This window comes from Solihabitans fulvus (assembly GCF_008386585.1).
GTDB classification, from domain to species: Bacteria; Actinomycetota; Actinomycetes; order Mycobacteriales; family Pseudonocardiaceae; genus Solihabitans; species Solihabitans fulvus.
In genome coordinates, this window is sequence record NZ_VUOB01000021.1 from 56,724 (window position 1) to 254,980 (window position 198,257).

General features: G+C 71.9%; 170 protein-coding genes and 1 tRNA gene (1 of these 171 only partly in view). 61 read left to right on the forward strand and 110 right to left on the reverse strand.

Features of this window, described 5'->3' with window-relative positions; translation table 11 throughout:
- The 7 genes from F0L68_RS11865 to F0L68_RS11895 form a co-directional block, all read right to left on the reverse strand.
- On the reverse strand, window positions 1-70 hold the 5' portion of the coding sequence (locus tag F0L68_RS11865; RefSeq protein WP_188316523.1) for an aromatase/cyclase. Its footprint begins 749 nt before the window's first position; only the first 70 of its 819 coding nucleotides appear in the window; the start codon lies at window positions 68-70; its stop codon lies off the left edge, out of view.
- 163 nt (window positions 71-233) lie between these two features.
- Window positions 234-785, reverse strand: a complete 552-nt coding sequence (locus tag F0L68_RS11870) for a DUF2017 family protein (RefSeq protein WP_149849575.1) — start codon at window positions 783-785, stop codon at window positions 234-236.
- A complete protein-coding gene (locus F0L68_RS11875) occupies window positions 785-1,027 on the reverse strand; it encodes an ATP-dependent Clp protease adaptor ClpS (protein WP_149849576.1) in 243 nt (80 codons plus the stop codon). Before F0L68_RS11875 ends, F0L68_RS11870 begins: the two co-directional genes overlap by 1 nt.
- Before the next feature lie 31 nt (window positions 1,028-1,058).
- Window positions 1,059-1,886 (reverse strand): sigma-70 family RNA polymerase sigma factor, encoded by an 828-nt coding sequence (locus F0L68_RS11880; RefSeq protein ID WP_438672274.1) that lies wholly within the window; start codon window positions 1,884-1,886, stop codon window positions 1,059-1,061.
- Window positions 1,887-2,079: 193 nt separating this feature from the next.
- On the reverse strand, window positions 2,080-4,374 hold the full coding sequence (locus tag F0L68_RS11885; RefSeq protein WP_149849577.1) for a helix-turn-helix transcriptional regulator: 2,295 nt from the start codon (window positions 4,372-4,374) through the stop codon (window positions 2,080-2,082).
- A 93-nt stretch (window positions 4,375-4,467) separates the two neighbouring features.
- Entirely contained in the window at window positions 4,468-5,691 is a 1,224-nt protein-coding gene (locus F0L68_RS11890) for an RNA polymerase sigma factor (RefSeq protein WP_149849578.1), read from the reverse strand.
- Window positions 5,688-6,059 carry a YciI family protein gene (locus F0L68_RS11895; RefSeq protein ID WP_149849579.1) on the reverse strand — a complete coding sequence of 124 codons (372 nt, stop codon included), beginning with the start codon at window positions 6,057-6,059 and terminating at the stop codon, window positions 5,688-5,690. The genes F0L68_RS11890 and F0L68_RS11895 overlap by 4 nt, the downstream gene beginning before the upstream one ends.
- A gap of 225 nt (window positions 6,060-6,284) precedes the next feature.
- Here F0L68_RS11895 and F0L68_RS11900 point away from each other — a divergent pair, with 225 nt between their 5' ends.
- Entirely contained in the window at window positions 6,285-7,832 is a 1,548-nt protein-coding gene (locus tag F0L68_RS11900) for an MFS transporter (protein ID WP_149849580.1), read from the forward strand.
- A 62-nt stretch (window positions 7,833-7,894) separates the two neighbouring features.
- Here F0L68_RS11900 and F0L68_RS11905 read toward each other — a convergent pair whose 3' ends face one another.
- On the reverse strand, window positions 7,895-8,284 hold the full coding sequence (locus tag F0L68_RS11905) for a hypothetical protein (protein ID WP_149849581.1): 390 nt from the start codon (window positions 8,282-8,284) through the stop codon (window positions 7,895-7,897).
- Window positions 8,285-8,372: 88 nt separating this feature from the next.
- Between F0L68_RS11905 and F0L68_RS11910 the strand changes: the two genes are divergently transcribed.
- Entirely contained in the window at window positions 8,373-8,861 is a 489-nt protein-coding gene (locus tag F0L68_RS11910) for a mycothiol transferase (RefSeq protein ID WP_149849582.1), read from the forward strand.
- Window positions 8,862-8,939: 78 nt separating this feature from the next.
- Here F0L68_RS11910 and F0L68_RS11915 read toward each other — a convergent pair whose 3' ends face one another.
- Genes F0L68_RS11915 through F0L68_RS11930 form a run of 4 tightly spaced genes read right to left on the reverse strand, consistent with a single transcriptional unit; the run spans window position 8,940 to window position 11,458 of the window.
- Entirely contained in the window at window positions 8,940-9,788 is an 849-nt protein-coding gene (locus F0L68_RS11915; protein WP_223198718.1) for a M55 family metallopeptidase, read from the reverse strand.
- A 52-nt stretch (window positions 9,789-9,840) separates the two neighbouring features.
- Window positions 9,841-10,449 carry a hypothetical protein gene (locus tag F0L68_RS11920; RefSeq protein WP_149849583.1) on the reverse strand — a complete coding sequence of 203 codons (609 nt, stop codon included), beginning with the start codon at window positions 10,447-10,449 and terminating at the stop codon, window positions 9,841-9,843.
- 19 nt (window positions 10,450-10,468) lie between these two features.
- Complete coding sequence (locus tag F0L68_RS11925; RefSeq protein ID WP_149849584.1) at window positions 10,469-10,945, reverse strand: hypothetical protein; 477 nt, start codon at window positions 10,943-10,945, stop codon at window positions 10,469-10,471.
- Between the two features lie 9 nt (window positions 10,946-10,954).
- Window positions 10,955-11,458 carry a vWA domain-containing protein gene (locus F0L68_RS11930; protein WP_149849585.1) on the reverse strand — a complete coding sequence of 168 codons (504 nt, stop codon included), beginning with the start codon at window positions 11,456-11,458 and terminating at the stop codon, window positions 10,955-10,957.
- A 318-nt stretch (window positions 11,459-11,776) separates the two neighbouring features.
- Here F0L68_RS11930 and F0L68_RS11935 point away from each other — a divergent pair, with 318 nt between their 5' ends.
- Window positions 11,777-12,298 carry an ester cyclase gene (locus F0L68_RS11935; protein ID WP_188316524.1) on the forward strand — a complete coding sequence of 174 codons (522 nt, stop codon included), beginning with the start codon at window positions 11,777-11,779 and terminating at the stop codon, window positions 12,296-12,298.
- Window positions 12,295-12,828 carry an ester cyclase gene (locus F0L68_RS11940; protein WP_149849587.1) on the forward strand — a complete coding sequence of 178 codons (534 nt, stop codon included), beginning with the start codon at window positions 12,295-12,297 and terminating at the stop codon, window positions 12,826-12,828. The genes F0L68_RS11935 and F0L68_RS11940 overlap by 4 nt, the downstream gene beginning before the upstream one ends.
- 77 nt (window positions 12,829-12,905) lie before the next feature.
- Here the strand turns inward: F0L68_RS11940 and F0L68_RS11945 are convergent, their stop codons facing one another.
- The 5 genes from F0L68_RS11945 to F0L68_RS42300 are packed head-to-tail and all read right to left on the reverse strand — an operon-like array spanning window position 12,906 to window position 16,167.
- Window positions 12,906-13,592, reverse strand: coding sequence for a response regulator transcription factor (locus F0L68_RS11945; RefSeq protein ID WP_149849588.1), 687 nt, complete (start codon window positions 13,590-13,592; stop codon window positions 12,906-12,908).
- A gap of 40 nt (window positions 13,593-13,632) precedes the next feature.
- Window positions 13,633-14,853, reverse strand: coding sequence for a non-hydrolyzing UDP-N-acetylglucosamine 2-epimerase (wecB, locus tag F0L68_RS11950; protein ID WP_223198719.1), 1,221 nt, complete (start codon window positions 14,851-14,853; stop codon window positions 13,633-13,635).
- Between the two features lie 18 nt (window positions 14,854-14,871).
- Window positions 14,872-15,435, reverse strand: a complete 564-nt coding sequence (locus F0L68_RS11955; RefSeq protein ID WP_149849589.1) for an archaeosortase/exosortase family protein — start codon at window positions 15,433-15,435, stop codon at window positions 14,872-14,874.
- The gene (locus tag F0L68_RS11960; protein ID WP_149849590.1) at window positions 15,432-16,004 is read right to left on the reverse strand and encodes a PASTA domain-containing protein; all 573 of its coding nucleotides are present in this window, start codon (window positions 16,002-16,004) and stop codon (window positions 15,432-15,434) included. Before F0L68_RS11960 ends, F0L68_RS11955 begins: the two co-directional genes overlap by 4 nt.
- Window positions 15,994-16,167, reverse strand: coding sequence for a hypothetical protein (locus F0L68_RS42300; protein ID WP_188316525.1), 174 nt, complete (start codon window positions 16,165-16,167; stop codon window positions 15,994-15,996). Before F0L68_RS42300 ends, F0L68_RS11960 begins: the two co-directional genes overlap by 11 nt.
- A 263-nt stretch (window positions 16,168-16,430) precedes the next feature.
- Between F0L68_RS42300 and F0L68_RS11965 the strand changes: the two genes are divergently transcribed.
- The 3 genes from F0L68_RS11965 to F0L68_RS11975 are packed head-to-tail and all read left to right on the forward strand — an operon-like array spanning window position 16,431 to window position 20,312.
- Window positions 16,431-17,837, forward strand: coding sequence for a glycosyltransferase family 2 protein (locus F0L68_RS11965; protein ID WP_223198720.1), 1,407 nt, complete (start codon window positions 16,431-16,433; stop codon window positions 17,835-17,837).
- 37 nt (window positions 17,838-17,874) lie between these two features.
- Complete coding sequence (locus F0L68_RS11970; RefSeq protein ID WP_149849591.1) at window positions 17,875-19,824, forward strand: hypothetical protein; 1,950 nt, start codon at window positions 17,875-17,877, stop codon at window positions 19,822-19,824.
- Between the two features lie 23 nt (window positions 19,825-19,847).
- On the forward strand, window positions 19,848-20,312 hold the full coding sequence (locus F0L68_RS11975; protein WP_149849592.1) for a response regulator: 465 nt from the start codon (window positions 19,848-19,850) through the stop codon (window positions 20,310-20,312).
- A gap of 19 nt (window positions 20,313-20,331) precedes the next feature.
- Here F0L68_RS11975 and F0L68_RS11980 read toward each other — a convergent pair whose 3' ends face one another.
- Entirely contained in the window at window positions 20,332-22,275 is a 1,944-nt protein-coding gene (locus tag F0L68_RS11980; RefSeq protein ID WP_188316526.1) for a sigma-70 family RNA polymerase sigma factor, read from the reverse strand.
- A 231-nt stretch (window positions 22,276-22,506) separates the two neighbouring features.
- Here F0L68_RS11980 and glmS point away from each other — a divergent pair, with 231 nt between their 5' ends.
- Window positions 22,507-24,369, forward strand: coding sequence for a glutamine--fructose-6-phosphate transaminase (isomerizing) (gene glmS, locus F0L68_RS11985; protein ID WP_149849594.1), 1,863 nt, complete (start codon window positions 22,507-22,509; stop codon window positions 24,367-24,369).
- A 45-nt stretch (window positions 24,370-24,414) separates the two neighbouring features.
- Here glmS and F0L68_RS11990 read toward each other — a convergent pair whose 3' ends face one another.
- The 12 genes from F0L68_RS11990 to F0L68_RS12045 are packed head-to-tail and all read right to left on the reverse strand — an operon-like array spanning window position 24,415 to window position 37,171.
- Entirely contained in the window at window positions 24,415-25,482 is a 1,068-nt protein-coding gene (locus tag F0L68_RS11990; protein ID WP_149849595.1) for a 3-oxoacyl-ACP synthase III family protein, read from the reverse strand.
- Window positions 25,479-26,849, reverse strand: coding sequence for a cytochrome P450 (locus F0L68_RS11995; RefSeq protein WP_223198734.1), 1,371 nt, complete (start codon window positions 26,847-26,849; stop codon window positions 25,479-25,481). The genes F0L68_RS11990 and F0L68_RS11995 overlap by 4 nt, the downstream gene beginning before the upstream one ends.
- A 2-nt stretch (window positions 26,850-26,851) precedes the next feature.
- Window positions 26,852-28,213, reverse strand: a complete 1,362-nt coding sequence (locus F0L68_RS12000; RefSeq protein ID WP_149849597.1) for a cytochrome P450 — start codon at window positions 28,211-28,213, stop codon at window positions 26,852-26,854.
- The gene (locus F0L68_RS12005; protein ID WP_149849598.1) at window positions 28,210-28,743 is read right to left on the reverse strand and encodes an ester cyclase; all 534 of its coding nucleotides are present in this window, start codon (window positions 28,741-28,743) and stop codon (window positions 28,210-28,212) included. Before F0L68_RS12005 ends, F0L68_RS12000 begins: the two co-directional genes overlap by 4 nt.
- Window positions 28,724-30,268, reverse strand: coding sequence for a phytoene desaturase family protein (locus tag F0L68_RS12010; RefSeq protein WP_188316527.1), 1,545 nt, complete (start codon window positions 30,266-30,268; stop codon window positions 28,724-28,726). Before F0L68_RS12010 ends, F0L68_RS12005 begins: the two co-directional genes overlap by 20 nt.
- Window positions 30,265-31,038: an SDR family NAD(P)-dependent oxidoreductase gene (locus F0L68_RS12015; protein ID WP_149849600.1), complete on the reverse strand. Its 774-nt coding sequence runs from the start codon at window positions 31,036-31,038 to the stop codon at window positions 30,265-30,267. The genes F0L68_RS12010 and F0L68_RS12015 overlap by 4 nt, the downstream gene beginning before the upstream one ends.
- A complete protein-coding gene (locus F0L68_RS12020; RefSeq protein WP_149849601.1) occupies window positions 31,035-33,344 on the reverse strand; it encodes a beta-ketoacyl-[acyl-carrier-protein] synthase family protein in 2,310 nt (769 codons plus the stop codon). Before F0L68_RS12020 ends, F0L68_RS12015 begins: the two co-directional genes overlap by 4 nt.
- On the reverse strand, window positions 33,337-34,644 hold the full coding sequence (locus F0L68_RS12025) for a beta-ketoacyl-[acyl-carrier-protein] synthase family protein (protein ID WP_149849602.1): 1,308 nt from the start codon (window positions 34,642-34,644) through the stop codon (window positions 33,337-33,339). The genes F0L68_RS12020 and F0L68_RS12025 overlap by 8 nt, the downstream gene beginning before the upstream one ends.
- Window positions 34,641-35,015 (reverse strand): 3-hydroxyacyl-ACP dehydratase FabZ family protein, encoded by a 375-nt coding sequence (locus F0L68_RS12030; protein ID WP_149849603.1) that lies wholly within the window; start codon window positions 35,013-35,015, stop codon window positions 34,641-34,643. Before F0L68_RS12030 ends, F0L68_RS12025 begins: the two co-directional genes overlap by 4 nt.
- Entirely contained in the window at window positions 35,005-36,264 is a 1,260-nt protein-coding gene (locus tag F0L68_RS12035) for a beta-ketoacyl-[acyl-carrier-protein] synthase family protein (RefSeq protein WP_149849604.1), read from the reverse strand. The genes F0L68_RS12030 and F0L68_RS12035 overlap by 11 nt, the downstream gene beginning before the upstream one ends.
- Window positions 36,261-36,713 (reverse strand): 3-hydroxyacyl-ACP dehydratase FabZ family protein, encoded by a 453-nt coding sequence (locus tag F0L68_RS12040; protein ID WP_149849605.1) that lies wholly within the window; start codon window positions 36,711-36,713, stop codon window positions 36,261-36,263. Before F0L68_RS12040 ends, F0L68_RS12035 begins: the two co-directional genes overlap by 4 nt.
- 50 nt (window positions 36,714-36,763) lie before the next feature.
- Window positions 36,764-37,171: an acyl carrier protein gene (locus F0L68_RS12045; protein WP_149849606.1), complete on the reverse strand. Its 408-nt coding sequence runs from the start codon at window positions 37,169-37,171 to the stop codon at window positions 36,764-36,766.
- 348 nt (window positions 37,172-37,519) lie between these two features.
- Here F0L68_RS12045 and F0L68_RS12050 point away from each other — a divergent pair, with 348 nt between their 5' ends.
- The 5 genes from F0L68_RS12050 to F0L68_RS12070 all read left to right on the forward strand — a co-directional run bounded on the left by F0L68_RS12050 (window position 37,520) and on the right by F0L68_RS12070 (window position 41,901).
- The gene (locus F0L68_RS12050; RefSeq protein ID WP_149849607.1) at window positions 37,520-38,320 is read left to right on the forward strand and encodes a choice-of-anchor P family protein; all 801 of its coding nucleotides are present in this window, start codon (window positions 37,520-37,522) and stop codon (window positions 38,318-38,320) included.
- Between the two features lie 163 nt (window positions 38,321-38,483).
- On the forward strand, window positions 38,484-39,014 hold the full coding sequence (locus tag F0L68_RS12055) for an RNA polymerase sigma factor (RefSeq protein WP_149849608.1): 531 nt from the start codon (window positions 38,484-38,486) through the stop codon (window positions 39,012-39,014).
- Window positions 39,004-39,606 (forward strand): META domain-containing protein, encoded by a 603-nt coding sequence (locus tag F0L68_RS12060; RefSeq protein WP_149849609.1) that lies wholly within the window; start codon window positions 39,004-39,006, stop codon window positions 39,604-39,606. The genes F0L68_RS12055 and F0L68_RS12060 overlap by 11 nt, the downstream gene beginning before the upstream one ends.
- Window positions 39,607-40,127: 521 nt before the next feature.
- Window positions 40,128-41,087, forward strand: coding sequence for an ATP-binding cassette domain-containing protein (locus F0L68_RS12065; RefSeq protein ID WP_149849610.1), 960 nt, complete (start codon window positions 40,128-40,130; stop codon window positions 41,085-41,087).
- Between the two features lie 49 nt (window positions 41,088-41,136).
- The gene (locus tag F0L68_RS12070) at window positions 41,137-41,901 is read left to right on the forward strand and encodes an ABC transporter permease (RefSeq protein WP_149849611.1); all 765 of its coding nucleotides are present in this window, start codon (window positions 41,137-41,139) and stop codon (window positions 41,899-41,901) included.
- On the opposite strand, the gene F0L68_RS12075 is transcribed toward F0L68_RS12070, so the two are convergent.
- The 7 genes from F0L68_RS12075 to pcaH all read right to left on the reverse strand — a co-directional run bounded on the left by F0L68_RS12075 (window position 41,882) and on the right by pcaH (window position 50,954).
- Window positions 41,882-45,001, reverse strand: a complete 3,120-nt coding sequence (locus F0L68_RS12075) for an ATP-binding protein (protein ID WP_149849612.1) — start codon at window positions 44,999-45,001, stop codon at window positions 41,882-41,884. The two genes, F0L68_RS12070 and F0L68_RS12075, sit on opposite strands and share 20 nt — an antisense overlap.
- A 175-nt stretch (window positions 45,002-45,176) precedes the next feature.
- Window positions 45,177-45,932 (reverse strand): CoA-transferase subunit beta, encoded by a 756-nt coding sequence (locus F0L68_RS12080; RefSeq protein ID WP_149849729.1) that lies wholly within the window; start codon window positions 45,930-45,932, stop codon window positions 45,177-45,179.
- Between the two features lie 50 nt (window positions 45,933-45,982).
- Window positions 45,983-46,768, reverse strand: coding sequence for a CoA transferase subunit A (locus tag F0L68_RS12085; RefSeq protein WP_438672276.1), 786 nt, complete (start codon window positions 46,766-46,768; stop codon window positions 45,983-45,985).
- Between the two features lie 10 nt (window positions 46,769-46,778).
- Window positions 46,779-48,008, reverse strand: a complete 1,230-nt coding sequence (pcaDC, locus tag F0L68_RS45510) for a bifunctional 3-oxoadipate enol-lactonase/4-carboxymuconolactone decarboxylase PcaDC (protein WP_438672275.1) — start codon at window positions 48,006-48,008, stop codon at window positions 46,779-46,781.
- A gap of 341 nt (window positions 48,009-48,349) precedes the next feature.
- Complete coding sequence (locus F0L68_RS12100; RefSeq protein ID WP_149849614.1) at window positions 48,350-49,651, reverse strand: lyase family protein; 1,302 nt, start codon at window positions 49,649-49,651, stop codon at window positions 48,350-48,352.
- Entirely contained in the window at window positions 49,648-50,214 is a 567-nt protein-coding gene (gene pcaG / locus F0L68_RS12105; protein ID WP_149849615.1) for a protocatechuate 3,4-dioxygenase subunit alpha, read from the reverse strand. Before pcaG ends, F0L68_RS12100 begins: the two co-directional genes overlap by 4 nt.
- Window positions 50,211-50,954 carry a protocatechuate 3,4-dioxygenase subunit beta gene (gene pcaH, locus F0L68_RS12110; RefSeq protein ID WP_438672277.1) on the reverse strand — a complete coding sequence of 248 codons (744 nt, stop codon included), beginning with the start codon at window positions 50,952-50,954 and terminating at the stop codon, window positions 50,211-50,213. The genes pcaG and pcaH overlap by 4 nt, the downstream gene beginning before the upstream one ends.
- A 200-nt stretch (window positions 50,955-51,154) precedes the next feature.
- Here pcaH and F0L68_RS12115 point away from each other — a divergent pair, with 200 nt between their 5' ends.
- From F0L68_RS12115 to F0L68_RS12135, 5 genes are all read left to right on the forward strand, one after another.
- Window positions 51,155-51,919, forward strand: a complete 765-nt coding sequence (locus tag F0L68_RS12115; RefSeq protein WP_149849617.1) for an IclR family transcriptional regulator — start codon at window positions 51,155-51,157, stop codon at window positions 51,917-51,919.
- Between the two features lie 45 nt (window positions 51,920-51,964).
- The gene (locus tag F0L68_RS12120; protein ID WP_149849618.1) at window positions 51,965-53,140 is read left to right on the forward strand and encodes a 4-hydroxybenzoate 3-monooxygenase; all 1,176 of its coding nucleotides are present in this window, start codon (window positions 51,965-51,967) and stop codon (window positions 53,138-53,140) included.
- Window positions 53,141-53,206: 66 nt separating this feature from the next.
- Window positions 53,207-56,383 (forward strand): ATP-binding protein, encoded by a 3,177-nt coding sequence (locus F0L68_RS12125; protein ID WP_223198721.1) that lies wholly within the window; start codon window positions 53,207-53,209, stop codon window positions 56,381-56,383.
- Between the two features lie 58 nt (window positions 56,384-56,441).
- Window positions 56,442-57,440 carry an ATP-binding cassette domain-containing protein gene (locus tag F0L68_RS12130; protein WP_149849619.1) on the forward strand — a complete coding sequence of 333 codons (999 nt, stop codon included), beginning with the start codon at window positions 56,442-56,444 and terminating at the stop codon, window positions 57,438-57,440.
- The gene (locus F0L68_RS12135; RefSeq protein WP_149849620.1) at window positions 57,437-58,240 is read left to right on the forward strand and encodes an ABC transporter permease; all 804 of its coding nucleotides are present in this window, start codon (window positions 57,437-57,439) and stop codon (window positions 58,238-58,240) included. Before F0L68_RS12130 ends, F0L68_RS12135 begins: the two co-directional genes overlap by 4 nt.
- A gap of 10 nt (window positions 58,241-58,250) precedes the next feature.
- On the opposite strand, the gene F0L68_RS12140 is transcribed toward F0L68_RS12135, so the two are convergent.
- The 5 genes from F0L68_RS12140 to F0L68_RS12160 form a co-directional block, all read right to left on the reverse strand.
- Window positions 58,251-59,690 carry an aldehyde dehydrogenase family protein gene (locus tag F0L68_RS12140; protein WP_149849621.1) on the reverse strand — a complete coding sequence of 480 codons (1,440 nt, stop codon included), beginning with the start codon at window positions 59,688-59,690 and terminating at the stop codon, window positions 58,251-58,253.
- Between the two features lie 22 nt (window positions 59,691-59,712).
- Window positions 59,713-61,143: an aminobutyraldehyde dehydrogenase gene (locus F0L68_RS12145; RefSeq protein WP_149849622.1), complete on the reverse strand. Its 1,431-nt coding sequence runs from the start codon at window positions 61,141-61,143 to the stop codon at window positions 59,713-59,715.
- The gene (speB, locus tag F0L68_RS12150; protein ID WP_149849623.1) at window positions 61,140-62,087 is read right to left on the reverse strand and encodes an agmatinase; all 948 of its coding nucleotides are present in this window, start codon (window positions 62,085-62,087) and stop codon (window positions 61,140-61,142) included. The genes F0L68_RS12145 and speB overlap by 4 nt, the downstream gene beginning before the upstream one ends.
- Window positions 62,087-63,382 carry a flavin monoamine oxidase family protein gene (locus tag F0L68_RS12155; RefSeq protein WP_149849624.1) on the reverse strand — a complete coding sequence of 432 codons (1,296 nt, stop codon included), beginning with the start codon at window positions 63,380-63,382 and terminating at the stop codon, window positions 62,087-62,089. The genes speB and F0L68_RS12155 overlap by 1 nt, the downstream gene beginning before the upstream one ends.
- Window positions 63,383-63,550: 168 nt before the next feature.
- A complete protein-coding gene (locus F0L68_RS12160) occupies window positions 63,551-65,074 on the reverse strand; it encodes a PucR family transcriptional regulator (RefSeq protein ID WP_149849625.1) in 1,524 nt (507 codons plus the stop codon).
- A 145-nt stretch (window positions 65,075-65,219) separates the two neighbouring features.
- Between F0L68_RS12160 and F0L68_RS12165 the strand changes: the two genes are divergently transcribed.
- From F0L68_RS12165 to F0L68_RS12175, 3 genes are all read left to right on the forward strand, one after another.
- On the forward strand, window positions 65,220-66,749 hold the full coding sequence (locus tag F0L68_RS12165) for an APC family permease (RefSeq protein ID WP_149849626.1): 1,530 nt from the start codon (window positions 65,220-65,222) through the stop codon (window positions 66,747-66,749).
- Window positions 66,746-68,356, forward strand: a complete 1,611-nt coding sequence (locus F0L68_RS12170; RefSeq protein ID WP_149849627.1) for an amidohydrolase — start codon at window positions 66,746-66,748, stop codon at window positions 68,354-68,356. Before F0L68_RS12165 ends, F0L68_RS12170 begins: the two co-directional genes overlap by 4 nt.
- A 100-nt stretch (window positions 68,357-68,456) precedes the next feature.
- Window positions 68,457-69,662 (forward strand): cytochrome P450, encoded by a 1,206-nt coding sequence (locus F0L68_RS12175; protein WP_149849628.1) that lies wholly within the window; start codon window positions 68,457-68,459, stop codon window positions 69,660-69,662.
- Between the two features lie 59 nt (window positions 69,663-69,721).
- On the opposite strand, the gene F0L68_RS12180 is transcribed toward F0L68_RS12175, so the two are convergent.
- Together F0L68_RS12180 and F0L68_RS12185 are read right to left on the reverse strand one after the other, a co-directional pair.
- Entirely contained in the window at window positions 69,722-70,696 is a 975-nt protein-coding gene (locus F0L68_RS12180) for a helix-turn-helix transcriptional regulator (RefSeq protein ID WP_188316528.1), read from the reverse strand.
- 120 nt (window positions 70,697-70,816) lie between these two features.
- Complete coding sequence (locus F0L68_RS12185) at window positions 70,817-71,395, reverse strand: TetR/AcrR family transcriptional regulator (protein WP_149849630.1); 579 nt, start codon at window positions 71,393-71,395, stop codon at window positions 70,817-70,819.
- 85 nt (window positions 71,396-71,480) lie between these two features.
- Between F0L68_RS12185 and F0L68_RS12190 the strand changes: the two genes are divergently transcribed.
- From F0L68_RS12190 to F0L68_RS12220, 7 genes are all read left to right on the forward strand, one after another.
- Window positions 71,481-72,362, forward strand: a complete 882-nt coding sequence (locus F0L68_RS12190) for an SDR family oxidoreductase (protein WP_149849631.1) — start codon at window positions 71,481-71,483, stop codon at window positions 72,360-72,362.
- Window positions 72,363-72,697: 335 nt separating this feature from the next.
- Complete coding sequence (locus F0L68_RS12195; RefSeq protein ID WP_149849732.1) at window positions 72,698-74,194, forward strand: amidase; 1,497 nt, start codon at window positions 72,698-72,700, stop codon at window positions 74,192-74,194.
- Between the two features lie 104 nt (window positions 74,195-74,298).
- Entirely contained in the window at window positions 74,299-75,075 is a 777-nt protein-coding gene (locus F0L68_RS43495; RefSeq protein ID WP_223198722.1) for a helix-turn-helix transcriptional regulator, read from the forward strand.
- Between the two features lie 170 nt (window positions 75,076-75,245).
- Entirely contained in the window at window positions 75,246-76,223 is a 978-nt protein-coding gene (locus F0L68_RS12205) for a helix-turn-helix transcriptional regulator (protein ID WP_188316529.1), read from the forward strand.
- Between the two features lie 222 nt (window positions 76,224-76,445).
- A complete protein-coding gene (locus F0L68_RS12210; protein WP_149849633.1) occupies window positions 76,446-76,982 on the forward strand; it encodes a hypothetical protein in 537 nt (178 codons plus the stop codon).
- Window positions 76,983-77,113: 131 nt separating this feature from the next.
- The gene (locus F0L68_RS12215) at window positions 77,114-77,779 is read left to right on the forward strand and encodes a hypothetical protein (protein ID WP_149849634.1); all 666 of its coding nucleotides are present in this window, start codon (window positions 77,114-77,116) and stop codon (window positions 77,777-77,779) included.
- Window positions 77,776-78,402 (forward strand): hypothetical protein, encoded by a 627-nt coding sequence (locus F0L68_RS12220; RefSeq protein ID WP_149849635.1) that lies wholly within the window; start codon window positions 77,776-77,778, stop codon window positions 78,400-78,402. The genes F0L68_RS12215 and F0L68_RS12220 overlap by 4 nt, the downstream gene beginning before the upstream one ends.
- A gap of 80 nt (window positions 78,403-78,482) precedes the next feature.
- On the opposite strand, the gene F0L68_RS12225 is transcribed toward F0L68_RS12220, so the two are convergent.
- The 3 genes from F0L68_RS12225 to acs are packed head-to-tail and all read right to left on the reverse strand — an operon-like array spanning window position 78,483 to window position 82,568.
- Complete coding sequence (locus F0L68_RS12225) at window positions 78,483-80,204, reverse strand: monocarboxylic acid transporter (protein ID WP_149849636.1); 1,722 nt, start codon at window positions 80,202-80,204, stop codon at window positions 78,483-78,485.
- Window positions 80,201-80,557 carry a DUF485 domain-containing protein gene (locus F0L68_RS12230; RefSeq protein ID WP_438672278.1) on the reverse strand — a complete coding sequence of 119 codons (357 nt, stop codon included), beginning with the start codon at window positions 80,555-80,557 and terminating at the stop codon, window positions 80,201-80,203. The genes F0L68_RS12225 and F0L68_RS12230 overlap by 4 nt, the downstream gene beginning before the upstream one ends.
- 46 nt (window positions 80,558-80,603) lie before the next feature.
- Window positions 80,604-82,568, reverse strand: a complete 1,965-nt coding sequence (acs, locus tag F0L68_RS12235) for an acetate--CoA ligase (RefSeq protein WP_149849638.1) — start codon at window positions 82,566-82,568, stop codon at window positions 80,604-80,606.
- Between the two features lie 437 nt (window positions 82,569-83,005).
- On the opposite strand from acs, the gene F0L68_RS12240 reads away from it, so the two are divergent.
- Together F0L68_RS12240 and F0L68_RS12245 are read left to right on the forward strand one after the other, a co-directional pair.
- Window positions 83,006-85,819, forward strand: coding sequence for an ATP-binding protein (locus F0L68_RS12240; protein ID WP_149849639.1), 2,814 nt, complete (start codon window positions 83,006-83,008; stop codon window positions 85,817-85,819).
- A gap of 75 nt (window positions 85,820-85,894) precedes the next feature.
- Entirely contained in the window at window positions 85,895-86,251 is a 357-nt protein-coding gene (locus F0L68_RS12245; RefSeq protein WP_149849640.1) for a fatty acyl-AMP ligase, read from the forward strand.
- A 33-nt stretch (window positions 86,252-86,284) separates the two neighbouring features.
- On the opposite strand, the gene F0L68_RS42305 is transcribed toward F0L68_RS12245, so the two are convergent.
- The 14 genes from F0L68_RS42305 to F0L68_RS12310 all read right to left on the reverse strand — a co-directional run bounded on the left by F0L68_RS42305 (window position 86,285) and on the right by F0L68_RS12310 (window position 102,614).
- Window positions 86,285-86,989, reverse strand: a complete 705-nt coding sequence (locus F0L68_RS42305) for an HYD1 signature containing ADP-ribosyltransferase family protein (protein WP_188316530.1) — start codon at window positions 86,987-86,989, stop codon at window positions 86,285-86,287.
- 29 nt (window positions 86,990-87,018) lie between these two features.
- Window positions 87,019-87,600 (reverse strand): YbaB/EbfC family nucleoid-associated protein, encoded by a 582-nt coding sequence (locus F0L68_RS12255; protein ID WP_149849641.1) that lies wholly within the window; start codon window positions 87,598-87,600, stop codon window positions 87,019-87,021.
- A gap of 51 nt (window positions 87,601-87,651) precedes the next feature.
- On the reverse strand, window positions 87,652-88,500 hold the full coding sequence (locus F0L68_RS12260) for a WXG100 family type VII secretion target (protein ID WP_149849642.1): 849 nt from the start codon (window positions 88,498-88,500) through the stop codon (window positions 87,652-87,654).
- Window positions 88,501-88,856: 356 nt separating this feature from the next.
- A complete protein-coding gene (locus F0L68_RS12265; RefSeq protein WP_149849643.1) occupies window positions 88,857-89,168 on the reverse strand; it encodes a hypothetical protein in 312 nt (103 codons plus the stop codon).
- Window positions 89,169-89,205: 37 nt separating this feature from the next.
- Window positions 89,206-89,781 carry a type VII secretion system-associated protein gene (locus F0L68_RS12270; RefSeq protein WP_149849644.1) on the reverse strand — a complete coding sequence of 192 codons (576 nt, stop codon included), beginning with the start codon at window positions 89,779-89,781 and terminating at the stop codon, window positions 89,206-89,208.
- The gene (locus F0L68_RS12275) at window positions 89,778-90,578 is read right to left on the reverse strand and encodes a hypothetical protein (RefSeq protein ID WP_149849645.1); all 801 of its coding nucleotides are present in this window, start codon (window positions 90,576-90,578) and stop codon (window positions 89,778-89,780) included. Before F0L68_RS12275 ends, F0L68_RS12270 begins: the two co-directional genes overlap by 4 nt.
- 19 nt (window positions 90,579-90,597) lie before the next feature.
- Window positions 90,598-92,157: a type VII secretion target gene (locus F0L68_RS12280; protein WP_188316531.1), complete on the reverse strand. Its 1,560-nt coding sequence runs from the start codon at window positions 92,155-92,157 to the stop codon at window positions 90,598-90,600.
- A gap of 13 nt (window positions 92,158-92,170) precedes the next feature.
- Complete coding sequence (locus F0L68_RS42310) at window positions 92,171-93,280, reverse strand: WXG100 family type VII secretion target (RefSeq protein ID WP_188316532.1); 1,110 nt, start codon at window positions 93,278-93,280, stop codon at window positions 92,171-92,173.
- Window positions 93,274-93,801 (reverse strand): YbaB/EbfC family nucleoid-associated protein, encoded by a 528-nt coding sequence (locus F0L68_RS12285; RefSeq protein WP_149849647.1) that lies wholly within the window; start codon window positions 93,799-93,801, stop codon window positions 93,274-93,276. The genes F0L68_RS42310 and F0L68_RS12285 overlap by 7 nt, the downstream gene beginning before the upstream one ends.
- 11 nt (window positions 93,802-93,812) lie before the next feature.
- Entirely contained in the window at window positions 93,813-94,595 is a 783-nt protein-coding gene (locus F0L68_RS12290) for an ESX secretion-associated protein EspG (protein ID WP_223198739.1), read from the reverse strand.
- A 16-nt stretch (window positions 94,596-94,611) separates the two neighbouring features.
- Window positions 94,612-96,216, reverse strand: a complete 1,605-nt coding sequence (locus F0L68_RS12295) for a hypothetical protein (RefSeq protein WP_149849648.1) — start codon at window positions 96,214-96,216, stop codon at window positions 94,612-94,614.
- A gap of 16 nt (window positions 96,217-96,232) precedes the next feature.
- The gene (locus tag F0L68_RS12300) at window positions 96,233-96,655 is read right to left on the reverse strand and encodes a hypothetical protein (protein WP_149849649.1); all 423 of its coding nucleotides are present in this window, start codon (window positions 96,653-96,655) and stop codon (window positions 96,233-96,235) included.
- A gap of 263 nt (window positions 96,656-96,918) precedes the next feature.
- Complete coding sequence (locus F0L68_RS12305) at window positions 96,919-99,807, reverse strand: helix-turn-helix transcriptional regulator (protein WP_149849650.1); 2,889 nt, start codon at window positions 99,805-99,807, stop codon at window positions 96,919-96,921.
- Window positions 99,804-102,614, reverse strand: a complete 2,811-nt coding sequence (locus tag F0L68_RS12310) for an ATP-binding protein (RefSeq protein WP_149849651.1) — start codon at window positions 102,612-102,614, stop codon at window positions 99,804-99,806. The genes F0L68_RS12305 and F0L68_RS12310 overlap by 4 nt, the downstream gene beginning before the upstream one ends.
- Before the next feature lie 570 nt (window positions 102,615-103,184).
- Here F0L68_RS12310 and F0L68_RS12315 point away from each other — a divergent pair.
- Both F0L68_RS12315 and F0L68_RS12320 read left to right on the forward strand, forming a co-directional pair.
- A complete protein-coding gene (locus F0L68_RS12315) occupies window positions 103,185-104,591 on the forward strand; it encodes a phenylacetate--CoA ligase family protein (protein WP_149849652.1) in 1,407 nt (468 codons plus the stop codon).
- Window positions 104,576-105,571, forward strand: a complete 996-nt coding sequence (locus F0L68_RS12320) for a hypothetical protein (protein WP_149849653.1) — start codon at window positions 104,576-104,578, stop codon at window positions 105,569-105,571. Before F0L68_RS12315 ends, F0L68_RS12320 begins: the two co-directional genes overlap by 16 nt.
- On the opposite strand, the gene F0L68_RS12325 is transcribed toward F0L68_RS12320, so the two are convergent.
- On the reverse strand, window positions 105,546-107,216 hold the full coding sequence (locus F0L68_RS12325) for an AfsR/SARP family transcriptional regulator (protein ID WP_149849654.1): 1,671 nt from the start codon (window positions 107,214-107,216) through the stop codon (window positions 105,546-105,548). The two genes, F0L68_RS12320 and F0L68_RS12325, sit on opposite strands and share 26 nt — an antisense overlap.
- A 405-nt stretch (window positions 107,217-107,621) precedes the next feature.
- On the opposite strand from F0L68_RS12325, the gene F0L68_RS12330 reads away from it, so the two are divergent.
- Complete coding sequence (locus tag F0L68_RS12330) at window positions 107,622-110,279, forward strand: ATP-binding protein (protein WP_223198723.1); 2,658 nt, start codon at window positions 107,622-107,624, stop codon at window positions 110,277-110,279.
- Between the two features lie 131 nt (window positions 110,280-110,410).
- On the opposite strand, the gene F0L68_RS12335 is transcribed toward F0L68_RS12330, so the two are convergent.
- The 7 genes from F0L68_RS12335 to F0L68_RS12365 all read right to left on the reverse strand — a co-directional run bounded on the left by F0L68_RS12335 (window position 110,411) and on the right by F0L68_RS12365 (window position 119,496).
- Complete coding sequence (locus F0L68_RS12335; protein WP_149849656.1) at window positions 110,411-111,697, reverse strand: MFS transporter; 1,287 nt, start codon at window positions 111,695-111,697, stop codon at window positions 110,411-110,413.
- 133 nt (window positions 111,698-111,830) lie between these two features.
- On the reverse strand, window positions 111,831-113,057 hold the full coding sequence (locus F0L68_RS12340) for a cytochrome P450 (RefSeq protein WP_149849657.1): 1,227 nt from the start codon (window positions 113,055-113,057) through the stop codon (window positions 111,831-111,833).
- A gap of 56 nt (window positions 113,058-113,113) precedes the next feature.
- Entirely contained in the window at window positions 113,114-113,860 is a 747-nt protein-coding gene (locus F0L68_RS12345) for an ABC transporter permease (RefSeq protein WP_149849658.1), read from the reverse strand.
- Complete coding sequence (locus F0L68_RS12350; RefSeq protein ID WP_149849659.1) at window positions 113,857-114,819, reverse strand: ATP-binding cassette domain-containing protein; 963 nt, start codon at window positions 114,817-114,819, stop codon at window positions 113,857-113,859. The genes F0L68_RS12345 and F0L68_RS12350 overlap by 4 nt, the downstream gene beginning before the upstream one ends.
- A 56-nt stretch (window positions 114,820-114,875) precedes the next feature.
- Window positions 114,876-118,004, reverse strand: coding sequence for an ATP-binding protein (locus tag F0L68_RS12355; RefSeq protein ID WP_149849660.1), 3,129 nt, complete (start codon window positions 118,002-118,004; stop codon window positions 114,876-114,878).
- Window positions 118,005-118,089: 85 nt separating this feature from the next.
- On the reverse strand, window positions 118,090-118,926 hold the full coding sequence (locus F0L68_RS12360; RefSeq protein ID WP_149849661.1) for a DUF4097 family beta strand repeat-containing protein: 837 nt from the start codon (window positions 118,924-118,926) through the stop codon (window positions 118,090-118,092).
- Window positions 118,927-119,004: 78 nt separating this feature from the next.
- The gene (locus F0L68_RS12365; RefSeq protein ID WP_149849662.1) at window positions 119,005-119,496 is read right to left on the reverse strand and encodes a hypothetical protein; all 492 of its coding nucleotides are present in this window, start codon (window positions 119,494-119,496) and stop codon (window positions 119,005-119,007) included.
- Window positions 119,497-120,085: 589 nt separating this feature from the next.
- On the opposite strand from F0L68_RS12365, the gene F0L68_RS12370 reads away from it, so the two are divergent.
- Window positions 120,086-120,859 (forward strand): helix-turn-helix domain-containing protein, encoded by a 774-nt coding sequence (locus F0L68_RS12370; protein WP_149849663.1) that lies wholly within the window; start codon window positions 120,086-120,088, stop codon window positions 120,857-120,859.
- Here F0L68_RS12370 and F0L68_RS12375 read toward each other — a convergent pair.
- The 6 genes from F0L68_RS12375 to F0L68_RS42315 all read right to left on the reverse strand — a co-directional run bounded on the left by F0L68_RS12375 (window position 120,856) and on the right by F0L68_RS42315 (window position 127,479).
- Entirely contained in the window at window positions 120,856-121,545 is a 690-nt protein-coding gene (locus tag F0L68_RS12375) for a DsbA family protein (RefSeq protein WP_188316534.1), read from the reverse strand. The two genes, F0L68_RS12370 and F0L68_RS12375, sit on opposite strands and share 4 nt — an antisense overlap.
- 48 nt (window positions 121,546-121,593) lie before the next feature.
- The gene (locus F0L68_RS12380) at window positions 121,594-122,958 is read right to left on the reverse strand and encodes an acetyl-CoA carboxylase biotin carboxylase subunit (protein ID WP_223198724.1); all 1,365 of its coding nucleotides are present in this window, start codon (window positions 122,956-122,958) and stop codon (window positions 121,594-121,596) included.
- A 5-nt stretch (window positions 122,959-122,963) separates the two neighbouring features.
- Window positions 122,964-123,509 (reverse strand): acetyl-CoA carboxylase biotin carboxyl carrier protein, encoded by a 546-nt coding sequence (locus F0L68_RS12385; protein WP_149849665.1) that lies wholly within the window; start codon window positions 123,507-123,509, stop codon window positions 122,964-122,966.
- Window positions 123,506-125,179, reverse strand: a complete 1,674-nt coding sequence (accA, locus tag F0L68_RS12390; protein WP_149849736.1) for an acetyl-CoA carboxylase carboxyl transferase subunit alpha — start codon at window positions 125,177-125,179, stop codon at window positions 123,506-123,508. The genes F0L68_RS12385 and accA overlap by 4 nt, the downstream gene beginning before the upstream one ends.
- A gap of 426 nt (window positions 125,180-125,605) precedes the next feature.
- A complete protein-coding gene (locus tag F0L68_RS12395; RefSeq protein WP_149849666.1) occupies window positions 125,606-126,802 on the reverse strand; it encodes an FAD-dependent oxidoreductase in 1,197 nt (398 codons plus the stop codon).
- Window positions 126,802-127,479, reverse strand: a complete 678-nt coding sequence (locus tag F0L68_RS42315; protein ID WP_188316535.1) for a TetR/AcrR family transcriptional regulator — start codon at window positions 127,477-127,479, stop codon at window positions 126,802-126,804. The genes F0L68_RS12395 and F0L68_RS42315 overlap by 1 nt, the downstream gene beginning before the upstream one ends.
- A gap of 93 nt (window positions 127,480-127,572) precedes the next feature.
- On the opposite strand from F0L68_RS42315, the gene F0L68_RS12400 reads away from it, so the two are divergent.
- Window positions 127,573-129,078, forward strand: coding sequence for an MFS transporter (locus tag F0L68_RS12400; RefSeq protein ID WP_188316536.1), 1,506 nt, complete (start codon window positions 127,573-127,575; stop codon window positions 129,076-129,078).
- A 10-nt stretch (window positions 129,079-129,088) separates the two neighbouring features.
- Here F0L68_RS12400 and F0L68_RS12405 read toward each other — a convergent pair whose 3' ends face one another.
- From F0L68_RS12405 to F0L68_RS42320, 14 genes are all read right to left on the reverse strand, one after another.
- Complete coding sequence (locus F0L68_RS12405; protein ID WP_149849668.1) at window positions 129,089-130,738, reverse strand: CocE/NonD family hydrolase; 1,650 nt, start codon at window positions 130,736-130,738, stop codon at window positions 129,089-129,091.
- Window positions 130,735-131,856 carry a 3-oxoacyl-ACP synthase III family protein gene (locus F0L68_RS12410; protein ID WP_149849669.1) on the reverse strand — a complete coding sequence of 374 codons (1,122 nt, stop codon included), beginning with the start codon at window positions 131,854-131,856 and terminating at the stop codon, window positions 130,735-130,737. The genes F0L68_RS12405 and F0L68_RS12410 overlap by 4 nt, the downstream gene beginning before the upstream one ends.
- On the reverse strand, window positions 131,853-134,186 hold the full coding sequence (locus F0L68_RS12415) for a beta-ketoacyl-[acyl-carrier-protein] synthase family protein (RefSeq protein WP_240542967.1): 2,334 nt from the start codon (window positions 134,184-134,186) through the stop codon (window positions 131,853-131,855). Before F0L68_RS12415 ends, F0L68_RS12410 begins: the two co-directional genes overlap by 4 nt.
- Window positions 134,187-134,318: 132 nt before the next feature.
- Window positions 134,319-135,587, reverse strand: coding sequence for a beta-ketoacyl-[acyl-carrier-protein] synthase family protein (locus F0L68_RS12420; protein ID WP_149849671.1), 1,269 nt, complete (start codon window positions 135,585-135,587; stop codon window positions 134,319-134,321).
- The gene (locus F0L68_RS12425; RefSeq protein WP_149849672.1) at window positions 135,584-135,964 is read right to left on the reverse strand and encodes an ApeI family dehydratase; all 381 of its coding nucleotides are present in this window, start codon (window positions 135,962-135,964) and stop codon (window positions 135,584-135,586) included. The genes F0L68_RS12420 and F0L68_RS12425 overlap by 4 nt, the downstream gene beginning before the upstream one ends.
- Complete coding sequence (locus tag F0L68_RS12430) at window positions 135,961-137,238, reverse strand: beta-ketoacyl-[acyl-carrier-protein] synthase family protein (protein WP_149849673.1); 1,278 nt, start codon at window positions 137,236-137,238, stop codon at window positions 135,961-135,963. Before F0L68_RS12430 ends, F0L68_RS12425 begins: the two co-directional genes overlap by 4 nt.
- A complete protein-coding gene (locus F0L68_RS12435) occupies window positions 137,235-137,690 on the reverse strand; it encodes a 3-hydroxyacyl-ACP dehydratase FabZ family protein (RefSeq protein WP_149849674.1) in 456 nt (151 codons plus the stop codon). The genes F0L68_RS12430 and F0L68_RS12435 overlap by 4 nt, the downstream gene beginning before the upstream one ends.
- Before the next feature lie 48 nt (window positions 137,691-137,738).
- Entirely contained in the window at window positions 137,739-138,140 is a 402-nt protein-coding gene (locus F0L68_RS12440; protein WP_149849675.1) for an acyl carrier protein, read from the reverse strand.
- 34 nt (window positions 138,141-138,174) lie between these two features.
- Window positions 138,175-138,987: an SDR family oxidoreductase gene (locus F0L68_RS12445; protein WP_149849676.1), complete on the reverse strand. Its 813-nt coding sequence runs from the start codon at window positions 138,985-138,987 to the stop codon at window positions 138,175-138,177.
- Between the two features lie 77 nt (window positions 138,988-139,064).
- The gene (locus F0L68_RS12450) at window positions 139,065-141,350 is read right to left on the reverse strand and encodes an MMPL family transporter (protein WP_149849677.1); all 2,286 of its coding nucleotides are present in this window, start codon (window positions 141,348-141,350) and stop codon (window positions 139,065-139,067) included.
- A 142-nt stretch (window positions 141,351-141,492) separates the two neighbouring features.
- A complete protein-coding gene (locus F0L68_RS12455; protein ID WP_149849678.1) occupies window positions 141,493-143,025 on the reverse strand; it encodes a phytoene desaturase family protein in 1,533 nt (510 codons plus the stop codon).
- 16 nt (window positions 143,026-143,041) lie between these two features.
- Window positions 143,042-144,214, reverse strand: coding sequence for an FAD-dependent monooxygenase (locus F0L68_RS12460; RefSeq protein ID WP_188316537.1), 1,173 nt, complete (start codon window positions 144,212-144,214; stop codon window positions 143,042-143,044).
- Window positions 144,211-145,182 (reverse strand): NAD-dependent epimerase/dehydratase family protein, encoded by a 972-nt coding sequence (locus F0L68_RS12465; protein ID WP_188316538.1) that lies wholly within the window; start codon window positions 145,180-145,182, stop codon window positions 144,211-144,213. Before F0L68_RS12465 ends, F0L68_RS12460 begins: the two co-directional genes overlap by 4 nt.
- A complete protein-coding gene (locus F0L68_RS42320; protein WP_188316539.1) occupies window positions 145,179-145,436 on the reverse strand; it encodes a hypothetical protein in 258 nt (85 codons plus the stop codon). The genes F0L68_RS12465 and F0L68_RS42320 overlap by 4 nt, the downstream gene beginning before the upstream one ends.
- A gap of 101 nt (window positions 145,437-145,537) precedes the next feature.
- On the opposite strand from F0L68_RS42320, the gene F0L68_RS12470 reads away from it, so the two are divergent.
- The 8 genes from F0L68_RS12470 (at window position 145,538) to F0L68_RS12505 (ending at window position 151,624) form a co-directional block, all read left to right on the forward strand.
- Entirely contained in the window at window positions 145,538-146,728 is a 1,191-nt protein-coding gene (locus F0L68_RS12470) for an FAD-dependent oxidoreductase (RefSeq protein ID WP_188316540.1), read from the forward strand.
- Between the two features lie 76 nt (window positions 146,729-146,804).
- Window positions 146,805-147,686 carry an ABC transporter ATP-binding protein gene (locus tag F0L68_RS12475; protein WP_149849681.1) on the forward strand — a complete coding sequence of 294 codons (882 nt, stop codon included), beginning with the start codon at window positions 146,805-146,807 and terminating at the stop codon, window positions 147,684-147,686.
- Between the two features lie 13 nt (window positions 147,687-147,699).
- Window positions 147,700-148,446, forward strand: a complete 747-nt coding sequence (locus F0L68_RS12480) for an ABC transporter permease (protein ID WP_149849682.1) — start codon at window positions 147,700-147,702, stop codon at window positions 148,444-148,446.
- Window positions 148,443-149,642, forward strand: a complete 1,200-nt coding sequence (locus F0L68_RS12485) for a sensor histidine kinase (RefSeq protein WP_149849683.1) — start codon at window positions 148,443-148,445, stop codon at window positions 149,640-149,642. Before F0L68_RS12480 ends, F0L68_RS12485 begins: the two co-directional genes overlap by 4 nt.
- On the forward strand, window positions 149,639-150,244 hold the full coding sequence (locus tag F0L68_RS12490; RefSeq protein ID WP_149849684.1) for a response regulator transcription factor: 606 nt from the start codon (window positions 149,639-149,641) through the stop codon (window positions 150,242-150,244). The genes F0L68_RS12485 and F0L68_RS12490 overlap by 4 nt, the downstream gene beginning before the upstream one ends.
- Before the next feature lie 122 nt (window positions 150,245-150,366).
- Window positions 150,367-150,831 carry a hypothetical protein gene (locus F0L68_RS12495; protein WP_149849685.1) on the forward strand — a complete coding sequence of 155 codons (465 nt, stop codon included), beginning with the start codon at window positions 150,367-150,369 and terminating at the stop codon, window positions 150,829-150,831.
- Entirely contained in the window at window positions 150,828-151,292 is a 465-nt protein-coding gene (locus F0L68_RS12500) for a hypothetical protein (RefSeq protein WP_149849686.1), read from the forward strand. Before F0L68_RS12495 ends, F0L68_RS12500 begins: the two co-directional genes overlap by 4 nt.
- Window positions 151,293-151,297: 5 nt before the next feature.
- Window positions 151,298-151,624: a winged helix-turn-helix domain-containing protein gene (locus F0L68_RS12505; protein WP_223198726.1), complete on the forward strand. Its 327-nt coding sequence runs from the start codon at window positions 151,298-151,300 to the stop codon at window positions 151,622-151,624.
- 48 nt (window positions 151,625-151,672) lie between these two features.
- Here F0L68_RS12505 and F0L68_RS12510 read toward each other — a convergent pair whose 3' ends face one another.
- The 3 genes from F0L68_RS12510 to F0L68_RS12520 form a co-directional block, all read right to left on the reverse strand.
- Complete coding sequence (locus tag F0L68_RS12510; RefSeq protein ID WP_149849687.1) at window positions 151,673-153,907, reverse strand: helix-turn-helix domain-containing protein; 2,235 nt, start codon at window positions 153,905-153,907, stop codon at window positions 151,673-151,675.
- A 107-nt stretch (window positions 153,908-154,014) separates the two neighbouring features.
- Window positions 154,015-155,298, reverse strand: coding sequence for a cellulase family glycosylhydrolase (locus F0L68_RS12515; protein WP_188316541.1), 1,284 nt, complete (start codon window positions 155,296-155,298; stop codon window positions 154,015-154,017).
- Between the two features lie 193 nt (window positions 155,299-155,491).
- Window positions 155,492-155,986 carry an RrF2 family transcriptional regulator gene (locus tag F0L68_RS12520; protein ID WP_149849689.1) on the reverse strand — a complete coding sequence of 165 codons (495 nt, stop codon included), beginning with the start codon at window positions 155,984-155,986 and terminating at the stop codon, window positions 155,492-155,494.
- A gap of 127 nt (window positions 155,987-156,113) precedes the next feature.
- Between F0L68_RS12520 and cysD the strand changes: the two genes are divergently transcribed.
- The gene (gene cysD, locus F0L68_RS12525; RefSeq protein ID WP_149849690.1) at window positions 156,114-157,034 is read left to right on the forward strand and encodes a sulfate adenylyltransferase subunit CysD; all 921 of its coding nucleotides are present in this window, start codon (window positions 156,114-156,116) and stop codon (window positions 157,032-157,034) included.
- Window positions 157,034-158,869: an adenylyl-sulfate kinase gene (gene cysC, locus F0L68_RS12530; RefSeq protein ID WP_149849691.1), complete on the forward strand. Its 1,836-nt coding sequence runs from the start codon at window positions 157,034-157,036 to the stop codon at window positions 158,867-158,869. Before cysD ends, cysC begins: the two co-directional genes overlap by 1 nt.
- Window positions 158,870-159,095: 226 nt before the next feature.
- Here cysC and F0L68_RS12535 read toward each other — a convergent pair whose 3' ends face one another.
- From F0L68_RS12535 to F0L68_RS12555, 5 genes are all read right to left on the reverse strand, one after another.
- Entirely contained in the window at window positions 159,096-159,803 is a 708-nt protein-coding gene (locus F0L68_RS12535; RefSeq protein WP_149849692.1) for a copper homeostasis protein CutC, read from the reverse strand.
- On the reverse strand, window positions 159,800-161,896 hold the full coding sequence (locus F0L68_RS12540) for a dipeptide ABC transporter ATP-binding protein (RefSeq protein WP_149849693.1): 2,097 nt from the start codon (window positions 161,894-161,896) through the stop codon (window positions 159,800-159,802). The genes F0L68_RS12535 and F0L68_RS12540 overlap by 4 nt, the downstream gene beginning before the upstream one ends.
- A 53-nt stretch (window positions 161,897-161,949) precedes the next feature.
- On the reverse strand, window positions 161,950-162,876 hold the full coding sequence (locus F0L68_RS12545; protein WP_223198727.1) for an ABC transporter permease: 927 nt from the start codon (window positions 162,874-162,876) through the stop codon (window positions 161,950-161,952).
- Window positions 162,873-163,832 carry an ABC transporter permease gene (locus F0L68_RS12550; RefSeq protein WP_149849694.1) on the reverse strand — a complete coding sequence of 320 codons (960 nt, stop codon included), beginning with the start codon at window positions 163,830-163,832 and terminating at the stop codon, window positions 162,873-162,875. The genes F0L68_RS12545 and F0L68_RS12550 overlap by 4 nt, the downstream gene beginning before the upstream one ends.
- A gap of 232 nt (window positions 163,833-164,064) precedes the next feature.
- Entirely contained in the window at window positions 164,065-165,828 is a 1,764-nt protein-coding gene (locus tag F0L68_RS12555; protein ID WP_223198728.1) for a peptide ABC transporter substrate-binding protein, read from the reverse strand.
- Window positions 165,829-166,108: 280 nt separating this feature from the next.
- Here F0L68_RS12555 and F0L68_RS12560 point away from each other — a divergent pair, with 280 nt between their 5' ends.
- The 5 genes from F0L68_RS12560 (at window position 166,109) to F0L68_RS12580 (ending at window position 173,901) form a co-directional block, all read left to right on the forward strand.
- A complete protein-coding gene (locus tag F0L68_RS12560) occupies window positions 166,109-167,254 on the forward strand; it encodes an ROK family transcriptional regulator (protein ID WP_149849696.1) in 1,146 nt (381 codons plus the stop codon).
- 15 nt (window positions 167,255-167,269) lie between these two features.
- Entirely contained in the window at window positions 167,270-168,739 is a 1,470-nt protein-coding gene (locus F0L68_RS12565; protein WP_149849697.1) for a M81 family metallopeptidase, read from the forward strand.
- Window positions 168,740-168,743: 4 nt separating this feature from the next.
- On the forward strand, window positions 168,744-169,700 hold the full coding sequence (locus F0L68_RS12570) for an ROK family protein (RefSeq protein ID WP_149849698.1): 957 nt from the start codon (window positions 168,744-168,746) through the stop codon (window positions 169,698-169,700).
- Between the two features lie 54 nt (window positions 169,701-169,754).
- Entirely contained in the window at window positions 169,755-170,762 is a 1,008-nt protein-coding gene (locus tag F0L68_RS12575; RefSeq protein WP_149849699.1) for a hypothetical protein, read from the forward strand.
- Window positions 170,763-170,910: 148 nt separating this feature from the next.
- Window positions 170,911-173,901, forward strand: coding sequence for an NACHT domain-containing protein (locus F0L68_RS12580; protein ID WP_149849700.1), 2,991 nt, complete (start codon window positions 170,911-170,913; stop codon window positions 173,899-173,901).
- Window positions 173,902-173,961: 60 nt separating this feature from the next.
- On the opposite strand, the gene F0L68_RS12585 is transcribed toward F0L68_RS12580, so the two are convergent.
- The 6 genes from F0L68_RS12585 to F0L68_RS12610 form a co-directional block, all read right to left on the reverse strand.
- The gene (locus F0L68_RS12585; RefSeq protein WP_149849701.1) at window positions 173,962-176,118 is read right to left on the reverse strand and encodes an NACHT domain-containing protein; all 2,157 of its coding nucleotides are present in this window, start codon (window positions 176,116-176,118) and stop codon (window positions 173,962-173,964) included.
- Between the two features lie 17 nt (window positions 176,119-176,135).
- Window positions 176,136-177,008 carry a DUF6801 domain-containing protein gene (locus tag F0L68_RS12590; RefSeq protein WP_149849702.1) on the reverse strand — a complete coding sequence of 291 codons (873 nt, stop codon included), beginning with the start codon at window positions 177,006-177,008 and terminating at the stop codon, window positions 176,136-176,138.
- Between the two features lie 551 nt (window positions 177,009-177,559).
- Window positions 177,560-177,721, reverse strand: coding sequence for an SEC-C metal-binding domain-containing protein (locus tag F0L68_RS44885; RefSeq protein WP_223198729.1), 162 nt, complete (start codon window positions 177,719-177,721; stop codon window positions 177,560-177,562).
- An 84-nt stretch (window positions 177,722-177,805) separates the two neighbouring features.
- Window positions 177,806-179,533: a hypothetical protein gene (locus tag F0L68_RS12600; protein ID WP_149849703.1), complete on the reverse strand. Its 1,728-nt coding sequence runs from the start codon at window positions 179,531-179,533 to the stop codon at window positions 177,806-177,808.
- A gap of 211 nt (window positions 179,534-179,744) precedes the next feature.
- A complete protein-coding gene (locus tag F0L68_RS12605; RefSeq protein ID WP_223198730.1) occupies window positions 179,745-180,842 on the reverse strand; it encodes an agmatine deiminase family protein in 1,098 nt (365 codons plus the stop codon).
- A 146-nt stretch (window positions 180,843-180,988) separates the two neighbouring features.
- On the reverse strand, window positions 180,989-181,360 hold the full coding sequence (locus tag F0L68_RS12610) for a winged helix-turn-helix transcriptional regulator (RefSeq protein ID WP_149849704.1): 372 nt from the start codon (window positions 181,358-181,360) through the stop codon (window positions 180,989-180,991).
- A gap of 90 nt (window positions 181,361-181,450) precedes the next feature.
- Here F0L68_RS12610 and F0L68_RS12615 point away from each other — a divergent pair, with 90 nt between their 5' ends.
- Window positions 181,451-182,290 (forward strand): SDR family oxidoreductase, encoded by an 840-nt coding sequence (locus F0L68_RS12615; protein WP_149849741.1) that lies wholly within the window; start codon window positions 181,451-181,453, stop codon window positions 182,288-182,290.
- A 300-nt stretch (window positions 182,291-182,590) separates the two neighbouring features.
- Here F0L68_RS12615 and F0L68_RS12620 read toward each other — a convergent pair whose 3' ends face one another.
- Window positions 182,591-183,223 carry a TetR/AcrR family transcriptional regulator gene (locus tag F0L68_RS12620; protein ID WP_149849705.1) on the reverse strand — a complete coding sequence of 211 codons (633 nt, stop codon included), beginning with the start codon at window positions 183,221-183,223 and terminating at the stop codon, window positions 182,591-182,593.
- A 112-nt stretch (window positions 183,224-183,335) separates the two neighbouring features.
- Between F0L68_RS12620 and F0L68_RS12625 the strand changes: the two genes are divergently transcribed.
- Window positions 183,336-183,902: a hypothetical protein gene (locus F0L68_RS12625; RefSeq protein WP_149849706.1), complete on the forward strand. Its 567-nt coding sequence runs from the start codon at window positions 183,336-183,338 to the stop codon at window positions 183,900-183,902.
- Between the two features lie 37 nt (window positions 183,903-183,939).
- On the opposite strand, the gene F0L68_RS12630 is transcribed toward F0L68_RS12625, so the two are convergent.
- Window positions 183,940-185,979 carry a hypothetical protein gene (locus F0L68_RS12630; RefSeq protein WP_149849707.1) on the reverse strand — a complete coding sequence of 680 codons (2,040 nt, stop codon included), beginning with the start codon at window positions 185,977-185,979 and terminating at the stop codon, window positions 183,940-183,942.
- Entirely contained in the window at window positions 185,976-186,866 is an 891-nt protein-coding gene (locus F0L68_RS12635; RefSeq protein WP_149849708.1) for a 5'-methylthioadenosine/S-adenosylhomocysteine nucleosidase, read from the reverse strand. Before F0L68_RS12635 ends, F0L68_RS12630 begins: the two co-directional genes overlap by 4 nt.
- A 296-nt stretch (window positions 186,867-187,162) precedes the next feature.
- Here F0L68_RS12635 and F0L68_RS12640 point away from each other — a divergent pair, with 296 nt between their 5' ends.
- Window positions 187,163-187,915: an NUDIX hydrolase gene (locus tag F0L68_RS12640; RefSeq protein ID WP_149849709.1), complete on the forward strand. Its 753-nt coding sequence runs from the start codon at window positions 187,163-187,165 to the stop codon at window positions 187,913-187,915.
- Between the two features lie 61 nt (window positions 187,916-187,976).
- Here F0L68_RS12640 and F0L68_RS12645 read toward each other — a convergent pair whose 3' ends face one another.
- Window positions 187,977-189,152 (reverse strand): cation:proton antiporter, encoded by a 1,176-nt coding sequence (locus tag F0L68_RS12645; protein ID WP_149849710.1) that lies wholly within the window; start codon window positions 189,150-189,152, stop codon window positions 187,977-187,979.
- A 5-nt stretch (window positions 189,153-189,157) separates the two neighbouring features.
- Window positions 189,158-189,640 (reverse strand): cation:proton antiporter regulatory subunit, encoded by a 483-nt coding sequence (locus F0L68_RS12650; protein WP_149849711.1) that lies wholly within the window; start codon window positions 189,638-189,640, stop codon window positions 189,158-189,160.
- Between the two features lie 80 nt (window positions 189,641-189,720).
- Here F0L68_RS12650 and F0L68_RS12655 point away from each other — a divergent pair, with 80 nt between their 5' ends.
- The 8 genes from F0L68_RS12655 (at window position 189,721) to F0L68_RS12690 (ending at window position 196,701) form a co-directional block, all read left to right on the forward strand.
- Window positions 189,721-190,905, forward strand: a complete 1,185-nt coding sequence (locus tag F0L68_RS12655; RefSeq protein WP_149849712.1) for a DUF1015 family protein — start codon at window positions 189,721-189,723, stop codon at window positions 190,903-190,905.
- A 10-nt stretch (window positions 190,906-190,915) separates the two neighbouring features.
- On the forward strand, window positions 190,916-191,278 hold the full coding sequence (aroH, locus tag F0L68_RS12660) for a chorismate mutase (RefSeq protein ID WP_149849713.1): 363 nt from the start codon (window positions 190,916-190,918) through the stop codon (window positions 191,276-191,278).
- A 126-nt stretch (window positions 191,279-191,404) separates the two neighbouring features.
- Window positions 191,405-192,136, forward strand: a complete 732-nt coding sequence (gene cmk / locus F0L68_RS12665; protein ID WP_149849714.1) for a (d)CMP kinase — start codon at window positions 191,405-191,407, stop codon at window positions 192,134-192,136.
- The gene (locus tag F0L68_RS12670; RefSeq protein WP_149849715.1) at window positions 192,133-192,834 is read left to right on the forward strand and encodes a lysophospholipid acyltransferase family protein; all 702 of its coding nucleotides are present in this window, start codon (window positions 192,133-192,135) and stop codon (window positions 192,832-192,834) included. The genes cmk and F0L68_RS12670 overlap by 4 nt, the downstream gene beginning before the upstream one ends.
- A 61-nt stretch (window positions 192,835-192,895) precedes the next feature.
- Entirely contained in the window at window positions 192,896-194,314 is a 1,419-nt protein-coding gene (gene der / locus F0L68_RS12675) for a ribosome biogenesis GTPase Der (protein ID WP_223198731.1), read from the forward strand.
- Between the two features lie 61 nt (window positions 194,315-194,375).
- Entirely contained in the window at window positions 194,376-195,062 is a 687-nt protein-coding gene (locus F0L68_RS12680) for a response regulator (protein ID WP_149849717.1), read from the forward strand.
- Between the two features lie 163 nt (window positions 195,063-195,225).
- Window positions 195,226-196,449 (forward strand): sensor histidine kinase, encoded by a 1,224-nt coding sequence (locus F0L68_RS12685; RefSeq protein WP_223198732.1) that lies wholly within the window; start codon window positions 195,226-195,228, stop codon window positions 196,447-196,449.
- A 178-nt stretch (window positions 196,450-196,627) separates the two neighbouring features.
- Window positions 196,628-196,701 (forward strand) — tRNA-Pro (locus F0L68_RS12690).
- A 240-nt stretch (window positions 196,702-196,941) separates the two neighbouring features.
- Here F0L68_RS12690 and F0L68_RS12695 read toward each other — a convergent pair.
- Window positions 196,942-197,502 carry a tyrosine-type recombinase/integrase gene (locus tag F0L68_RS12695; RefSeq protein ID WP_149849718.1) on the reverse strand — a complete coding sequence of 187 codons (561 nt, stop codon included), beginning with the start codon at window positions 197,500-197,502 and terminating at the stop codon, window positions 196,942-196,944.
- 17 nt (window positions 197,503-197,519) lie between these two features.
- Complete coding sequence (locus F0L68_RS12700; protein WP_223198733.1) at window positions 197,520-198,056, reverse strand: integrase core domain-containing protein; 537 nt, start codon at window positions 198,054-198,056, stop codon at window positions 197,520-197,522.
- Window positions 198,057-198,257 lie beyond the last annotated feature (201 nt).

The window sequence follows — 198,257 nt, forward strand, 5'->3', positions numbered from 1 at the left end:
CGGCGCGTAGTTCCGTGAAGAACCGTTCGCGATCCCGGTCGGCCACCGAGTCCGCAAAGCGGTAGATCAAGGTGTGGATTATCAAGGCGATTCCCCCTTTGTCGGGCAGGCCACCCATGTCCGGTCCAAGCTAGGAAGCCGTCCTCAAAACTCCCTCAAGCCTGGCTCCACCGCCTGGTCGCAGGGAGCGCGCCGGTGAGCGCGGCATGCCGAACACACGGGCGCTCCGGTCGCTACTCCGTCGCGGCCACCACCGAGGGGCACAGCGTGTGCACGAAGGACTCCAACAGATAGGCCAGCCACTGCGCGGTCAGGTCCGACCGCTTTCCCGCCGCGCCTCCCAGCACCAGCCGGTCGCCTTTCCTCACGGCGAAAGCGAACCTCGCGACACCAAGGGCCCTGAGCCAGTCGTCCACCTCGGCCCGCTCGAGATAGGTCGACACCGCACCGGCCCAGCCGTCCAGCACCCGCCGGACGGCCGCCAACGCCTCGGCCCGCTGTGCCTCCCCGTGCTCCCGCCGGAACCCCGCAGCCAGGGCGGAATCCGCGTAGGCGTCGGGAAACATCTGCCGCAACACCTGCTCCGCGGACCTGGCCGGGCGGAGCCCGAACAGCCGGCGACCCGACTCGGGCGCCTCGCCTCGCTCCAACAACGCCACCACCCGCTCCAACACGAACCGGAACGTCTCGGCCGCGTTCTCCGACATCCGCAACACCACACCGTCCGCGGCCGCCACGACGTCCACGAAGTCGGCGGTCGGCAACTGATGAACCGACTCCCCCATCAGGCCGCCCTCACCATGCCGTGCAACCCGTAACCCTGGAGCCGCGCGACCAGCCGCTCGGCCTCGTGCCGGCCGGCGAACCGATCGACCTCGGCCTCGCCACGCGTGTGCACCTGCCACATGAGGTCCACGGCGGCGGGCAACGGCAGCTCACACACCAGGTGCAACACGTACGCCACCAGGTGCACCGTGGTGACGTCGTCGTCGCGCACCACGACCCGCCAACCCATTTCGTCCTTCACGCCCGAATTATGCACAGTTCGCCGACCATGGTCACCCGTGCGGTGCGGCGTCCGGCGGAGGCGTGCGCGTCGGCCTGGCGACGGCCGCGACGCTGGCTATCGTCCCGTTGACGTCGGCGAGTTCGGCGGCCAGCGCGCGGCACTGGTCGCAGCCCGCCAGGTGCGCCTCGACCTGCGTGGTCTCCCGCTTGGCCAACCCGCCTCTGGTCCACGCGCCGAGCCGCTCCGCCGTCGCCCGGCAGTGATCCTCGGTGTGCTCGGCGAGGTGCACCTGGAGGTAGGCCTGGCGCAAGCCCTCGCGGGCCCGGTAGGCCAGCGCGGACACGCCGTTGGGGGTCAGACCCAGCAGCGGCGCGACCTCGGCGGGCGACTGGCCCTCGATCTCGGTGTGCCACAGCACGGCCTGCCACCGCTGCGGCAGCCGGGCGAACGCCTTCGCGGCCATCGACCGCTCAAGGCCGGCCACGGCCGTGTCGCGGAACGGCACGCTGACCCGGTCCGCGTCGGCCACCGTCGTCACGTCGTCGGACAGTTCGATCTTACTGTCCTTTCTGGTCTGTTTGTACGCGGTGTGCCGCAACGCGGTGAGCAGATACGCGCGGAAGCCGGAGTCGGGACCTCGGCCGGCGCGCAGCGTGTCGAGGACCTTCGCGAACGCCTCGGACACGAGGTCGTCGGCCTCGGCGGAGGACCGCGAGAGCTGGCGGGCGAGGTTGTGCGCGGCCGAGACGTGCCGTTGGTAGAGCTGGCCGTAGGACTCGATCGCCGCGCCGCGCACGGACTCGACGAGCGCCTCGTCCGAGTCCGAGTCCGAGTCCGACTGTGCGGTGGTCAGGTCGCCGGAGGCGAGCAAGAACACGGTCCGGACCGTCGTCCTGATGGCCGTGGCACCGTTCACGAGATCGACTGCGACGGATCGCGAGGCGTGGTCTCCACGCCGTCAGCATCGCGGGTGTCGCGGGTCCCGCACATCGGCATCCGGCGAAGATGCGTATGCGCAACGGCCGGCCGTTCGCCGGGTGGTATGCCGAGTGCTGTGTCCTGGCCAGCCGCTACGACGGGTCGCCGAGTTCGTGCGCTGGCGGGACCTGCCGGCGCGAGCTGAGCCCCAGCTTCGACATGATGTGCAGGACGTGCGCGTCCGCGGTCCGCTTGGAGATCACCAGCTTCTCGGCGATCTGCCGGTTGGACAGGCCCTGCGCGACCATCGTGGCCACCTCGCGCTCGCGCGGAGACAGCTCCGCGCCAGCCTGAGCGTCGGATGCGGCGTCGGCGGGCTCCTGCCGCGGCTCGCCGTCCGTGTCGTTCCGCACCGCCTCGAGGATCTCCGTCCCCGACATGCGCGCCCCGACGGCGTGCCAGTGCGCGAACCGCTCGCCACCGAGCCCGGCCCGCGCCGCCTCGTGTACCGACTCCTGCTGCGCCAACAGCGAGGGCAGCATGCTGACCGGGTCGCCGTTGAGCCGCCGCGCGTTCTCCGCATAGCCCAGCAGCCACGCGGCCCTGACGTACCGTTCCTCCCTGGCCGCGTGCCAGGCCAGCCCGAGGCACGCCAGCGCGGCCACCAGGACCTCGCCGATCTCGCCCGCGGCCGCCAGCCCCTCCCGCAGCGGCGCCGCGCTGTCCTCGTACTGGCCGGCCAGCCACCGGATCACGCCCTGGACCACCAGCGTGGACCCGAGGAACTGCCGGTCGCCGGTGTTCTCCAGGTGCACCAGGCCCTTCTCGCACAGCTCCAGCGCGCCGGCCAGGTCACCGAGCACGGCCCGCGCCAGCGCGCCCTCGTAGTGCACCACGGCCATCCCCAGCGTGTCGCCGGTCGCGACCATCCGCTGGTAGGCCAGCTCCAGCGCCGCCAGCCCCTCGTCGACCTCTCCGCACAGGGCGCGCAGGGCGCCAAGATACGCCTCGCTGAACAGCTCAACGCGGTCCTCGCCGACCCGCCGCGCGACCTCCTGCGCCTGGCCGAGCCGGTCGAGCGCCGTGACCAGGTCCGCCGTCCACACCGCGAACACCCCGGTCATGAACAGGCCCCACGCCCGTTCCGGGCAGTCCCCCGGCAGCAGGGCCAGCCCCTTGTCGACCCAGAACCGCCCCTGCGCCAGCGTGCCCGTCGCCCGCCAGTACGGGCCAAGCTGGGCCGCCAGCCACAGCCCCTGCCCGGCCTGACTCCTGCCGGCGTAGGCGTGCGCGAGCGCGGCCTGCACGTCGGCGATCTGCGCGCGCACCGAGCGGTGCAGCTCGACCTGGGTCGAGGTCAACAACTCGTCCCAGAAGCGCTGCCCCAGCTCCCGGTGATAGGCGAAGTGCCGGTCCCGCACCGCGTCGGCGCCGCCGGTCTCGGCGAGTCGGTCGGCGCCGTACTCGCGGATCGTGTCCAGCAACCGGTAGCGCTGGCCCTCCTCGCCGGTGCGCTGCACGACCGACTTGTCGACCAGCCCGATCAGCGTCTCCACCACCCGCGCGCCCGGCAGCTCGCCGCCGGCGCACACCCGCTCCGCGGCGGTCAGCTCGAAGGATCCGGCGAAGACCGACAGCCGCGCCCACAGCAGCCGCTCCGGCTCGGTGCACAGCTCGTAGGACCAGGCGATGGCCGCCCGCAGGGTCTGGTGCCGGGTGAGCGAGGACCGCCGCTCCGCGGTCAGCACGCCGAACCGGTCGTCGAGCCGCGCCGCGCAGGCGGCCAGCGGCACCGACCGCAGCCGCACCGCGGCCAGCTCCAGCGCCAGCGGAATCCCGTCGAGCCGGGCGACCAGCGCGCTCAGGTGGTCCCGGTTCGCGTCGGTGGCGGTGAAGCCCGTCACCACGGCTGCCGCGCGCTGCACGAACAGCTCCCTGGCGTCGGCCGGTGCCAGCGGGGCGATCTGCACGCAGTGCTCGCCAGGCACGTCGAGCGGCTGCCTGCTGGTGGCCAGCACGCTCACCCCTCTGGTCTCGCGCAACAGGATGTCGGAGAGCATCGCGCAGGCGTCCAGGAGGTGCTCGCAGGTGTCCAGGACGATCAGCAGCCGCCGGTCCTGGAGGTGCGCGACCACGGCGTCGAGCGGTTCCATGCCGGGCTGCTGCGGAAGCTCGAACACCGCGGCGAGAGTCGCCGGGAGCAGTTCGGGGTCGTGCAGCGCCGACAGCTCCACCAGCCAGGTCCCGTCGGGGAACTGCGTGCGCAGGGCGTCGGCCGCGTGCAACGCCGTGCGGCTCTTGCCGACGCCGCCCGGCCCGACCAGCGTGACCAGCCTGACCCGCGCCAGCCCGTCCCGGACCAGCGCGACTTCCCCTTCGCGCCCGACGAAGCTGGTGCGCTCAACGGGAAGGCGCCCGCCACGTCGTTGTCCGAAGCCGAACCCCATGGCCACCCCCTGTTGCGGTCCGCCACCCGCCGAGCCCTGGGGCGGGCCGCCACAGTGTAAGCGTGTCGATACGCAGCGTGAATCACCCGAGCGTCATCCACTTCGGCCGATCAGGCGGGCGGCGCGGGACTCGAGATAGCGGCGCTCGGTGAGGCTGAGCGTGCGGCGGGCGGCGTTGCGGTAGTTCTCCAGCGCCGCCTCGACCTCGCCGGCCTGTTCCAACAGGTGCGCGCGGACGGCGGGGAGCCGGTGGTGGCCGTTGATCCGGTCATCATCGTCCAAAGTGGACAACAGGGTCAGGCCGGCGCGCGGGCCCTCGAGTTCGGCGAGGGCGACCGCGCGGTTGAGGGTGACCATCGGGTTGGGCGCGATCCGTTCGAGGATCCGGTACAGCAGGTGGACCTGGCGCCAGTTGGTGTCCTCGGCGCGCGCCGCGTCCGCGTGGGTCGCCGCGATCGCGGCCTGGAGCTGGTACGGGCCGAGCGGCGCGGTGGCCATCGCCGCCTCGACCAGCGCGGTGCCCTCGGCGACGAACCGGGCGTCCCAGCGGCTGCGGTCCTGCTCGGCGAGCGGAACCAGCTCGCCGGCCGGGCCGACGCGGGCGGCGCGCCGGGCGTCGGTCAGCAGCATCAGGGCGAGCAGGCCGGCCGCCTCGCCGTCGCCCGGCAGCTGCCGGTGCACCATGCGCATCAGCCGGATCGCCTCGTGGGCCAGGTCCGCGCGGTGCAGCTCGGGCCCCGACGACGCCGTGTAGCCCTCGTTGAAGATCAGGTACAGCACGTGCAGCACGACGTCGAGACGCTCCCGGAGCTCCTCGGGCGCCGGCATGGCGAAGCGGGCGCCCGCCGCCTTGATGCGCTGCTTGGCCCGGCTGATCCGCACCGCCATGGTGTTCTCCGGCACCAGGAACGCGTGCGCGATCTCGGCCGTGGTCAGGCCGCCGACCGCGCGCAGCGTCAGCACGGTCTGCGACACCGGGGTCAGTGCGGGATGACAGCACAGGAACAGCAGGACCAGCGTGTCGTCGGTGTCCGGGACGTCGGGCTCCGGCTCCCGCAGGGCGGCGTCGGCCTCCCGGTCGCGGCGCGCGCGGTCGCTGCGGAACTCGTCGATCAGCCGCCGCGCCGCGACGGTGACCAGCCAGCCGCGCGGGTTGGCCGGGACGCCCTCGGCCGGCCACTGGACGGCCGCCGCGAGCACGGCCTCCTGCACCGCGTCCTCGGCCTCCTCGAACTGGCCGTACCGGCGGACGAGCACGCCGAGGACCTGCGGCGCCAGCTCGCGCAGCAGGTCCTCGGCGACGGGCTCGATCGTCACATCTCCGGCTGTCCGTCGGCGAACATCACCGGCCGCACCTCGACGCCGAGGCCCTCGACCTTGGCGTCCGGGATCATCGCCGCGAGTTCCAGCGCGCGGTCCCGGCTCTCGCAGTCGATCAGGTAGAAGCCGCCGAGGTACTCCTTGGCCTCGAGGTACGGCCCGTCGGTGACCACCGGCTGCCCGCCGCGCACCCGCACCACGGCGGACTGCGACGGGTCGGCAAGGCCCTGCGTGGTGATCATCTCGCCGGACTTGGTGACCGTCTCCATGAACGCGCCGTGCCCGGTCATGACCTCGTTGCGCTCGTCCTCGGTCAGCGAGTCCCACACGGCCGGGTTCATGTGCAGGTTCAGCAGGAACTTCATGACTTCTCCTCGTTGCGTGGAGGGCCCCGTTCGGGCCCTTCAGCCGCTTGGTCGGAGCCGCTGCCGCCGTCTTTACGTCCGTCGGAGACGAGTTTCCGATCGCTCTCCAACGACACCGGCGACCTTAGCGAGCACCCCGCAGAAATTCCTCCCGACGGAGGTAAAGGCCGGCGGGGCAGCTCCGACCAGCCCGCGACACCACCCGGAGGAGAAGGAGAGCCCGAAATGACCGACACCGAGCGGAGCGCGGGCCGGCGGCAGTGGCTGGGACTCGCGGTGCTGGTGCTGCCCAGTCTGCTGGTGGCGATGGACTCGACCGCGCTGTTCCTCGCGCTGCCTTCGCTGAGTGCCCAGCTCGGCGCCAGCGGCGTCGAACAGCTGTGGATCAGCGACAGCTACGGCTTCCTGGTCGCCGGGTTCGTGATCACCATGGGCACGCTCGGCGACCGGATCGGCCGCCGCAGGCTGCTGTTCGTCGGCGGTGCCGCGTTCGCGGTCCTCTCCGTGGTCGCCGCCTACTCGACGACCCCGTGGATGCTGATCGCCGCGCGGGCGCTGCTCGGGATCGCCGGCGCGACGCTCATGCCGTCGACGCTCGCGCTGATCACCAACATGTTCCGCGACGACCGGCAGCGCGGGAAGGCCATCGCGATCTGGGCGACCAGCCAGTTCGCCGGCGGCGCGGCCGGCCCGGTGCTCGCCGGGTTCCTGCTCGCGCACTTCTGGTGGGGCTCGGTGTTCCTGGTCGCGGTCCCCGCGATGGGGCTGCTGCTGATCGTCGGGCCGAGGGTCCTGCCGGAGTTCCGCAGCCCGGCGGCCGGCAGGCTTGACCTGCTCAGCGTCGGTCAGTCGCTGGTGGCCGTGCTGCTGATGGTCTACGGCCTCAAGCAGCTGACCGTGCAGGGCGCCTCCGGCGTGCTCGTGCCGGCTGGGGCGATCGTGGCCGGCGCGGCCGTCGGCACCCTGTTCGTCCGGCGTCAGCTGACGCTGGAGACGCCGCTGCTGAACCTGCGGCTGCTGGCGAACCGGCCGTTCACCGCGGTGTTGGTCGCGCTGGTGTTCGCCGGCCTGGCGATGGCCGGCGTCGGCATGCTGGTCACCCAGTACCTCCAGAGCGTGTTGGGGTTCAGCCCGCTCGGCTCGGCCGTCCTGTTCGCGCCGATGGGCCTCGGCGTCGCGATCGGCACGATGACCGCGCCCGCGCTCGCCAGGCGGATGCGGCCGGCCACCGCGATCGGCGGCGGGCTGGCCGTGTCGATGCTGGGCTGCGTCCCGCTGGCGCTGGTCGGCAGCACCGGCGGCCCCGCCATGACGATGGTCGGCATCGCCGTGCTGGCGCTGGGCACCGGCCCGCTGTTCGCCCTCGGCATCGGCCTGGTCGTCGGCTCCGTGCCGCCGGAGCGGGCCGGCTCGGCCGCGTCGATGGCCGAGACCGGCAACTACCTTGGCGGCTCGCTCGGGCTGGCGCTGCTCGGCGTGCTCGGCACGGCCGTCTACCGCGCGCACCTGGTCGACGCCGTCGCCGGGGGCGCGCCCGCGGCGGCGGGCCAGACGCTCGCCGGGGCGACGGCGGCCGCGCGGCACCTGCCGGCCGGGCAGGCCGCCGACCTGCTGCGCACCGCGAAGGACGGCTTCACCAGCGGGCTGAACGTCGTCGGCGTCATCGCCGCGGTGATCTTCGCCGGCCTCGCCGTGCTCGTCACGGTGGCCAACCGCACTGCGGACACGGCGAGCGGGCAGCCCGCGCCCGAACTCGTGACCTCGGGATCCTGACGGAAACCGCGTGGCCCCAGGGGAAGCCGGCGTCCCCTGGGGCCACTTGGCGAGCGACGAAACTAGTTGGTCAGCAGCGACGGGTGGTAGCCGCAGTCGACGGTCGACCCGCCGAACGGGTGGTCGGGCGTCGGGTCACACATGCGCAGGTCGAAGGGAATCGTCCGCGCGGTGAAGTCCTGCGGATCGACCTTGGAGCTCTGCACCCAGACCACCATCTTCTCCAGGCTCAGCCCGTGCTTGAACGCGAAGTAGTCGCCGAGCGGTCCGAGCAGCTGCGCGTGGAACCCGCTCTGGAGCACGTTGACGTTGTAGGACTGGGTCCACGGGTCGTTCGGGTGGTCCCAGTCGTACAGGTCGAGGTTGAGCTGCATCTTGTAGCCGTCGAAGCAGTCGGGCGGCCCACTGCCGTCCACCTCGAGGAACAGGGTCATGTCGGCGGGCGCGGACAACGGCCCCGCCTCGGCGTCAGATCGGCGTAGCCGTCAGGGCAGGCCCGGCGGAACTCCGCCGAACGGGGTAACGCACTAGGCTTCGGCCGTGGATGTCGCGATCTTGCTCGATCACCTCAACGGCGCCCGTAGGCACGTCCTCGGCATTCTGGACGGGCTGGACGAGGAGGCCATGCGGCGACCGGTGCTGCCCTCGGGCTGGAGCTGCCGTCAGCTGGTGCACCACCTGGCCCTTGACGACGAGCGGTTCTGGTTCCAGGGGGTCGTCGCCGGGCGGCAGGCGGTCAAGGACTGGGTCGCCGAGGACGCCGGCGACGGCTGGAATCCGCCGGCCGACCTGACGGGCGAGGAGATCCTTGCCTTGTACCGCGCGGAGATCACGCGGTCGGACGAGGTCATCCTGGCGACTGCCCTTGACGCGAAGCCGGCCTGGTGGCCGGACTTCTTCGGCACGTGGCGGCTGGACGACTTCGGCGAGGTCCTGCTGCACGTCCTCACCGAGACGGCAACGCATGCGGGACACCTGGACGCGGCGCGGGAGCTGCTCGACGGGCGGCAGTGGATGGTCGTCGGCTGAGCCGCCGAGCCCGCGCGGACGGGCTCGGCGGTCCGAGAACGTGCTGCGGCGTCAGGGAGTTCTTCGCGGCGCCGCCGGTCAGCGGGCGGCGAGCGTGGCGATGAGCTCGGTGACCTGGTACGCCGTGGGGAAGTCCGGCGCCGCGTACCGCAGGGTGCAGCCGTCCGTGCGCCGCATGCCGGGAACCAGCAGCGCGTGTTCGGTCATGTGCGGCCGCAACACCTGGACCTCCAGGTCGACCGGGCCGTCGAAACGCAGCGCGCGCACGGCATCGCGGTCGGCCAGCGCCAGGGGCACCGCCCGCTCGATCCGCTCGCAGGCCTCGTCGGGATGCAGCAGCGCGGCCGCGCGGGCGCCGAGGGCCCGCTTGACCACCACGGTGTGCATGCCGGGCACGACCTCGGCCGCCTCGGCCGCCACGGTGTCGTCGCCGCTGACCAGCACCGACGGCACGCCGTGGTGCGCGGCGAGGGCCGCGTTCAGGCCAAGCTCACCCAGCGAGCGGCCGTTGCAGCGCACGTCGGCGATGCACCCGCCGGAGATGGTGTGGGCCATGACCGAGCGGGGCGTGCCGGCCTTGCCGTGGTAGCCGATGAACAGCACGGCGTCCACGTCGGCCGCCAGGCCCGCCATCATCCCGTCGGGCTTGGGCGAGCCGCGCAGCAGTTCCGCGCGCCGGTCCAGCCGCTCGGGCAACAGGTTCCGGAACTGCGCGTGCGCCTCGGTGACCAACACCTGGGCGTCCGCCCGGTAGGCGAGCACGCCGCGCACGGCGGCGTTGGCCTCCGAGGTGAACAGCGAGCGGTTGCGTTCGTATTCGCTGTGGCCTGGCTGGATGTCCTCGCCGTGGACCACGCCGGCGATGCCCTCCATGTCCACCGAGACAAGCACCCGCATCCCCATCGCGCCCTCCGGGTCATCGTGCACAGGCCGCTCCGGTGCGGTTGACCGTGGACGATAGCCGGTCGCCGTACTGCGATCACCCGCGCGGCGTCGTCCGAGCCCGACGGCGACGCCCGAACAGCAGGAGCAGCCAGCCACCGGCCAACAGCGTTGCGCCGCAGGCGATCGGGAGCGCGATGGCGGCGCCGGTCCAGGCCAGCTCCTGCGCGTCCGGACCGGGCTGGTCTCCCGACGGCGACCTGCCTGCGTCATCGACCGCGATCGCACGCACGCGGGTGGCGACGAGAAACGTCTTGCCCTGGCAGGCATTGGGGGCGTCGGCGGACAGCGTGAACGCCGCCGGCACGGCGTAGGTCCTGGCCCGTTCGCCCGCGCCGACCACGGAGTCGGCCGGCAGCGGCCGATCCACCATGCGCACGAGGTCGGCCGGGCAACCCGCCGGATCGGACGAGGTGACCGAGCCGAAGGACACCGACAGGAGGCGGACCGGGAACGGATTCGGGTTGTCCACGGAGAACTGCGACGCGCCCCGGCCGCCCGGGTAGAGGTCGGCGACGGGGTTGGCCGAGGCACGCAGCTCGACGGGCCGCCCGCTCGCCGACGCCGCCGGTGTCGCGCCGAACGCGGCGACCGCGGCGAACACGCCGACCGCGACGACCGCGCGGGTGGCTCGGGCGATGCTCATCGGTCCTCCGTCGGGCTGGTCAGCTCCCGCATGTCGCGCTCGGTCCGGACAGCTGCCAGGAACCGGCCCTGTTGACCAGGAAGTACTGGGGCGCGAAGCCGAGCACCGCCACCCCGCTGTCCCTGACGGAACCGGCGGCCGTGCGCGAGGAGGCGATGACCGTCTGCTGGTTCGAGCCGTCGACCCGGACCACGTCGAGGCTGGTGCCCTGTTGCGGAGGATCCGGCCAGGAAACGGTGAGCGAGGACAGCAGGCACCCGAACAGCCCCGCCTGCACCGAGGGAGCGGCCGGGGCGACGAGTTGCCTCGCCCGCGCGGACGAGCTGCCGTCGCCCGAGACCGCCCACGCCGCCTCCGCGCGGCCGGCGCCCAGCGCGACCACCACGGTGACCAGCAGGCCACCTAGCACTGCTCGGCGGACGCGGCCGGCCGCGCCGGACCCGGGCAGCTGCACGGATCCGGCGCGGGAGTCGAGCCCTGCGCACACGGTCGACACGGGTGGGAGCTATCCGGTGACGGCGGTGGCGGAGGTCTTCACCGTGAACACGACGCCCTGGCACGCGCTCGGCGCGTTGGTGTCCAGCTTGAACGCGGCCGGCAGGCTCTGCGCGCCCGAGTTGCTGTTGGCCGGAACGGTGATGGCCGTCGCCAGGGTCGCCGTCGAGTTCACCGCGGTGAGATTCTTGGCGGGGCAGTTGGTCTCGTTGCCGCTCGTGATCGAGTTGAAGGTCAGCTTCGACACGACCACCGGGAAGCCGTTGGGGTTGTCGATGGAGTACTGGGCCGCGCCGGTGCCGCCGGGCCACAGGTCCCCGTTGGGATTGGGGTTCAGCTTGACGACGATCTTCTGCGCGGTCGCGGCGGCGTCGCTGGAGGTGCCGTCGCCGCTGACATCCCACGCGGCGAAGGCCGCGGTGGACAGCATCGTGGCCCCCACACCGATCGCGAGGCCGACGATCATGGCCTTGCGGCGCCTCTTGCGCGGCTTGTCGTCCGAGTGCTTGCTCATACGATTTCCCCGACATTCTGTGCGGCGTGCGGTGTGCACGTCTGCCCTGTGGTCGGCACGGCGGGCGGTGTGACGCTTCCGTCGCCGGGCTGGCAGGGAGATGCCGCGAGGTGGGGTTCGATGACGCAACTCCCACGAGCGATGCCACCTATCACCCGAATGGGTGACCCCCGCAGGCGTAGACCGCTCACCGCAGGGGGGAGATCCGCGGCCGGCCGCGTCGACTACCAGGGGTTACGCGCATCCACCGACCAGGACATCGGACGCTCCGGCGGGCCGCGCTCGTCCCGACCACCGACCGCCCCCCTTGGAGGCACCATGACCGAGGACGACCTCCGCGACCTCGCCCGCGAGATCGCCGACCAGGTCTGGCATCGCGGCCGGTTGGCGGCGATCGACGACCACTTCCGCGAGGACCTGGTGGCGCACGTCCCCGAACGGCCCGCCGTGCGTGGCCGCCGCGCCTACCGGGAGCTGATCCTGGCGACCAGGACGTCGTTTCCCGACCTGCGGCAGGAGGTGGACCTCGTCATCGCGCAGTCCGGCACGGTGGTCCTGCGCAGCAGGTACCTCGGCACGCAGCGGGGCGAGCACGACGGCATCCCGCCGACCGGACGCCGGGTGGAGATCACGGAGCTGCTCTGGCTGCGGTTCGACGGCGACCAGGTGGCAGAGCTGTGGCAGGAGCTCAACAACCTGACCGTGCTCGACCAGCTCGGCGTCATCCCGCCGCGCCAGGCCACCGAGTTCGCGCGGTTCCGGCACGTCCTGCGCACGGTTGGCCGGTTGGCCGCGCTCAAGGCGCGATCCGTTGCCGCGCAACGGCGAGGCGCGAAATGACCGCCGACGGCGTGCTCCCGAAGCCGAGGGCGGAGTTCGGCGCATGGGTGTGCGAGGTGTTCTTCGACCGCATCTGGAACATGGCGGACCCGGACGCGCTGGACACTCTCGACGAGGTCGCGGCGCCGGATCTGGTGTTCCACATCGGAAACCTGCCGCACGCGCGCACTCTCGCCGAGTTCAAGGCCACGGTCCGGCTGGCCAAGCAGGGACAGCCGGACCTCGTGTACACGGCCAACGAGGTCATCGTCGACGGCAATGTCGTTGCGCTGCGCCTGGAGAACGTCGGCACCCACCTCGGCGACTTCGTCGGTGTCTTCCCGCCGACCGGACGGGTGCTGCGGCTGACCGCGCTGCTGGTCGTTCGGCTCGACGACGACGGGCGGCTTGCCGAGGTCTGGCAGGAGGGCGACTTCCTCGACCTGCTGCGGCAGGCCGGCCTGGTGGCCCCGGCCGGAGCCGGGCCGCTGCGCCAGGTCGGCCACGCGCTGAAGAACCTCGTGCGCGGCAAGCGCGCCGGGCGGCGCTAGCCCGTGCCCCTCGGGCGCTGTCCTCCGCGCGGCCGGGCGCGCGGAAAGGCTTACGGGACAGGGAAATCCCGGCGGTCTTACCCTTCGGTGACGAGTCGCTCGTCGACGAGCCCCGTCCGAAACGCGTGCACGACGATCTGGGCGCGATCGCGCGCGCCGAGCTTCCTCGCGATGTTGCGGACGTGCGTCTTGATCGTCTCGCTGGACACGAACAGCCGCTCGGCGACCTGCCGGTTGTCCAGCCCCCGGCAGACCAGTTGCAGCACCTCGTCCTCGCGGCGGGACACCGCCCGCCCTGCGGATTCCTGGTGGCGCTCCTGGAGTTCCGGCGCGACGTAGACCCGGCCGGTCCTGGCCGCCCGCAGGGCGTCGGCGACGACCGATCGGCTGGACGCCCAGGACACCGCGCCGCCCGCGCCCGCCTTCAACGCCTCGCGCACCCGCAGCTGCCCGCGCCTGGTCGGGGCCAGCAGCACGATCACGGCACGGCGCGGTTCGACCACCAGCCGCACCGTCTGGAACGCCGGATCGAGCGCGTCGTCCATGATCACGATGGTGGGATCGCACTGGTGCGCCTTGATGAACAGGTCGCTCACCGTGCCGCACATGCCCGCGACCGTCGCCTCGCGCATGTGGTCGACGACCCGCGCGACGCCCTCGCCGACCAGCGGGGTCGCGCAGGCGATCAGCACCCTGCCCGCGATCGGCGCGGACGCGCGGCCGCCGTCCCGCGCCACGGCCGGGCGCCCATCAGCAGTCTCCATCGAACGACCCTCCACGGCAGGTGGTGCCCACGCGTCCCGGCTAGGCGCGTTGGGACAACCTGACCTCGGTCGCCTGCGGCACGAACTGGTCTGGCATCTGTTCGGCGAGACCGAGCAGGACGGCCAGCGCCTGTTCGGTTCGTTCGCCGGCAAGGCCGTCGCCGAACGGGTTGCCCGAGGCGGTCAGCTGGGCCGTGAACGCCGGATTTCCCAGCAGCCGCCCGGCAACGGCCGTGACGCGCTCCTCGTCCGTGCCGACCAGCAGCGCGCACCCGGCGTCGACCGCCTCCTGGCGCTCGGTGACGTCCCGCAGCACCATGACCGGGACCTTGAAGGACGGCGCCTCCTCCTGGATGCCGCCGGAGTCGGACAGCACGAGCGTGCTCGCGGCGAGCAGCCTGACCAGGTCGGGATAGTCCAGCGGCTCGGTGATCGTGACCCGTTGGCAGTCGCCGAGCGCCTGCCGCACCTGGTCGCGCACCTGGGGATTGGGGTGTGCTGGAAGCACGACCTCCACGTCCTGGTGCTCCCGCACGATCGTCCGCACGGCGTTCAGGACGCCGGCCAACGGCTCGCCCCACGACTCGCGCCGGTGCACGGTCACCAGCAGCAGCCTCCTGTTCCCGGACAACGCGCGCGCCTCGACCGCGGCCAGGTCCGGTTGCCCGAAGGGCGTGCGGTTCCGCACGACCGTGCCGACCGCGTCCACCACCGTGTTGCCGACGACGAGCAGCCGGTCCTCCGCGACGCCCTCGCGCCGGAGGTTGTTCGCGGCGCGCTCGGTCGGCGCGAGGTGCAGCCGCGCGATGGCGCCGACCATTCGCCGGTTGGCCTCCTCGGGAAACGGCGAGTCGAGGTCGAACGACCGCAGCCCGGCCTCCAGGTGCACCACCGGAACCCGCCGCCAGAACGCGGCGAGCGCGCCGGCCACCGTCGAGGACGTGTCCCCCTGCACCACGACCGCGGCCGGCGGGCGATCGGCCCACAGCGCGTCCAGCTGCGGCAGGAGTTGGGCGTACAGCTCGACGAGCCCCCCGTCGACGCGGTCCAGCCGCATGGTCGCGTCGGCCTTGACGCCGAAGGCGGCCAGCGCCTGGTGGACCATCGTCGGATGCTGCCCGGTCGCCAGCACGACCGCCTTCATCCGCCCCGACCTGGCGAGGTCGAGCGCGACCGGGGCCAGCTTGATGGCTTCGGGCCTGGTGCCGACGACCAGGTGCACCTCGGGAACCGGACTGGTGGAAACGATGCGCAGACTCACGATTTGACCCACATCTCACTAGGCGGAGGCAGCGGACCGGCGAACGGCCAGCAGGAGGTTGAAGAAGACGACCACCGACACGGTGGCCATAACGACGATGAACACGGCGCCGCCGACGTTGTGCACGAAGAAGAAGGCGCCCTCGCGGCCGAGCCGGCCGCCGATCACCGCGATCGCGGTGGTGCGGATGACGTTGGCCAGAAAGGACACGCACACCGCGGCGAGCACCGCCCACAGCACGCGCACCGGGCTGAACCTGCTCAGCAGCGCCATCGCGGACGCCGCGAGCAACAGCAGGGCGACCAACACGCCGACACTGCATCCGCCGGACACCACGAAACCCACGGTGGGGTTCGCGCCGTCGCCGAACAGGAACACGGTCTGGGTGGCGAACTCGGTGGCCGCGCCGCCGGGCACGAACAGGCCGACCAACGGGGTGGCCGCCATCGCCTCGACCGACCTGAACCACTCCAGGTCGAGGAACACCAGCACCGAGGCGGCGAGGATCAGCAGGAACACGGCCACGCGGCCGACGCGCGCAGGCCAGGCCACGGTCGGGGTGGCCACGTCGTTGTCGGTCATCCGCCAAGTCCCTTCGACACGACGACCCGCACGGGGTCGCCCTGGAGCACCAGACCGGTCGGCGACACGTCGACCACGCTGTCCTGCGGCGACTCGGAACTCACCTGCTCGACGCGCACGACGAAGCCGAACGTCCGGAGCGCGGCGACCACCTCGGCGGACTTCCTGCCCACGTAGAAGGACTTCTGGACGTCGATCCGGGTTGGGTCCGCCGCGATGTCGATCTCGACCCGGCCGCCCGGCCGCAGGCCGGAGCCTGCTGGCGGCACCTGGGCGGCCACCTGGCCCGGCGCGAAGCCTGCCGGGCTGGTGATGCCCTGGTCGACGCCGAGCCCGAGGCGTTCGAGGACGGCGCGGGCGTCGCCTGCGCTGCGTCCCTTCACGTCCGGGACAGTCACCAGCGTCGGCCGGACGAACGTGTGGAACGAGCCAGCGGTGAGCAGGCCGGTCACCGCCGCCACGACGAGCACCGCGAAGAGCTGGGTGCGCCACCGCAGACGGCCCCGCCCGGCCCGGCCGGCCAGACTCCCGGCCGGCGCCCGCTCGGCGACGGGGGCCTCAGCCGGCATCGCCGCGACCGCGCAGATAGGACGACCGCAGCAGCAGGACGCCGAGGATCAGCACCGCCAGCCCCACCGCCACCACGAGCAGCACCGGAAATCCGGTCGACGCAAGCACACCGGCGCCAACCACCCCTGCGCCGCCGACGAATCCCCCCGTATTGCCGTACATGCCCTACGCCTCCCTCACCTTGGGACCTGCCGAAGTGGACGACACGGTCGTGGCTGGTTGCGGCAGGTTGATACGGCGCATCCGCCGCTATGACGCACGGCGGAGAACTTTTTACCCTCGGGAGGTGACTCGGATACGTCGCGCGGGTGAGGCGAGGACCGGACCGGTCGCGCGACCGGGATTCCTCCGGATCGCTGCGTCATCTCTCCGGCCGGGCGGCATCTACCTGCCGCAAACCGCCGCCGGGCAAAGGAGATGGCACAGTGCTCACCGACATCGCGAGCGGGTTGTTCTACGGAACGACGTTGCTCACGATCGCGATCGGCTTGTCCTACTTCCTCGCCTGTGCTGGCGCCGGGCTGCTGGAGATGCGCGCCGCGGCCAGGGCCGAACCCGGCTCCCCAGCCATCGCCCGGCGCGAGCCGGACGGCGAGTGGGTCTACTTCCTGGTTCCTGGGTTGAACGAGGGCGTCGTGATCGAACAGACCGTGACCGCGCTGCTGCGGACGCCGAACTCGACGATCGTGATGATCGACGACGGCAGCGACGACGGCACCGGGGACATCGCCGAGCAGGCGGGCGGCGACCGGGCCATCGTGGTGCGTCGCGTCCTGCCCAACGCGAGGCAGGGCAAGGGAAAGGCGTTGAACCAGGGGTTCGAGGAGGTGCTGGCGGACGTGGCCCGGCGCGGCCTCGATCCCGACACCGTGTTCGTCTGCGTGATGGACGCCGACGGCCGGCTGTCCGAGGACGCCTGGTCCTATGTGCTGCCGCTGTTCGACGATCCCAAGGTCGGCGGGGTCCAGCTCGCCGTGAAGATCCGCAACTCGGACAAGCTGATCACCAGGATCCAGGACTTCGAGTTCTGGGGGCTGTCCGCGATCTCCCAGTACGGCAGGCGGCGCAGCCGGACGGTGAGCCTCGGCGGCAACGGGCAGTTCAGCAGGCTGCGCGCGCTGGTCGACCTCGGCCGGGACCCGTGGTCCGAGTCGCTGACCGAGGACCTCGACCTGGCCATCACGTTGCTCATCGAGGGATGGCAGCTGGACTCGACCACGAAGGCATGGGTCGACCAGCAGGGCGTGACCGACTACCGCAGGCTCGTCAAGCAGCGCACCAGATGGTTCCAGGGACACATGACCGCTGGCAGGCGGCTTGGCGAGATCTGGCGCAACCGCAAGCTGTCGAACCTCGCCGTGCTGGAGATGACGCTGTACCTGTCCATTCCCTGGGTCATCGTGCTGCCGTGGTCGCTGTTGTTCCACATCGGACTGTTCGTGTCCGTCTCCCAGCTGGCGGCCGACCCAAGCACCATCTTCGGCACCACGCTGTTCTCCCGTGTCCTCATCGGGCTGTTGCTCTACGTCGCGTCGTTCCTCCCTTGTCTCATCTCGGGCTACCTGTACTACCGCAGGGAACGCAACTACGGCTTCTGGCGGAGCTTCCTGCTCGGGCACGTGCTGATCGTGTGGAACTACGTCTCGTTCGTCTCGTGCTGGCAGGCGCTTGGCAGGATGCTCGAGGGCAAGACCGGGTGGGACAAGACCGCTCGGACCGCCGAGGACGGCGCTCCGGAGTCGGTGCCCGCTCCCGCCGCGACGGGCGTCCCGCGCGCCGTGCCAGCGACCGCGGCGCTGCGAACCGAGCAGCCGGCCCAAGCGTCGTCCTGACGCCACCAACCGACCGACCACGAGGACTGGTGTGCCCGTGACTGACGTACTGCTCCTGATCATCGGCGCGGCGCCGCTGCTCGCGGCGTCCTGGTTGGTCCCCCGCGCGCTGTTCCGGTCGGCGACCGACCGGGCGACCGCGACGGTCTCGCTGGCGCTGCTCCAGCCAAGCGCGCTGGTGCTCGTGCTCGGCTACCTGCACCTGCTGCGCCCGGTCCCGCTGGCGGTCGCCTCGGTGGCGACGGGCCTGGCCGGCGTCGCCCTCGCGCTGCGCCGCGACCCCGCCAGGCGGGCCGGGCGGGCCGGGCACGAGCAGTGGGGCGCGGCCACGGGTCGCCGCGCCGTGCTGCCCGCGTTGGTCGTGCTGGCCGTGCTCGTCTCCGTCCAGTACCTGTGGCGCGCGGTCCTCTCGGCGCGGGTGGGCAGTTACGACTTCGACGGCAACGCCTTCCGGCTGCTGTCGGTCGACACCTGGGTGTCCAGCGGGTCGCTCGCGAGCACCCCGCTGTCGGTCTGGTCCTCCTACTCGCCCCAGCACACCGAGCTGTTCACGGCGTACTCCTCGGTGTTCCTCCGTGGCCCGGAACTCGCCTGGCTCACCCAGTTCGGCTACGTGCTGCTCGCCTGTTGCGCGCTGGCGGGCCTCGGCGTCCGCGCGGGTCTGAGCCCGAGGCGGGCGATGTTCGCGACGCTGCTGTTCGCGGCGACGCCGGTGGTGTTCCTCCAGGCCGGCACCAGCTACCCGGATGTGGCGTCCGCGGCCGGCCTCCTGGTCGCCTGGCAGTTCCTGATGGCGTCCGACGATCTCGTGTCCGGCCGGCAGGAGGGCGGGCGGGGCCACGTCGCGGTGTACCTGTTCTTCGCGGGCACCGGCCTCGCGGTGCTGCTCGGCACGCGGGTCTCCAACCTGGTCGCCCTCGCGCTCGCGGTGGCCGTCGCCGGCTACCTGTGTTGGCAGGCAAGGAATCTCGCGGACGGGTCGAGGCGAACGCACGGCCTGCGCTCCCCCCGCCGGTGGCTGGTCTCCTGCGCCGCCGCACTCGGCCTGCCCATGGTGGTCGGGGCGAGCTGGTACCTGGCCACCATCGTGCGGGCGGGAAGTCCGGTCTTTCCGTTGCGCGCGCCGCTGTTCGGCGGCGAGCTTGACCCGGTGGCGACGCTGATCACCCCCAACCGGCCGGTCGAGATCGCCGAACAGCCTTCGCTGCTCGGCAAGCTCGCGGCGAGCTGGACCAACGACGTGTTCCCGCACGACTACGTTTACGACCAACGTCTCGGCGGCTTCGGGCCGCAGTGGCCGGTGCTGCTGGTCGGCCTGCTGCTCGGCGCGCTCACCCTGCTGGTGTTCCGACGCCGCTGGACCGTCCTGCTCGTCCTGCCGACGACGGTCGTGTTCTTCGCCAACCCGGCGCCGTGGTGGAGCAGGTACACCATCTTCCTCGCCGCCATGGCCTGCCTCGGCACGGTGCTCGCCGTGCAGTGGCTGGCCCGGCGCGGCGAGGCCGTGATCGCCCTCGCGCTGGCCGGCATCGCCGGCCTCGGCATGTGGTGGGCGACCAACCCGACACCGGTCACGCTGGCCAACGGCGAACGCGCATCCCTAAGCCAGGCCTGGAATCTCGTGCTGTCCGACGCCGACCAACGCAGGTGGGGCGTCCAGCCGTGGGCGCAGTACACCATGCTGCGGGCGCTGCCGCCCGGCGCGAAGGTCGCCACCCCCGACTCGACCACGGCGCGCTTTCCGCACGTGTGGATCGGCGACCGGCTGGACCGACAGCTCGCCGTGGTGGCCTACCTCGGCGATCTCGACCGGTGGGTGGCCGACGTGCGCGCGGCCGGCGCCGGTTGGGTGGCCGTGAACATCAGGGCGGGCGGCGGTCAGGCCGCGTTGCTGGACGCGGTCAACGCCGCGCCGCAGCGGTTCGAACTCGTCGACGGGTCCGGTGACATCAGGCTGTACCGCCTGCTGGGTCAGGGCACGTCGTGAAACCGAGAGAGGGCAGGGACATCATGAGGTCGACCATCGTCACCGCACCCCGGTGCTCGGCGGCGTCGCGGCACCCGCGCCCGGTGCCCGACCAGGTGCGCGTCGCGCTCCTCGACAGCGCCGCGATCTACCACCGAGGCGTCGAACTCCTGGTCGACACGACCGACGGCCTCGAGTGGGCCGGGGCGACCACCAGTCCCTCGGACATGCTGTCGCTGTGCGAGTTCGCGCCGCCGCACGTGCTGCTCGTCGACTCCGCGCTGGATCCCGAGTTCCAGCTGACCCGGCTGGTGTCGGCGCGCCGGTGGTGGACCGCCGTCGTCGTGCTCGCCAGGACGCCGGCGGACCGCGCGCAGGCCGCGCGGGCGCGACAGGACGGCGCGCTCGGCTGGATCGACCGGGACTGCGCCACGGGCGAACTCCTCGCCGCCATCAGGACGACGCTCGCCGGCGAGATCGCGGAGATCTCGCCGGCGAGGGCCTGCTGACGATGGCTGGCGCGGGCGCTCAGTTCAGCTGGACGACCTGGTCGGCCCGTGCGGTCCCGGTGGTGGCCACGATGGTGAGCGAGGTCGGGTTCAGCAGGACGGGCAGCAGCCCCTTGGCCGTGGCAACGAGAGTCGCGCTCTCCCCAGGCCGCATGGTGAGCACGCACTGGCCGGGGCCCGACGACGGTTCGCGCCCGGTGCAGGACATGGCCACACCCGACAGGAGGCCGGACAGGAGGCCGGGCGACGTCACGTCGACCTGCACCCGCGCGGGCGCTGATCCCTGGTAGCCCACGGTGATCGTGGCCTGCCCGCCGGTTCCCGGCACGGCCGACAGGGTCAGCTTCGGCGCGACCGGCGTGGGCGTGGGCTTGTTGACGGGCCCGTCGTCGCTGTCCACGGTGGCGGCTACGGGTTGTGACCTCGGGGCGGGTGCGGGTGGTGCCGGGGCGGGCGCGGGCGGCGGCGGGGCGGGCGCGGGCGGCGGCGGGGCGGTCGCCGCGCCCGTCCCCGCGGCGGACCCAGCTGACGTGGACTCAGCCGACGTGGCCGCAGCGGCCTCGACTGGTGCCGCGCCCGCCCCGGCAACGGCCTCCGGAACGAACGGGGGCACCGACAGCAGCACCGTCGTGCTCGCGTCCAGCGCGACGAGCGGCGACAGCGCCGCGAACACGGTGTCAGGCTGCTCCGGAGCGGCAGCTGTCTGGCCAGTCGACGAACCGGCCGAGCGTGGCGGGGTCACCCTGGATCCCGGGTTGGCCGGCGGGGTCGCCGACGGGGTCGCCGGGGTCGCTGGCGGCGCGACTCCGGCGTCCCCGCCTGGTCTGCCGGGGGTGTCACCGGCGGGCCGTTTCGGGGGCACCTCCGGAGCCGAGAGCGTGTCGCCGGGGACGCGGGTCGGGCCGACCCGCACCGAACCCGACGCCCTGCCTTCGCCCGCCGTCGCAACGTCGCTGGCGTCGTTGCGGTATCGCGCGGCCGACGTCGTCGCCGTCGTCGCGATCAGCCCGAGGACACCCAGCCCCACCAGGGCCAGGACGGGCTGGCGGCACACTCTCGCCACGCCCCTCGCCATCGCGTTGCCGGCAGCGGAAGCCTGCGCCGGAAGCGTCCCTGCGGCCCCACTTGCCCCACCTGCCCCGCCGGCTGCTCCGCCCAGCGTCGCGGCGTAGACCGCCGCCGCGCCGCCGAGCACCACGGGCAGCAGCACGCCGCGCAGCGGGCCGTTCAGGTCCGCGAGTTCCGCGACCAGGTCGCGGCATCGCTCGCAGCGGTCCAGGTGCGACTCGACGAGCGCCCGGTCGCGGACGTGGAGCTTCTCCCTGACCCACCCGCCGAGCAGCTCCACCACGCGTTGGCACTCGGTGTCGACCAGCGGGAGGTGCACGGCGAGGTACGCCTGGCACAGCCCCTCGCGGGCGCGGTAGGCCAGCGCGGAGACCGCGTTGGGCGACAGGCCGAGCAGCGGCGCGACCTGCGCCGCCGTCTGCCCCTCGACCTCGGTGTGCCACAGCACGAGCTGCCAGCGCTCCGGGAGACGCCGGAACGCCCGGCACATCAGCGAGCGCTCCTCGTTCAGCTCGGCGGCGGCGACCGGCTGGTTGTCATGGCTGTCGCCGGACTCCCAGTACTCCCCGACGAAGTCGACGTTGCGGTCCCGTCGAAACTGGAGATAGGCGAAGTTGCGGACCGCCATCAGGAGGTAGGCGCGGAACGCCTCCGTCGGTCCCTTGCCGACCTTCAGCTTCGACAACACCTGGGCGAACGCGTCGGACACGAAGTCGTCCGCCTCGGCGTCGCTGCGGGCGAGCCCGCGTGCCAGCCGGCGCGCGGCGGCGACATGCCGCTCGAACAGCACGCCATAGGCCTGGTCGTCACCTGCGCGAACTGCGGCCACAAGCTCCAAATCGCTCGTCGAGGCCTCGGCCTCGTCCTCGCTTACCGTGGTTGCCAGGTTGCCCATGGACAGCTGCTCCCGTCTGCTGGCACTCGACCGGTGTGATGGCGGCAGCTCAGCGCTATGACGCGCTTTGCCCGTTTTCCACGTCCCTGGGGTAATTTTGTGAGCCACGTCACAAAGACGCCGGGTCGCGGGCGCCCCGACCCGGTTTCCCGACGCCCGCCGACATGCGTCATGCCGCCGCCGACTCCGCATCCACTGGACTCGGACCGAGACAGGGAGCGTGCAAGGGCCATGTGCGGAATCGTGGGTTACGTGGGGCATCGGTCGGCGTTGGACGTCGTGCTGGACGGGTTGCGGAGGCTGGAGTACCGGGGTTACGACTCGGCCGGTGTCGCGATGCTGGACGGCCAGGGCGGGCTGAGGGTGGAACGCAAGGCCGGTCGGCTGGCGAACCTGGAGGCGCGCCTGGACGAGGTCGGCCGGGACGGCCTGGCCGGCACGACCGGCATCGGGCACACCCGGTGGGCCACCCACGGCGCGCCGATCGACAAGAACTCCCACCCGCACCGCGACGCGACGGGTCGGGTCGCGGTGGTGCACAACGGCATCATCGAGAACTTCGTGGCGCTGCGGTCGGAGTTGGAGGCCGAGGGCGTCGAGCTGTCCAGCGACACCGACACCGAGACCGCGGCGCACCTGGTCGGCCGCGCCTACCGGGACGGGGAGACCGCGGGCGACCTGCCGGCCAGTGTGCGGGCGGTGTGCCGCCGGTTGGAGGGCGCGTTCACGCTGGTGGTCACCCACGGCGACGAGCCGGGCATGGTGGTCGCGGCGCGGCGGTCCTCGCCGCTGGTGGTCGGGGTCGGCGACGGTGAGACGTTCGTGGCCTCCGACGTGGCGGCGTTCATCGAGCACACCCGCGACGCGGTGGAGTTGGGTCAGGACCAGGTCGTGGTGATCACCCGTGAGGGTTATGAGGTGACCGATTTCCACGGTGAGGCGGCGCGGGCGACGCCGTTTCGGGTGGACTGGGATCTGTCGGCCGCGGAGAAGGGCGGGCATGAGTACTTCATGCTCAAGGAGATCGAGGAGCAGCCCGAGGCGTTGGCGAACACGCTGCGCGGGCATTTCGTCAATGGCCGGATCGTGCTCGACGAGCAGCGCATGTCCGATCAGGACCTGCGTGATGTCGACAAGGTCTTCGTGATCGCCTGTGGTTCCAGCTACCACGCGGGCCTGGTGGCGAAGTATGCGATCGAGCACTGGTGTCGGTTGCCGGTGGAGGTGGAGCTGGCTTCGGAGTTCCGGTACCGGGACCCGGTGTTGGACCGGGACACGTTGGTGGTGGCGATCTCGCAGTCCGGCGAGACCGCCGACACGCTGGAGGCGGTGCGGCACGCCCGGGAGCAGAAGGCGCGGGTGTTGGCGATCTGCAACACCAACGGCGCGCAGATCCCGCGGGAGTCCGACGCCGTGTTGTACACGCACGCGGGTCCGGAGATCGGGGTGGCCTCGACCAAGGCGTTCCTGGCGCAGATCGTGGCGAACTACCTGGTCGGGTTGGCGTTGGCGCAGGCGCGGGGCACGAAGTATCCCGACGAGGTGGCGCGGGAGTTCGCCGAGCTGGAGGCGATGCCTGAGGCCGTCTCGCGGGTGCTGACCACGGTGGAGCGGGTGCGGGCGTTGGGGCGTGAGCTGGCTGATTCCAAGGCGGTGTTGTTCCTGGGCCGGCACGTCGGGTTCCCGGTCGCGTTGGAGGGTGCGTTGAAGCTGAAGGAACTGGCGTACATGCACGCGGAGGGCTTCGCCGCGGGCGAGCTCAAGCACGGCCCGATCGCGTTGATCGAGGAGGGCCTGCCCGTCGTCGTGGTGATGCCCTCCCCCAAGGACAATCCCGTTGTGCACACCAAACTGGTGTCCAACATCAGCGAAATCCAGGCCAGAGGCGCGCGCACGATCGTGATCGCCAGCGAGAACGACGACATCGTCCGGCCGTTCGCGGATCATCTGATCGAGATCCCGGCGGTGCCGACGTTGTTGCAGCCGTTGGTGTCCACGGTGCCGTTGCAGGTGTTGGCCGCCGAGATCGCCCGCAGCCGGGGCTACGACGTGGACAAGCCACGCAACCTCGCCAAGTCCGTCACCGTCGAGTAGGACCTGCCCTGACGGACGCCCTCAGGAACGTCCCGAGGGCGTCCTTCAGCACAGGTCGACCACAGCACTCGCGTAGATCCACTTGGTGGCCTCGACGCCGACCAGCAGCACCCGCTGGCCCGAGGTCACCTGACCGGACTTCCTTGCCCGGTCGAGGAACAGCGGAACGGCTGCGCTGCCCACCGCGCCAGTCGTGGCGAGGCTGTCGATCACCCGGCCGGCCAACGAAGTCCACTGTGGAGTGTCAAGTTTGGCCTCGCGCAGGGCGTTGAGCATCCAGCCCGCATTGCCCTCGGGCACCAGACACCAGTCCAGCGAGTCCACGGCGACCTCGCAGGCCGCAAGCCCGTCGGTGATCGCCCTGGTGACCATGGTCGGCGTGAACTCGGCGGCGCCGGCCACATCGACCCTGAGGTCGACGAGGCGGTTGGCCCTGGCCTGCTCGCGCAACGGGGCGTGCGTGCCGCCGCCGACCGACCAGATGCCCGGCTTGCGGTTGCCGCCGATCGCGCACGTCGCCGCGCCGAGGACGCCGCCCGCCTCGTCGCGGGCCCGGAGCACGGCGGCCCCGGCGCCGTCGCCGAACATGTGCAGCGCCATCCGGTCCCGGATGCGGATGTGCGCCGGGTCGCGGTCGAGGTACAGCGGAACGAGCACTGGGGAGATCGCCTCGCAGCCGATCACCAGCGCGGTGCGGAACACGCCCCTTTCCAGGTACATGCGGGCGATGTCCAGGCACTGCACCCAGCCCGCCCCGCCGGAGCGCACCTCCATGGTGGCGCAGGCGTCCAGGCCGAGCCGCTGCTGCACCAGGTTCGCCGTCGGCGGCAGCGGGAACTCCGGCGTGCCGGTCGAGACGAGGATCAGCTCGACCTCGTCGACGCCCATCTCGGCGTCGTCGAGTGCGGCCACGGCGGCCTTCGTGGCCAGGTCCGTGGTGCTCTCGCGGTGTTTGCCGGTGCGCGGGTCGGCCAGCCAGAACCGCTGTTCGATGCCGAGGCCGTCGAGCACCTCGCGCGGCAGCGGGCCGACGAGTTCGGCCAGCTCGGCGTTCGAGATCGGCTCGCCCGGTTGGTAGCCGCCCGTTCCGACGATGTGTGCCCGGTGGTTCACGATGTGTGCGCCTTCCTGGCGCTCGCGGTCAGCACGATGCCGTGCCGGGCGCCGAGGGTGATGTCGGGTTGGAACTCGACGGGATGCCCCGGCACGGGCGCGAGCCGCAGCCGTTGCAGGATGCTGGCCGCGACGATGGTCAGCTCCATCGTGGCGAACGCCATGCCGACGCAGTTTCGCGGACCCGTGAGGTAGGGCTGGTAGGCGAACCTTGGCCGGTCCGCGACGGCTCCCCGCTCGAACCGTTCCGGCTCGAACCGCTCCGGCATCGGCCAGAACTCCGGATCCCGGTGCAGCAGGAACGTGTTGAGCAGCAGGAAGGATCCGGCTGGCACGTGATAGCCGCCGAGCTCGTCGTCCGCCAGCGGCATCCTGGCGACCTGCCACAGCGGCGGATACAGCCGCAGCACCTCGCTGACGACCATCCTGAGGTACTTCAACTGCGGCAGGTCGCGCATGGTGGGCGGCCGGTCGCCGAGGACCGCGCGCACCTCCTCGGCGGCGCGCTCGGCCACGTCGGGATGGGTCGCCAGGCAGTGGCACAGCCAGCCGAGGGTGGCGGCCGCGGTCTCGTGCCCCGCGACGAACAGCGTGGTCACCTGGTCCCGCAGCTGGCGGTCCGACAGTTCGACGCCGGTGTCGGGATCGCGCACCGCCATCAGCATCGCCAGCAGGTCGGCCCGGTCGGGGTCGGCGCCGTCCGACCGCCGCGCGCGGATCAGGTCGAACACGATCCGGTCCAGCGCGTTCCTGGCCAGGACGAACCGTCGGTTGCGCGGCGTCGGCACCCATTCCGGCAGGTCAACGATCGCGATCAGCTTGCGGTTGAGGTGTGCCAGCTCGACCCGCACCGCGCCGGCGAGGTCGGTGGCGTCGTCGACCCAGTCGGCCGTGAACAGGCAGCTGGCCAGCACGTCCAGGGTGAGCCGGTGCAGGTCCGGCCGCGCGTCGAAGGGGACGCCCCGCGCGGCGTGCACCGCCCAGTCCCGCGCCAGCCGCGCGCCGCGGTCGGCCATGATCTCGGCGAAGCCGGTCAGGTAGTCCTTGCGCAGCACGGACTCCACCATGGTTCGCTGCCTGGTCCACTGTGGACCGCTCGTCGTCACGAGGCCCTCGCCGACGGCCGCGCTGATCTTGCGGTCGAAGTCGGTTGGGTGCTGGTAGTTCGCGAAGTTGTCCACCAGGATGTGCCGGAAGTGGTCCGGCCCGGACACCAGGTGCACCTTGACCGGCCCCCGGAAGCGCACCAGGTCGCCGTACTGTTGTTTGGCGGCAAGGAAGGTGCCCATCGGGTCACGCCGGAAGTCGAGGGCCGAGCCGAGCAGCGGGTGCCCGGTTGGTCCCGGCGGCAGGATCCGCGCGCCCATGGTCACCAGCCGCCGCTGGCCGGAGTGAGGCGCATCGGCATGCCGCCCTTCGGGTAGAGGAAGACGTTGGAGGTGGGCACGCACAGGTGCCCCGGTTGCAGGCTGAGCCGGTAGGACTGGAGGATCCTGGCGATGACCAGCGGCGCCTCCAGCAGGGCGATGCCGGAGCCGGGGCACAGCCGGGGCCCCCGCGAGAACGGCAGGTAGGAGTAGCGCGGCCGCTGCGCAGGGCCCTGCTTGGCGAACCGCTCGGGTTGGAAGCCCTCGGGGTTGTCCCAGAACTCCGGATGCCGGTGCACGAGGTAGGGGCTGAGGAACACCTGGGAGCCCCGGGGAATCCGGTGGCCGCCGATGACGTCGTGCTCGATGGGGCTCCGCGACATCGTCCACACCGGCGGATACAGTCGCAGCGACTCCTGGTAGACCAGCCGAAGATAGGTCAGCGCCGGCAGGTCGGCCGCGGTCACCGGGCGATCGCCGACGCGGTCGGCCAGCTCGGCCCGCACCGCGACCTCGGCCTCGGGATGCCGCGACAGCAACGAGAACGTCCACACCAGCGACAGGGCCGTCGTCTCGTAGCCGCCGAGGAAGATCGTCACGACCTCGTCGCGGATCTGCCGGTCGGTCATGCCGCGCGTGCCCGACTCGTCCCTGGCCGCCAGCAACCGGGACAGCAGGTCGTCCCCGTCGAGCGGGTCCCGGCGCCGCCGCCGGATGAGGTCGTACACGAAGCGGTCGAGCAGCGCGCGGGCGGCCACGAACCGGCGGTGCGCCCTGCCGAGCCGCGCGAGGGGAAGCTCCACGAACCGCTGCAACCTCGTGTTGGTGTAGGCGTTGCAGGTCCGCACGGCCGAGGCGATCCGCTCCGCCTGGTCGCCGACGTCGACGCTGAACACCGTGCGCAGCACGATCGTCAACGCGAGCCGCATCAACTCCGGCGTGATGTCGGCGTCGGTGATCCCGGCCCGGCGCCAGCCCGCCACCAGGTCGCCCGAGGCGGACACCATGGCGGGGCCGTAGGACGCCACCCGCGCGCCTTTGAACGCGGGCTGGGCGAGGCGACGCTGCCGGAAGTGGTACTCGCCGTTGGAGGTGAACAGCCCGGTGCCCACGAAGGACTCGAACTTGCCGACGGACAGCGGATCCTTGGGATAGATCGGCTGGTTGTCCTCCAGCACGTGCTGGAGGTGGCTCGGGTGGGTGACCAGGAACAGCCGCAGGGAGCCGGGCAGGGCGAACCGCACGACGTCACCGTGCTCCCGCCACGCCCTGGTGAACGTGCCGACGAGGTCCCTGGCCAGGTGCGGCCCCATGCCGACCACGGGATAGCCCTTCGGGCCCGGCGCCTCCGGCAGCGGCCTCATCGCGACGCGCCCGAGCGGGAGAACCGGACGGACAGGGCGGCGAGGCGGCCAGCCGTGCGCAGCGCGTGGCCGAGCCGCCGCGCCGGGCCAGCGTCCTCCGGCGGCAGCAGGCCGAGCTGGTCGAGAACCGTCAGCGGGCACGACTGCCGCCACAGCTCGGCGACCCGGCCGTGCTCGAACCGCAGCCACAGCGACTCGGTGGCACGGCAGAACAAGCCGGTCGGCGGCAGGCCCAACAGCCACCCCCGGTGCGTGCCGGTGACCACGGTCCGCAGACACACCCGCTGGCCCTGGACGACCGCGTCCTCGACCCGCAGCCCGAGATCCGGCAGGCCCGTGCGCCACGCGCGGACCAGCCGAAACAGGCCGTCCCGATCGAGGGACTCGGTCCAGTTCGGCGAGCGGCCGACGAAACCGGGCTCGAGCAGCGGCGCGACCGCGCGCTCGTCCGCGTGGTTCCACAGTCGGTCCACCAACTCCCTGGCCACGGCCAGCGGGTCGGGTTCGGCGTCAGAAGTCGGGTCCGGCATCGTTCTCTCCCGTCGCCAGAAGGATTTCCCTGGCCGCGTGACAACCGGACACGATCACCCGCAGCGCGCTGGCCGCCTGCGTCCAGTGCCCCGCCAGGTACAGCCCCTCGATGGGTGTCGCGTAGTTCAACCGCTTGCTGCCGGCCTGGTGCGGCGTGTTCGCCCAGCCGTACGCCGCGCCGAACCGGTTCCCGGTGAACCGTTCGAGCGTACGCGGGCTGGCACTCTCCACATGGGACAGTCCGGCCAGGAAGCCCGGGTGGAGTCGTTCCACGAGATCGAGATAACGCTCCTGTAGCACCGGTTTCAGCTCCGACCAGTCCCGCCCTGCGTGGTAGGGGGCCAACGCGGTCGAGGTGACCAGGTGCTCGCCCGCCGGTGCGAGCGAAGGGTCCAGCAGCGTCGGCACGACCACCACCGACGCCGGCGCCTCGGCGGCCAGGAACCGTCGGTAGGTGACGTCGTGGTCGTCCTCGGTGAACACGAACGTCTCGTGCGCCGCGGTGGCCGGGTCGATCTCGCACGTGCTCGCCGCGTACACCACGAACATCGACATGGAAGGCCGCAACCCGGTCAGCCGCCGCTGATAGGCGGCGGGCAGCCGGTCCAGGCCGACCAGATCGTGGAAGGTGTGCCAGGCGTCGGCGTTGGAGACCACCATCGGCGCGCGCACCAGCTGGCCGTCGCCGAGCACGACCCCGACGGCGCGGTTCTCCCTGAGCAGGATCCGGTCGACGGGTGTGCTCACCGCGACCGTGCCGCCGTGCTGCTCGATCGCGGTGACGAACGCGTCCACCAGCCGCTGGAATCCGCCGACGCAGTGCGACAGGCCCCGCACCTGGGTTTGCAGAAACCGCGCGTACAGCTCGAAGGACAGCTCCGACGGCGGCAGCCCCATGTACGGCCATCCCGCCGAGCAGAACGCGCGGCACCTCGGGTCCGCGATGTGCTGGCGGAGCACCTCGTCCAGCGTGGCGCGGCGATACCGGAAGTACACGGTCGATTCGCGCACCGCCCGCCCGAGCTGCCTGGTCGACAGGCGGACCGGCAGCTGCTGGGCCTCGGCGAGAAACCTGGCGCACAGCAGGAAGAACGACCTGATGCCCGGCTCCTCGGCGGGAAACGCGGCCACGTACGCCTCGATCAGGGCCTCCGCGCCGAACGGCACGTCGAGCGTGGTCGAACCGATCACCGCCCGGTACAGCAGGTCGGAGTCGACGAACTCGCACGCGTCCCCGACGCCGAGGTGGTCGAGCAGCCGGTGCAGGGTGCCGCCCGGACCGGCCTCGGGCACCACGTGGATGGCCGGGTCGAAGTACCGTCCGTCCCTGCTGAACCCGTGCGCGTAGCCGCCCGCCCCGGACGTCCGCTCCGCCACCAGCACGCGGCGGCCGTGCCTGGCCAGCAGCGCGGCGGCGGCCAGCCCGCCGAGCCCGCTGCCGACGACCACGGCGTCGTAGTCCGCGCTCGCGCTCGCCGGCCGCGATCCCTCGGCGCCGGCCGGCCCACCAGCGAACCCGCTCACAGCGCGGCCCTGCCGAGGCCGAGCGCGGTCATCGCGCCGCCGTCGACGGGAACCAGCGCGCCGGTGATCCGCGTCGCGTCCGGGCCGGCGAGAAAGCACACCGTCCTGGCGATCTCCGCGGGTTCGACGAACGCCCGCATGGGGATCTGCCGCAGGATGCGCCTGCCCTGCTCGCCGTCCAACAGGTCGTCGACGAGCTCCGTCCTGGCGAAGCCGGGCAGGACCGCGTTGACCCGGATGCCGAAACGCGCGGTCTCCATCGCGCAGCTGCGCGTGAAGGCGTTGATCGCGCCCTTGGACGCCGCGTAGTTGGCCTGGCCGATCCAGCCGCGTTCCCCCATGGCCGATGAGACGTTCACGATCGCCCCGCTCCCCCGCGCCATCAGGTGCGGCAGCACGGCCTGCGTGCAGTGGAAGACGCCGCCGAAGTTGACCTTCATGACGGCGAGCCAGGACTCCGGGGACATCCGGTAGATCAGGTCGTTGTCGGCGATCCCTGCGTTGTTGACCAGGATGTCGATCCGGCCGAACTCGGCGAGCGCGTCGTCGACCATCCGGCGCACCTCGTCGGGCCGCGACACGTCGGCCGCCGTCACGTGCGCGCGGCCGCCCGCCGACCTGATGTCGTCGGCGACCCGCTCGGCCCGCTCCGGCGAGCGCCGATGGTTGACCACGACGGTCGCGCCCTCCTCGGCGAGCGCCACGCAGATCGCGGCGCCGATCCCCCTGGATCCGCCGGTCACCACCGCTACCTGGTCTGCCAGCTTCACTCGGTTCCCCTCCCAGCGACGACGAGGCTGACGTGGCTGCCTCCCAGCGACGAGCTGTTCACCACCGATACGCGCGAACCGGATTCGTGACGCGACAGGTCGTCCAAGGCCAGCAGGCTCAGGAGGGCCCCGCCGACGCCGATCGGTTCGCCGATCGCGACCTTCGGGGCGTGGCACTTCTGCGCGGCCGGCAGGGCGCGGGCGACCGCCGCGCGCTCGGCCTCGTCGGCGGAGGGCAGCCCCGCCGCGGCGAGCCACACGTCGCCGACGGCGTCCGGAGTCGTCGAGGCGTCGCGCAGCGCGGCCAGCATGGCGCGCTCCATCCCCCGTCCCGCCGGGTCCCACAACCCGCTGGACCTCGCGTCGTGCGCCGCGCCCCAGCCGCGCACCTCGCCGAACACGGTCGCGGCCCGGCGGGCGGCGACCTCGCGGCGTTCCAGCACGATCGCCACGCTCGCCTCGATCAGCGCGAGGCCGGCGACGCGGCGGTGGCCGCGCAGCACGCCCTGCCTGCGGTACGCGTCCAGCACGGCGTCGGTGAGCACGTCGGTGGCGACCACGACGACGCGGTCGGCCCGCCCCGCGCCGATAAGGTCGGCGGCGTAACCGAGCGCCACCGCCCCCGAGGCGTGGCCGACGGACACCGTGGAGGCCGGGCCGCGCAGGCCGACGTGCGTGGCGACCTGGCCGGCCGCCTGGCTGTAGACGGTGTTGGGGAACACCGAGGGGTCGGCGGCCCTCGGGCCCTCCGCCAACACCGGGCCGAGGAAGCGTTCGATGGACTCGGCCGGGCCGACGCCGGTGCCCACGATCAGCCCGGTGCGCTCGGCGTCGGCCGTGCCCGGCCCGATGCCCGCCGTGATCAGCGCGGTGGCCGCGCTGACCACGCTCAGGGCGGACAACCGGTCCATTCGCCGCCGAGCCCGGCGGTCCACGAACGGGTCGGCGTCGAAGGCGACCGTCGAGGGCGAGGCGTCGGGCGCGCCGCCGCCGGCCAGCCGCAGCAGCGGCGCCATGCCCTCGCCAGCCGGGGAGAACACGGCGAGGCCCGTCACCACGACCGGCTCCCGCCGGTGCGCGGGCGGTGCGGCGAGGCCGGGTCGGGTGAGCACGACGGCGGCGTTGGCTCCGCCGAAACCCATGCTGTTGGACACCGCGGCCCGCCCGTCCCAGGCCCGTGCCCGGCCGGGCAGGTAGTCCAGGTCGCAGTCGGGGTCGGGGACGTACGCGCCCGCCGTCGGCGGCATGGTCCGGTCCCGCAGGGCCAGCGTGGTGACGACGGCCTCGACCGCGCCTGCTGCGCCGAGCAGGTGGCCGATGACCGCCTTGGTGCTGCTCACGGCGACCGTGTCGCTCGCGGGCCCGAGCGCGGCGCGGATGGCCCTGGTCTCGGCGACGTCGTTCTTCGCCGTGCCGGTGCCGTGCCCGTTGACGTAGCCGATGTCCACGGCGGTCAGCCCCGCGTCGGCCATGGCGCCGCGCATCGCCTCGGCGGCCCCGGACCCGTCTGGCCTCGGCGCGGTGGGGTGGTAGGCGTCCGCGCTGAGGCCGTAGCCTGCCACGTCGGCGAGCGCGCGCAGCCCGGCCCCGTCCGCGAGGTCGGCACGCAGCAACAGCAGCCAGCCGCTGCCCTCCCCAAGCGACAGCCCGGCGCGCGCCCGCGAGTACGGCGCGGCGGGTTCCGCCGCCAGCGACTGCAACGCCGAGAACCCGGCGATCACCACGTCGGACAACGCGTCGACGCCGCCGGCGAGCACCGCGTCCGCCCTGCCGAGCCGGATCAGGTCGGCGGCCAGCCCGATCGCGTTGGCGCCGGACGCGCACGCGGTGTTCACCGCGAGCACCGGCCCCCGCGCGTCGACGGTGACGGCGACCGCCTCGGCCAGCGCCTGCGGGGTGATGGTCCTGGCCACCTCAGGGTGTGGGCAGGCGCCGCGCCGACGCGCGTCCAGCCATGCCCTGGCCGACAGCAGGCCGGCGTTGCAGGTGCCAAGCACCACGCCGAGGCGCTCGGCTGCCACCAGGCCCGCCGGCAGGCCGGCCATCGCCTCGGCCACCGAGGGAAGCGCGAGGGCGAGCGCGCGGTCCGCGTGGTCGAACACCCTGGAGCGGCGGCCGGGCGCCGCCGGTATCCGGTCGACCTCCCCGGCGATCGGGCCGGGCGCGAGCGGCCAGTCGAGGTGCCGGACCGGGGTGATGGCCACCGTGGCGTCCCGCGCCCCGGCCCACAGCTGCTCTGCGGTGTCGCCGAGGCTGGTGATCGCCCCGACGGACACCACGCGGACCCGCCTCGTCGCGTCACTCATCGCCTGCCCCCGATCGGTCCTGGCGCGCCGGTCGGCGCAGGACAACGGCGGTGCGCTGCCCGGCGAGCCCCGAGGCAAGGGCGATCGCGGTGCGCACCCGGCCGACGACCGGGTACTCGCGGATCCACCCGCCCGCCGGGAGGATCGGGTCGACCTGCCGCAGATTCGTCACCGACGGAACCAGGCCCGCGTCGATGGTCAGCGCCGCGATCGCGATGTTCAACGCGCCAGAGGACGCGCCGAGTTCGCCCGTCGCGCCCTTGACACAGGTCAGCGCGGGGGCGGCGGAGTCGCCGACGGCCAGCCGGATCCCCCGTGCCTCGCCGAGGTCGCCGCGCCGGGTGGCGTTGCCGTGCGCCACGATCACGCCGACCTCCCGGCACGGCTCGCCGGCCTGTCCCATCGCCCGGATCATCGCCTCGGCGATCGGCCGCCCTGCCCGGTCCGACCCGAGATGGCCGGTGGGGTCGAAGGTGGTCGCCGCGCCCGCGATCTCGGCGTAGACGTGCGCTCCCCTGGCCGCCGCCGACTCGGCCGACTCCAGCACGAGCACCACGGCGCCCTCCCCCGGCGCCGCGCCGCTGCGCATCAGGTCGAACGGGCGGCACGCCGTGCTGCCGAAGTCGTTGCGGCCGCTCAACACGCCGAGGCCGTCCCACTGCGACAGCGGCCACCAGGACGTCCGGTCGTCCGCGCCGCCCGCCAGCACCAGGTCGGCCTCGCCGGTGCGCACCAGGTTCGCCGCCCTGGCGACCGCAAGCGCGCTCGCCTCGGCCGTGCCGTGGAAGTAGCCGTTGGCCCCGGTCGCGCCGGTCAGCTTGGACAGCGTGAACAGCGCGGTCGACTGCAACCCCTCGACGTAGTACAGCGGGTGGATCACCGAGCTCGCCGCGGCGCCGAACGCGCGGTAGTCCGCCGTGGAGTTCGCGTCCCTGGCCGCGAGGCTGCCCGCGATCAGGTGCTCGGGGTCGGAGATCTCCTTGCCCCCGCTGAGGACTATCCCGATCCGCTGCCGGTCCACCGCGTCGAGGTCGACGGCGGCGTCCCGCACGGCGAGCATCGCGCCGACGGCCGCGAGCCGGTCGTTCCTGGTGCACTGCCGAAGCAGCCTGCGGTTGACGTACCGCTCCGGCGCGAACGCGGTGACCGGTGCGCCCCACTGGGTCGCGAGGTCCGAGCTGGCGACCGAGTCAAGCTGCCGCACCGCGCTCCGCCCGGCAAGGACGTTGCGCCAGCAGACCTGCCAGCCGTCGCCGAACCCGGTGACCATGCCGATGCCGGTCAGCACGGCCCGCCTCACGCCGGCCTCCTCGCGAGCGTGATGCGGCGGGCGACCGCCACGACCCGCCCGTCGACCGTCGCCTCGGCGCGGCAGCTCACCTCGTTCTCCTTGTCCTCCAGGAGGTTCGCGGTCAGGTGGACCCGGTCGCCCGGCCGGACCGGGTGCCGGAACTGGACGCGCCGCACCGCGCCCAACCGCCACTGGGCGGGCTCGCCCGGCGCGGCGCGGCGGGCCAGGTTCACCAGGTCCGCCAGCAACAGCACCCCCGGCAGCACCGGGAATCTCGGGAAGTGCGCGTCGAAAACGGCCGGCGCCGGGGCGATGTCGCGGACGGCCGTCCAGCCGCCGCCCGGTTCGCGGGTCGGCCCGCCGTCGAAGTCAGGCGTCATGACGTCCCTCCGGTGCCGCGCGCAGCAGCATGCTCGCGTTGGTGCCGCCGAAGGCGAACGCGTTGGCCAGCACGGTGTCCACCGCGCGGTCGCGCGCCCGCAGCGGGACGAAGTCCAGGTCAAGCAGCGGGTCCTGCCGGTGCAGGTTCATGGTCGGCGGCACCACCTGGTCGCGCAGCGCGCCGAGCGCCGCGATCACGTTGACCCCGGCGGCGGCGGCCGTCAGGTGGCCGGTCATCGACTTGGGCGAGCTGACGCACAGCGCGTCGGCGTGCGCCCCGAACACCCGTTTGATCGCCGCCGTCTCGCTGGCGTCGTTGCCCGGCGTGCCGGTGCCGTGCGCGACCACGTAGTCGACCTGCTCCGGCACGGCTCCCGCGTCCGCGATGGCCTGCCGCATGGCCTCGGTCGCGCCGCCGCCGTCCGGCGGCGAGTCGGTGATCCGGTAGGCGTTCAGCGTGCTTCCGTAGCCCGCCAACTCCGCGTGCACGGTGGCGCCGCGCGCGACGGCCCGCGCCAAGTCCTCCATGACCAACACGACGGCGCCCTCGCCGAGCACGAAACCGTTGCGGTCCACGGAGAACGGCCGCGACGCCGCCGAGGGGACGTCCTCCCAGCCGTGCGCCAACGCGCCGAGCAGGCTGAAGCCGAGCACGTCCAGCCACGAGGTCAGCGAGTCGTAGCCGCCGGCCAGCACCAGCTCGCACTCGCCGCCTCGGATCATCCGCACGGCCTCGCCGATCGCGTTCGCGGCGCCGGCACACGCGGTGCTGAGGTTGACGACCGGTCCGCCGAAGCCGTGCCGCCTGGCGATGAACGCGCTGGCGTAGGTCTGGTCCCGCAGCGCCACACCGGCGGGATGCTGCCTCGGGTACCTGGCGGCGAGCACGTCGTCGGCCAGCTCGACAAGGTCGGGCAGCTCGACCCGGCCGACCGTGCCGGCCAGGCACACGCCCCTGGTCCATTCGCTGCCCGCGTTCCAGCCGATCCCGGCGTCCCCGATGGCCTCGTCGGCGGCGGCGACCGCGAACCCCGCCGCGCGGGACAGCCGTCGCGCGGCCCTACCGAGCGTGCCGGCCGCGTCGAAACCGGTGACCTGGGCCGCGATGCGGACCGGAAACGTGCTCGCGTCGAAGGTGCGCAACGCGGAGATCCCGCTGCGGCCGGCGACCAGCCCCTGCCAGGTGCTGCGCGCGTCGTTGCCGAGCGGGGTCACCGCGCCGACACCCGTGATGGCGACCCTGGTCATGTCGACCGCTCCCGGCCGCACAGCGCCTCGTACCGGCGCATGGTGTGCGCGGGGTCCTCCAGCCGGGCGGCGGGCACCAGGGCGCAGAGGATGCCCCTGGCCGCCAGCACCGGCGTGCCGCGCACGGACACCACGCCCGACAACGCGGCGGTCCGCTCGCCAAGGGACTCGACGGACCCGTGGATGCGCAGCACGTCGCCCGCTCGGGCGGTGCCGGGACAGTCGACCTCGTCGACGGACAGCAGCGCGGCGCGCCTGCCGAAGTCCGTGGAGGCGAGCACGAGCCAGGAACCCGCCTGGCACAACGACTCCAGGAGCAGTTCCGCCGGCAGGTGCGCCGATCCCCCGTCCCACCGCCAGTAGTCCTCGTTACCCGACAACGACTTCCGCGCCAGGACGGACTGCCCTGGTATCAGGGAGTCGATCCGGTCGACCAGGTAGAACGACATCGAACCTCCAGTCGCGCGCGGCCTTCGATCACCCGCACCGTCACCGATCGTCAGCCGGTGACCGAGTTGGTGACCGACAGCCTGGTGCGCACCAACTGCTCCAGGTTGGCCACGGTGAACAGGCCCATCACGTCGTCCGCCTTCAGTCGACCGGCGAGCGCGGCGCTGTCGATCTGCGGCATCACCAGCCGCAGCTGGGCGAGTCCTCGGTCGGACACGATCTCGTTCGCGTCGCCGAACTCGGCGTCCGGCACACCGCCCTGGACGTAGTCGGCGAGTTCGGCGGCCTCGATGCGCACGCCGAGCTGTCGCTCGATCCGGAACAGGATGTCCAGCAGGTCGATCGACTCCGCGCCGAGGTCGTCGAGCAGGGTCGCCGACCCGGTCACCTCGTCGGGCTCGAGGCCGAGCGCCTCGCCAACGATGTCGCACACGGCCTGGCTGATGCTGTCGCTCATCAACACACCTCTATGTCGGATAGCGATGGGGAAGGCCGGGCCTCCCGTGGGGAACGGGAGGTAGATACGGCCCCGCCGCGTCCATGACGCACGTTTGCCCGAGGAATCGCGGCACCAAGGAATCGCGGCCCCGAGGAATCACGGCCAGAGGGAATCGCGGACCCGGCCTTCGCGCGCCGTTGGCCACCCATCGGGAGTAGCTCGCTCACCCCGCTGGGGTAAATCGGCCATCAACCACGTCGGATCCCGCCCGGCACGCGCATCCAGGTGCCGGACAACGGCCGTACCGGGGTCCACACGGTCCGGCCCGCCGGCCTACTGGCGGGTGACAACCGAAGGGATACTCAAGTGAGATCATCGATCGTGCGGCGCGGCGCCGCAGTGTTCGGGGTGGCCGCTCTCGGCCTGCTGATCGGAGCGGGACCCGCCTTCGCCGACACCGGGACCGCCTACGCCAAAGCAGAACTGATCAACGTGGGACTGCTGAACGTCAACGCCAGTCCCGTCCGGCTGGAAACGCCGCCGAACCATCAGCAGATCCCGCAGCCCAGCGTCAACATCGCCGGTCTGCTCGCGCTGGACCTGGTCGGCGGCGGCCTGCGGGTGGACGCGGACCCGAGCGCCGGCACCAGCAGCGCCGAGGTCAACATGGCCGACGCGAAGCTGACGGCGAACGCGATCCTCGGCAAGTTGGTGTTCCAGGAGAACGGGTTCGACGTCAAGTGTTCGGCCCAGGACGGCAACCTCACCGGCGGCATGACCCTCGCCTCGGCGTCGGTGAAGCTGACGGCCGGCATTCCGCCGTTCAGCGTCGACCTCGTCAACGTCGCGCTGCCGGTGGACCCGGCGCCGAACACCGGCGTCGACCTCGGCCCGTTCGGCAGCATCCTGCTCAACAAGCAGGTCGTGAAGGACGGCGTCATCACCGTGACCGGCTTCGAGTTCTCCGTGGCGCCCGGCTTCTTCGGCGGCGGGAAGATCGAACTCGGTAAGACGACCTGTGGACCCAACAACCACAAGCCCGACGTTCCGCTCGGCAGCCCGATCGGCCTGGCGGCCGGCGTGCTGGTCACCGGGGTCGGGGCAGGCGCGCTGGTGAGCCGGCGTCGCAAGGAGCTGTCCGAGCAGACGATCGGCAGCGACAAGTAGTCGAAGGGACGAACCGACAGTGGTGGGGTTGTCGCCGGCGTTCACCGGCGACAACCCCACCACGCGTCTTCCGCTCCGCCGAATTCGCGTTGAGACTGGGGCGGGCTCGTGCGTCTACAAGGTGAGGACGAATGTCGAGCCGTGCCGGCCCTTGGAGAGCCCGATGAGTCTGCCGCGATCGCCCGCTGGGGCCGCCGCCCAGCGCCGCGTTGTGCCGGTGCGAGAACTGTTCGAGCAGCACTACCTCGCCATGGTGCGGATCGCGTACAGCGTCGTCGGCGACCGCGAGTCGGCCGAGGACGTCGTGCAGGACGTCTTCGCGACGCTCCAGAAGCGCGATCGCGCCGCCGGGCTCACCGAGCCGAGGCACTACCTGACGGTGGCGGTCCTGAACCGGTCGCGGTCGGTGCTGCGGCGCCGGCGACTCCTCCGGCGGGCCGGGCCCGCTCGGGTCGAGCACGAGGAGGCCGCCGACGAGTCGACGATCCGCCGGGTGGAGTCCGATCGCGTGCTGGCCGCCGTCCGACGGCTGCCGACCCGGCAGCGCGAGGTGGTCGTCCTGCGTTTCCTCGAGGACCTCGCGGTGCGGGAGATAGCCCGCGTACTCGGCATCACCCCGGCGGCGGCGTCCTCCTCGTTGAACCGCGCGATGTCCACGTTGAGGCAGCGACTAGGGAGTCCCGATGAGCGATGAACTCGAACAGCTGGTGCGCGGCACGCTGCGTCGGCAGGCGGCCGAGATCACCCAGGACTCCCTGCGCCACCACGACATCCGTCCCGTTCGCAGGTCCCGCGTCGCGCCCGTGCTGCTCGTGCTCGCCTGCGTCGTCGCGGTGGCCGTCGGCTCCGTCCTGATCTACCAGGGGCACACCGCGAGCCCGCTCGGCACTCCGCCGGGCTATGTCGGCTACCAGTGGCGCCTGACGGAGGTCGCGACCGGCGAGGCGAACACCGTGGTGTCGCAGGACATCCGCGCCACGGCGTCGTTCTTCCCCGACGGAACGGTGGTGCTCGTCGACAGCGTCAACGCCCTGACCGGCCGCTACGACGGCACCGCGACCGGCTTCGGCGTCCGCGGCATCGGCACCACGCTGGCGCTCTACGACGGCAGGGACCCGGTGCGGCTAGCCGTGGTCACCGCCGTCGACGACCTCGCATCCGGTCAGCACGTCGACGCGGCCGTCCTCGGGGAGACGCTGACGCTGCGGGCCGCCGGGCGCACGCTGACCTTCCAGCAGGTCGGGCCGGTGCACCCGAGCGACCTGCGGCCTGGGCCGTCCCGTTGACCACGCCGTCCCGTTGACGGCACCGCACGCTGACCGGGCAGCACGCTGACGGCGGGTTGCCTCGACCCGTGAGGCCGAGGCAACCCGCGTGTCGTCTCCGCCCGCTCCCGAACTACCCGGTCCGGAGCGTGGTGCCGAGGTCGTTGGCGATCGTTCGCATCGACGAGAACTCAATCTCCAGCGAGCACGCGGTGGAGACCCGCAGGGAACCGCGCCAACGGTTGGACCACCGTCGGGGCGGCGGGGATGATCCAGGGCAGCCTCGGGCCGCAGACCTCGTCGTGTACGCCGCACCATTGCAGCCCAGCAAGAGGGCCATTACGAAAACAAAAACCGGTCAGCACGTGTATCTGCGGCCGCCCGCACCGCTCGGCGAGCAACAGCTGCGCCAATTCGGCTCAACATTCCATTCGCAATGGACGACACCTCGGTGAAACCGCAGTGACACCGCGGTAATCCCCCGCGCGGGCACCCTTCGTCGTGCCCGTGGCCGCTGGAGCCGCGGCGATGGGAGGAGGGGCATGACCAGCACGTCATCCGTACCGGCGATAGCGGTGCGCGGGCTGCGCAAGTCGTTCAAGGGCACCGTGGTGCTCGACGGCATCGGCCTGGACGTCGACGAGGGGACGATCTTCGCGCTGCTTGGCCCGAACGGGGCCGGCAAGACCACCGTGGTGCGGATCCTGTCCACGTTGATCGGCGCGGACGGCGGCGAGGTGCGCGTGGCGGGCCACGACCTGGCCGGGGAGCCCGACTCGATCCGCGCCGCGATCGGCGTCACCGGCCAGTTCTCGGCGGTGGACAACCTGCTCACCGGCGAGGAGAACCTCGTCCTGATGGCGCACCTGCACCACCTCGACCGGGCGGCGGGGCGTCGCCGCGTCGCCGAGCTGCTCGACCAGTTCGACCTCGTCGAGGCGGCCAGGAAACCGGCGGCGACCTACTCCGGCGGCATGCGGCGCAGGCTCGACCTGGCGATGACCCTGATCGGCGACCCGCGCGTGATCTTCCTCGACGAGCCGACCACCGGTCTCGACCCGCGCAGTCGCCGCATGATGTGGCAGACCATCCGCAGGCTCGTGGCCGGCGGGGTCACGATCTTCCTGACCACGCAGTACCTGGACGAGGCCGACGAGCTGGCCGACCGGATCGCCGTGCTCGACCACGGCAAGCTGGTCGCGGTTGGCACCGCTGAGGAGCTCAAGCGCGGCATCCCCGGCGGCCATGTGCGTCTCCAGTTCGGCGACGGCGCCGGGCTCGACGCGGCGGCGCGCGCCCTCGGCGAGGTGTCGCGGGACGACGAGGCGCTCACCCTCCAGGTGCCCAGCGACGGGAACGTGGCCGCGCTGCGTGCGCTGCTCGACCGGCTCGAACTGGCCGGTGTCGAGGTCGACGGGCTGTCCCTGCACACCCCCGATCTCGACGACGTCTTCTTCGCCCTCACCGGGCACCCCACCGAGACAACGGAGGCGCACCAGTGAACGGGCGCGGCGAGCGAACGACTCGGTCCGGCGCGAAGGGAGGACGGCGATGACCGACGCGATAACGATGGTGCGGCGCAACTTCACGCACACGCTGCGCAATCCCGGCGCGATGATCATGACCATCGGGATGCCGCTCGTCCTGCTGCTCGTGTTCGTCGGCGTGTTCGGGGGCGCGCTGAACGTCGGCATCGGCCCGGCCCAACACAGCGGCTCCTACATCGACTACGTGGTGCCGGGAATTCTCCTGATGACCGTCGGCTACGGCGGCACCACCACGGCGATGGCGGTCAACCGGGACATGACCGCGGGCATCATCTCCCGGTTCCGCACCATGGCGATCTCCCGCACCTCGGTGCTGACCGGGCACGTCGTCGGGTCCGTCATCCGGACGCTGGTCGGCACGGGCCTGGTCATCGGCGTCGCCGTGCTCCTCGGTTTCCGGCCAGCAGGCGACCCGGTCCAGTGGCTGGCCACCATCGGCCTCATCGCGCTGCTCGCGCTCGCCCTGACCTGGCTGGCCGTCGGGGTCGGGCTCCTCGCCAAGACGGCCGAGGGCACGGCTCCGTTCACCCTCGTCGTGCAGCTGCTGCCGTTCCTCAGCAGCGCGTTCGTGCCGCCGGACTCGATGTCGGGAGCGGTCCGCTGGTTCGCCGCGCACGAGCCGTTCACCCCGATCATCGACTCCCTGCGGGGCCTGTTGCTCGGCACTCCGATCGGGGACAGCGGCGTCGCCGCCGTCGCGTGGTGCGTCGGCCTCGCGTTGGCCGGCTACCTCTGGGCGCGGGCGCTGTTCAGGCGGGATCCGAGCTGACGTTCTGATCCCGCGCCCTTAGCGCGGCCAGGGCCGCGGCGCGCAGGGCGGCGTGGTCGAGGTCGGCGTACGACGACACCGCGTCGAGGTACGCCGACCAGTCGGCCTGCTCGGCGACGGCCCTGACGCGCGCGGTGGACATGGTCGGCTGGAACATCCGCTGCCAGCCGAACCGCTCCGCCAGCGCGATCAGCCGCGCCCCCTGCGCCGTCGCGCCTCGGTCGAGGTCGGCCACCGCGACGGCCAGCAGCAGCGAGCCGCAGACCGGGAAGCCAGGGACGGGCGTCGAGGCGACCATGGCTGGCAGCAGCGCAGGCAGCACGGCGACGATCTCGGTGACGAGGTCGAGGTGGCCGTGGCGCGCGTGCGTGACCACGGCGACGGCCTGGACCTCCAGGGCCCACGACCCCGCGTAGCCGAGGTCGCCGCCGGTGTCCCTCAGCCGGTCGGCCGCCCGCCGCCACAGGCGCAGGCCGCCCTCGACCTCGCCCCTGCCGAGCAGGATCTCGGCGCGGATACAGACGTCGGACATCGCCACGCCGGCGGCCTCGTTCCCGCCGTCCAGCTCGGCCAGCTCCAGTCCCCGCTCCGCCTCGTCGAACGCGCCGCGTTGCAGGTCGGCCACCACCATCGCCCAGTGCCCCCGGGAAGCGGTGCTGGACCACAGGCCGAGTTCCGCCGTGATCGACATCGCCGCGCCGATGTGGCGGACCGCGTCCTCCCCCGAGCCGACCTGGAGGCACAGCTCGCCGAGCCTGCCGTGAGCGAGGGCCCGCACCAGCGGGAGGGCGTCCGGACCGAGGCGGTCGAGCATCCGCCTGGCCGCCAGCACCGCGTCGTCCAGGTCGTTTGTGTTCTCGAGGAGGTAGCTGACGGCGTAGTTGGCCATCCCGGCCAACAGCGGTTCCTCGCGGTCGCACAGTGCTTGCAGCGCCTGGACATCCGGGGCACACAGCGCGAGCTGGGTGGCGCCGACCAGCGTGTCCGGCGGGGGCGATGGCAGCCTGCGCAGGGTGGTCAGGCAGCGCGCCGAATGGGTGCCCTGCATGAGCGACGCGATCAGCGCGCACAGCACCGCGGCCATCCTGGTCACCTCGACGAGCGCGGGCTCCGGCCGGAAGTGCGACAGCACCCACGCGGTGTCCTTCGCCAGCGCCCCGAGGCGGGTGAAGTTCGACTCGGTCAGCCACAGGCTGCTCAGCAGTGCCGTCGTCACCGCGACGGCCGCGCCGTCCGCCCGGTCGAGGCCGTAGCGCAGCGCCTGCACCAGGTTGTCCTGCTCGGCCCCGACCAGGCCGATGACCTCGGCGAGGCCGGCGGCGAGGACCGACTCGTCGTGGTCCGCGCCAAGGTCGCGGGCCCACGCAAGGAAGCGGTCGACGACGCGGTCGGTCTCGCCGGCCTCCTCCCGACGCGCCGTGCTGAACTCGCGCACCGTCTCCAACATCCGGAAGCGCAGGCCCGACCCGCTGTCGACCACCTTCAGCAGCGACTGGTCGACCAGCTGCTCCAGGACGTCGTCGTCGCCGAGCAGGTGGCGCGCGGCGTCGGCGGTGAACCCACCGGGGAACACCGACAGCGCGCGCATCGCCGCCTGGCCATCGGGGTCGAGCAGCTGCCAGCTCCAGTCGATGACGGCACGCAGCGTGCGGTGCCGCTGCGGCGCGTCGCGCGGGCTGCCCCGCAGCAGGGCGAACCGGTCGTCCAGGCGGCGGGCGATCTCGTCGACCGGCATCACCCGCACCCGCGCGGCGGCAAGCTCGACGGCGAGGGGCAACCCGTCGAGGCGCCCGCACAGCTCCCGCACCGCCGTGGCCGGCAGGTCGACGTCGGGGCGGGCCGCCCGCGCGCGCTGACCGAACAGCTCCACGGTCGTCGGCAGGTCGAGCTCGGGCAACGGGTACACCGACTCCGAGGAGAGGCCTAGCGGGGCGCGGCTGGTGGTGAGCACCCGCAGGTCCTTGCTCAGCGACACGAGGGCCTGCACCAGGTCGGCGGCCCCGCGCACCACGTGCTCGCAGTTGTCCAGCACCAGCAGGGCCGGGCCGGGGCCGAGGTCGTCCACGATGCCGGTGAGCACGTCCGCCCGGACGGTGAGCGGGCCGGCCGGGTTCCCCGCCTGCCCCGCGCCGAGCGCGGACGCGACCTCGCCGGTCACGTCGCCGTCGGCGGTGACGCCGGCGAGCCCGACGAAGTGCACCACCCGCTGCTCGGCTTGGCGGCCGACCGCGTGGGCGAGCCTGGTCTTGCCGAGGCCCCCGGCTCCGACGATGGAGGCGACCCGGGACGTCCGCAGCAGGTCGGTCACCGCCGCGATGTCCTTGTCCCGGCCCAGCATCGGATTGGGCTCGTGCCGGATGCCGTGCCGGGCCACGGGCGCGTCGCTGAGCAGCAGGTCGCGGTGCACGCCGCGCAGCGCGGGGCCGGGATCGCTGCCCAGGTCCTCGCGCAGCGCCCGCCGGTAGTCGTCGTACCGGGCCAGGGCCGCGGCCGGGCCGAGCGTGGCCGCCTCGCAGCGCAGCAGCTCGGCCAGCAGCTCCTCGTCCCTCGGCCGCTGCGGGACCAGGTCGGCGAGCGGCTCGATCGCCTCGGCATGCCGGCCGAGCCGGGCAAGGGCCAGCGCGCGGGCGCGCACCAGGAACCGATACGTCGGCACGCGCGCCACCCGCAAGGCGGACAACGGGTCGGCGAGGCCGGTGTCCCAGCTCGCAGCCCCGTCGCACAGCGCGAGACCCGCCTCGGCCCGGTCGAGCGCCGCGGCGTGGTCGCCGGCCCTGGCGTGCTCCGCGCTCGCGGACGCGTGAAGCTGGACGGCCGTCGCGTCGACCGCGTCCTCGCCGAACGAGAGGCGGTAGCCGGTGGGGGTGCTGACGATGACGTCGGCGCCCAGCCGCGCCCGTGCCCTTGAGACGAGGAGCTGGAGCGCCTTGGCGGGGTGCTCGGGCTGCTCGTCCGGCCACAGCCCGGCCACCAGCCTGGCGCCGCTACAGCCAGTGCGCAGGTCGGCGGCGAGGAGCGCGAGCAGGTCGCCCAGCCGGGAGCCGGCGATCTCCTGACCGCGACAGCGCACCCGCGACAGCAGGACCAGCTCGATCGTCACCGGAGCCAGATTAGTCCGCGTCGTGGGGCGACACCGAACTTCTCAGCGCGAGCACGACGAGAGCGCCACCGACGGCAGCCACCAGCCACCCCAACCGGTGGACTGGAGAAGCAGGCCGGACAGTTCCGCAACGGCGACAAGGTCCTCAGCCCTGTCGGCGCGTCGAGACTCCTGATCACCCCTCACGCGCCGGATCCGGCGCGGCTTCCAGGGAACGGGCGAGCTGGCGGAGGGCGGCGAGTTCGACATCGGTGGGCGCGGGCGTGGTGCGGAGGTCGGCGGCGACCTTCAGGTCCCAGCCGGTGGCCGCGCGCACGCGCTCGACGTCGACGCCGGGGTGCACCTCGGTGAGGGTGAGTTCGCGGGTCTGCGGATCGGGACGGAACACGCCGAGGTCGGTGATCACCAGCGTGGGGCCGGCGCCGGGCAGCCCGAGGCGCGCCCGGTCGCCGCCGCCCCCGCCGTGTCCCACCGAGGTGACGAAGTCCAGCCGCCGCACGAAACTGCGTGCGCTCTGCCGCAGCACGATGAACACCTCGCGGCAGGACGCGGCGATCTCCGGCGCCCCACCGGCCCCCGGCAGCCGCACGGTCGGCCGCGCGTAGTCGCCGATGACCGTGGTGTTGATGTTCGCGAAACGGTCGAGTTGCGCCGCACCAAGGAATCCGACGTCGATCCGCCCCGGCTGCAACCAGTAGTTGAACACCTCGGGCACGCTGACCACCGCGACGGCGGTCCTGGCGAGAATGCCGTCGCCGATCGACGCCGGCAGCCGGTCCGGTTTGGCGCCGAGCGCCCCCGACTCGTAGACGAGGACCAGACCCGGCGCGTGCGTGCGTCGCGCCAGGTTCGCGGCCGTGGACGGCAGGCCGATGCCGACGAAGCAGCACCGCGCGTCCGCCAGCGCGCGGGCGGAGGCGACCGACATCATCTCGTCGGCGGTGTACGGAACGGGGTCGGTCGGCGGGACATCGGTGCCGGTCACGCGAACACCACCTCCCGCACCCAGCGCTGGAACGAGTCGCGGTGCCGGGCGATGGCGTCCCAGGCGGCGTAGAACTCGTTGTCCCGCTCGGAATAGCCCTGCGCGTACGACGGGTGGGCGCCGCCGGGCACCTCGGCCACCGCCGTCACCACCCACGACGGCAACACCATCGCGTCGGGCATGGGCGTCAGCTCGTCCACGATCTCCTCGACGGTCACCAGGGTTCGCCGCGCGGCCAGCACCGCCTCCTTCTGCACGCCGACCAACCCCCACAGCTGGACGTTGCCGGCCCGGTCCGCGCGCTGGGCGTGGATGACCGTGACGTCCGGGTTGAGCGCGGGCACCGCCGCCAGGTGCTCGCCGGTGAAGGGGCAGGTGATCTGTTTGATGGTCGACGTGACGGTGGCCAGGTCCGTGCCCGCGTAGCCGCGCAACACCGCGAACGGCAGCCCGGCAGCGCCGGCGACGTAGCGGTTCGCCATGCCGGCGTGGCTGTGTTCCTCCAGGGCCAGCGGCGCGGGCCACCCGTGCTCGACCGCGTCCCGAAACCGGTGCAGCGAACCGACTCCTGGGTTGCCGCCCCAGGAGAAGACCAGTTTGCTGGCACATCCGGCGCCGATCAGCTGGTCGTACACAAGGTCCGGGGTCATCCGGACCAGGGTGAGGTCCCGCCTGCCCTGCCGGATGATCTCCCGGCCCGCGGCCATCGGGATCAGGTGCGTGAATCCCTCCAACGCGACGGTGTCACCGTCGCGGACCAGCTCGGCCACCGCCTCGGCCATGGACACGATGTCAGCCACTCGACGACTCCTCCTCTTCGTTGGTGGGTAAGGGTTTCTCCGCGCCGAGGTCCTGATCGGCGAACTCGGCCAGGACCTGTTGGGCGACCCGGAACGCGGCGTTGGCGTCGGGCACACCGCAGTAGATCGCGGTCTGGAGCAGGAGTTCCTTGATCTCGTCGTTGCTGAGCCCATTGCGCCGCGCCGCGCGCAGGTGCATGGCCAGCTCCTCGTGGTGGCCCCTGGCGACGAGCGCGGTCAGCGTGATGATGGAGCGGCTGCGGCGGTCGAGGCCCGGCCTGGCCCAGATGCCTCCCCAGGCGTACTGGGTGATCAGCTGTTGGAAGTCGGCAGTGAACTCCGTCGCGCCCGCCGAGGCGCGGTCCACGTGCGCGTCGCCGAGCACCTCGCGGCGCACCCGCATGCCGACCGCGCGGACCTGCGCGGTCGTCTCGGCCGTGCTGGACACCGCCGCGTTGCCCGCCACCAGCTCGGCCACCAGCTCCGGCCGCTCGGCCGGCGCGAGGTGCGCGACGCCGGGCAGCACGACCAGCCTGCCGTGCCGGACGCCGTCGGCGAGGTGCCGCAGGACCGCGGTGGTGGTCACGATGTCGGCGTCGCCCGCGACGGCGAGGACGGGCGCGGCGATCTCGTGCAACCGGTCGCGGACGTCGAACGCGGCCAGGGCCTCGCACGCCGCCGCGTAGCTCGCCGCGTCGGTGTCGCGCAGGTCCCGCAGCAGCGTCTCGGCGGTGCGCGCCTCGCGTTCGGCGAAGCCCGGCCCGAACCACCGGCCGGGGGCGTCCGCCAGCAGCACCTCGGTGCCGCCAGCTCGAACCGCGGCCGCGCGGTCGCGCCAGGCGCCCGGCTCGCCGATGCGGGCCCCGGTGCACAGCAGGGTCGCCGAGGTGATCAGGTCGGGCGCGTCGAGCAGGATCCGCAGCCCGACGGCCCCGCCGATCGAGTCGCCCGCGTAGTGAAAGGGGCCGTCGGCCCAGCCTGCGACGGCCGTGAGTACGGCCCGCGCCAGGCCGGCCAGGTCGAAGTCCGTCGCGGGTTCGCCCGCGCCGTGTCCTGGCAGATCCCAGGCCACGACACGGAAATCCTCGGCGAGGCGGGTCGCGGCGGCGCCCCAGAGGCTGTGCGCGGTGGTGCCGAGCGACGGACCGAGCACGAGCAGCGGACGGCCTGGCCGAGTACCGCCACCGAGGTCAACCAACGCGAGTTGGAGTTCAGCGTTCACGCGACCTCCTTGCTGACACAGCGTGCAAATCCCACGACACGGAAAACCTCCGCAAGGCGAGTCGCGGCGACACCCCAGAGGCCGCGCGCGGTAGTGCCGAGCGACGGACCGAGCACGAGCAACGGACGATCCGACCGAATACCGCCTCCGAGATCAACCAACGCGAGTCGGGGTTCAGCGTTCACGCGACCTCCTTCCTGGCACAGCGTGCAAATCCCACGACACGACACGGAAAACCTCGGCGAAGCGGGTCGCGACGGCACCCCAGCGCGAGCTGGGGTTCGGCGTTCACGCGACCTCCTTGCTGGCACAGCGTTCTGCCGCCGTCGGGTCTGGCTCACTCACGGGCCGTCCGCCAGGAGCCGGTTGGCGCGGTCGAGTGCTGCGTCGATGAGCAGGTGGTTCGCGCCGAGGTAGCCGGCGGCCGTGGTGGTCCCCGGCTCCCCCGCGTCTCCGTGCATCCCCGCGTCTCCATTCACCCCTGCTCCTCCGCGCAGCGACGCGATCGAGCGCTGCTCCGCCAGCAGGTCCGGCAGCGCGGCCTCGACCGTGGCCCGCATCCGGTCCGGCCGCACCACGAGGCCATCTAGCAGCTCGGCGGTCTGGGATGCGGCCACGACGGTAGTGCGGGCGAGCGTGCGCAACGCGGCCCATTCGGCGTGCCAGGAGCCGTCGGGGCGTTCGTCGACGGCGGCGGCGGCCGCCGTGTGCAGTTGGGCACCTAGCAGGGGCGCGGTCAGCGCCGCGCGGCGGATCAGCACGGACAGCACGGGGTTCCGCTTCTGCGGCATCGTGGACGACCGGCCCCGACCCGTGGCCGCCGCCTCGCCCAGCTCGCCCAGTTCGGGGCGGGTCCTGACGAGCACGTCGTTGGCCAGCCTGCCCCACGCGTCGCAGCAGGCCACCAGGACATCACCGATCCTGGTCACCGGGCGGCGGTTGGCGTGCCAGGGCGCGACAGCACGCAGCCGGAGCCGGGCGGCCAGGTCACCGGCCAGGACCATCGCCGTGCCGGCGGGATCCGCCGCGCCGGCGAGCCTGGCCAGTTCGGCGGGCGCGGCCAGCGTGCCGGCCGCGCCGCCGACCTGGGCCGGCAGCGCGTCCCGCGCGAGCGCCAGGTCGTCGGCGGCGTCGAGCACGCCGGTCAGCCAGCCTGCGGCGGTGCGCCCGAACGTGGTCGGCACCGCGTGCTGGGTGAGGGTTCGGCCGGCCTGCGCAGTGGACCGGTGCCGCTCGGCCAGCCCTGCCAACGCGGCGACCTGACGGCGCAGGTCCGCGAGCACCCGGTCCGCCGCGTCCCGCAGGCAGAGCATCAGGGCGGTGTCCATGGTATCCTGGCTGGTCAGGCCGCGATGCAGCCAGCGCGCGGTGTCCGGGCTGCGGTCGGCCACCCGCGCGCGGAGCAGGTCGACCAGCGGGATCACGGGGTTGCCGCCGGCCTCGGCCCCGGCGGCGACGAGTTCGACGTCCCCGACCGGGTCGACCAGGTCGGCGAGGTCGTCGGCGGCGGTCGGCGGGGCGAGGCCCGCGTCGACCGTGCCGGCCAACCACGCGGCCTCGACGGCGACCAGCGCGGCGAGCAGCGCCGCGTTGTCCAGGACGCCCTCGGCGCGCTCGTCGCCGGGACAGAAGATGTCGGTCACCTGGACCGCTCCCGGTAACTGAGGAAGACCGTCTCGTCCTCGCCCTGGAGGCGGAGGTCGAAGCACAGCCCGGAGTCCTGCGGCACGGCGATCAGTGTGTGCCGCCGGTTCTCGGGCAGCGCGGCGAGCAGCGGGTCGGCGGCGTAGTCCTCGCGGCCCGGCAGGTAGACGCGGGTGAACAACCGGTCCAGCAGGCCGCGCGCGAACACCGTCATCGCGATGAATGGCGGCCTGCCCTCGACGGTCGGCCCCGGCGGCACGGTGGTGAACCCGTAGCGGCCGGTGCCGTCGGTCGCGGCGCGGCCCCAGCCCGTGAAGGTGTGGCCGTCGCGGCGCAGCGAACCGGGGTGTCGGGCGAGCCGTCCGAGCCCGTCGGCCTGCCAGATCTCCAGCAGCGCGTCCGGCACCGGCTCGCCGTCGCCGTCGAGGACCCGTCCGGTCAGCCGGACGGCGTCGGGGTGGTCCGACGGCACCAGGTGTTCGCCGCCGTCGTAGGGCAGGGCGTCGCCGAAGAACGGGCCGATGGTCTGGCCGGGTGTCGCGGCGAGGGGCGCGCCGGTCACGGGTGCGCACCCTGTTCGGTCCAGGTGCGACCGGTCCCGGTGAGCACGATGTCCCAGCGGTAGCCGGTGCACCACTGGTGTCGGGTCACGTCGTGGTCGTAGGCCGCCACGAGCCGGTCCCGCGCCCGCTGGTCGGTGATGGACCGGTAGATCGGATCGAGGGCGAACAGCGGGTCGCCTGGAAAGTACAGCTGGGTGATCAGACGTTGGGTGAAGGCCGTGCCAAACAAGGAGAAGTGCAGATGCGCGGGCCGCCAGGCGTTGTGGTGGTTGAGCCACGGGTAGGGCCCAGGCTTGATCGTGGTGAACCGGTAGCCGCCGTCGGGTCCGGTGAGGCAGCGTCCCGTCCCGGTGAAGTTCGGGTCGAGCGGGGCCGCGTGCTGGTCCCGCTGGTGGCGGTAACGGCCGGCCGCGTTGGCCTGCCAGATCTCCACCAGCTGACCGGCCACCGGGCGGCCGTCGCCGTCGAGCACCCGGCCGGTGACCACGATCCGTTCCCCGATCGGCTGGCCGTCGTGCTGGACCGTCAGGTCCGCGTCCAGCGGGTCGACGTCCCGGTCCCCGAACACCGGGGCGAGGAGTTCGACGGCCTCCGGGTCGACGCGGTGCGGGGCCATGGTCGGATGCCGGAGGATGCTGCTGCGGTAGGGCGGATAGGCCAGCCGAGGCTGCGGCTCGTCGGGCCGGGAGTCCCGCTCGATCGCGGCCATTTCCGCGCTGATCTCGGCCTGTGTAGCCATCTCCGCGCTGATCTCGGCCTGTGTCGCCGCCGCCGCGTCGGACGAGGCCGTCCCGACGCCTGCTGTCGCGGAACGCTCGACCATGGCTGGTCCCCTCCTTGAAGCCGCCGCGCCCACCGGGTCGGCCGGCACGGGAGACAGTCAAGTGGACAGCACCGGGGTCGGCGACCTTATCCTTCCGCTGAGCGAAAGGTGCGGTCATGGCAGGGAACTCCGCGAACCCCGGCGTCAGCGTCACGGCGCGGGTGCTGGCGCTGCTGGACGCGTTCGACTCCGACCACCGGGCGCTGCGGCTGAGCGACATCGCCAGGCGGGCCGACCTGCCGCTGCCGACCGCGCACCGGCTGCTCGCCGAGCTGGTGTCGTGGGGCGCGCTGGCCCGGCGCGAGGACGGCCGCTACGTGGTGGGCCGCAGGCTCTGGGATCTCGGGCTGCTCGCCCCTGCCCGGTCCGGCCTGCGGGAGATCGCCTCGCCGTTCCTGCACGACATCTACGGCGCGACGCTCGCCACGGTGCACCTGGCCGTCCGCGAGGGCACGAAGGTGCTCTACCTCGACCGGTTGTCCGGGCACGCCTCGGTGCCGATCGTCAGCCAGGTCGGCACCCGGCTGCCGATGCACGCCACCGGGGTCGGCAAGGTGCTGCTCGCCCATGCCCCGGAGGACGTCCTGTTCGCGGTGCTGTCCGCCCTCGACCGGGTCACGCCCTACACGGTCACCGCGCCGGGCAGGCTGCGCCAACAGCTCGCCAGGGTCCGGCAGGAGGGATACGCCCAGACCTACGAGGAGATGAGCCTCGGCGCGTGCTCGGTGGCGGTCCCGATCCACGATCCGTCGAACCAGGTGGTCGCGGCGCTGGGCATCGTCGTCGCCAGTCTCAAGCGCGACAGGGCCCGGCTGGTGGCCGCCCTCGAGGTGGCCGCGCAGGGCATCCGGCGGACGCTGGCCCGCGATTCCGCTCAGTGAAACAGCCGGCTGGAGCGCGGGGGCCGTTGGGCGTTCGATGGCGGCATGCGCACTCAGGTCGCGATCGTCGGCGCGGGTCCGTCTGGCCTGCTGCTGTCCCACCTGCTCGCCGCCCACGACATCGAGTCGGTGGTGGTGGAGACCCGGTCGCGGGCGCACGTCCTCGGCCGCGTCCGGGCCGGGATCCTGGAGCACTCCTCGGTCGAACTCCTTACCGCGCACGGCCTCGGGCAGCGGCTGACCGAGGAGGGCCTGCGGCACCGGGGCATCCACCTCCAGTGGCCGGGCGAGCGGCATCGGCTCGACTTCGTCGAGCTCGTCGGTCGCGGCGTCTGGGTCTACGGGCAGACGGAGGTGACCAAGGACCTGGTCGCCGCCCGCGAGCGGGCCGGGCAGCAGCTCGTCTACGAGGTCACCGACACCGAGGTGCACGACGTCGACACCGATCGGCCGTACGTCACCTGTGTCGACGCCGACGGGGTCGCGCAACGGATCGACGCCGAGGCCGTGGTCGGCTGCGACGGATCCTTCGGCCCGAGCCGGCACGCCGTGCCCGAGGCCGCCAGGCGGACGTGGGAACGGACCTACCCCTACGCCTGGCTCGGCGTGCTCGCCGACGTCGCGCCGTCGACCGACGAGCTGATCTACGCCTGGCACCCGGACGGCTTCGCGCTGCACTCCATGCGGTCGCCGACGGTGAGCAGGCTCTACCTCCAGGTGCCGCAGGGTGAGCGCGTCGAGGACTGGTCCGACGACCGGATCTGGACCGCGTTGGCCGCCAGGCTCGGCCACGGCCAGGACGGCTGGACGCTGAACCCCGGGCCGATCAGGGAGAAGTCGGTGCTGCCGATGCGCAGCTTCGTGCAGAGCCCGATGCGGTACGGCAGGCTCTTCCTCGCCGGGGACGCGGCGCACATCGTCCCGCCGACCGGCGCCAAGGGCCTGAACCTGGCCATGGCCGACGTGGCGCTGCTCGCCCCCGCGCTCGCCGCGCTGCTGCTCAGGAAGGACGGCGCCCTCGCCGACGCCTACTCGGCGACCGCGCTGCGCCGGGTCTGGCGGAGCACCCACTTCTCCTGGTGGATGACCACCATGCTGCACCACAACGGCGACCCGTTCGACGCCGAACTCCAGCTGTCCCAACTGCGTTGGGTGGCGACGAGCCAGGCCGGGGCGAGGGGGCTGGCGGAGAACTACGCGGGGCTGCCGCTCGACTGGTGAGCCGCGAGCCCGCGCCACCGGCCGGGGTCTGCACGGCCCGGTGTGCGAGCCGGTGACAATGGTCGGGTGAGCGACGGGATTCGGGTGGCGGTGCTCGGGCCGGTTCGGGCCGACGCCGACGGATCGCCGGTCGCTATGTCCGGTGCCAGGGTTCGTCTCCTGCTGGCCAGGCTGGCGCTGGCGCACGGCCGGTTGGTGCCCGCCGAGGTGCTGATCGACGACCTGTGGGGCGCGGACCCGCTCGCCGACGCGGCCAACACCTTGCAGGCGCTGGTGTCGCGGTTGCGCAGGATCGTCGGCGCCGCCGCGGTGGAGCTGACGAGCGGGGGCTACCGGCTCGCGGCGGAGGTGGACGCGCCTCGGTTCGAGGAGCTGGCCGCGCGGGGCCGCCGGGAACTGGCCGAGGACCGGCCCGCCGCCGCCCTCGCCAGCCTCGACGCGGCGCTGGGCCTGTGGACGGGCGCGGCCCTGGGCGACCTGCCGGACGTCCCGTTCGTGCGTGCGGCGGCCGCGCGGCTCGCGGAGCTGCGGCTGGCGGCCGTGGAGGACCGCGTCGAGGCCGCGCTGCGCCTGGGCCGGCACGACGAGGTGCTGGCCGAGCTGGCGGCGGCGACCGGGGCGCATCCGCTGCGCGAGCGGCTGGCCGCGCTGCGGATCCGCGCGCTGCACGCGGCCGGGCAGCAGTCGGAGGCGCTGGCCGCGTACGAGGAGGCGCGCGGCGCGCTCGCCGAGCAGCTCGGGGTCGATCCGGGGCCCGAGCTGCGGCGGGTCCACCTCGCCATGTTGCGCAGCGAACTCGACCAGCCGGTGACCCGCCCGAAGCTCGTGCCGGGGAGGGTGCCGGCGCAGCGCACCAGCTTCACCGGGCGGGATGCGGAGCTGGGGCTGCTCGCCGGGCAGCTCGCGGCCGCCCGGCTGGTGACGGTCGTCGGGCCGGGTGGCGTCGGCAAGACCCGGCTGGCCATCGAGGCGGCGACCCGGCACCCGGCCCGGGACCAGGGCCGGGTGTGGTTCGTGCCGCTGGCCGGCGTGGCGGTGCCGAGGGGTCGGCAGGACACGCCGCCCCTGGTGGGCGCGGCGGAGCTGGCCGGGGTGGCAAGTGAGGTCGGCGGGGCGGTGCTCGGGGTGCTCAGCGCCGCCGGGGTGCAGCCGGCCGGGGGACGGCAGGGGGCGCTCGACCAGCTGGTTGAGCTGATCGGCCCCGAGGCGGCGGTGCTGGTGCTGGACAACTGCGAGCACCTGGTGAACGCCGCAGCCGAGTTCGCCGACCGGCTGCTGGAACGGTTGCCGCGCCTGACAGTCCTGGCCACCAGCCGGGAACCGCTGGCGATCACCGGCGAGGCGCTGTGCCGGCTCGGTCCGCTGGAACTGCCGTCGGGGACCGCCACGGCGGGCGACTCGGCTGCGGTGCGGCTGTTCGTCGATCGGGCCAGGGCCGTGCGGCCCGGCTTCGCGCTGGACGAGTCGACGGTGGGCCCGGTCGTCCAGCTCTGCCGACGGCTGGACGGGCTGCCGCTGGCCCTTGAGCTGGCCGCCGCCCGGCTGCGCTCGATGACCGTCGAGCAGATCGCGCACCGCCTCGACGATCGGTTTCGGCTGCTCACCTCGGGCAGCCGGGTCGCGCTGCCCCGGCACCGGACGCTGCTCGCGGTGGTCGAGTGGAGCTGGGAGCTGCTCACCGAGCAGGAACGGGTGTTGGCCGGGCGGCTGTCGGTCTTTCCCGGCGGGGCGACGGCTCCCGCCATGGAGGCCGTCTGCGCGGACGGGCTGCTGGCCGCCGACGACATCGTCTACGTGCTCGGCTCCCTGGTGGAGAAGTCCCTGGTGCAGTGGGACGGGCAGCGGTATCGGATGCTGGAGACCATTCGCGCGTACGCGAGCGAGCGGCTGGGCGATCAGCGACCCGTCGCCGACCGGTTCGTGCGCTATTTCCTGGCGTTGGCCGAGGAACACGAGCCGCGCCTGCGGTCCGGGGAACAGCTCGCCTCGACACGGTGGTTCGACGCCGAGTACGACAACCTGGTGTCCGCGCTGCGCAGGGCCGTCGGCGATGGCGCCGCGGACGCGTCGGCGCGGCTGGTCAGCTCGCTGCTGTGGTACTGGCAGACGCTGCGCTTCGACGCCCGCGCAACCGGGTTCGTGGCCGAGGTGCTCGGTTTCGGCGACGCCCTGCCCGACCACAGCCGGGCCGCCCTCACCGCGATGCACCGGCTTGGCGGGGACGAGGCGACCGCCGCCGACGCGGAGCAGGTGCGGTCGATCATCGAGGACTGCGTCAGCACCGGCGCGCTGCGACGCCACCCGATGTTGCTGATCCTGACCGTCCCAACGGCCTACCTCTACGGCCACCGGGAGCTGGCCGAGCGGCTGCTGCGCGACGCCGACGACCATCCCGACCGGTGGGTGGCGGCGGCCGCGGGCTGGTTGCGGGCGTTCGTCCTGGACGAGCAGGGCGACTGGCCGGGCGCGGCGGCGGAGCGGACGCGGGCGCTGCGCGCCTGCGAGGAGGCGGGCGACCGGATCGCCCTGGCGTTCGTCCTGGCCGAGGTGGCGCGCGACCACGGCGTTCGGGGGGACCACGACGAGGCGACGGCCGCCCTGGCGCGGTGCGTCACGCTCGCGGCCGAGATCGGCTCGGCGGAGGAGATCTCCTACCGGGCCCGGCTTGGGGCGCGGCGGCTGCGCGCGAGCAACCCGGTCGGGGCGCGGCGCGAGCTGGACACCGCGCTGCGGCAGGCGGTCGAGCGCGGCCAACCGCACCTGCGGATCGAGGCGCTGGTCGGCCTGGCCGACCTGCACCGCCGCGCCGGCGAGCCCGACCGCGCCGAGCGGACGCTCGCCCACCTGGAGGCGCTCGTGCGCGGGCTGCCCGGCGCCGAGCTGACCGCCGCGATACTCGTCGCCCCGGTCCGGCTGGCCGTTCGGCTCGACACCGCGGCCGCGTCGGCGAGGGAGCTGCTGCCCCAGGTGGTGACGACGGGATTGGCCGCGCGGCAGCTGGCGGCGCCGGCCGCGGAACTGCTGGCCAGGTTGCTGGCCCTGGAGGGGGACGCGGCCGGGGCGGCGACGGCGCTCGGCATGAGCCAGGTCGTTCGCGGGGCGTTCGACCGGGGCGACCCCGAGCTGCGCGCGCTGATCGACGACCTCACCGCACGGCTCGGCGAACCGGCCTACACGCGGGCGTTCGACCGGGGCGCTGGCCTGCCGCGAGCCGAGGCGCTCGACCGGCTCCGCTCGCTCTGACGCCTGCCGTCAGCCCGTTCTCAGACCCCGGTCAGCGCGGCAGGACAGCGTGCACCCCATGACTGCCAACCACCGTCAACCCGCGGTCGCGGCGACCGCGGTACGCAAGGCCTACGGCGACCACGTGGTGCTCGACGGCATCGACCTCGACATCCCTGCGGGATCCGTCTTCGCGTTGCTCGGCCCGAACGGCTCCGGCAAGACCACCATGGTCCGGCTCCTGTCCACGCTCATCCGCGCCGACGCTGGGGACCTGCGGGTCGCCGGCCACGACGTGGCCAGGGAGCCGGACGCGGTCCGTGCCGCGATCGGCGTCACCGGCCAGTTCTCCGCGGTGGACCACCTGCTCACCGGCGCGGAGAACCTGCTGCTGATGGCCGACCTGAACCGCTTGCCCCGCAAGGAAAGGCGGCGGTGCGTCGCCGAGCTGCTCGAGCGGTTCGAGTTGGTGGACGCGGCCGGGAAGCCGGCGTCGACGTACTCCGGCGGGATGCTCCGCCGCCTCGACCTGGCGATGACGCTCGTCGGCCGGCCACGGGTGATCTTCCTCGACGAGCCGACCACCGGGCTGGACCCGCGCAGCCGCCGAACCATGTGGGAGATCATTCGGGGGCTGGTGGCCGACGAGGGCGTCACGATCTTGCTCACCACCCAGTACCTGGACGAGGCCGACCAGCTCGCCGACCGGATCGCGGTGCTGTACCAGGGAAAGCTGGTCGCCACGGGCACGCCGGAGGAGCTCAAGCGGCAGGTCGGCGGCGGCCACATCACTCTCCGGTTCGCCGACCAGCGCGGCTACGAGCACGCGGCCGGGGTCCTGGAGGTGGTGTCCCGCAACGATGCGGCGTTCACCCTCCAGGTCGCCGGCCAGGGTGATGTCCGGTCGTTGCGCGCGCTGCTGGACCGGCTCGACCGCGCCTCGCTCGCCGTGGAGGAACTCAGGGTCCACACCCCCGATCTCGACGACGTCTTCTTCGCCCTGACGGGAAACCCCGTCGGCACGCCACTCGGCAAGTCGGTCAGCAGCTCAGTCGCCGAACAGGAGCCCGCCCGATGAGCACTGTCACCCACGCCGTCACCGACTCGGCCACCATGCTGCGCCGCCAGTTGCGGCACATGCTGCGCTATCCGGTGCTCATCCTGACGGCCGCAGGGGTCCCGGCGATCTTCCTGCTGCTGTTCGTCTACGTTCTCGGCGGCGCCATTGGCAGCGGCCTCGGCGGCAGCCTCGGCGGGTCGGCGGGCGGCCGGGCCGCCTACGTGAACTACGTAGTTCCCGGCATCGTCCTGATGACCGTGGCCACCTCGGCCCAGAGCACGGCGATCTCGGTGGCCACCGACCTGACCACTGGCGTGGTGACCAGGTTCCGGACCATGGCCATCGCCAGGGTCTCGGTGCTCACCGGTCACGTGCTCGGCAGCCTGATCCAGACCATGCTGAGCATCTCCTTCGTCACCGGCGTCGCGCTGCTGATCGGCTTCGAGCCAACCGCGGACCTCGGCGGGTGGCTCGGTGTGGTCGGCGTGCTCGCGATGATCACCTTCGCGGTGACGTGGTTGTGTGTCGCGCTGGCGATGGTCACCGACAACGTGGCCACCGCGAGCAACCTGCCGATGCCGCTGATGATCCTGCCGATGGTGGGCAGCGGGCTGGTCCCGACGGACTCGATGCCGGCCTGGCTGAGGTGGTTCGCCGAGTACCAGCCGTTCACCCCGTTCATCGAGACCCTGCGCGGGCTGCTGACGGGCACCCCGATCGGCGACAGCGCGATCCTCGCCGTCGGGTGGTGCGCCGCGATCACCCTCGGCGGCTACCTGTGGGCGAGGAGGCTCTACAACCGCGAGCCCACCGGGTGAACGGAGTGGCTCACAGGTCGACCCCGGTGAGCACGAGCACCCGGTCGTCGGTGAGGTCGTGCATGGCCGAGCGCACTCCCTCCCGCCCGATGCCGGAGTCCTTGACCCCGCCGTAGGGCAGCTGGTCGGCGCGGAACGACGGCACGTCGCCGACGATCACCGCGCCGACTTCAAGGCGCGCGTGCGCCAGGAACGCCAGCCGCAGGTCCCGGGTGAACACCCCTGCCTGCAAGCCGAAGCGGGAGTCGTTGACCGCGGTCATCGCCTCGTCGAAGGAGTCGACCGGGTCGACGGTGACCACCGGGCCGAACACCTCCTCCCGGTACACCTTCGCAGTGTGCGGGACGTCGGTGAGCACCGTCGGCGCGACGGTGTCGCCGACACGCCGGGCGCCGGTCCGCACGACCGCGCCCGCCGCGACGGCCTCCCCCACCCACTGCTCGACGCGCCGCGCCGCCGCGACGTCGATGAGCGGGCCGACCTCGGTCGCCGCGTCGAAGGGATCCCCGACGCCCAGTCGTTCCACCTCGGCCACCAGGAGGTCGACGAACACCCCGTAGTGCGACCGGGGCACGAGGACGCGCTGCACGGCGATGCACGACTGGCCGGCCTGGCCCATGCCGAAGGTGGCGATGCGGGCGGCCGCCGACGCCAGGTCTGCGTCGGCGGTGTAGTCGGCGCAGATCACGGCGGCGGCGTTGCCGCCCAACTCGAGGACGATGTGCTTGCGCGGCACCGCGTCGCGGATGCCCCAGCCGACCTCGGCGGACCCGGTGAAGCTGACCACCGGCAGCCGGGGGTCGCGGACGAGTTCGGCGGCCACCTCGTTGGAGGTGGGCAGGATCGACCACGATCCAGCGGGGAGGTCGGTCTCGGCGAGGATCTCGCCGAGCGCGAGCGCCGACAGCGGGGTCGCCGGCGCCGGCTTGAGCACGATCGGCGCACCGACCGCGATCGCGGGCGCGACCTTGTGCGCCACCAGGTTCAGCGGGAAGTTGAACGGGGTGATGCCAAGCACCGGGCCGCGCGGCACGCGCCGGGTGAGGGCCAGCCTGCCGGCGCCGGCCGCGTCGGTGTCCAGCCGGTGCAGGTCGCCCGCCCAGCGGCGGGACTCCTCGGCCGCCCAACGGAAAGTGGACGCCGCCCTGGCCACTTCGGTTCTGGCCCAACGGATCGGCTTGCCGTTCTCGCCGGTGATCAGGTGGGCCAGCTCCTCGCCCCGCGCGGTGAGCTGGGTGCTCACGTGGGTCAGCGCGGCGGCCCGCACGTGGGCCGGGAGCGCGGCGGTCTCCTCGCGGGCGAGCGCCGCCGAGGAGACCGCGGCCTCGACGGCAGGGGCGGTGGCGAGGCTGGTGGTGGCGACGAGCCGGTCGTCGCCGGGGTGGCGCACGTCGAGCGTGGTCGCGCTCGTCGACGGCTTGCCGGCCACCCAGTAGGGCACTTCGGTCATGTCGGGTGCCTCCAGACGGGTTTCAGTGCCTGTGCATGACGTGCTTGACGCGGGTGTAGTCCTCGAGGCTGTACTGGGAGAGGTCCTTGCCGTAGCCCGATTGTTTGAACCCGCCGTGCGGCATCTCGGGGACGAGCACCATGTGCGTGTTGATCCAGACACAGCCGAAGTCCAGCCTGGCGGCCAGGCGCAGCGCGCGCCCGTGGTCGCCGGTCCAGACGCTGGCGGCCAGGCCCTGGTCGACGCCGCAGGCCAGCCGCAGCGCCTCGGCCTCGTCGGCGAAGCCCTGCACGGTCAGCAGCGGCGCGAAGTTCTCCTGCTGCACCACGGCGTCGTCCTGCCGCACGCCGGCCACCACGGTCGGCGCGAGGAAGTAGCCGCGCTCGCCGACGCGGTTCCCGCCTGCGACGATCCGCGCGTGGCTCGGCAGTCCGTCCACAATGGACTTAACGCGAGCGAACTGGTCGGCGTTGTTGAGCGGCCCGTAGTCGGCGTTCGCGTCGGAGGTTGGTCCGGTGCGGACGGTGCGGGCGCGCTCGGCTAGGCGTTCGGTGAACTCCTCGCGCACCCGGTGGTCGACCAGGACCCTGGACGCGGCGGTGCAGTCCTGGCCGGCGTTGAAGTAGCCGGCCGCGACGATGCCCGACGCGGCGGCGTCGAGGTCGGCGTCGGCGAACACGACGGCGGGCGCGTTGCCGCCGAGCTCCAGGTGGGTGCGGGCGACCCGCCCGGCGGCGGCGCCAGCGACCTCCGCGCCTGCCCTGGTGGATCCGGTGATCGAGACCATCGCCGCGGCCGGGTGCGACACGACCGCGCGGCCGGTGTCCCGGTCCCCGCACACGATGTTCAGCACGCCGAGCGGCAGGAACTCCGCGGCGAGCTCGCCGAACATCGCGGCGGTCACCGGGGTGCTGTCGCCCGGCTTGAGCACGACCGTGTTGCCCGCCGCGAGCGCGGGCGCGATCTTCCACATCGCCATCAGCAGCGGGTAGTTCCACGGCGCGACCTGGCCGACCACGCCGACCGGTTCCCGCCGCACGTAGGAGGTGTGGCCCGGCGTGTACTCGGTGGCGCCGACACCGGGCAGCAGCCGCGCGGCGCCCGCGAAGAACCGCAGGGTGTCCACGGCGGCCAGCACCTCGTCGGAGCGGGTGACCTCGGTCGGCTTGCCGGTGTTGCGGCACTCGGCGGCGACGAACTCGTCCGCGCGCTGCTCCAGCGCGTCGGCGCACCGCAGCAGGGCCGACTGGCGTTGCCCCGGCGTGGTGTCGCGCCACACCTCGAACGCCCCGGCCGCGGCGGTGTAGGCGGCGTCCACGTCGGCGGGCGCGGACAGCGGCGCGGATCCGAACACCTCGCCGGTGCACGGGTCGACGAGTTCGGTGGTCCGCCCGTCGAGGGGGTCGCGCGCCGCGCCGCCGACGACGTTGCGCACGGTGTCGAGCTCGGTCACCTGTCCTCCTCGGGAAGCACGCACAGCAACTCGTAGATCACGTGGGCGGCGGCGATGCCGGTGATCTCGGCGTGGTCGTAGGCGGGCGCGACCTCCACGACGTCGGCGCCGACCACGTTGAGACCGGCCAGGCCGCGCAGCACCTCGAGCAGTTCGCGGCTGGACAGACCGCCCGCCTCCGGGGTGCCCGTGCCCGGCGCGAAACCCGGGTCGAGCACGTCGATGTCGATCGACACGTACACGGGCCGGTCGCCGAGCCTGGCGCGCACCCGGTTGACGATGTCGTCGATCGGCTGGCGGGCGAAGTCACGGGCGTGCACCGCGGTGAACCCGAGTTTCTCGCTCTCGGTCAGGTCCAGCCGCGAGTACAGCGGGCCGCGGATGCCGACGTGCACGGAGTGGTCCAGGTCGACGAGTCCCTCCTCGCTGGCCCGGCGGAAGGGCGTGCCGTGCGTGTAGGCGGCGCCGAAGTAGGTGTCCCAGGTGTCCAGGTGAGCGTCGAAGTGCAGGACGGCGATCGGCCCGTGCCGTTCGTGCTGCACCCGCAACAGCGGCAGCGCGATCGTGTGGTCGCCGCCGATGGCGATCAGCCTGCGCCGCGTCCCGCACAGCGCGCCCGCCGCCTCCTCGATCGTGGCGACCGCCGCGCCGAGGTCGAACGGGTTGACCCCGACGTCGCCAGCGTCGGCGACCTGGCGCGCCGTGAACGGCTCCACGTCGAGGGCCGGGTTGTACGGCCGCAGCAACCGCGAGCTCTGCCGCACGTGGTTCGGGCCGAACCGGGCGCCCGGCCGGTAGCTCGCCCCGGTGTCGAAGGGCACGCCCCACACCAGGACGTCGGCGTCTGGGAGGTCGGTGAGCCGGGGCAGCCGGGCGAACGTGCCGTCGCCCGCGTAGCGCGGAATCCTGGTGGCGTCGGCCGGGCCGACCGGAGTCGCCGGCATCACAGCACCTCCAGCAGTTCCGCGGCGGCGCGTCGGCCGCTGTCGATCGCCCCGTCGATGAAGCCGGGCCAGCGGCGGGCGGTGTGCGCGCCGGCGAAGTGCACTCGACCTTCTCTGGCGCCGAGATCCTTCTCGTAGCGGGAGATCTGCCCCGCGCGGAACGTCGTCCACGTGCCGCGCGACCACTCGTCGTCCACCCACTGGTGGGTCGCGGTGGCCACGACCTCGGCGTCCGGCGCGAACTCGCGCACCGCGCACTGCACGGCGACGCGGTCGGTTCCGTCCACGCGGTCGTGTTCCGGCGCGAAGCACACCAGCAGCACGCCGTCGGGCCGCGTGCCCATCGCGCCGACATAGTCGAACGCGGTGCCCCAGCCGTAGCCGCTCAGGTCGTGCGGGACGTTGCGGGCGATCGCCCAGACCTTCTGGCCCTGCCCCGCGTGGTTCTCCGTGGAGACGGCGAGCTTCGCCGGGGACAGCGCCGGCTGGAAGTCGACGTGCCGCAGCACGCCGATCGGCACGGTGACCAGCACCCGCCGCGCCGCGACCGCCCCGCCGTCGTGCCCGACGACGACCCGGTCGGCCTCCTGGCGCACCGACCGCACCGGGGTGGACAGGCGGATCTCCGCGCCGCCGTCCTCGGCCAGCGCGGTGGCCAGGGACGCGGTCCCGTCGACGAAGGTCTGCCCGAGCACGCTGGCCCGGACCATGCCCCACACGGAGTTGCCCATCGCGGCGAGCCACCGCAGGATGTCCAGCGCCGACCCGGTCTCCGCCGAGGCGTTGCCGCAGCCGCAGAACCAGGAGATCAGCAGCTCGCGGGCGTTCCCGCGCAACCCGGCGTCGCGGGCCCACTGCCGGATCGGCACGTCCAGGTCGACGAGGTCCTGTTCGGACAGCGGGCGGTCGACGTCGAGCCGCGCGCCCGCGGCCACCAGGGCGCGCACGGCGTGCTCGAGGTCGCCGAGTTCGGCGGGCGGCACGGGCATCAGCGACTCCAGCACCTTGCCTTGGTCCGACCAGGTCATCCGGTGCGGCAGCTCGCTGTCGGCGACCGCGATGCCGTACCTGCGCACCTCGGCGGAGACGAAGGCCTGCTCTGGGACGATCCAGGTGCCGCCCATCTCCAGCCCGATCCCGTCGAACAGGTCGGTCCGGTACCAGGTGCGGCCGCCGATCCGGTCGCGCGCCTCCAGCACGCACACCGTGCGCCCGGCCTCGCCGAGATCGCGCGCGGCCGTCAGGCCGGCGAACCCGGCCCCCACGATCGCCACATCGACTTCCGGAAGATCCATGGCGGACCCGTCTCCCCTCGCCGCGCACCGGCCGCGCCGGGACGGCACGCAACCGCGGCCGTGTCGGCAACCTACGTTCGGCGCGATCATCGGGTCGATCGACACCACGGCCAACTTCATGCATCGACCTGGCCGGGACGTACAGTCCGGCGCGCCCGGCGGCGCGGGCTACCGGTCAGTCATCAACGGCTGCGGCGTGGCGGTGTGCGCCAGCGCGTCCCGCGCCTCCAACGCCAGCCACAGCTCGTACCTGGCGGACGCGGCCGCCAGGGTCCGGCCGGTGAGCTGCTCGATCCGGTCGATGCGGTTGCGCACGGTGTGCCGGTGGACGCCGAGCCTGCTGGCGGTGACGTCCCACGCTGCGTTGGCGTCCAGCCAGGCCCGCAGCGTGGTGACGAGGTCGCCGCGCGGGTCGACCGCGTCGATCGGCGCCAGCACGGTGTCGGCGAACGCGGCCAGCAGCTCGGGCGGGCCGAGGGTGAGCAGCAGCCTGCTGGTGCTGTGCTCGGCCGCCTCCGCCGGGCGCCCGAGCCTGGCGCTGGTGGCGAGCAGCGCCCTGGCCTGCCGCAGGGTCACCGCCGCCGCGCCCGGCCGCAGCGCGGCGCCGATGCCGGCGGCGCGACCTGGCGCGAACCGGTCGAGCAGCGCGAACACGTCAACCTCGTCGGCGATCAGCGCCTCGACGGTGTCGCCGGAGTGCCGGACGAGCCCGCCGGGCAGGACGAGGGCGAGATCGGCCGACAGCTCCGCGGCCTCACCGGGCCCGGTCAGCACGGCGAGGCCGCGCATCCTCGGCGTGGCAACGCCGAGCGCCCTGAGCATCGGCTCGGCCCGGTCGTCGGGCATCCCGGCAAGCAGCCGGGTCATCGCCTCCGCCCTGGTCCGCCTGCGCGGCTCGTCGGCGAGGTGGCGACGCTCCAGTTCCAGCGTCAGCAGCGACACCAGCGCGGCGTCCAGGGCGCCGAGCCTCGGTTGGGCGGGTCGGGCGACCAGGGCGTGCCCGCGCAGCCGCCTTGCGCCGATCGGCTGCACACCCACCGTCAGCCCGTCGACGTCCACCGAGGCGCTGCCGAGCAGCCCTTGGGCGGTGACCTCGGCCAGCACCGTGCGGCCCGCGGCGAGCAGGGCCTGCGCCGACGGGCCGACCGAGGCCAGCGGCCTGCCGAGCAGGTCGGTCACCACGGCGGCCCGCCCGGTCGCGTCCAGCCACACCGTGAGGATCGTGTCCAGGTCGCCGCCGGAGGCCGCCGCGACGGTCAGCCTGCGCTGCACGTCGATCGTGTGCTCGAGGGCGCGCCGTTCCTGCGCGGCCAGCGCGGCGAACACCGCCTTGGTGACGGCGATGAACGGCACCTCGTCCGGCACGACCAGCAGCGGCAGCCCGGCCGCCTCGGCCGCGGCCACCAGTTCCTCCGGCGGCCGTTGGTAGGGCTGACCGTGGCCGACGCCGAGCGCCAGGGCAGCCGCGCCGCCGTCGACGACGTCCTGGACGAACTCGCGGCAGGACCGCTGGTCCACCGGCAGCACCAGCCCGGTCGTCATCAGCAGCTCGCCGCCGCGCAGCCACTCGCCCGGCCGCGCCAGCTCCGACACGTGCGCGGCCTCGATCACCCGGCCGGTGCCGCCGGCGCTCGCGACGAGCCTCAGGCGCAGTTCCCGGACGGCGAGCAGGGCATCCACGGTGAACGACATGGACGCAGTGTCCACCGCGCGGGAAAAGTTCAACACCGCGTCGATCGACCGGGCCGGGCACCCGGACCTACCGTCCCCCCATTCAGTGATCCACGTCTCAGCCATCTGACCCGCAGGTGGCGCGAGCACCACGGAAGGTCGTGCCGTGATCGACGAACACACCAGCGGAACCGCCCCGGTCGAGGGCGTCCGCACCGGCGAGGCGGCCGACGACGCGCGACTGCGGGAGCTCGGCTACGAGCAGCGCCTGAGCAGACGGCTGAGCGCCTTCTCCAACATCGGCATCGGCTTCGCCACCATCTCCCCGGTGGTCGGCCTCTACGCGGTGGTGCTGGTCGGCACGACGGTGGCCGGCCCCGCCTGGGTGTGGGCGCTGCCGATCTGCCTGGTCGGCCAGTGCCTGCTGCTGACCGTCTACTCCGAACTGGCCTCGCAGTTCCCGGTCTCCGGCGGCGCCTACCAGTGGACCCGCAGGCTGGTCGGCCCGTCCTACGCCTGGCTGGCCGGGTGGCTCTCGCTGTGCTCGGCGCTGGTCGCCAACACCACCATCAGCTACCTGGCCGCCCCCTGGGTGCTCGGCCTGTTCGGGATCGCGCCGACCCCGAACCTCCTGGTTGCCGTCGCCGCCGGCTTCGTCATCCTGTGCTCGCTGGTCAACACGCTCGGCATCGACGTGCTGCGCCGCGCGGTCAACGTCGGCATCGTCGCCGAGGCCATCGCCTCGGTCGCGGTCGGGCTCGCGCTGCTGCTGGTGTTCCGCACGCAACCGCTGTCCATCCTCACCACCACCATGGGCGCCGAGCAGAGCTCGGGCGGCTCGACGATGGCCGCGCTGCTCACCGCCATGGCCGTCGGCGGATGGGCGTTCATCGGCTTCGACGCGTGCGTCGCCACCTCGGAGGAGACCCGCAACGCCGCGCGGCACGTGCCGAGGACCATCTGGTGGGCCCTGCTCAGCGTCGGCGCGCTGGTGATCCTCAACGCGTTCGCCACCGTGCTCGCCCACCCGAACCCGGCCGCGATCGTCTCCGGCCAGGACGTGGACCCGGTGTCCACCGCCGTGGTCAGCTCGTTCGGCGGCTGGGCGGCCAAGCCGTTCATCGTCGTGGTGCTGGTGGCGTTCGTCGCCTGCGGCCTTGCCGCGCAGGGTGCGGGCGCCCGCAGCGTCTACTCGATCGCCCGCGACGGCGTGCTGCCCGGCTCGCGGCTGCTGTCGACCGTCAGCCGCAGGCACGTGCCGATCGGCGCGACCGTTGCGGTGGCCGCCGTCGGCTGCGCCGGCCTGCTGCTCGCCCTGAACAGCGCGGCCATCGGCAGCCTGATCGCGTTCGGGACGGCCGGGATCTACCTGGTCTTCCTGCTGATCGCCGTCGCGGCGCTGGTCGGCAGGCTGCGCGGGACCTGGGTGCCGAGCGGGCACGTGCGCCTTGGCAGGGCCGGCACGGTGATCAACCTGCTCGCCGTGGTCTGGCTGGCGTTCGAGTTCGTGAACATCGCCTGGCCCCGCGCGATTCTCGCGCCCGTCGGCGCGCCCTGGTACCAGATCTGGGCGGCGCCGCTGGTGTCGATCGGGCTCGTCGTGGTCGGCGTGGGGTACCTGATCGTCGCCCGACCACAGGACAAGGTTCGGCTGAGCGACGCGTTCGCCACCCGACAGGACGGAGCCGCCCGATGACCGCCGCCGACCTGGTGATCCGGGACGCCCTGATCCACACGATGGACCCGACGCGGCCGAGCGCCAGCGCCGTCGCGGTCCGGCAGGGCCGGATCGTGGCGGTCGGCGACGGCGAGGACGTGCGGCCGCACGTCGACCGCCGCACCGAGGTGATCGACGGCACCGGCCTCGTCGTCACCCCTGGGCTCGTCGACTCCCACCAGCACCCCCTGCACGGCATCACCACCGGCCAGGGCGCGAGCGCCGCCGGGCTCACCACCCCGGACGGACTCGGCGAGCTGCTGGCGCGCGTGGCCGGCGGACTGGCGAGCGACGCGTGGGTGATCGTCAACGGCGTCGAGTACGGGGCACTGGCCGGGCACGACCGGCCCCGCGCGTTCATCGACGACGCCGTCGCGGGGCGGCCCGCGTTCCTGTGGTTCGCCGACTGCCACAACGCCCTGATGAGCACCAGGGGGCTGCGCCTGGCCGGCATCACCGGGCCGATGCGGTTCGGCGACCGGTCCGAGATCGTCGTCGACGAGGACGGCGTGCCGACCGGGCTGCTGCACGAGACCTCGGCCGTGCTGCACGGCTATGCCGCGGTCCCGCCGCCGACCACCGAGGACATCGCCCGGCTGGCCGCCGACCTGTTCGCCGACCAGGCCGCACGCGGCATCACCGGCATCCACGTGCCCGACCACTGGCCCGGCACCGAGGCCGTCCTCGACGCGCTCGAGCAGCAGGACCGGCTGCCGCTGCGGGTCCTGTTGGCGCCGTGGACGTTCCCGGACCGGGTGGACGACACGCTCGACGCGGTCCGGTCCCTGCGCACGCGGGACCGCGCCCGCTGGCGAACCGGCGCGGTCAAGTTCTTCCTCGACGGCACCATCGACGGCGGCTCGGCCTGGCTGGGACACCCGGACTGCGCTGGCGACGGCACCCGTCCGATGTGGACGGACGTGCACCGGTACCGGGACGCCGTCCGCAAGGTCGTCGACCTCGGGCTGCCCTGTTTCACCCACGCCATCGGCGACCGCGCGGTCACCAACGCCCTGGACACCTACCAGGCCGTCGGCCGCCCGGCGCGCGGCCGGCACCGCATTGAACACGCGGAACTGTTGGCGGACAACGACATCAGCCGGTTCGCCGAGCTCGACGTCGTCGCCTCCATGCAACCGACGCACCAGGACTGGACGCTGCCCGACCACACCGACAACTGGTCGACGCGGCTCGGTGCCGACCGCTGCGGCCACGGCTGGCGCTGCGCCGACATCGTGCGCGCGGGCGGCCGGGTCGCCCTCGGCTCGGACTGGCCCGTCGCCGCGTACGACCCGCGCGTGGTGATGGCCGGCGCCCGCCTCCGCCGGCCCGTCGCCGAGCACGACCGCGCGCCGGTCGGCGCGGACCAGGCGCTCACCGCGCACCAGGCGCTCGCCGGCTACACGGCGTGGGCCGCGCGCGGAGCCGGCGAGGAGTCGATCGCGGGCCGGGTCCGCGAGGGTTTCCAGGCCGACCTCACCGTGTTCCTGGGCGATCCCCTCGCCGTGCCGGCCGAGGAACTCCCCGACCTGCCGGTCGAGTTCACCGTCGTCGCGGGCCGGATCGCCCATCGGGCGAACCCGTGAGCGAGCCCCCGCCCACCACTGTGCCACACCGGCACAGCATGGTGCCAGTGAGAGCCACTGTGGCATTGACATGGCAGCGAGGTGGTGCCATTTTGGAGTCATGACGCCAACCACGCCGACCTCCGACCCGGTTTCCCTGCCCACCACGCGGCCCGAGGGCTGCCCCTTCGACCCGCCCGAGGAACTGGCCAGGCTGCGCGAGCGGGAGCCGCTGACCCGGCTCGCCTTCCCCGACGGGCACGTGGGCTGGCTGGCCACCAGCCACGCCGCGGTCCGCGAGATCCTGGGCGACTCCCGCTTCAGCTCCCGCTACGAGCTAATGCACCTCCCGATGCCGGGGGCGGTCGTCGACGAGATGCCGCCAGCGCCCGTCGGCGACATGACCGGGATCGACGCCCCGGAACACACCCGCTTCCGGCGTCTGCTCGCGGGCAGGTTCACCGTCCGCAGGATGCGCCAGCTCACCGAGCGCATCGAGGAGATCACCGCCCAACAGCTGGACGCGATGGCCGAGCAGGGCTCGTCGGTCGACCTGGTGCAGGCATTCGCGCAGCCGATCCCCGCGCTGACGATCTGCGAGCTGCTCGGCGTGCCCTACGCGGAGCGCGAGTTCTTCCAGCAGCAGGTGGCCACGCTGTTCCGCAGGGACATCGTCGCCGAGGACCTGTACGCGGCCATGAACGAGCTCGGGAACTACATGGGCGGGCTAGTGACGGCCAAGCGCGCCGCCCCGACCGACGACCTGCTCAGCGACCTGACCACCAGCGACCTCACCGACGAGGAACTCACCGGCCTCGGCGCGTTCCTGCTCGCCGCGGGCCTCGACACCACCGCCAACATGCTCGCGCTCGGCGTGTTCGCGCTGCTGCGCAACCCCGACCAGCTCGCCGCCCTGCGCGCCGACCCCGCCACCATCGACCAGGCCGTCGAGGAACTGCTGCGCTACCTGAGCATCGCCGACCCCGGCATGCGGGCGGCGCTGGAGGACGTCGAGGTGGCCGGCAGGCTGATCAAGGCTGGCGAGACGGTCGTCGTCTCGATCTCCGCGGCCAACCGCGACCCGCACCGGTTCCCCGACCCCGACACGCTCGACCTCGGCCGGCACGCGGCCGGGCACCTGGCCCTCGGCCACGGCATCCACCAGTGCCTCGGCCAGCAGTTGGCCCGCGTCGAGATGCGCGTCGCGTTTCCCGCGCTGCTGTCCCGGTTCCCGACCCTGCGCCTCGCCGTCGCGCCCGAGGGGATCCCGTTGCGCACCAACATGAGCATCTACGGCGTGCACGCGCTCCCCGTCGCCTGGGACTAGGTGCGAGTCGCCGTGGCGCGGCTGTGCCCGCGTGCGGCTAGTTCGCGTGGCGGGGCCGGTCAACGCCGTTGGTCGCGCCCCGCCCGCCACCGTTCCATTGCGGCGGCCCGGAATTCTCCGGGGCTCACGCCGAACTCCCTGGTGAACGCCCGGGTGAAGTGGGCCTGGTTCACGAAGCCGACCTCACGCCCGATGCGTCCGATCGTGTCGCCCGCGCGCCGAGGGTCGCCAAGCAGCGTCCTGACCCGGTCCAGCCTGGCGCGCCTGAGGTAGGCGGCAATGCCGTCGCCGCCCATGATCTGGTAGAGCCTGGTCCTGGAAACGTGGTGCGCGCCGGCGATCTCGTCGACCGTGAGCCCCGGGTCGGACAACCGGTTGTCGATGTACGCGGCGATCTGCCTGCGGCGCGCGTCCCGCGTCATGGCGTGGTCCGGGTTCAGGCCGAGCAGGGACCGCAGCAGGAGATCGGCGAGGCCGCTGAGGTAGTGCATGGTGCCGATCACCTCGACCTCGCCCGACCCGGCGAGCGCCGTCGCCGACGTCGACAGCAGCCTCCGCAGCGGCGCGGGCACCGGGACCGACCGCATCAGCAGCGGCCGAAGGTCGCGCTGCGGCACGGTGAGCCGGTCCAGCGGCACCCAGAGCGCGCTGGTCCTGCCGCGTTCCTCGCTGAAGGCCCGGTGGGTGCCCGAACCGCCCAGCACGAGTTCGCCTGGCCGGTGCGCCAGCTCGACGCGTCCGTGGTGGATGATCCAGGACGTGCCCTCGCGCAGGTAGAGCGCGGCGGTCTCGTCGAGCTCCTCCTTGAGCACCCGGACCGGCGGGAGTTCCCCGTGCGCGATGGCGAAGTCGTCGATGCGCACGACACCGACGTCCGCGTCGTGGTCGGTCTGGTGTGGACTGGCCAGCGCCACCGATGCGGTGTCGACCTTGTCCAGCTCGTGCTGCAACTGGGTCCACGCGCTGGCACCGGGCGTCCAGCCGAGCGTGTGGCGCTGGACGATCGGCACCATCGGCCCGTCTGGTTCCGGCACGGCCATCATCTCCGCAGGTCAGCCTGTGTGCACGCGGCAGCACCGCCATGGTCGGCCTCGGCAGACCAAAGGGCAAACCCGAACTCCGCCGGCATCCCCCTGGCGGGCGAGGTCGTCCGGTCAGCCCAGCGACGCGCTCGCGGCGCGCAGCTCCTCGAGGGCCCTCAGGAGGTAGTCGGCGAACCCGTCCTCCAGGCAGCGGTCGCTGTCGGACCACTCGATGAACCCCCGTTTGAAGGCGAGGACGCCGAGCTCACTGGCGAGGGCAGCGGTCGGATCGGGCACGCCACGGGCGACCAGGGCAACCGTCATGGCGGCCGCGAGGCTGACGCTCTTGAGGGCGTCGCGCTCCCGCAGTTCGGTGCTGGCGGCGACGGCCGCCTTCAGCCGCGGGGCGATCTCCCGGCTCAGCGGGCCCATCGCGGTCGACGCACGGACGAGACCGGCCGCGACCGCCTCGAGCGGGGTGGCATCGGCGGGTGCCTCGGCGATGCCCTCGGCCAGTAGCTGGCTCAGCGTCTCCTGCCCGGCGACCAGCAGCTCGCGCTTGTCGGGGAAGTGCCGGAAGAAGGTGCTCTTGGTGACCCCGGCGCGCTCGGCGATCTGCGCGACCGTCGTGGCGTCGTAGCCCTGCTCGGTGAACAGGTCGACGGCCGCCAAGACGAGGCGTTCGCGCGCTCCTGGTTCCCACCGACCCATGGAGCCATCATATGCGATGGGACTCTTGTCCCATCACTCTGGTACGGTGATGGGACAAGAGTCCCATCACTCGCGGGAGAGTTCCATGCGCGTCTTCATCACCGGTGGTACCGGTCTGATCGGGTCCGCCGTCGTCGCCGAGCTGCTCGGCAACGGCCACACCGTCCTCGCCCTAGCCCGCTCCGACGCCTCGGCCCTGGCCGCCGAGGCGGCCGGCGCCGAGCCGATCCGGGGAGGTCTGGCCGATCTCGACGTCCTGCGCGCCGGCGCCACTCGGGCCGACGGGGTGATCCACCTGGCCTTCGCCAACGACTTCAGCAGCCCCGAAGCCGTGGCGAACGCGGTCGCCGAGGAAACCGCCGCCCTCGCCGCCCTCGGCGAGGCACTCGTCGGCAGCGACCGTCCCTTCGTCGTGTGCTCTGGCACGCCCGCCGTGCCGGGCCGCGCCTCCACCGAGGCCGACTCGGTCCAGACCGAGGGGCCGGTCAGTGGTCGCGGTCGCGCGGTCGCAGGCGTCCTGGGCCTGGCCTCGCGCGGGGTCCGGAGCTCGGCCGTCCGTCTGCCGAGGACCGTACACAACGAGGGCACTGGCGGGTTCGCGGGCGTGTTGACCGGGATCGCGCGCCGGAGCGGAGTGTCCGGCTACCCGGGCGACGGAACCCAGCGCTGGCCGGCCGTGCACGCGCTCGACGCCGCGGTCCTCTTCCGGCTCGCACTGGAGCAGGCGGAAGCCGGCACCTCCTGGCACGCCGTTGGCGACGAGGGCGACCAGGTGCGCGACATCGCCTCGGTCATCGGCCGGCGACTTGGCCTGCCTGTTCAGTCCGTGCCGGCGGAGACCTACGGCCCCCTCGGCGTCATCTTCGCGGCCGACCAGCCCTCGTCCGCCGCGCTCACCCGGCAGGCGCTCGGCTGGGAGCCGAAGCACCCAAGCCTGCTGGAGGACCTGGAGAACATCCAGCCCTGACCAGCTGAACGCGCCGATCGCGGCATGAGCGGACGGTGCGAAAAACGACGACAACTGCCCGTCGACAAACGACGTCCTTGGCACGACCCAATGGGCGATCGGGAACATTAGTGGCCGGCGGGCAGGAACTGAGACATCCATCCTGTTGCACGACGCGACATTACCTGCCCTGCGCCAATGGAGTTGGCCCACCATCGACACTGTGACCTGCGGCGGGCCACCTTTCAGCGGTGGAATGAGTGCGTGACTTCACCGGTGACGGTGGCCCGCTCGGCCACTCTGTTGCGCTAACCGAAATTTCGTGCCCCCTGCGGCAGGTCGATAAATTCGATTTCATGGAACGGAGCTTTCAGACAGCCGAAGAACTCGTTGCGGCGATGCGCGCCGGTGCGGTGACATCGGTGGAACTGACCGACGAGGCGATCGCCCGCATCGAGCGCGACGACGAGGTGATCAACGCGATCTGCGTGCCGGACTTCGACCGTGCGCGGGCCGCCGCACGCCATGCCGACCAGGCACGCGCACGTGGCGAGGACCGGCCGTTGCTCGGCCTTCCGGTCACGGTCAAGGAGTCGTACAACATCGCCGGGCTGCCCACGACCTGGGGCATGCCGCCACACCGGAACTACCTGCCGGCCGAGGACGCGGTACAGGTGTCGCGGCTCAAGGCCACGGGCGCGGTGGTGCTCGGCAAGACCAATGTTCCGTTGGGGCTGCAAGACATTCAGAGCTTCAACGAGATCTACGGCACCACCACCAACCCGTGGGATCGCGGTCGCACGTCGGGCGGATCCTCCGGCGGGTCGGCGGCGGCCCTGGCGTCCGGGTTCGGCGCGCTGTCCATCGGCTCCGACATCGCGGGCTCGCTGCGCACCCCCGCGCATTTCTGCGGCGTCTACGCGCACAAGCCGACGCTCGGGCTGGTGGCCAACCGCGGCATGGTCCCGCCGTCCCAGCCGGCCCTGCCGGTCGACCTCGACCTCGCCGTCGTCGGTCCGATGGCGCGCACCGCCCGCGACCTCACGCTCCTGCTCGACGTCATGGCCGGACCGGACCCGCTGACGCACGGCGTCGCGTACGACCTGACGCTGCCGCCCGCGCGCCACGAGCGGCTCAGCGACTTCCGGGTCCTGGTCCTCGACGAGCATCCGCTCATTGCGACCAGCTCCGCCGTGCGGGCTTGTGTGAACCGGGTGGCCGCCGCGCTCGTCGACGGCGGAGCCCGAGTCGAACGGCACAGTCCGCTGCTGCCCGACCTGATCGAGGCCGCGACGCTCTACATGCAGTTGCTGATTTCTGGCTCCGTTGCGCGCTTTCCCGTCGAATCGCTCGAGCAGCTGCAGACCCGCGTCGCCGGAATGAGCGCGGACGAGCAGAGTCTTGACGCCGTGCGGCTGCGCGCCATGCTGTTCGACCACCACGACTGGATGGAGGCGAACAACCGCCGCGAACTCCACCGCCACGGCTGGCGGCAGCTGTTCGCCGAGTACGACGCCGTGGTCTGTCCGATCACGCCGACACCCGCGTTCCCGCACGACCACCACCCCAATCCGTTGGAGCGGCGCATCGACATCGACGGCGTCGAGTACCCGTACTTCGACCAGCTCGTCTGGGCCGGCCTGGCCACCATGCCCGGACTGCCCGCCACCGCCATACCCGCCGGCCAGTCCCCCGAGGGCCTGCCGGTCGGGGTGCAGCTCATCGGTCCGATGTTCGAGGACCGCACCCCGCTGCGGCTGGCCGAACTGCTCGAGCAGACGATCGGCGGCTTCCAGCGTGCCCCCTTGTTTGGCACGGAGCTGCACACCTCGGCAAAAAGGCTGCACGCCTGACCGCGTGAAACCGGTATCCGCCACCTACTGTCGGCGCCTGTCGCGCTGACGTGGAAGTCCTTTCGTGTCAGTGGTCTCCACACCTCGCCGAGAGGACAACGCGCATGACCCAGCTGGATTTCCGGGGCACCGCGCCCCGCACGAACACCTGGCACACGCGGGAGGACGGCCCGCCGGCCTGCACGCTGATCGTCTGCCCTTCGCTGCTCGCGCGCGAGGGCATGATCAGGCTGCTCGAACGGGCCGGCGGGACCGGCGAACTCTATTCGGCGTCCACCATGGAGTCGGGCGTTCGCCTCCATCAGAAGTTGCGTCCCGCGCTCACCTGGGTGCACGAGGAGGCGGACCCCGGGTTCAGGTTCGTCCGGCTGTTGGTGGAAACCCACAGCGGCAGCCTGGTCGCCGTCCTCCTGCATCCCGGTGCGAAGGCCGGCGAGCGGGCGAGCCTGGCCATCCGGGCCGGCGTGTGCGCGGCGTTCGACGCGTCCTGCCCGGTCGAACAACTGTTGGACGGCCTCAGCCTCGCGGTGCACGGTCGGCTGGGCCCGCCGGCACTCCCGTCGCCGCCGGGCCAGCGCGGCGCCCCACCCCGGGTGCCCGGCGGCCCGGTCGGCGCCGTGCTCACGGACCGCGAGTTCCAGGTGTTGCAACTGATGGCGGAAGGCCTGCGGAACCAGCAGATCGCCGCCACCCTGTTCATCTCGGTGGAGACGGTTCGCACCCACGCCAAGGCGATGATGCGCAAGCTCGGCGCGCAGGGCCGCACCGACGCGGTCGCCAGAGGGTTCCGGTTGCGCATCCTGTCGCCCGAGAACTTCCCGGCCCCCGCGGTGCTGCCGGCGACCCGAAGGGCCCGACAGGGTCTCGCCGATCAGCGATAGTCCTACCGCGATAGTCCTACGCAGACCAATTTTTGCCCGCACGCCCACACCCTTTGCCGATGCGTCCCGGCGAGGCCCCTCCCCCGATGTCCCATCTGATACTGGGCATGGGTGACCCGCCGACATCGACAAGCACCCCCACGGGGTCGCGGAGTGAACGGACGGGCGACATGACCAGGTACGAATTCGAGTTCGGCCCAACCGATCGACGCGAACGCCTGCGCCGCGGTGCCGAACTCCGCACGGCGCTGTGCGGTCTGCTCGGCCAGGTCCACGTCGACCTCGTGTCCCGGGGCGCGCCGACCAGGATGGCCGTCGAGGTCCGCACGGGCATCGAGACCGCGGTCGGCTCCGGCGCACACAACCTGCTGCGCGACACCTGGCAGATCGGCGGCGGCGCGCGGAAGTCGTTGTTCCTGGCCGTGTTCGACCAGGCGAGGACCACCGTGCTGAGCAGGGGCCTGCGCGTGGACATCCCGGCGGGGCACCTGTTCCTCGCCTCCTCGCGGCAGCCGTTCACGGTGATCCAGGAGGGCGCCTGCCGGTGGCACGTGGTCCGGATCGACGCGTCGGCGATCCAGCTGCCCGAGGCGATCGTCGACCAGGTCCTCTATCGACCATACGAACTGGGCCGACACCTGCGGCTGCTGATCGAGAACGTCATACCTGCCACCGATTCTCCCGGACCAGGCGGCCGGCCGGCGGTCGACGTGGTCGGCTTCGACCACTACGTGACCGGGCTGGCCGAGCTGATCCTGCGGTCGGTCCACGACGCGGACCACGACCTGCCGGCCGACGCCGTCCGGCGCCGACAGGTCGAGCGCTACATCACGAGGAACCTCACCGACACCGAACTCTCCGTGAGCGTGATCGCCGCCGCGCACGCGGTCTCGCGACGCCGGCTGTATCAACTGTTCGGGGGCACCGGCGTCGCGGGGTTCCTCCGGCAGGCGCGGGTCGGCAGGGCCAAGGCGCTGCTCGCGGATCCGGCCTACCGGAACCACGGCATCGGACAGATCGCCCAGCTGGTCGGCATCCGGAGTCCCGCGCACTTCTCCCGGCTCTTCCGCGAGGCGACCGGCCGGTCTCCGTTGGAGTTCCGCAGGAACAGCACGACAGGGCTCGCCCTCGGTTCGGTGCGGTCATAGCACGGGTGCATCACCTGCGCGGGGTAGATCCCCTGCGCGCCATGGTGTTCACCGGAGCCGTCACGTAGGAATTGTGTGGCACAAACAGTTTCGGCCACTCGAGCACGGAATGCGCGTCGGGGCGCGTGGCCGACTTCCGCTCAGCTGTGCGCTGCCCGAGTCACCGTCACCCGCGTGGGCGGACGGCGCTCTCCGGTCGACCCCAGGAAAGGGATCTCCATCATGGCGAACAGTTCCGAAAACGCGACCGGCGGCAACCGCGGCCGGCGACTCAAGACCGTGCTGGCCGGCATCGGTGTCGCCATCGGGGCGATCGCGCTGACCGGCAGCGCCATCGCGGCCTTCTCGATCAAGGGCGACGGCACGGCGTCGGGCAAGGCGCTCGGCGCAGGCGACCTCAAGGCCCTCGTGTTCACCGAGGTCGCCAACCCGGCCGGTGACCTGCTGCCTGGCGGGCAGGGCGCCGCGGCCTTCACCGTGGCGAACGACAACGGATTCGCCGTTCAGGTCAACAAGATCACCCTCGGCGGCGTGACGGTGCGGCCGGTGGCCGGGCAGACCTGCGGGCCGGAGAACTTCTCGGTGCCCAGCGGCCCCATCACGCTCGCCACGCCGCTGGTCGTTCCGGCGAAGGCGACGGCGCAGACCGGGAGCATCCCCAACGCCATCTCGTTGTCTGCCAACGCCGGCGATGGTTGCCAGGGGGCGGCGGTGGTCGTCGCGGTCACCGCGATCGACGCGGTGACGGTGGCCGGCTGACCGCCGTGCCGGCGGCCAGGTGGGCGGGCCCGTTCGGTCACGGCCTCCCATCTGGCCGCCGAGCGCCGCGCCGGAAGCGCCAATGACGTTGAGCGGTAAGGAAGTCTGGGCGGTAAGGGAGTTGAGCCGACATGAGACCAACGCGACTCCTACTGGGCACGGCATTCGCCGCCGTGAGCGCGGGGAGCTGGGCGGGCGGTGTCGCGGCGGCCGACCCGACACAGCCGCTCGTTCTCGCGGCGGTGAGCAAGCCGGTCGGCGACCTCCTGCCCGGCGGCAGCGGGGCCGCGCAGTTCACCGTCACGAATCCGAACGCGTTCGGCGTCCGGCTGACGTCGGTGTCGTTCGACCGGGTCGTGTCGTCCTCGAACCCGGCCGGATGCCCGGTCGGCCTGCTCTCCACCCACGACCAGCGGCCGGCGGGCGGCCTCCCGGTTCCCGCGTCCGGCACCGTGTCCTTTGCCGTGCCGGGCGCGCTGACGCTGTCGCAGGACGCCACCGACGAGTGTCTCGGCGTGACGTTCGTGGTCGCGGCGCACGCCGAGGGAACCCAGGACGGCGGAGGTGTCGACGCCACGCCGCCCGCCGACACCGGCGCCGTGGCACCGGGCGAGACGGGCGGGCCCGGATCGGGGTCGACCGGGGAGCCGGCCGCCACCATCCCTACCGGAACGGGAAAACTCGCGTTCACCGGCGTCCCCGCGTTCGCGCTGGCCGCGCTCGGGCTCGCGGCGGTCGCGGCCGGTGTCGCGCTGCGGACAAGCGGACGGCGCCGCACACGGGAGGTTCGGCGATGAGCGCCACGAGAAACGGTCGCGCCCGGCGCGGTGTCGCGGCGGTCCTGATCGGCCGGCGGGCGCTGCCTGCCGCGCTGCTCGCGATCGCCTGCGTGCTGGCCCCGGGCCCGTCGGCGCAGGCCTACACGCTCGCCGGCGCCGGCACCGCGGGCGGACGGGCCGGCACGCTGATCCGCCCGGACGGCCTCATCTGGACCAAGGTCGGCGGCGACTGCGACGAGGGCGAGTCGAATCCCGCCTACCGGTCGAACAGCAGTTCACGGGTGTCGTTCACGCCGCCGCAGAAGGGCGTCACCTACGTCGTCTGGGTGATCCTCGCCGGAAACCACCCCGACGGAAACTACTACCCCATCACGGGAATGACCCTGCCGACCGGGCCGGTCAGGAACTATCCCGTTGTCGCGGAACCGAAGCGGAACTACCTGTTCGTCCAGGCCAGGATCGGGAACTGGGTGTCGAACTCGTACGTCGTCGGCTGCACTCCCACCAGACCCGGTGTGTCCGCTGTCGCGCCGCCGCAGGTCATCCCGATCTGGGGCCTGCCCGCCTACAACGGGAAAGACACACCAGGCAACCCGAACCTGCCCCCGGCCAAGCCCTCCCCGACCGCCCCAGCAGGGTGAGGGCGGCCTCCCCCGCACGCCCCCGCCCCACTGCCCGCCCGGCCGCACGGGTCTCCCCACCCGCGCGGCCGGACGGTGTCTCACTCCGCGCCAACTCCGGTGAGCGCGCGGACCTCCAGATCGGCGTGCGACTCCTCTTCCCGCTTGTTCCGGCGAACGAGGCTGCCGGCGATCGCCGCGAGGAAACCGATCGGAATCGACACGACACCCGGGTTCTCCAGCGGGAACGGCGCCTTCACCGTGCAGCTGAACAGCGCCGTCGCGTTGCCGACCTGCTTGGAGTCCTTGGCCACCCCGCACTTGGTCGCCTGCGCCGCGGTCAACGCGACCGCCGGTCGGCCGGAGGACGTCCCGCCCCAACAGACGGGGCTGAGCAGCACCAGGCCCACCGCGGCGATCAGCCCGGCGTAGATGCCGCACTTCGCACCGAACGTGGTGAACCGCTTCCAGAACAGCGTCAGCAGGATCGCCGGCAGGTTCGCCGACGCGGCGATCGCGAACGCCACCGCGACCAGGAACGCCACGTTCAGCTCCCTGGCGTAGATCGACACGCCGATGGCGATCGCCCCGATGAAGAACGCCGACACCTTCGCGACGCGCACCTCCTTGCGCTCCGCGACCTGGGTGTCCTCGACCGGACCGCGCCGGAACACGTTGGCGTACAGGTCATGCGCGACCGAGGAGGACGAGGCGAGGGTGAGGCCGGCGACCACCGCGAGAATCGTCGCGAACGCCACCGACGCGATGAACGCGAGCATCGCCGCGCCACCACCGGTGCCCGCACCGCCGCCGAGCGTCTCGGCCAGCGTCGGCGCGGCCGTGTTGCCGCTGGGGTCCGCCGTCTTGATCGCCTTGGTGCCCACCAGCGCCGCCGCGCCGAACCCGATCGCCAGCGTCATCAGGTAGAACACGCCGATGATGGCGATGGCCCAGTTCACCGACTTCCGCACGGTCTTGGAGTCGGGCACGGTGTAGAACCGCACCAGCACGTGCGGCAGGCCCGCGGTGCCGAGCACCAGCGCGATGCCGAGGCTGATCAGGTCGATCTTGCTCCAGGCGTCGGTGGCCCCGTACTTCAGGCCGGGCTGGAGGAACGCGTCGCCCTTGCCGCTCTGCGAGGCCGCGGCGCTGAGCAGGTCGCCGATGTTGAAGTTGAACTTGGCGAGCACCATCACCGTCATGACGGCCGCGCCGACCATCAGCAGCACCGCCTTGACGATCTGCACCCAGGTGGTGCCCTTCATGCCGCCGACGGTGACATAGAAGATCATCAACGCGCCGACCGCGACGATCACCCAGATCTTCGCGCCGTCGCCGGACACGCCGAGCAGCAGCGAGACCAGCGAACCGGCCCCGACCATCTGCGCCACCAGGTAGAAGATCGACACGACGATCGTGGACACGCCGGCCGCGGCCCGGATCGGGCGCTGCCTCAGGCGCAGCGCCAGCACGTCGGCCATGGTGTAGCGGCCCGAGTTGCGCAGCAGCTCGGCCACCAGCAGCAACGCCACGAGCCAGGCGACCAGGAAGCCGATCGAGTACAGGAAGCCGTCGTAGCCCGACAGCGCGATCATCCCGGCGATCCCGAGGAAGGACGCGGCCGACATGTAGTCGCCGCTGATCGCGATCCCGTTCTGTAGTCCCGAGAACGCCCGGCCGCCGTCGTAGAAGTCCAGCGCCCGCTTGGACTTGCGGCTGGACCACACGGTGATGCCCACCGTGATCACCACGAACGCCGCGAACAGGCCGATGGTCAGGCCGCGGTGCGACGGTTCCGCCGCCGCGAAGTTCAGCGCTTTCATCGAACCTGACCTTCCGCGCGCAGTTCCTCGGCCAGCGGGTCGAGCCGCCGCCTCGAGTAGGAGGCGTACACGATGGCGATGGCGAAGGTGGACACGAACTGCAACAGTCCGAGCAGCAGTGCCACGTTGACGCTGCCGAACACCTTGATCGCCATGAACCCCCTGGCGTAGGCGGACAGCAGCACGTACAGCAGGTACCAGGCCAGGAACACGGCCGTCATCGAGAACACGAACCGGCGAAACCGCGTGCGCAGCTCGGCGAACCGGGGATCCGCGGCGATCGCACGGGCGCGCGGGTCACCAGCCGACGGCTCCGTCGGCGGTGAACCGGCCACCGTCTCGGTTGGGCGAATCACGAAAGCACTACCCCTCTTGTTGTTGTGGCCGAGCGGTGTCGGCTCATTCCTCGGTGGCGCCGGCGCTCAGGCCGCTGCTGATCTGATCCATGACGGAGGAGTCCTGGAGGGTGGTGACGTCGCCGAGCGGACGGTTCTCGGCCACGTCGCGCAGGAGCCGGCGCATGATCTTGCCGGACCGCGTCTTGGGCAGCTCCGGCACGACGATCACCTGTCGTGGCTTGGCGATCGCGCCGATCTGCGTGGCGACGTGCGCCCGCAGCTCGCCGGCGAGCGCGGCGCCCTCGGACTCGTCGCGGGCCGCGTCGCCGCGCAGGATCACGAACGCCACGATGCCCTGGCCCGTCGTCGCGTCCGCCGCGCCGACCACCGCCGCCTCGGCGACCCTGGGGTGCGACACCAGCGCGGACTCCACCTCGGCGGTGGAGATGTTGTGGCCGGACACCAACATCACGTCGTCGATGCGGCCGAGCAGCCACAGGTCGCCGTCCTGGTCGCGCTTGGCGCCGTCCCCGGTGAGGTACCTGCCGGGCAGGTCCGACCAGTAGGTGCGGACGAAACGCTCGTCGTCGCCCCAGATCGTGCGGGCCATGCTCGGCCACGGCTCGGTGGCCACGAGCCTGCCGCCCTCGCCGTTGCCGACCGGATTCCCGTTTCGGTCAACCACGTCCACGGCGATGCCCGGCAGCGGGTCCATCGCGGAACCCGGCTTGGTCGCGGTCACACCGGGCAGCGGGGAGATCATGATCGCGCCGGTCTCGGTCTGCCACCAGGTGTCCACGATCGGCGTGCGGTTGCCGCCGATGTTCTCGCGGTACCAGATCCACGCCTCGGGGTTGATCGGCTCGCCGACGCTGCCGAGCACGCGCAGCGAGGACAGGTCGTGGCGGGCGGGGATGTCGCTGCCCCACTTCATGAACGTCCGCACCGCCGTCGGCGCGGTGTAGAGGATCGTGACGCCGTAGCGCTCGATCACCTCCCACCAGCGGCCGCGATCGGGGGTGTCGGGGGTGCCCTCGTACATGACCTGGGTGGCGCCGTTGGCCAGCGGGCCGTACACGAGGTAGCTGTGCCCGGTGACCCAGCCGATGTCGGCGGTGCACCAGTAGACGTCGGTCTCCGGCTTCAGGTCGAACACCGCGTCGTGGGTGTAGGCGGCCTGCGTCAGGTAGCCGCCCGAGGTGTGCAGGATGCCCTTGGGCTTACCCGTGGTGCCCGAGGTGTAGAGGATGAACAGCGGGTGCTCGGCGTCGAAGGACTCCGGCTCGTGCTCGGGCGACGCGGTGTCGACGACCTCGTGCCACCACAGGTCGCGGCCCTGCGTCCAGTCGACCTCGGCGCCGGTTCGCCGCACCACCACCACGTGCTCGACTGAGGTGTCGTCCGCGACGGCCGCGTCCACCGTCGCCTTGAGCGGGCTCGGCTTCCCCCTCCGGTACCCGCCGTCGGCGGTGATCACCAGCTTCGCGCCGGCGTCCGCGACCCGCGAGCGCAGCGACTCGGCCGAGAAACCGCCGAACACCACCGAGTGCGTCGCGCCGATCCTGGCGCACGCCAGCATCGCGACCACGGCCTCCGGGATCATCGGCAGGTAGATCGCCACCCGGTCGCCCTGACCGACCCCCAGGGCGGTCAGGGCGTTCGCGGCCCGGCTCACCTCCCCGAGCAGGTCGGCGTAGGTGATGGTCCTGGTGTCCCCCGGCTCGCCCTCCCAGTGGATGGCGACGCGCTCGCCGTGGCCGGCCGCCACGTGCCGGTCAACGCAGTTGTAGGCCACGTTCAGCCTGCCGCCGACGAACCACTTCGCGAACGGCGGGTTGCTCCAGTCCAGGATCTCCCGCCACGGCTGCGTCCACGACAGCCGCAACGCCTGCCGGTGCCAGAAGCCGAGGCGGTCCCGCGCCGCCGTGTCGTACTCGGCGCCGCCCACATTGGCCGCGGCCGCCAGCTCTGCCGGTGGCTCGAACCGGCGGACCTCGTGCAGCAGATTGGACAGTGTGGTGCTCACCGACGACTCCTGAAGGCTCGGTTGGCTGTGCGGCTGGTGACGTGCGTGATGACCCGGTGGCCGCGCCGCAGTCACTGGGGAGGGCTCGGCGCGGCCGCCGGGTCGATGACTGACCGGGAAGCGGGGCGCTTCACCCGAACAGCGTTCACACAGCGTGACTCCTACTGGCCCGACTTGCGTCGTGGTCCAGACCGCAATCCCCAACCAGGAGCACCGCAATCCAGACCTGAATGGACCGCAAATCCCAACTCTTTCTTAATCCGACGCCCAAGTGGTGCGGTCGGCGCCGAGATTCCGCTACGGTGCGTGCGGCCGTGGCCAACGGGCCGGCACCACACGGATGGCATAGAGCCAATCACACATGGTGACGGAGCGGTGGCGGGCTTTCGTCTGGGGGGACGACAGCAGGTCGGGACGAGCACGGGGGTGCACACGTCATGCGCGACAACGCGTGGACGATGGTGGGGCGGGACGCGCAGCTGCGCGCCGCGCGGGAGTTGTTAGTGGCCGCGCCGGAGGGAGCCCGGCGGTTGCTGTTCGACGGTCCGTCCGGGATCGGCAAGACGTCGCTGCTGCGCGCCACCGCGGAACTGGCCGCGGAGCAGGGACTACGGGTGGCGCTGGCCAGGGCGCACCCGCTCGAGCAGGACTTCGCGTTCGGCATCATCCGGCAGCTGATCGAGCCGCGACTGGCCGAGCTGTCCGATGCGGACCGGCTCGCCGTGCTCGGCGCGGAGCCGACCCCGGCCAGCCGGGTCGTGTGGGGCGATCCCGGCGTCGGCGAGGTCGTGACCTCGGCCGTGCTGCCCAGCCTCGGCGAACTGGTGCGCAGGCTCGCGCGGCGCGCTCCGCTGCTGGTGGCCATCGACGACCTCCAGTGGGCCGACGCGGCCTCGTTGCGGCTGCTGGACTATCTGGCCGAACGCACAGCCGAGCTGCCGCTGGTGTTCGCCGCGACCGTGACCTCGGGGGAGGTCGGCGGGCAGCAGGCCCTGGTCCGCGCGGTCGCCGACCGCTGCACGCGGGTGCCGGTGGAGGGGCTGTGCGCCGACGACGCGGCCGCGCTGGCCGCCGAGGTGTTCGGGCGGGCGCCCGAGCCCGGCCTGTTGGCCGCCTGCCTCCGCGCCACCGACGGCAACCCGTTCCTGTTGCGGGAGTTGACCGTCGCGCTGGCCGACGACGGGATCGAGCCGACCGACGAGGCGGTCAGGCACGTGCGGGAGTTCAGCCCGCGCACCGTTTCCCGGTGGGTGCTCACCAGGATGCGGCGCTGCGGCACCGGCGCGCTCGAGCTGGCCAGGGCCGTCGCGGTGCTCGGCGACGGCACGACGCCGGCGACCGCGGCCGAGCTGGCCGGGCTATCCGGGCCGGTGGCCGAGACCGCGGTCGAGGCGCTCGCCAGGATGCGGCTGCTTGCGCCGGACACCGCCGGTGGCCTGCGGTTCGCGCACTCCATCGTGCGCAACGCCGTCGGCGGGAACGTCACGCCCAACGCGACGCGGCTCGCCCACCAGCGGGCCGCGCGGCTGCTGCACGACCGCGCCCGGCCCACTGCGGAGGTCGCGGCGCACCTGCTGGCCACCGACCCGGTCGGCGAGGCGTGGGCGGCGCAGGTGCTGACCCGCGCCGGCCGCGAGGCCGCCGCCGCCGGCTCGGCCGACGCGAGCGTGACCTTCCTCGGCAGGGCGCTGGCGGAGCCCGCGACGCCGGCCGCGCGGGTCGCCCTGCTGGCCGAACTCGGGCGGGCCGAGCTGTGCACCGACCTGCCCACCGCCGTCGAGCACCTGCGCGAGGTGCTCGACCAGGCCGAGGATCCCTCCGTCGTGGCGGGGGCCGCGCGGGACCTCGCGCTCGGGCTGCACCAGCGCGGCGAGGCGACCGAGGCGCTCGCGGTGCTGGAGCGGGCCGGCGCGCGGCTGGCCGGGGAGCAGGACACCGACCTCGCCGACCAGCTGACCGCGCTGACCCTCGGGCTCAGCTTCCACGATTCGAGCCCGGCGCGGGTGGCGATGGTGGAACGGTTGCGGCGCAAGGAGAATCTGGCGCCCGACGTGGAGCGGTTCGTGGCCGCGACCATCGCGATGCACCGGTCAGCGGACGGCGACTCGATGGCCGAGGCGGTGCGCAGCGCGCGCCGGCTCATGGAACTCGGGCCCGCGCCGACCCCGCAGGGCGCGTGGGCGTACTTCGCGGCGGCCGGCGCGCTGTGCCGGGCCGACGAGTTCGACCTCGCCGAGCAGTGCGCGCACTCGATGATCGCGCACGCGACGCGGGTCGGGCTGTGGGTGTACGAGGAGATCGGGCACGTCGTGCTCAGCAGGGTCGCCTACCACCGGGGCAGGCTGAGCGAGTCGATCGAACACGGGCGGATCGCCAGCGGCCTGCTCTCGGCGATGAGTTCGGACAGAAGAGCCTTGTCCGCCAGCTACATCTGGCTCGCCGAGTGCTATGTGGAGCGTGCTGACTTCGACGCAGCGAACGAGATCTTCACCCAGGTCGGGCTGCTGGGCGCGGGGCCGAGGGCCGCGCTGGCCCCGAGCATGATCAGCATTCGGGGGCTGGCCCGCGCGTCGACCGGGGACGCGCGCGGGGCGCTGTCCGACCACCTGGAGCACGGGAGGGTGTGGCTGGCGCAGGGGCAGCGCAACCCGGCCGTGCATCCGTGGCGATCGCGGGCGGCGCTGGCGCACCATCGGCTCGGCGAACACGACCTCGCGCACGAGCTGGCGCTCGAGGAGCTGAACCTGGCGCGGCGCTGGGGCGCGGCCCGCCCGATCGGCACGGCGGCGCGGGTGCTCGGGGTGGTGCGCGGCGGCGAGGGAATCGACCTGCTGGCCGAGTCCGCGGAGTTGCTTGGGCGATCGCAGGCCAGGCTAGAGTACGCACACACGTTGCTGCGCCTTGGCATCGCGCACCACCGGAAGGGACGGCCGGGCGACGCGCGGGCGAACCTGCTGCGGTGTCAGCAGGTCGCCATGGCGTGCGGGGCCGGGCCGCTGGCCGCGCAGGCCGCGGCGGCGCTGGACCGGATGGGGACGCGGCGCACGCGGTCGGCTCGATTCGGCGCGGATGCGTTGAGCGAGCAGGAGAAGCGGATCGCGACGCTCGCGGCGGCCGGGCAGACGAACCGACAGATCGCGGAGCAGTTCCACCTGACACTGCGGACCGTGGAGACGCACCTGACGAGCACGTACCGCAAGCTGGATATCGCGGGGCGGCGGCAGCTGGCCGGCGCGATCGGGAGGCGGTAGGCGATGTCAGGAGCCCTGGAAGCTTGCGGTGACAACCACGATGTCGGCCGTCCGGACGGCCGGCATCGTGATCGGGTGCGAAACCAGGTGAGGACCGTCCCGCGCCCGATGCCCGAGATCGTGTCGATGTCCGACGTCGTGTCGGCGCGTGAGATCGAGTGCACGGCAAGCGCGGTCGCCGGCGCGGTGTCATGGCGCGGGTGCGCGGCGTTCGGTATCGGCCGCGGGCGGGTCGTGCTGGTCGCGGAGACCACCGCGACGGGACCGGACGAGGTCGCCGAGCTGATTCGGGCCGAGGTCCGTGCCGAGCACGCGGTCGAGCTGCACGACGTGGTGCTGGTGCGGCGCGGGGCTGTGGCGCTGACCGCCGACGATGCGGAGCGGCGGACGGTCTCGCGGGAGTGGTACCTGGGCGGGCTCTTCTGCGCGTGACCGCGACGAAGAACCGCCCCGAGGGACGGCCGCTCACGCTCCAGGGGGCGCAGGCGGAACATACGGCGGCACCGGGCCATGGCCGGTCATCCTGCCGGCCAGGTCCAGCGGTCCCTGCTGGCGGTTGAGCAGAACATCTGGGCGGTCCACCGACTGCCGGTAGTGCGGCACCGCGGCCGGGTCGACCTGGATGTAGTGGGTGAGACGATTCCCGTTGTTCGGGTTCCGGAACAACGCCTGGGACAGGTCCTCCTGCGACATGCTGCCCGGCCGGATCGGCGTGAAGTACTGGCCGGAGCCGTAGCGCGCGTGCGCTCCGCTACCGATGTGGTGCTGGGACGACCACAGCTGCGGGGTGGAAGCGCCGGTGATCGCGGCATGTCCCTTCGCGCTCGTGTAGTGGTAGAGCGGCTGGCGTTGGGCCGCCGGCACGCGATGGGTGGGCAGCGGTCCGAGGTCGTAGACGGGCGCCTTGTGAAACGGCGGCGTGTAGCCGGCCGGCCACGCGTGCGGCTCCTGCGGCGGAGTCGCCCGCCCACCGCCGAGCGCCTGGTCGACCCGCTGGATCTGCGGTTGGGCCTGGCCGGCCGCGCCGGCCAGCTGCTGCATGCCCTGCCTACCGCCCTGAGCCGCCGCGGCGACGCCCTGCCGTCCGCCTCGACCGCCGCCGCCACCACGACCGCCGCCGCCACCACGACCGCCGCGGCCCGCCGTGCCACCGCCTCTGCCGCCACGCATGACCTAACTCCTCTCTCGCACAACCGACATCACCACGGGGACGCCCCGAAGTCGTCGTCGTCCACATCGCGAACCGGCGCGCGTCGAGGGACGGCGGCCTGCGGCGGCGGGGACGCGGCGGGCGGCGGCGTGTACCCGACCGCCGGAGCCCGCCTCGGCGCGCGGGCCGACTCGTCGTCGAGGTGGCTCATGCCAAAGCCCGCGTTCTGCTGCGTCGGCGGCGGGGCGATCTGATCCTCGGCGGGCTCGGGGAACCGCTGCTGGTAGCGGTCCACCACGGCGGCGGCGCTGGCCGGATCGTGCGCGGCGACCTGTGCCATCGCCTCCTGCACCCGTCCGGCCAGCTTGGCCTGCGCGCGCTGGACACAGGACATCAGCTGCTTGGCCACGGTCGCCGGGCTCATCCGCTGGGTGTCGTCGGACAGCGCGATGTCCGAGAGGTTGCCAGAGGAGTTCACGGTCACCCTGATCGCGCCGCCCGCCGCCGACTCGGTCACCGAGATCGCCGACACCGCGCGTTGGGTCTCCTTGAACCGCTGCGCCCGCTCGGCCACGCGCGTGCTCCACTGGTCGACGACGCGGCCGACGTCGTCGGGGGTGTTCGCTAGCACAGTCCTGCTCTCCTTCTTGGGTCGCGCTCCGGATTGCCCTGCCGACCGCCGCTACGCCCAGCCGGCGACGATGGCCGAGGCGTCGGCCATGACCTCGTTCATGCCGCCCGTCGGGTCGGCCGCGAGCACCGCGTTCCAGGCCGGGATGCGGTCCACGATGTCGTTGGCGCAGCCGGCCGCGGCCTCTCGGATCTGGGCGCGCGCGGTGCCGGCGACCGCGACCCCCGCCTCGACGATGGCCACGATGCACTCCGCCGCCTCGGCGAGGCCGGCCAGGCCGGTGTGCTGGTTCTGCGCGTGCGAGCGGTACACCTCGGCGGTCGGGCCGGTCCATTCCATCGTGTGCTTGCGCACGGTGCCGCCGAACTGGTCTCCGGCCGCGCGGGCCAACTCCGCCACCCGCCGCCACCGCTCGGCATAGGCCTCGATCGCGCCAGGGTTGCCGGCGAACCAGTCCATCGCCTCCTGCATCGGTTGCAGCATCTCGGGAAGACCGGGGATGTCCAGCCCGGACACGGCGTCCAGCGGGTTGTCGGTCGGGCCGAGGTCGCCGACGCCGCCATCGCCCTGGCCGGCGTCGCGGACGGCCGAGCTGATCCTGGAGAGCTGATGGGCGACGTCGTAGCTGTTGCCCCCGCTGTCGCCGTAGTCACCAGCGCCGTAGTCACCAGCGCCGCCGGGTCCGCCGCCGTAGCCGCCTTCGCCACCGGCCGCGCCGTAACCCGGACCGTCTGCGCCGTATCGGCCGTATCCGCCGTTGAACATCGAGTTGCCGATGCCACCGCCGATGCCACCGCCGAGCCCGCCAGCGAACGACTGGCCGAGGGTGCTCCCGAAGCTGGGACCGTGGTGGCCCGGCGGCGGGATGTGCGCGCCGGGGGCCGCGTGGTCACCCGGCATGGCCTTCGAACCGCCGTAAGGCATATCCCCGCCAGCATGCGACCCAGCCGGTACCGCAGCGTCATGCGACGACGGCGTCCGCCCACCAGGCGCAGCAGGATCACCCGGCATGGCTTTCGAGCCGCCGTAAGGCATATCCCCGCCAGCATGCGACGCAGCCGGCACCGCAGCGTCATGCGACGACGACGGCTTGGCACCGCCCGGCGCAGCGGGATCACCCGGCATCGCCTTCGAACCGCCGTAAGGCATGTCTCCACCGGCATGCGACGCAGCCGGCACCGCCGAATCGTGCGACGACGACGGCTTGGCGCCGCTCGGTGCCGGCGTCGAGTGGCTTCCGCCACCGCCCTTGCGGCTCATGCCCCACCCATCCCAGCACGGAACGCGGCCGCGTTGGCCTGTTCGGTCTCGTCGTACTCGCGCACGGTGGCGTGCATGCTCGCGGTGCTCGCCCGCACCGAGGAAACACCGCTGGTGAACGCCTCCTGCGCGGCCTGGGCGAGCGGCTTGACCAGCTCCGCGATGGGGGCGCCGAGCGGCCCGAACGCGTCCTGCGGCAACTCCGCCTGCAACGCGTCGCTCAGGGCGTCCTCCAACTGGTCCGCGACCCCGCCCAACTGCTGGGTGTGCGTCTGGAGCACGCCTAGGTCATAGGTGTGACCGGCCACCGTGATCCTCCTCCTTCATCTTGTCGAGCTCGGGCGGTCAGAACGTGTCGCAGGGGATCCGGACGCTGGTCGGGCTGCCGGGATTGACCACGAGGTCGTTGGCCCGCAACACCGGCAACAGTTCGGCGACGGTCGTCCTGCGCCATTCCTGCCAGCTGGCCGGCAGCTGGCCTTCTGAGGTGAACACGTGCACGGCGGGACGCCCCGCCCCGTCCTCGACCAGCACGGGGCCCGCGATACCCGGTCGACTCGGTGTCCACAGTGGACTGATCCGCAGCTCGTCCTCGAACTGTTCCTGGTCCCCGTATCCGGTGGCGGAGAGCTGCATCGCCGCCTCCAGGTCGTTCACCGGCGCGGGCAGGCCGAGGGCGAACGGCGACGGCAGGTAGTCGGCGTTCGCCCGGAACTCCGGATCGATCTCGCCGTGCTCGTCGACGCGGTAGCCACCGATGATGCCGAAGCCCGGTACGTCCTCGACGCCCTGGAACGCCGGATCGACCACGTAGAGCCAGGTTCCCGGCTGCGCCCTGGCCTGCTCGCGCAGCTCGGTGGTGATCGGCGGAACGGCCAGCTCCCGCGACTGCGGCTGGCCGGGCACCTCGGTCGGCGTCATGCCTGCTCCTGTCGTGCGCGGTAGTTGGGGTCATAGCGTGGGTTCGCCACAAACGGACCGTGGGTGGGGTCGAGGATCTTCGGCACGCCCGTGTTGTTGTTGACCTCGACCCAGCCCTTGAACCGCTGGGCGCCCTGAATGTCCTGCGGAACGATCTGCCTCTTGGCCGACCACTCCTCCTGCCATCGGTAGTCCGGCGGAACATGCCCCGACGCGTTCGCGTTGGTCATGTTCCCGCCCCGGTCCATCGAGTAGATCCACCCCTTGCGGTACATGTAGTTGACTCCGTCGACGTTCTTGATCCGCAACGGCTGGTTCGACGGTGTCGCCGGCACACCCGGGGTGGCTGCCATTCGGTTCAGCGGCGACGTGCCCAGCTTCAGGCCGACCCGGTCGCGCCACGACGGAGGCGGCGGCTGGGTGAACGACTGCGCGACGGTCGGGTTCGCCGAGGTGCTGACGTATCCCGTCGCGCGGAGGTTCGACCCGCCCTTGATGTGATCGCCGAGGTCGTAGTTGTCGCCCCGGGACGCGAAACCGTGCTGGAAGATCTCGCTCGGGTGGCGGCCGTCCCCCCGGTAGACGGTGCCGCGGCTGCCGTGCGGTGTGGCGGACTGGGTGGTGCGCGGCGGCGTCGGCGAGGAGTGGCCGGACTTTGTGCTGCCGGACCGGCTCAGCGAGCGGCTGACCTGATGTGTCGCTTCGGTGGCCGAGCCGGCCGCGCTGTGCAGGCTGCGGATGGACGCGCCGGCCGTGCTGGCCGAGCGGCTGACGCTGCGTCGCGCCGTGGGGGACATCGAGAGTCTCTTCCGTCGCTCAGGGCGCGGTCGGCTGCTGCTGCTGCGGCGGCTGGCCACCGATCACGGGCGGGGGAATGTTGAGATCGCCGTCTGCGGCCGCGAAGATCTTCTCTCCCTTGACATAGCCGGCGGTCTTGCGCTCCTTGTCGCCGCCCTGGCCCTTGCCTGCCCCGGCCATGCCGCCGCCCGGCGGCATGGCACCCGCCGGCTGGCCGCCGGCCGGTGCCGCCGCCGCCTGCCCGTGCTGCGGCCCGCCGTCCTGGGCGGACTCCGGCGTCAGCACGGCGGACTTGTTGCCCGTGCCGGCGAGCCCCTCCGGGTTGGTGACAGGTCCCGACCCGCCGGCCACGTGCATCCCCGCACCACTCGCGCCCATCCCGTTGACGCCGACGCCGGCCCCGCCACCGCCGCCACCGTGACCGGCAACACCGGTGCCCGAGGCGCCTAGGCCTGCCGCGTGCGTGCCCGACAGGCCCGGCACGCCCGACGCGGAAAGCGTTGGCGCAGTGTGGCTTCCCCCGCTCCCGGTGGGGTTCGCCCGGTAGCCCGCGTCGATGGGGCGGCCGGCGGGGTCGAGCGGACGGCCGGCGAGATCGCGAGGTCCGCCGGTGGGGTCGAGCGGATGGCCGGCAGGGTCGACCGGCCGGCCTGACACCGTGAGGGGCGGACGGCCGACGGTTGTGCCCGAGGGCATGGGACCGCCGCCGGTCGGGCCGGGTCCGCCCTGGCCCGGCCCGGCGGGCAGCCGGAGGCTGGGTGTCGTCGAGGGCTGCGGCGTGCGCAGCGGCGGCGTGGACGATGACGGCGTGGGCGATGGCAGTGTGGGCGGTCGCGACGGTATGGACAGCCGCGGCGCGGCCGGCATCGCCGGGGTGGCCGGTGACGCGGGCGTTCGCGGCACCCGCGATCCCACCGGACCGCCCGGTGCCAGCGGCGCGCCCTGAGTCAGCGGTGCCGCGCCCGGACCGTGTGCGCCTGCGGGCATCGTGCCCGGCATGGCCGAACCGACCGATGCCGCCGGCATCGCAATGTGTCCGCCGCCCACACCTACCGAACCCGACGGCATGGTGCCCGGCACGGCCGAACCGACGGGAGTTACCGGCATCGCAACGTGTCCGCCACCCACGCCCACCGAACCCGACGGCATCGTGCCCGGCACAGCCGAACCGACCGGAGCCACCGGCGTCGCAACGTGTCCGCCGCCAGCGCCCACCGAACCCGATGATGGCGCGGCCGGGTCGCCGGAGTAGACGGCCGGATCTTCGTCCGGGTTGATATCGCCGAAGGCCTGCGCGTTCTGCTCGTCGATGGCGTCATAGGCGTCGGCGGTCTCGCGCACCTTGTCGGCCGCGCGCCGCACCAGCGTCGAACCCTGGTTCAGCAGGGACTGCGCGCGGTGCGCCGCCGCGGCGGCCAGCGCGGCGAAGGGCTGGCCGACCACGCCGTAGCAGTCCACGCCGAAGCTGAGCGCGCCGAGCTGCCCTGCGCACTGCGCCATGTCCTCGGCGCGCTGGTCGGTGCCGTCGGCGAAGTCCGCCATGCTGGCTCCGACGACCGAGAATCCGTTGCCTGTCATGTTTTTTCCTCGTTCACAGGGCGGACGGAGTCCGGCCGCCGCCGATCGGCCGCGCGGGCTCGGGGTGCTCCTGGGTCTCCGGTTCGGGCGCGCGGTCCGGCACGGCCGGTTGGATGTGCCTCGAGTAGGCCGGGTCGACCGGCGGTGCGACATGGCGCGAATAGCCAGGGTCCACCGACGGTGTCACCTGGCGCGAGTAGTCCGGATCCACCGACGGCGCAACCTGGCGCGAATAGCCAAGATCCACCGGCGATGCGGCACCGGGGTCGTTCGGCAGTCCCTTGGCGAGCGTGGCGACGTCGCCGATGTCGTCGGCGAACCGCTTGAGCGAGTCGATGATCTCGTTGACGATGTCCATCAGCGAGGTCAGGTTGACGCCGTACTTCGCGATCACGGCGGCGACCTTGGCGATCGTCGCCGCGCACTCCGCCGCGAACGCGATGGCCTGCGCGATGGCCGCCGCGATGAACACCACCTCGGAGATGCCGAAGGTGAAGATCGCCGCCGCGAGCGCGGCGAGGCCCTCGATGATCAGGTTGCTGAGCAGCGTCTCCAGCGCCATCTTCACCGAGTCGCGCACGGCGATCACGATGCTGCCCATGGCCGAGACGATCAGCTTCGCGCCGTGCGTCGCCTTCGCCATCGTGTTGATCTCGCCGGTGAGCCGGTCCATGCTGGCCCGGAACGCGTCGGCCGCCGCGCCCTCCCAGTCCTGGAACCCGCTCAGCGCGGTGGCGTGGTCGGCCGCGATGCCCCGAAGCTGCTCGACGACCTGCGCCATCTGGTCGCCGTTGGCGTAGATCGCCTCCGGTGTGCCCAGCAGCATGTCCAGCGGCTCGTGCAGGAAGCTGATGTGCTCGATCAGCCAGTCCAGGCCCGCGCTTAGCACCGCGGCGAACGGGTTGGCCACGAAGCTGGCGGCCCGTGCGATGTCGCCCATGACCGCGCCGAACGACGCGAGGTCACTGGAGACGTCGCCGGTGAGCGCGTCGATCCGGCCGTCCAGGGCGCTGGCGACGCCCATGCCGGCGGAGCTGCCGACGCCACCTGCCACCGCGGTGCCGAAGGTCTGGCCGAGGCCGGGCTGACCAGAGTGCGGCCGTTGCGGCGCATGGGTCACCACGGCTGCACCTCGGTCTCGTCCTCGTCGCCCCCGGCCGGCCGGGGACGGGCCGCGCGCGGCGGCGCGGCCGGCGGCGCGGAGGCGAGGGGATGGGCCGCCGGCCGTGGGGGTGCTGCCGGCGGCCCGTCCGGCACGGACGGCTCGCCGTGCGAGGGCGTCCCGTCGTGCCCGTCGGTGTCCTCGTCTGCGGGCGGCAGGTAGCTGGTGAGCATTCGCATCGCCGCGGTGTTCGCGCCGATCGGGGCGAACGCCTCGGCGACGCGCTGCGCGACCTGGCGTTGCGCCCTGCCGACGGTCTGCATGATCAGCGCGGTCAGCCGAGGCGGCGAGTGCTCGGCCGCGCGGTGGCTCAGGCTCAGGTTCTGTAGGCTGCCGTTCGGGCCGACCGTGACGGTGACCGACTCGTCCTGGGAGCTGACCGTCACCCCGGCGTTCGCCAGGTTTTCCTGCAACAGATCGGTTTTCTTCTTCAGTCCGTCCAGCTTGGACTGGAACTCGTCGAGCCTTTTCTGGGTGTCCATGGCTTCCTTGTTCAGTTTTCCACCGAGGACAGCATCCGCTCGATGCGTGCGGCGATGCGGTCGTTGTCGGCGGGCGCGAAGCTGATCCAGTTGCCCTCGCGCACGGCGAGATAGCGGCCTTTGTCGGTGTCCAGCCAGCCCACCAGCGTGTCGCCCCGGCGCGGCGCGGTCTCGCCCGGCGCGGTGGCGGTCACCCCGAACTGGCCGCCGCGCACCCAGCTGGCGGACAGTTCCGCGAGCAGTTCGGCGTCGTGGCGCGGGATCCCCGCGTTCAGGTAGCCGTCGAGCCTGCCGCCGCCGAGCGGGTCGCCGCCGTCCTCGGCCGCCTCGGGGTCGGTCGCCCTGCGCAGCTCGGCGAGGCCGACCGACAGCGACCGACCGGGGCCCGGCGTGGCCGGCGACAGCACGCCGGCGATCGCGCTGGCGACGGCCGTCGGCCGGATCTCCGTCAGCGTCAGCTCGCCGTCGCGCATCGTGCCGAGCACGGCCATCCTGCCGTCGCTGGCGGCCAGCGCGCGCAGCGGCACACCGTCGTGACCGACCGCGTCGACCGACACCCGGTGCCGGCCGAGCAGCCCGAGCAGCGCCCACAGCACGGGGTCGAGCCTCCCTCGGTGGAACAGGCCCCGCTCACGCAGCGACTCGCAGGCCTGTCGCCGGATCCGGTCGCGGTCGGCGACCATCACGCCGGTGCTCGGCACGTCCAGCGGGTACGGCATCCGGCCGTGGTCCAGCTCGGACCACAGCGCCTCGTACTCCACTGTGGACAGTCGAAAACTGGTGTCCACCATCATGTTTGACACTCGCCCGTCACCGGTTCCCGGAGGGCGACACGCCGCCGATGACCGGAGGCGGCACGTTGCCGCCGTCGGGCTCGAAGATGCTCTCGCCGACGAGATAGCCGGGCGAGCTGTGCTCCAGGTCCTCCTCGCCCTTGCCGCCCTTGGCACCGCCGGCGCCCATGCCCTGGCCGCCTGCTGCGCCAGGACCGCCGGGCCGCCCCGGCGCGCCGCCCATCGGGCGCCCCTGGCCGGGTTCCTGGGTCGGCATGGTTCCCGGGCCGCGGCCCGGCCCGTTGCCGTGCTCCATGCCGCCGGGGCCGCGCGCGGCGGCCCGGTCGCCGATTCCGCCGCCCTGGCCGGGACCGCCGCCATGACCGGCGCCGCCCGCGCCCCCGGAACTACCGCCGGGACCGAAACCGTTGGGGCCGAATCCGTTGGAGCCCAGGGTGGGGCGGCCGAATCCGCCAGGTCCGCCGGGGCGACCGGGACCGCCGGGACCGCCGGGACCGCCGGGACCGCCGGGACCGCCGGGACCGCCGGGACCGAAACCTCCCGGCAGCATGCCGCCCTGGCCGAAACCGCCGGGACGCTGGTTGGCCGGACCGCCGGAACCTGGGTTGCCGAAGTCGGGGCCGCCGGGAACGGAGCCGTACCCGGGCTGGTAACCGATCGACGGGACCGCGCCGCTGACGCGCGTGTTCTGCGGCGGGCACTGGACCTGCGGCGGCGCCTGGTACTGCGGCCAGTTCTGTTGCGGCTGCGGCGATCCACCGCCGAACGACGGTGGCGGGAGGTGCGCCGCCGCGGGCTGCGCGATCGGCTGCGGCTGTTGCGGCGGCGCGCTCGGCGGGGCCGCCTGCGACGGCGCGGTCGTGTTCGGCGCGGCCGGCGCGGGCAGCGACACGTCGGGCCGGGGCGCGCCGGGGCCACCGGGCGCCGGAGCGCCCGCGCCCGGCTCGTCGGACACGGCGTCGGAGGTGACCCTCGGCGGCGGCGTGAACACCGGGATCTTCGCGTCCACCTCCCGCGACTGGCTGTCCAGCGCGGTCAGCACGTCGATCGCCTTCTGGTGCGCGGAGTTCGCCGCGTCGTGCTGGACCTTCGCGTCCTGCACCACCTGGTGCACCGGCACCACCGAACCGCCGCCGACGCCACGGTTGGCCCGGAAGCCGTCCTCCATCGCGGTGTCGGGCTGGTAGTCGACCGGTTCGGGCATCGCGGCCTTGGCATGCGCGGAGAGGTCGGCCTGCTTGCCGAGCGCGTCCCCGATGCCGTTCGCGGTGTGCCCGGCGACCTGCCCCCATGTCACCAGTCGAGCGGTCGCCGCCCGGGCGGTCGCCGCAGCCTCGCCCTGCCAACCCGACTCGGTGTCGCGGATGGTCGCCGCCAGCGCCTTGGCCGACTCAACCAACTGGCCGCCGAGGTCGGTCCAGTCCCCCGCGACGGCGTGCACGGCGGCCGGGTCGTTGTTGTTGTGCACCGCCGCGTACAGCTGCTTGTGCGTCATCGCGGACCAGTTCACGTGCTCGCCGAGCGGCAGTGCCCTGTCGTCACCGATGACGACGTCCGCAGCCGGGTCGTTGGCCGACCGGTGCAGCATCTTGTCGTTGATCGTGATGCGGTTCGTGTCCATAGTGCTGCCGCTCCCCTCAGCGCGCCGCGATGGCGTTGAAGGTGGCCGCCTGGTCGTGCTCGTTGTGCTCGTAACGGCGGATCGCCTCGGTGACGGCGCCTGCGGCGGCGTGCACGGCCTTGCCGTAGTGGTCGAGGACCTGCGTGAACGACTGGTCCCCGTTGGCCACGCGGTTGTAGAGCTTCGCGCCCATGTTGGCGGTCACCCAGTTGTCGCCCATCGGCAACGGCCGCAACAGCTCCCACGATCTGGCCCGCCACCGCTCCACGTCATCGGCGTGCTGGCGCAGCGCGGTGAGCAGACGCTGGCCGGTCTCCGGCTCCATGACGACCCGGCCGCTGTTGACCGTGTCGGCCAGCATCGTGATCCGGTCCGTGCTGATCATCAGCGTGTTGATCGAGACCTGCGCGCGCGGTGCGTCGGCGGCGGCGTCAGCCATGTAGTGACCCCTAGGCGTTCGGGTGGCCGCACCCGGTTTCCCCCCTGGTGCGAGATGCCAGGTGATCATCCAGCCAGGAGCCAGCGGAATGCCTCGTGGTCCATACCGCAATGAACTGCGACCGGGCACCGCAGTGCCGCGCAGACGCGGCCGCTGCCATCAGCCTCGTGCACCGCGCGGCGCGACACCAGTGCTGTGAGCGGAATCTCTTCGACGAAGGCCGTCGGCAACAGGACGCCGACAGGTCGACGCGGGAGGCCCGGTCAGCCCTGGTGGGTCGCCGCCGGGTCGAGGCCGCTGGCGGCGAGTTCGGCGCGGCCGCTGATGCCCAGTTTGCGGTAGACCGACGTCAGATGGTGTTCGACCGTGCGCAGGGTGAGGAACAGTTCCTCGGCGATCTGCCGGTTGGTGTTGCCGCCGACCGCCCGTTCAGCGATCCGCCGTTCCTGGGCGGTCAGCGCCTCCGCACCGAGTCGAGGCGCCCTCGGTCGACGCCCCGCGATCCGTTTGATCGCCTCAGCCGCCAGGTCGACGAGCTGCGCCGCGCCGCACTCGTGCGCCAGGAGATGCGCCTCGGTCAGCACGGTGCGCGCGTCCGCTCGCCGGGCCGTGCGGTGGAACGCGATGCCGAGGTGGAACAGGCTGTGCGCGCGGGCCAGCTTCGCCGGTGAACCATCAAGGATGGCAACGGATTCGGCCAGGCTCTCGATGTCCTGGGTGAGCCGACCGAGGGCGCGCAGCGCGAAGGCGATCGCCCGCGGTGCGCCCCACTCCCTGGCCAGGGCCAGTTCCTCCTCGATCAGGCGCAACGCCTCGTCCGTGTTACCGAGGCGCCGGTGCATCAGCGCAGCCCGCGAGCGCCACGGGATCTCGGCGGGGTTGTGCACCGGGACCTCGGCAAGGGACTGTCCGCACGCCAGGTGGTCGGCGAGCGCGCCCTCGACGTCGCCGCGACGGGCGCGCAACGTTCCCCTGCCGTGCAGCAGCCAGTTCGCCAGGTAGGTCCGCGTCCAGGTGTCCGGCGTGCCGACCGACGCCAGCACCTGGTCGGCCGCGTCGTGGTCGCCCTGCGCCAGGTGGGTCCGGATGAGGAAGCCCTCCAGCCCGGACGGGCGGCGCACGCCACCGAGCAACTCGTCCCGGAGCTTGATGGCGGCGCGTAGTTCGTCGATCGTGTCGGTGAGCTGGCCGGTGTGGAACGCCGCGATGGCGCGCAGCCCGTGCCCGGCCTCGGCGAAGATCGGCCTGCCCCGCAGCGGCGCCTGCACCATCAGGATCTCGGCGTACCGCGCCGCGCCCTCGAAGTCGTCCGCCCGGCACAGCGTCAGCCCGCCGAGGTACAGCACGAACAGGTCCATCGCCGAGTACGGCGCCGTCAACGTGCTCAGGCCTCGCGCATGGGCCACCGCCTCGTCTCTCGATCGTCCGAGCGAGGACAGATAGTGCGAGGTCAGTCCCGACACGACGGTGTGGTTGCGCGGGTCGTCCCCCGCGAGGGACCGCAGTCGCGCGAGCCGCTGCTCGTAGGGGAATCCCGGAATGCCGTAGCCGGCCGCGACACCGTGGCCCTCCAGGGTGAAGGCGAGTTCGCGGTCGGCGCTGACGGACAGGACGGCGCGGTCCAACACCTCCACCGCCTGCTGCCAGCCGCCGCTGGAGGCACTGGCGATGGTGAGGTCCGTGGCCACCTGGGCCAGGAACTGCGCGCTGGTCGCCGGGTCGCCCGGCTCCCGCAGCACACCGTCGAAGGCCTCCTTGAGGTGGGTGACCGCGGTGCGCGCGTTCACGCCGAGCTCGGCCCGCCCCAACTCGGCCAGCACATCCAGCCGCACCGAGGGTTCCGGCCGCTCGGCCAACGTCCGGTCGAGGTACCGCACCGCGCTGTCGGCCACCCCCCGTCGCAGCGCCAGCCGCCCGGCCATTCGCAGCGCGTCGACCGCCCAGGGCTCGCCGACCCGGTCGCATTCCAGCAGGTGCGCGGAGATCTCCTCCGGGCTGGCCCGGCGATCCGCCAACACCCGCGCGGCCGCGGTGTGCGCGGCGCGCCGACTGGCCACCGCGATCTCGCCGTCCACGGCGTTGCGGACGATCGAGTGCACGAACCGCAGCCGGGTGTCGCTGTGCAGCAATCCCATGCGGGTCAACGTGTCCGCCGCCTGCGCGGCGCGGTCGAGGTCAAGCTCGGTCAGTGCCGCCACGGTCGCCAGCTCGGCGTGCTCGTCGAGGATCGCCACGGCCCTGGCGACCGCGACGCAGTCCTGTGTGGCGTCGGGCATCGCCCGCCGCACCCTGCCGCGCACCCAGCGGGCCACGGTGTGCGGGCTGAACTCGGCCAGTTCGCGGACGGACCCCCCGACGGGCGCGATTCCTTTGTCGGCAAGGGTTCTGGTCAGCTCGCGCAGCAGGAACGGGTTGCCGCCGGTGACCGCGAGGCATCCCAGCACGAACGGGGGCTCGGCCTCGACGCCGAACTCGGCGAGGCACAGCTCGGCGATGTCCTCGCGGTTCAGGCCGCCGACCCGCACCGCGTCCAGCCCGCCGACCAGCTCCTCGACCAACGTGTCCTGGCCGCCTCGGACTCCGGTGGTGCGGGCCAACAACACCAGCACTGGCAGGTCCTCGGCGCGGCGGCTCAGGTAGGTCAGCCACCGCAGCGACGCCGCGTCGGCCCACTGCACGTCGTCGACGATCAGCGTCAGCGGGGAGCGTTCGGCCAACCGCAGCACCAGCCAGTACAGGCCGTGCAGCACGGCGAACGTGCCGTCTCCGGCGTGCGTCATCGCGCCGACGGTGGGCCACAGCACCGTGGCGGCAGGCGCGACGACGCCGCTGAGCAGCTCGGCGCGCACATCATCGGGGTAGCCCGCGATGATCGGCTCGAACAGCTGCCGCACGATGCCGAAGGCGTAGTCCTGTTCGAGCGGATGGCCCTCGGCCCTGGCCACCCGGTGTCCCCTGGCCTGCGTCAGCTCGATCGCCTCGGCGAGCAGCGCCGACTTGCCCATGCCGGGGACGCCGTCCAACGCGAGGGCGGCCAGTTGCCCGCTCTCGGCGTCGCCGAGCGCACGGGTGATCGCGTCGAGTTGGTCGGCGCGGCCGAACAACGCGCCGGGTCCGCCACGGGGGCGCGGTGTGCTGATCGGCTCGCTCACGCGCGCGGTCCCAACGCGTCGGCCAGTTCGCTCCGGCCGTTGATGCCGAGCGTGCGGTAGGCGCTGGTCAGATGGTGCTCGACGGTGCGCAGCGTGAGATAGAAACGCTCGGCGATCTGCCGGTTGGTGTGGCCGGCCACGGCCAGTTCGGCGATGCCGCGCTGCTGCTTGGTCAGCGCGTCGATCCCGGTGCGTTGCTCTCTCGGCCGCCGACCGCCGGCCTCCGCGATCGCGGCGGCCACGCGCTCCGCCACGGCGTGCGCGCCGCACGCGCGGGCCGACCGGTACGCCTGCCGAAGCTGGGTCTCCGCCTCCTGGTCGCCCGCCGCGTGCAGGGCGACGCCGTGGCGCAGCAACGTTTTCGCGTGCTCCAACTCGGCGGTGGAGTCGGCGAGCACCTCGGCGGACTCGCGCAGCAGGCCGACGCCGGCCGCCCCGCCCCGGATCACGCCGAGGGCGCGCAGCGCGATGCCGAGCGGACGCGGCGCACCCCACTGCCTGGCAAGGGAAACCTCCTCGGCGGCCAGCGTCTCGGCCGCCTCCTGCTCGCCGAGCCGGTGGTGCGCGAGCGCGGCGCGGGACCGCCACGGCAGCGCGGCCGGGTTGTGCAGCCCCATCGCCAGCATGATCTGGCCGTGCTGGAGCTGGTCGGCCAGCGCGCCCTGCGGGTCGCCTGTCTGCATGCGCAGGCGGCCCCTGGTGCTCAACACCGCGAACGCCGTCGGGGTGGTCGGCCCATCGGCGGACAACCCGACCTCGGCGAACAGCGCGTCGAGGTCGTCAAGGCGCCCCTGCTCCACGTACGACTCGGCCAGCGCCACGTAGACGTCGGGGTGCCGGTCGGTGCCGCTGAGCGGCCCCTGCATCGCCAGGGCCATGTTCAGCTCCTCGACGCTGTCGTCGCAGCGACCCTCCTCGTAGGCGATCCGGCTCAGCACGTAGTGCGACCATTCCGCGACGGCGGTCGCGCCGGTCCGGCGGGCGAGCTCCATCATCTCGTCCGCGCAGCGCCGCGCCAGGTCGAGTCGGCCGGCCAGGCAGAACGCCCCGGCGGCCAGGGCGTGCGAGGTCGCGTCCTGGGCGGTGCCAGGCGGCCCGATCTCCAACACCTGGTTGGCGTACGCCAACGCCTCGTCGCGCGCGCCACCGGTCAGGCAGACCCGCATCGCCAGCGTCGCGGCGACGGCCCGCTGGATCGCGGGCTTGGTGTACGGGCTGTCCAGGAGGCGGCGCGCCTTCTCGACCCTGGCGCCGTCGAAGGAGTTGTGGCCGAGGGCGAGGCTCGCGGCCTCCAGCTCGGCGGCCAGCGCGGGATCCTGGTCGGCGACCCTGGCGGTGGCCTGATCCAGCACCACGGTGGCGCCCCAGTGGTCGCCGAGCCGGGCGATGGCCTCCGCGAGGGCCCTGGCGATGCCGGCGATCACCTTCGGCTCGGTCGCCAGGTCCGCCGCCTCGGTGAGCCGCGTCACGGCGGCCGGCAGGTCAACCGACAGCTCGGCCTGGCCGAGCTCGACGAGCAGGTGCAGCCGGGTCGCCTCGGCGGTCGGCTCGGTCAGCGCGCGGCGCAGATAGGTGACGGCGGAGTCCGGGGCGGCGCGGTCGACGGCGGTGCGGGCTGTGGCGCGCAACACGTCGACGGCCCACGGCTCCTCGACGGGACCGGTCGCGAGCAGGTGCGCGGCGACCTGTTCGCCGGGTCGCCGCTGCCCGTGCAGCAGCCGCGCGGCGCGCAGGTGGGCCTGGTCCAGCTCGGTCGGCGGGATCGTCAGCCGGACCGCGTCCCGGACGATCGAGTGCACGAACCGCAGCGGGTGCGTGTCGGCGAGGAAACCGAGGGCGGTCAACACGTCGGTCGCGGTGGCGGCGTCGCCCAACGGCAGGTCCGCGAGGGCTGCGGCCACCGGGAGGTCGGTGTCGTCGCCGAGCACCGCGACGGCCTTGGCCAGGGCCACCGACTCCGGCGAGGTGCGTTCGAGGCGGGCGACCACCCACCTGGCGACGGTGTGCGGCCCGAGCCCGGCGACCCGGTCGATGGCCAGGTCGGTCGGTCCGAGGCCGTCCTCGGCGAGGGCGATGCTCAGCTCGCGCAGCAGGAACGGGTTGCCGCCGGTGGTGGCGTGGCAGGCGGTGAGGAACTCGGAGTGCGGCGCGCTGCCGAAGATGTCGGCGGACAGCTCGCCGAGCTCCGCCTCGGGCAGCCCCGTCACCGGGATGACGGTGAGCAGGTCGGCTAGCTCGTCGAGCAGGTCGGGGTCGGTGCCGGCCTCGCCGGTGTTGCGGCTGCCGACCACGGAGATGTTGAGCCCGTCGGCCCGTCGCACGAGGTAGGTCAGCCAGCGCAACGACGCCGTGTCGGCCCACTGGAGATCGTCGACGGCCAGCAGCAGGGGCCGTTGCTCCGCCAGGCGGACGGTCAGCCAGTACAGGCCGTGCAGCACGTCGAAGACGGCGTGCCCGTCGAGCCCGTCCTCCTTGGCGAGGGGGTCCGTCCCGAGCACCCTGGCGGCCGGGCTGGCCAGGTCGGCGAGCAGCGCGTCGCGCTGCTCGGCCGACAGCGAGGCGAGCAGCGGGCCGAACAGCTGGCGGGCCACGCCGAAGGCGAAGTCCCGCTCCATGGGACGAGCCTGCGCCCACGCGGCGCGCAGGCCGAACGCCTGGGCCTGGGCCGTGGTGGCGCCGAGCAGGGCGGTCTTGCCGATGCCCGGCGGCCCGTCGAAGCTGAAGTGGACCTGGCCGGCCGTCAGTAACTGACGGACTCGCGCAAGCTCTTCCTCTCGTCCGACAAGCCTCGACGCGATATCGCGCATGGATGATGCCCCTTCGGTCCCCGCACGTCGCCACTCGCCCCCCGGCGGAGTGAAGCATGGTCAGTCGTCGCTGGTGGACGGGCCTGCGTCGGCCGTCACATCGACCCAACACAGGCCCATCAGCGGACCCAAGGCTAGGACACCGACCGGGCGCCGACGGTCTCGGCCTCCGGGAACACCCTCACTCGCCGACCACGGGACCGCCGGATCCGGGCCCGAAACCCTCCCCTCGGGCGACGTGACCTCGACCACACAGGAGCTACGACGAGTGGCTTAGCGACGGTCCAGCGCCGGCGTAGCCGTTTCGTAGCGCCGAGGCCGAGGGTGACATCCGGCGGCAGTTCCGCCGCCAGACTGAGGGATCGGAGCAAACCAATGGTCAAGGCCATCAACTCGTACCTGAAGTTCGGCGTGAGCTCGTTCGTGTCGACGGTCTTCATCGTCTTCGCCTGCTGAGAAGTTCACAGAACGGGTTACCGACAGCGCTGTCGATCTGCTGTTCGGTAGTTCGCCGTGTCGACGTGGCGGGCGCGCAAGCGTCCGCCACGTCCCTCTCCGAGGAGTTCGGCAATGTTGGACACCGCGTGGCGCCAGCTTCGCTACGGCGTGACCCTGTTGTCCGGTCGCCGGGTCCGCCCGGCCGACCTGCGCCACCTGGTCGCGGACATGGTGGCCACCGCGCGCGAGTTCGGCGCGTTGGACACGACCCGCATGCGCGAGATGCGCGAGGCCGGCATCAGCCCGGACGCCCGTCAGGCACTGGACGCGCGGCGGTGGCGGGCGATCGTGCGGAAGGCGTACGCCCAGGTTCCCTACTACCGCGCGGAGTTGGACCGGCTCGGGCTGGATCCCGGCACCGTGCAATCGCAGGACGTGCCGCCAACGCCGAAGTCGGTGGTGCGGGCGTGCCCCGAACTGTTCGTGGCCCGCGACGCGAAGCCGGTGTTCCAGGCCTGGACCACGGGCACGACCGGCACGCCGACCGCGTTCTGGTTCTCCCGGTACGAACTGGAGCTGGCCACCACGTTCACCGCGATCGGGTTGATGGGTGACCTGGGTCTTGGGCCACAGGACGTGTTCCAGATCTGCATCAGCTCGCGGGCGGCACTGGGGCTGTACAACACCATGGAGGCGTGCCGGATGATCGGCGCGGCCTGTTTCCTCACCGGCCTGCCGGATCCCGAGGTGACCCTCGCCCGGCTGACCACACCGGTGCACCTCCCCGGCAAGGTGTCCCGGCCGAGCGCGATCTCGGTGCACGCGAGCTACCTGGCCGAACTGGTCGCCACCGCGGAACGGCTCGGCTACGGCCCGCAGGACTTCGGGCTGCGGTGGATCGCGAACGGCGGGGAGATCCTGTCCGACGCCCTCAAGGCGCGGGCGGCCCGAGTCTTCGGGGCCGAGGTGCGGGACAACTACGCCATGACCGAGACGTTCCCGCTCTCCGGCGAACCCTGCTCGCAGGGGCACCTGCACACCGCGCCCGACCTCGGTCTGGTGGAGGTGCTCGACCCGACAACGTGGGAGCCGACCGCGCCGGGGCAGGTGGGCATGCTGGTGATCACCCCGTTCGCGCCGTACCGGGAGACGATGCCGCTGCTGCGGCTGGCCACCGGCGACATGGTGCGCACGCTGGACGAGCCCGCCGGCTGCGAGATGGCCGGGCTGCCGGCCACGTCGCGGCTGCTTGGTCGCGGGGACGGGCCGGTGTTCCAGCGGGACGTGTTGGAGCTGTTGGAGGGCGAGCCCATGGTGCCCCTGCCCTGCCGGTACGCCATCGACGGGGAAACGCTGCACGTGTACGCCGAGGAGCGGGCGCGCGGGCGGCTGGAGGCGGGTGCGGCCGCGTTGGGCATCGAGAAGGTCGTCCTGTACGACGATCCGGCCGCGCTGCCCAGGATCGAGTTCTACCGGGGGTTGCTGCGCGAGACGAGCGTGGTGCGCGAGGAGGGGAGCGGAACGTGGAGCCTGCGCTGAGCTCGGTGCTGGTCACCCTGGCCGGCTGCGTCGCGCTGGTCGCGCTCAGCCTGTTCTACCTGCGGCGGTGGCGGATCGAGCGCCCGCCGATCGGCGTGGTGAACCTGCGCGACATCGTGATCATGTCGGTGGTGCTGGTGCTGATCCCGCCGCTGTACCTGCGGCTGCCGTCGTTCGGCGTGATCGCCGTGCTGGCACTGGTGTTCACCGTGGTGCTCAGCACCGTGCTGCGCCCGGTGCTCGGACAGAAGGCGAGCTGGCTGGTCGCGCTGGCCCTGGTCGGCGTGGAGATCGCGCACCGGTCGCTTGCGCTGAACGACGTCCTGGTGCTGCTGGTGCTGATCGGCGCCGCGAACCTGTGGGTGCAGAGCGGGATGCGCGCCAGGGACGTCGCGGTCTTCGCCGCGGGCCTGACCGTGTACGACGCGCTGGCCACGCTCGTCTTCCCCACCATGGTGGACTTCTTCGGCAAGCTGGCCACCCTGCCGCTCACCCCGGTGCTCGGCTGGGGCTCCGGCAGCGCCGGGATGGCGGTGGGCATGGGCGATCTGCTCGTGGTCGTGCTGTGGACGCTGACCCTAACCAAGTCCCGGTCGCTGGCGGCCGGTCTGGTCGGCGGCGCGCTGGGGCTGACCGCCCTGGCCGCCCTGATGCTGGTGCTCTACCTGGGCTGGGTGAACCGGGGGCTCCCGGCGATGATCCTGCTCGGGCCGTTGATCCTGGTCCAGTACGCCGTCCTGCGCAGGCGGCCGGAACGCACCTGGGCCGAGTACGCCGGCACCCCACCGGTTCCGCTGCCCGTCGTCGATCCCAGCCCCGCGCTGAAGCTCCTGCACGGCAGCACCGGCTACCTGGCCCTGTGCGGGGACGAGGTGGTGGCCACCGCGCCGACCGCGGCCGAGGCGGCCCGCCTGGCCCGGGGCGTCCGCCCCGGCCAGGAACCGTTGCTGGTGCTCAGCTCGGAGCCTCCCCCGCACTAGGAACTCCGAGTAGCCGGGCGTAGAGCCTGACCAGCGGGGCGCAGTGGTAGCCGGTGCGGGTGGCCAGCAGGAGCCGGGCGTCGCTGAGTTCTTCCAGCACCCGCCCGGGAACGGCCGCGTCGGCTGCGGTGATCGGACGGTCGGGCAGCCCGCCGACGCGACGCAGGGCGCGGCCGCCCTCCTGGGTGAGCGGGGTGGTGGCGGCGAAGGTGGCGGACAGGTCGAGGTCGCCGTGCACCAGCTCGGCCAGGCGGTGGTCCGGGTCGCGCAGGCGTTCGGCGAGCACGGCGGCGGTCCAGTGCGGGTGGGCGGCCAGGCGGGCGCCGGCGATTCGGATGGCCAGCGGAATCCTCGCGCAGGCGGTGATGATCTCGGTGGCCGCGACCGGGTCGGCGACGGCGAGCAGGGCGTGGGCGTCGCGAAGGGAGAGGACGTCCAGGTCGAGCAGGCGCACGCCCGGCAGGCCGGTGAGCCGGGCGCGGCCGGTGACCAGGGTGGCCGAGGTCGCGACGCCGGGCAGCAGCGGGCGGATCTGGGCGGCGCTGGTGGCGTTGTCGAGCACGATCAGGACGCGGCGGTCGGCAAGGCACATCCGGAACAGCTCGCGGCGTTCGGACTCCGAGGTGCCCTCGACCGGCACACCGAGGGCGCGCAGGAACCGGGGCAGGACGTCCTGGTCGGTGGACAGGTCGGCGTACAGCTGGCCGTCGGGGAACCTGGTGCGGAGCAGGTGCGCCGCGTGGACGGCCAGCGCGCTCTTGCCGGTCAGCGGCGGCCCGCTGAGCGCCACCACGGTGGCGCCGGTGCCGTGCGGCGTCAGGGCCTCGGTGAGCCAGGCCAGCTCGCGGGCGCGACCGGTGAAGTCGGCTGGGTCGGCGGGAAGCTGGCACACCGGGCCCGGCGTCGCGGCGCGCAGGGTCGGGTCGTCGGCCAGGATGGCCTGTTCCAGCCGGCGCAGTGGCGCGCCGGGCTCCATGCCCAACTCCTCGCGCAGCAGGCGGCGGCCGTCCCGGTAGACCGCAAGGGCCTCGGCCGCGCGACCGGTGTGCCACAGGGCCAGCATCAGCTGCTCCCGCAACAGCTCGCGCAACGGATGCTCGGCCACCAGCGCGGCGAGTTCGGCGACCAGCGCGCGGTGTCGACCAAGGGTGAACTCGGCGGTGACCCAGTCCTCCACGACGGACAGCCGGTGTTCGGCCAGCCGGGCGGCCTCGGCGGTCAGCAGCGGGGTGGACAGGCCGGCCAGCACCGGTCCTCGCCAGAGGGACAGCGCGGAACCGAGCAGCTCGGCCGCCTGCATCGGCTGGTCCTGCGCAAGGGCCTGCCGACCACGCCGCGCGCGTTCCTCGAAGACGGCGAGGTCCAGCTCCCCTGGCGCCACCCGGGCCAGGTAGCCGGACGGGCAGGTCTGGATCACGCCGTCCGGGAGAAGTCGGCGCAGCTCGGAGACCATGCCGTGCACCTGCGTGCGCGCCGACCCCGGCACCCGCTGATCCCAGACCGCGTCCACGATTCGCTCCACCGGCACCGCTCGACCGTGCCACAGCAGCAGCACGGCGAGCAGCGCCTGACGCCGCACCCCGCGCAGCGGCAGCATCCGCCCACCCGAACACACCTCGACCGAGCCGAGCAGCCGATACGCCAAGCCGGTTCGCTCCGCCGATTCCCCCAGCGCCGATTCTCCTTGCGCCGATTCTCTCAGCGCCGATTCCCCGTGCGCCGAACGCTTCGCCGCGACGCTCGGGTCGCCGGCAACCGAAACCCCGCTGTCCCAATACCCCACGTGACTCACCCCAGTGTCCTGAGCTCAGATCGCCCGGATTGACGCACATGATCCGAAGTTCCGTGATGTCACCTTCGATCCCCATCCACGGTCCCCGATCAACCTCGCGCGTCGAGACTCCTTGGCAGGAAAGGGATGCGCCGCCGTTGATCAGGTCCGTCCACCCTCACTGACGTCCCCTTCGCGGTCCATGGCGTTGACTTGTTGTTCTGTTTGCGTTCACTGACACTGAACTGTGTCCGGTGGGGGCCAGTTTCGCGCCTGGGGGTGCCTGTGCGATTCGGCGAGGTGTTGCGGGAGTTTCGGTTACGCGCGGTGTGGACACAGGAGGCGTTGGCCGCGCGGGCGGGCGTCTCGGCGCACGCGGTCAGCGTCCTGGAGGCCGGCAGGCGACGACCGCGCCTGTCGACGATGGTCCGGCTCGCCGACGCGTTGGAGCTCGACGCTGACGATCGGGACCGCCTGATCGCCTCGGCCGGCACACCGTCCTCGGCCGGCGCCGGTGCGACGCAGTCGCCGCAACCAGACCCTGCGCCGCCACCCGCGAGCGCGGGCGATCCGGTGCCGCGCATGCTGCCCGGCACGGTGGCCGACTTCACCGGGCGCGCCGGCGAGCTGGGGCAGCTGGTCGATCTCGTTCGCACCGAACGGGTCCGAGGCCGCGCGGCGGTGGTGGTCTCGGCCGTCGACGGGATGGCCGGCATCGGCAAGACGGCCCTGGTGATCCATGCCGCGCACGCCGTGGCCGACGACTTTCCCGACGGGCAACTGTATGTGGACCTCCAGGGCCACACGCCCGGTCGCGGACCGTTGGAGCCCGGCGCCTCGCTGGCGCGGCTGCTGCGGGCGGTCGGCGCCCCGGACAGTCAGCTGTCGGCCGGCACGGACGACCTGGCCCGGTTGTGGCGCAGCAGGGTGGCCGGGCGACGGCTGCTGATCGTGTTGGACAACGCGCTCGACGCCGGCCAGGTGCGGCCCCTGCTGCCCGGCGAGGGCCCCAGCCTCGTCCTGATCACCAGTCGCCGTCGGCTGGTCGACCTGGAGGGCGCCGAGTCGATGTCGATGTGCACGATGCCGCCCGTCGACGCCGTGTCGTTGTTCCGCAGAATCGTTGGGGCACAACGCGTCGCGGGTCAGCACGACGCGGTTGCCGAGGTGGTGCTGCGGTGCGGGTACCTCCCCCTGGCGATCCGCATCGCCGCCGCGCGGCTGCGGCATCGGGCCAGTTGGCGCGTCGCCGACCTGGTCGACCGGCTCGACCGCGTCGTGACGGCCGACGCGGATCCGGCCGCGTCCCAGGTGACCGCCGCGTTCACCATGTCCTATCAGCGGCTGCGCCCCGCCCAGCAGCGGATGTTCCGCCTGCTCGGCCTCGTGCCGGGAACCGACCTCGACACCGCGGCGGCCGCGGCGCTGGCCGGCCTGCCCGCCGACACCGCCGAGGTCCTGTTGGAGGACCTGCTGGACCACCACCTGCTCGAGCAGCACACCCCTGGCCGGTACACCTTCCACGACCTGCTGCGCGAGCACGCCAGAAGGGCGGCGCTGCGCACCGATGACGCGTCCGCTCGGACGGCCGCCCTGCGCGGGCTGTTCGACCACTACCTGCGCACCGCCGCGACCGCGGTCGACGTCCTCTACCCGCACCACGAGCACCACGTCGACCCGCCCCTCGGCCAGGACGACCTCCCGGTCCCTCCGTTCGACGACGCGACCGCGCGGGCCTGGATCGGCCGCGAGCTGTCGAACCTCGTCGCCTGCGCCGAACTGGCCGAGGCCACCGGGCTGCCCGGCCACACGCGCGACCTCGCGGCGGTGCTGTGCCGTTACCTGATGCAACGCCCCCACCCGGCCGAGGCACTGGCGCTGCACACGGCCGAGGTGTCCGCCGCCCGCGCGCTGGCGGACCCGACGGCCGAGGTCAACGCCCTCACCAACCTGAGCCAGGCCCACAAGCAGAACGGGAACTTCCCCGACGCCATCGAGCACATGCGCACTGCGCTCGCCTTGGCCCGCCGGGTCGGCGACGCCGCGGGCGAACGGCACGCGCTCGCCGCGTTCGGCGCGCTCTCCCTGTCGATGGGCGAACTGGGCGACACCGTGACGTACAGCCGCGACGCGCTTCGGGCCAGTCGCGCCGCGGGCGACCACGGTCCGCAGGGCGACATCCTCAACCAGCTCGGCACCGCCCACTGCCGACAGGGCCGCTACCAGGAGGCGATCGACGCCTACCAGCAGTCGATCGCCCTCGCCCGAGAACTCGGCGACCAGGTGGCCGAGGCGCGCGCCCTGTGCAACATCGCCAGCGTGCACGGCATGATGGGCGACTATCCGCAGACGCTGCACCACCTGCGCGAGGCGCTCGGCCACGCCCGAGCCGCCGAGGACCTCATGGGGGAGGCGGTCATCCTCGCCAACATCGGTGTCGCGCAGCAGCGGCTCGGCCACCTCACCGACGCGATCGACCACCTGGAACAAAGCCGCACGATCGCCGAGGGCATCGGGGACGTCCTGGGGCAGGCCAGGGTCACCATCGTCATCGGCGCGACCCACATCCGACTCGGGCAACACCAACAAGCCCGGCTGCACCTGGAAAACGCCCTGACCAACGCGCGCGTCCTCGGTGAACGCAACCTGCACACCCTGGCCCTCAACCGCCTCGGCGACCTCGCGCGCGTCACCGGCGATCCCGACACCGCCCAGCAGCACCACCAACAGGCCCGCGTCCTCGCCGCCGACATCGGCAACCGCTTCGAACACGCCCGAGCCCGCGCCGGCATCGGCGACGCGCTCAGCGATCTCGGCCGACCCGACGAGGCTCGCGAACACTGGACCGAAGCACTCCAGCAGTACCGCGAACTCGGCGTGCCCGAGGCAGCGGACGTCGAGCACCGGCTGTCAACGGGGGAAGTGCCTGCCCCCTGACCATTCCCGTTCGTTCGGTCGACGCCGGACGCCCGGATCTCCTTCCGCGCCAACGCCGTGCTCGGCGACTCCGTGCTCGATGACTCCGGCCAGCCGGCCGCGCGCTCCCGGACCGTGGCTCAGCTCGTGGCTCAGCTCAGTTCGCGGTTGCGCGTCTCCGGGGCGACGAGCATGCCCACGATCGTCAGGGCGAGGCAGCCCGCCAACAGGATCGCCACCGGGACGGTCGAGCCGGTCGAGCGCAGCAACGCGGCGCCAACCAGTGGCGCGGTCGCCCCGGCCACCACCGTGGCCGCCTGGTATCCCAGCGACACTCCCGAATACCGCACGGAGGTGTCGAACAGCTCGGCGTAGAACGCGGACTGCGCGCCGGTGAGCACACCGTGGCACACCAGGCCGACAACCACCGCGGCCACCACCGCACCCTGCTGCCTGCTGGCCACCAGCGGGAAGAACGCCGCAGCCCACAGGCCGGCGGCCACCGCGGCCGGCACCGCGACCACGCGCCGCCCGAACCGGTCGGACAGGGCACCGCCGGCCAGCATGGCCAGCACCTGCCCGACCGAGCCGATCGTCACCGCGCCGGCCGCCACCGCAGCGGGCAGGCCGATACTTTTGGCGTACACCAACAGAAACAGCGTGAACACGTAGAACGTCGCGTTCTCGCCGACGCGCGCCGCGAACACGCTGAACAGGGCGCGTGGGTGGCGGCGCAGCGCGGCCAGCAGCGGCGGCCGGTCGGTTGGCGCCCGGTTGGCGGCGGCCTGCCGGAACAGCGGGGACTCCTCGACCCTCAGCCGAACCCACAGGCCGACCAGCACCAGCAGCACCGACGCAACGAACGGAACCCGCCAACCCCAGGACTGGTACTGCGCCTGCGAGGTGACGGCGGCCATCGCCGCGAGCGCGCCGGTGGCCAGCAGGTTGCCGAGCGGGCCGCCGGTCTGCGGCCAGGAGGTCCAGAACCCTCGGCGGGCGGCGGGTCCGTGCTCGGCGACCAGCAGCACGGCCCCGCCGAACTCGCCGCCCAGCGCGAAGCCCTGCACCAGGCGGAGCAGAGTCAGCAGAATCGGGGCAGCCACGCCGATCTGGGCGTAGCCGGGCAGCAGGCCGATCAGCACCGAGGAGCCGCCCATCAGGACCAGACTGGCCACCAGCAATCGCTTGCGCCCGATCCGGTCGCCGTAGTGGCCGAACACCAACCCGCCGACCGGGCGCGCCGCGAACCCGACCGCGTAGGTGACCAGGGCCAGCAACACGCCGAGCAGACCGTCGGCCTTGGGGAAGAAGACCGGGCCGAAGATCGTCGCGGAGGCCGCGCCGTACAGGAAGAAGTCGTAGAACTCGACGGTGGTGCCGACCATGCCCGCCGCGACCACCCTGCCGAGCCGGGACGTCCCGGTGATCTTCGTCGCCATGACGGGTGAGCATCGGACGGCGTCGGCCACTTGTCAAGAAATCGTCCACTTTTGCCCGATTATCGAACACGGTCGCGGCGGACGGCCGTCATGCGTCGCGGTCGAGCCGTCGCGGCCGAGCCGCAGCGGTCGGCTACCGGGCCGGGTCCGCCCAGGTGACCGGCAGTTCGTGCACGCCGTAGATGTTCATGTCGGTCTTGAGTTTCACCTCGCCTGCTGGAACGGCGAGCGCGAGGGTCGGGACGCGACGCAGCAGTGCCTCGAAACCGGCGCGCATCTCGATGCGGGCCAGCTGCTGGCCGAGGCACTGGTGGACGCCGTGGCCGAAGGACAGGTGGCCGCGGGCCTTGCGGTGGATGTCCAGGGTGTCGGGGTTATCGAAGCGCAGCGGGTCGTGGTTGGCGGCCAGCAGCGAGACGACCACGGTCGATCCCTTGGCGATCGTCTCACCGCCGAGCTCGATGTCCTCCGTGGCGTAGCGATAGAGGATGTCGACAACCGACAGGTAACGCATGAGCTCCTCGACGGCGTCGGGGAGCAGGCCAGGGTCGGCGCGCAGTTCGGCCAATTGCTCGGGGTGCTCCAGGAGCGCGAAGGCGCCCAGTGCCAGCATGTTCGCGGTGGTCTCGTGGCCGGCGAGCAGCAGCAGGAAGGCGGCGCCGGTCAGCTCCTCGATGGTGAGGTCGTCGTGGCGGGCCAGGTCGGACAGGATGTCCTCGCCGGGTTCGGCGCGCTTGCGCGTGACCAGTCCGGAAAGGTAGGTGGCCAGCGCGCCGTACGCGGCCATCTTCTCGTCCAGCGGCAGGTCCCTGACCAGGAACTTGGCGGAGTCGGCCTGAAAGCTCTCCCGGTCCGCGTAGGGGACGCCGAGCAGTTCGCAGATCACCAGCGAGGGCACCGGCAGCGCGAACTCCCTGACCAGGTCGACCGGCGGGGCGAGGCTCGCCAGTTCGTCCAGCTGCCGCTCGACGACGTCGACGATGTGCTCTTCGAGCATCTTCATGCGTTTGACCGTGAAGGCGCCGGTGAGCCTGCGCCGCAGCCGGGTGTGGTCCGGCGGGTCCATGGCGATGAACATGCCGGGCACCTGCGGCGACGGTTCGGTGGCGACGGGCATGCCGGGGACCTCGTACGGCACGTGCAGAACGCCGATGTCCTGGCGGGAGCTGAACCGGGTGTCGGCCATGACCTGGCGGACCGCCTCGTAGCCGGTGACGATCCAGCCCTCGTGGCCGTCGGGGAAGCTCATGGGACTGACCGGGCGGGCCTCGCGCAGCCGGGTGATCTGGCTGGGCGGGTCGAACGGGCTCGCGTCGCGATCCGTGGGGAGGCCGTGCGGGACGGGAACCGGGTCACTCATCGGACTGCCTTTCGTTGCGGTTGTTGCGGCAGAAGTCGGCGACGGACCGCACGCGGTCACGCCCGCTTGTTGAACTTCGATCGGGCCCAGACGTAGCCGACGACGGCGATGCCGACCGACCAGGCGATCGCGGCCAGGGTCTGACCGTTGTTCGGCACGCCGTTGAGGAACCCTCGGACGGACTCGATGATCGACGTGAAGGGTTGGTACTGGGCGAACTCCCGGACGCCGGGGCCCATCTTGGCTGCGGGCACGATGGCACTGCTGAAGAACGGCAGCATGATCAGCGGCACGGTGTAGAAACCCGCGGACTCCTGGGTCTTCGCGGCCAGGCCGAAGGCGACCGTGAGCCAGCTGACCGCGAAGATCACCAGCAGCAGCACGCCTGCGGTGGCGAGCCAGTGCACAAAGGACGCGTTGGGGCTGAAGCCGAACAGGAAGGCCACGCCGATGATGGTGGCGACGGCGAGCGTGGTGCGCAGCATGGTGGAGGCGACGTGCCCGGTCAGCACGGCGGCGCGGGAGACGTCCATGACCTTGAACCGGTTGATGATGCCCCTGGTCATGTCGGAGCTGACGGCGATGGCGGTGGCGCTGAGGCCGTAGCCGATGGCCATCATGAGCATTCCTGGCGTGGCGTAGTTGATGTAGTCGCCAGAGCCGACGTTGAACGCGTCGCCGAAGACGTAGACGAACATCAGCATCATGACGACCGGCATGATGATCGCGTTGAACACCGCGACCGGGTTTCGCAGGGTGTGCTTGAAGTTGCGGCGAAGCATGATCGCCGAATCGCTGCTCATCGGGCGATGACCTCCGTCGTGGACTCGGACTTGGCGTCCGAGTGACCGGTAAGGGCAAAGAAGACGTCGTCGAGATCGGGCAGGTGCACGGTGAATTCCTCGACCTCGATGGCGTACTCGTCGAGTCGGTCCAGCAGGGCGCGCAGCGACTTGTTGCCGCCGTCGCTGGGCACGCGCAGGATCAGGCTCTCCTGATCGGGCGTGGAGCCGGGCAGCACGCGGACCGCGGCGTCGAGCGGCGCGACGCCGCCGAACCGCAGTTGCACGTGGCTGCCGGGGATCTGCCGCTTGAGCTGCTCGGGAGTGCCCTCGGCGACCAGTTTTCCCTCGTTGAGGACGGCGATCTTGTCGGCGAGGTTGTCGGCCTCGTCGAGGTACTGGGTGGTGAGGAAGATGGTGATGCCGTCGGCCACCAGCTCGCGGACGATGTTCCACATCGTGCGGCGGCTGCGCGGGTCAAGACCGGTGGTCGGCTCGTCCAGGAAGATGATCTTGGGCCTGCCGACCAGGGTCATCGCCAGGTCGAGCTTGCGGCGCATGCCACCGGAGTACGTCGACGAGCGCTTGTCTGCGGACTCCCCCAGGTCGAAGCGCTCCAGCAGGCGCTCGACGATCTTCGTGCCCTCGCCGCCCCTGAGGTGGTGCAGGTCCGCCATCAGTTGCAGGTTCTCGCGGCCGGACAACAGTTCGTCCACGGACGCGAACTGGCCGGTGACGCCGATGGACGAGCGGACCTTCTTGGTCTCGGTCGCGACGTCGTATCCGGCGACGCGGGCTGTTCCGCTGTCCATCTTGAGCAACGTGGTCAGCACGTTGACGGTCGTGGTCTTGCCGGACCCGTTCGGGCCGAGCAACGAGAAGGTCGTACCCGCACGCACATCCAGATCAATGCCATCGAGCACGACTTTGTCTTTGTAGGCCTTCTTCAGCCCCGAAGCCATAATCGCTGAACTTGTCATGGCACCACTGTGGCCGGCCGCCCGGACACCGCCCTGACACGGACCTGACACGGCCTTCAGTCGGCGAGCGCGACCTTCACCAGCTGACGCCAGTCCGTCTGCGTGCCTTCCTCGATCGCCTCGGCGAACCGCGCGTCGCCGAGGTGACGCCGCGCGGCCTGCTCGATCCGGGCATCATCCGGTTGGGCGCGATTCGGCAGGCCGCGCACGCCCACGCTCGCCGCCAGCAGCCGCGCTGCCTGCTCGTACTGTTCGCGGCGAAGGGCCAGGTCCGCGACCCCGACGATGACCTGCGCGAGCATGGGGGCGTAGTCCACTTCGGAGGCCGCCTGGCAGGCCGCCGCGCGGTGGTTGCGGGCCTCGTCGAGATCGTCGGCAAGGTAGCCGAGCAGGTCGTGCGTCACCGCACGGAGGTTCGCCTGCTCGACGTCGTTGCCCAGAACCGTTGTCACGACACCAAGTTGCTGGTAGGCCTGCTCGGTGTCGCCGTTCCAGCGCGCGAGTTCCGCCCTCGCCAGGGCCAGCTCGGCGAGCGCATCCGGCCAGGCGACCCGTTTCGCGTGCCGTTGCGCCTCCGCCATGGCAGCCGCGCTCGATTCCCTGTCGCCCAACAACCAGTACAGCAGAGCCTGTCGCGACCGCATGCCGATGACGTCCTCGACGGCGCCGACTTCGGCGACGACCGCGATCGCCTGTTCGTAGTACTCGCACGCACGGGCGAACTCACCGCGTACGGCGATTCGATTCGCCAACTCGATCAGGGCGAACGAGAGTCCCCACCGTTCGCCGATCGCCCGGAACTCGGCGACCGCCGTCTCAAGAAAGGCGTCCGCGTCCCGACTGCCCTGACCGAGCATGATCCGCATCTTGCCGAGGTGCAGCCGGGCCAGCGCGCGCACCCAGGGGTCCTCGTTGTCCAGCAGTGGTTCGAACGCGAGCAAGGACGCGTCCGGCTCCCGCAACAGGCGTTCCAGTGGAGCGATCAACCCCAGCATCGGGTTGCCGTGCTGACTGAGCTGACTGAGCCGGTATGCCTCGCGGATCCACTCCGCCGCCGTTTGTGCATCGCCGCGACCGGAGCTCAGGAACATCGAGACGAGGCCGTACACCATGGCCCGGATCTCGTCGGCCACCTCGCCGGGAACGGTGGCGGCCACCGTGATCAGCTCGTTGCCCTCGGCCTTGTGTCCGCTGAGCCACCAGTACCAGCCGGCGGCCGCCGCGAGCCGCATCGCCTCCTGCGCCTCGCCGGCCGCGATCGCGCCACGCATCGCGGAACTGATGTTGTCGTGCTCGATCCCAAGCGCGGCAAGCCATTCCAGCTGCTCGGCGCGGCGAAGGAACGGCTCCGCGGTCTCGACGAGTTCGGTGAAGTACGCGAGATGCGCACGGCGCGCGGAGTCCGACTCCCCCGCCTCGGCGAGCCGGTGGGCCGCGTACTCCTTGATCGTGCCGAGCATCCGGTAGCGCGGCGCCCTGTCGTCCTCGGTGACCAGCAACGACTTCTCGGTCAGCGCGGTCAGCAGCTCGAGCACCTCCTCGGCGTCTCCCGCACAGACCGACTCGGCCGCTTCCAGGCTCGCGCCACCCGAGAACACCGAAAGCCTGCGCAGGACCGTCCGTTCGGCCTCGGTGAGCAGCTCCCAGCTCCAGTCGATCACCGCGCGCAGCGTCCGGTGTCGAGGCAGTGCGGTGCGGCTGCCGCCGGTCAGCAGGCGGAACCGGTCGTCGAGCCGGTTGGCGAGCTGGTCCAGCGACATGGTGCGCAACCTGGCCGCGGCCAGTTCGATCGCCAGCGGCATCCCGTCCAGCGCCCTGGACACGCGCGCCATGGTCGCCGACGTGCTGGTGTCGACCGTGAGGTCCTTGCGCACCGCGCCCGCTCGGTCCCGCAGCAGCCGGACGGCGGGCGAGGACTCGATCTCGCCTGGGTCGGCGTCCGCCGAGGGCAGGGCCAGCGGCACGACCTGCCACAGCGCCTCACCGGTGATGCCGAGCGGTTCCCTGCTCGTCGCCAGGATCCGCAGCCGCTGGCACTCCCCGAGCACTCGATGGGCGAACGCCGCCGCCGACTCGATCACGTGCTCGCAGTTGTCCAGGATCAGCAACGTCTCCCGCTCGCGGAGGGCGGCGATGACCCGGCCAATCGGCTCGGCGTCCGGCGCCGCGCCGAGCAGCACGTCCCGCATGCCTAGCGCGGCGAGCGTCGACTGCGCCACATCGCCGCCAGCGTCAATGGACGCGAGCTCCACCACCCAGGCCCCGTCCGGCAGCTCGCCGAGCAGCGTGCGCACGGTTTCCTTGGCCAGCCTGGTCTTTCCCGAGCCGCCCGGCCCGATCAGGGTGGTGAGCCGATGGTCGGTGACGAGGTCGCGGACCGCGGCGACATCGGCATCCTTGCCGACGAAGCTGGTCAGCTCGGCACGCAGGTTGTTGTTCCTGGTCTCCTCCCGCCGCCCCACCTCGCCCCGCAGCAGCGCGACGTGCAGTGCGGACAGCTCCGGCGAGGGGTCGACGCCAAGGGCGTCGGCCAGGCCCTCCCGCACCCGCTGGTACACCAGCAGCGCCTCGGAGCTCCGGCCGGCCGCGGCGAGGGCTCGCATCAGCGCGGCGACGAGCCGCTCCCGCAACGGATGCGCGGCGACCAGGTCGGTCAGCTCCGTCACCAGCTCCGCACCGTGGCCAAGGCTGATCTCCGCGTCGAACCGATCCTCCAGCGCGGCGAGGCGCAGTCCTTCGAGCCGGGCGACCGCCGCGTCGAACGCCGCGCTGTCCTGGAGGCCGACGTTCTGCATGGCCGCGCCGCGCCACAGTCCGAGGGCCTCACGCAGCAGCATCGCCTGCTGGGGGTCATCGCCGCCGCGTGCCTGGCCGACGAGGCGTTCGAACCGCACGGCGTCGACGGCGTCGGGGTCGACCGTCAACCGGTAGCCGTCCGTCTGCCCCTCGACCAACCCGCCCGGCAGCGCCTTCCGCAGCCGGGAAGCCAGGCGCTGCAAGGCGTTCGCCGACTCGGCTGGCGGGCGCTCGCCCCAGATCCAGTCGACGAGCGTCGCCTTCGGCACCACCCGGCCGGGTTCGAGTGCGAGGGCGATCAGCAGCGCACGCAGGCGGGCACCAGGCACGTCCGCGAGCACGCCGTCGCCAGTACGAACCTCGAACGCCCCAAGCATCGCGACCTGCACCGAGCCGATTGTGCCATGGTCAACCGGCACGTCCGCGCCATCGGCGGGACGTCGTGGCGCCACGGTGGCACCACGACGCCGGGGCTCAGTTGGCCGCACGCCGGATGACGATGTCATCGAGCCGCGTGCGTGCGTGGATCTTGACCTGGTTGTCGAACTCGTCGGGGTTGTCCTGCGCCGACAGGGAGCTGCGCACCGATCCCTTCGTGCTTTTGGCGTCCACCCAGGCGGCGGTGCCCTCGCTGATGCCGACCTCGATGCCCCCGGAGGCGTTGATCAGCTCCGCCTGGCCGCGCGTCATCCGGCCGACCCGGATGGGACAGTTGGCCGCCTTGGCGATGACGCTGCCGTCGGCCCGGTCGATATCGAAGCTGCCGCCCGCGCTGCCGAAATCGACGTCGGACCTGGCGTGGCCGATCCAGACCCTGCCGGTCGAGCCCGCGTACCTGACGACGCCCTCGACCTCGCCGATCCGCACCCCGGCCGAGACGCCCTCGACGGTGGCGGTCCCGGCGACGTGCCCGATCTCGACCGCACCGGACACGAGGTTCGCCCGCAGCGCGGCGACGCGGTCGAGCCGGACCTGCCCCGAGGCCATGTCCAGCTCGCAGTCGCCGAGCGGGCCGTTGGCGCGCACCTCCGTCCACGCCGTGCTCAGGACCAGCCTGGATCCGGCCGGCAGCTCGACCGTGATGGCGACGGAACCGTTCCGGTCGCCCGCCTTGTTCGTCTTGACCGACAGTTCGCCGGCCGAGAAGTCGACCTTGGTGTGCTCGGCCACCTTCACGTCCGACTTGCTCGCGCTGTTGATGGGCTCGACCAGCACGACGGTGTCCGACCGCTCGCTCGCGGTGACCCGCACCTGGGCGCCCCCGGTGATCAACCTGGCCGTGATCGGCCCTGGTGTGGCGAATGTGGGCATGACAAATCTCCCCTCGTTGCGTCGTGTGTCTGCTGAGTCCGTGACCGGCGGCGGGCGGCTGAGAGCTCCGGACAGCTCTCAGCCGACCCAGCCGGTGAAGTGCCCGTCGCCGCGCCCGCGCCGCTTCGGCTGGTCACCGGCGAGCGCCGCGCCGACCACCCTGACCAGCCAGGCGTTGGTCGACAGGCCCTCGTCGCCTGCCGCCGCCTCGATGCGTTGCTTGAGCTGCTCGGGCGGGCGGAAGTTGATCCGCGACACCGCGCCGTCCTTGCCGGTGAGCGCGGGCGCGTCCGGCGCGGGACTCGGCGCGGGCTCCTCATCGTCGGTCGCCCCGTCTCCCAGAGTGACCACGAAGAACGGGTCGCGACCGCGGAGCCGAACCTCGACCGAGCCGGGGGCCAGCTCCCTGGTGATCTCGTCCGCGGCCGCCGACAGGACCTCGAGCATGGTCAACCGGGTGGCGAACGCGACCGAGGAGGCCATGCGCTCCGCCAGCGCGGCGGCCTCACCCGGACCGGCCGCCGCGAGCAGCTCCTGGCGAAGGCTTTCGGTGTAGGGCGTGAGGTCCATGTGCCAAATATGGCGCCATGATGGCGTCATGTCAACCTCGTGACGCCATCATGGCGCCACCGGCATCGAGGAAGGGCCCGAGTGGGCGTCGGCCATCGGGCCGAACCAGGGTCCAGAATAGGGTCCAGAACCGGTTGCCGACGCAGTTGACGCCGTTTCACACGGTCCGCAAAGCGCTTTACCACCTCGGCGGAAACTAGCATGTGGCCAGTTCGCACGACATCCAGCCAGAACACGCGGCCCGGCGACAATATGCAACGGCGCATCGCGCTCCGCCCCAGCTCCAGGCGTTGATCGTCACCGTGGAACTTACTGACCGGTATCGCCCGGCGCACCCGGCCACCGCGACACGGTCTTTCTCCGTTCGACCCATCACCGCCCCGCAATTCACGTAAAATGAGCGCCTGGGAATAGTTGACTCGAATGGGGGAACGTATCTCGCCCCGATATTGACGCGCGCCTGTTCGGCGCACCCCAGGTCATCGAACGGCGCACACGCGGCGAACCACCTACGGCAGTGACCACCGGGGAACCGGGTGCGTCGGGGCGCACCCGGGCTCCTCATCCACTCGCGCACCAGGGGACCCCGATGGACGAGAGCGACGACCACGTGCCAAGACCGACCGGCCTGCCGGCCACCGGTCTGTCGGTGACACCAGGCGTGTTCATCGGCGGGCGCCCCGAAGTGCTGGAGCCGCTGGTGGTCGGGCTGCACCGCTACGGCCGGTCGGGCCTGCCGGTGACCCCGCTCGACTCGCCGGAAAGCCTGACCGGGGCGATGTCCGCGCTGATCGCCGCCGCCGAACTGGCCGACGCCGACACCGTCCTGGTGCTCTCGACCAACCGACTGCTCGCGCACGATGACGGAGCCGTCGTGGGCGGACTGCGGCGGCTACCCAGGCTGCGCGTGCTGGTCGGCCACGGCGCGCAACCGCGCTGCGGTCCCCTACTGACCGAGGGGTGTCCCGCCGTCGCCATGCCGCTGCGCGTGCAGCGACTGGTCGGCCAGCTGGACATGCTGCTGGTCAGGGACCACGAGGCCGTCATCACGACCGACCCCGCGCTGTTGGTCCGCTCCTCGGACCTCACGAACCTGTTGCACGGCCTGGTGGGGACGGCCACCGAGCCGGCCGCCGAGCACGGCGCCGGCCCGACCGGCGAGCCCGCCGAGCCTGGCATCGGCGAACTGGGTCACACCGTGCTGCTTGCGCTCGCGAAGGGCGGCATCGACGAGGTCGCGGCGCAGCGATTGGGCATGTCCGTGCGCTCCTATCGGCGCCAGGTCGCCCTGGTGATGGCCAAGCTCGGTGCCCGGTCTCGGTTCGAGGCGGGCATGCTGGCCGAGCGCCGCGGCCTGATCTAGAACTCGGGCGTGACGCACCCGGGACGGGACTCGGGCAGGGCGTAGCCGGAGTGTGCGACGAAGGCCGCCATCCGGTCCATCCCCCAGTAGGCGTCCTGCCCCGCCACGAAGAACGGCACGCCGAACACGCCGTCGGCGTCCGTCCGCTGCCGCAGCCCGCGCGCGCAGTCGCGGATCCCGGGGTCGTCGACGGCGTCGACGAGGTCCGCCGGCAGGGCCAACCCGGTCACCAGCGCGGCGAGCACCCCTCGGTCGCAGACGTCCTCCCCGCGTACCCACCTGGCCCGGTAGACCGCGTCGGTGAACGCGAAGCGCCGGTGCTCGGGCACGGCGAGCCAGACCAGGTGCGGCACCTCCCAGCGCGACGCCCCGCGCTCCGCCGTGGTGCGCGCGTCGACCGGCCGGACGCCCGGTCCGCAGCTGGCCAGGGCCAGGGTCACCGGCGCGCAGGCCAACGCGTCCGGCAACCGCACCGCGGGCCCGGCACCCTCGGCCGGCTCGAGGAACGGCAGCCACTCCATGGCGCCGGCCAACAGCGGCAGGCACCTGCCCAGCTTGCGGTGCGCGAGCCAGGAATACGGGCTGCGAAAGGAGAAGTAGCAGCGCAGGGCGTGCTGCGCGGTGTCGGCGCTGCCGGGCTGCGCCGAGACCTCGGGCAGGGCGGCCAGCAGTTCAGTGCGCCGCATCGACGCTCCGTTCCTAGTCATGGCTGGGCTCTCGGCGGAGGGATCGGCTCAGCCGGCCGTCGCGGCCGGGGTCAACCGGTCCGCGACGCTGTCGGCGATGTCCAGTTGGTGGGTGCCCGCGACGAACTCCGGCGTTTCCAGCAGTGCCAGGTGGAAATCGAGGTTGGTGGTGATGCCGTGGCACTCCACCTCCCCGAGCGCGCGGCGCAGCACCCGCAACGCCGACGGCCGGTCCGGCGCGTGCACGATGATCTTGGCCAGCAGGGAGTCGTAGAACGGCGGCACCATGGCGCCGTCGACGAGATGGGTGTCCACCCGGACACCCGGCCCGGCCGGCAACCGCAGGCGGCTGATCCGTCCCGCGCTCGGGGCCCACTGCCGCGCCGGGTCCTCGGCGTTGAGCCGCACCTCGATCGCGTGGCCCCGCATCGCGACCCCGGCCAGCTCGGCGGGCAGCGCGTCGCCGTCCGCGATGGCGATCATGGCCGTCACGATGTCGACGCCGCTGCGCAGCTCCGACACCGGGTGCTCGACCTGGAGCCGCGTGTTCATCTCGAGGAAGTACGGCGATCCGGCCCGGTCCACGATGAACTCGAGGGTGCCCGCGCTGCGGTAGCCGATCCGCTCGCAGCCGCGCACCGCCGCGTCGAGCAGCCGCTGCCGCGTCGCGTCGTCCAACGCGGTCGACGGCGACTCCTCGACCAGCTTCTGGCGGCGACGCTGCACCGAGCAGTCCCGCTCGCCGAGGTGCACGACGGTGCCGTGCGCGTCGGCCAGCACCTGCACCTCGACGTGCCGGCCGCCGACCACGTAGCGCTCCAGGTAGACGCGGTCGTCGCCGAACAGCGACCGCGCGGAGCCCGACGCGTCGGCCACGGCGGCGGCCAGCTCACTCCCGTCCATCGCCACCGCGATGCCCCGCCCGCCGCCGCCCGCCGCCGCCTTCACGATCACCGGGTAGCCGATGGCCTCGGCGGCGGCGCTGGCCTCGGCGAGGGAGCCGACCGGGCCGTCGGTGCCGGGCAGCGTCGGCACGCCGGCTTCGCGCATCGCGGCCCTGGCCGCGATCTTGTCGCCCATGCCGGCGACGACGCTGGCGGGCGGGCCGACGAAGGCCAGCCCGACCTCCTCGCAGGCCGACACGAACCTCGGGTCCTCGGCGAGGAATCCGTAGCCGGGATGGACGGCGTCCGCCCCGACCCTGGCCGCCGCGTAGAGGATCGAGGACACGTTGCGGTAGCTCCGGTCCGCCGGCGCCGGCCCGATGCAGACGGCGTCGTCGGCGAGCTGCACCGCGAGGCCGTCGCGGTCGGCTGCGGAGTGCGCGACGACCGAACGCACGCCGAGGTCGCGGCAGGCGCGCACCAGTCGCACCGCGATCTCGCCCCGGTTGCAGATCAGCATGGTGCGCATGGGGATCACGCCTCGCTCGGCGCGATGCGGAACAGCGCCTGCTCGTACTCGACGACGGCGCCGTCCTCGGCGCCGATCTCCACCACGGTGCCCGCCACCGGGGACTCCACCGCGTTCATCATCTTCATCGCCTCGACGATGCCCAGCTGGGTGCCCACCTGCACCGCGTCGCCGACCTCGACGAACGGGGCCGCGGTCGGCATGGGACGCCGGTAGAACACCCCGACCAGCGGCGCAGTCACCGCCGTCACCGACGGCGGCGATTCGGCCGAGGACGCCGGCTGCGGCGCGGCCAGCGTCGGGGGCGGGGTCTGCGGCCGCCAGGGCCCCGAGGGCTCGTCCGCCGCCCGGTCGGCGGTCGCGCCCTCGACCTCGATGTGCAGCTCGGCCAGCCGCAGGCTCAGCCGCTGCACGCCCTGGCCCGCGGCGATGTTGGACAGCCTGGCGGCCGCGTCCACGGCGTCCCACAGGTGCTGGGTGGCCGTGGACGGCCGGAGTTCCTCGTCCCGACGGAACACCGCGTCGAGCCCGTTCTGCTTGGTGTCGTTCACTGTGCGCCCCGTTCCGTAGTCGCTGCGCTGCCGACCTCGCGCCACCGGCTCCGCCGTCGTGCGGACAGTTCGTCTGCGGGCAGGGCACACAGCCGGTCGAGCCAGGTTGCGAGCCGCTCGCCGAGCAGCCGGGCCGCGGCCGCCGGATCCGTGTGCGCGCCGCCGGGCGGCTCCGGCACGATGTCGTCCGCGATGCCGTTGTCGAGCTGGTCCGCCGCGGTGATCCCCAGCGCCCGAGCGGCCTGCTTGGCGTGGCCTGCCTCGCCGAACAGGATCGTGGAGGCGCCCTCCGGGCTGATCACCGAGAGCACCGCGTTCTCCTGCATCAGCAGGGTGTCCGCCACCGCGAGCGCCAACGCGCCGCCGCTGCCGCCCTCGCCGGTGATGACGCTGAGCACCGGGACGGGCAGGGTGCTCAGCGCCGCCAGCGCCTCCGCGATCGCCCCGCTCTGGTTCTCCTGCTCGGCCCGCACCCCCGGGTACGCGCCTGCGGTGTCGATCACCGTGACCAGCGGCAGCCGCCAGCGCGCGGCGAGGCGGTACAGCCGCACCGCCTTGCGGTAGCCGGCGGGATGCGCCATGCCGAAGTTGCGCCGAACCCGCTCCTCGGTGCTCGATCCCTTGCAGGTGCCCACGACCAGCACCGGCCGGCCGCCGAGCCGGGCGAGCCCGCCGACGATCGCCGCGTCGTCGCCGGACCACCGGTCTCCATGCAGTTCGAGGAACTCGTCGAACGTCCTGTCGAGATAGTCGAGGACGGTCGGCCGGTCCGGGTGCCTGGCCAGCTCGACCCGTTGCCACACCTCGGTTTCCTCGGCTCTGGGCGCCTTGTGTCGAGGATTGTCAACACCGTCCTTTCTGGACTGTATCTTCGGCTTCTCGGTCGCGCGAAGCAACGTGCGGAGCGTGTCCGGCAGTTCGTTCCGGCGCACCACGAGGTCGATGTGCCCGTGCGCCAACAGGAACTCCGCGGTCTGGAAGCCGGCGGGCAGCTGTTCGCGGACGGTCTGCGCGATCACCCCAGGGCCGGCGAAGCCGGCTCGCGCCCCCGACTCGGCGACGATCACGTCGGCGAGCGCGCTGAACGACGCGGCCACCCCGCCGTAGACCGGGTCGGTGATCACCCCGATGGTGGGGACCCGCTCCTCGCACAGCCGCTGGAACGCCGAGGCGGTCTTGGCCATCTGCGCCAGCGACAGCACGCCCTCCTGCATGCGCGCGCCGCCGGACGCGGCCACGACCAGCAGCGGGCACCGGTCGCGCAGCGCGCGTTCGGCCGCCCTAGTCACCTTCTCGCCCGCGACGGTGCCCATGCTGCCGCCGAGGAAGGCGAAGTCCATGGCCACCAGGACGACGCGCACCCCGGCGACGGTGGCGGTGCCGTAGCTGACCGAGTCCGCCAGCCCGGTGCGCTCGCGCGCCGCGTCGAGGCGTTGCGCATAGGGCAGCCGGTCGGTGAAGCCGAGCGGGTCGCCGCCGGTCAGGTCGGCGTCCAGCTCGGCGAACGAGCCGGGGTCGGCGAGGAAGGCGATGCGTTCCTGGGCGCCGAGCCTGGTCAGCGCGCCGCAGTCCGGGCAGCTGCCGTGTCCCGCGCGCACCTGCTCGACCAGGACCAGCGCCCGGCAGCCCCGGCAGGGCTGCCAGCGGTCTGCCACGGTCGAGTCGATCATCGTGAGCAGCTCCGCCGTCCTGGCGTTCACCCGAGCACCCCCGGCGTGCGGCCGGAGCGCGACCCGCGACGGGCCACATGTCCGCATCTGTGCACGACTTCCCCCAATTGACTTCACCCGTACGAAAGAATGTCAATCCGAATGAAACAACCTTACCCAAGCCGCCCCCAGCGACCTTCGGAGCAAGGAGACCCGCACCGTTCACGTTGCTGAGAGAGACTAAGTGAACGGGACGACCGAACACACCCATTGGCAGCAAGTTGCAATATTCTTCATTGCCGCCGAGCGAACTGGCAGCAAGCTGACAACACCCAAACAGAAGTAAGCAGTTGACGACTTCCACCGGTGGCGGCAATACCCACACTCTGCGTAGCAAAAGGAATGCGTAGTTATACGTAGCCTCGGTTACCGGAGAGTATTCCGTGGTCAGATCTCGGTGCTGACGAACTTTCTGTGGTCGCGCAAAGCCACGGAGTTGAAGGTCATCGTCATCACGCGGTTCCGCAGGGCGATCGCGACCGGGTTGCGCCAGCCGCCCATGCCGGCGATGCGCCACGAACGGCGGGCGACCGGCTGCGCGCGCGGCTGACGCCGTTCCTGGTAGGCAAGCAGCCGCTCCGGCACGGAGCCTGGACCGTCGAGACAGCGGGCGAGCACCACCGCGTCCTCGATCGCGAGGCACGCGCCCTGACTGAGGTTCGTCGTCATCGCGTGCGCCGCGTCGCCAATGAGCACGACCCGGCCGTCGGTCCAGCGCCGCAACGCCGGCAGGTCGTGAATGTCGTGGCCGTTGATGGACCGTTCCGGAGTAGCTCCGATCACCGCGGGAATCGGGGCCGGGAAGTCCGCGAGATGGGCCAGCAGGCGTTCTTTCGGGTGTTCGTCGGCGCGCCAGTCCGGTGGACCGTACACAATTCCCGCCCAGAACAGCCTGCCGTCGCCGACCTGATGGGCGACGGCGCGACAGCGGCGACCGAACATCACCCGCTCCACGCCGTCCGGTAACCAACGCCGCCCGGTGTGCGGATCGGTGTCCGGAATCAGGGCCTGCCACTGGACATAGCCGGCATAGCGCGGCGTCGTGTGCCCGAACACGGCGGCGCGGGTGCGGGACCGGATTCCGTCGGCGCCGACCAGCAGGTCCGCGCCGAGCACCTGGCCGTCCGCCAGTTCCGCCTCGACCCGGTCGGGCCGCTGGCGCACCGCGACGACCTGCTGGCCGTAGCGCACCACGTCGTCTCCGGCCAGGTCGGTGAGCGCGGCCAGCAGCACCTGGTGCAGCCGCTCCCGGCTGATGCCGAGGTCGGTCGCGCCGAGCCCCCTGCCGAGCTCGCCGATCGGCCACTGGCCGAGCGCGGCCCCCGAGGCGGTGAGGTACTCGGTGGTCTCCAGGTGGGCGGCCGCCGCCGTGACCTCCGGCGCGACGCCGAGCGCCTGTAACGCCCGGACCGCGTTGCTCCACAGGTGCCAGCCGCCGGTGGAGGTGGGCGTCGCGTCGCGCGGCTTTCGCTCGAGGACGGTGACCGGACGCCCGGCCCGAGCCAGCGCGAGCGCACTGGCCACACCGGCGACGCCGGCCCCGATGACCAACGAACTGGCCGGCTCCGGTTGCGCCGCGGCCATCAGCTCACCTCTTCCTCCGTGCCGTCAAAGGACAAACCGATCTGCTCGACGAGCAGATGCCTGATCAGGGTCTCGATGCTCGGCCACGGGAACACCGGTTTGCTGATGCGGAGCATCACCATGCCGTGCAGGGTGCTCCACAGCACGGTGCCGGCGAGGAACGGGTCGAGCCTGCGCGCCACGCCCGCCTCGACGCAGCGCATCACGGCACCGACGAGACCGAAGAACACGTCGGCGCCGGGCAGCTGGTCAAGGGCGACGTCCGGCTTGTAGGTGGACACCGCGCTGAACAGCACGCGGTAGTTGCCCGGCTGCTCCAAACCGAACATGCAGTAGGCGACGCAGCGCGCCCTGAGCTCCTCCGCCGGGCCGTCGGCGGCCGAGGCGGCCTCCTCGATGACGTCCCGGAGTTCGATGAACCGCTCCTCAAGGACCGCCCACATGAGCTTTTCCTTGTCGGCGAACTGGAGGTACACGCTGGGCGCGGACACGCCGACCTCGCGCGCGACGGCCCGCAGCGACAGGCCGTCCTCGCTGTCCACGGTCTCGAGCAGCCGGCTTGCGGCCGCGACCAACTCGGTGCGCAGGCGACCGCCCTCGCCGCGCCGGTTGCGCTTGCGCGCCACCGGTTTCCCCGGATCGGTCGTGTCGGGTTCGGGGGTGACCTGACGACTCATGGACCGCGTCGCCTCCTCAATCGGCCTCTTGACACCGGGCAAGCACGAGACAAACTAACACATGTAAACGTACGATGGCCAAGGGGGAGACTAGTGGCGACCATCCACGAACGACGATGGCGGATACTCGCCGTGCTGTGCCTGGCGTTGCTCATCGTCAACGTGGACAACACCATCGTGAACGTGGCGCTGCCCAGCATCGCCCGTCAGCTCGCCGCGTCGGTGAGCCAGCTCCAGTGGGTGGTGGACGCCTACACGTTGCTGCTCGCCGGCCTGCTGCTGGTCGGCGGGAGCTGGGGCGACCGCAACGGCCGCCGCCGCGCGCTGCTGATCGGCCTCGCCGTGTTCGCCGTCGGCTCGGCCGCAGCGACGCTGTCCTGGTTGCCGGAGCAGCTGATCGCGAGCCGCGCGGTGATGGGCACCGGCACCGCGCTGGTACTGCCGGCGACCCTCTCACTGCTCAGCGAGGTGTTCGCCGACCCGGCCGAGCGGGGCAGGGCGATCGGCCTGTGGTCGGCCACCTCGGGGCTCGCGGTCGCGGCGGGACCCAGCCTCGGCGGCGTGCTGTTAGGCCACTTCTGGTGGGGTTCGGTCTTCGTGGTCAACCTGCCGATCGTGGCGGTCACCGTGCTGCTCACGCTGCGCTGGGTGCCCGAATTCCGTGCGGCGCACCAGGTTCGCCTCGACCTGGTCGGCTCGGTCCTGTCGATCGCCGGGGTCGGCCTGCTGGTGTACGGCCTGATCGAGGCGCCGGGCAGCGGATGGGGCTCCGCCACCACGATCCTGCGGCTGGCCGGCGCGGCGGCCGTGCTCGCGGTGTTCGTCGTGTGGGAGCTGCGCGCCCCGGCCCCGTTGCTGGACCTCTCGGTCTTCCGGCGGGCCACGTTCACGCTGCCGAGCCTCGCCGTGACGGTGGTGTTCTTCGGCCTGGCCGGGTCGCTGTTCCTGCTGACCCAACAGCTTCAGTTCGTGCTCGGCTACTCCCCGCTGCGGGCCGGGCTGGCCGCGCTGCCGTTCGCCGGCACGCTCGGGGCGGTCGCCCCGCTTGCCCCGAGGCTGGCGCGGCGGCACGGCGCGAGGGCGACGCTCTCGCTCGGCCTGACCGGCATGGGCGCGGGACTTGTCGTGCTGGCACAGGCTTCGACCGACACCGGCTATCCGCTGTTGCTGGCCGCGACCGTGATCATGGCGCTGGGCATGGGTTTGGTGATGGCGCCGGCCACCGAGCTGATCATGTCCTCGTTGCCCCGCGAGCGGGCCGGCGTCGGGTCGGCGGTCAACGACACCAGCCGGCAGCTTGGCGCGACGCTGGGGGTCGCGGTGTTGGGCAGCCTGACCGCGTCCGCGTACGCGGTGGGCCTGCGCCAACCGGCCGGGTCGCACGCGAGCTCCTCGCTGAGCGCGACGCTGTCCACCGCCGCCACGCTGCCGCCCGGGCAGGCCGAGGAACTGCGGCGCGCGGCGACCGGGGCCTTCCTGACCGCGGCGGACGGCAGCGTCGCGATCGCCGCTGCCGTCGTGTTCTGCTGTGCCGTGGCGACCGTGCTCGGGCTGCGCGCCAGGCAGACCGTCAGAGAGGACGCGGACGTCGCGTCCTGACCTGGAGCTCTCAGGACACCACGGGAAGCAGCACGTGCGACGGACGCACCGCGCTGTGCCACACGGTCTGCGTGGCCACCCGCGCCTGCCGCAGGTCCTCGGCCCCGATCGGGCCTCCGGTGTTCAGGTTGCGGTCGAAGCGCGGGAACGAGCTGCTGGTGACGGTGACCCGGATCCGGTGGCCCGCCTGGAAGACCGTGCTGGTGGCCACCAGGTCCACCCGGTACCGCTCGATCGCGCCGGGCCGCACCGGCAGCGGCCGATGCGTGCCGTGCCGGTAGCGCGCCCGCACGATGCCCTCGGCCAACAGCCGCGAGGCGCCGTCTGGCCGCACGTCGCTGAGCTTGACCACGAAGTCCGTGTCGGCGGCGGTGGTCGCCGCGAACAGCACGGCCGACAGCTGACCGGTGACCTCGACCGGCGCGGACAACGGCGCCGAGGTGTAGGTCAGCACGTCGGGGCGGGCCTCGACGGACCGGTTGTCCAGCGGCCCGAAGGAACTGCCGAGCACCATCCCGGGGATCATCACCGGCCCGCCGACGGTCGGCGCCGGATCGGCCGGGTCGTAACGGAAACTGTCCGTCGGCTCGTCGCCCGGCGGCTCCGGCGAGAGCCCGCCGTCCGCCCTGAGGTACCACGGGGTCGGCACGGCGCGGGCGGGCGGCCAGGTCGACTCCCTGCGCCACCGGCCCGCCCCCATCACGTACAGCAGCACCGGTTCGTCCTCCGACAGGCCGAGCTGTTCTCGATGCGGCACACCATCGCCGAGCTGGCCGGCGAGGAACTCCAGCGCGACACCGGTGAGGTCAAGGTCGGCACCCGGCATGTCGGGCAGCCGGTGGTCCGGGTAGCCGCCCCAGACGCCGCCGTGGCCCCACGGCCCGAGGATCAGTCGCTGCCCCGGCCGGAGCCTGCTTGCCTCGCGGTAGTTCTCCAGCGTGCCGTGCAGGAACGGGTCGAACCAGCCGCCGATGTTGAGCGCGGCGACCTCGGCGGACGCGTAGCCCCCGTTGACGGCGTGCCGCGTCCAGTACTCGTCCCTGCTCGGGTGCGCGAGCCAGTCGTAGTAGAAGCCGGCCGAGGTGTCCCGAAACGCGTCCATTGTGGACAGCGGCAGGTGTTCGTAGTCGGCGGTGAGCCGCCGGCCCTGTCGTCGGGTGAGAATATGCGCCCAGAACAGGTTGGCGCCCAACTGGAACGCGCCGCCCTGGTAGGAAGAGCCCTCGTACAGCTCGCTTGCCGTCACTGTCGGGCAGATGGCGCGCAGGCCCGGCGCGCCGCCGATCGCGGCGAGCCACTGGGTGGCACCGGCGTAGGACCGCCCCGCCATCCCGACCCGGCCGTTGCACCACGGCTGTTCGGCCACCCACCGCACGGCCTGCACGCCGTCGGCCACCTCGTGCGCGAACGGCTCGAACACCCCGCCGGAGCCGTGTCGGCCGCGCACGTCCTGACACACCACGGCGAGGCCGGCCTCAGCCGCGCGCCAGGGATCCAGCCCGGCGAGGACGGTCAACTGCCGGCTCTTGTCGTACGGCGTCCTGGTAAGCACGCACGGCACAGGCGCAGGGGTGTCCGGCCGGTAGACGTCGGCGCGCAGCTCGACGCCGTCGGTGGTGACCATGACGACGTCGCGCTGCACGATGAGCGAGCCGGTCACCGCGCCCCGACCGGGGTCGCCGCCGCGCGCCCGGCGGACGGCGCGGCGAACTCGGCGGCGGTCCAGGTCAGCACGGTGCCGGCGTACTTCCACTTGCTGGTCTCGACGGCCAGCAGCATCACCTCGTCCCCGGCATGCAGCCTGCCGGCGCGCCAGGCCTCGTCCAGCGCGATCGGCACCGCGGCCGAGCCGGTCGCGCCGACCGTGGTGAGGTTCTCGAACACCTTGTGCTGCAACGCGAGCCAGTCCCCGGTGTGCAGGCCGCTCGCGGCCATCTCCTCGGTGAGGTACTCGGCGTTGCCCTCCGGCAGCACGCAGACGTCCACCGCCTCGGCCGCCAGCCCCGCGCGGCCGAGGACGTCGGCCAGCCCCTCGGTGATGACGCTCGGGGTCCGCTTGGCGCTCTGCACCACGTCCACCCGCAGATCGATCAGGCGGCGCGCGGCGAGCTGCCGGTGTAGCGGGGTCGCGGTGCCGCCGCCGACGATCTGCATGCCCGGCGCGTGGCCGCCGCCGACGCAGCGGAACGCCGCGGGGCGCAGCCCGCCGGGCCCGCCGTCGGCGCGCAGCAGCACCGCGCCTGCGCCGTCGCCGAAGCTGTACAGCCCCAACCGATCGCGCATCCGAACCAGCCGGGGATCCCGGTCGCGGAACACCGGAACGAGCAGCGGCGAGATGGTCTCGGAGCCGACGACCAGCGCCGTGCGGCCGGCACCGGACTCCAGCAGCAGCCTGGCGAACTCCAGCCCCTCGACGAAACCGGCGCACCCCGACCTGATCTCCACGGTCGCGCACCTGGCCAGGCCGAGCCGGTCCTGCAAGAGGGTGACCATGGGCGGCAACAGGTAGTCGGGGCTGGCCGTGCAGAGCACGAGCAGGTCGACCTCGTCGGTCGGCACCCCGCCCGCCGCCAGGGCCGAGGCGCAGGCCCGGTGCGCGAGGTCGGCGTTGCTCTCGCTGTGCTCGCCCGTCTCCGGGTCGGCGATCCAGTGCCGGCGCTGGACCTGGATGCCGGCCAGCACGTCCTGCGGCAGCGGGCCGACGTAACCGGCCAGCACGTCGTTGTCGATCGGGTCGCCCGGCAGGTGTGCGCCGGTGCTCAGGATGCGGACGCTCATGCGTGGTTCCCTTCGGATTCGGTGGGGCGCAGGGCGAGCGCGATGTGCGTGCCGCCGAGCGAGGAGGAGTTGACCAGCACCGGGCCAGCGATCGCGCCGACCCGCCAGCTCAGCAGCGCCAGCACGGCGAGCAGCGAGCCACCGGCCCCGATCGGCTCGCCGACCCGCAGCTTCGGGCGGTGCACGACGGGCCGCTGCGGCAGCAGCCTGGCCACCGCCCGTGCCTCGCCCGCGTCGGCCCTCGGCAGTCCCGCCGCGGCCGCCCACACCGCCGTCACCCGCTCCGGCGGCACGCCGCCCCTGGCCAGCGCCAGCGACATCGCCCGCTCCAGCCCGACGCCGTCGGGGTCCGGGTGGACCAGGCCGCGAGCGTCCCCGGTGATGGCGTGGCCGACCAGCTCGCCGTACTCCTCGGCGGCGCGGGACGCCGCGGCCGACGCGCGCTCCAGCACCAGCGCCACCCCCGCCTCGGCGAGCCGCAGGCCGCGGGGTTCGCCGGGCCGGTCGGTGCGGGCGAGCAGCCCGAGTTCGGCGTAGCCGCGCACCACCGACGCCGTCAGCACGTCGACGCCGATGCAGACGATCGCGTCCGCCTGGTCGGCCTCCAACAGGTCCTGGGCGTAGCCGAGCGCGGCTGCGCCGGACGCGTGCAGCACCGACATGGTGCTCGCGGGCCCGACCGCGCCGGTGTGCATGGCCACCTGCCCGCCAGCCGCGTTGTACACGGTGTTCGGGAAGACGGCGGGATTGGCCGCGCCGGGCCCTGACTCGATCACCGGCCTGGCGAAGCCCTCCATGCTCTCCATCGGCCCGAGGCCGGTGCCGACGATGACGCCGATCCGGTCGCCGCCGTGCCGGCGCGGGTCGAGCCCGGCGTCGGCGAGCGCCTGTTTGGCCGCCACCACCGAGAGCACGGTCAGCCGGTCCATCCTGCGGCGCTCCCTCGGCGTCAGCCACGCGGCCGGGTCGAACTCCACCCTGCCCAACAGGTTGCCGCCCTCCGCGACGCAGGCCGACTCCGTGCCGACGCCCGCGGCGAGGTCCCGCAGCGCGCCGACGGTGCAGCCGGCCGGGGTCAGCGCGGCGATCCCGGTGATCACGACCCGGTCGGTCGGGGCGGCCGTCGGCGCCGGCCGGCATCCGGTGCGCGCCAACGCGAGGCACGCGTTGGCCCCGGCGAAGGCGAAGTTGTTGGACAGCGCGACATCCGTGGTCATCGGCCGCGCCACGTTCGGCACGTAGTCGAGGTCGCACACGGGATCCTGCGCGGACCAGCCCGCCGTCGGCGGCGCGAGCTGCTCCTGCAACGCCTTGATCGTCACGATCGTCTCGACGACGCCGGCCGCGCCGAGCAGGTGCCCCACCATGGACTTGGTGCTGCTGACCGCCACCTTGTCCGCGGCCTCGCCGAGAGCGCGCCGGGTGGCGACCGACTCGGCCGCGTCGTTCTTCGGGGTCCCGGTGCCGTGTCCGTTGACGTAGCCGACATCGGCCGGATCGACCGCGCCCCGGCGCAGCGCGGACGCGATGGCACGCGCGGCGCCCCGGCCGGTGGGGTCGGGGGCGGTGACGTGGTAGCCGTCGGCGGACAGGCCGTAGCCGAGCACCTCGGCGAGGCACCGGCCGCCGTCCTGCGCGATTTCCCCGCGCACCAACACGAGCATGCCGCTGCCCTCGCCGAGCGACAGGCCCTGCCGGTCGCCCGAGTAGGGCTTCGCGGGCTCCGGGGACAGCGACTCGAGCGAGTTGAACCCGGCGAACAACACGTCGGAGAACACGTCCGCGCCGCCGACCAGCACCGCGTCGGCCGCGCCCGTCCGGATCAGGTCGGCCGCGTAGCCGATGGCGTTGGCGCTGGCCGCGCACGCGGTGTTGATGGCGATCGCCGGCCCGGTGATGGTGAAGTGGCTGGCCAACACCTCGGCCAACGCCTGCGGCGGGGCGAGCAGCAGCTGCTCGGCCGGCACCTCGCCATCGCCGAGTTCCCTTGACACGTACCACTTGCGGGCGCTGAGCAGGCCCGCGTTGCAGGTGCCGATCACGACGCCGAACCGGTACGCCGGCACCGCGGCCCGCACCCAGGCCGCCTCGGTCATCGCCTCCGTCGCGGCGGTCAGCGCGACGTCGACCACCGGTTCGCGGCAGCACGCGTAGCTCGGCGGCGAGCCCTGCTTGGCCGGCGGCAGCTCTCCCCCGACGCTGGTCCGGTAGCCGTCCAGCACCAGCCCGCGCACCGGGCGAATGCCGACCCGCCCGTGCCGGACCGCGTCCCACAGCCGCGCCACGGTGCCGCCGTGCGCCGTCACCGCCCCCATGCCGGCGACGAGCACCCTGGGCGGCTCCCCAGGTCTCGACGTCGCCGCTCCCCCAACAGTCGTCGTTCCCCCAGTGTGCATGGCTTCCTTCTCTTCTCTCGAAGCCCGTTGGTCAGCCACCCCCAGCGAAGGCTTTGCAACAGGCGATTACACGGAACGCAGGGCGACGGTGACGGTCTGGCCGAACAGTCCCCTGGCAACCGCGATGGCCGTGTCCGTCCGCAGCGGCGCCGGTCGATCCCGGACCAGGTCGAGCCCGCAGCGCGGGTCCTGGTCGGCCGGGTTGGCGACGGGCGGCGCCACTCGGTGGTGCAGCGCGAGCGCGGCGACCGCGACGTTCAGCGCGCCGGCCGCGGCGACCAGGTGTCCGGCGGCCGGCGACACGGCCGTCACCATCGGCCGGCGCGGCAGCGCGGCGCGCAGTCCCCGCGCCTCGGTCAGGTCGCCGTCCTGGGTGCCGCAGCCGTGCGCGAGCACGAGCGGCGACTCCTCCGGTGCCGTGCCGGCCTGCCGCAGTGCGATCCGGACCGCCCGCGCCACGCCCTCGCCGAGCTTGCCGTCGGGCAGGTCCTGGGTGCTGCCGTAGCCGACCAGTTCGGCGTAGCCGCGCGCGCCGCGCTCCAGGGCGGCGGAACGCTCCTCCAGCACCAGGAACGCGGCGCCGTCGCCGAGCACGGTGCCGTCGCGGCCCTGCCCGAAGGGTCGGCAGGCCCGGTCGCCCAGCTCGTTGCTCGGCGACAGCAGGCCGAGCGAGTCCAGTTTGGACATCGTCCACCAGGACGCCGCGTCGCAGGCGCCACCGACGATCACCCGGTCGGCCAGGCCGTGGCGGATCGCGCGACAGCCGCTGCCGACGGCCTGCGCACCGGCCTCGGCGGTGCCGTCGTAGTAGGTGTTCGTGCCGCGCAGGCCGAACGCCTGGGAGATGTAGAACAGCGACGCGGCCTGCAACCCCTCCACGTAGAACAGGGGGTACGCGGAGGTCCGCGCGACCTCGCCGAACCGGCGGATGTCCACGCCGCCGTCCGGACTTCGCCCGGCGATGGTGGCGTCGAGCAGGTGGTTGGGATCGCTGATCTCCTTGGCGCTGCCCACGAACAGGCCGTCCCGGCCGCCGTCGCCGGTCGGTCGGTCGATGCCGGCGTCCGCGTGCGCCAGGCAGGTGGCGGCGAGCGCGAGTTGGTCGTTGTAGACCATGGAGCGCAGCACCCGCTTCGTGGCGAAGTCGGTCGGCCGGAAGTCCTCGATTCGCGCGGCGAGCCTGCTGGTGAGCGCCGTGGCCTCGGCGGAGCACACCTCACGGACTGCGCTGCGCCCGCCGAGCAGCGCCTGCCAGGTCCGCTCCGTACCGACCCCCAGCCCGGTCACCAACCCGATGCCGGTCACCACGACCCGCCTGTGCTGCACCGTGTTCATGCCTCTCGCACCATCCGAATCTCCTTCGCGCGGGTGACCAGCGCGCCTTCAACCGTGACCTCGCAGGCGAAGACGACCGCGCGGTCGCCAGCCGCCAGCACGCGCACGGTCAACATCAGTTGGTCGCCGGGCTGGACGTAGCGCCGGTACTGGATCCGGCCGGCCTCGACCAACCGCCACTCCCCCGCGTCGGCCGCCACGCACACCCTGCGGGCCAGCTCGACGAGGCTGCCGAGCACCAACACCCCTGGCAGCACGGGAAAGCGCGGGAAGTGCGTGTCGAACACCTGGAGGCTGGCCGGCACGTTGCGCAGGCCGACCCCGCGCACCCCTGGTTCGATGGTGACGACCACGTCGACGGCGTCGAGTTCCCTCATGGGGTGACCGCCGACCGCAGCACGAGGGACGCGTTGGTGCCGCCGAAGGCGAACGCGTTGACCAGCGCCGCCCGCACCGGCGTCCGGCGCGCCGTGTTCGGCACGTAGTCCAGGTCCAGTTTCGGATCCGGGGTGTCCTGGTTGATGGTCGGCGGGATGACGTGGTGGCGGATGGCCAGCACCGCGCACAGCAGGTTCAACGCGCCGGAAGCCGCGGTGAGGTGGCCGGTCATCGACTTCACCGAGCTGATCGCGAGCCGGTGGGCGTCCGCGCCGAACACCGCTTTGATCGCAACGGTTTCGCAGAGGTCGTTGCCGGGTGTCGAGGTGCCGTGCGAGGCGACGTAGTCGATGTCCGCGCCGGTGAGCCCGGACTCGGCGATCGCCTCGGCCATCGCCGTGGTGCAGCCGCCGCCGTCCGGTGGCGCGTCGGTGATCCGGTAGGCGTTCATGGTGGCGCTGTAGCCGACCAGCTCGGCGTGGATCGGCGCGCCCCTGGCCACCGCGCTGTCCAGGTCCTCGAGCACGAGCACCACGGCGCCCTCGCCGAGCACGAACCCGGATCGCGCGGCGTCGAAGGGGCGCGACGCCCGCGCTGGCTCGTCCTGGTGCGCGTCGGTGATCGCGTTGAGCAGGCTGAACCCGAGCACGTCCAGCCAGGTGGTCAGCGAGTCGAAACCGCCTGCCACCATGACGTCCGCGGCGCCGTCCTGGATCAGCCGCATGGCCTCGCCGACCGCGTGCGCGGATCCGCTGCACGCCGTGCTCACGTTCAGGCTCGGTCCCGCGCAGTCGGCGAGTTCGGCGAGCAGGGACAGCACCCTGGTGGCGTCCCGTTCGGCCACGCCGTCGGCGTCCAGCCGGGGAACCCGTTGCGGCTGCCGCACGTGCAGGTCGTGCAGCACGCCGCCGAGCTCGTCCAGGGTGATGCGGCCGACGCTGCTGCCCATGGCGATGCCCCGCGCCTCTGGCGGGTGGTACCCGTCCGCCAGGCCGGCGTCGGCGACCGCCTGCGCGGTGGCGGCCAGCCCGAAGCCCGCCTGCCTGGACAGCGGTCCCCTGGTGTAGCCGGGCACGTGGTCGGCGAGGTCGAAGCCGGTCACGATGCCGGCGATGTGCACCGCGAACGTGGTGGTGTCGAAGGTGGTGTTGGCGCGCACTCCGCTGCGTCCCTCGGTGAGGGCGGCCCAGGTGGACTCGACGTCGTTGCCGACCGGGGTGACCGCGCCGAGCCCGGTGACCACGACCCGGCGGCCTGCGGCTGACCCGGTCACCTCGGCTCCCCCAGTGCGCCGAGCAGCACGCGCCCCATCAGGTCGGTCTGCTCCGGGTCCTCCAGTTCCTCCGCGTCCATGAGCGCGCACATCACGTCGGCGACGCGCGCGACGAGCCGGTCGCCCACCCTGGCCTCGCCGGACATCAGGGCGGCGTCGCTGGTGAGGCTCGCGGCCTCGACGTCCAGCGTCAGCACGTCTCCCGGCAGCACCGGGTCGAGGAACTCCACCCGGCCGACCGTGAGCAGGGTCGCCCGCCGCTGCCCGTCCGTGCTGAGCAGCACCAGCCAGGAGCCGGCCTGGCACAGCGCCTCCAGGATCAGGTAGCCGGGCATCCTCGGTCCGTTCTGGCCGCGCTGCCAGAACGTCTCGGACAACGAGGTGAGCTTGCGCGCGCGCAGCGACCGCCCGCGCTCGAGGCGTTCGATCCGGTCGATGAGCTGGAAGCGCACGACGGCCTCCTGGTTTCTCGGTGACGGGTGGACGGGGGCCGGGGCGGTTCAGCCCGAGCCGAGCGGGGCGAACCGCGTCACCATGTCGGCGAGGTTGCGCACGGTGAACAGGCTGATCACCTCGTCGGCCGGCAGCTTGCCGACCAGGTCGGCGATGTGGATCTGCGGCATGACCGCCTGGAGGTGGGCCAGGCCGAGATCGCTGACCATGTCGTCGTCCGTGCCGAACTCGGCGTCGGGGATGCCGCCCTGGATGTGGTCGGCGAGATCGCTGGCCTGGATCTTCGCGCCGGTGGCGCGCTCGATCCGGAACAGGATGTCCAGCAGGTCGATGGACTCGGCGCCGAGGTCGCCGGTCAGCGTGCTGTCCGGCGTCACCTCCTCGGTCTCCAGGCCGAGCGCCTCGACGACGGCGTCTTGCACGGCTGGCAGGTAGTTGTTGTCGGACATTGCCTTGCCTCCTTCTTCGATGGTGTGTCGCGGCTCAGCCGAGAGGGGCGCCGACGCCGAGCACGGCGCTGGCCCCGCCGTCCACGGTGACCAGCGACCCGGTCATGTACGCGGCGCCGGGGCCGGCCAGGAACGCCACCACGTTGGCGACGTCCTCGGGACCGGCGAAGGATTTCGCCGGGATCTGCCGCAGGATTCCCCTGCCGCCGTTCTTCGTGGTGAGCCCGGCGACCAGGTCGGTCGCGGCGAAGCCGGGCAGCACGGCGTTGGCGCGCACGCCGAATCGGGCCGCCTCCACCGCGGTGCACCGGGTGAAGGCGTTGATCGCCGCCTTGGACGCCGCGTACGGCGACTCGCCGACCCAGCCCCTGATGCCCATCACCGAGGAGATGTTCACGATCGAACCGGACCGCTGGCGCAGCATCGTGCCCATCGCCGCCCTGGTGCAGTTGACGACGCCGCCGAAGTTGACCCGCATGACGGCCAGCCAGTCAGCCGGTTCCTGTTGGTAGATCAGGGAGTCCTTGGTGATGCCGGCGTTGTTCACCAGCACGTCAAGGCCGCCGAGGTTGGCGATGGTGCCGGCGACGAGCTCGGCGCACGCGTCCGGGTCGGCGACGTCGGCCGGCAGGGCCACCGCCTTGCCGCCCTCGTCCTCGATGGCCCTGACGACCTCTTCGGCGCGCGCACGCGACGCGTGGTAGTTGACGGCGACGGCGGCGCCCCTTGCGGCGAGGCCGAGCGCGATGGCCGCGCCGAGGCCCCTGGACGCCCCGGTGACCAGGGCGACCCTGCCGGCGAGGCTCGGTTGGTCGGCGGCGCCTCGCGGGCCGGCGGATACGGGCATGACTCGCTCTCCCCCAGGTGTTGTTCCCGGCCGGTGGCCGGCGACGCGGTTCGTTCGGTCCTGTGTGGATGGTTCGGTCAGGTATTGGTGTGCTCCGTGCCGGCGACCGCGGGTTGCGCCGCCCGGCGCGGTGGCGGCGGCTCGGGCGCGCCGCCGTCCTCGCGGAGCCCGATGCGCCGATGCAGCCGCTTCAACGGGCCGGGCGCCCACCAGTTGAGCCGGCCGGCCAGCCCCATCACCGCCGGCACCAGCAGGCACCGGATCACCGTGGCGTCGATGAGGATCGCCACCGCGCAGCCGAGCCCGAAGAGCTTGAGGAAGCTGATCTGCGCCGTGCCGAAGGCGAAGAACACCACGGCGAGCAGCGCCGCCGCCGTCGTGATGATGCGGCCGGTCCTGGCTATTCCGCTCACCACCGCGGCGTTGGTGTCGCCGGTCCTGCGGTGTTCCTCGGCGATCCTGCTGAGCAGGAACACCTCGTAGTCCATGGACAGCCCGAAGGTGATGCAGAACAACAGGACCGGCATGGAGGTGTCCGTGGTGCCGGTTGCGGTGAAGCCGAGCAGTGTGGCCAGGTGACCCTGCTGGAACACCAGCACGATCAGGCCGAACACGGCGCCGAGCGAGAGCAGGTTCAGCACCAGCGCCTTGATCGGGATGAACACGCTGCCGGTGAACAGGAACAGCAGGAGCAGCGTGACCAGGCCGATGATTGCCGCGGCGAGGGGCAGGTGCGAGCCGATGGACGCCTCGGTGTCGACCAGTCTCGCCGAGCTGCCCGCGACCTGCACCGCGAACGGCGCTGGCGTGGCGCGGACGTCCCTGACGAGCTGTCGGCCCGCGTCCGAGTACGGGTCGAGCGAGCCCTCCGGCACCACGGCGAGCCAGGTGCCGGCCGGGGAGGTGAACTCCGCCGTGCCGCCTCGGGTCCCCGCGGACTCCAGCGGCGCACCGCCCGGTCCGAACGAACCGCCCGCGGACTGCACCCGCGCGACGTGCGGCAGGGTGGCCAACTTCTTTGCGTAGTCGGCGATCGCGGCGTTGCCGGCCCCGGTCGCGGCGGCGCCCTCGGCGACGACCGACAGCGTCGCCGACTCCGCGGTCGGGAAGTTGTTCCTGACCTGTTCCGCGACGAGGCGGCCGGACGCCGTGGTGGGCAGCACGCGGTCGTCCGGGAGGCCGAACTTGATGCCGAGGGTGGGGATGCCGACCAGCAGCAGCGCGCCGACGACGAGTCCTGCGGTGACCAACGGCTTGCGCAGCACGGCTGCGGCCAGCCCGGCCCACCTGCCGCGCAACGGATCCCTGGCGGCCAGCCGGTCCGCCCTGCGCCGCAGCCAGGGCAGCGACAGCCGGTCCACCCTGGTGCCGAGCACGGCGAGCAGCGCCGGCAGCACCAGCAGCGCGCCGACGGCGGCGAGCACCACGACCGCGATGCCCGCGTAACCGAAGGAGCGCAGGAAGAACATCGGGAAGATCAGCAGCGCGGACAGCGCTGCCGCGACGGTCAGGGCGCTGAACGCGACCGTCCGTCCCGCGGTGCGCATGGTGACCCGCAGGGCGTCGTGCGGCGTGTGCCCCGCGCGCAGCTCCTCGCGGTACCTGCCGACGATGAACAGGCTGTAGTCGATGGCGAGGCCGAGGCCGAGCGCGGTGGCCAGGTTCAGCGAGTACGTGGAGACGTCGGTCACCATGGTGAGCCCGCGCAGGATCAGCAGCGTGCCGAGGATGGCCAGCACGCCGATGGCCAGCGGCAGCAGGCCAGCCACCACCGAGCCGAAGGCGACCACCAGCAGGATCAGCGTGATGGGCCCGGAGATCGCCTCGGCCTTGCCGAGATCCTTGACCACCTGGCCGCCGAGGTCGCGGCCGACCTGGGCCGGGCCGCCGAACTGCACCGTCACGCCGGTGCCCACCGTGGCGAGGTCCGTGTGCAGCGCGTCGATGACGGTCTCCTGCTGCTTGTCGTCGCCCGCGATGCTGGCCAGCACGAGACCCTGGCTGCCGTCCCGGCTGCGCATCCCGGAGTCGTGGGTCTGCCAGTAGGACAGCACCGAGGACACCCCCGGCGTCGCGGACAGCGCGTCGACCACGGCCCGCGCGCCCGCGCTGCTGCCTGGCGAGTCCACGGTGTGGTCGTTCGCCCCCACCAGCAGCACGAGGTCGGACTCGCTGTGGCCGAAGTCGTTCTTCAGCTTGGCCGCGGCGACGCTGGACTCCGAGGACAGGTCCTCCGCGCCGCCGGGTTTGAGCGAGGGCACGCCGGGCGCGCCGAACGCGCCGGAGACGGCGGCGAAGACGACTGCCGCGATCAGGACGATCCATCGGTAGCGGATCACGAGGCGGGCCACGGTGTCGAACATGTCGACGTCTCCCAAGGTCTATTAGCCTGACAGATGTAAGTTAACAGGTGATTTGTTAAGGCTGTCAAGGCTTCGCCAGTTCCTTCCACCTGCAAGAAACGTTGCTGGGGACGGAATTGAGAAGCCGTACGTCCGTAAACACTCAGGGCCGCGAACCGGCCCCGACGAGCAGCCGTGCGACGAAGTCGTCCTGGTTCGCCGCGCCGATCGCCACCGCGGCGGCCTGCATGCCGGAGAGGATCACGCGGAAGCTGCCGGCCCCCGGCTCGGTCCAGTGCCCGGCGAGCAGCAGGCCGGGCAGCGGTGTCACGCACCGCAGCCGCTTGGGCTGGCTCTGCCGGGGCGTGTTCTCCCACCCGTAGATCGCGCCGGCCTGGTTGCCCGTGTAGCGGCACAGGGTCCGGGGAGTCGCGCTGTCCAGGAAGGTCAGCGTGCCGGTGATGCCCGGCAGCAGCCGCTCAAGGCGCTCGAGCATGCCCAGCTCGAACTCCACCTTGCGGTCGCCCCACCGAGGGCAGTCCGCCCGCGCCAGCGTGGAGAACACCACCGTGTGCTCGCCCGGCGGCGCCATGCCGGGGTCGACCAGGCTCGGCACGCTCAGCCACATCCCGCCGCGCTGCCCCTGACCGATCGCGGCCTCGCTCACGTCGTGGTCCCAGTGGTCGAACACGAACGTCTCGTGCGCGGGCGCGAGTTCGGCGAGGTCCAGCGTGGTTGCGGCGAACAGCACGAACGCCGACCAGGACGGCGTCAGCCTGCCGAGCCTTCTGACGTAGTTGGCGGGAAGGTGTTGCGCCCCAACCAGTTGGTGCATGGTGGTGGTTGCGTCGGCGTTGGAGATCACCGTGCCGGCGCGCACCAGGGTGCCGTCCGCCAGCACGACGCCGGCGGCCCGACCGCCCTCGATCACGATGCGGGTCACCCGGGTGCCGTAGCGGAACAGGCCGCCCGCCGCGCGGACGACCCCGGCCAGGGCGTCGGCCAGCGACTGGAAACCGCCGCGACAGTAGGACGGACCGCGCCGCACCATCGACATCAGCATGGAGCAGAAGCCGGTGAAGGTCAGGCGCGAGGGCGGCACGCCCATGTACGGCCACAGCGCGGACAGCGCCGACCGCGCCTTCCCGTCTGTGACGAATCGGTCCATTACGTCGTCCACTGTGGACAGTCGGTGCTCGAACATCAGCGGAGAGGTGCGCACCGCCTCGTCGAGATCTCGCCAGGACGTGCGGGTGGACAGCTGCTGGGACTCCTCGAAGACCTCCTGACACAGCCGCACCACCGCGCGGATCCCGGCGCGCTGCGCTGGCCACCGTTCGGCGTGCGCCTCGATGAACGCGTCGACGCCGTGCGGCACGCGCATCCGAAAGCCGGGCAACTCCACTCCGTAGAACTCGTCGAGGTCGAGGAACTCCACCGCGTCGAGCGCCCCGAGCGCCCGCAGGTACTCGTACAGCACCTCGCCCTCGTGCGCCAGGCTGGTGACGTGCACGGCCGGGTCGAACCGGTACGGCCCGCGCCGGAACGCGTGCGCGTACCCGCCGGGGCCGTCCTGCGCGTCCACCACGAACACGCTGCGCCCCGCCCTGGCGCACGCGGCCGCCGCCGACAGGCCGCCGAGCCCGGCGCCGATCACCACCACGTCGAACTCCGCAGCCGCGGTGCCGAAGTGCACGTCGCCTCCCCCGAGGCTAGAGACTGATGGCCATGTCCTTGGCGTGCTTGCGCAACGCCACCGAGAACCCGACCCTGATCAACTGGTCCCGCAGCCGGCAGGCCAGCGGGTTGCTCCATCGGTTGAGGCGCTGGAGGTTCCGCGCGGTGCGCACCATCGTCGTGGTGCGCGGAATCCGGCGCCGCTCGTACTCGCGCAACGCCTCGGGCCAAGACGACGCCGCGCGGGCCGCGCCGGCCAGCACCACCGCGTCCTCGACAGCCTGGTTCGCGCCCTGTCCCATCGCGTTGGTCATCGGATGCGCCGCGTCGCCGAGCAGCGTCACCCGCCCCCGCCCCCAGTGCCGTGCAGGCGGCCGGTCGTACACGTCCAGCCTGCTGATGGCCTCCTCCGCGGTTGCCTCGACGATCTCGGACACCGGCGCGACCCACTCGGCGAACCTGCGCAGCACGGCGTCCCTGCGGCCGCCATCGGGATCCCGGCCGCCCTCGGCCGAGGCGAACTGTCCCTCCCAGTACAGCTTTCCGTCGGCCAGCCGGTAGAACAGGAAGCGGGCCCCCGGGCCCCACAGCACCCGGAACAGGCCGACCCTGGTGGTGTCGCCGCCGTCGTGCGCCACGATCGCCTGCCAGGTCGCGTAGCCGGCGGGGCGGGGCGGGGCCTGTCCGAGAAGGTTCCCGCGCACCAGGGAGTTCAGCCCGTCTGCGCCGATCACCGCGTCGGCGGCCAGCACCTCGCCGTCGGCGAGCAGCACCCGCACACCCGACTCTTCCTCCGTCAGGCCAACGCATTCCGCCCCGAGGCGCAGCTCCGCGCCCTCCGCCGCGCCGAACAGCAGCGCGTGCAGTTGGTCGCGGCTGACGCCGACGGTCGGCGCGCCGAGCTCGCGCTCGATCTCCCTGATGGGCCAGCTGGCCAGCACCGCGCCACGATGGGAGCAGAACTCGGCCGTGTGCAGCACGCCGCCGCGCGCCCCGAGGTCCCTGACCGGCTCGGCGAGGCCAAGCCGGTCGAGCGCGCGGACCCCGTTGTGCCACAAGTGGATTCCGCCGCCCGCCTGGGCCGTGCGCAGGTTTCTGCGGCGCTCCAGCACGGTGACCTCGGCCCCCGCGCGCCGGAACGCGGCCGCGGTGGCCAGTCCGCCGATGCCGGCGCCGACGACGACGAGCCGCTGCCGCGCCAGCTTCACGGCGTGCCCCGCAGGCCGGCGGGCGACCGCGCGTCGGCGCGGAACCACGCCACAGTGCGCTCGACGGCGTCGGCGTGACTGGTCGTCGCGGGGTGGAACGCCGCCCGGTAGGCGCTGTCGTCGGCGACGGTCGGCCGCTCGAAGGTGTACAGCATCTCGGCGATCTCGCCGACCCCGGCGACGACCCGCCCGATCGCCCGCACCGCCGCGCTCGGCGGGCACAGGTAGCGCAGCGGCCGGCCCGCGGCGCCGTAGACCAGCGTGAGCAGCTCGCGGGTGGTCAGCGTCGGCGGGGCTGGCACGTGCCAGGCGCGGCCGAGCGCCGCATCGTGGGTGCCGAGCGTGACCAGGGCCTCGGCGACATCGTCGACGAAGACGTAGGTGTGCGGCTGGTCGACATCGCCGAGGACCTTCGCCCGCCGGCCGGCGACGGCCGCGCCGAAGACGCGGCTGCCCAGCGGGCCGGCCAGCTGGTGCGGACCGTAGAAGGCGACGACGCGGCCGATGGCGACCCGCACGTCTCCCCTGCGGTGCGCGGCCAGCAGCTCCGCCGTCATCGCCGCGCGGACCGCGCCCTTCCGGCTGATCGGCTGGGGCGGACAATCCTCGGTAAACGGCTGTTGTGCTATCCCGTACAGGTAGGTGTTCTCCGCGCTCACCAGGACGGCCCCGCAGGCCCTGGCCGCGGCCAGCAGGCCGCGCTGCAACGCGGGGAACTCCTCGGGCCAGCGGCCGTAGGCCGGCGCGGCGCAGTTGTAGATCACCGCCGCGTCGACGAGCGCCGGCACGACCACCGCGACGTCGGCGACGTCCAGGGCCGCGTGCGCGATCCCGGCGGGAAGCGGTCGGGTCGCGGAGCGGCTGACCACCCGCACCGGCGCACCCTCGGCGCGGAGCCGGCTGGCCACCGCCCTGCCCAGCCCGCCGCTGCCGACGACAACGTGCAGGCCAGAGCCGTTTCCGGTCATCGTATGGAGGCCGATTCGGACGAGCGGTCGCCGCGCAGCATCCTGCGCACCCTGGCCTGCTGCCACATCGCGACCCCGGTCACGATCAGCAGCGGGAAGACAACGAAGCCGAGCAGGTCCCGCGCGGACGCGTCGGACATGCCGTGCCTGGCGTAGAGGGCGTAGCCGGTCAGCCCGGCGAGCAGCAGGTGGACCGTGCGCAACAGGAGGCGGACGCGGCGCGGCGAGCCGGCACGAGTGGGTGAGGCCGTCATGATTCACCTTCCATCCGTTAGGTAATGGCCGTAAGGTTACGGCCGTTATGATTCCTGTCAAGGTGCCAACGGGGGCACACAGGCAACGCACAGGGGGCGACATGACGGGCATCGGATCCACCTCGGCGGCACGCAGCGCGGTGGTGGTCGGCGCGGGCATCTGCGGCCTGACCTCGGCGGCCGCGCTCGCCGGGCGCGGCTGGCGGGTCACGATCCTGGAAAGGGCCAAGGACCTCGCCGGCATCCAGACGGCCGGCGCGCTGCACCTGTGGACCAACGCCATGCTGGCCCTGCGGCGGCTCGGGCTGGCCGAGGCGGTCGAGGCCGTCGGCCTGCCCATCGAGCAGACCGAGTACCGCGACCACCGGGGCCGCGTGCTCGCCACGTGGCCGGTCGGCCGGATCGCCCGCGAGCACGGCGTGACCGACCTGGCCCTCGGCCGCAAGGACCTGCACGACGCCCTCGCCCGCGCCGCGCTCGACCGCCCCGGCGTGCGGCTGCACCTCGGCGTCGAGTGCACGGGAGCCACCCAGGACGACACCGGGGTCCTGGTCACCCTCGACGACGGCCGGACGCTCGCCGCCGACCTGCTGGTGGCCGCCGACGGCATCCGCTCCGGCCTGCGCGCGGCGCTGGTCGCGCCGACCCAGCCGCGCTACTCCGGCTACGGCCAGTGGCAGGCGGTGCTCGACCGGGACCACGCCGCCGGGCTGCTGCCCGTCGGCGTGGAGCGGATCATGTTCGGCCGGGGCCGCCGAGCGGTCGTGCACCACGTGCGCGGCGGCCGCCTGCTGTGGGAGGGCATCCTCTACGGCCCGCCGGGCCGTGCCGCGCTGCGCGAGCGGAAGTCGTTGCTGCTGCGCGAACTCGCCGCGTTCGCCGGCCCGGTCCTCGCCGCGATCGAGGCCACCGCCGAGGGGGACATCGACGCCCAGGACGTCTACGACCTGCCGCCGCTGAACCGCTGGAGCACCGGGCGGATCACCCTGCTCGGCGACGCGGCGCACGCCATGACCACCAACCTCAGCCAGGGCGCCTGTCAGGGCATCGAGGACGCCGACGTGCTGTCCGAATGCCTGGCACGCGTCCCCGACATCCCCGAGGCACTGGCCGAGTACCAGCGTCGCAGGCTGGCCAGGATCACCCCGCTGGCCAGGCGATCCCGGCGCGTGGCCGGCATCGGCGGCCTGTCCGGCCCGCTGAGCACCGGCGTCAGGGACTTCGTGATGGCCCGCGCCCTGAGCACCGTGGCGCTGCGCGACCACCGGAACTTCGTCGCGGCCATGCCATGACATCTGACAGTTGTCACACGGAGTCGCTGATTCGCGGCACTAACGGCGGCGGGGCGGGGTTCCTAGCGTGGCAGGCATGACGGACATCGCGGTGTGGTTCGAGAGTGTCACGAAGAGCTTCGGCACGGTGCGCGCGGTCAACGGACTCGACCTGCGGATCCGGGTCGGCGAGACGGTGGCCCTGCTCGGCGCCAACGGCGCTGGCAAGAGCACCACGGTCAACCTGCTGCTCGGCCTGTTCCCGCCGGACGGCGGCCGGGTCAGGGTGCTGGACAGCGCGCCAAGGCAGGCGGTCGCGCAGGGTCGGATCGGCGCGATGCTCCAGGAGGGCGGCCTGATGCCGGGCGTGACCGTCCAGGCGCTGCTTGGCTTCGCCAGGGAGCGCTATCCCGATCCGCTCCCGCTGGCCGAGGTGCTCGACCAGACCGGCCTGACCGAGGTCGCCGACCGGTACGTCGACCGGCTGTCCGGCGGGCAGACCCAGCGGCTTCGGTTCGCGCTGGCCATCGTCGGCGACCCTGAGCTGCTGGTGTTGGACGAGCCGACCGCCGCGATGGACGTCGAGTCGCGGCGCGCGTTCTGGGTGAACATGCGGGCCTACGCGGCGAAGGGCCGCACCGTGCTGTTCGCCACCCACTACCTGGACGAGGCCGACGAGAACGCGGACCGGATCGTGGTGGTCGCCGAGGGCGGGGTGGTAGCCGACGGGACCCCGGCCGAGATCAAGAGCGCGGCGGGCGGGCGCAGCGTTCGGTTCACCGTGGACGGTTCCGGCGCGGGCGACCTGCACCTGCTGCCCGGCGTCACCTCGGTCGAGGTGCGCGGGCGGACCGCCACGCTGCACACCGCCGACGCGGAACGCACGGTCCGCGCGCTGTTCGCCAGCCGCGACCGGGTTCGTGACATCGAGGTGACCGGCGCCGACCTCGAGGACGCCGTCCTCGCCCTGACCAGCTGACAGGAGAACGATGATGGTGACCTACTGGCGCCTGGAAGTACTGCGGATGCTGCGCGACCGCCGGTTCCTGATCCTGATGTTGGTGCTGCCGGTGGGCATGTATCTGTTGTTCACCAACGTGTTCGGCCAGGAGGACCGCGCCGCCGCCCGGCCGGACGACGTGCTCGGCGTCGACGTCCGGCTGATGGTGTCGATGGCGGCGTTCGGCGCGATCGGCGCGGCCCTGTCCGCCACCGGTCCCCGCATCGCGCAGGAACGCGCCATCGGCTGGATGCGGCAGCTGCGCGTGATGCCGATGCCGGCCAGGCAGGTGATCATCGCCAAGGTGCTCGCCGCCATGACGATGGCGCTGCCCGCGATCGTGTTGGTCGCCACGACCGCCGTGCTCGCCCACGGCGTGCGCCTGGCCGCCTGGCAGTGGCTGGCCATCGGCGGAATGCTGTGGCTGGGCACCGCGCCGTTCGCGGCGCTCGGCGTGTGGATCGGCTACCTCGCCGACGGCGACTCGGCCTTCGCCGTCATGTACGGCGTCTATCTCGCGCTGTCCGCGCTCGGCGGGCTGTGGATGCCGGTGCACGTGCTCCCGTCGGTGCTCCAGGACATCGCGCCGATGCTGCCGTCGAACCGGTTCGCCGAACTGGGCTGGAACGTCGCCGCCGGCACCGGGCCCTCGATGCTCGGCGTCGCGGTCCTCGCGGGCTGGCTGGTGGTCTTCGCGGCCCTCGCGCTGCTGGGCTACCGCCGTAGAATCGCCGCATGAAGGGTCCTCCCGGCTCGGACTCCTTCGCCACCCGCGCGTCCGTGTTCGGCGCCACCTCCGCCATCACCGGCGAGCCCGGTCGGTGGCGTCGGGTGTTGTGGTTCGGCTGGATCGCCGTGTGGCTGGGCTTCCTGGTCATGCCGATCGGCGACCTCGCCGGCCGGGGCCTCGGCGCAGGCCCGACCGCGGCCGCCTTCCTGGCGCTCGCACTCTCCTCGGCGCTGTGGTTGCGGGTGCTCTGGCTGGCCCTGGCCACCGCGGCGCCCCCTCGCGCGATCGGCCGGTGGCTCGGCTGCCTCGCCGCGCTCGATCTCCTGCTCGGCCTCGGCTTCGGGGGCAGCTGGGTCGGGCTGTTCATCTACCTCAGCATCGCCTTCGCCGTGGCGCTGCCGCTGCGCTGGGTGCTGCCGGCGGTCGTCGCCATGACGGTGCTCGCCGTGCTGCGCTCGTGGCTCGGCCACGAGGACGTCGACACGATCGGCACCCGGCTGTTCCTGGTGCTCTTCCTCGGCCTGATGATGGGCTTCTACCGGCGGATGATGCTGCTGGTCATCGAGCTGCGCGAGGCCAGGGTCGCGCGGGCCAGGCTGGCCGTCAACGAGGAACGGCTCAGGTTCGCCAGGGACCTGCACGACCTGCTCGGCCACAGCCTCTCCACGATCGCGCTCAAGACGCAGCTCGCGCGGCGCCTGCTGGAACACGACGCCTCGGCCGCGGCCCGCGAGATCGACGACGTCGGCGCGGTCACCCAGCAGGCGCTCGTCGAGGTCCGCGAGGCGGTGACCGGCTACCGGCAGCGGAGCATGAGCGCCGAGCTGGACACCGCGCGGTCCGCGCTGGCCTCGGCCGGCATCGACGTGCGCGTGCAGGCCGACGGCGACGCGCTGCCCTCGGAGGCCGACGAACTGCTCGCGTGGGTCGTCCGGGAGGGCGCCACCAACGTGCTGCGGCACAGCCACGCGCAACACTGCCGGATCAGCCTGCGCCGCACGCCGGGCGCGGCGCGCCTGGAGATCCACGACGACGGCGCGGGATCGCCGGACGGACGGGGTCCCGGCAGCGGCCTCACCGGGCTGGCCGAACGGCTGACCGCCGTCGGTGGTCGGCTGGAGGCCGGCGCGGCGCCGGGACGCGGGTTCAGCCTCACCGCGCACGTGCCGGTGGTCGGCTCGCCCGGCATCGCGGCGGCGCCATGATCCGGATCCTGCTGGCCGAGGACCAGGGCATGGTGCGCGACGCCCTGGCCACCCTGCTCGACCTCGAACCCGACCTCGAGGTCGTCGCCCAGGTGTCCGCGGGCGACCAGGTGGTGCCCGTGGCGCTCGGCGCCAACCCGGACATCGCCCTGCTGGACATCGAGATGCCCGGCCTTGACGGACTGGCCGCCGCCGCGGCGCTGCGGGCGGCGCTGCCCGCGTGCCGGGTGCTCATCCTCACCACGTTCGGGCGGCCGGGATATCTGCGCAGGGCAATGGAATCCGGTGCCAGCGGCTTCCTGGTCAAGGACGGCCCGGTCGGCCAGCTCGCGGACGCGATCCGCCGGGTCCTGCGGGGCGAACGCGTCATCAACCCCGCGCTGGCCGCCGCCGCGCTGTCCGCGGGGCCGAACCCGTTGTCGGCGCGAGAGCGCGACGTGCTCGCCGCCGCGGCCGACGGCTCGACCGTCACCGACATCGCCAGGCAGCTGCACCTGTCGCACGGCACGATCCGCAACTACCTCTCGTCCGCCATCCAGAAAACGGGCGCACGCAACAGGGTCGAGGCCACCCGCACGGCCCACGAACACGGCTGGCTCTGACGTCTATCTCAGGGTGCTCAGCCCCATCACCCACCTGACACCCACAGGCAAGTACTTGCCTGAGAGGCAAGCGTGAAGTAGCTTTCCCCTCAGGCAAGTACTTTCCCTGGGGAGGAAGAACGATGGTGACCACGGACCAAGGGCCGGCGCGGAAACCGATCCAACAGCAGGTCAGGGGCCTGCCAGTGTGGTATTTCGTACTGGCCGGTCTGCTCGTGGCCAGTTTCGACATCAGTAGCCAGTTCCGCTCGAACTACCCACTGGTCGCAGCGCTGCCACTGGTCCTCATCGCGCTGCACGTCACGCTCTGGTTCCTGATGCTTTCGCGCCGCCGCCGGTACATCCGCTCGGTGTGGCGCTCGCCGAGGGCCCGGCTCCTGGTCGTGCTGTTGTTCGGCGCTCGCCTGCTCCTCCAACTGGTCCTGACCCGAGTGACGAACGGCGTTGCCCCGCTGCACACCTACGCGCACCTGATCATGGGATTGGCGCTGCTGGTGCTGACCACGACGGGCGCGTGGTTTGATCAGTGGCTGATCCTGCGCACCGTGAACAGGCGCACCGAACAGACGGAGGAGCGACCACAGTGAACGAGCCAACGCCGGCCGAGGCGGCGGCGGCGCTGCGCGCGGTCCACGAGGGCAAGGAACAGGTGATCAAGTCCGCCTCGGGGTCCCGGTGGATGTGGATCATCAGCGGCCTTGTCGCGTTCCTCTACAGCGCGGCCAACGACCTGTTCCCTGCGGAACGAGGCTGGCTGGGCTTGCCCGTGGTGGCCATGTGCCTCGTGCTGGCCCTGAGCTTGCGCACCCGGGTGGGCGGCACCCTGCTCGGCCGGCCGGTCATGGTGTCCAGCCGCAATCTTCCGCTCACCTGGCGGCTGCTGCGCATGGCGCCCATCTTCGGCATCGCGATCGCCGTGGCTCTGATCATCCAGTTGTTCCATGTGCCGCACGGCGGCATCTACTACGGCGCGCTCGCCGGGCTCTACATCATCTTCCTTGGCCCCCGGTTCCAGCTGTGGGTACTGCGCCGGCAGAACAGGGACTGAGGGCGGTGGCCGAGCTTGACCAGCTCCTGCTGGACCCGACGAGACTGGCTATCGTCTCCCTGCTTTCCGCCGCGGACTGGGCCGAGTTCGGGTTCGTCCGGGACTCGGTGAAGCTCTCCGACTCCGCACTGTCCAAACAGGTCACAACACTGTCCAAGAACGACTATGTCGAAGTCCGCAAGGGTTACGTCGGCAAGCGGCCACGCACCTGGCTCAACCTCACCGACACCGGCCGCGACAAACTGGCCGAGCACATCTCCGCCCTCCAGGCCATCGCCGAGAAAGCCCGATCGGACGGCGCCCATCATCCTCGCGGCGAGAGTGTCCCCTAAACCGAGCTCGCTTCCTCCCATGCCACAGGCGCTGCTCCGGTTTCCGAGTCAGCGAGAACGGGTCAACTGGTCCTGGAGTCGGGCATGCCGGAACTGGTAGACCGCGCCGGCCTGGCGCAGCACGCCGCGCCGGCACGCGTCGTCCAGGAACGCGGTGACCGCCCAGGGCAACCGCCCGGTCAACGGCAGCCAGAGGCGGGCAAGGGTCACCCACTGGCCCCACGCGGTCAGGCTGAGCCCGTACCCGATCCCGACGCCGAACCCGACCACCAGGCCGAACACCAACCCGTCGAGGAGCCCGGCCCCGAGGCCGAACACCGGCGCCCACACCAGCGACTGGAAGAGCACCGTGGTGCGGTTCGCCCGCAACAGGTCGGTGGGGCTCGCGGTGGCGTGGACGTCGATGGGCACCTCGAACCGGCCCATCAGGCCGGCGACGAGCCCGCAGACGACCCCGAGGGCCAGGCCGACACCGAGTCCGCCGGTCAGCCCGGCACCGTGCCCACCAATGATTTCGGCACTGACGCCGCCGGCGAGACCGAGCACGAGTCCGCCGGCCAGCCCGGCGGCGATGCCCAGCGCGAACCTCCGGACGAAACTCGCCCGCACACCCGTTGTCCTGCCAAGGATCTGTATTCGCACCCGCGACGGCTCGAACACGGCGGCGCCGAACACCAGCGCGAGGGCGTGTGCGAGCCCGAAGGCCACTCCCGTCGCCAGGCCGCCAGCGAGCCCGGACCCCAGCCCGGCCGCGAGCCCGTCGCCGAGCCCGTCGCCCAGCCCGTTCACCAGTCCGTTCAGCAGCCCGACCACGAGCGCGACCACCAGGACGCGCGACGAGCGGCGCATGGCGGTGCCCAGTTCCCACCAGGCGAGGTCGCGGGTGCCGAGCTGGTCGAGGTGCTGGGCGAGGTACCCAAGCCAGTGCCGGACGCGGTCCAGATCCCAGTGTCGCTGCGGTCCCGGCTGGGTGCGGTAGACCGTGGGGATGAAGTCGCCGAGCAGGTGGTCCTCGAGGGACTCCGGCGTGTCGAACCGGTTGGCGTCGAGCAGTTCCGCCGGGTCGCGGCCGGGTGTGTCGCTGTAGATGGCGCGAGCGAGCGCGACCATCAGCGGGGTCGTGAACACGGTGGCGAGATTGCTGCTCGTCGCGCGTCGGGGATGGTCGCGAAGCTCGGTCAGCACGGGATTCCACACGGGCGTCGCCGAGTCGTTCGCGCTCGTCCTGCGGGTGGTGCGCGGCAGGTAGTCGGTCAGATCGGCCAGGGTGAGGCCGGTCAGGTGCACGGCCGCAGCGGCGGTCAGCACGTCGGTCGCCCGCACCGCATCCGTGTACTCGTCGGGTCGGCTCGTCAGCACCAATGGCATGGGGTTCTTGCTGAGCGCGTCCAACGCCGCCCGGTGCAGGCCGGCGGCGATCTCGTCGAACCCGTCCAGGACCGGCAGGATGCGGCCGCCGTCCACCAGCGCGGCCTCCAGCGTCGACCCGCCGGGACCCGGCGCGACCAGCCCGTAGTCGCGGGCGAGGCGATCGGTCAGCCAGTCCCGCAGCGCGGTGGTGACGGGATTCCACGACCCGATGCTGAAGATCACCGGCACGGCGTCAGAGTGGCCGCGCAGGTTGAGCAGGTCGAGGACGAACCGCAGGGTGAGGATGGTCTTCCCGGAGCCCGCCTCGCCAAGCACGACCAGGCGACCGGACGGTATGCGCCGGTAGACGTCAACGACCTCGGTCAGCTGGCCGGTGAGGTCCAGTGGCGCGGCCTCGCCGCCGGGTGGGACTCCGCAGATGTTGGTCCAGTGGTCCGTCGTCTGCTCTAGCGCGTGCCGCCACCGCACCGGCAGCGGAAACGGGTCCTGGATCTGCCGCAGTTCCTCCTCACGCTGCCAGCGTGCGCGGACCGCCTGCGCGAGTTCGTTCGTGGCCGCGGCCAACGGATCGAAGGGCTGCTCGACGACGGAGGCGGCCGGCTCCTCGACGACCGGGCCGGCCGACTCCTCGACGACGGGGTCGGCCGGCTGCTCGAGGGCGGAGTCGGTCGGGGCGGGCTCGGGACGGATCGGGCCGACGGCCGCGTCCAGCAACTCCTGCCGTTCGCCCGGTTTCAGGTCGAGTGTGTCGGCCAACCGCCGCACCGTGGCCATCCGTGGTTCGGCGCGTTGGCCCGTCTCGAGTCCACGGATGGTGCGGACGGACACGCCGGAGCGATCCGCCATGCCCTCCTGCGTCAGTCCTGCTTCGAGCCGCAGCTGCCGCAGCCGCGTGCCGAACCGGCTAGTCAAGTCAGCGCCCTTCGGACCGGGTTTCTCCTGGCCCGGACCTTATCGGGGGACCACCGGTCACAAGTTGCCGGTTGCTGACCTGCCCCCGAATGGACTACCCACGGCCGTCAGCAGACGCCCGACCTCAGCGGCACGGGGTTCCCGAGGTTCCAGGCGTACCTGAGTCGATCAAGGCCGCTCTGGTCGTTGACCTGCTCGACGACGCTGCCGTCCACTGTGGACTTACCGGTCACCGCGATCGCGTACCCGTTGGGGAAGCCGGTCGAGTCCTGCCACAGGCCCGGCCAGTAGATCGCGCCGAGCTGCTTGTCGTGGATGTAGTTGGTGACCGCCTGGAAGGAGTTCACGTGGAAGTCGGGGCTGCACGGGTTGCCGACCGGGTTCGTGCCGAGGTCGCCGGGCACGTCGTAGTTCGGGCCGGGCAGCCAGTTCCCGTTGCCGTCCTTCTGCGGAATGCCGTTGGCGTTCACGCCGTACATGAACTCGCCGAACTCGTCGACGATGGTCCGCTTCTCGGCGTCGGACCCGATCTCGTTGCTCATGGTGTGGGTGCAGTGGTCGTAGACCTGGCGCACCTCGGTCGGGTTGGGGGCCTGCGGGTTGGTCACGCCGCAGCCGGGGAAGAAGTCGTAGACGTGATAGGACAACAGCGTCCCGGCGAGCCGGGGATCCGCGGCGACGAACTTGACATTCGTGTTGTATCCGGTGCCGCTGATGACGACGCGGTTCACGTTGATCGACGGGTGGACCTTCAGCCAGCGGGCGGCCACATCCGTCCAGCAGAGCCTCGGGTCGCCGAGCACGCTGTCGTCGTTGATGGTCGTGTTGCACGTCGGCGGCTTGGCCACGCCGTCCGCGTACCCGAAGGGCTCGTTCATCGGCTCGAAGTTCACCAGCGGCTGGTTGGTGTAGTCCTGCACCACCCTGTTCCACATGGCGACATAGTTGGCGGGGTTGACCACCACGCCCTTGTGGTGGCCGCCGGGGGTCTCCTCCCAGTAGCCGAGCACGACCTTCATGCCGAGGTCGGTGGCGGCGTCGATGGTGCCCTTGTAGGTGTTCCACCACGGGTCGTTGACCGTCGCCGGGTTGACGGGAAGCCGGACCGTGTTGGCGCCGAGGGTGTCGTGGAAGGCGTTGAGAATCCGCGTCGACGTCGCCTTGACGGTCGCGTAGTCCTCCGACCCGCCGAAGCCGGACAGCACGAGCCTGCCCGTCTCGTAGTTGGAGTCGGCGCGGCCGTCCGACCAGTTCACGCCCTTGAAGTCGCCGGTCCAGGTGACCGGCGGTCCGCCGGCCGGCTGCGGCGCGGCCTGGGCCGGGCCGACCGCCAGTCCGGCGAGCAGTGCCGCCGCGGCAACGAGGACGGCACGAACGGGACGGGATCTCACTGTTTCCTCCAGGACCTGGGCAGTAGTCCGGAGCCTGACAGGATTCCCCGTCGAATGGATCAACCCGACGTTCGAGTCGCAAGTACCGTGCTGGTACCAGAAACCCGCCGCGCAGTACCGCGCTCGTATGAGGGACGGCTGGCGACAGGTTGACGTGGCGGGGATTCGGCCCGCAGTGCTGCCGGCGCAGCCGTCAGTCGTCCTGGCCCGCGAGTGGGGTCGTCCGCCCGCGATGGTGTTCCTTGGTGCGGTATTCGGTGGCCATGGCGGTGATCGCGGGCGGCAGGTGCCCGTCGACCAGGTCGGCGAGCGTGACGTTCTCCAGGACCGATCGCAGGCTGGTGCGGACCGCCATCCAGACGTCGAGCAGGGCGGTCGCCGGGCCGGTGTAGCTGAGGTCTCTCAGGCCAACGTCGCGAATCCGGGCCAACGGGCCCTCGATCGCGCGGGCCACGTCGGCGACCGTGATCTCGGCAGAGGGGCGGGCGAGCGAGTAGCCGCCGCCTCGACCGCGATGGCCGCGCACCAGGTGCGCCGACTTCAGGTCGTTGAGGATCGTGAGCAGGAACGCCACCGGGATGTCCTGCGCGGCGGCGACGTCCTCCGCGCGCACCAGGTCCCCCGGCCGCGCGGCGGCCAGCTCCGCCATGGCGCGCACGGCGTAGTCGACCTTGGCGGAGATGCGCATGCGCCAGATTATCCAGGTCGGGCCAGGCGTGCCCGGTGGCGACCATCGGACCATGGACGGTTTCCACCCGACGGCGCTAGCATCACATTAAGTTGATCGATTAACTCAACATATGTGAGGCGGCGGTATGGACATCACGTCGACCGGCACCGAAGCAGCCGTGCTGGACACGCTCGAAGCCGAGGCGATCCACGTGCTGCGCGAGGCCGCTGGCGCGTTCCGCAAGCCCGTGCTCCTCTACTCGATCGGCAAGGACTCCTCCGTCCTGCTGCACCTCGCCATCAAGGCGTTTCGCCCAGGGCGCCTGCCGTTTCCGGTGTTACATGTCGACACCCGCTGGAAGTTCCGGGAAATGATCGAGTTCCGCGACGCCACCGCGCGTCAGCTCGGGCTCGACCTCCTGGTGCGCACCAACACCGACGCGGACGCCGCCGGCGTCACGCCGTTCACCCACGGCACGCACGAGTACACCCGCCTGATGAAGACCGTGACGCTGCGCCGGGCACTGGACGAGGGCGGCTTCGACGCCGCGATCGGCGGCGCGCGGCGGGACGAGGAACGGTCGCGGGCAAAGGAACGAATCTTCTCCGTGCGCGAACCCGGCCACCACTGGGACCCGCGCAGGCAACGCCCCGAGTTCTGGCGGTGGACCAACACCGAACTCGCCGACGGCCAGTCGGTCCGGGTGTTCCCGCTGTCGAACTGGACGGAACTGGACGTGTGGCGCTACATCCGCCGCGAGGAGATCCCCGTCGTCCCCCTGTACCTCGCCGCGCCCCGGCCGGTGGTCGAGCGCGACGGCGTCCTGCTCATGCTCGACGACGACCGGTTCCCGCTCCGACCTGGCGAGGAGCCCATGGACCGCTGGGTCCGGTTCCGCACGCTCGGGTGCTACCCCCTCACCGCCGCCGTCGAGTCGAAGGCGGTCACCCTCGACGAGCTGATCGACGAGACCCGGGCCGACCGACGCTCGGAGCGAGCCGGCAGGCTCATCGACGGCGATGGCGGCTCGTCCCTGGAGACCAAGAAGTCGGAGGGCTACTTCTGATGGGTGCGGTACTGCGGATCGTCGCGTGTGGTTCGGTGGACGACGGCAAGTCCACGCTCATCGGCAGGCTCCTCGCGGAGACCGACAGCGTCCCGCACGACCATCTCGAGCAGGCCAGGCAGACTCGGCGGGGCGGGTCCGTGGTGCCGACCGGGGAGATCGACTACTCCCTGCTCACCGACGGGCTGGCGGCCGAGCGCGAGCAGGGCATCACGATCGACGTCGCCTACCGCTACCTCGACTTACCCGGCGGCCGCAGGCTGATCATCGCGGACGCGCCGGGACACGACCAGTACGGGGCGAACATGGCCGTCGCCGCGTCGACGGCGGATCTCGCCGTGCTGCTCGTCGACGCCGAGCTCGGCGTGCGGCCGGGGACGCACCGGCACCTGGCGGTCTGCGTCACCATGGGCGTGCGCTCGATCGTCGTGGCGGTCAACAAGCTGGACGCGGTCGGCTACGACCAAGCGGTGTTCGACCGGCTCGCGGCCCAGGTGCGGGCGATGGCGGAAAGCCTTGGCGCCGAAGAGGTCCACGTCGTGCCGGTCAGCGCGATCGGCGGGGACAACGTGACCACCGCCTCGCCGAACCTGCCCTGGCACGACGGGCCGACGCTGCTCGGCCTGCTCGCCGGCTGGCAGCCCGGCGAACGGCGAGGTTCCGTCGGCACCAGGCTCCCGGTCCAGTACGTCATCCGGGGGAACCGGTTCCGGGGTCCGGCCGGCACGGTCGTCGGCGCGGCCCTGCGCCGGGGCGACGAGGTGTCGGTCGCCGGATCCGGTGTGGCCACGACGATCCGCCGGGTCATCGGCCCGGACGGCGACCTCGACCGCGCCGAGCCCGGCACGCCGATCACCGTGGAGCTGTCCGAGGACGTCGACATTCGGCGCGGCGACCTGCTCACGAGCCGTCAGGGTCCACCGCCGAGCACCGAGTTCGGCGCGACCGTGGTGTGGACCGGCAACCAGCGGTTCGAGGCCGGTGGCGACTACCTCCTCCTGGTCGGCCCGAAGGTGGTGTCCGCGACGGTGACCGGTCCGCACGGCCTGCTCGACGTGCGGACCGGGCAGACGGGCCCCGCGAACACGTTGTCGGTCAACGACATCGGCACCGTCACGGTGACCACCGCGACGCCGGTCTTCCTCGACTCCTACGCGGACAGCCGCGACACCGGGTGCTTCCTGTTGGTGGACCGCCGCACCAAGGACACGGTCGCCGCCGGGATGGTGTCAGTGGCAGAGCGACGCGACGACGACCGCGGCGTCGTGCCGCAGGACTACGCGGTGGACCGCACGTCCCGGGAGCTGCTCAAGGGGCAGCGCGCGAAGGTGTTGTGGCTCACCGGGTTGTCCGGCGCGGGCAAGTCCACGATCGCGGACGCGGTTGACCGCAGGCTCCATGCCCTCGGCGTGCACACCTACGTGCTGGACGGCGACAACGTGCGCGGCGGCCTGAACCGCGACCTCGGCTTCGCACCCGAGGACCGCGCGGAGAACGTGCGCAGGGTCGCCGAGGTGGCCGCGCTGATGCTCGACGCCGGCCTCGTCGTCATCGTCGCTCTCGTCTCGCCGTTCCGTGCGTACCGGGCGGCGGCGCGGAAGCTGTTCGCGCCGGACGACTTCGTCGAGGTGTGGGTCGACACTCCGCTCGCGGAGTGCGTGCGGCGCGACCCGAAAGGCCTGTACGCCAAGGCGAACGCCGGCACGTTGCGAAACATGACCGGTGTCGGGCAGGACTACGAGCCCCCGACGGCGGCCGAGGTGCGGTTGGACGGCACGGCGTCCACCGAGGAGGCCGTGGCGCGCCTGGTCTCCGTCGTCACCGACGGACGCTGACCCCGCCAGACGGGACGCCCTGACCGAACGGCACAGCGCCACAAGCCAGGAGGAGCCGGCCCCGACGGACCGACTCCTCCTGGCTGGCAGGCGGCGTTCTTCGCGGCAGACCGCCTGGACCTCGGCGGCTACTTCCCCGCGTGAACGGTCAGACCGGGTCGGCACCGAGGAGCTCGGCGACGACCCGACGCACGTGAGCGCCATCGCTGGCCTCACGACCCCACAGTCAGACCGGGCCCGCACCGAGCAGCTCGCCGACGACCCGACGCACGTGAGCGCCATCGGTGGCCTCACGGCCCTTTCGCTGTCGCGGTGCGCGCAGGTGCACCTGCCCGACGCCGGTCTCGCGCACCACCTCGCGGACGTTGTGCGCGCGGATCCCGCCGGCCGCGAGGATGTGGATCCGCTCCCCCGCCTGCCTTCGCAGGGCGGCGATGCGGGATGCGCCGGCCAGCGCGGTGGCCTGCGCGCCCGAGGTGAGCACGGTGTCGGCGCCGAGCGCGATGATCTCCTCCAGCGCGGAGTGCTGATCCTCGACGAGGTCGAAGGCCTTGTGCACGGTGACCGGCATCGGCGCGGCGGCGTGGACGAGCCGCCGCAGGACCGGCAGGTCGAGGCGGTTGCGGGCGGTGAGGGCGCCGACGACGATCCCGACGGACAGGCCGCCCGGGTTCGCCAGGCCGCCGATCGCCCGGATGTCGGCGAGCATCACCTGCTCTTCCGTTCTGCTGACCCGGAAGTCGCCGCCGCGCGGGCGGACCATGACCCTCAGGTCGACCCTGCGCAGCCGCCGCAGTGCCACGGCGATCGTGCCGAGGCTCGGGGTGGTGCCGCCCTGCCCGAGATCGGCGCAGAGCTCGACCCGGTCGGCGCCGGCGGCCTCTGCCACGAGGGCCGCCGGCACGTCGCTCACGCAGATCTCCACTGTCGTCATGCCCGCGCCGCCTCGGCCGACTCGACGCGCAGCGGGAAGTGGCAGGCGACCTGGTGCACGTCGCCGGTCAACGGCGGCTCGGTCGTCGCGCACGTCTCGGTGGCCAGCGGGCAGCGCGTCCGGAATCGGCAGCCGCTCGGCGGACTGAGCGCGCTGGGGAGTTCGCCTCGGATGGTGGTGTCGGTGCGTCGCGTCACGGCGTTGGGATCGACGGAGGGAACGGCGTCGATGAGCGCCTGGGTGTAGGGATGCCGGGCGGACCGCACGACCTCGTGCGCGGGGCCGACCTCGACGAGCTTGCCGAGGTACATGACGCCGATGCGGTCGGACATGTAGTCGACGACGGACAGGTCGTGGCTGATGAACACGTAGGCGAGGCCGAGTTCGTGTTGCAGGTCCCGCATCAGATTGAGCACCTGGGCCTGGATGGACACGTCGAGGGCGCTCACCGGCTCGTCGCCGACGATCAACCTTGGTTGCAGGGCAAGCGATCGGGCGAGTCCGAGGCGTTGCAGCTGGCCGCCGGAGAACTCGTGCGGATAGCGCTCAAGGACCCGCCGGGACAGGCCGACCTGGTCGAGCAGCGTGGTGACGCGGGCCCGGCGGGCGGAGGCGTCACCGACGTGCTGGATCTGAAGCGGTTCGGCGAGGATCGCGTCGACGCGCATCCTCGGGTTCATGGCCGCGTAGCTGTCCTGGAACATGAGCTGGACCTGCCGGCGCATGAGCCGGCGTTCGCGGCGGTCCAGAGTGGCGATATCGGTGCCATCGAGGACGATCTGCCCCTCGGTGGGCACCTCGAGGCCGACGGCGAGCCGGCCGACGGTGGACTTGCCGCACCCGGACTCGCCCACCAGCCCGAGGGTTTCGCCGGGATGAACCTCGAAGGAGACCCCGGCGACCGCGCTCACCTGCCCGGTCGCGCGCCGCAGCGCGCCGCCGGCCGCCTCGTAGTTCTTGACCAGGCCACGGATCGACAGGATGGCCGGAGCCTTCGGCGCACGCTCGCCCGGCTCCCGCACGCCCAACGCCGGCGCTGGTGTCGGCACCACCGCGGGCCCGGGCCGCAGGCTGATCGGGGCAGGGGCCGGCACCGTGACCGGATGCAGGCAGGCGTGCTGGTGATCGCCGGTCGACAGGACGACCTCGGTGGTCCGGCACTCGGCGGTGGCGAACCGGCAGCGCGGGGCGAACCGGCATCCGGTCGGCGGCCGGGACAGATCCGGTGGCAGGCCGGGAATGCTGTAGAGCCGCCCCTTCGCACCGGTGTCGTGGTCGGCGGCCTCGGGAAGCGACTGCATGAGCGCCTCGGTGTAGCGGTGCCGAGGCGCCCGGAACAGGTCGGCCGTCGCGGCCGTCTCCACGACCCGCCCCGCGTACATGACGGCGACCCGGTCGGCGCGGCTGGCGATCACACCAAGATCGTGGGTGACCAGGACGAGCGCCATCCCGAACTCGTCCCGCAGGTCGTCGATGAGATCGAGGATCTGGCGTTGGGTGGTCACGTCGAGCGCCGTGGTCGGCTCGTCGGCGATGAGCAGACGCGGCGAGCAGACCAGGGCCATCGCGATGACGACCCGCTGGCGCATGCCGCCGGAAAGCTGGTGCGGGTAGTCGTCGACGATCTTGTCCGGGCGCGGCATCCCTACCCTGCGCAGGATCTCGATGGCCTGGTCCCGTGCGGCCGCCTTGCCGACGCCCTGGTGGACGCGCAGCGGCTCGGCGACCTGCGCGCCGATGCGCATGGTCGGATTGAGCGAGGTGAACGGGTCCTGGAACACCATGCCCATCTCGACGCCCCGGATCCGGCGCACCTCCTCGGGCGGCAGGGATCGCAGGTCGCGACCGTCGAAGAGGATCTCTCCGCCGACCACGCTGCCGCCCGCCGGGAGCAGGCCCATGACCGACAGCGCGGTCATCGTCTTGCCGCTGCCGGACTCGCCGACGACGCCAAGTACCTGTCCCGCTTGGACTTCGAGGTTGATGTCGGCGAGGGCGTGCACGGTGCCCTTGCGCAGCGCGATGTCGGTGCTGACGTGACGCAGCTCCAGCAGGGGCCGGCTTCGGTCGGTCGAATCGGTTGGTGCGCTCAATTTCTGCTCCTGTAAGGGCGGGACATGCCCTTCCGGTAAGGACGGGACAGGCCCTAGCGCCGCCGGAGGCGGACCTCGAAGGCGTCCCGCAGCCCACCACCGATGAAGTTGCAGGCGAGGACGATGAGGATGATGGCGATTCCGGGTGGGTAGAGCAGCCACCAGTGGCCGCTGTAGGTGTCCGCGAGGCCGTCCGCGAGCATCCCGCCCCAGTTGGCCGCGGGCGGAGGAACCCCGAGGCCGAGGAACGAGAGGTAAGCGACGTAGAGAATCGCGTCCGCGACCTGGAAGGTGGCGTTGACGATCACGGTCCCGATGGCGTTGGGGACGATGTGCCGCCGCACCGCGCGGCCGCCGGTGCCGCCCATGGAGCGCATCGCCTGGATGTACTCGCGGGCGCGCAGGGTCAGCGCCTCGCCGCGCACGAGGCGCGCAGGGCCGAGCCAGGCGAAGGCCCCGATGATGAGGATGAGCATCGGCACGGTCGGGGTGACGATGGTCGCCATGAGCATGAACAGGAACAGCGACGGGATCGCCATCATCGCGTCGACGACCCGCATCATGGCCGCGTCCACCCAGCCGCCGACGAATCCGGCGACGGCTCCCCACACCGTGCCCACCGCGGTGGCGAGGACACCCGCGGCGAGCCCGACGATGATCGACGTCTGCCCGCCAAGCATGAGGCGGCCGAGTTGGTCGTAGCCGACGCCGTCGGTTCCCAGCGGATGCCCTGGTGCGCCTGGGGAAAGGAACACCGCGGCGAGGTCGGTGTGCACCTGGTCGGTGTGGTAGAACAGCGGCCCGAGGAAGCACACCCCGGCCAGCAGCAGGAAGATGGCCACACCCACCAGGGCGAGCCGGTCCTCGCAGAAGACCTCGACTCCCTGGCGCCACAGGCCCCGCACGGGCGCGTCGTCGGCGTCGGGTGGCTGTTCGGCGCGTTCCCCCGGGGTGCCGGTCATGTCGGCCGACGTGGTCACGACGCCCTCCCTCTGAGCCGGACCCTCGGGTCGACGGCCGCGTAGAGCAGGTCGGCCACCAGCGTCCCGAGCACGGTGGCGACCGAGATGATCAGGGTGACTCCCAACAGGATCGGGAAGTCGCGTTTGAGCGCCGACTGCCAGAACAGCCGCCCCATGCCGGGGAAGTTGAACAGCGACTCGACGACCAGCGCGCCGCTGAACAGCGCCGGCAGGTACATCCCCAGCAGCGTGATCACGGGGAACAGTCCGTTGCGCAGGGTGTGCACGAGCACGACACGCCACTCCGGCATGCCCTTGCTGCGCGCGGTGCGCACGTAGTTCTCGTTGAGGTTGTCGATCATCGAGGAACGCACGTACCGCGAGTACACGGCGATGGTCACGATGGCGAGGGTGATCGTCGGCAGGATGAGCCCGGCCGGATCGGACAGCACCTCGCCGAGGGTGAAGCCCTGCGGCGCCTCGGCCGGCAGGATCGGCCAGACCTGGGAGAACAGGATGATCATCATCAGGCCGAGGAAGAAGATCGGCGTCGCGTACGCCAACAGCGACAGCGAGGTGATCGTGTAGTCGGGCCAGCGGTTGCGCCGCACCGCCTGGATGACCCCGAGCGGAATGGCCACGACGACCGCCAGCAGCGTCGACAACAGCGACAGCAGCATGGTCTTGGGCAGCCGCTGGCCGATGGCCTCGGTGACCGACTGGTTGAGCTGGTAGGAGTAGCCGAGGTCGCCGTGCAGCAGGCGCCCAACATACAGGAAGTACTGCCGCACAAGGGATTGGTCGTAGCCCATGTCGTGGTTGAACGCCGCCAGTTGGTCGAGCGTCGCGTCCTTGCCAAGGGTGGCCCGAGCCGCGCCGCCCGGCAGCACGTGCAGGATGACGAAGGTGATCACCGTGACGAGCACGACGACGATGAGGGCCTGGCCAAGGCGCATGGTGAGATAGCGGACCAACGGGCGGTCCCTCCTCGCTCGGGCTCCGGTGACGCGCTGTGCGACGCCACCGGAGCAGGCCGTGTCCCGTGGGTCTCTTTCCTGCTGCGCGGGGCCCAGCCGCCGCCTCGCCGCGTTGCGCCCACGCCCCCATCCAACACCGGGATGGGGACGCGTGCGCGCCTTGCGAGACGACACCTGGATCCCCGCTCGCGACGGAAAAGACCCACGGGACACGACCTCGGTCAGTGAGTCAGTTCTTCCAGGACCAGTCCTGGAAGAACATTCCGTTCATCGGGTCCTGCGGTTCGACGCCCTGGAGCCCCGACTTGAACGTCGAGATCTGGTACACCGGGTTCGGCATCCACAGCACCGGCAGGTCCTTGGCCAGGAAGTCGTTGTACGCCTTGAGGGAACTGTCGTCACCGGAGAACTGGGTCGCCTCGATGAGCCGGTCGGCCTCAGGGTTGCTGTAGCTGCCGAGGTTGACCGGGGCGCCGGTGGCGAAGAGCCGCTCACCGCTGGCGAACGCCGGGTAGTACCAGCTGCCCTGCGCGCCGAAGAACGACATGTCCCACGAGCAGTTGGCGTCGGTCGGCTTGCAGGCGGGGGTGACCGCGACCGAGTCGGGCACTTCCTTGATGGTCAGGTCGATGCCGAGCTTGGTCATCTGCGACTTGATCTCGGCGAACGTCTTGGTCGCCGCGGCGAACCCGGTCTGGCTCGTGACGGTGAAGGCCAGGGGCGTGCCCTCGGCGATACCGTCCCCGCACTGGTCGGGCCCGGCGCCCGCCCGCTGACAGGTGGTCTGCCCGTCCGGGGCCACCTTCCAGCCGTGGCTCTCCAGCAGCTGCTTGGACTTGGCGGGATCGAACGAGTAGGCGCACCCGTCGGCGGAACCGTCGGCGCCCGGCTTGCGCGGCACGGGGCCGCAGGTCGGCGAGGCGGTGCCCGCCCAGATGACCTTGCTGATCGTGGGCTGGTCGATGAGCATCTGGAGCGCCTGGCGCACGTACGCCTGCTTGAACAGCGGCGCGGACTTGGGGCTGTTGTAGTTCAGCTGTAGGTAGGTGATCGACCATCCGTACCATGGCGAGACCGTGTATCCCTTGGACTCCAGGTACTTCCGCTGGTCGAGGGCGGCGGCGGGAACGTAGCCGTAGTCGATCTCACCGGAGCGCACCACGTTGAACTCGGCGTCGTCGCCGGTGAACGGCTTGAGCACCACCTTGGACAGTTTCGGCTTGTCGCTGCCCGAATAGACCTTCTGCGCGGTCAGCACGACCTCGCCGCCCGGCACGTACCCGTCGAGTTTCCACGCGCCGCTGTTCACCTTCCACAGGGCGTTGCTCGCGTAGGTCTTGGGGTCCTTCGACGCCGCGGTCAGGAACTCGAAGACCTTCTTGGCACCCTCCGGTGTCGCGGAGAGGTCGGCTGCGGCGGCCGTCGCGGAGTCGGTGTCCCACACGTGCTTGGGGAGCGGCACGATGCGGTTGAGCTGGTTGTCGACGAACCACGCGGTGTTGTAGACCTTCGTCGTCGTCAGCGAGAAGGTCTTCTCGTCCTTGACCGTGAAGTCGGCGATGTTGTCGGGGAAGCCGCCAGCCCGGTAGGACGCCCACTTGTCCTTGTTGGCGCTGACGAGGTTGTACCAGAACTGGATGTCGCGAGTCGTCAGTGCCTTGCCGTCCGACCACGTGTTGTCCTTCAACGTGATCGTCATCGTCTTGCCGTCGTTGCTGATCTCAGGCGGGTTGGCCAACGACCGCGCCGTGTCGATGTTGTACTTCGCCGAGCCGTCCAGCTTGTACTCGTACAGGTGCCGGTACAGGGCCGAGCTGAAGGTGGCGTTCTCGCCCTGGGTGAAGCCGGGCGCCGAGATGGGCAGGATCCAGTTGGGCGTGCGGAAGGCGACGGTCACGGTGTCCTTGCCCTGACTACCGCCCTGGGCGCTCTTCGACGCGCCGCCGGTGCAGGCGACCAGGCCGAGTCCGACGACGACGCTGGCTATGGCCACGGCACCCCGGAGTGCGCGCCGATGAAATCTGCCCCTCATGGCTCTCCTCGATTGCTGTGCGGGTGCCCTGCCATCGGGCGCTCGGTGCGAAGAACGTATGAAGTCGAATGATGGAAGTCAACAAAAATAAGTAGACTTGCTTCGGCTACTTCGATCAATCTACGATCGAAGTGATGGGGCTTCCTTCGACACCCCTCGCGATGGTCGATGATCGATCCCGACCACCGCACCCGCCAGACCGGAGCACGAGTGCCGGAGTCCGGTCACCACGAGGAGAGGCATGTCGGATCCGTCCATCCCCGCCACCCTGCGCGAACAGGTGCTCGACCTGATCGCCAGCGGTGCGACAACCTCACGCACCGACCTTGTCGAGGCGTTGCAGGTCGCGCCATCGACGGTCTCCGTCGTCGTCCGGCGCCTGCTGGAGGAGGGCGTCATCCTCGAGGAGGGCGTCGGTCTCTCCACCGGCGGACGGCGGCCTCGGATCCTGCGCCTGCGCGAGACCGACGGGGTCTTCGCCGTGGCCGAACTTGGCTCCCACCACGTCCGCGTCGGCCTGTGCTCGCTCGACGGACGGCTGCTCGCGTCCGACGAACTGGCCATCGACATCTCGGCGGGGCCGGCGGGAGTCTTCGACCTGATCGGCGAGGTGGTCGCCAGGATCAGGACGTCGACCGCGCCGGGACAGGCGCTGCTCGGCGTCGGCGTCGCCCTGCCAGGACCGGTCGACTTCCCCGGCGGCAGGCTGATCGGTCCCGCCCGCATGCCGGGCTGGAACGGCGCCGACCCGCGAAACGACCTGAGCGAACGCTTCGCCGTGCCGGTGGTCGTGGAGAACGACGCCAAGGCCGCCGCGATCGGCGAGTACACCACTCGCGGCGGCGACGCGAAGGACATGATCTACGTCAAGGCGGGCACCGGCATCGGCGGTTGCCTGGTCACCGGCGGCCAGGTCCACCGAGGCGGCCGCGGGCTCAGCGGCGACGTCACGCACATGCGGGTCGCCGACAGCGGTGAGCGGTCCTGCTCCTGCGGCAACCGCGGCTGCCTGGAAACCGTTGCCAGCGGGGCCGCTCTGGTCCGCGAGCTGCACCAGCTCGGCCTGCCGGTGACCACCATGCGCGACGTCATCGCCGCCGCCGTCGACGCCGAACCCACCGTCGTGACCATGGTGCGCCGCGCGGGCGGCCTGCTCGGCGTCGCCCTGTCGGGCTTGGTCAACTTCCTCAATCCCGACGCGGTCGTCATCGGCGGCGCGCTGTCCAGTCTCGACGCCTACGTCGCCGCGGCCCGGGGCGTGCTCTACGAGCGCTGCCTGCCGCCGCTGACCCAGTCCCTGTCCATCGAGGCCAGCATCGCCGGCCCGGACGCCGCGCTGACCGGCCTCGGGCACCTCGTGCGCGCGGCCGTGGCCCAACCTTCCTGATGAGGAGCAACACCAGTGCCCCGTCCCCTGCGCATCGCCATCGGCGGCATCCACATCGAGTCAAGCACCTTCTCGCCCCACCTGAGCACCGCCGACGACTTCACCGTCACCCGAGGCAACGCGCTGCTGGCGCGCTATGATTGGCTCTCGCCGGCCCAGCCGTGGGCGACCGACGTCGACTGGGTGCCGGTCCTGCACGCCAGGGCGCTCCCCGGCGGCGCGGTCGACCCCGAGGCGTATCGCCTGTGGCGCACCGAGATCCTGGACGAGCTGGTCAAGGCGGGCCCGTTCGACGGCATGCTGCTCGACATCCACGGCGCGATGAGCGTCGTCGGGCTGGACGACGCCGAGGGCGACCTCGTGACCGCGATCCGGTCCGTGCTCGGGCCGGAACCCTTTGTCTCCGCGGCAATGGACCTGCACGGCAACGTCTCGCCCGTCCTGTTCGCGCACACGGACCTGCTGACCTGCTACCGCACCGCGCCGCACGTGGACGTGTGGGAGACCCGCGAGCGTGCCGCCAGGAACCTGGTCGACGCGCTGCGCCGGGGCCAGCGCCCGCACAAGGCGCTCGTGCACGTGCCGATCCTGCTGCCCGGCGAGATGACCAGCACTCGGATCGAGCCCGCCAGGGGGCTGTACGCGCGCATCCCCGAGATCGAGGCCCGGGACGGGGTCATCGACACCGCGATCTGGATCGGCTTCGCCTGGGCCGACGAGCCGCGCTGTCGCGGCGCGGTCGTCGCCACCGGCACCGACGCCGACGCGACGGCAAGGGCCGCACGCGAACTCGGCGAACACTTCTGGGCGGCACGCGAGGAGTTCTCGTTCGTCGCGCCGACCGGCTCCATGGACGACTGCCTGGACACCGCGCTGCTGGCGACCGCCGACCCCGCCCTGCGCCCGTTCTTCATCAGCGACTCCGGCGACAACCCCGGCGCGGGAGGCGCGGACGACGTCACCTACGCCCTCGAACGGCTCCTGGCCCGCCCGCAGATCCGGGACGGCTCGGTCCGGGCCGTCTACGCCTCGCTCGTCGACGCCGATGCCGTGGCCCAGATTGCCGACCTGCCCATCGGTTCACCGGTGCGGGTGCTCGTCGGCGGCAGGGTCGATCCGCGTGACCCCGGCCCGCTCCGGCTCGAGGGAACGCTGGAAGCCGTCGCCGAGGACCCCGCGGGCGGGCGGTGCGTGAGCGTGCGGGTCGGCGGGCTCAGCGTGTTCGTCACGTCCCGCCGCATGCAGTACAGCCAGCTCAGCTCCTATCGCCGCCTCGGCATCGCGGTCGACGAGGTCGATCTCGTCATCGTCAAGATCGGCTATCTCGAACCCGAACTGTTCGACGCGGCAGGCGACTGGCTGCTCGCCCTGACGCCGGGCGGCGTCGACCAGGACATCGAACGGTTGCCGTACAAGAACCTCGCGCGGCCGGTGTTCCCGTTGGACCGCGACTTCGCCGCGGACCTCACCGCGGTCACCGGGTGATCGGGTGACACCGCCGAGCGAATCCCGCGTGCTCGCCGTCGACGTCGGCGGAACCACGATGAAGGGGTCGGTGTTCGACGAGGACGGCCGAGTCCGACACTCGATCGTCGTGCCCTCGACCGCCGACGACGGCGAGGATCCGGTCAAGGCCGTCCGGGCCCTGTGCCGCCAGCTGCGCGACGACGCGATCGAGCTCGGCGCCGCCCCCGCCGGGATCGGTGTGGTCACACCGGGAATCGTCGACGAGTCCGCCGGCGTCGTGAAGTACGCCGCGAACATCAGGTTCCGCGAGGTCCCGCTCGGCGCGATCATCCGCGACGACCTCGGACTGCCCGTCGCGATCGGACACGACGCGCGGGCCGCAGGCGTCGCCGAGGCGGTGGCGGGAGCGGGTCGCGGGCTGGACAACTTCCTGCTGTTGCCGCTGGGCACCGGCATCGCCGCCACGGTGGTGCTCAACGGCGTACCCGTGCCGGGTGCCGCCTGGTCCGCGGGGGAGGTCGGCCACATGCCGATCCACCCCGACGGAGAACCGTGTTCCTGCGGGCAACGGGGTTGCCTCGAGGTCTACGCCTCCGCAGGGGGAATCGCCCGGCGCTACGCCAGGCTCGGTGGCGCGCCGGGACTCGACAGCGAGTCCATCGCGCGGGCCGCGACCGTCGACCCGTTGGCCCGCCGCGTATGGGATGCCGCAACGCACACCCTTGGCACCGCGCTGGCCACCCTCACCCTTGCCCTCGACCCGGCCTGCATCGTGCTCGGGGGTGGGCTGGCCGAGGCCGGCGCGCAGTTGTTCGATCCGGTCCGCGAGACCCTCCGCGCGGCCCTGGCCTGGCGGAGCCCGCCCGCACTGCTCCGCTCCGATTTCGGGGCCAGGGCGGCACAACTCGGCGCCGCCATCCTGGCCCGCCGCGCCGCGGGCCTAGCCGTTCCCGACAGCTGGGGCGCGCCGCGCCCGTAGCCGCACCGCAGTAATTCCGGCGACGCGGCTTCGAGAGATTGCCACACTGGCGACGTGCGAGAGAGTCGACGTGACCAGGTCACCGCCGCAGGAGCCCGAACACTGGCTTGGGTCGGCGGCACCCTGTACGACGTCGCAGCCGGCTGGCGGTCGATCCCGCTGGACGGGTCCACGGGCACCACGAGGTTCATGGGCTACGGGAAGCAGTTCGACGCCGTCACGGTGTCGCCGCGCGGTGACTTCGTCGCCCTGACCTCAAGCACCGGCACGAAAGGCCTGCTCCTGGCGGCGGACGGGCGGGTGATTCGCGAGGTCGACCGCAGCTACTACCACGCCGAGGTCTACCGGTATCCGCTGGTGTTGTTCACGCTGCCAGACGGTCGCACCGCGATCGCCCACTGCCCCACGGACTACAACCGGCTGGAGATCGAGGACGTCCTCACCGGCGCGTGCCTGACCGACTCCGCCGGCCGAGAGCCCGACGATGTCTTCCACTCGCGGCTGGCCGTCTCGGCCAGCGGCCGCTACCTGCTCAGCGCCGGGTGGCTGTGGCATCCGTGGAGCTGCGTGATGGTCTACGACCTGCACCGCGCGTTGACACAACCCGACGCGCTCGACTCCCCCGACGACGGGCTCAATCCGCAGAGACTGCCGGGGGCGGAGGTCAGCGGAGCGTGCTTCGTCGACGACGACGTCGTGGTCAGCACGTCGTCAGAATCCGACGAGCCCGTGGAATCCGACGAACTGGCACCCACCATGCTGGCCCGATGGTCGATCACCACCGGGACGATCCTGTGGCACAGGAAGCTGGACCAGACCGCCGGCGATCTCGTGTCGATCGCCGGCAACATCCTGGCCCTGCACCAGTATCCGCGCCTGTACGACGCGAACAACGGGGAACTGCTAGCGGAATGGCCCGACCTGCCAACAGGCGACGCGGACAGCTCCATCGTCTGGGACAAACCCTTCTCGGGAAGCGCACGAGTGGCGGTCGACCACGTCAACCGACGGTTCGCCGTCACCGACGGCGACCACGTCACCGTCATCCACCTCGACGAATGAGGGAAGCTCGCCGCGCCGTCACTGAGCAGGGGCCGCCCGATCGCGGTCGACGTCGGCACTTTGGTGCAGAAGCTGGGCGCGAAACCGCCTGATCACCCTGTGCCGCAGTAACATCCTGCGTGATCCGTCACGGGCGGAGGGCGCGCGGATGACGCAGGCCGGGAAGTGGTTGGCGCGGGTCGGGCTGCTCGGGGCGGCGGTCGCACCGCCCGTGGTCGCCTGGTGGCAGCACGTCGGCGCGCAACACCCTGTCCTCGCAACGCTTCTGCTGCTGGGCTACGAGACGGCGCTCGCGGCTGTGGTGTTCCTTGGCCAGATCGCCGGAAACCTGCGTGCGCGGTGGCGGGAACGCATCGTCGACCGGCTCGATCAGGCGCTGCGACGCCGGATGTCCCGCTTCGACCGGCGATACCGCGAGTCGGTGTTGGCGGCCCTGCGGTTCGTCGACCTCAAGGGGCTCAGCACGGTCGGCTTCTACACGCCCGAATTGGCCGAGGTCTTCGTCGACCTGACCTTCGTGCCGAGGGCAGCGCACGAGATCCCCGCCGATCTGCTGGCTGGCGACGACGCGGACCCGGCCAGGCGACGCTCGATCTGGGAGTTCCTCGGGCAGCGGAAGCCGACGGTGCTCGCGGTCGTCGGCGTGCCGGGCAGCGGCAAGACCACGCTCCTGCGGCACACGGCCAGACGCCTCTGCGTCGACCGCGCGCGGCGGCGCAGGCCGCTGCCGATCCTGCTCTACCTTCGCGACCACGTGACCGAGATCTTGGCGGACAACACCATCGGCCTGACCGAACTCGTCCGCAACGCACTCATCCGAGACCCCGCCGACGAACCGGCGGGATGGTTCGAGAGCCATCTCGACAACGGCGACTGCGTCGTGCTGCTGGACGGGCTCGACGAGGTCGCCAGCCAGGATGACCGGCGGGCCGTCGCGGACTGGGTGGAACGCCAGGTCAGGCGATACCCGCGCAACGACTTCGTGATCACCTCGCGGCCGCACGGCTACCGGTCCGCGAGGATCGACGGCGCGACCGTGCTTCAGGTGTGCGCCTTCACTCCCGAGCAGGTCGTCCGGTTCGTGCACGCCTGGTACCGCGCTGTCGAACAGCACGACGGCGGCTCCGAGGACGCACGGGCACGCGCGACGGACGCCGCCAATGGTCTGCTCGACCGCCTCAGGGAAAGCCCCGTTCTGTACGACCTGACCGCCAATCCGTTGCTGCTCACCATGATCGTCAATGTGCACCGGGACCGGCACGAGCTGCCCGGCAGCAGGGCCGAGCTGTATCAGGAGATCTGCCAAGCGGTGTTGTGGCGGCGGCACGAGGCGAAGTCGCTCGCCACCGCGCTCGGCGGCGAGGTGAAACAGGCGCTGCTCGGCGGGCTGGCGTTCACGATGATGTCGCGGCGCGTCCGGGACTTCGACCGGGCAGCGGTCCTCGCCGCCGTCCGGCCCGCGCTGCGCAGGGTCTCGCGCGAGTTGACCGCGGAGGGCTTCCTCGCCGACGTCGGCTCCAACGGTCTGCTGATCGAACGCGAGAACGACCTGTACTCCTTCAGCCACCACACGATCCAGGAGTATCTGGCCGCAACTCACATACAGGCCAAGGGACTTGTCGGCGCGCTGTCCACGGCGGTCGACGATCCGTGGTGGCGCGAAACCACGCTGGTCCACGCCGCGTGCTCGACCGCGGATCCGATCATCCTGGCCTGCCTCGAATCCCGCACCGTCGCGGCTCTCACGTTGGCGTTCGAGTGCGCCGAACAGCGGACCGTCGACATCGCCGACGACGTGCGCGCCAAACTCGACCGCTTGTTGGAGTCGGCGTTCGATCTGGACGCCGATCCGGAGCTGCGCCACCTCATGAGCCGGGTCATCGTGTCCCGCCACCTCAGCCTGTCGATGCCCGTCGGCGAGACGACGCGACTGTGTGCCAGGCCGATCTCCACCGCCGTCTATCGGCTGTTCCTCCAGGCCACCGACCAGTCCGCCGACGCGCGCGCCCTGGACGGAGAGCGGCCGCCAGCACCTGGCACGACGGAGCCCGTCACCGGCGTCTGGGCACAGGACGCGGTCGCGTTCACGCGGTGGGTCAACGGAATCTCCGGGGACGACCGCGTCTATCGACTGCCGACCCGGTCCGAGCTCGACGATTCTGGCGCTCGAGACGCGCTCGCCACCGCGGCGCGCGGCGCGACTGCCCCGCTGAGCGCCTGGATCCAGCCCGGCCACGACAGCGCGAGCCCCCAGCTGTGGACACCGGTGTCGAGCCTCCGCCCGCACTGGATCGACATGGCGGTGGTCGCCGAGCAGGTCGCCGGCGACGTGAGTACAGAGGGCTCAGTGGCGTTCCGACTGCTGCTCCTGCGATCTATCGTCGCCCTCCGCGCCCTCACCCTCGATCGCCCGCGCCAAGGCGATCTGGATCTGGGCGACGCGCTCGACGCCGACCGCACCGGGGTTCTGCTCAAGGCCTTCGACCTCGCCGTCCGGCACGCCAAGAGCGTGCGACTCGACCGCCTCAGGGAACGCGATCGCGACCTCGACCGGGTCATCCAACTCGCGGACACGCTCCACACCGAGCACACGAGCCTTTTCGACCTCGCCAACGCCCTCAACCACGCCATGAGGAACGCGCTGGGCCACGCCCTCGACCCGGCGCTGGACCGGGCTTTGGGGCGGACGCTGTCACGCGCGCTCAGCCGAGCTCTCGACTCGGGCGACCAGAGCCGCTTCGAGTCCGTGCTCGCCCAGGCCCTCGTCGGTGTGTCCGATCCCGCGAGGGTCGGTTTCGTCGCCCGCCTGGCCTCGATGACGGACTACCTGCACCAGGCCCGAACCGACTTGTTCGATCGCTACCTGCGACTCAACAGCGTTCCTCCACCCTGGGTCGTCAGGGTGGCCGACCGCCTCGCGGACACCGCCGTGCCGATCTTCCTGCGGCAGGTGCCGATCACGGCGGACAGCGCGGCCGGTATCCGCCTCGCCGCGCTGTGCCTTGCCGCCGAGTCGGAAGCGCAGGCCGGCGGCCTCGGCAACGTGTTCCGGTCCTTCGCGGCCGATGTCACGCTGCTCGAACGACGGGCGACGGGCCGGGCGCCCACCCCGGAAACGATCATCCTCGCCGTCGGCTGATCGCGACCCGAGCGAGGCCGACGTCGCTCGACACGGGTTCGACGTCGCGGCCTCAGCCCATCAGCGGAGACGCTTGGCGAGGTGGTCTTGGAGTTGGGCGTGGCGAAACTGATAGACCGCGCCCGCCTGGCGGAGTGCACCTCGTTGGCAGGCGTCGTCGAGGAAGGCGATCAGTCTCCAGGGCAGTCTTCGGGTCAGGGGCAACCAGATCCGCGCGAGGGCCACCCACTGCCCCCAGGCGGTCAGGCTCAGTCCGTAGCCCAGTCCGCCGGCGAAGGCGGCTTCGAGCCCGAACACCAGCCCGGTTTCCAGGCTGCGCAACGGGCCGACGGTGAAGCCACTGACCAACCAGCCCTCAAGTCCGAACACAACCGCCCAGACGAGCATGTGAACGATCACGTTGATGCGGTTCACGGTCAACAGACCGGCGGGGCTGACGGCGTCGTCGATCTCGATGGGGGCCTCCAGCCAGGCCATCAGCCCGAGCACGACCCCCACCCCGAGGCCAACCTCGGGCGCGAACCCGATCGCCGACAGCAACCCGCCCCCGAGTCCGTCGTCGAGGCCGAGCCCGGCGACCACGAGCCTGTCCATCAGCACCACTGCCAGACCCAACACGAACCCGATAGTGACGCCGATCTTGAGCCGGGTGGTGAACCGGGCCCTCAGCTGCCGCTTGCCGCCTCTCAGCCGGATGCGCACCGGCGAGGGCTTCAGCGAATTGCGGCTGTCGGCGAACCAGTACAGCAGGCCGAACGCTAGCCCGCCGACCAGCCCGTGCAGCGCTCCCACCACCAGCCCTCGACGCAGGGCGAATCCCAGCCCGAGCGGCGTGCCGATCAGGTCGACGGGGATGTTGCCGACGCCGGTGACACCAGCGAACACCAGTACGGCCTGCACCGAGATCACCAAGGTGCGCGACCACCGGCTCAGGCTGGTGCCCATCTCCCACCAGGCCAGGTCGCGGCTGTTGAGGAGATCCAGATGCGCAGCCAGCAGGCTGAGCCAACGGTGTGCCTGTTCGGGATTCCAAGCCGGGGAACGCCGGGGGTCCTGGCCGCCTGGCCGCGCTCCGTAAACCGACGGGACGAGGCTGCTCAGCAGATGGTCCTGGAGTTCCTCGACGGTGCCGAACCGCGTGATGTCCAGCAGCGTCGCGGGGTCGCGGTCCGTGGCGTCGCTGTAGATCGTGCGGGCGAGGGCCACCATGAGAGGGGTGGTCAGCACGGCGACGAGGTTGGCGGCGGCAGGGTCGTGCGGGGCGAGGCTCAACCGACCCAGGACCGGATCCCACCGGGTCATGGCGGTGTCGGAGACGGTTGACGCGTCCGAGGTGACGGCGAGTCTCGGGGTGGCCAGCCGCAGGTAGTCCTTCACCTCGTCCAGGGCCAGATCGGTCAACTCGATCACAGCGGCTCGGTGCACACCCCGTGTTCCGTCAACGGCGGCGGCGTACTCCTTGGCACGGCTGGTCAACACGAGCGGCATGTCGGCCGACAGCTGCCGCAGCGCCGCGGGGTGCAGACCAAGGGCGATCTCGTCGAAGCCGTCCAGAACGGGCAGGATCCATCCGTGTCTGACCAGCTCGGCGGCCGATGTCCGCGTGTCGGAGCCGGTCTCGGCCAGCCAGGGATGGTCCCGGATCAGGTGACTGACCAGCCAGTCCTGCAAGGTCTCGGCGGGGTTCCACGTCGCCAGGCTGACGACCACGGGAACGCGCGTGTTGGGGGTGCGAGCGGCCAACAGATCCAGCGCCAACCGCACAGCCACCACGGTCTTGCCCGAACCCGCCCGGCCCAGCACCACCAGCCGCTGCGAGGGTATCCGCCGATACACGTCGGCGACCTGGTCAAGGTCTCCGCTCACCTCCGGCGGGCCGCCCTCGCCGGCCTTCCGCTGGACGACGCTCTCCCAGTGGTCGGTCAGCTTCGTTGCCGCAGGCCGCCACCGCACCCGCAGCGGGCGCGGATCGTGGATCTGCCGCCGCTGCTGCTCGTCCCGCCAGAAGGCGCCCACGTCCCCGGCAAGTCGGTCAGCGGCCGCGGCCAGCCTTGCCGACGGCGCGGAGGGAGGGGCGACAATCACGACGTGGCCGATCTCGCGGGCTTGGACGAACGCCCCCGACACGTCCCCGCTCATCACGTTGCGGGTCCCCGACCGATCTACCTCGTCGCCCATCAACCGCGCGCCCTGCCGCGCTTCGAACCACTCCCGCACGCCATGCGCCGCATGGTTCAGCGCCCCGACACATGGCGCCGGCGACGGCGCATCAGCCACCAGACACAAGCGGCCACGCCGGCTCCCGCAGCCAGGAAGGCGGCAGAGGTGGCGGCCAGGTCACCGATCTTCGCCCGCTCCGCGGTCGGCGTCGCAGCGGCGGTCGCGGTTGACTGTGCGCTGCCCGACACCGACGTGCTCGGTGCGGTGGAATCCGTTGCGGACAAAGAGGAACCGCTCGAGCTGAGTGTTGCCGTCTCCCGCGTCCCGGTGCCGGTGGGGCTCCTCGCCGGAGACGTGGCCGGGCCGACTGGCGGGGCCGCCACAGGTGCCGGCGTGATCGTGAACGAGAACACGACGGCGTTCTGTCCGGGATCCAGCGTGCAGGACAGGTCGACTTCGCCGGTCACCGTCGGATTGCCGCCGGCATCCCGCGGGCTGAAATGCAGGGCCAGGTCATTGCCCACGGTGACCGTGGCGTGGCCGGGCTGATGGAAGACGAGCCCCGGTGTCGTTCCGGCCGCGTGGACGGCCATCGGACCTGACGCCGGGACAGCGGTCCGCGGCACGATCATCCGCACCGCGGCCCCGATGTTTCCTTCGGGCGCCGCCACCACACCGGGCGCGTCCACACTGCCCGCGACGGTCGCCGCGCCGACCAGTCCGAGCGCCCAGGTAACGGTGGGGCCGACCGTCGCCGTTGCGGTGACCGTGACCGTGGGGGCGGCCTGGCCGACCAGCACCGTGGCTGGCGCGTCCCACGCCAACTGCGCCGTCATCGCCTGACCGGGGAACGACGACAGCGTGCACGTGTAGCGCAACGTCGCCCCGGCCGAGTCCGCGGTCGCCTGTCCGGCGCCACACACTCCCCCGCTGACGGCGACCGTCACCGCGGCCAACACACCCCACGCCGGCAGTCGTCGGCCGCGGTGTGACGCGCGTCGTGCGTCGTCACGCGCCGCAGACCGCCGCGGTTCACAAACCATCACCAAACCCCCATGAACGAGCACAGCGAGCTTCAGGAATGTCCAATACCGGCGCATTGATCACGATCACCTGCGATTCCCCTCAGCACCCGAATCGGATACCAAAGGCGAATCGCCGGCAATCCGCACTCCGTGAAATCCCGTGGACGATGACACGCGGCAGCCTACTCCCGGAAGTCGGGTTCACGAGAACCCCAACCTTGTTAACACCGCATCAACGCCGATTTTGGTGTATGCAAAATTGCAATTCGCACCAATTCAGGAAGAATGCGAGAGCGGCAGCTCCGCCGTTTGGGGCCGGCGACGCGCTCGTCGCCGTGGAAGTCGCCACCCATGACCCGCGCGGCGAGGCCCTCCAGGTGGCGGTGGCCCAACCAATGACGAACCCGAGGGCGAGCATTCGTCATGCGAACGCTCGCCCTCGGGTTCGTCACCAGGCCATCGCGGCCGAGTGCTCAGCGACCTTCTCCACTCAATCGCGGACGTAGTAGTCGCCGAGCACGCCGTCGTATCGGCCCTCGGCCCGGCAGCAACGGCGGAAACCTCCGCCCGGAGCCGCACGGGCATGGGTCCCGGCCGCCGAGCTTCTCCGTCAACTCGGTGCCGGCGCCAACCACCCAACGAATTACCGAGGCTTCGACAGTAAGGGAGGCGGGGCATGCCCCGCCTCCCTACCTTCCAAGCCTCACAACCTCACAACCTCACTCGGTGGTGAGGTTCTGCGTCGTCTTCTTCCCCTGGTGGGTGACGGCCAACGCGATCGTCTGCCCGCCGCCGTCCCAACCGCTGTAGTCGAACGCCGCAGTGTCGCCCGACTCGAGCGCGATGCCCTGGCGCTTGAACAGGCGGACGCCCTTGTCGTCCTCGCGCTCCACGTTGATCGTGTAGCCGCCCTTCGCGCCGGCCTTCGAGGCGTCCACCGTGAACGGCTGGCCGGGCGGTGCCAGGTGGGCTCCGATCGAGCCGTTGTCCCCGACCGCCGCGTTCTGGACGGTGAACGTGTAGTACGAGTGGGGATCCGTCGCCCCGAACGTGATGGTGGGCGACTGCGCCTTGCTCGCGGTGTAGGTCAGGCCGCCGTTGTCGCTCGACGGGTCGATGACGTCCTGCTCACCGGGGTTGAGGTTGATGTCCTCCACCGCGAGGTCGAAGGTGGCCCCGATGATCCCCACCGTCTCCTTGTCCTTCGACTTCATGTCCTTGCCGTCGAGGGCGATCTTGAAGTGCACACCCGCCGGGATGGTGTAGACCGGCTCGGGGCTCGCGTCCCAGTCACCCATCAACCGAGCCTCGGCCGTGGCGCCCGGGATCTCGTTGACCAGCTTGCCGTTGACAAAGCCGGTGCGGTGCCCCGCGGAGTCGGTGATCAGCAGGTGACCGTGGTTGCGCGGGTCGGCCTCGAGGAAGACCTCGGAGGGAATGCTGCCGTCCGGCTTCGCCGCGAGGAACGGAGTCCCCGAGTTGGACCCGCCACCGCCTGATCCCCCCGCGCCGGCAAGGGGGAACGGCTGCTCCGGCAACCCGGGGTTGGCCGGGAGCAGTTCGATCGGCGGGGTCGACGCGTCACCCTCGTAGGTCTCGGCCGGGTCGTTGGGGTTCGCCGCCGTGGTGTACTTCCAGGTGTTGGCCTTGCGGTCGACCTCGATGCGCTGCACGGTCTTGGGGAAGTTGTTGTCGTAGATGAGGATCTCGGCCTTGCCGTTGCCGTTGTCCTCGACCGCGTACGGCGTGACCGCGTGCCCGCCGCTGCCGTCCCGCTTGTAGAACCCGATCGTCCAGGTCTCCGGGTTGTCCGGCTTCAGCTCCTTGAGCAGCCGGTCGACGATCTCGTTCGGCGTCCCCTTCACCGTGCCCTGCTTCACCGACGGCAGGGCCTGGTGCACGAAGGTGTAAGCGATCGCCTTCTGCGTCGCGGCGTTGTCCTTGACCAGTTCCAGTGTGGACTGACCGCCGAGGTCGGCGGCGTTCATCTTCTTCTTCCACAGCAACAGGCTGGCCACCGACATGCCGTAGCAGTGCCCGCCGTTCATCCCGGCGTTCTGCTCCTCCATCCACAGCTGGGCCTGCGGTGTCAGGTCGCACTTGCCGGCCGCCGCGTCGGCGCAGATCTTGTCCCCGAACAGCTTGCGCATCTCGTCCGGGGTGAGGTTCGTGATCCCGGCCTCGTTGCCGTAGTTCTGGAACCCGAACCCGTCCTTGTCCGGGCGGAACCCGGTGTCCACCATCAACGGCCCGGTGGGCCTGTACTCCTTGCCGGCGTCGCCCCCGTTGGGCGCGGCGGCCTTCTGACCCGTCGGCGTGCTGCCCGACGAGCATCCGGCCACGCCAAGCGTCGCGGCGAGCACCGCGGCCACCGTGATTCCCCAGGTCCTGCGGGAACGCAGGACCGTGGCCCCGGAATCGGCTCCGGGCCACTGATAGCTGGTCATTCGCTGGTCTCCTCCAGTATCGCGATGCCATCAGCGTCGCCGGGGAGCCAGGAAGTTACATCGTGGACGGTGCCACAGGACTTAGGCCGGACCACCGTCAAGCTGAGTCGACGGGCCTCGCCACCTGGACCGCGAGAACTCACCCCAAGGCGTGTCCCGTCAGCGATCCCCTTGGGTGGCCCAGCCGTGCCGAACGCTGGTGACCGAGGATCTAAGTCGGTTCCTGCTGGGTGGTGCAGTGGATGCCACCGCCACCCGAGGCGATGCCGTCGATGTTGATCTGCACGACCTGCCGGCCGGGGAAGAGACGTTCGAGGGTGGCGCGGGCGGCGGCATCGGCCTCGGGGTCACCGAACTCCGGGGCGATGACGGCGCCGTTGCACACGTAGAAGTTGATGTAACCTGCCGCGAAGTCCTTGCCGGCGAACTCGGACCGGCCGCGGGTCGGACCCGCGATCACCTCGACATGGAGCGGCCGGCCGCGCGCATCGGTCGCGGCCTTCAGGATTGCGAGGTGGCGTTCGGTGACATCGTGGTCGTAGGACTTCGGATCGGTGTCGAGCCCGGCGACGACGACACCTGGGCGGGCGAAGCGGGCGTAGAAGTCGGTGTGTCCGTCGGTGATGTCGCGCCCGGCGATACCGGGCAGCCAGATGACCTTCTTCAGTCCGAGCAGGTCTGCGAGCGCGGTCTCGGCGTCCCGTTTGGACAATCCAGGGTTGCGATTGCCGTTGAGCACACAGCTTTCGGTGATGATGGCGGTGCCCTCTCCGTCGACCTCGATGCCACCTCCCTCGAGCACCAGGCCGGCACGCACGGTCTGCACGCCTGCGCGACCGGAGACGAACTGCGCGACCTTGGCGTCGCTGGCATGGTCCTGTTTCCCGCCCCAGCCGTTGAAGTTGAAGTCGACCCCGGCCCTGCCACCGGCGCCCTTGACGAACACCGGCCCGGTGTCGCGCATCCACAGGTCGTCGATGGGGGCGGCGATCAACTCGACATTGGCGCCGGCGACCAGTCCGCGCGCCACGTCCAACTCTTCTGGGCGCACCAGCATCGACACCGGCTCGAACCGCGCGACGGCCGTGGCGATGGCCGCAAGGTTCTGGCGTATCACGGGCACCTGGGCCGGTTCCCAGATCCGGTCGCTGACCCCGAACGCCATCCACGTCCGCTGGTGCGGCTCGCCCTCGTCCGGCATCGACCACGTGCGCGCATCGGGACTGCCACCGGCACGACTGCTTCCGCCGGTGCTCGTGGCGTCGGTAGGGGTTCGGCCATCGCACCCTGCCAGCAGCGCGCCACCCACGAGGGACACGCCCAGCTGAATCAACCGACGTCGTTGCATCGCTGCTCCTGTGACTCTCGGCGGCCGCTGCGGCGGCATCGCGTGACGTCGGGCGCGCAGATCACCAGTCTGGAGCATCGGCGGAGAACCAACCAGTCGACGGCGCGCTATCCCGCGCTGCGCGGCGAAAGCCGCCGGGTGATCCGGTCGAACAGGTCCGTCAGCGGTTCACCGAGGTCCCGGCCGAACTCGGTCAGCCCGTAGGTGACCTGAGGCGGTGTCGTCGGCTCGACCTCCCGCCAGACCAGGCCGTCCTGGACCAGCGCGCGCAGGGTCTGGGCGAGCATCTTCTCGCTGATGCCCCGGATGCCGTCGCGCAGCTCGAAAAACCGGAGGTCGTTGCCCCGCAAGGAGATCAGCACCCAGATCCCCCACCGGCTGGTCACGTGGTCGACCACATCGCGCGCGGGGCAGTCGGTGTGAAACACCTCATACCGCTGCTCCGTCTCGGCCTGTGTGAGCTGCGCGCCTTCCGCCATGTCATGAGCTTACCGAGAGGTATGTCCTTACCAGGATTTAGCCCGGCTCCTAGCGTCATGGCCACAGAGGACATCAACAAGGAGCTGATCATGATCGTGGTGACCGGGGCTACCGGGAATGTGGGCAGGACGTTGACGCGGGCGCTGGCCGACGCGGGCCAGCAGGTGACGGCGGTGTCGCGGCACGCGGCGGCGATACCGGACGGCGTCCGCCACGTGACGGCCGATCTGGCCGACCCCGCCAGCCTTGAGCCGGCGCTGGCCGGAGCGAAGGCGCTGTTCCTGCTGCTGCCCGGCGACCTGCACGCCGCCGGAGCCACCCCGGGCGACATCATCGGACACGCCGCGGCCAGCGGGGTCCGCCGGATCGTCCTGCAAACCTCCCAGGGCGTGGCGACCAGACCGCACGGCTCGACGCGGATCGGCATGCGCGCGGTGGAGGACGTGCTGCGGGAGTCCGGCCTTGACTGGACCATCCTGCGACCGGGCGGCTTCGCCTCCAACGCCCTGTGGTGGGCCGAATCCGTCCGCACACGGCAGACCGTCGCCGCGCCCTTCGGCGACGTCGGGGTGCCGATCATCGACCCGGCGGACATCGCCGAAGTCGCGGCGGCTTGCCTGCTGGATGACCAGCACACCGGCGGCGTGTACGAACTGACCGGCCCGGAGGTGATCACACCGCGCCAGCAGACGGAGGCCATCGCCGACGCGCTGGGCTCGCCGGTGCGGTTTCACGACCTCACCCGCGCCGAGGCCAAGGCCGCCATGGCCCAGAGCATGCCGGCGGAGCTCGCCGACGACACCCTGGACATCCTCAGCTCCCCGAGCCCGGCCGAGCTGCGCGTGAGCCCGGACGTCCAGCGGATCCTCGGCCGCGCCCCGCGCCCCTTCGCCGACTGGGCCACCCGCAACATCGCCGCGTTCCGCTGAGACGTTCGCCCCCTGCGCGTCGTCCTCAACTTCTCACTGAGGGCGACGCGCAGTCAGCTTTCACAGTCCTGTCAGCCACCCCTTCGCCCGCACCCACGCTTTCAGCCGAGTTTCTTCGCCTTCGCCGCCATCCTCGACGAGGGCGACGCCGCGCTGGACCGGGCAGCCCGGTTCCTCCGAACCCGAATGAGCGCACGACAACCCGCGACCTCGCGCCGCACAACTAGCGGCATCGCACGCCCCGGTCCTCGCCGTCGGCGGCAGGCCATAGCCGCTATGGACCCGATGCTGCGTTGGTGCTCAGTGAAGGACGGTGAGCAGGCCCTCGACGCCGCGGTGGAACGCGGCGGCGACGTTGTCGACGCCGTCGAGGTGGGCGCCGGACATGGCACCGTCGCGCATCATGACGAAGTGCCGGGCGGCATGCTCTGGTTTGCCGCGCCGCGGTGAGTCTCCGAAGACCTGCGCGAAGAGTTCGGTGAGTGTGGCCGTGTACCAGGTTCGGTGATCGAGGATCACCTGGCGCACCCGGTCGTCGGGGTCGGGGTACTCGGCGGCGGCCTTGAGGAACGCGCAGCCGCGGAACTCCGGCGAGGCCAGGCTGTCGGCGATGGCGGTCCCGATCGCGCGCAGTGCGTCGGCTGAGGACGGTGCGGCCTCGATGGCGGCCTGTACGCCGGCCCGCGTGTCGGTGTCGACGCCGCGCAGATAGGCGACCACGAGGTCTTCTTTCGAGGGGAAGTGCCGGTAGAACGTCGCCCGCGTGGCCGGTGCCTCGGCGAGGATCCGCTCGACCCCGACCGCCCGGATGCCTTCGCGGTAGAACAGTCCGCTGGCCGTGGACAGCAGCCGCTCCCGCGCCTCGGACCGGACCGGCTCTTCCGACGGGCTGCCGTTCGGGTTGCCAGGCGCGGGGCGCGTCCGTGTGGCCATGACCTCACGGTAGCAGAAAGAACGATCGGTCTTGCACGTGTCGAAGAGCTGTGCCAGGCTACCGCCACAAGAGAGAACGGTCTTTCTACTACGACAACCTTGAGGAACCGCCATGACCACGACCACTGCCCCTGCCACCGTCGCCCTGGCGCTTCGGCGGCTCTACGTCGTTCGTTTCGGGTTCGCTCTGATCTGGGCTGTCGTGCTCTTCCTGACCGCGTCGAGCATCGGGCCGGTGAGCGCGACCCTGCTCGTGATCTACCCGCTGTTCGACGTGGGCGCCGCGGTCGTCGATGCCCGCTCCTCCCGAGCGAGCCGGTCCGCTCCCGGGCTCTACGTCAACATCGCGATCAGCACGATCGCCGCCGTCGGACTGGCCTTCGCGGTCACCTCCGGCATTCCGGCGGTCCTGCGGATGTGGGGGACCTGGGCCGTCGTAGCGGGCCTCGTCCAGCTCATCGTCGCTCTGCGGCGACGCGACCTCGGAGGCCAGTGGGCGATGATCGCCAGCGGTGCCACCTCCACACTCGCCGGGACCTCGTTCCTTCTACAGGCCGCCACCCCTCACGCCTCGCTAAGCAACCTGGCCGGCTACGCGCTGCTCGGCGGCATCTTCTTCCTCGTCTCCGCGCTGCGTCTCGGACGCAACGCCGGCCGGAGCACCGGCGGAAACATCTGACATGACCGACCGTAGTCTCGGTCCAGCGACTACCAGCTCAACAGCTCCAGTTGCGAGCCCACCGCCGCTTGCGCTCTCTGTCACGGGTGATCCAGTCGCGCCCCTCGGTGGCGACTGCCTCCAGCACCCGTAGTGCACTGTCGAAACCGGACGTCTGCACAACCAGGCGCTCGAGGTCGTCCGAGTCGTCCACTACAACGTCCTTTGAGACCGCCAAGTTCTCGCTGACCTTGGCGATCATCTCGCCGTTGACCAACTTCAGCCGAAACTCCCTCTTCTTCAGGGACACGGCGGCTGGATCACGTGCTCCGGAGGCTCCCTTCTCCGTCACCGAAGCGGATGCCACCGCGTCGTACGGAAACATCTTGCGGCGCTCGTTGCGCGCCGCTCCGCTGCCGAACTCCAGATACACCCGCGATGCGCGTACGCCGTAGTGAGTGAGCAGGAAGACCTGCATCATGTATGCCTCATAGCGAGGTAGCCCCTGGGGCACCCGGCCACTGCGCGCGAACGGGGCGTTCTCGACCAGAACTACGTACGTCACGAGGTCACGTTCATGGAGGCTGGCCCGATGCAGTGCCTGGTCCTTGAGGTACGTCTTGTCCAGCGCCAACCACCGGCCCATCTCCGTGTCGGTGGGGCGATCGGCGAGCTGCACGCACCAGTACTCGTAGCCGGCCTTCTCCTCGTTGAGCAACCTCTCGGCGTCCTGGTCGGCCAGAGTCCGTGCCCGCGAGAGGGCCATCAGTCGCGCGACTCCGCGCAGGCCCCAGAAGCCCGCCGCGCCGAGCACCAACGCGGTCAGGTAGCCCGCGTGCAGCATGGCGATCAGTCCGACCACGGCGAGCAGCAGGCCACAGAAACGGAGAACTGCCGCCTTCCGTGCATCGGCAGGTTGCGGGGCAAGGTAGTACGGCCGCCCAGTCGTCCAGCCATCCACTACCTGTTGGACATGCCAGTCGATCAACCACTTCACCGCGCCCGGGTAGACCCCCGCCACGCCACACTGAGCCTGCAATCGGCGCTTGAGGTATTCGCGGTATCCCGCCGTGTACGCCTGCCAGTCAGCCCCGGCAACAGCCGCCGCACGGAATCGCTGTTCGACCAGTCTGTCGAGATCGGTCGATGACCGTTGCGGCAGAGGCTGAGTGCGCTCCGCCTCAGCGACAGGCGTCGGGAGAACGCTGAACTCGGCGTGTCTGCCCGCAGCATGGAAGCAATGTGTCTCCCGCGTGACGGCCCATCTGAACGCCAGATATCCGCCGACGGCTGTCAGCAGCACTCCGGCCACTGCTTCCAACACGACCGGGCCTCGCGCGAGGTTCGCGACTGCCAGGGCCACCGCCCCGCTGCCCACGATGGCAGCCCTCCAGTCAGCAGTGTCGGATCGGACGGAAGGCGTGAGGTACTTCCGCGGTGGCTCCGGGTCCGACTCGAAGAACTTCCAGGCCCGCTCGGCACGACGACCGCTCAACCGTTCGTTCGCGGTCTCCTTCTTGCGCTTGCCGTCAAGTCGTTCGAGGGTCGCACCATTGAGAATCAGCTCCAGGTGCGCATCGATCTCGTCCTGGCGGTCGGCACCGAGCGCACCGAAGTCTTCCGCCGCCAGGGTTGCCTCCTTCGCGGTGGCGCCGTCGAACTCCGCATGGGCCGTACGCAGGAGGGCGAGAACGACCCCGAGAGCCTCGCCCCAACTGTCTCGTTGCCTTGCTGCCACAAGGTTCCTGGCGTTGTGGATCTCGTCTGAGAGATCGGCGGTGATCTCGACGAACGAGCGGCCGCTCAGCACGGAGAGGACGAAGTAGTAGACACGTTCGGGCGTGATGTGACCATGGTCCAGGAGGCTGCGGAACAGTTTCTCGGCGCGCCGGGGGTTGCCCCCATTGAGATGGGCGAGCGCCACCTTCTGCCGTTCACCAGGCGATTGGCCTGGGCTGGAGTTGTAGATCGTCGCGTTGTGCAGGACCGAGCTGACGAACTGTGCACCGATCTGCTGATCGACACGAGCGGAGTCGGATGCCACGTTCTGGTTGTCCACTGACGCCGTGGGCGACGCGGTCCCCGCGTCGGCGGTCACTGCCGTTTCCCCCGTGGGCTGAGGGCGCCGAAGTTGACACCGACCTGGTTGCCCACATGAGCGTTGTCGCGCGCGATGTTCCGGTTGTGGATCACCTGCGACGCGGGCGTCGATGAGGCTGGCGCCTCCGGCTCCGGGTCGTCGACCGGCTTCAGTGCAGCAGCGAGTGCCACGGCGAACGCCGCGACGTTGCGGGCCGCGACGCGTTGGCCGCCCTCGCCGTCGGTGATTTCCTTGGTGCCGTCGGCATGATCGCTAATACCGCGCACCACCACCGCTGGAAGTTGATCGCTCAGGGCCGCGGCGTGGGCAAATCCCGAACCCTCCATCTCCACCGCGACAGCGTCGTTGTAGGACTGCCGAAGTCGGCGCGCGAGGTCCGAGGTCGTCGAGTTGAGCACCACGTCAGCGACCGCGATCGGATCGAAGTGCACTGCGGGTTCCGAGTCCCTGGCGTCCTCTGGCAGAAACTCGTGCCAGGCATCGCGTCGGGAGAGCCGCCGAGCCGCCTGGTCAATCCGGTGCGACGCGTCCCAGGCCCTCGGCCTGACCAGGAATTCGTCGCCCTCGCTGCGTCCACCCTGGTAGGAATAGATCTTGGTCGCTACGACCACATCGCCGATCTTGAGCCACTCGCGAAGACCGCCGGCGACACCGACGAACATCATTGCTGACGGCGAGAACTCGGCCTTGGCTCGTTCAGTCAGGGCCGCCGCAGTCGTGGTGCCCGGGCCGGTGATCCCCACCGCCACCCGATGCCGCGGATGCCCAACAATGGTCCCCACCTCAAAAATAGTGCCCGAAGAGTGTTCATGACTGTGGACGTCAACCAGGTGCTCCAGCACCGCGTCCTGTTCGATGGCGAGCGCCGTCAAGATCACGATCATCGTTTCACTCCAGCACGATCCGTTCTGCGGATACGGGTCCTTGCCGTGCCAGGAGCCGCCGACCGGCTCCGGTTGGAAACATGCTGATCAAGCTCGTCGCGGCGGAACCCGCCGCGCGTCGTGTGGAACTTGAGCCTGGCGGCGAGTTGCTGGCCGCTGCGCGAGGACGCTAGCCCACGGATACTATTTACGTCAACCTGACGTAAATAGTATCTGACGACCGACGTGGCTACCATGCGGGCGGCGGACCATCACCGTCGCCGCAGGTCAGAGCACGCGCACGGAAAGCGACAGCCATGACTGACAGCACCTGGCAGATACCCAGGATCGCCCTCGCCGTCGACCTCGCGGTTCTCACCGTCCGCAACAACGCGCTACAGATCCTGCTCGTGGAACGTGGAGTCGATCCGTGGCGGGGACAACGGGCACTCCCTGGCGGGTTCCTCGCCAACGACCAGGAGGATCTGGATGCCGCCGCAGAACGTGAGCTAGCAGAGGAAACCGGTCTGGACATCAGCCGGCTGTACCTGGAACAGCTACGCGCCTACGGCGCCCCTGACCGCGATCCACGCAGCCGCGTGGTGACCGTCTGCTACGTGGCGTTCGTCCCAGATCTCCCCACGCCCGAGGCCGGCGGCGACGCACAGACCGCAGCCTGGGTTCCTGTCCAGGCAGCTCTCGACCACGACACCAGGCTGGCCTTCGACCACAAACGAATCGTCGCCGACGCCGTCGAACGGGTCAGAAGCAAGCTGGAGTACACCACGCTCGCCACCAGCTTCTGCCCGCCGGAATTCACCGTCACCGACCTGCGCCAGGTCTACGAGACCGTCTGGGGCGAGACGCTCGACCAGCGCAACTTCCACCGCAAGGTCACCGGCACGGCCGGTTTCCTTGTTGCGACCGGAGAACAGGCCACCGGACAGGGCGGCCGACCTGCCGCGCTCTACCGACCGGGCCCGGCGACCACTCTGCACCCGGCGATGCTGCGTCCAACAACCTCCGCGAACAACCAGCCCAGACGGATCCCCTGTGCCGTCGACGCTTGACGACTGAGGTCCGGCCGCCCCCGCCGCCGCGCTACATTCCGCGAGTTCCGTCGGGCCCGGCTCAGGCGGCGGCTGGGCGGCGTCGGCGGACGGCCTTCGCCAGCGGCTCAACCACCCGCGCGGCCACCGGCCCAAGCACGGCCATCAGCAGCACATACGCGGTGGCCAGCGCGGCGAGCTGCCCGTCGACGGCACCGGAGGCCACGGTCAGGCCCGCGATGACGATGGAGAACTCGCCCCTGGCCACCAGCGCGGCACCGGCCCGCGCCCGGCCGAGCGGCGCGATGCCTTGGCGCCGCGCGGCCCACCAGCCCGTCGCGACCTTCGTCAGCGTGGTGATCACCGCGAGCGCCACGGCGATGCCGAGCACGGGCGGGATCGCGGACGGGTCGGTGTTCAGGCCGAACACCACGAAGAACACGGCGGCGAACAGGTCCCGCAGCGGTTCGAGCATCCTGGTCGCGTTCTCCGCCGTCGAGCCGGAGATCGCGATGCCGAGCAGGAACGCGCCGACCGCGGCCGACACCTGCAACTGCGAGGCGACGCCGGCCACCAGCAGCGCCGCGCCCAACACCTTGAGCAGGAACACCTCGGGGTCGGGGCTGTCCACCACGGCCGAGACGTACCGGCCGAACTTGAGCGCGATCACCAACACCACGGTGATCGCCGCGAGCGAGATGCCAACGGCCGTCAGCCCGCCGAGGAACGTCATGCCGGCCAGCAGCGCGGTCAGGATCGGCAGGTACACCGCCATCGCCAGGTCCTCGAAGACCAGCACGGCCAGCACCACCGGCGTCTCCCGGTTGCCCAGGCGGCCGAGGTCGCCGAGCACCTTCGCGATGATCCCCGACGAGGAGATGTAGGTGACCCCGGCCATCGCCAGCGCGCCGACCGGGCCCCAGCCGAGCAGCAGCCCCGCGATCGCGCCGGGGGCCGCGTTGAGCACGATGTCCACGACCCCGGCCATCCACGACCTGCGCAGGCCGGTCACCAGCTCGTTGGCGGAGTACTCCAGGCCGAGCAACAGCAGGAGCAGCACCACCCCGATCTCGCTGGCGAGTTCGGTGAAGGCGTCGATGCCACCGAGCGGGACGAGCCCGCCGTGGCCGAAGGTCAGGCCGCCGATCAGGTAGAGCGGAATGGGCGAGATGCCGATGCGCCACGCCAGCCTGCCGAGCAGGCCAAGGCCGAAGAACACCGCCCCCAGTTCGATGAGGGAGATCGTTGTGTCGTGCACGTCGGTCAGCCGCTGGCCAGGATGTCGGTGGCCGCGGCCAGCCCGTCGGACGTGCCGACAACGACCACGACGTCGCCCCCGGCGAAGGTGAACTCCGGCCGCGGCGACGGGTGCACGGTGCCGGCGCGCACCACCGCGACGACCGACGAGCCGGTGCGGGTGCGCAGGGCGGTGTCGCCGAGCGTCCTGCCGTCGAACGCGGAGCCCGGCACGACGGGGATCTGCTGGGTGTCGACGCCGGTGACGTCGCGGTGCTGCCTGCCGAGCTGGGCGACCAGGTGCGGCGCGCCGAGCAACCCGGCGAGCGTACTGGCCTCGTCCGGCGTGAGCGGTATCGACGCCGAGCACGCGTCCGGGTCGTCGTCCTTGGACACGATCAGCTCGAACTTGCCGTCCCGGTAGGTGATCACGCCGACTCGGCGACCCGAGCGGATCACGAAGTCCTGACGGGTGCCGATCCCCGGAAGCGGCGTCACCTCGACGTTCACTCCCCCAATCTAACCTGGGTAATTCGGTCGATTGTGCCAATGCCGCTCCGTGCGGCGGGTCAGGCGGGCAGGATCGGGGAGTGACTGGTTGGCTACGCGCCTTGCACCACGCCTGGGTGGTCCGCGACCTCGTGCCTGGGCCTGACGTCGACGAGTTCGCCGAGCCCGATCGGGTCGCCACGGCGCTTGCCGTGCCCGGCGCTGCCGAGGGCACGCTGCTGGCCGTCCAGCACCCGCACCGCACGCCTGCCTCGTTGACTGCCGGGCTCGGGCTGGTCGCGGCGCTGCCGGCGGCCCGCGCCGCGCTCGACGAGCTGCGCCGCGCCGCCTACCGGCCCGTGTTCGACGTCGTCGCGCCCTACCAGGTGGACGGCGAGGGCGGCTCGGCCTGCGGGCTGCTCTGCATGGTCGATCCCGCCGCGGTCGACGCCGAGGGCCTCAGCCGCGTCCGGCACAGCGAGCAGGTCTACCCGACCGTCGTGGCCGAGCGCGCCGAGGTGCTCGCGGGCCTCGGCTGCGCGACCAGCGCGGCGCTGCTGGTGCCGGTCGCCGAGGGGGAACGGCTCACCGAGCTGGTCCAGGCCGCCACCGCCGACCTCGGCGAACCCGCCGTCGACACCCGCGACTCGGCGGGCCGCCGGCACCGCATGTGGCTGCTCGGCCCCGGCGCGCGCCGCGACGAGCTGCTGGCCGCCGCAGGCCGGCACCCGCTGCTCGTGGCCGACGGCAACCACCGGGTGGCCGCCGCGGCCGCCGCCGGACTCGACGGGCTGCTCGCACTCGTCGCGGCGGGGCCCGACCTGCGGATCGGCCCGATCCACCGCGCCCTGGTCGGCACCGGCCTGCGCGCGGCCGACCTGGTGTCGGCCTGGCAGCGGGTCGGCCTGACCGTGCACGAGGGCGCCGACCCGGTCGCACCGACCGAACCCGGTTCGGTGACGGTGCTCAGCGGCGACAGCGTGCTGCGGGTCGAGCTGCCGCCGCCCGACCCCGACGAGCCCGCCCCGCGCATCGACCACGCCGTGGTCGAGCGGCTGCTGCTGGAGAAGGCGCTCGACCTCGACCCCGAGGGTCCGCTGGTGCGCCCGACCCCCGGCCATCCCAGGCTGGCGGCCGGAGTCGACGCGCTGCTGCTGATCGCGCCGGTGCCGTTCGCCGACGTGCTCGCCGTGCACGCCGAGGGCAGGCGGATGCCGCGCAAGAGCACCTACTTCACCCCCAAACCGCGTAGCGGCCTGCTGCTGGCGGACCTGAGCCACCCGTAAAGTCGGGTCCATGGCGGTACGAGCGATTCGGGGCGCGACGCAGGTCGACGCCGACGAGCGGGAGCAGCTGCTGGCGGCCACCGCGGAGCTGGTCGGCGAGGTGCTCGCGCGCAACGACCTGACCGCCGACGAGCTGATATCGGTCGTCCTGACCGCGACGCCGGACCTGGTGTGCGAGTTCCCGGCCTACGCGGCGCGCATGGCCGGCCTGGCCGACGTGCCGCTGCTGTCGGCCACCGAGATCGCCGTGCCCGGCGCGATGCCCAGGGTGATCCGGCTGCTCGCGCACGTGGAGACCGACCTGGCCCGGGCGGAGGTCAAGCACGTGTACCTGCGCGGCGCGGCCGGGCTGCGCACCGACCTGAACCACTGATCACCACGGCTCCGACGAGGTCACACCGACCGTGGCGCTGCGCTCCCCGCCGCACCAGGCAGAATAGGAGGCCGCGCGGGTCGAGTTCGGCACGGGCTCATTCCGCACGGCTAGGGAGGCAACACGGTGGGACAGGGTGAGCTGCGTGGTGTGGTGGCTCTTGACGGGCCGTCCGGCACGGGCAAGTCCACCGTCGCGCGCCGGCTGGCCAGCTCGCTGGGCGCCTGCTACCTCGACACCGGCTCGATGTACCGCGCCGTGACCGTCGCCGTCCTGCGCGCGGGTGTCGACCCGGCCGACGCGGCCGCCGTGACCAGGGTCGCCGCCGCGTCCCGGCTGGTGCTTGGCACGGATCCGGCGCGCCCGAGCACCGCGCTGGACGGCGAGGACGTCGCCGCCGCGATCCGCGGCCAGGACGTCACCCTCGCCGTGTCCGCCGTCTCGGCCGTCCCCGAGGTCCGCGCGCAGCTCGTGGCCGAGCAGCGCAGGATCATCGCCGAGGCGCTGGCCGGCGGCGGCATCGTCGTCGAGGGCCGCGACATCGGCACGGTCGTCGCGCCCGACGCGGGCCTGAAGGTCTATCTGACTGCCTCCGCCGAGGCCAGGGCGCAGCGCCGGTCCCGGCAGGACGTCGCGGCAGGCCGAACCGCGACCGTCGACGCGACCCTCGCCGACGTCGAGCGCAGGGACCGGCTGGACTCCACCAGGGCCGTGTCCCCGCTGCGCCGCGCCGAGGACGCCGTCGAGCTGGACACCACCGACCTGGACGTGGCCGAGGTCCTCACGCTGCTGCTCGACCTGGCCGAGCGACGCGGCCTGCTGGTGCAGCCGGAGCAGGCGGGACGGGGGACCGCGTGAACGACGGTCAGCTGCCCGACGGCGCCTGGCGGCCCATGCACGACTTCGGTCGCTGGATCGGGCGACGCCCGTTCCGGCTGCCGTTCCGGGTGCGGGTGCACGGCAAGGATCGCGTGCCGAGCACCGGCCCGATCGTGATGGTGGCCAACCACAGCTCCATGGCCGACGGCCCGATCCTGTTCGGCCAGCTGCCCCGCCGCACGGTCTTCCTGATCAAGCAGGAGATGTTCAAGGTCAGGCCGGTCGGCTGGTTCCTGCGCAAGATCGGCCAGCTGCCGGTGCGCAGGGGCGAGCCCGACCGCACGCCGCTGCTGGCGGCCGTTCGGGTGCTCCGCGCTGGCGGCGTGGTCGGCGTGTTCCCCGAGGGCACCAGGGGCGACGGCGACGTGGCGAACGCCCAGCACGGCGCCGCCTGGCTGGCCAGGTCCTCCGGCGCGCTCGTGCTGCCGGTGGCCTGCCGAGGCACGCTGCGCCCCGAAGGCGCACGCAGGCGTTTCCTGCCGGTGGTCGACGTGCTGATCGGCGAGCCGTTCGCCCTGCCGGACGGCAGGGGCAGACAGGCGCTGAACGCCGCGACCGAGCTGGTCAGGGTCCGGCTGGCGGCCGTCGTCGCCGAGCTGGACGACCTGCGCGGCGGCCGCGCGACGCCTCCCAACCATGATCTTTCCGATGACAACGGGGTCGGCGGAGCCAAGTGAGCTCGACCGACACCGCAGTGCTCGCTCGCCAAGGCGACGAGCGAAGCGAGGAGACAACAGCGTGAGTGACGACTTCGACGGCACGTGGGCCGACGAGTCCGACTGGTCGCAGTTCGACGGCGACGGTGCCGAGGACGGCGACGGTGGCGGCGCGCCGCCCCAGCCCGTGCTCGCGGTCGTCGGCCGCCCCAACGTGGGCAAGTCGACCCTGGTGAACCGCATCCTCGGGCGCAGAGAAGCCGTCGTGCAGGACGTTCCCGGCGTGACCAGGGACCGGGTGGCCTACGACGCGCTGTGGAACGGCCGCAAGTTCACCGTGGTCGACACCGGTGGTTGGGAGCCCGACGCGACCGGCCTCCAGGCGTCCGTCGCGGCCCAGGCCGAGCTGGCCATGAAGACCGCGGACGTGGTCCTCGTGGTCGTCGACGCCACCGTCGGCGCGACCACCACCGACGAGGCCGTCGCGCGGGTGCTGCGCCGCTCCGACCGGCCGGTGCTGCTGGTCGCGAACAAGGTCGACGACGATCGCCTGCTCGCCGACACGGCGTCGCTGTGGTCGCTTGGCCTCGGCGAGCCCATGCCCGTCAGCGGCCTGCACGGGCGCGGGTCGGGCGACGTGCTCGACGCCATCCTCGAGGCGCTGCCCGAGACGCCGAAGGACACCTTCGGCGCGGCGGGCGGCCCGCGCAGGGTCGCGCTCGTCGGCAAGCCGAACGTCGGCAAGTCCAGCCTGCTCAACCGGCTGACCGGCGAGAACCGCGCCGTGGTCGACTCCGTGGCCGGCACCACCGTCGACCCGGTCGACTCGCTGGTCGAGCTGGACGACGAGGTGTGGCGGTTCGTCGACACCGCCGGGCTGCGCAAGCGGGTCAACACCGCCAGCGGCACCGAGTACTACGCGTCGCTGCGCACCAAGGCCGCCATCGAGTCGGCCGAGGTCGCCGTCGTGCTGCTGGACGCCAGCGAGACGATCAGCGAGCAGGACCTGCGGGTGCTGACCATGGTCGTCGAGTCGGGTCGCGCCTGCGTGCTGGCCTTCAACAAGTGGGACCTGGTCGACGAGGACCGGCGGCACGAGCTGGTCAGGGAGCTGGAGCGGGGCCTGGTCAGGGTGCCGTGGGCGGAGAAGATCAACGTCTCCGCGCTGACCGGACGCGCCGTCCGCAAGCTGGCGCCCGCGCTGCGCACCGCGTTGGCGTCCTGGGACCAGCGGGTGCCGACCGGCCAGCTCAACGCCTGGCTGTCCGACCTGATCGCGGCCACCCCGCCGCCGGTGCGCAGCGGCAAGCAGCCCAAGGTGCTGTTCGCCACGCAGGCCGCGACGAGGCCGCCGACGATCGTGCTGTTCACCACCGGGTTCCTCGAGGCGAGCTACCGGCGGTTCATCGAGCGCAAGTTCCGCGAGGAGTTCGGCTTCACCGGCAGCCCCGTGCGGATCTCCGTCAGGGTGCGGGAGAAGCGGGCCCAGAAGAAGGGCTGAGCCGGTCCGGGCCTACGCGGTCGGATGGCGCACGTCACAGTGCGGTCTAGGCTCCAGTCGCATGGGAGGTCACGGGGTGGACGGTGCGGCTGCCCGGGGACCGGTGCGGGTGGTGCTCGCCGACGACGAGCCCCTGTTGCGACGCGGACTCCGGGTGCTGCTGGAGTCCGGGGACCGGGTCCGCGTGGTCGCCGAGGCGGCCGACGGCGAGCAGCTGCTGTCGGCCGTGGCGCGGCACCGGCCGGACGTCGTGCTGATCGACGTGCAGATGCCCGGCGTGGACGGCCTTCAGGCGCTGCGTCGGCTGCGGGCGCAGCCGAACCCGCCGGTCGCCGCGATCCTCACCACGTTCGACCTGGACGACTACGTGGCGGCGGCGCTGGACCTCGGCGCGCAGGGCTTCCTGCTCAAGGACGCCGAGCCCGAGGTGCTGGTGCGGGCCGTGCTCGACCTGGCGGCCGGGGGCGCCGTCCTCGACCCGAGGATCACCGCACGTCTGCTGCCGCGCCTGCGCGACGCGGGCGACGGCCTCCGGGCGAGCCAGCAGCTGAGAGTGCTCAGCGCCCGCGAACGCCAGGTCCTTGACCTGCTGGCGGACGGCAGCTCGAACGGCGCGATCGCCGCGAAGCTCGGGCTGACCGAGGCTACCGTGAAGAGCTACGTCTCCACGCTGCTGGCCAAGCTCGGCGTGGAGAACAGGGTGCAGGCGGCATTGGTCGCGCAGCGCGTCGGTGGGGAGTCGCTATGAGCAGGCTCAAGACCATCCCCAGAATCACCACGCCCCGGCCACCCGCAGCCCCCAACGACGCCGCGGCACCCAACGACCCGGCCGCACACCGCAATCCGACGGCACCCAACGATCCCGCAGCACACCGCGATCCCCCGGCACACCGCTTCGCAGGTGAGTCCCGGTGATCGAGCTGCCGCGCTGGGCGCGGGTGCTCGGCCTCGAGGTGCTGGCCGTCGCCATCCCGCTGGCCGCCGTGCTGATGGCCCCGTACGGCACGTACCAGTACTCGGTGCCCGCGGCCGTCGTCGCCTGCCTGGCGTTGCCGCTCCGTCTGCGCTGGCCGTGGCTGGGCGTCCTGCTGTGCCTCCCCGCGCTCACCGGTGGACTGGGCTGGCCGGCGACGATCGTCGCGCAGTACCGAGTGGGCCGGACCTCTCGCAGCACCGTCACGGTCGCCTGCTGGGTTGTTGCGGTGACCGCGGCGGCCGTGCTCCCCGTGATCATCAGCCAGCACATGATCTGGACCAGCGCCGTGCTGACGGTGTTGTTCTCCCTGCTCATGGCCGGTGCGCCTGCGGCGGTGGGCACGCTGGTGCGGGTGCGTCAGGAGCTGACCGCGAGCCTCGCCGAGGTGCGCAGGGCGCGCGAGGGTGAGTTGGCGGCGCTGGAGGACAGCGCGAGGGCGGCCGAGCGCGCCAGGATCGCCAGGGAGATCCATGACGCGGTGGGGCACCACACCACCCTCATCGCCGTCGAGTCGGCGGCCCTGGCCGCGACAACGGCCGAGGAGCGCACCAAGGAGACGGCGCAGCGCCTGCGCGCGCTCGCCAAGGAGTCGCTTGCCGAGATGCGCGCGGCGCTGGGGATCCTCACCGGCCCGAGGCGCCAGGCGCAGGGCGTGAGCGACCTCCCCGCCCTGGTCGAGCGGGCGAGAGCCGCGGGCCTCGCCGTCCGCCTGACCGACCGAACCCCGGTAGGCGCTGACCTGACCCCGGCGATCGACCGAGCGGTGTATCGCGTGGTGCAGGAGGCGCTGACCAACGTCACCAAGCACGCCCCCGGCGCGGCCGTGCGGGTCTGCCTCGAGCACCAGGGCGGCAGGCTGACGGTGTCGGTCGTGAACGACCCGTCCCCGCAGCCGGGCGCTCCCAACCCCGAACGTGGCGGAGCCGGCCTACACGGCCTCTCCGAGCGGGTCCGCATGGTGGGCGGCAGCCTGCACACGGAACAAAGTGCGGATGGCGGCTTCGCCGTTCGCGCCGCGCTGCCAGCCGGCCCGTCCCTGCCCGCCGCCACCTCCCTGTCACTGTCAGGCCCCATGGTCCCCAACCCCCTACGTCAGTCGAAAGTGGATGGCGATGACTCGACTTTCGGCGGTAGTGAGCCGGATATAGCGCACGCATAGTGAGCGCATCGACGGGCACACCTCATGGGGAGCGGTCGCCCGGTCGAAGGGGAGGGCGGGGGCTCGCCAGCCGAGCCCCCGTTGGGCGCCGCCCGGCGCCTTCCGGTTGAGGGGGGCCTGTGTCGGGGGCCCGGTGAGGATGCGCTAAGCTGATCGCGCACTCCTCACCGGGTGTGGCCGGGACGTGGCGCAGCTTGGTAGCGCACTTGACTGGGGGTCAAGGGGTCGCAGGTTCGAATCCTGTCGTCCCGACGGTCTGGGAAAGCCGGTTGGCCTGGGCATTAGCCCAGGCCAACCGGCTTTTCTGTGTGCAGTTCGTGATCTTCAGTGATCGCCATAGAGAGTGGTGTTGATCGTTTGTGGGGTGGGGCATGGGGCACCTCGCCCCATATTCGATCGCGGTGCGCGGGGCGGTGACTGCCGTTGGTGCTGGTCACTGCGGGTGTCTGTCAGTTCACGGTGTGCCGGAGCACTTGACGGTCGCTGCGGGGTTCACGGGAGTTGTCGTCGGATGAGTCCGTCGCGGGGTGTGACGGGTGGGGTTTCGGGGTGGTCGGCGAGGGTGTGGCGGGCGTGGAGCCATGCCTGTTTGAGGGCGGTTTGGAGCTGGGTTTCGACTTCGTCGGCGACGTGGCTGTAGACCTCGGCGACGCGTTTGTCCATGCGGTGACCGAGCCGGCGGGCTTGGGCGATTTCGGGGATGCCTGCGGCGATGAGCCAGATTTTGTGGCTGTGGCGGAGTTCGTGGAAGGTCAGTCCGGGCCGGATGGGGTGGGCGCGGACGGTCGGGTTGGCGATGTCGAGGTTGCCGTCGAAGGCGGTGTTGAAGGCACGGGGGCACCAGTTGCGGCGCCACAGGAACCCGTTGGTGTTGTTGGGGAACACGATGGGACTGTCGTGGGTGTCGAGGTGGTGTTTGAGCAGTTGGGTCAGGAAGGCGGGCAGGGTGATGGTGCGGGCGCTGGCCGGGGTCTTGGGTGGGCCCAGCCAGTGGCGGTGTGGGGTTTCCTTGAGGTGTACCGTGCCAAAAGTCGATGCGTAGGCGGTGACCAGGTGTTTCGCTGGTCAGGTCAGGCAGCTCGCCGGTACTCGTTGATCACGCCGCCGAGGACCTTTCGGCGTGTGATCGGAACGTTCAGCGGGATGGCGCTGGCTGGATCGTGGTTTGGTGGCTGTTGGTTGAGGCCTTGGTGTGGCCGGTGGTCGTTGAAATGCCGGGCGTACTCTTCGAGGACGGCGGCGGCGTGCCGTTCGTTGTAGATCAGCATCTGGTCGGTGCACTCCGCGCGGACGCTGCGCACGAATCGCTCCGCGTAGCAGTTCGCGCGAGGCGTCCGCAGGGGAATCTTCACGCTGTTGATCCCCTCACTGGCGAACACAGCGTCGAACCTGGCGGTGAATTTCGTGTCCCGGTCGCGGACGACGAACCGAAACGACGCGATCCGCTCTCCCAGGTCCATCACCAGATTGCGCGCCTGCTGGATGGTCCATGCGGCGGTCGGGTGTGTGGTGACGCCGAGGATGTGCACTCGCCTGGTATGGACTTCAAGCACGAACAGCACGTAGAGCCTGTGCAGGCCGATGGTGTCGATGTGAAAGAAGTCCACGGCGAGCAGGCCCTGGATCTGGGTGCGCAGGAAGGTCCGCCACGAGGTGTCGGCACCGCGGGGAGCCGGACCCAGGCGGGCGTGGCCTAGGATCCGGCGGATCGTGCCGGCTCCCAGCCGGTGACCGAGTCGGGAGAGTTCGCCCTGGATTCGGCGGTGTCCCCATCGGGGGTTTTCTTGTGGGTCTCGTCAAGTGAGTTG

What these genes read in the sequence shown, in the direction of transcription:
- F0L68_RS12535 (WP_149849692.1), bottom strand. Translation starts at nt 159,803, where the DNA reads ATGACGACAGTGGAGATCTGCGTGAGCGACGTGCCGGCGGCCCTCGTG.
- F0L68_RS42320 (WP_188316539.1), bottom strand. Translation starts at nt 145,436, where the DNA reads ATGACGGCCTCACCCACTCGTGCCGGCTCGCCGCGCCGCGTCCGCCTC.
- F0L68_RS12085 (WP_438672276.1), bottom strand. Translation starts at nt 46,768, where the DNA reads ATGGCCGAGGCGGTGGCCGAGCTGGTCCGCGACGGTGACACCGTCGCG.
- cysC (WP_149849691.1), top strand. Translation starts at nt 157,034, where the DNA reads ATGGGTGCGGTACTGCGGATCGTCGCGTGTGGTTCGGTGGACGACGGC.
- F0L68_RS12130 (WP_149849619.1), top strand. Translation starts at nt 56,442, where the DNA reads ATGACTGCCAACCACCGTCAACCCGCGGTCGCGGCGACCGCGGTACGC.
- F0L68_RS12215 (WP_149849634.1), top strand. Translation starts at nt 77,114, where the DNA reads ATGAGACCAACGCGACTCCTACTGGGCACGGCATTCGCCGCCGTGAGC.
- F0L68_RS12440 (WP_149849675.1), bottom strand. Translation starts at nt 138,140, where the DNA reads ATGTCCGACAACAACTACCTGCCAGCCGTGCAAGACGCCGTCGTCGAG.
- F0L68_RS11975 (WP_149849592.1), top strand. Translation starts at nt 19,848, where the DNA reads ATGAGGTCGACCATCGTCACCGCACCCCGGTGCTCGGCGGCGTCGCGG.
- F0L68_RS12005 (WP_149849598.1), bottom strand. Translation starts at nt 28,743, where the DNA reads ATGCCGGACCCGACTTCTGACGCCGAACCCGACCCGCTGGCCGTGGCC.
- F0L68_RS12420 (WP_149849671.1), bottom strand. Translation starts at nt 135,587, where the DNA reads ATGAACACGGTGCAGCACAGGCGGGTCGTGGTGACCGGCATCGGGTTG.
- F0L68_RS12205 (WP_188316529.1), top strand. Translation starts at nt 75,246, where the DNA reads ATGACCAGGTACGAATTCGAGTTCGGCCCAACCGATCGACGCGAACGC.
- speB (WP_149849623.1), bottom strand. Translation starts at nt 62,087, where the DNA reads ATGCCGGCGACTCCGGTCGGCCCGGCCGACGCCACCAGGATTCCGCGC.
- glmS (WP_149849594.1), top strand. Translation starts at nt 22,507, where the DNA reads ATGTGCGGAATCGTGGGTTACGTGGGGCATCGGTCGGCGTTGGACGTC.
- F0L68_RS11900 (WP_149849580.1), top strand. Translation starts at nt 6,285, where the DNA reads ATGACCGACACCGAGCGGAGCGCGGGCCGGCGGCAGTGGCTGGGACTC.
- F0L68_RS42300 (WP_188316525.1), bottom strand. Translation starts at nt 16,167, where the DNA reads ATGTACGGCAATACGGGGGGATTCGTCGGCGGCGCAGGGGTGGTTGGC.
- F0L68_RS11870 (WP_149849575.1), bottom strand. Translation starts at nt 785, where the DNA reads ATGGGGGAGTCGGTTCATCAGTTGCCGACCGCCGACTTCGTGGACGTC.
- F0L68_RS12370 (WP_149849663.1), top strand. Translation starts at nt 120,086, where the DNA reads ATGGACGAGAGCGACGACCACGTGCCAAGACCGACCGGCCTGCCGGCC.
- F0L68_RS12270 (WP_149849644.1), bottom strand. Translation starts at nt 89,781, where the DNA reads ATGACGCCGACCGAGGTGCCCGGCCAGCCGCAGTCGCGGGAGCTGGCC.
- F0L68_RS12475 (WP_149849681.1), top strand. Translation starts at nt 146,805, where the DNA reads ATGACGGACATCGCGGTGTGGTTCGAGAGTGTCACGAAGAGCTTCGGC.
- F0L68_RS12155 (WP_149849624.1), bottom strand. Translation starts at nt 63,382, where the DNA reads ATGGATCTTCCGGAAGTCGATGTGGCGATCGTGGGGGCCGGGTTCGCC.
- F0L68_RS12345 (WP_149849658.1), bottom strand. Translation starts at nt 113,860, where the DNA reads ATGAGCAGCGATTCGGCGATCATGCTTCGCCGCAACTTCAAGCACACC.
- F0L68_RS12465 (WP_188316538.1), bottom strand. Translation starts at nt 145,182, where the DNA reads ATGACCGGAAACGGCTCTGGCCTGCACGTTGTCGTCGGCAGCGGCGGG.
- cysD (WP_149849690.1), top strand. Translation starts at nt 156,114, where the DNA reads ATGGACATCACGTCGACCGGCACCGAAGCAGCCGTGCTGGACACGCTC.
- F0L68_RS12290 (WP_223198739.1), bottom strand. Translation starts at nt 94,595, where the DNA reads ATGATGGTGGACACCAGTTTTCGACTGTCCACAGTGGAGTACGAGGCG.
- F0L68_RS12485 (WP_149849683.1), top strand. Translation starts at nt 148,443, where the DNA reads ATGAAGGGTCCTCCCGGCTCGGACTCCTTCGCCACCCGCGCGTCCGTG.
- F0L68_RS12000 (WP_149849597.1), bottom strand. Translation starts at nt 28,213, where the DNA reads ATGAGGCCGCTGCCGGAGGCGCCGGGCCCGAAGGGCTATCCCGTGGTC.
- F0L68_RS43495 (WP_223198722.1), top strand. Translation starts at nt 74,299, where the DNA reads ATGACCCAGCTGGATTTCCGGGGCACCGCGCCCCGCACGAACACCTGG.
- F0L68_RS12395 (WP_149849666.1), bottom strand. Translation starts at nt 126,802, where the DNA reads ATGGCCGCGGCGCAACCGGAGCCGGCCAGTTCGTTGGTCATCGGGGCC.
- F0L68_RS12635 (WP_149849708.1), bottom strand. Translation starts at nt 186,866, where the DNA reads ATGATCGTGATCTTGACGGCGCTCGCCATCGAACAGGACGCGGTGCTG.
- F0L68_RS12135 (WP_149849620.1), top strand. Translation starts at nt 57,437, where the DNA reads ATGAGCACTGTCACCCACGCCGTCACCGACTCGGCCACCATGCTGCGC.
- F0L68_RS11995 (WP_223198734.1), bottom strand. Translation starts at nt 26,849, where the DNA reads ATGGGCGCGCGGATCCTGCCGCCGGGACCAACCGGGCACCCGCTGCTC.
- F0L68_RS12280 (WP_188316531.1), bottom strand. Translation starts at nt 92,157, where the DNA reads ATGACAGGCAACGGATTCTCGGTCGTCGGAGCCAGCATGGCGGACTTC.
- F0L68_RS11980 (WP_188316526.1), bottom strand. Translation starts at nt 22,275, where the DNA reads ATGGGCAACCTGGCAACCACGGTAAGCGAGGACGAGGCCGAGGCCTCG.
- F0L68_RS12170 (WP_149849627.1), top strand. Translation starts at nt 66,746, where the DNA reads ATGACCGCCGCCGACCTGGTGATCCGGGACGCCCTGATCCACACGATG.
- F0L68_RS12115 (WP_149849617.1), top strand. Translation starts at nt 51,155, where the DNA reads ATGGCAGGGAACTCCGCGAACCCCGGCGTCAGCGTCACGGCGCGGGTG.
- F0L68_RS12030 (WP_149849603.1), bottom strand. Translation starts at nt 35,015, where the DNA reads ATGACGCCTGACTTCGACGGCGGGCCGACCCGCGAACCGGGCGGCGGC.
- F0L68_RS12080 (WP_149849729.1), bottom strand. Translation starts at nt 45,932, where the DNA reads ATGATGTCGGTCGCCTCCGCCCGCGCGCTGGCGGACGCGCGGTGCTGC.
- F0L68_RS12070 (WP_149849611.1), top strand. Translation starts at nt 41,137, where the DNA reads ATGACCGACGCGATAACGATGGTGCGGCGCAACTTCACGCACACGCTG.
- F0L68_RS11935 (WP_188316524.1), top strand. Translation starts at nt 11,777, where the DNA reads ATGACCGAGGACGACCTCCGCGACCTCGCCCGCGAGATCGCCGACCAG.
- F0L68_RS12445 (WP_149849676.1), bottom strand. Translation starts at nt 138,987, where the DNA reads ATGCCCGTATCCGCCGGCCCGCGAGGCGCCGCCGACCAACCGAGCCTC.
- F0L68_RS12225 (WP_149849636.1), bottom strand. Translation starts at nt 80,204, where the DNA reads ATGAAAGCGCTGAACTTCGCGGCGGCGGAACCGTCGCACCGCGGCCTG.
- F0L68_RS11920 (WP_149849583.1), bottom strand. Translation starts at nt 10,449, where the DNA reads ATGAGCATCGCCCGAGCCACCCGCGCGGTCGTCGCGGTCGGCGTGTTC.
- F0L68_RS11960 (WP_149849590.1), bottom strand. Translation starts at nt 16,004, where the DNA reads ATGCCGGCTGAGGCCCCCGTCGCCGAGCGGGCGCCGGCCGGGAGTCTG.
- pcaH (WP_438672277.1), bottom strand. Translation starts at nt 50,954, where the DNA reads ATGGCTACACAGGCCGAGATCAGCGCGGAAATGGCCGCGATCGAGCGG.
- F0L68_RS12190 (WP_149849631.1), top strand. Translation starts at nt 71,481, where the DNA reads ATGCGCGTCTTCATCACCGGTGGTACCGGTCTGATCGGGTCCGCCGTC.
- F0L68_RS12365 (WP_149849662.1), bottom strand. Translation starts at nt 119,496, where the DNA reads ATGGACCTCACGCCCTACACCGAAAGCCTTCGCCAGGAGCTGCTCGCG.
- F0L68_RS12350 (WP_149849659.1), bottom strand. Translation starts at nt 114,819, where the DNA reads ATGACAAGTTCAGCGATTATGGCTTCGGGGCTGAAGAAGGCCTACAAA.
- F0L68_RS12480 (WP_149849682.1), top strand. Translation starts at nt 147,700, where the DNA reads ATGGTGACCTACTGGCGCCTGGAAGTACTGCGGATGCTGCGCGACCGC.
- F0L68_RS12040 (WP_149849605.1), bottom strand. Translation starts at nt 36,713, where the DNA reads ATGTCGTTCTACCTGGTCGACCGGATCGACTCCCTGATACCAGGGCAG.
- F0L68_RS12425 (WP_149849672.1), bottom strand. Translation starts at nt 135,964, where the DNA reads ATGAGGGAACTCGACGCCGTCGACGTGGTCGTCACCATCGAACCAGGG.
- F0L68_RS12495 (WP_149849685.1), top strand. Translation starts at nt 150,367, where the DNA reads ATGGTGACCACGGACCAAGGGCCGGCGCGGAAACCGATCCAACAGCAG.
- F0L68_RS12375 (WP_188316534.1), bottom strand. Translation starts at nt 121,545, where the DNA reads ATGCGGCGCACTGAACTGCTGGCCGCCCTGCCCGAGGTCTCGGCGCAG.
- F0L68_RS12185 (WP_149849630.1), bottom strand. Translation starts at nt 71,395, where the DNA reads ATGGGTCGGTGGGAACCAGGAGCGCGCGAACGCCTCGTCTTGGCGGCC.
- F0L68_RS12295 (WP_149849648.1), bottom strand. Translation starts at nt 96,216, where the DNA reads ATGGACACGAACCGCATCACGATCAACGACAAGATGCTGCACCGGTCG.
- F0L68_RS12285 (WP_149849647.1), bottom strand. Translation starts at nt 93,801, where the DNA reads ATGGACACCCAGAAAAGGCTCGACGAGTTCCAGTCCAAGCTGGACGGA.
- F0L68_RS12160 (WP_149849625.1), bottom strand. Translation starts at nt 65,074, where the DNA reads ATGTCGTTCACCGTGGATGCCCTGCTCGCCGTCCGGGAACTGCGCCTG.
- accA (WP_149849736.1), bottom strand. Translation starts at nt 125,179, where the DNA reads ATGATCGACTCGACCGTGGCAGACCGCTGGCAGCCCTGCCGGGGCTGC.
- F0L68_RS12310 (WP_149849651.1), bottom strand. Translation starts at nt 102,614, where the DNA reads ATGCGCGATATCGCGTCGAGGCTTGTCGGACGAGAGGAAGAGCTTGCG.
- F0L68_RS12380 (WP_223198724.1), bottom strand. Translation starts at nt 122,958, where the DNA reads ATGCGCACCATGCTGATCTGCAACCGGGGCGAGATCGCGGTGCGACTG.
- F0L68_RS12360 (WP_149849661.1), bottom strand. Translation starts at nt 118,926, where the DNA reads ATGCCCACATTCGCCACACCAGGGCCGATCACGGCCAGGTTGATCACC.
- F0L68_RS12275 (WP_149849645.1), bottom strand. Translation starts at nt 90,578, where the DNA reads ATGTCCCCCACGGCGCGACGCAGCGTCAGCCGCTCGGCCAGCACGGCC.
- F0L68_RS11930 (WP_149849585.1), bottom strand. Translation starts at nt 11,458, where the DNA reads ATGAGCAAGCACTCGGACGACAAGCCGCGCAAGAGGCGCCGCAAGGCC.
- F0L68_RS12340 (WP_149849657.1), bottom strand. Translation starts at nt 113,057, where the DNA reads ATGAGTGACCCGGTTCCCGTCCCGCACGGCCTCCCCACGGATCGCGAC.
- F0L68_RS12335 (WP_149849656.1), bottom strand. Translation starts at nt 111,697, where the DNA reads ATGGCGACGAAGATCACCGGGACGTCCCGGCTCGGCAGGGTGGTCGCG.
- aroH (WP_149849713.1), top strand. Translation starts at nt 190,916, where the DNA reads ATGGCGGTACGAGCGATTCGGGGCGCGACGCAGGTCGACGCCGACGAG.
- F0L68_RS11895 (WP_149849579.1), bottom strand. Translation starts at nt 6,059, where the DNA reads ATGAAGTTCCTGCTGAACCTGCACATGAACCCGGCCGTGTGGGACTCG.
- F0L68_RS11945 (WP_149849588.1), bottom strand. Translation starts at nt 13,592, where the DNA reads ATGGAGACTGCTGATGGGCGCCCGGCCGTGGCGCGGGACGGCGGCCGC.
- F0L68_RS12450 (WP_149849677.1), bottom strand. Translation starts at nt 141,350, where the DNA reads ATGTTCGACACCGTGGCCCGCCTCGTGATCCGCTACCGATGGATCGTC.
- F0L68_RS12065 (WP_149849610.1), top strand. Translation starts at nt 40,128, where the DNA reads ATGACCAGCACGTCATCCGTACCGGCGATAGCGGTGCGCGGGCTGCGC.
- F0L68_RS11885 (WP_149849577.1), bottom strand. Translation starts at nt 4,374, where the DNA reads ATGGGGTTCGGCTTCGGACAACGACGTGGCGGGCGCCTTCCCGTTGAG.
- F0L68_RS12060 (WP_149849609.1), top strand. Translation starts at nt 39,004, where the DNA reads ATGAGCGATGAACTCGAACAGCTGGTGCGCGGCACGCTGCGTCGGCAG.
- F0L68_RS12210 (WP_149849633.1), top strand. Translation starts at nt 76,446, where the DNA reads ATGGCGAACAGTTCCGAAAACGCGACCGGCGGCAACCGCGGCCGGCGA.
- F0L68_RS12260 (WP_149849642.1), bottom strand. Translation starts at nt 88,500, where the DNA reads ATGCCGGGTGACCACGCGGCCCCCGGCGCGCACATCCCGCCGCCGGGC.
- F0L68_RS12490 (WP_149849684.1), top strand. Translation starts at nt 149,639, where the DNA reads ATGATCCGGATCCTGCTGGCCGAGGACCAGGGCATGGTGCGCGACGCC.
- F0L68_RS11955 (WP_149849589.1), bottom strand. Translation starts at nt 15,435, where the DNA reads ATGACCGACAACGACGTGGCCACCCCGACCGTGGCCTGGCCTGCGCGC.
- F0L68_RS12600 (WP_149849703.1), bottom strand. Translation starts at nt 179,533, where the DNA reads ATGACCAGCTATCAGTGGCCCGGAGCCGATTCCGGGGCCACGGTCCTG.
- F0L68_RS12625 (WP_149849706.1), top strand. Translation starts at nt 183,336, where the DNA reads ATGACCACGACCACTGCCCCTGCCACCGTCGCCCTGGCGCTTCGGCGG.
- F0L68_RS12020 (WP_149849601.1), bottom strand. Translation starts at nt 33,344, where the DNA reads ATGAGTGACGCGACGAGGCGGGTCCGCGTGGTGTCCGTCGGGGCGATC.
- F0L68_RS42305 (WP_188316530.1), bottom strand. Translation starts at nt 86,989, where the DNA reads ATGCGTGGCGGCAGAGGCGGTGGCACGGCGGGCCGCGGCGGTCGTGGT.
- F0L68_RS12045 (WP_149849606.1), bottom strand. Translation starts at nt 37,171, where the DNA reads ATGAGCGACAGCATCAGCCAGGCCGTGTGCGACATCGTTGGCGAGGCG.
- F0L68_RS12055 (WP_149849608.1), top strand. Translation starts at nt 38,484, where the DNA reads ATGAGTCTGCCGCGATCGCCCGCTGGGGCCGCCGCCCAGCGCCGCGTT.
- F0L68_RS12560 (WP_149849696.1), top strand. Translation starts at nt 166,109, where the DNA reads ATGTCGGATCCGTCCATCCCCGCCACCCTGCGCGAACAGGTGCTCGAC.
- F0L68_RS12175 (WP_149849628.1), top strand. Translation starts at nt 68,457, where the DNA reads ATGACGCCAACCACGCCGACCTCCGACCCGGTTTCCCTGCCCACCACG.
- F0L68_RS12615 (WP_149849741.1), top strand. Translation starts at nt 181,451, where the DNA reads ATGATCGTGGTGACCGGGGCTACCGGGAATGTGGGCAGGACGTTGACG.
- F0L68_RS12120 (WP_149849618.1), top strand. Translation starts at nt 51,965, where the DNA reads ATGCGCACTCAGGTCGCGATCGTCGGCGCGGGTCCGTCTGGCCTGCTG.
- F0L68_RS12140 (WP_149849621.1), bottom strand. Translation starts at nt 59,690, where the DNA reads ATGACCGAAGTGCCCTACTGGGTGGCCGGCAAGCCGTCGACGAGCGCG.
- F0L68_RS12035 (WP_149849604.1), bottom strand. Translation starts at nt 36,264, where the DNA reads ATGACCAGGGTCGCCATCACGGGTGTCGGCGCGGTGACCCCGCTCGGC.
- F0L68_RS12410 (WP_149849669.1), bottom strand. Translation starts at nt 131,856, where the DNA reads ATGAGCGTCCGCATCCTGAGCACCGGCGCACACCTGCCGGGCGACCCG.
- F0L68_RS12315 (WP_149849652.1), top strand. Translation starts at nt 103,185, where the DNA reads ATGTTGGACACCGCGTGGCGCCAGCTTCGCTACGGCGTGACCCTGTTG.
- F0L68_RS11940 (WP_149849587.1), top strand. Translation starts at nt 12,295, where the DNA reads ATGACCGCCGACGGCGTGCTCCCGAAGCCGAGGGCGGAGTTCGGCGCA.
- F0L68_RS12580 (WP_149849700.1), top strand. Translation starts at nt 170,911, where the DNA reads ATGACGCAGGCCGGGAAGTGGTTGGCGCGGGTCGGGCTGCTCGGGGCG.
- F0L68_RS12620 (WP_149849705.1), bottom strand. Translation starts at nt 183,223, where the DNA reads ATGGCCACACGGACGCGCCCCGCGCCTGGCAACCCGAACGGCAGCCCG.
- F0L68_RS12240 (WP_149849639.1), top strand. Translation starts at nt 83,006, where the DNA reads ATGCGCGACAACGCGTGGACGATGGTGGGGCGGGACGCGCAGCTGCGC.
- F0L68_RS12470 (WP_188316540.1), top strand. Translation starts at nt 145,538, where the DNA reads ATGACGGGCATCGGATCCACCTCGGCGGCACGCAGCGCGGTGGTGGTC.
- F0L68_RS42315 (WP_188316535.1), bottom strand. Translation starts at nt 127,479, where the DNA reads ATGAGTCGTCAGGTCACCCCCGAACCCGACACGACCGATCCGGGGAAA.
- F0L68_RS12640 (WP_149849709.1), top strand. Translation starts at nt 187,163, where the DNA reads ATGACTGACAGCACCTGGCAGATACCCAGGATCGCCCTCGCCGTCGAC.
- F0L68_RS12300 (WP_149849649.1), bottom strand. Translation starts at nt 96,655, where the DNA reads ATGGCTGACGCCGCCGCCGACGCACCGCGCGCGCAGGTCTCGATCAAC.
- F0L68_RS12220 (WP_149849635.1), top strand. Translation starts at nt 77,776, where the DNA reads ATGAGCGCCACGAGAAACGGTCGCGCCCGGCGCGGTGTCGCGGCGGTC.
- F0L68_RS12680 (WP_149849717.1), top strand. Translation starts at nt 194,376, where the DNA reads ATGGGAGGTCACGGGGTGGACGGTGCGGCTGCCCGGGGACCGGTGCGG.
- F0L68_RS12610 (WP_149849704.1), bottom strand. Translation starts at nt 181,360, where the DNA reads ATGGCGGAAGGCGCGCAGCTCACACAGGCCGAGACGGAGCAGCGGTAT.
- F0L68_RS12195 (WP_149849732.1), top strand. Translation starts at nt 72,698, where the DNA reads ATGGAACGGAGCTTTCAGACAGCCGAAGAACTCGTTGCGGCGATGCGC.
- F0L68_RS12520 (WP_149849689.1), bottom strand. Translation starts at nt 155,986, where the DNA reads ATGCGCATCTCCGCCAAGGTCGACTACGCCGTGCGCGCCATGGCGGAG.